Here is a 230,686-nt window from a genome sequence, read left to right as displayed (position 1 = left end):
CTTTGCAAGGGAATAGTAATTAGACTACCGTCCCAAGAATCCCACAGTTTTAGCTGTGTGGAATGTAAACACTTATCTACTGGCATATTGTTTACGGGAAGCAGACGAAGGGATCCCCATTTTTTCACGATATTTGGTTACTGTTCGGCGTGAGATGGGAATTCCTTCTTCTTTCAGTAAGTTTGCTAGCTTTTGATCAGATAGTGGTGAAGTTTTTGTTTCTTGTTGGATCATTTTTTGGAGTTTGTTTTTTACTGTATGAGATGCTAACTCCTGACTTAAACCTGATTGGAAAAAGAAACGAAATGGAAAAAGTCCATGTGGTGTTTGCATGTATTTGTTTTGGGTTGCTCGACTAACTGTAGATAGATGTAACTCGATCTCTTCGCTTACCTGTTTTAACGTAAGCGGTTTCAGAAATGAAGTTCCATGTTTGAAAAAATCCATTTGTTGATGAAGGATGATTTCGGTTATTCGATAAATGGTTTGGTTTCTTTGCTCTATCCCTTTCATTAACCATAAGGCAGATTGATATCGATTTTTTAAGTAGTGATTAACCGTTTCACCATAGCTGTTTTTCATCAAACGTAGATAGGTTGTGTTTATTTGGATTCGGGGAGTTGCTGCTTCATGGAAGAGAATTTCGAACCTGTCATTGTTCTGTCTGATGATTACATCAGGGTACACATAGGACAAGGGGGTGGTGGAATAGGAGCTATTAGGACGAGGATTGCATCGCTTGATTACATCGACTGCGTGTTGAATTTTTTGTATATCTACTCCCAGCTCTTTTGCTATTTTTTTCCAACTCCCATTCGCTACCTCAGGTAAATAATGCTGTGCTATTTCAATAGCAACTTCATTTAACGGACTTTTATGACGTAGTTGAATCTCCAAATATTCAGCCAATGTTCTCGAACCATTACCAATAGGATCTAATGATTGGATGATAGACAGACATGCTTCGAATTTCCGCTCCTCTATCTTGAATTGTTTACAAAAAAAGGAACTATCTATGTCCAAATAGCCTTGTTCGTTTAGATTACCAATGAGGGCTAGACAAATATTTCTTTGTGATTCATCTAAAGGAATAAATCTCAATTGTTCTTCTAAATGCTCCATTAAGCTTTTTTGATTAGAAGTAGTGTTTTCCCAAGTTGTTTCTGCACGATGGAGTTGGAGTGTTCCTGTCTCTCTCTCTCCTTTTTCCACATAGTGAAACCAATCTTCTAATTCCTCTACTTCTCTATCAGTGCTATCTTCCGTTTCCAGCATCGGATTTTCCATTTTTTGTTCTTGAATAAACTTCGTTAGCTCTTCTGTGGATAATTGTAAAATTCTAATCGCTTGGCGCATTTCAGGAGTAATTGCCAACTTGGTTTGTTGATGCTGGTTTAGCTGATACCCTACGTGTAAGCTCATTGGATCACCCCTATTTCGTATCTATTTTATCACATATAAATTTATATATATTTCTAATGATTATATAATACGAGAAAAAATATTTCCTATTTAGCCCAGATAAAGTGCTGGATGGTGTTTTCCTAACATATTTTTTTATGTTAATTTTATATAATAATAATATATTATAATTTTATTTTAGGGAGAGAAGCAAAATGGGGAGACGAATGGTTCTTTTGTTTCTTTCGTTTTTGATCATTTTAGTAGCTACTCCCATTTATGCGGATAGTGAAGGAAAAAAAACAATTCGTATTGCGGGTGATCGTAATTTTCCACCTTATGAATATATGAGTAAAACAGGTGTTTACTCCGGTTTTAACGTTGATGTGATGAATGCTATCTCTATTCAAACAGGGATTAAATTTGAGTTTGTTCCCCTCCCTTGGAATCAAGCAATTCAAGCATTGCATGATGGAAAAGTGGACGCGATTCAAGGGATGAAATACAGTGCAACGAGGGATCGGGTATATGATTTTTCTAAGTCATATTTTACGAGTGTACAAGCCATATTTGTTCGTAAAGATAATGTTTGGATTCGAGAATTACAAGACTTAAAAAACACCCAAGTCGCAGTACAAAAAGGTGATATTGCACAAGAATTAGTAAAGGTAAATCAAGGTATTCAGTTAGTGGAAGTAAACAGTCAACAAGAAGCGATTACCTTACTTTCCACTGGAAAGGTGGATGCTTTTGTCGGTAATCAAATTACTGGACAATATTTTGCTCAGCTGATGGATAAACAAGACAATATCAAGATTGTAGGTGAACAACTGCATCCAGAGGCATATGGGTTGGCAGTGTTACCAAAAAATAAACAACTTCTTTCTACAATCAATGAAGGAATAGATGCAATTAAAAAAGACGGTACCTATGACAAAATTCAACGTAAATGGTTTGGAAAAGTTATTTTGTCATGGTCTACTTACTTTGACAAATGGTTATTTTGGTTAGAGTTAGCTATCTGGGTCGCGGGTATTTTGTTTATGGGTATCCTATGGTGGAATCGTCAGTTAAAGCGTGAGGTAGGCAAGCGGACAGTGGAGATAGAAAAGATAAATGAGCAGTTGCAAGAAAAAATGTTTATGCTACAAGAAAATCTCTCTTTTCAGCAACAACTTCTAGATAGTGCCTATAGCTGCTTTGTTACGTTAGATCAAAATGGAAAAATAGCCATGTACAATCAAAAGGCACAAGATATATTGCAGGTTCAACCAGAGTGGATAGGAAAATTTTATAAAGATTCACTGGTTGTCTCATTTATTCCTGAAGAGCAAATAAATCAAACTTTTCGTGAAGCGAAGGTTTATTTACAACAAGAAGTTACATGGCACAGAAATGGAGAGAAACGTATCATCTCGTATAGTCTTTTTCCTCACAAAAACCAAACAGGAGAAAGCGTCGGGGTGATTCTAAATTTTTCCGATATCACTCAGCGAAAAGAACTGGAAAGGCAGATGGCAGAAAGCAGCCGCTTACGTGCGCTAGGACAACTGATGCTGGGAATCGCGCATGAAATTCGTAATCCACTTACATCCATTCTGACTTATGCGCAGTTGTTACCAAAAAAAATGGATAACAAAGAGTTTTGTCGTCTCTTTTCGGAGCAGATAACAGATGAGATCACTCGATTAAATGATTTGGTTGATGATCTGCTCAACTATGCGCATCCACGTAAATCTGCACCAACTTCTTTTCCATTTTCTACGCTGGTTAGTAGCATTCTTGTTCTATTGAAGCAACAGTGTTCAGAGAAAAAACTTACAGTGATAGAAGAAATACCGGAAGATTGTTATGTTTATGCGGATCGGCAACAACTCCAACAAATTTTTCTCAATCTTATTATCAATGCGATTCAAGCGCTTCCAGAACAGGGGCAACTGATTATTCGAGCTGAAGATCTAGATTCCCACATAAAGATTGAAGTAAAAGACAATGGTTGTGGAATGGAAGACCAAGATTTGGATCATATTTTTGAACCTTTTTATACAAAGAAAAATGATGGCATCGGATTAGGATTATCCATAACCTATCAACTCGTAAAAGAAAATCATGGTGCGATTCAGGTCACAAGTCAGCTCGATAAAGGTACGACATTTACTTTACTATTTCCACATACATCTACATCAAAGGACGTGATTCCACATGTATCCAGTCATGATTATTGATGATGAAATAGCGATTTGCCAGTCATTGAAATTTGCCTTAGAAGATCGCTATCACGTCTATACTTTTACAGACCCTGAACAAGCGCTCCCGCTATTTAAAAGGATAGATTTTGCGATTGTATTGTTAGATTTAAAGATGGGCGAACACAGTGGTTTGGATATCTTGCAATCCATTAAACGAATTTCACCTAATACCATCATCATTATGATCACAGCATATGGAAGTATACCTTCTTCCGTAGAAGCCATGCACAAAGGGGCTTTTTCTTATGTGACCAAGCCGATTCATTTAGAGGAGCTTATGGTTTTATTAGATCGAGCAGAAGAATATTATCATCTTTCTTCCAAAGTACAATGGCTCTCCGAAGCCTTGGAAAAGGCGCATAACGAACATGGTTTTATAGGAAAAAGCGCAAAAATGCAAGAAGTATTTCGGATGCTGGATAAGATTCGAGAAGTGGATTCCAATGTGCTTATAACAGGGGAGTCTGGTACCGGGAAGGAGCTCGTCGCGAAAATTATCCATTATCAGAGTAGGCGTCATCAGAAGCGATTTCAGACCATCAATTGTGCAGCGATCCCAGAGAGCTTATTAGAATCGGAACTATTTGGTCACGAAAAAGGCTCTTTTACAGGTGCTTTTGAAAAAAAACACGGTTTGCTTTCTGTTGCCGATAAAGGAACAGTTTTTCTGGATGAGATCGGGGAAATGGAGCTAACGTTACAAGGAAAATTACTGCGTGTAATTCAAGAACGCAAAATCACCCCTGTCGGGGGAACAGAGGAAAAGGCTGTTGATTTTCGGTTGATTGCAGCAACCAACCGAGATTTATTAAAAGATGTACAAGATAAACAATTTCGCCAAGATTTGTATTATCGGCTCAATGTTATTCCCATTCACCTTCCAGCTCTAAGAGAACGTAAGGAAGATATCCCTCTCTTAGTTGAGTTTTTTCTTCATAAATTAAGCCATCGGATGGGGAAACCAGTAGAAGGAATTTCTCAAGAAGCTTTGCAAGTTCTCCTGGATTACGCTTATCCAGGAAATGTACGCGAGCTGCAAAATATTATGGAGAGAGCAATTGCTTTAACTTATTCGTCGGTCATTCAAGTATCCGATCTTCCTGAAGAGATGACCAAACAGCAACAAGTTTTTTCCGATCATACCCTCATTCCTATATATGTAGGAGAAAAAATGGAGCAGGTGGAACGTAAGGTAATCCAATATAATCTATCTGCAATGAACGGAAACCGCCGAAAAACCGCGCAATTAATTGGGATCAGCGAACGAAATCTTCGAGATAAACTAAAAAAATATGCGACTGAGTAGGCAAAAATAGCCGGGCGGCAAAATCTGCCGCTTCTTTTATTTCAAAAACCCTTATGTGAAGGGTTTTTTCTTTTGGCACGGTTTTTGCTTCTTTAATAGGGTGACAAACTCTAGGAGGGAAAAGATATGAAATCATTTCGTAAAACGTTATTTATTTTTATTTCACTCGTGCTTGTTTTTACTGTTGCAGGTTGTAATACTAGCCAATCGACACTAGAGAAAGTAAAACAAGACAAAGTTCTCATCGTCGGAACAGATCCTACTTTTCCGCCATTCGAATTTAAGAATGATAAAAAAGAGTACGATGGCTTTGATATTGATATGATTCGTGCTGTTGCCAAAGAGATGGGAATTCCAAAAGTACAGTTTGTGGATACCGAATTCAAAGGTTTGATACCGGGGTTACAAGCGAAGAAATTTGATGCGATCATGTCAGGTATATACAAAACCGATGAACGTGCGAAAGTTATTGGTTTTTCAGACACCTATTATCCTGGCGGACTAGCTATCATGGTCAAAGAAGATAACAACAAAATCAAGAATATCAATGATCTTAAAGGAAAAGAAGTATCGGTTCAAATCGGTACAAAATCGGTGAGTTTCCTCAAAGAAAAATATCCACAAGTAAAAGTAAAAGAAGTAGAAAAGAACTCCGATATGTTTTTGGAATTAGAAAGTAATCGTGTAGAGGCAGTAGTCACAGGTCAACCAGCAGCGAAAGTATACGCAAGAGAAAAAGGTGGAGTAAAAGTACTCGATCAACTGCTTACACATGAAGAGTATGCCATAGGTACAAGAAAAGAAGATGAAGCATTGAATAAAGAATTTAATGCAGCACTAAAGCGTTTGAAAGCTAACGGAGAGTACGCAAAAATCGTGAAAAAATGGTTTGGAGAATAAAACGACAGAGAGTATCAGCTCTCTGTTTTAAAGAAGGGGAGGAAAAAACATGGCATTAGATTTTGGTATTTTATGGCAGGATGGTAATCTACCTCTCTTGCTTCAAGGTTTATGGGTGACAATTCGCATGACGTTTTTAGCTCTTATCCTCAGCTGTTTTATTGGTTTGGTCATTGGTCTTGGCAGCATGTCGAAAGTGAAATGGATTTCAGGGATCAGCGCTACTTATCTTGCATGGTTTCGAGGAACCCCTTTATTGGTACAGTTGATGCTCCTTTACTATGGTTTGGCTATTAGTTTACACATTGATTTTTCTGCGTCTGTTGCAGGGGTATTAGGACTTGGTATGTACAGTGGAGCTTATGTGTCCGAGATTGTGCGTGGAGCTATTCAATCCATAGATCGCGGGCAAATGGAAGCAGGACGCTCCCTTGGTTTGAGTCATTGGCAAACCATGTTTAAAGTCATTCTTCCCCAAGCTATTCGGCGGATGCTACCACCGTTAGCCAACGAATTTATCGCATTGACCAAAAACTCTTCGCTTCTATCTGTCATTACCGTTGCAGAGTTGATGCGGGCAGCAAATACGATTGTTGCTGATAATTACAAGTACTTTGAGATTTATCTCACCATCGCTATTTTTTATTTTGTTGTGAACTTTGTGATCTCCACACTGATTAAAATTTTGGAACGAAAACTAAATGTGGAGGGTGTGCGCTCATGATCGAAATAACAAATTTGGATAAATATTATGGTTCTCATCATGTGCTCAAAGGAATTAACCTATCGATTCAAAAGGGCGAAGTAGTCGTGATTATCGGTCCTAGTGGTTCAGGAAAAAGTACATTACTGCGATGCATGAATTATTTGGAACCGATTCAAAGTGGGCAGATCATGATTGAGAACGAACCGATTGGTATGATCGAACACAATGGAAAACAGCGTGAAATGCCTCAAAAAAACCTCAATAAAATGCGAGAAAAAGTAGGTATGGTTTTTCAAAATTTTAACCTTTTTCCCCATCTTTCTGTGCGAGATAACATTACGCTTTCACCGCTTACGCTTGGAAAGATGAACAAAAATACAGCCAATAAAACAGCATATTCTCTCCTAGCAAAGGTCGGTTTGGCTGATCGTGCTACCGCGTTTCCTGATCAATTATCAGGTGGACAAAAGCAGCGTGTTGCAATTGCTCGTGCTCTAGCGATGAAGCCACATGTCATGTTGTTTGACGAACCAACGTCGGCACTTGATCCAGAGCTCATCGGTGAAGTGCTTGATGCAATGAAAGAACTAGCAAAAGAGGGAATGACGATGATTGTAGTCACTCATGAGATGGGCTTTGCCAAAGAAATGGCAGATCGTGTTGTCGTAATGGATCAAGGACAAATTATTGAAGCAGGTACTCCAGGTGTTATTTTTACAAATCCAGCCCAAGAACGTACCAAAGTTTTCTTGCACAAAGTACTGACACACTCTTAAAAAAAGGAGCATTCAGATGAAGCCAGCTCAACATTTAAACCCACCTGCACTACAATACGCTGGTGGAAAAGGCGATCCTTATGTGACCACTATTGCGGAGTGGATCGAAAAACCAGAAACAAATAATTCTTATGACCTCTGTATTTTTGGAGTTCCATTATCGAAAAGCTCGATCTCATTTTCTGGAGCTCATCTTCATCCGGCGATATTTCGTAAACTTTGGTCTAGTTTTACGACCTACAATTGGGATTTAGATTTCGATTTTACGATGCTTCGTGCTGCAGATTTTGGTGATGTAGCCATGCATGTAACTGATATCGCTACCTGTCATCAAAATATTTTAGAGACGATGCAAGAGGTGACGAAAAATTTTTCTCAAACGTTTCCGATCACTGTTGGTGGGGATCATTCCATCACTGCCCCTCTGGTCAAAGGGAGGAAAGCAGCAAATGGAAAACGCATTGGTATCATACAGTTTGATGCACATCTCGATGTGCGTGATATGGATTATGGCGGCCCTTCCAATGGGACACCAATTCGCAACTTAGTGGAATCAGAAACCGTAAGAGGAGAAGATATTGTAACAATCGGTATTCGTAACTTTGCCAACTCTCGACTCTATCGCAATTACACAGAAGAAAAAGGAATCCAAGTAATCTCACAAAAACAAGTACAGACGAGAGGGATAGAAAGTGTACTTGCAGAAGCAATGGAGTGTTTAGAGTCATGTGAGGAAGTATATGTCACATTTGATTTGGATGTATTGGATCAATATATTGTCCCTGGAGTTCCTGCGATTGGACCACAAGGACTTACAACCGACCAGTTGTTTTCTAGTGCGTATACATTAGGAGCTTGGTCCAAAGTAACTGCGATGGATATGGTGTGTGTGGATCCATCTGTTGACTTTCGCGATGTGACAAGTCGTGTTTCCCTTCATTTATTTTTGCATTTTGTATCAGGACTTGTTCAAAAGAAGAAAAGTTGACATGAACAGCCAATATGTTTTAAATGCCCAGTTCCATAGAAAGATTAACTTATGCGACTCTAACAGTGGGTCGCTATTTTTATAAGCATTTATTGGATGGGGAGTCTGGACAATGGATTTATCATCATTCAGACTAACAATTATGGAACTGTTGGAAATTTACTAGCCATAGAATAATCAACTTTAACTGAGCCTCTTGACTCTTACAATTGCAGCCAATTTTCGATCGCCATTTTTTCAAGTTTAGGCCAGTCATAGTGAATAGGGTCTCCAATATCTACCAGAATGTCGTCGTAAGTATAGTGCTCATTGGCTAAATATCAACGTGATTTTCCGTAAGCATCATTTAATCCTATGGCTTTTGATAAATACGCTGAGTTTTTTATCAAGGAGTTTGTTTTCTGTAACAACTGCATCTTTGAGAAGACCACTCTTTCAGAACTTACTATGAGTGGATAAAATTTCATTTATGAAATGTAAAATGAATGGATTTTAATCATAATAAATAGCGGTCCCTTAGATGTTTTATCCAAGGGACTTTATCAGAAATCCAAAGACTAGTTTACTCTTTTAACTCCTCATGCCATTCCTCAAGATCGTATGCTTCTAGAGCCATTTCTAGATCCTCCTGTTCTTCCTCAGAGAGAGTAGGATCTTTTAGTCTTTCCTGTTTCTTTATACCAAGATTCGTCTAGGGAGGCAATCGATTCTCCTTTTTTTGTCTTCTTGGGTATATCATTGAGGTACTACATGTCTTAATTTCTTAGGTTATTTTTCATATATTCTATGTTCTGATCGATTCCAAATAAACTACTCTTGTTCGTATAAATAGAAAGACTTGTTACATCTAGCTCGGGTTTTTCTATTTAGATTTTGTTATTTTTAGGAGGTTCAACATTGGAAAATTTCGTTAGCAAATTGCATAACTCCAAACAGATCGTTACAATAAGATAGGATCTAGAAAGCAAAGGATATAGGAAAGCATCAATTAAAATCCCTTTCCTGTAATAGATTCATAGTGTTAGTCATAAAAAATGCTATTTGAATGAATGGTAGAGTGATAGACTTCATGTGAGTTATTCCACATAAACGTTATGGGCTTTTTGCTTGAGAATAGAGAGGAGTCTGCTAATATGTTGAAAATAGGATCACATGTATCCTTTTCTGGTAAAGGACTATTAAATGCAGCGGAAGAGGCTGTTTCGTACGGATCTAGTACGTTTATGATCTATACAGGCGCACCACAAAATACCCGGCGAAAAGCAATCGAAAAGCAATTTGTCGAGGAAGGTAAATCGGTCATGACAGAGCACGGAATCAATGAAATTGTTGTTCATGCACCTTATATCATTAACTTAGGTACTTACAAAGATGATAAATTCGAGTTTGCTGTTCGTTTTCTTCAAGAAGAAATTCGTAGGACGAGCTATCTAGGTGTCAAAAATATCGTGCTTCATCCAGGAGCTTTTACGGAGAAAGATGTAGAATATGGTATCAATCGTATAGCAGAAGGGTTAACACTTGTACTTGACGGTGTGAAAGATACAGAAGTGAATATTGCATTGGAGACGATGGCAGGAAAAGGAACAGAAGTAGGTCGTAAATTTGAAGAAATTGCACAAATCATGGACAAAGTAGCAGATAATCGAAAATTGACTGTCTGTATGGATACATGCCACTTACATGAAGCTGGTTATGATATCATTCATGATTTTGACGGGGTGTTAGAGCAATTTGATCAGACGATAGGACTTGATCGTCTTGCAGTTGTGCATTTGAATGACAGCAAAAACTTCAGTGGAGCTGGGAAAGATCGCCACGCCCCAGTGGGTGCAGGATTGATTGGTTTTGAAGCGATAAGCTATATCGTCAACCATGAAAAAATTCGTCATCTCCCACTTGTCTTGGAGACACCATGGATTAGCAAAGAAAAAGGCAAAGAACGTCCGATGTATGCAGCAGAGATTGCTTTGTTGCAAGGCGATGTAGAAAGTCGCTTGGGAGGAGACTTCTTAGATCATGTAGAGCGTTTGGAGTTCTTCTTCCGCAAACATGAAGTAGACCCTCGAGATTTTGTCGTCAAAACATGGGAAGTTTTAAAAACAGATGCCAAAGCGAAGAAAGAAGACGGTCGTGAGCCGATCGAGCGTTTGTATGACATGGTGAAGGAAGAAAGATTGCTAACTCAGTTGAGTGAAGAAGAAGTGAATCACCGCTTGGTAGGGTGGTTTGCGAGTAAACAGATACTACACAGTTAAAACACAAAAGAGAAAAGTGTATATAGTACGAAAAAAATTCAGATCAAAGATATGATCTGAATTTTTTTGTACATTTTTAGTTTGTTGGGAAAAGAAGCGAAAAACCATGTCTTTTGACCATGGTCTTGTGAATTACTCATCGTATGATGCAACGCAATTAGAAGCAAAAGCTCCTTTAAGGTAATATACACGGGAAACTATAAGTTTATGATATAGAAGAGGATGATGAAATCAGGGTACCCTCAGAAATACTGTATGCTGATAAGGAACTGGGTGAAGTTCTTTTTATAGACTCTGAACAAGAGCTTGTACATTGTAAATTTACCTCTATAAAAAGAACAGTTGATTTTAATTGCAAGCAGTATACTAGCGTCTTGAAAAATACAAAGTTATGTAGATTCTTTCATGTCAATCCTGAACTAAAATTGACTCAAGGCAATGAAAAGCGAATTTAAAAATAGGAAAACTACTCTACATTAAGTTTTATTGTTTTGTATGTGATGAATATCACTTTGGGTACGAATGTAAAGAAATAACCAAAGGAGAACTTGATGTTCTCTACTATCATACAAATCCTAGTTTTATCTGTGGTGCACTTTTAAATAATATGCTTTTGAGTATTGGATGCGATTTTTGTTTAAGTAAGGAGAAATTGTATCCTTTTTTCAATAATAAAGATATTTATTGGATTTGCGAGGAATATAAATACAATTGTAAAATTTCCTTGGTGTACCTTTGGGCTAAATTAGAAGAAGTACCCATTCGTAAAAAATTAGAAAACAAATTTAAAGGGGAAATGACTTGAGTATTTAAAGTTAATATTACGATTCTGTATGATGTGAACTAGGGCCATCGACTGAAGGATAACTGGAATTGGGTAAATATAGCATGACAGGGTGGCTGCTCTAGTCCACAGGATTATTACCATTTCTTGGTCAAATTAGGGTTCGTCGTTCGGATGCTGGTTCTGGCTAGTTGTCTCTATATGAATATTCCTTTACTATAAATATAACTATATATATTTCATTTTACATAAGGATGGATTAGATGCGTATTCATACAAAAAATATTATTGAAGCACCAATTCAATTCGTATATGAGCACATGTACAGTAATGAAGTACAAAAAGAAGGATATGGATCTATGTTTGTTTCCTTAACAAAAAATGGGATACAAGCAGGCAGTACATGGATTTTAGAAGTAAAACAATCCTTTCTTTTTCCTAGAACAAAGAAAACAACAATTCAATTAGTAGAAACAGAAGCACCTACCATGTATCGAACCATTTATAAACAATATGGGTTTCAAGTTGATTGTATGGATCGCTTGAAACAAACAGATCAAGGAACAATTATTATCGAAGAAGCAGATTATAAAAGTAATAATGTTGCGACTCTTCTGGTTCTTCCTTTTGTATATCCGCTTCTCCAGTTTGTTCATAAAATAATAACAAAAAAAGCTTCCAAAAAACTAAACGAGATATACCAGCGATCCATCACTTCATAGGCGCGGATGCTGGTTCTAGGCCTCATAAGGGGTATGACAACCATTCATAAAATATCGGGCCATTTCCCCTCAGCTCATAAATGAACTAGGTACGTTAGCATTAGCGGACATGGAAAATAGCCTATCTTTTTTACCTTATCGGATATGAACAGCCATGATTTTATTCATTTTATATCCGATATTGTCTATTAGCGGATATCTTTAAGCATCTAATTTGGAAGTTATTTGCATATGGCCCCATATTTCGCTTTTGGTTGCCACACCCCAAATAGGTTTGAATCATACCTGTAACCTATTTCCATTTGTCATAGTGTTTAGTATAATAAATGCAATCTATTGGAACTACTTTTCAGGGAGCCACTATGGCTGAAAAGCCTGCTCTTCGCCTCCGTCTTGGTATCTCCAACCTCGGAGAGGAAGGATGGAGTATCCATCCTCAACTTGACAACGACTTTTTTTCGGGAGCCTGCCCCTTTTTGCTAATGGGTACCTTTCCTCAGATCCGATGGGGATGGACCTCAGAGCAAATTGTGCACAGCATTCTCAGTCTCGAGGGGGACGAATCTCCCGAAGAAAAAGAGTACTATCTGCGACAGCTCAACGAGGAATCCACTAAAGAAGAGAGGCAGATGCAATCGGCGATCAACTCCACTTGGATTAAGCTCCAAGAAATAGTCGATTCTCTTACACGAGTCCGCTCTGACAATCTGTCTTTCAAGCAAGCTCATGAGAAGATCGGGGAGCTCATGATGCGCATTGAAGAAGCTCATAAGCCGATCGACCAGGCTTGGGAAGTAGTTTGGAAGAAGTTTCTTCGGGACAATCCGAATTACAATGGCGAGTACTGGCCGACCTGGGAAGAGTTCGTAGATAGCCGCCCGGAGTAATGAACGGGCACCTCTGGTTCTGGTGTGTGATAACTCTTGTGAGTTGACCCTGCCAGAACCAGAGCATGAAATAATAATTTGGATATAGATGAAAAAAGGACCATTGACATGGTTCTTTTGTATTTTCAGATATCTGAAGCACAATGCAGATTCGTGACCAGCAGACTTGGGACGAGCGTATTCGGAAGAACGTCAACGATGAAGGCGAGACATACTGTAGTGTTATCGTTGACTTCGCTGAACGTTGGACAGACCTCATGGAGGCAAAGATGGCCTCCGGTGCCCGACTCGAGGACATCGCCAAGGAAACCCGAAAGCAGGATAACACTGGACTCTTCGGTTTTCAGTATTATTTTGGGCTCCTGGTAGATTGCTGGGAACACGGAGAGGCGCTTCTCCAGTGGTCCAACTCGGGGAGCCAGACTGGCATGGAGCGAGGGAATCTCGGGATCACCGTGAAGAAAATCATGCGCGATTGGCTCCGGCTGATGCTGGTAATCGGTGTGATTACCCTGCCCGGTCAAGCCTTCAGTAAGTGGTACTTCCACGACGAACCGAGAATGACTGGCATCTGCTCTACGGTATGGTTCTGCATCTGCGCAATCGCATGGGTTTCCGGGTTCGCAGGGAAGTTCATCCTCAAATTCCATAGCTCGATGCTCGTCCGATGGACGACAGTCGCTGGTATGGTCTTTCTCTGGTGGTACCTGTTGTACGACTGATCTTGTGACCCTTCAAGGGTCACACCCCTCTGGTTGGTCAAGTCGATAAAGACGACTGACTCAGGGGGACTTGTTTTTTGAAAATTATAATTGCAAAATGAACATAAAAATGAATATTTGTTCATCCTATAACACCCAACATTAAACCATGACACAGTGGCAGCTTGATGGAGGTTAAGCGCGACGGAGATACTCTCGTAGTAGATGGAGTTGAATCCACGAAGACTGAATGGCCGACTACAATCGAGGTCGAACGACGCTACTTTTCTTAAAGCATTTTCTCGTGAGATGTAGGAGGGGGTCGTCATCTTCCCATCAGTGCTGACTTCTGGGAGTACATAAATGAACATCACACACTCATTGATGAAAGCGTAACCGTAAACATCACGATGCGCATCAATATTACTCCTGTATGTTCTTTTGTTTGCATTTCCATTATGATGAATACCTCCTGTAAAAAACGCTAGGGAAATCCCTAGCGAAATAGGCTGTAAGAACTTTTCCATGGCATTTCAACGAAAACGACGAAAGAAATCTCGTAAGTCTTCTGTTAACAAATCAGGAACCTCCATTGCCGCGAAGTGTCCACCATGATCAAACTCTGTCCAATGAACGATATCATACTGACTTTCAACAAGCTGACGTACAGGTAAAGCTAAATCGTATGGAAAAACTGCCACTCCCATTGGTACTGGGCAGGGCATCGGGCGTCTCTTCGATTGGGCATTCTCATAATAAGAACGAGCTGATGATCCAGCAGTTCCTGTGATCCAATAAATCATCACGTTAGTAAGTAGACGATCGATTCCAATAGGACAAGCTGGATCAACCCATTCCCTAAATTTCTCTGCGATCCAGGCTAGTTGTCCGACAGGTGAGTCGGTCAGCGCATAGGAAAGTGTTTGTGGTCTCGTTGACTGAAGTACCATGTAACCAGCAGGAGAAGCTAAGTAACATTTTAACTGTGTAATTCTATCCTCTTCTTCTTTCGACAGATTACTGAGTTTATCATTTGGTTTTGGTATAGCAAATAGGTAGTTGAGATGGACACCACAGACATGTTCCGGATCGACCGCACCTAAGGTACGAGAAATTGCTGAACCCAAATCTCCTCCCTGTGTTCCATATCGATCATAACCTAACCGTTTCATCAGCTCAGCCCAAGCACGAGCAGTCCGTTTTATATCCCAACCCTTTTCAGGAGTGGGACCGGAAAAACCAAATCCGGGAATCGATGGAATTACCACATGAAAAGCGTTGGCAGGATCTTCACCATAAGATCGTGGATCGGTTAATGGGCCAATGATATCAAGAAATTCTACGATGGAACCCGGCCAGCCATGGGTAAGTATAAGTGGAAATGCATTCTTTTCGGGCGACCGAACATGCAAGAAATGTATATTTGCACCATCAATCGTTGTGGTGAATTGAGGAAACTCATTTAACTGAGTTTCTTGTTTACGCCAGTCATATGAGGTACGCCAGTACTCCACTAATTCCTTCATATATCCGAGCGGAACACCATCATTTCCTTCCACATCAGGTAACTCAACAGGCCAACGAATTTGGGTCAGGCGAGCTTTCAAATCATCTAGATCACTTTGGGGAATCGAGATGCGAAACGGACGGATCAAAGTGTCACTGTTACTCATATTGTTACCTATAAAGTCTTGTTTTGACGTATTCATCTTTTATCGGCTCCTTCGATAATGGTTGATTAGTAAACTATATGAAAAACATAGCGTTTTTTGTTGATTAGTCAACTGAAAATGTCGTAAAAAAAATTATTAAGTGCCCAAATTTCTCATTCGTCTCCTTTTATTTCATCCAGTGCATTCATAGTCATCTTTTTTATCTTTTGGACTAAGTCATCCGCTTCTGCTGTCGTTAAGCTGGATGAAATCGTTTGAGTTCAATAATTCAGTTTGGTTTTAATAAAATTGCGCATCTCAAATCCTTTAGCAGTTAATGTGACCAAATACGCTCTGCTGTCATTTGGATCTCGGGATCTTTTTACATAACCGAGCTTTTCAAGTCGTCCAATTGCACACGCTGCAGCAGCTTTGTTAATAAATAGATTGGCGGACAGCCTCTCTTGAGAAATACCATCTTTTTCATACAGATTAACCAAAAGAATGTATTCAGATGAGTTAATATTGTAATCTTTTAACTCTCTGTTCTGGTAAATTTTTGAAATTGACGATGTAGCCACGGAAATCCACCTAACGATGCTTTCTTTTTCCATAAGTATGCTCCTATTCATATAGTGTACTAGTCAACCATATGAAAGAATATACCATCCATTAAGTTGAATATTCAACTAAAACTGGAATTATTTCGTTAAAAGCAGAAATCCTTTTCGTATCCTAATCGTCGAGAAGCGTATTCAATAAGTTCTATGTTTCTGTACACAACAAATGAAACAGGAGAATCAAACGATTCCTCCTTTTTTTGTGTACAAAAACTCTGTAAAATCATGTACGTTCAGTTTAATATAGCAAATTTGCTCAAATTCTCATCTCAGAAGGCATACCACTAAAGAAAACATCTATTCTTCATTGTTTGGAAATAAATGGATTGGAGATTACGAGAAACAATGGATGTCCATAAAAAACGTTTGCTATTTTCTATGACGATAACCATCAGATCCTGATGAGAAAATCAGGGCTTTCCCTGCGTAGCTCTGTCTTTGAAAACTTTCAAGATATTATGGATTCAATTCACCAACATCGTTATCGCCTTGTGCGAGGAGCAAGAAAACTTCTTGAAACCGTTCGCGATCAAAGACATCCTATGATTCTTTATACTCGTGGTGATCAACAAATTCAAGAAAATATAATACATCAAACAAAAATCTCAACTTTTTTCCAAAAAATCTATATCACCAAAAGAAAAACCTCATCCCATTTACAACAAATATTAGATGAAATGAATTTCGATCCTACTCAAAGCTGGATGATAGGAGATGAAATTCTTACAGATGTAAATCATGCTCTTGAATGCGGAATGAATGTGATGAGAGTTTGGGGATATCACAATTATGAACCTGCTGAACTGCCAGCATCTCCAAAAATCATCAATGTGCTATTTCTAAATCACCTAATGCCTCATTTTTCACTTTTACAAAAAGAAACAATGAGTATAAAAAGTAACGTTTTCAGAAGAGAGAGGAGAGATTTCCCCTGACCGACGAAGATCAAGTAAAACAAGAGATTATTCACTTTCTCGAAAAACATTTCCCTTTTGTAATTACAGATTCTTTGTCAATTAACAGAGGTTATAGAAATCATAAATAGACTATGTTGACAACTAAGGGAAAAAGATTCTTTATAAAACATTACCATCCCAATCGGTTCTCTCTTTCCAAACTAACTTCTAAACCCTTCATGAGTGAGTGATAAGTAAATATAGAACGAAAAACCACAATCAGGTTGACCATGGTTTTTCAAATGGAATTCTTACTATAATAGAGCTTGTTGCTTATTCCTTACAAAAGCGAAGATGCTCGCGGATGAGAGTCTTTTGTAGGTTAGGGGCGGCAGACGTAGAAAAGATAGCACAACTTGCCACGATAGTGAGATAGTGCAACTTGTGACAAAGGTGTGCAAGCATCAAGCGACTACCTAACATGTTTAAACTTTATTTATGCAATAACCCTATAATATACAAAAGCCAAATGGCGAAGAAAATGCAATTCTTTAACATTCTTAAAGTATATTTTAATAATAGTGCTTAGAACTTTCTGTTCTTTTTGTATAGATAGCTTATTCCTACAATGATAGCAATGCCAACAAAAATTAACAACGGCCCCTTTATATTGTGTTCAGGAGATTCTACAATCGATTGACCACCTAGCAATAAGGAAAAGATCCCCAATGAAATATAAGAAACTATAAAAAAACGACTAGAATGCTGAAAATATATGTTTAGAATTGTTGTAACGAGAAGAACGCAACCAAGTGCCAGATCCCACCAATCACCAGATTTGAAGCCTCTAATAAAGTACATAGTTGCCACTATTGGAAAAAGGATTAAATAAGTTTTTGAATGAGTTTTTTCTTTTGTTTTTTTGATTTTTTTTATAGGAGTCTTCACGTGACTCTCCTTGGTCACTACTCGTCAAAACCATTATGTACTCCAACTTATATAGTCGAGATTCCATTAGAGATGATTTTTGCACTAGTTTCATAAGTCGAGCATAGGAATCCGACAATTTTAAACCAATGTTATCTAATTGACTATCAAAATCAGCTATAGTTTGTGCGTTTAATTTACTTAAATAATAGTAAAGACGGTATTCTCTTTCGGCATCAAAAATCCGCCATTTTATTTTATTCTCTTCTAGAGCGAAAAGAGGCATGGAAGAATGTATCTTTTTTTCGATATCCCCTTTCGTAATGAGGGAAAGATGTTTAGAAGAATGTATCATTTTTTCGATTTCATTTGTTACTGCTGTAAACAATTTTTGCACTCCATTATCAAAAGAAGATTTCTTAGTAGAGGACATCTTCTGTAATTTTTCATAAAGAAGGTTTCCACGTTGAGCTAAAAAATATAAACCTATGTTTTCTAGGGGTAATTTCATGCGAAGTCCAAACTCTAAGGACTTACCTGAAATTTCTTTCTCGTTGCTATCATTGTTATTCTCCATATATATGCCCCTTAAATGTGAATATCAAAATTAATTATAACTTTCAAAAAAGTGAATGTAAATAAATGACTATCGAGATGTTTTGCATCTCATAAGTGTTTGTTATAAGGGAGCATTACTGTAATATAATGCTTTTTTGTATTCATGGAATACAAAAAAATAAAAAAGGATTGACAGGACACCAAAAGGTTTCCTATAATATAAACAGACACTATATGGTGTCCTTTTAGAGGGAATCAAAACTTGTAAAGCGTTATAACAAACTAGAAATGATATTTTATTTTCATTAACAATTAAAGGATGCGATCAAACGATGAAGACAAAAGGAAAAACAATTGCTTATTGGATAGTTACCGTACTACTCGCAATATCCATTACATTAAGCGGCATGGGTCAACTGATGAAACTTGGAGGAAATATCGAGTTAGTGGAGAGTATTGGTTACCCGTTATACATCATGAATATTCTTGGAGTTTGGAAAATACTTGGAGTTATCGCAATTATCGTTCCAGGATTTCCCCGGCTAAAAGAATGGGCTTACGCTGGTATCTTCTTTTTAATGACTGGTGCAGCTTTATCTCATGTGTTTGCTAACGATTATGGTGATTATGGTTTTCATATTATCTTGCCTCTTTTTTATGCTGCACTTAATATCGCTTCGTGGGCGCTGAGACCCCAAAGCCGCCTTTTAGGAAGTTTGCTTGGTACTGAAAAACATGCGTAAAACAAAGTCTAGTTTCAAGATAGGTGACTCGAATATAAAAATTAGCATACGAAATGATATCTAAGGAAACATATACGAGGTTTTATTACGAAAAGAAAAACAAGTATTTATATGGTTTTCACATCCCTTCGAAGTTACTTTGAATTTCACAGCTAAAAAATTAGTCCCACAGCTGTGGGACTAATTTTTTTTCGTTTATGCTCTGTTTCTACATGTACCTCATGGTACTCCATAAAAAGGGAGGTAAAGGACAAGTCGAAATTATATAGACATCCATTTTCGCGGATTGGAAGATGGAGGTTTTTCTCCATTTCCATACCTTACTTCAAAGTGTAAGTGAGGTCCAGTTACATTTCCATTTGCTCCAACGTCAGCAATATGCTCTCCAGCTTTTACTCTTTCTCCAGCACGTACTTTGACTTGGTTTGGATAGCTATGAGCATAGCGTGTGAAGACATGTTTTCCGTTTTTCTCTCCATGATAGATGGTTATCAGCCAACCATAACCGGAAGATGGTCCACTAGAAACTACTACACCATCTCCTGCAGCAAAGATCGGACTTCCTGTTCCGCCGCCAAAATCTGCACCTTGGTGAAGAATAGGTCGTTTGTAGATAGGATGATTACGATATCCCCATTCAGAGGTAAGTGCACCATTGGAAGGACGCTTCATAGGTCCATCATAAGGGAATCGAAGTTTACCATTTTTCCAATCTTCTAAATTGATTTGACTGAAATCATCTTCATGAAGTTCTTCAAATGCTTCTAGAACATCCAGATTTTTTTTGTCTTTTTGGGCTTCTTGGACGATTTTGTTATATGCTTCCTTTGATTTTTTTATTTGCTCGTTTTGTTGGGTGACTAATAGATCATACTTACTCTTTTCTTGTTTTATTTTTTGTACGACTTCTTGTCGTTCTCGTATGAGGGTAGTATCTTGCTTGATAATCAGGCGTAGCGTTTCTAATTTATAAAGAAACTGACCAAAGCTGTCGGCTTCTAGTAGTTGCGAAGTATAGTTGAATTGACCATGTTCATAAAAGAAACGAACACGTTTTCTTAAGATTTGATCATATACTTTCAATTCTTTTTCCGCATTGGTTAATCTCAACTCGATCGGTGCAGCTTGTTTTTGAATTTCTTTAATTTTTAGATTCGTTTCATTTATCTGATCGACAAAGCTCTGTAACTTTTTATCTTGTTCTGCTATTTTATTTAAAACGTTTTCTTTTTCTTGTAGATGTTCTTCTAGTTTTTTTCGTGTTATATCTTCAGCTTCTGTTGTAGCAAAAGGAAACAAAGGGAATATAAGCGTAGTGATCATGCAAGTAGATACAATATTTTTTAGTGAAATTCGCATGTTGGATCAATCCATTCTATTTTACAGCTTTATCATGATGTAACGATATATGTAGGAAAAAGCTCTTCATTGTGATTGGATTACCACCTCTTTTTGTTTTCGAAATATATGTAATATCTCTGTTTGTTGTCACAAATAGAGAAAAGACAAATGAGAAAGTTTTCATTGGTTTCTTTTTATATCAGTAGGATGAACAGGAAGTATACTTATAGATATTATAATAGAATTTTTTTGAGTAAAATGGGTGCGTTTTAACATTTTTGATGTACAATCTACACATTTGAGACGAAATTTCCAATCTTCCATCCATGGGAGGTCCAGCGGGAGCAAGAAAATAGTTGAAGTTTTCACGATTCTCGAATGGTCGAGAGATATCTATTGCTTAGAGAAGATGATGTTACTTTGGTGGATGTGAGAGACAATATTTAGGTTGGAGTGGGTAAAAACAAATCCAGTCATAGGCAATTTGAGAGCGCATTTGCTTGATCACTTGGGAGATCAAGTAAATTACTAAGTAGATTTATTTTATTGAGATAAATGGGGAGAGCTTCTAATAATTTGCTTTTAAGAAAGAAGAGATGATTTATGATGCGTCAAAAGAACCATTCTCTTGTCGCAAATATTGGAGAGTCTGGGCAGTAAATCCTCACTACCCAGACTTCACATCAGGATTTCAATATCGAACTACGAATTATGTAGCTGATTCGACTGTGACAATGCCTTTGCGCGAAAACCCTTCTGGAAGCACGGTATACTCTTCCTTTTTCTTGTTCTTCAAAAGAGCTACATCATTTGGACCTACTTCCAGATCATACTCCGAGTTTACCCCGAGCTTGAAGAAAGCGTGATCGGGAAATCGCGTATCATGAGGTTCCCGCACCCAAGGTACGAAAACAGTAATGTTCCATGTGTCGCTAAGGTTTGTTGGAAGTTCGAGCTTTTGACCCTTGGCATTAGGCATTTTTGATCCTTCTGTGAAAAGAGAGATAGGCTGATTTTCAGCCAATATTCATTATAAAAGAAAATATCGGAAAGGAGAAGAAAATGTTATGATGGTGGCATCAGCAGGTTGATCCCCTAGGAGAAGTCTTTGGGAAACCATCGCAAGCACCTGAACATCCCCGTACTGGCGCTTCTGGCCAGCGCGTACAAGCTGGGAGAGTGGCGCACGGAAGAGGCAGCAGAAAAGCGCATGGAAGCAGCGGCGAGGGAAAGCTACCGAAAGGGCTACACCTACGGCTATGTCGAGGGTCACACCAATGGCTATGTGAAGGGTGTGGAATCTGATGGAAAGTCTAAGGTGAAGTGTGCAACCGACTATGAGCAGAAGACCGTCGACGTGTACGCAGACATCCATTGTTATCGCACTATCAATGGAAAGCAGTATCACAGTGGCTGGTTCTGGCTCGACGAGAGCTATGTCGGTCCTGGTCCCGACGGAGTCCCGGCCACGAGTGGACCCAACGCCAAGTGACGTAGAGTCCCACTCCTGAAGGAGGAACCCTGCTCGTTCGTGCACCCTCAGGTGCACTTAGACCGCTGGATCTATGCGAAATTGATCCAGCGGTCGCCTGCATTTTAAGACTTTTTTGGCATGATGATATCATTGCTTCACCAAAGTCTGCAAAGGGTTTCTTTAATTTTTTGCTTTCAACAAGCACTGATAACTCGCTATATGAGTAAAAATAAGATATATCTGTAGAAGGCCAATTACTAAGGAAGGAAGGATAGATGCGATATCTAGAAATAGATGAAAAAGTATCATATTTACGGAAATAGGTGTCAGTAACACGAGCGCTAGTGGCACAAAGCGATTGATTAAAAGGGATAAGCCAACAAGCGCCATAACGCTATAGACAGTTGGCATCATATATCCGGACTCTATTAAAGCTAGCATCAAATGGTTAGCTGGTTCAGAAAACTCCATCGAATACGATGGATTTAATAAATTGTTTATCCCTAAGAAAAACAACAAAAGTCCTAACAATATGCGTAAAATCAAAGTGATTTTTTTCATCATCGTTCTTCTCTCCTCTAAGTCTTTCATTTCATTTCATCAGCGATACTATGGGTAGTAGTCTTCTCTTTCTCTTTATACATGAATTTGTATAAGAGTACTAAATTCAGTAGAGCTAATAGGAAGAAAAACAAGTACAGATTGCTATAAATACTAGATTCCCCCGCCATGGACAATGGGTTGAGTGCAGGGACTTTGATATATTCGACAGCTTTGGTGATAATGGCACCAGCAATGGCAATGGTTAAAAAATTGGATAAACCATAAACTCCCATACCAACTCCTGAATGTTCAGCAGGTAAATTTGACGAAACCAATTTGCTGATAGCTGGTTGCATAAAGATATAACCAACTTCAGTGAAAATCAAAAATATAGCGATGGTCCATGATGTATACCCAGCGAACGTCGAAAGGGAGAGAAAGCCAAAACTGAGCAGCACGATAGAAACTATTAATACATAGCGATTACCTTTTCGATCCGTTAGGGATCCACCATATTTCCCTAGGAGGGCAGAAACAGCAGCGGCTGGAGCCAATAACAATCCAATCCAATATCCATTTAAATCATAAACTGAGCTGAGAAAAAGTGGTGTTACAAGAAAAACGCCAAAATTGGTAGCAGTGTTTAAAGCACCCATAAACATCCCATTACGATAAGATGAGTGACGGAATAAGGAAAAAGGGATAAATGGATGTGCAGATTTTTTTTGTCGTATGAGAAAAGCAACAAAGAATACAAAACTGAACAACAGCAGCCATAGATTCAATAGAGTAATGGATTCCATCAAACTAACGATGAAAGCTCCTAGCAATCCTGCACTGAAAATATCGATGTTCTCTTTTTTCTTAGGAACTTCATTAGGTAGCCATTTGCGAATAAAGGGAAGAGCAATGACGATACTCAAAGAGAAGAGAAACAAGTATCTCCAATGAAATCCAGTAAGGATTCCTCCTAAAATAGGACCGATGATACCCGCAAATGCCATCATAGAAGCTACTTGCCCCAAAGATTTCCCCCTTCTTTCCAGGGCAATGAAACGAACAGGAATCGTCATCGCTAAAGAAGGAATAGAAGAAACACCGATTCCTTGAATAATTCTACCGATAAGTAACAATGGATAACTAGGTGCTAAGAAACAGAAAAGTGAGCCAATGGAAAACAATAACACCCCAAAGGTGGCTAGATTTCTTATTCCATAATAATCAGCTAATTTACCATAGATCAGAGCTCCAAGAGCAGAGATGATTCCCGATACGGTAATTACCCAACTGGTTGTAGAGGGACTGGTGCTAAATTCTTTCGCTATGTCAGGAAGTGCAACATTTAGCATATAGCTGTTGATGATGGCAAATGGAACAATGAAACAAAGTAAACGGGTGATCTTTGTTTCTTCTGCGATAGATAGGTTCACTATTCTAAACCCCTTTCACTCTTTTCGATAGCTTTATTGTATGGTTGATCTATCATAAAGAAAAATGTATATTCGTTTATGTAATCATAATTAAAGACTTATGATAAGGGTGGGATGACATGGATTTACTTCAACTGAAGTATTTTCGAAAGGTTGCAAAGTTGAATCATTTAACTCAGGCTGCACAAGAGTTACACATCACACAGCCTTCTTTAAGTCAAACAATCGCTAAGTTGGAAAAAGATTTAGGGGTTCCTTTATTCGATCGCCAAGCCAGAAAGATTAGCCTAAATCAATATGGAGAAGTATTTTTGGAAAAAGTGGATGCAGCACTGGCATTACTCGAAGAAGGCAGAAGAGAAATTACAGATATGGCAGGATTAGATCAAGGAACAGTATCCATTGACACTACATTTTTACCGCAATTTTCCGAGTTCATCAACAATTTTCGCTCCACCTATCCAGATGTTCGCTTTCGTATTTCTCAAGTATCTACAAAAGAGAATCAAGAACAACTTTTGGAGAGTGGAGAAATAGACTTTTACATTGCTTGCAAACGAAAGGAACGAAATGGAATTTCTCACTTACCGATACAAACGGAAGAAATTGTACTTGCTGTACCTTTCTCACACCCGTTAGCAAACCAAGAAAGTATTCGATTGAGTGATGTTAAGCATGAGTCTTTTATTCACTTTAAAAAGGGACATTCTTTTCGTGAGGATACGGATGAATTGTGCAAAAAGGCAGGTTTCACGCCGAATATTGTATGTGAAACGGATGATTACAAGACGATAGTGGAATTGGTGAAATCGGGGATTGGAATCGCATTTAGTCTGGAAAGCATATTAGACAAAGAAAATCCTTTTCATTATTTGCGCATAGAGGAACCAATTTGTCAGCGTACTTATCAATTGGTATGGTCCAAAAAAAGATATTTATCTTCGGCTGCTCGTATGTTTCGTGACTTACTAACGGAGCACTATGCAAATGAAATAGATCATATTTGAATGAAAAACACCAATTCCTTCATAAAGTAGAAAAGTGCGACAAAGGGAGGTTTTTTTGTCGCACGCTGGATACTGAAAAAGGGTATTGCTGTGTCATAATAGATTTGTAATAAGTTAAATTTAATCCAGGGGATGGAATTATCTGTACTTTTTGAGACTAACAACAAGAATCACTGTTCTTTTACTGGCTATTTCGTCTCCAGACTTTTTTCGTATAGTTAGCAAATGAAGGAATACAGTCAGGTTTGCAATCAATAGCCCATCTCATTTTGTCACATGCATCCAGTAACAATAAAGTTTCAAGCATAGGTTGTATAGTTAGAAACTCAAGCTGAGAAAAACCATAACCTTGAAGGAAAGCATCAAATTCAGTTTGAGTGGGTTTTCCTATGTCAAGATGAGATTTTCGTAATTGAACGATATCCCAGTAAGGTGTGAGATGAGCTTCTGCACAGCCCCAATCCAACACAGTGACATGGCCAGTATCATCTACGATAGTATTTTTTAAGGAAAGATCTCCATGAACCAAACCAAAAGAAAAGGGTATATCCAAAAGATTTTCAAACTTTTGTTTTACGATTTTTATATCTTTTTTCAACCATACTCCTAAGGAGATGAATGGATCATTCTCTGTCAAACTTTCTAAATTGTATCTAATAAAGCCATGCCAAGAACCATCAAATCCCTCATGGGTAGAGGCGGTAAATGTTCGGTTAGCAGGATCAGATAAAATTTCACCATAACCGTTAACTGGTATGGAATGAATCCGTTTGGTGTATTTACCTAACGATTTCCAGATGGTTTTGGTATCCAAAGAACTGTCTCCGCCATTTATTCCTTTGACTTTTGTTTGGATCATATAAGCTACTTGATCGATTTTTCCAATTGTAAGTACTTCAGGTCCAGGAATTCCATAAAGTGTTGCTTGTTCAATACACCATTTTTCTTTTTCATAAATAGGCAAAGCAGCTGGTGATTCATTCATTCTGACGATGTATTCAGAAATATTGGTTTCAACCAAATATACTTGATTCACTGCTCCTTTTCCGATGATCGGATGGATAAATTGAACTTTTTCAGCTAATACTTGGAGGATTATTTGTTTGGCTATATCATGATAACTCGTTGCAGTTGACATTTTTATCTCCTGAAAAGTCTTTTTGTTTAAATATAGTTATTCGAGTGCGTCAAAAAGACGGTTTTTTTGTTGTATATGGTGGAGGATAGACTACTTTTCTTTCAATCAAGAAAACTGTAAAATAATACATAGTCAGATCAAGCACAGTACGAGGAGAAAACGTGGCACGTCGAATCGGTGGACTCAGCAAGCGCGAGCGTTTGATCATCCAGGCACGACGGATGAAGCTGAGGTTCAAGCTCTCCATCTCGGAAAACGAGCTGGAGAATCTCATCAATCGTCAGCCCATCACGGAGGAACAGAGGGATTTTGTCAACAAGATCCTTCAGCGATTCCCGGGGAAGAAGTGTCCTGAGAAGATGACCTACGGTCAATTTCGAAAGATCAGGACGATCGCTACCGAAAACGACAACGAGTACGCCATCGAGAAGCTGAATCTCGAAGAAGGAAAAGTCATTGAGTGGGGAGGAGAATACTACCTCATTACGAAGATCCTCAGCGACCGTTACATGTACAAGATGGTAGTGCAAAAGGTCAACTTGCATCGTCGCGGCGGATGTGAAGGAGTCGACGGAGTTACCATCACCCCAATCGGTGACTCTGAAACTATCGATCCGTGCGATGTCCTCTTCTTCGGTGGTGTCATTGATCTGAACACCTGGCAACCCGAGGTCGACTTCTGGGGAACGCTTGAAGGCGAGCCGGCTTTCTAGAAATTGATGCGGGTCCGTGCCCGGGGTTAGTACCTACACTAACCCCGGGCTCGTGCGTTTTTTGCGAGCAACAAAGAGGTATTCGAGTGTTGCACTGTAGTAAGAAACAAAGAACCAGTCAGGAGAAAGCCGAACTGGATTTAATATTGTTGCGACAGGACGGTTCTCTTGTCCATGATATAGGTTTGTGAGGACAAAAAAACAAATCCAGTAGGAGCATATCTTGATTGGATTTGTTTGTTCTGTTTAAATACCCATTGTTCACAACAGATTTGTTTTAAAATCTTATTCATATCTGGCGGCTCTGCTTCTAAATGTCTTGAAGTTCCTAAACTATGGTTAAATGACATACTTTTTGCACCACCTTTCCATAGCTCTAAAGATAACTGATGAAATTGTTCTACGTATTTTCGGAAATCATTTAGATTATCCTTCTTACAAGTCTCTGCTAGTTTCATTAAAATGTCCCATTCATGTTGAGTATAATGATGAGTTTCTGTAATCAAGAGAGCTTCTTCCTATTGTTTTTTTGCTTGAGTATATTGTTCTTTTTGGAGATAACAGTCTCCTAGAACAATTAAAGCATTCACTAAGTGGGGTTTATCTTTTGTTTCTTTCCCGATACCAACAGCTTGTTCTAGTGTTGTCTTTGCTTTTTGATTGTTATTTAATTCTAAGTATAACAAACCTAATTGAGTGTAAGTGCTGATGGTCAGAGGAACATATCGAATTTTTTGTTTTAATTTTAGAGCAGTTTTCAAACATTGCTTGGCATTGATAAATTCTTTTTTCTTTCTATAACTTTCCCCTCTGGTTGTCCATAACTCAAATGTTCGGTCATAAAGCTTATCCAATCGAGCCAGTATCATACCTTCTTCTGATATTCGAATGGATTGTTCATAGAATCCGAATTTATTCAATAGTGTTGCTTGAAGTTGTTCAAGATTTGTTTTTGCTTCTGTACTAGCAACTAATGATTTGCAATCTATTAACTCATCGGTAATACGAAATGCTTCTTCGTTTTGATTGAGCTTTTCTAAAAAAATTGCTTGACTTAACAATATGTTGTATTTTAGATAACTCCGTTCTGTTCCCTCTATAAAATACTTTTCTCCTTTTTTCAATATGGCGATTGCTTGTATTAATTTACTTTGTTTGCCAAGGATTCTTCCTAAACCATAGTAGCAGCCTGATATAATATTAGAATTGTTTAGTAATGAAATATTGTCTATGTACCATATTGCTTTCTCATAAAATTCTTGTGCCTTACACCAATTTTGTTTTGCTTCATAAATCTGCCCTAATAAAAAATAATACTCTCCCAACAAAGGGTCATCTGGTTCTAATTGAATACTGTTTAATTCCTTCCATGCTTCATTTACCCCAACTAAGTGAATATCATGTTCAATTGTCTTCAATAGCAATCGAATATCAACTTGATTATCGCATCCTTCCTTTTTTCCTCTAATAGTTCTTCTACTTCTAACCCCAAAAAATCACAAATTGCCACCAAGTTATCTTCCGCCACTTGATACGCCCCACGCTCGATTTTGCTGACTAGAGAAGGGGAGATGTCGAGAGACAGAGCCAAATCTTCTTGGGTAATCTTTTGTTTTCTCCTCGCTTTGCGGATTTTCTCTCCTTGTTCATAGGAAACAAATATAGTAGCTTTCATTCGATTGGTTTCCACTCCTTACTACTTAAAAATTGTAATCAAGTTTCTTTTACATAAGAAGAAAAAGATAATTTCTTCAAATAATTATGAATATTTGTTTGTACTGCCTTATGCTTGTGAAAGAAAGACGTTGGATAGAAAAGAGGAGAATTTCACATGGATTTATTGTTAAAAATCGAAGGCAAAGGAGAGGCGATTCGCGATTTTATTACCTTTATGAAATCAGATGAACGCTATGCGATTTATGCTAGTGCGAGGTATTCCCTTTCACAAGAGAAAGATGTGGTGGAATTCACTTTTCTTAAGCGACATGTTGGAGGTGAGGGAGATAGGAGAGGTGAAAATTGCTCAGATTGAAAACGAGGTAGCTAAGTTTTTTGTGTCTTATGGTGATACAGAACAATTCATTTCATGGAGAAAGCAATTTCGATGAGCGAAAATACGTCAGATCTAATCGAAGCGATAAATGAGTTTATCTACTTAGGAGAATCCATGCAAGGTATCATAAGCAACTACAAATTCCTTCAATCAAATGGGAGACGCTTACTCGATTTGTGGGGAAAGCAACTATCAGAGAAGTTCGCACGCTGCATACTTCCATGATGATGCGTATTGCGATGTCGGAGATAGATAAAATTCAGAGAATGGATCGATACCTCAATCTATTAAATGGAATACAAAAATAATAGGGGGATTAAGTATGTTATCTATGTATTTGAAAGGGGAATGTCACTACGTTGAAGCGTTTGTCACTCATTTAAAAATCGCAGCCTTTTTTCACCTTGTTAACCGAAAACCAGAAAGCAGAAGGGGAAATAGAGCTTATTTTACTACCAATCTGTTTAAACCAAGTCTTTCTCCTGTATCAAGGGTTGAACTGGTGACGATGGACAATCAAGTGATTGAAATCGAATTACTTCATCTTGCGGAGACAAGGGTGAATGAGCATATCCGGCAAATTTCAGGTTTGAGTTACGATATATTTTCTACACCAAAAAGATGAAGATAAATAAAAAAGAGGGACCAGATTAGTCGCTCTTTTTATGATGTTTTACTTTCCCTGTAGGCTTTCTCTAATGCTGCAAGATCAAACTTTTTCATTTTTAAAAAGGCTTGTGTAATAGAGTTTAGCTTATCTCGATCGTTCGTACGCATCATTTCATTCAATTGTATGGGGGATATTTGCCATGAAAACCCGTATTTATCCTTCAACCAGCCACATTGTTCTGCTTCTGGTACAGCGGAAAGCTTTTCCCAGTAGTAGTCGACCTCCGTTTGATCTTCACAATTCACCAGAAAAGAAATTGCTTCATTAAACGAAAAGCCGTGTTCATGACCGCTGTCCATTGCAGCAAATTTTTGTCCCTCTAAAGTAAAAGCAGCAAATTTTAGTGTTCCTTCTGCATCAGGTGCTTCTCCTTTTTCATATCGTGACTTCACATCAAAGTTAGCATTTTGAAATGCAGAGATATAAAAGTTAATCGCTTCCTCTGCTTTTCCGTATATATCTCCAGTAAACAGAAGAGAAGGTGTAATTTTTTGTGTAGTCTCTTGGGTACTGTGCATGATCTGCCACGAGAGCCCGTATTTGTCTTGCAGCCATCCATATCGCTCACTAAATGGATAAGAATCGAGCGGCATAAGTGTTGTACCGCCTTCAAACAACTTGTCCCACAGCATATCCACTGTTTCTTTTGATTGACAATAAACCATGAAGGATACAGAAGGATTAAACTGGAAGAAAGGTCCAGCATTGATCGCCATAAAGTCTTGCCCAGCAAGCACAAACGAAACAATATCACAATCGCCTGATGGAGTATTGTGAATTGTTGTGATGTTGGTAACCTCTGAGTTGTCACTAAAAATAGAAACATAAAACTCGGCAGCTTCTTTCGCTTCTTTATCAAACCATAAGTGGGGTACGATTTTTTGCATTTTTTCATTCCTCCCATTTTTATCCATTATAGCAAATTACCAGCGAGTAGACGAACGTAAATTCGGTAAAAGTTCTGGGAAGAGTAGAAGTTGTTTGCATAAGTTTTCTTCCTATCACGTATAACGAAAGCTTTTACCAAAGTTAAATCAAGAATCTCTTTCCATTTAGGAAATTTGCTAAGGTTATGCATTCAAAATCAGCAGATTATTACATCGTGAAAATATAAAAACCCTTAGGGTAATAAGGGTTTTAAGTTCGTTTTTATTGCAATGTTCGATATCCGTGATTTTAAGCTACTGTTACAGGTGAAGCGAGCCTAAATGCTGCTTCTTCGGCTTCTTGAAATGCCTTTTTGCGTATTTGCTCACGATCTAGTAAGGAAATGCCTTGAGCTCTGATAATTTGGTACTCTTTTACTCCTAAAAATTCAAACATCGATTTCAAGTATTTATGAGAGTATTCTACTTCATTGTACCAATCATTATTTGTATAGATAGAGCCACTGCCCTGAATAACAAGGATACGTCTACCATCGTTCAATAGTCCTACTGATCCAGCTTCCGTAAATTTATAAGTCTCACGCGGAACAATGATAGCATCCATATAATCTTTTAGTTTGGAAGGGATATTAAAGTTATGGAGTGGCATGACAATAACATACGTATTTGCATTCTTAAATTGCTGCAATATTTCTGACCTGCGGGCCATGATACGTTTTTGTTCTTCACTCCATTCTTTCTTTTCTATTAGCTTTTGCTGTGCATCAAGAACAACTTTATCTACTGGCGGTACATCATCACTATATAAATTAATTTGTTCGATTGACCCTGTAGGATTTAAGCTTTTATATACTTTTATAAAGTAATCATATACTTCTAAACTAATGGAGGTTTTAGAATTAATTTGAGGATGGGCATTAATAATCAGCATTTTCACCATAATATCATCACCTTATCTAATTGATTCTTTCCTATTATATATAACAAGGATAAATGTTGTCTATAATTATTTTTTTGCGTTTTTTAACATTATAGGAAAGCTATCGAATAAGAGAAAAGCCCTTTTCTCTGTATGTACTACGGAAAAAACTCAATCTATGAATTATCTTTGTGGAAATGGCCGCCAAAACATATTCCACAGATACCAAAATCTCCATGTAGTTTCGACTATCATCACTCCGCATTAAGGATAACAAGAGCTGCCTGAGAGGCATCTGTAGAAAGCTACCATGTTCTTCTTTCACTGGCCTCACGAAGACTTCCCAGATTCGCTGAATGCCATCGATATCGTCCTGTGGACAATGGAGGGATGAAAAAATATTGATCAGAAATTATTGATTTTTAACGTAAAAACACATAAATGATGATATAATTTTAAAAATCTACGGCTGTAGATTGGACGGAACTATATTTAGGCTTGTAATAGATTTCCTCCATGTGCTGTACTTCTCTGTACCTGTAGTGTTTTTGGTTTCTATGTAGGAAAGATATGGAGGTAGATTTAGGAGGGAGTTGAAGTAATCAAGAAATCCATTATGTTCGAGTGCTGGGCATAGTTAAGATACTGATTGACTCAGTAGAAAATCTAACCTGTTTAAGGGAAGTGAAGAAATCCTTTGTTTTTATGGCTTTGTACATACAAGGGATGGCGGTTTATAATATGTATGTAACTAGGATTTGTTGACTCATTTTTTATATCAGTGGAAAATATTTTTAAAAGTTTTTGAAGTGAATCCCTCAAGGTTGTACTTTTCTGAGTAAAAATATTCTTTCATGTAAAAATTAGAAATGAGGATCACATGTAACTTGAAGAATGAGTCTATCACTGGAACATTACGAGGAGGAAACAATGTCTCAATCCGATCACGCAAAAACACGAAGAATAACAAGTAACATCTTCAAAGGTTCGGTTGGTAATCTCATTGAATGGTATGACTGGTATGTATATGCTGCGTTCTCTGTGTATTTCTCGGCACAGTTTTTCCCAACGGGAGATCCAACTAGCCAACTGCTTAACACGTCGGCAATCTTTGCTGTTGGTTTTCTGATGCGCCCGCTAGGGAGTTTGTTACTAGGTCGTTATGCGGATCGTTATGGCCGTCGTGCAGCTCTGACGCTGTCCATTACTGTTATGGCCAGTGGTTCTTTGATTATTGCCATTACACCCAGTTACAGTACAATTGGTGTGGCCGCTCCGATTATCTTAGTCCTTGCACGTCTGCTTCAAGGGTTATCGCTAGGCGGTGAATATGGAACCTCGGCAACATATTTATCAGAGATGGCGAATAAAGGCCGTCGCGGATTTTATTCGAGTTTTCAGTATGTCACACTTATTGCTGGACAGTTGGTGGCACTTGGTGTCCAAATTATTCTTCAGCAAATCCTTAGTGAACCCGCTATGGAGTCTTGGGGCTGGCGGATTCCTTTCGTCATTGGAGCGATGGGAGCATTGGCTGTATTGTGGCTACGTCGTACGATGGATGAATCAGAACAATTTTCAAAGATGAGTTCGAAGAGCCGAGAGAACGCTGGGACGATACGGGCTCTGATGAAGCATCCCAAGGCAGTAATGGTTGTTGTTGGATTAACACTTGGTGGAACAGTTGCTTTCTATACTTACACGACATATCTGCAAAAGTTTATGGTCAATACGGTTGGAATCGAAAAAGAAGTTGTCAGCTGGATTAATTTTATTGCTTTGCTGATATTTGCTATCCTTCAACCAATCGCTGGATTGCTGTCTGACCGAATTGGAAGGCGTCCATTATTAATTAGTTTTGGTATTTTGGGGACTTTACTGACAGTGCCATTGTTTTTATTTATGGAACAAATGAAGAATCCTATAGGTGCCTTTTTACTCATGATGATAGGTCTTATCATTGTCACTGGTTACACTTCTATTAATGCGATCGTAAAAGCTGAGCTATTCCCAACAGAAATCCGTGCCCTTGGCGTAGGTTTTCCTTATGCGATTACTGTTGCTGTGTTTGGAGGAACAGCAGAGTTTATCGCATTATGGTTTAAAAGTATTGGGTTCGAAAGTACTTTTTACTACTATGTTGCAGCTTGTATTCTCATAAGCTTTATCGTCTATTGGCGTATGGGAGAGTCTTCAAAGGAATCTCATATGGATGCTGAAACACGTTAGCTGAAATTTATATTTTGACCTAATCTGTTTTTATATATGATGTAGGTGTCCTATAATGGAAATGAAAACGACTTGAGCGTACATGGATACTCAAGTCGTTTTCCTATATGTGAGGCTCATGTATTCTTTAAGCGTGCTTACTATATTTACAGATAAGAGTTGGAATGGTACTCAAAAACCGCAGTGGTTCTATTTAAAGTTCAGGATGGTTCGTGACAAGAGAGCGATTTATATAGAAAAGAGATGATCTGAGTTAAATTGAAAATATTATGTTTTGCCAAAAAGTTGTTGGATGAGGATTTGCAGGAAGTAGTATTCAAGAGTTATCTAGCCGATATTCAAAGGCATAGCAAAGATATGATACTATCATGGGTGAATGTCTGTAGGAGATTCTTAAAACCCTGCATATGGGTAGCTAACGTTTGGGTAGTAGGTTTAAGTTTCTTTCGAGTAGCAAATATCCCTCTAGTAAAGGACGGAGATACCCGTTACATTTGTAACGGGTATGTGAGAAAGCTTACCAGTCAAAGAACGATAATAAGGAAATTAGGATGTTGGAAAATGAGTATAACGAAGATAGAAACAAGCATTGGAAATATTGCCATTGTCAAAGATAGTCAGATTATCATACAAGATGTGCAATCTGCCTTGGATCTTATGGCAACTGTGCAATATGAGGCAGACAGCAACCGAATCATTGTACATAAATCGTTATTTAGCGAACAATTTTTCGATCTGAAAACACGCCTTGCAGGCGAAGTACTTCAGAAGTTTATCAATTATTATATGAAGGTTGCAATTATTGGGGATTTTTCTGTGTATTCCAGCCAAAGCTTAAAAGACTTTATCTATGAGTGCAACAAAGGAAACGACATCTTTTTCTTACCGACCGAAGAAGAAGCGATAGAAAGATTAAGCAGGCGAAAATAAAAGAAGGGCCTGAGGAAAGAGATGTTACAAGCAAGGAGTTTGGAAGATTACCCAATGATAAAAATTCCTGCTGGTAGTCTAGAATTACGGGTTGATCGAAAAAAGACTACTTGGATGGTTGAGGTCAAATCTTTGTCGCTTGCACAGGTTCCTGTTACAAAAGAGTTATACTTCTCCATCTTGCAAAGGTCCATTGGATTAAATGATTATCCTCAGACTCCAGTTGTGAATGTTTCGTGGAATGAAGCCATTTTATTTTGTAATCTGCTTTCCAAGCAATCAGGTTTAAAAGAATGTTACACAATAAGTGAGAAAGGGGAAAGTGTTAGTTGTAACTAGGATGCAGATGGTTATCGTCTTCCTACAGAAGCAGAATGGCAGTATGCATGCAAAGCAGGAACATCTGGCTATCGATAGGGAGAACTCGATCGAATAGCATGGTATCATGACAATTCAGAAGGTGTGCTTCATGAGGTAGGTACAAAGGAGCCAAATCCATGGAAGCCCTACGATATGTTGGGGAATGTGTGGGAGCGGTGTTGGGATTTATATGATGAGAATGTATATGGATCCTATAGGATTTTCCGTGGCGGAAGCTGGGCTGAAGAGGCTAGAGGTTGTGGGGCAACTTGCCGCCGTCGAAGTCACCCTACATTTCAAATTGATGATCTAGGCTTCCGCCTTGCTAGATCCTTATAAAGCATTAGAATGTTAGAACCAATAAAACACAACGGCTATAAAATCATCCGTTGCCCTTTTTCATTTTATGAATGACAAACAATACAGTTATCATAAAGATACAAGGACCTAAGTAAATCAGCACGATACTTAATTCATGAATAAATTGAACCTGAATAAATGAATGGCTTTTATCTGAAACAAAAAATCGTGAATTCATCAAAAATGTCAGGTGAAATCCAATGTTCATCCATAGGTTACGGGAAACAATTCTGCATAGTTGAAGGACAATCCCGAAAATAAGGAGTGTAATGACATAATCGACAGTAAAATCTAGTCCAGCTTTCAATCCAAATACTGGTAAGATAATGGTGATGGATAGAGGGGCGAGCACAAATAACCCAACTTGTATCAAAACGGCTAACCAGCGTCGAAAAGCTTGGTTGAGGTTGTAAAAAAGATAACCTCGAAAGACAAGCTCCTCTGGAAATGCTTCATAAAGGAATGCTGCAGGTATATTGATCAGCATCATCCATAATAAAGGGAAAGAAGCCTGTATGGAGATGATGTTGGACCAGCCAAACTGCTGACTAAGCCAGAGGGAAAAAAGTAGAAAACAGATAAAACTGCCAATTCCAAAAAGAAAGAATAACCAGCCATATCGAAAGGATACCAACCCCAGTTGACTCGGCGAAATATGAATGACCTTTTTACATAAAATAAGGATAATGGGCAAAGTAATGCTCGTGACGACCACTCCTTGTATCATTTGTTGAATTGGCTCATTCATCGGGTATAAAATGGAAAGCTGATCCACTAGAATAGGAGATAGACCTAAAACAAATGTAAAAGTAATCCATCCAAGAAAGAGATTGCTGAATAAAGTAAATTTAGATGTCATCATGTAAGGTTCTCCTTCTGATAAACATCCATGGTGGAATCGATATACTGGATAGTTTCTTTATCAAAAAGGAAGGAGATCTGCTGATTGGCTTGGAATTTCTTATAGTAATACCAATATTTGCTTAATAATTCCTCGTCACCTTCTACATACTGCATCAGCAATTTGTGAAAACGAGACGCTAATTGTTGGGACTTTGGATCAATTGGAGAAAGATGTCTATAATCTTTAAATTCTCCTATAATTTGAACTAGTTCCTTTGACTCCTCTGTATCATGATCCAATTTAGGGATTCTTGTTAATTTTTCATACTCTTCATCAGAGAAATGCTGTCGCATATAAATTCTTTGTTTACGGAAGTACTCATTATGAAAGGATGTCTCATCTTCATTTAAAAAAATGTTTATATCTTTCCAATTCACATTTCCTTCTGTTAAAGAAACATTCAAACTTAGTCTAATTAAGTTTTCCATGTACATTATTCTTTTTCTTTCATATTGTATGAGTTCCAAGTGTTCTTCGAAAACAGTCTTCCAGTCTTGTTTGGTGAGAATAGTTTTGATTTGTTCCAGATGAAATCCTAGTTTTTTTAGTGTTAGAATACGTTGAAGTTGGAGAATATCTTCTTCTGAATAATACCTATAACCAGCTTCTGAGATATGAGAAGGTTTGAGTAAATCGATCTCATCGTAGTAACGTAAAGTGCGGATGGTAATGTCTAGCGTCTTTGAAATCTTACCAATGTTGTGCATTTTATCACCTCGTCATCCATTATAAAGTCTCACGTTAAAGTGAGAGTCAAGGTGAGCAGTAGAAATTGATCTAGTGGTTGTAATTGGATTTATAAGATGTATTTATTCGTCTTTAAGTGGAAACAAATGAATCCCTGAGTAACAGAGCAAGCAGTGTTTCTAAATCCCAGAGCAGACTAAAAATCCTGTGGGTGCTTTCTCACTTATGATGTTAGGTCTCATCATTGTCACTGGTTATACATCTATCAAAGAAATCCTGTAAGCTGAGCTCTTCCCACAGAGGTACGTGTGCTTGGTGTTTCCATATGCACTTATCGTTACGGTGTTCGGAGGAACTGCGAGGTTTATATATGGTTTAAGAGAGCAGGGGGGCCGAAAGTATCTTCTACTACTATGTACCTGTTTGTATTCATATAAGCTTTATCGTGTATTGGGGTATGGATGAGTTTTCAAAGAAATCTCATATGGATGCGTAAAGAAATGTTTGATGAAGAGATAAGGTGATGAATGATGCTGTTGAAATGCATTAAGTTTATTCATTTTCTTTTTACGAGGGAGAGTTATATTTTCTTTTCAGCAGTCCGGCGTGACCCTAAAATGAGTCACGCCGGAGAGTTCAGTTCCTTGTCATGATCACATGACTGCCAGAAGTACCCCGCCGATGCTGATCAGAAACAGGCCACCTGTGACGAACAGGCCGTTGATCAGGATTTTCTTCATGTTCTGGCCGTGACCCTTGAAGTTGAAGGTCATGACCGCCCGGAAGAAGTCAGGGGCCATCTTGATGGTATACACGAGGCCGCCAAAGAACAGCACCAGACCCGCTACGAGTGCGAAGGTGGCGGGGATGATGAGCACCATGGTGTGCTTCCTTTCGTGATGTTGTGTTCTTTGAACACAACCGGAACAAAACGTACTTCTATTATAAAGTAATCAGAAACGTCTTACAATGTAATCAATTTTTAGATTACAGCACACCAGATGCTCCACCATCAATATTGACAGCTGTACCTGTAACATAAGAAGCAGCATCTGATACAAGAAAGGTAATGACTTTTGCTGCTTCCTCTGTATTACCGATTCGACCGAGAGGGATTTGGTGCTGAGGGAGAGTTGCATACTGTTCCCATGTCAGCTCAGGTGCTTGTTGTTTCCAGCGTTTTTCAATTTGGTCACTGCGGATCAGTCCGATGCATACCGTATTTACCCGGATGTTATCGCTTCCAAGATCGCGGCTCATGGCTTTGGTCAGTGCCAATCCTGCTGCACGGCTGACTGTTGTTGGAAGGGAAGAAGCAGGTGGAGTTTTCGCTAATACAGCAGTCACGTTAACAATGGAACCGCCACCATTTTGCCGCATAAATTCAGTGGCATGTTTGGAGCAGTTTATCGCACCAAATAATTTTAGATCAAGGTCTTGTTGCCATAGATCTGTATCTACTTCTTCAAAAGGATGAGCAGCAGAAGTACCCGCATTATTGATGAGTATGTCCAAACGCCCAAAGTGTTCATAAGTATGCTGGACAGCCCTTTTGCAATCGTCTTGCTTTGTCATATCAGCTTGTATAGGTAAAACTTGTACTCCTGTTTTTTCAAGGATATGGGTGGCTGCGATTTTCAGTTGTTCTTCATTTCTAGCACAGATTGCCACATTCGCTCCCTCTCTTGTAAGACTTAGAGCTGTTTCCAATCCTATACCTTTGCTGGCTCCCGTGATAAGTGCAACTTTAGCTTCTAATCCAAGATTCATTTTTACATCCCCCTTATTGTTTTGTATTTTCTAATCTAACATGAATATATGATTCCCAAAATCTTTTTTCGGCAAATAATATAATAGAAATATGTTAATCTAGCTATAACTATTTGGGTATAACAAAAAATCCAGATCAGGTTCTCTCCCGACTGGATTCGTTTGCATATATCCGATTAAACACGAGTTACTTTGCCGGATTTTAGAGCTTTGGTACTTACATAAACACGCTTTGGTTTTCCGTCAACCAAAATGCGAACTTTTTGTACGTTAACGCCCCATTTTTTACGGCTTTTGCGATTGGAGTGACTTACATTGTTACCTGCATGTCCTTGTTTTCCTGTGATAAAGCAACGACGAGCCATCGATACACCTCCTAACACTAACGCTTGACATTGTAGCATATTCTAGGGTCTTCTTGCAATGTACTTTCCTTCCTCTTACCGTTTATTGTACAATGAACGAAAGAGCGGATAGAAATTGCATTTCATTTAAGAAGATTTGTTTTGATTTATATTCATTTAACCAAGAATACTAGTATAACTAAGCTGATTAAGGAAGGTTGATGAAATGAGTTTACAACTAACAAACAAACTTGGTCACATCAAAGTTTCAAATGATGTCATCGCCACATTGGCCGGGGTTGCAGCGATGGAATGTTATGGTCTAGTGGGTATGGCTTCCCGCAGTCAACTGCGTGATGGTATTACCGAATTGCTAGGGAGGGATAACTTAGCAAGAGGTATTGAAGTACATACAGGTCAAGATCTAGTTACGATTGATATGCATATTATTGTTGGGTATGGAACCAAAATTTCCGAAGTCGCAAAAAGTGTGCAGTCCAAAGTGAAATATACATTAAATGAGCTAATCGGGATTCAAGTAGAACATGTAAATGTTTATATTCAAGGTGTACGTTTGGTAAACGAAGATTAAGGAGGGCCTCGGTTGGAACGATCTAAGATTAACGCACAACTCTTTCTCTCCATGATGAGAGCTGGGGCAATGGAACTGACAAATAATGTTGATAAGGTAAATGCACTAAATGTTTTTCCAGTCCCAGATGGGGACACAGGAACCAACATGAATTTGACCATTACATCTGGTGTTACCGAGATGGATAAAAAAGCTAATGAGTCTACGGTGGGAAAACTAGCGGAAGCGCTTTCAAAAGGGCTTCTGATGGGAGCTCGAGGGAATTCTGGTGTTATTTTATCCCAGTTATTTCGTGGTTTTGCAAAATCTGTATTGCGTTATGAAGAAATTGGACCAAAAGAGTTTGCGGAAGCGTTTCAAGCAGGTGTAGATACTGCCTATAAAGCAGTAATCAAGCCAGTAGAAGGTACGATTTTAACAGTAGCTAGAGAAGCAGCAGCTGCGGGAATGTTTCATGCGCGAGCTGCGAACCATCCATTAGAAATATTAGATGCTGTATTGGATGAAGCAAGAAAGTCGTTATTGAGAACTCCAGATTTATTACCTGTTCTCAAGCAAACAGGGGTTGTGGATGCTGGAGGACAAGGGCTAGTATTTGTTTATGAAGGAATGAGGAAAATTTTATCTGGAGAAGAAGTCTCTATAGAATTAAAACCTTCCTCCAATCTGCCAAACTTAGACTTAACACATGAAGCCCACGCTGGTTCCCATATTGACCCAGCTACGATCGTAAATGGTTATTGTACAGAATTTATGATTTTGCTAACGACAAAACGACGGAAAACAAGAAAATTTAATGAAGTGCACTTCCGTGAAGAGATATCTCAGTATGGAGATTCTGTTTTGGTTGTGTCCGATGATGAATTAGTAAAAGTACATATACACGCAGAGCATCCAGGTGATGCTTTAAACTATGCATCTACTTATGGAGATCTAACGAGAATTAAAATTGATAATATGCGTGAGCAGTTTGAAGATGTTACAGGTGTCACTGCTATTCACCAGGAACCTGTCAAAGAGCCAGAAGCAAGTAAGTCCTATGGTATTGTTGCTGTAGCTACAGGCCAAGGGATCAGTGATATATTTGAAAGTGTTGGCGTCGATGTGGTGATCACAGGTGGGCAGTCTATGAATCCTAGCACAGAGGATCTCGTGAAAGCCGTGAAATCGATATCAGCGAAACATATATTAATCCTACCTAATAATAAAAATATTATATTGACAGCAGAACAAGTAGATGAATTAGTAGATACTCCAGTATCCGTTATACCTACAAAGACCATTCCGCAAGGACTTTCGGCTCTTCTTGCTTTTGATGAAGAAAAGGATATAGAAGAAAACGAGAAAAAGATGAACCGAGCACTCAAATCAGTGCAGTCAGGCGAAGTTACTTATGCTGTTAGAGACACTGTAGTGGATGAGGTAAATATCGAAAAAGATGATTTCCTTGGGATTCGTGAAGGTAAAATTATTACAGCAGGTAAAAACATGTTGGAAACAGCTTATGATCTGTTGTTCAACATGATGACATCGGAAACAGAAGTAGTAACATTGTTGTTTGGTGAAGATGTCACAGAAGAACAAGCCAATGACCTAGTTGCAAAACTCACAGAAGAATATCCAGAAGTAGAATATGAGGTTTATGAAGGCGGACAGCCGTTGTATTATTTCTTATTTGCAGTGGAATAGGATGAGGAGGAACTGATTTGGGTCGTGTTCATGTATTTACAGATAGTACAGCAGATATTCCAAAGAAGCTTCAAGAGGAATTACAGATCAAAGTGATTCCTTTAAAAGTTCATTTGGATAATCAATCTTATTTAGATGGAGAGACCCTCGCTCCAGAAGAGTTTTACAAGCGACTTGAAGTTGCTGAAAAACTACCTACGACATCTCAACCATCCCCAATGGATTTTTGCGATGCTTATAAAGACGCTATCAAGCAAGGCGCAAAGGAAATTATCTCTATTCACCTGTCTTCTGCATTGAGTGGTACGTATCAATCTGCCGTATTAGCAAAAGGGATGTTGGAAGAGGAAGAAAGTATCAGCTTGACTGTTGTGGATAGCAAATCGGCTTCTTATGGTATAGGCGTCGTAGTTTCAGCAGTTGCAAGAGCAGCTCTAGCAGGCAAAAGTGTAGAAGAATGTCTAGAGATTGCAGAATACTTTATTGAAAACCAACAAATTTATTTCTTAGTGGATAACCTAGAGTATTTGAAAAAAGGTGGACGTATTGGCAAAGCCTCTGCTGCAGTGGGTTCTTTGCTAAATATAAAGCCGATCTTGTCTATCAATAAACATGGCGAATTATATGCAGTAGAAAAAGTACGTGGTAAAAACAAAGCCTTTGGTCGCATTCTTGAACTTATCAAAGAAAAGATTCCTGCTGGACCTTTATCTGTGACGGTAATTCATGCAGATGCGCAAGAAGAAGCAAATCGATGGATGAAAGTAATGGAAGATCAATCCGAATACGAACTTCGTGAAAAAGTGATCTCCTCGATTGGTCCCGTTATTGGAACACATACAGGAGCTGCAACATTGGCATATATTCTAGTACCTCTAAAGGAAGAATGATGACAAATGAAGTACCGTACTGTATTTGACATTATCGGTCCTGTGATGATTGGACCTTCTAGTTCACATACAGCAGGAGCTGCACGAATTGGAAGGACTGCCAGGAGTCTATTTGGGCGTATTCCAAAAGAAATAACGATAACCTTATATGGCTCATTTGCAAAGACGTATCGAGGTCATGGTACAGATATCGCTTTAGTAGGCGGGTTATTGGATTTCGATACATTTGATCAACGCATACCATCGTCACTGCAAATGGCAAAAGAAGCAGGAATAAACGTTCGGTTTGTCGAATCAGAAGAGATACCTGATCATCCAAATACTGCTCGTATACTCATTTCGGATGAGAGTGGCAAACTGGAGATAGTGGGTATTTCTATAGGTGGCGGGAAAACGGAAATTATCGAATTAAACGGATTTGAATTAAAATTATCAGGAAATTCCCCTACTCTTCTTGTCCTTCATAAAGATCAATTTGGTGCTGTAGCTGATGTTGCTACCATATTAGCGAAACATGAAATAAATATTGGGTACATGCAAGTAGCTCGGAAAGAGAAAGGTTTGGAAGCGTTGATGTCGATCGAGACGGATCAACCTGTCTCTGATGAACTACTACAAGAGATACGCCTTAAATCAGGTATGTACTCTGTAACCGTACTAAATAATTAGAACCACCGTTATTTATATCGGTGGTTTCTAATTGATAGATATTTATCTATGTAACTCATGAAAGCTAACTACAACCAAATTTTCTTGTGGAAGGAGATAAAGCCATGAACTTTCGGAGTGTTGCAGAATTAGTGGAACTAGCAGAATCGGAAGATCTTAAAATTTCCGAAGTGATGGTTAGACAAGAGTCTGAGGTGATGAACCGATCTCGCGAAGATATATGGGCCGAGATGGGAAGAAACCTAGATGTAATGGGTCAGGCAATTGCTCGAGGTTTATCAGAAGATAAACGTTCTCCCAGTGGATTATCTGGTGGAGATGCGAAACGAATTCAGTACTATAAAAAGAACGCGCCGATTTTACTATCAGGAGAAACAGTATTGGATGCCGTATCACGAGCTACGGCTGTTTCCGAAGTGAATGCTGCAATGGGAATTATCGTTGCAACACCGACAGCTGGAGCATGCGGAATATTACCAGGAACGATCTTTACTGCGGCTGAAAAATTTAAATTAGATCGAGATGCCATGATCGCTGGGTTATTTGTTTCAGGTGCAATCGGATATTGTATTGCAAATAATGCATGTATCTCAGGAGCTACAGGCGGCTGCCAAGCGGAAGTAGGAAGTGCAACTGCGATGGCTGCGGCTGCCGTTGTCGAAATGGCAGGAGGAACACCTTCTCAATCAGCAGAAGCAGCAGCCATCGCATTGAAGAATATGCTTGGGCTTGTTTGCGATCCTATCGCGGGTCTGGTAGAAGCTCCTTGTGTAAAACGAAATGCCATGGGTGCTGCGATCGCCATGGTGGCAGCAGATTTAGCCCTTGCTGGTGTGAAAAGCATCATCCCGACAGATGAAGTCATAGGGGCTATGTACAAAATTGGTCAAGACATGCCAGTTGCTCTTCGTGAGACGGCTCTTGGGGGATTGGCAGCCACTCCAACTGGACGCTCATTAGAAAGGCAAATATTTCATGATACAAAGGAAGACGAATGATCAAACTTACAAATATTCCGGTTACCACATTGCCTGGAGTTGGACCAGAGCGGGCAATGCATTTATCTGAATTAGGTATTACGACAGTATTTGATCTGCTGACTTATTATCCATTTCGGTATGATGATTATCAGGTCACCAATCCTGTGGACGCTCCTCACGAGGAAAGAGTTACTTTCCAAGGGATAATTGCGGGAGCTCCAAGTATACGTTGGTATGGAAAAAAACAATCCCGTCTGACGGTAAAGCTAGAAGTAGACGGGATTCCGATAACAGTCATTTGGTTTAATCAACATTTTTTGAAGTCCAAACTTACAAATGGATTACCTATCATGGTTACAGGAAAATGGGATCGCGAAAAGTTACAGATAATTGGAGATCGAACATTTTTAAGCAAAAATGAGCAGCAATTACACCAGGATCAATTGGAACCAGTTTATTCTGTAACGAGTAAAATCCGTGTCGCATGGCTAAGAAAGCTTATTTATGAAGCTTTCAAGGAATATGGTAATCAAATAGAAGAAGTGCTGCCGGAAACGTTGCGAACAAAATATAGACTTATTCCTCGAGCCAAAGCGATGTATTTACTTCATTTTCCTAAAGACATGAAAGATGGGCATCAAGCGAGAAGAGCCATTGTCTATGAGGAATTGTTTCTGTATGAATGCCGGTTAATGTGGTCAAGACTGCAAGATCGTAAGGAAACAAAAGGGATTACTAGAGAAATCCCCAAGGATAAGCTTCAACTAATGTTACAAAGCCTTGATTTTCCGTTGACAGGAGCCCAGCAAAGGGTGGTAGATGAAATATGCTCTGATTTAGAGTCTCCTCATCAGATGAATCGACTACTCCAAGGTGATGTCGGATCTGGGAAAACAGTAGTTGCAGCTATTGCATTGTATGCCAACTATTTATCTGGATACCAAGGCGCGTTGATGGTTCCTACGGAGATCCTAGCAGACCAACATGCTACTTCTCTTAAAACACTGCTGAAACCATTAGGCTTACAAGTCGTGACACTCACCGGAAATATGACAGCCGCCAATCGACGGGAAGTGCTTGGGCAAATCCAAATGGGGTTAGCAGATATTATTGTAGGGACACATGCACTTATTCAAGAAAAAGTGATCTATCGCAAACTTGGATTGGTGATCACGGATGAACAGCATCGCTTCGGAGTGAAACAACGTGCATCTTTGCGAGAAAAAGGAGAAGCACCTGATGTGCTGATGATGACTGCAACTCCTATTCCACGCACCCTTGCGATATCTGTATATGGAGAGATGGATATTTCGATTATTGATGAGATGCCTGCCGGAAGAGAACCTATCACTACGTATTGGGTAAAGAAAGAAGCTTGGGAAAGGATTATCAAATTTGTTGCCAAAGAGTGTCAAAATGGGAGACAAGCTTATATCATATGCCCGCTGATTGAGGAATCCGAAAAATTAGATTTAGCGAATGCAGTAGAATTATTCGAGCAAGTGACTTTGGAACTATCTCCGATCCGTGTCGGATTGCTGCATGGGAGAATGAGCTCCTTAGAAAAAGAAGAAATCATGGGTTTATATGAGCAAAACGATGTGCAGGTTCTAATCTCCACTACTGTGATTGAGGTAGGCGTAAATGTACCAAATGCTACTGTGATGGTTATTTATGATGCAGATCGTTTTGGTTTAGCTCAACTTCATCAGCTTAGAGGAAGAGTTGGCAGAGGCGGAGGAGCATCTACTTGTGTGCTTGTAGCAAACCCAAAATCAGAAACGGGCAAAGAAAGAATGGAAATTATGACAGAGACGACAGATGGATTTGTCATCTCAGAACGAGATCTGCAAATGAGAGGCCCAGGGGATTTTCTTGGAGTAAAGCAGAGTGGACTTCCTGAGTTTCGCTTGGCAGATTTAACTCGTGATGAACATATATTGGAAGTTGCTAGAACAGATGCAAAGGAAATACTTCACTCCCAAGAAGGTATCACGGAAGAAGAATACCAAGTTTTGTTGACAAAACTGCAAACTGAGGAGTTGATGTTAGATTGATTTTTTTGAAAAAAGCAGCAGAGGCTGCTTTTTTTATTAGTTCTTGCGCCGAGAATACCTCCATCTTCCATAAGTGGGGAGGAATCGAAGCGTCAGACGAGGGAGGGATCTTTTTTTTACCTCTCTCGCAAGTCTGACAATCTTTATAGATATTCTTTGACGAGTATTTCAGTCATCTTTCCCTCATCTGTATCATGATGGAGTGCCATTTTTTTCAGTTGTTTTTCATGTTCTTCTTCTATCGTTGTGGTGAATTTTTTACGGGATATCGTATAACCTCATATTGAGACATATGTTCTATGTGTATATTCTACAGGAAAAGGGAGGGGAAAAGCAGATGCACCAAGCACTCCAATTTCGACTCTATCCGAATAAAGACCAAGCAATTCTCATCAACCAATCGATTCGTTCTAGTCGATTGGTTTTCAACCACTTCCTAGCCAAATGGAAGGATACCTACAAAGAAACGGGCAAAGGATTGACCTATCACGCTTGTTCCAAACTACGAACTGCTTTAAAAAAGAAATAGAATGGCTAAAAGAAGTGGATTCTACTTCTCTACAACAAGCACTTCGAAATGTGGATGACTCTTTTAAGCGGTTTTTCAAGAAACAGAATGAGCAACCCAAATTGAAATCCAAGAGAAATCGGGTGCAGTCTTACACGAGTCCATGTGTAAATCAAAATATCCAAATAGAAGAGGATAAAATCAAACTTCCGAAACTAGGCTGAATGGAGTTTGCGAAGTCTCGTGAAATCGATGGACGTATTCTTTCCGCTACAGTCAAACGTAATTCATCCGAAAGTATTTCGTTTCCGATGTGAAAGGAATTATTGTCCCTATGTTCCAGCTAAGAAAAAAGCAGTAGGGATTGATCTTGGTTTAAAAGATTTCGCAATACTCTCGGATGCTACAAAAGTCAAACCAAATCGATTTTTCCGCCAATATGAACAGAAACTGGCAAAAGCACAACGCATCCTATCTAGACGTATCAAAGGAGGTTCCAACTGGAACAAAGCCCGAATCAAAGTAGCAAAAATCCATGAGAAGATTGTCAACGCTCGCCACGACTTCCTTCACAAATTGTCTTCGAAACTGATTCACGAAAACCAAGTCATCAGCATCGAAGATTTGCAAGTGAAGAACATGGTCAAAAACCATCAGTTAGCTAAATCGATTACAGATGCCTCATGGTCAGAATTCACAAGTATGTTTCTGTTCCTGTTGTGGTTACCGCACGTGAAGAATCTAAACTTGAGAGCATGGACATGTCCTGAGTCCCGAATGTAACGAAGAACACGTCAGGGACATCAACGCAGCAAGGAACATCTTGCAAGAAGGTATAAGTCTGCTAGCCGCAGGGACTGCGGTCTAAGCTTAGTAAATATCCCGTCGTAGATGGGAGTTCCTAAGAATCCTCCACCTCTAAGCGATAGCATGGCAGGAGCGTTCAAGAGTTCATCTTTAAATGTAACTAACTTTCCTCTACAGAAATGCATCATGATGTTTGATGTATAACATAGATTGTATAAATGGATGCAAGGAGGAAAAGTGAAGATATGGTAAATTTCCCTGTGCTGATTCACACAAAGCTGTATTCGCCTAGAAAACAAATACAGGTGTATTATCCTGTTATTTATGGATTATCAAATCGTACAATAGAACAAAAGATTAATCGAGATATTCGTTTGGCCTTAGAACGTCTACTTCAAGATCGTGGTTCTAACAGGGAAGATCTTCAAGAGATGATAGGGTATTTTGAAATAAAGACGAATGAACGTCATATTTTGAGTTTATCTTTAAATGTATATTCTTACACAGGTGGTGCACATGGAACCACTGTGATTCACTCCCTTACCTTTGATATAACAACAGGGAAGAAGTACGCCTTAAGGGATTTATTTAAACCAAATAGTAACTATGTAGTGCCGATCTCCCAGTTGATTCAAGAACAAATCAAGGAAAGAAAGCTGCCAGTGATTGAACCATTTAAGAGTATTAAACCAAATCAAGCTTACTATATCGCTGATAAGTCATTAGTGATTTATTTTCAACTTTATGAGTTGGTTCCCTATGCATATGGTTTTCCTTACTTTCCGATTTCCATTTATCAAATACAAGATCTGATAGAGGAAGAGGGTCCATTAGGTAAAATGCTTGGATGAAAACAAAAGAAAAATAAATAAGGCGACCTTCATGAGATCGCCTAAAAGTCATGTTAATTTTTAGTGCATAGCAGGTGCTACAGGTGCGAATGCGTGAACCATTGCATTTGTCGTCTGTTGATCATATTGAGGAACTTGGTAATGTCCGTTTTTATTTCTCCAAAGGAAAAGTTCATAAGCCATTTCGATGCCATTTGGAATGCTGTCAGCAATGACTCTACGAACGACAGGGTTGGTTACCTCTGTAGCAGCTAAAGCTTTCATGGAAGCCATACCTTTAACAAGGTTTAACATAAAACCGGAAATACAAGCATCATCGATCGCATTAGGTTGTTTTGGCTGTTTTGGAACCTGACCAGGTTTTAATCCATAAACAATCGATTCGTTGTTTTGATTAATCATTTGATATCTATTTGTGCCATGAGCTGGATCTTGTCCCGTTGAAAAAGCTTGAACGAGCATATTGTATTCATCGAGGATAAATTGAAATTGGTTGTTGGCGATTTGTACCAATTCTTGGTTTTTTAATTGGCCTCGGAACATTGCATATTGTTCCAATGCACCTATCATTCCACTTAAAATCTCATGGACATCATTTAACTCATGACCACCGTGGTTATATGTAACGGATCCTGTCTGCATATTTTGTTGTGGTTTTTCATTTTGTGGCATTTGCATGGTACATACCTCCATTAGGTTAATACATTTAATTTCCCCTCGATCAGGTAATCTATGCATTTCATCTGGTACAAATTTCTCTAAAAAAAGACTTGAAATTAGTATCACTTTATAATTATTATTATATAGTAACGATAATCAATTACAGATGGGAGAATCTACATATATGAGTAAGCGCTTAACAACAAATCAAGGTTCACCAGTAGGAGATAACCAAAATTCACGTACTGCGGGACAAAGAGGCCCTACCCTGTTAGAAGATTATCACTTGTTGGAAAAATTAGCCCATTTTGACCGGGAAAGAGTACCAGAGCGTGTGGTACACGCACGAGGTGCAGGAGCACATGGTATCTTCACCGTTTTAAATAGTATGGAGACATACACAAAAGCTGCTTTTCTTCAGGAAAAAGGCAAAGTAACTCCAGTATTTGTTCGCTTTTCTACTGTGATTCATTCTGCTGGTTCACCAGAGACAGCTCGTGATCCTCGTGGATTTGCCACAAAGTTTTATACAGAAGATGGAAACTATGACTTGGTTGGAAATCACCTGCCTGTATTCTTTATCCGAGATGCATTAAAATTTCCTGATATGGTTCATTCGCTAAAGCCTGCGCCAGATACCAATATTCAAGATCCAGATCGTTATTGGGATTTTATGAGTAATTCACCAGAGTCCACGCATATGATGACTTGGGTATTTTCCGATTATGGAACACCGGCAAATTACCGAGAAATGAATGGATTTGGAGTTCATACATTTAAGTGGGTAAATAAAGAAGGTAAACGTTTTTATGTAAAATATCACTGGAAACCTTTACAAGGAGTGAAAAACCTCACAGCGGAAGAAGTAGTAGAAGTGCAAGGCCAAGACTTTAACCATGCAACACGGGATTTGTTTGATCATATCGAAAATGGTGAATATCCAGAGTGGGATCTATATGTTCAGTTATTTCCTGTAGACGAAGAAGATGCATTTATCCATAAACATGAGTTTGATCCACTAGATCCAACAAAAGTATGGTCCGAAGATGATTACCCCCTACAGTTAGTAGGTCGGATGACTTTAAATCGCAATCCGAAAAATTTCTTTGCTGAAGTGGAACAATCTGCATTTTCTCCAAGTGCTCTCGTACCTGGTATTGAGCCATCAGAAGATAAATTGTTGCAAGGTAGATTATTCTCTTATCCAGATACTCAGCGCCATCGAATTGGTCCAAATTATCTACAACTACCAATAAATTGTCCATATGCTACAAAAGTAAATAACTATCAAGTAGATGGCAACATGCAGATGAGAACAGAAATATCTACAATTAACTATGAACCAAACCGATTTGACGATACGCCAAAACAGACATCTGTTGATGTCGAAAGTGAAACCCCACTATCAGGAGTTGCAGGGCGTCAAGCAATAGCACAGCAACTTAACTTCCGGCAAGCTGGGGAATTGTACCACTCTTTCTCCGAACAAGAAAAAGCGAACTTAATTAAAAATCTAACCAATGATCTTTCTGGGGTAGATGAAAGAACCAGACTGCTTGCTATTTGTAACTTTTATCGAGCGGATAAAGAATATGGAGAGCGGTTAGCACAAGCACTTGGAGTAGATATAGCACCATATGTTTCTAAAATGTAGAAAACAATATACTATATGACGGAAAACATTTTCAAAAATGATTTAACTATTGTTGTATAGACATAAAAAAATAAACCAATGTGTTTCCCATATCCTCTGGGAGCATATTGGTTTTTTATTGAGTATGGATGTGAAAAACAGGTCTAGATCTGAATGATAAGTACGATGAAGAGGAGATTTGGAATGGAAAGAGGGAAAGACAAGGGTGGTTCTTCTCTCTTATAAGAGCTTTATTATATATTGAAAATGGAATGAATTATATGTTTTTCTGGGTCGGGCTGGCATCATCATGATGCCAGCCCGACTGCCAGTAGAACAGTGACTCAGATGTACGACATACCTGCCCTGTACGAGTACTCGTCGCCGAACGAGTCGCGGTAGAGAGAGTCGTAGTATGCGTTGCCGAAGAGCGAGTCGTAGTACGCGTCGTAGCCGAACGGGTCGTCGTAGAACGGATCGCCGTAGAACGGATCGTTGAGGCAGTCACCGTCGTACCGAGCGTCGTCGTATTCGTCGTCGAAGTACGAATCGATGCTGTAGTCGTACGGATCGATGTCGTACAGTTCGTCGCTGTAGTCTTTGAGTTCATCGTGCAGAGCGAGCTGTTCCGCGATTTCTCGCTTCGCGTCTCGACGGAGCCTGCGGTTCTGTTCCTTCTTCTGGGCCTTCGGGTTCAGGTATCCTCGCTTCTTGTGGGAGAGAGGCTCCTGGTCGTCCTTGCGGAATGTCACCGAGAAGGCGACCTCGAATCGCTTGTGAGGACTCTCGTACTTCTTGGTCTCGGGGTTGTAAACGCTCGGTGTGAGCATGTATTTGCACACGCGGTAGAGGGTGTGCTTGTTGAGCTCCTCCAGTTCCTTGATGAAGTCGACGTCCTCCAAGGTGAGCACACCCTGTTTGAGGAGAGACTTCAGCTCACGGGCGGTGGTGTTGCAGATCCGCTCGGTGAGGGTCTCATACAGCCTGAAGTTGGCCTCAGCCACTCGGATGTACTCAGGGCGGGTGTTGTCGGTCTGAGCCATGATCGCTCCTACTGGAGTTGTTCCACTGGCAATTGCTTTCATAAATTATAGCATACAATTGATTATTCTGTATATTTGAAGATCAATAGTAATGGTTTTCTTGGGTTATTTGTATTTGATGTAACTAGAAAACTACAAAATCTTGAATAAGGGTGTTTCGGATTGCAGGCAGCATGATTTTTCTTGTTAATTTCCAATCGGATAACCGATAAACTCCTATCACCCCTTGTCCACTGTTGGGAATCTGGGAAAGGACATAGAGATAATTTCCATCGAGTTTTGCTTTTAAAACTGGCTGTGGGAGAGAAATAGCACGTTGGATACGAAGCGAGCGACGATCCAATATGGTTAAAGTAGTACTGCCTTGGTACGTAATGAGTATGTTATTGGAAAAGGTAAGAATATACTCGGGTTGTGATTTTGGAAGTGAAAGATAGTCTATTTTCCATGATGAAAGATGGAGGATAGCGATACGTTTTTCTGATGCAGTTGATGTGATAAACAGTTTCTTATCTATGATTTCTAAGTCATTTGCTTGGTCAATTTGAAGAGGAATGACTTTGTCTACAGTACCAGCAGATCGATCTAACACATATAGGACCGGTTTCTTTTGTTGAATGATCGTAGCAAATACATAAATTTTTTGATCATCATATGTAGCAACGCGTGGAAATCCGGGCAGCTGTACACGTTTTGTTCTGTTCACGTCTTTCCATTCTACTGTGCCACTATGTAAACTACTATTGTAAGTGGTGAGTCGAAAGTTTTCGACTTCACTCATATATAAGGGGAATGGAAGAATGCTAGATGAAGTTAGTTGTTTGGTAGGAGAAAGAGTGAATAGTTTGTTGTCATACTGAACAGGAAATAAAAAATTTCCATTCTCGTTCCGTATGACCTGAAATATTCCCATAGCTGGAATATTCACTTGGGATTCAATCGTGCCTTTCTTATCCATGATAACAAAGGCACTGTCCGGTTGACTTGCATTCGTAAAGAGAACGCCGATTTTATTTTGGGAAATGGTGTTTTCCGTACTACAGGCAGTTAATCCAAAAAATAACCAAACAAGAAGGAAAAAAGTATAAGTACGCAAAGGTGACCCTCCATTTCATTAAAAAAGCCATTTTCATATATCAATACTTGAAAATGGCTTTCATCATTTAACCTTGTGAATAGTAAGGGATCGTATAAGGACTTTTAATCAGATCGACTGGCCATACTGCAGATCCCCCATAATTCAAGTCCCAACCACGGTTATACCATGCTCTCCAGACGAGTTGAGAACAGTAGAAGCGAGCTGTCGTATGAATATTAAAAAAGTTATAGTTGTATGATTTTCCGATTTGTTCTCGGTTATAAGAGGCTACGTAAGCATAATCATTTGCTGTTGCACCTTCCACCCACAAAGCTTTTACTTTTTTAAATCTTGTTTTCCAATCGTTGATCCAATGGCGAACGCCGTTAAGTTCAGGCTTTTTATTACCAAATGATTCAATCACATAACCTGATACATCTGATACGATTCCAGCATGGCCGCCAGCCCATTCAAAACCTGAACTTGTTCCATCAAGCGTGACGAGAATATCTCCTGGCTCACCAATTGCGTTTCCAGAGACAAATAATGATTCCATCTGTTTATCCTTGATGTTTACTTCTTTTAATTCTGCTTCATTTTTGATTTGTTCTGTCGGTAAATCGTTACTCCAATTATATTTCTCCAAGAAGGTTTCTTTCTGAGCTTGAATGGAGATTTTAATTTTGTTAAAGTCAATAGTGGCTGCATCACTCGTAGTAGGAAGCATAAAAGTAAGTAAGATGATCGAAATCGCCATGAAACAAGAATAGACAATGCGCACGAGATAACACCCCTTTCTACTATCATTTTAATTCGTTATTCACAAAATGTTCAATGTTTATTTTTCATTATGAATATGGTCATTTTTCTTTTCCAGATTTGAGAAGATTTGAATAGACTACACAAAGAGTGATTAGGTGGAGGTGAGAATTTTGAGAGAACAAGAATATACAGAAATTGCTGATTCGATTAATCAAATGGTGGGCAGGCAAGCGGTAACACCTAAAAAAATCAAAAGTGTTATCAAAGAAGCAAAACAGATAAGAAAAACACAAGGGACACCTGGATTATTGCGATTTGCTACTGCACTCCCTTATCAATTTTTTACACCTCAAGAATTGGAATACATTCAAACAACACCTCAGTATAGAGAATTATCAGCAAGGTTGATTGATTTGCTGGTGGCAGAGGGAGTAATTTCTTCCTTTGAAGCCATGTTTTTACGGAGACAAGTATAAGGGGAAATACACGTGCCCAGCTTCATCATGAAGCTGGGCACTGACACTGGCTATTTTATCTTCCGTGTTATGGGTTGTAACGGTTACACAGTAGTGAGTGAAAATGTCATTCCACTCTCAGTAGTATAGGTATTTCCACTTCGAAGAAGGAAAGCGCGACGGTTTTCCTCCTTGATTATGGCTGTACCACTCTTGGGAAAGAGGGTAGCCCTGCCAAGCGCAAGTTTAACTACCTTCCCATTCTACTCCACTTTATGATAACGGATCATCTTGTCTCCATTACCAGTAATGTAGGCATTTTCTGTTTCCAGTTTTAGATTACCATAGCAGAAAATGTTCTTTCCCTTACCGTTAGTGATCATAGAGAGATCCACAAGAAAATTAGTCAGGTATCAGTAGATGAGGTCAAGAAATTCTTCTTTGGTAATGTTGCCAAAGTAATGTTTGATATCGATGTCTTCCAGTGCTTTTACCAGATGGTCGTAATGATATACCACTCCTTGCAAACGATCCTCGATATCTTTTACATCTCCTACTCCAAAAAAGTCACCATATATTTTACAATTTTGAATGACACTGTGTTCGCCAACATCCAAACGAACATCGATCGATCCGATGGGGAACCGTTTGGTATGTTGAACATTAAATGCAGGTGACTCCCCAAAATTCCAATCCCAGTTTTGGTATCTTTCTTTTGATATCTGATTGATTACTTCCCAATCTTTATCAGTAAGTACATATTCAGGGATCGGATTTTCTCCTTCAAAAATAGACTTCAATAGTGTATTTCGAAATTCGTTCATCGTGATGGGCTTATCAAGATATTCGGAAATGTTTGCCACGCGACTGCGAACGGATTTAATCCCTTTGGATTGAATTTTTTCTTTTTTTACTTGGAGTGCTTTTCCTACTTGCTCCAGATCAACATCAAGCATGAGTGTGCCATGACTAAACATTCTTCCACGCTGGGAGAATTGCGCATTTCCAGAAACTTTTTTTCCTTCGATCTCAATGTCATTTCGTCCACTAAGCTCAGCATTCACTCCTAATTGATGTAGTGCTTTTATCACCGGTTCCGTAAATTTTCGGAAGTTAGCAAAGCTTTTTCCATCATCTTTGGTTAAAAAACTGAAACTTAAATTTCCAAGATCATGATAAACTGCTCCACCACCAGAAAGACGTCTGACTACATGAATCCCTTGCTGGCGAATATAATCAACATGGATTTCTTCTACTGTATTTTGGTGTTTTCCAATAATGATAGAAGGCTCATTGATATAAAAAAGCAAGTAACTTTCTTTTTCAATATCGAGGTGTTTAAGTACATATTCTTCAATAGCTAAATTAATTCTTGGATCTGTTATGTTTTGATTATCAATGAACAACAATGTTAGTTCCCCCTGTAGTGTACATCATGTTCTATCATAACGCTTAAAAGTCGATGGAAGAAAGTAATTTTTGTATCTTCCATTCAATGGAATTTAGTATGGACAGTAGTTTATCCAAAATCATATCGAAATCCATATGATTTATGATATGAAATATAATAAATAGCAGGAAACATACCACTCACGTGGATTTCCATTTTAGAGCTATTTTCCAATATTTATCTTATCCTTGTGTACTTTTGGGAGAAACGTGGTATTCTGATGAAGAGTTTGCTTGCAAAATCATAAGGTGAATATTGCAAAAATAATAGAGAATTATATTAGAGGTTGTGTTCGGATGAGAAAAAAGAAGAAGAAAAATTGGTTTCAGCAAATTCCTCGTGCAATCCGATACCATTACCTCAAGCTACTTCGTTCGCCAGAAGGAGTAAAAAAAGTATCTCTAGGTTTTGCATTAGGTTTTGGATTAGAAATGATTGTTTTACCAACAGCATCTCTGATTTATATCTTGTTTTACCCTATCGTTCGCTTATGTAAGGCCTCTTTTCCAGCTTCCGTTATTGGAAATGTGATTGGAAAATTAACTTTTTTGCCAGTGATTCTTTTGCCATTTTCTAAAAAAATCGGGGAGTTCATTTACCCTACACCATATAAAGATCATGTGATCCATTTTCATGATATCTTTCAACAATTACTTCAAGGAGATTTTCATGTCATCGAAAGAATTTTTCGAGGAGGGTTACATATTATTATTGGTCAATCTATTTTTGGATTGATTCTTGGATTTGCTTCTTACTTTGTGATTTATCATTTGTATGAGAGGAGTCGAAAGAAGAGAAGGGATAATTGATAGATATTAATATACATTCATAGTGGTTGATAGAAAAAGAATGATCGCTTCCAGATTATTTAGTATACTGATAACAGAAATAGAAACCGTCGATTCTTCTCGGGAGAAATCATGGATATATCGGCAATTCCCAATCATCATCTTCCGCTCAGCGAGGACACATGCATGGAGATTATTACGAAGTTGAAGAGTGCCGATTCAGACCATTTGCAGCGTGCTGGATCGGTTTTTTTTACTCGGATCTTTAAGCTGGATTATTTCTACGGAAATCTAGCTACTAATGTAGGAATTCCATGTAGGATGGCACGTCGTCCAGAGGAAGTTCTTACAGCGGGAGATAAGAAGATCCTGCGAGACTTTGCAAAGTTGGATGAGCGGATCGCTCAGTTGTACGCCGAATGGAAGCGTCAGAATCCTGTGATTGCGCGAGCTATCGGTATCCCTTAAAAAGAGATAGGATCAACATTCGGGTATCCTTCTAGGATACCCGAGACTGAATATAATCATCTATACATAAAAAAAGTGACCCGCGATACGGTCGCAGGTCCATGGTATTTTCACCTTTCGGGAAAATACGAAATGGGAGAGGAGAAACCGGAGGAAGAGCTTATGGGGAAACGTAAGTCTTCTCCGCGGTTAGACAGTCCTTATCGGGTACTGTCTTTATTTATTGTTGCCAAAGCTTGATTGTTTATTCAACAATTTGATATGTTTTATCAGGAAATAAAATTTGAAGGTGCGAAATATGCGAATAATAGCTGGAAGTGCTAGAGGAATACGCTTGAAAATGGTTCCAGGAAATCATGTAAGACCAACTACTGATCGAGTGAAAGAATCGCTCTTCTCGGTGCTTGGTCCCTTTTTTGATGGAGGAAAAGTATTGGATCTTTTTGCTGGTACAGGTTCACTTGGTTTAGAGGCAGTCAGCAGGGGAATGGACGAGGTAGTTTTCGTCGATCAATCTGTTGCCAGTTTGCGCATTGCCAAGGAAAACGCACAAAAATGCGATCTTTTAACGCAATCAACCTTTATCCGAAAAGATGCAAGGACTGCTTTGAAACAATTTGCTTTGAAGGACTTGCAATTTGATCTCATATTTTTAGATCCACCTTATCATGAAAAATTGCTTCTGCCTGTGTTACAGTTATTGCAAGAAAAATCTGTTTTAAGCGAAGATGGTCTGCTTGTAGTCGAACATCCACCTTCGATATCAATCACATTCCCCAACAGCAAATTTATTACATCGAGAGAAATCTCTTATGGAGATACTACCATTACATTGTTGCAGCAGAAGGGAGAACCAACAGCATGAAGGTAGCCGTTTACCCAGGTAGTTTTGACCCGATAACATATGGACACCTCGATATTCTCAAAAGAGGAACAAAGATTTTTGATAAGGTGATCGTAGCAGTGTTGATAAATTCAGCTAAACAACCTTTATTTAGTGTAGAAGAACGGAAACAAATGATCGAAGTGGCGATAAAAGAAGCAGGGTATGATATACCTGTTGAAGTTGACAGCTTTGAAGGTTTGTTGGTCGATTATTTACGCAAAAAAAATATACATGTGATACTCAGAGGATTGCGTGCTATTTCAGATTTTGAATATGAGTTACAGATTGCTTCTATCAATCGCAAGTTGGCCAAAGATATCGAGACGCTTTTTCTGATGACCAACAACATGCATTCGTTTATTAGTTCTGGAAATGTGAAAGAAATCGCTAAATATGGTGGAGATGTAACTGATTTAGTACCTCCTCATGTTGTTACTGCATTAAAGGACAAACGTCCACATATTACGATGTGAACGACTTACGATTCAATAGTTGTTTCATCAGAAAAAAGAACCAAAAGCACAGCATAAGTAAGGAGAAACCTTGCAGACATACCCACCAATTGAAAACAGGGCTGGGTACATGAGTTGACCAAATATGCAAAGAAGCGGGGGCTGTGGTTTGTACATCAGGTTGAAATGGTTTCCAAAAAACGAAGGTAAGCAAAAAAGCTAATATGCCATGTAAAATTCTTCCGACAAAGTAGGGGCGGTAACGTATATCGCTTTTGCTGAGCACGCTAGCTACTTGTGCGTGTATCGACAGTCCATTCCAACCAAGAAAAAAACCAACAAAGGCAAGTTGCATCAGTAATGAGGTGTTTACTGTGTTTTCGCTTATCATCTGAGAACCGATCGTCATTTCTAATATTCCTGCAACGATGGGAATTGATAAGAGATCAGAGAGATGAAGCAAGTGAAGAATTGGCAGAATGAGCGATGCAATCCATGCAGTTATGCCAACGTATGTAAATACGTGGATTAACACGGAGAAAATAATGACAAATCCACCTATCATCAATAAGGTTTGCACAGCAGAAGATACAGCTTCTCCTAATAATTGTCCAATAGGTCGATCATCTGTTATTCTTGCTCGATGCATTGCTTGAAAGGCACGAATAAATCGTTTACCACCATGCTTTGGAGAGGGAGTGAGCTCCTTGTCTCTTGCGTGAAGCCGCATGAAGAATGCTACAATAAAACAACTTACATAATGAACAACGGCAATGAGCACTCCTGCTGCTGGATTTTCAAAAAAGCCAATAGCAATCGCACCAAAGATAAACAATGGTCCAGCTGTACAGGCGAAGGAAACAAGTCGCTCTCCTTCTTCTCGTGTGATTAAATTTTGTTCGCGAAGGCGAGTCGTGAGTTTAGCACCCATAGGATTACCTGATATCAATGCGACTGCCATTACAAAACCACCAGAACCAGGAACGCGAAAAAGTGGTCGCATAAAGGGTTCGAATAGTACTCCCAACAAGTGTACCACCCCAAAACCCATCATTAGTTCTGCTGTAATAAAAAATGGTAGCATTGCAGGAAAAACAACATCCCACCATATTTTTAAACCTCGCAAGGAGGCTTTAAATGCAATTTCGGGATACAATACAAGAGTGACAGCAAACAATAGAGCAAACATAGCTAAAAATACTGTTTTGAGTTGACTTTGGAGACGATGGGTGATTAGTTCCATACTATTGTTCGCTCCTAACTTCTATACTAGCGTTACTCTATTCGTACGCGGTTGTCCCATGTAATATGAGTTATTCGTAAGTTGTTTTATCAATATAGTAAGTGAGACGGAGATTAGGAACATTTCTATTATTTACCGATGGAAACCTTGGTGGTGATATGATGAGTCGACCAAAAGTAGGGATTGCATTAAGTGCAGGCGCAGCAAGAGGTTTTGCTCATCTGGGAGTTTTAAAAGTTCTGCAAGAGTCAAAGATACCCATTGATTACATAGCTGGAAGTAGTATAGGGAGTTTTATTGGAGCGTTATATTCCAATGGGTTGGATTTGGAAATGGTCAAACACCTTGCTATGCATTTAAAGAGAAAGCATTGGGTTGATGTTACGTTGCCTGGTTTAGGTTTTATATCCGGAGATAAAATGCAAGCTTTAACAAAGTTACTTACCCATCATAAAAATTTAGAGGATCTACCAATTCCGTTAGCAGTTGTGACAACGGACTTATTAACAGGGAAAAAGGTTGTTTTCCAAAAAGGTCCGATTGCAGATGCAGTAAGAGCGAGTATCTCCGTTCCAGGTGTTTTCCAGCCTGTTCCATATCAAGACAAACTATTGGTAGATGGTGGAGTGGCAGATCGTCTTCCTATATCTGTTGTTCGTGATATGGGAGCAGATTTTATTATTGCTGTGGATGTTCTTTCCCAATCACATGAGGTACAAGTAAACAATATTTTTGATGTGATTAACCAAGCGATTACAATAATGGAGAGACAAATACTAGAACAACAGGAATTGACTGCTGATTTTCTAGTTTCGCCAGAGGTGGGAGATATTGCTCCTACTGCATTTCATCGTGTGGAAGAATGTATACGTAGAGGGGAACAGGCCATACGTCCAAATTTGGCAGTATTACTAGACAAATTAGCCCATTGGCAAGGGGAGAATAAGCATGAGTGATCATTCGACAAATAACAAAAATGCATATCGTTTTTTATGGCTTTCTATCTTCCTTTTAATTGTTGGTGTGTGTTTTCTCATTCGTGTGCCATATTATGCGATGCATGCCGGTGATGCGATTGATACAGGAGAAGTGATTTCAGTAGATGGGGGATTTACCGAAAAGACAGGCAATTTCTTTTTGACCACGGTTGCGATGAAAAAGGCGAATGTATTTGACTATCTTTTAGCAAAAGTGAATCATGATTTAGAGCTTATACCAGTTGAGGATATTTTGGCAGAAGATGAAAATGATAAACAGTATGAAAAACAACAAGTAGAAAATATGTTGGAGTCCCAGCATAGTGCAGTGATCGCTGCCTTTCATCAAGCAAAAAAGCCCGTTCGCGTGACTTATGAAGGGGTAGAAGTAATAAGTGTTACTTCTGATGCAAAACACCATTTGAAAATAGGGGATATTATTCAATCTGTTGACGGGACAGAAACACGTACAACCGCGAAACTAATGGAATTTTTTAAATCGAAAAAAGCTGGGGATCAGGTAGAAGTAAGTGTTTTACGTGGAAAGAAAAAAGTAGTAGAGCGTGCAACTTTAATTCCACTTGAAACAGGCAATAATAAAGATAAACGAATTGGTTTAGGTTTTCTTCCTATGGATCGTTTACATTCATTGAAATCTACACCAAAAGTTAATTTTACAACCGATAACATCGGCGGCCCCTCTGCTGGCTTAATGTTTGCATTGGAGATTTTAAACCAATTGACTCCAAACGATATCACAAAAGGCTATGAAATTGCAGGAACTGGAACGATATCTGCAACTGGTCAAGTTGGACAGATTGGTGGGATACAGCATAAGGTTGCAGCTGCTATGGATAAACACGCTACTATCTTTTTTGTACCAAAAGATATATATGAAGGTGATGATAACGAAGCTGTAGCAAAACGTACAGCGAAAGAGCTCGGTGCAGATATGAAAATTGTACCAGTAGCGACACTTCAAGAAGCAATCAATTATTTAAATAAATTATAGGAAATAAAACAAGCAGACTCTATTTTTTTGAGTCTGCTTGTTTTATTAGTTGTAAAAAAACATCTACTGCGTAAGTCAGCTTCTAAAATCTATATCATTAATTTAATATGCGCGGATACTTAGCCAATTTAATTGCTAAGTATCCTGTCTGCCATCTTAACTGTCAGACGACTGTCGATCAGCGGTAGATGTGGATGTCACCATCACCCTGGATGATGTTCTGGTAACCACCTTCGGGGGTGACGACCTGATCTACGCGGCCCTGGGTGATGGTAGTAGTGACAGAGGTGACTCCGTCCACCTTCTCACTGTCGTTGACTACACGGAACACTCGATCCACGACGTTTGCGAGCTTCGCTGCGAACTCCTCGGTGATGAGGGTCTCCGTCTTGATTTTCTGACCATCGTACGTAATGGTCATCTCGTCGCCGTTCATGGTGAGGCTCACACGCACTCCGTCGACAGTGGCATTGATGATGGCGTTCTGAGGCACAGTTTCTCCTTCTTCGACTGATCGGTAAAACTATCATAACAGATAAAATCTTTAATTAGCAATTATAAATTGAATCTTCAGATTATGAATTCGTTGTTACTATCCATTTGGAGATTAAAGAAATTTAAATAGACTGATCTTGGGTTAGCCTAAAATAAAGGGAATCTGTTTTCTAAAGATAGTAGGATGGCGACCGCAATGAGTGATCTCTATCATGTGCTGCTATTTCTTTTTTTTCAGCAGCGTATAGGCGCGCCATCTTCAAAAAGTTTTACTCGCTCGCCCTTCTGAAGGAGAATGTAAGGGGTTTCATTTCCCTAGATAATTCGAGTGTTATTCTGGTTTGCTTCATAGATTCCTTTTCCTGAGTGAGTGGTTTGATTTGATCACGGGCATAGAACCCCAGAACCTGATCTACCGACATATAGTTTTCCGAGGGGCGATTGCTATTACATGATCATTATCTACCAGAAATGTATATGGTTTCTTAAACATTCTTCCTCTTTAATTCGGAGTGATTATGGACAATATAAACATATCACATGGGATGATGGACTGTAGTCTGTCTTCTCATGATTGACCATATGAGAATATGTGTAAAGATAAATTGCTTGACACCAAAAATCGTTATCTCGTATAATTCACCTGTTAGGGAGTGGACAGATTGATTATAACCATAAAACAAATAAATCAAACAGCTGAAGGGTTATATCCTTTTCAAGATAAGATTTGTTTGGATGACCTTGTGGAAGATGAGCCAAATGTTGTTAAGTTGGAATCCGTTCAGGTGGAGGGACAAGCAAGTATTTTACGTTCCCATCTTTATCAGGTATCAGCAAAACAAAAGTGTATCGGCAAACTACTGTGTGCAAGATGTCTTACCACATTTCCTACCTCATTAGAATCGTCTTGGGTAGAGAAGTTTACTGATAAGAAGGAATTGGCTTGTGACACGGATGAAGAGACTGTTCATCTCATTACAGACGGTCAAATCGTGCTTGATTTATATGTAAGGGAACAATTGGTAATCTCTCTTCCATATGCTCCTTTATGTAAACCAGATTGTGCAGGTCTTTGCCCTGTATGTGGAGTAAACAAAAATGAAGAACTCTGCGATTGTAATACTAGTCGCATTGATCCAAGGCTCGCAAAACTACAGGATTTATTAGGAGAAGAGAAAGATTCTGTATCCTAGCACTCTTTCTAGATTTGTAGTATAATGATCAGCATTGGAGTTTTTTCAGGAGGTGAAATTTCATGGCAGTACCTTTTCGTCGTACATCCAAAACACGTAAAAGAATGCGTCGCACTCATTTCAAATTAAAAGTAGCTGGTATGTCCACATGTAAACAATGTGATGCACCTAAATTAGCTCACCACGTATGTAAAGAATGTGGATACTATGATGGCGCTGAAGTAGAAGGCGTTGTGAACAAATAAAAAGTCGGTTATGCCGGCTTTTTTTTGTAGATAAAATTGGAAAGATAGCTTTATTTACAAAGCGAGAACTAGGAGCATAGTGGCGTAGCGAGCCTTGTACCCTAGTCTGTGGTACATAAGTTCAACTAGACCTTCTGCCTGTGTTTATGGCAAGACACATCGCTAAGTTTTCTTTCGCAGATGAAGCGAGAAGGGGAAGGATAGCTTCATCTGCAAAGCGAGACTAGGAGCATAGTGACTTAGCGAGACTTGTGCCCTATTCTGAGGTACATAAGAGCAACTAAACCTCTGTCTGCGTCTATGATAAGACACATCGCTAAGTTTTCTTTATTGCCAACTTTGAACTTTTTTTGTATACTAATTTAGTACTAGGTACTAGAACGTGGTCATAAAGGGGCTGGTTTTGTTATGCGCCTGTCCAAAAAAAAACGACAATCCCGACTAATTGAATCATTTCAGAAAAACCCTTTTTTAACAGATGAAGAAATGGCAAAGCAATGCTCAGTTAGTATTCAGACCATTCGTTTAGATCGTATGGAACTCGGTATACCGGAGATGCGAGAGCGGTTAAAACACATGGCAGAGAAAAGTTTTGACGAAGTTCGCTCGCTTTCTCCAGAGGAAGTGATAGGAGAAGTTATCTCCTTGGAATTGGATCAAAGTGGCGTTTCTGTTTTGGAAATAAGTGTTGATCATGTGTTTGAACGAAATCAAATTGCAAGAGGTCACTATTTATTTGCTCAAGCCAATTCGCTCGCTGTTGCTATTGTGAACGCAGATCTTGTTTTGACACGTTCAGCAGCCATTCGTTTTGTACGACCAGTTACGCTCGGTGAGAAGTGTGTTGCACATGCAAAAGTAGTGCAAAAACAACCATCGCGTTTTCAAGTAGATGTAGAAACGAAAGTACTAGACGATATGGTATTTCAGGGAGTATTCGATGTATACCGTGCAACCAACTGAAAGGAGTTCGCTCATGCGAATTGCGTTAGATGCACATGGTGGAGATGATGCACCAAACTCTGTTGTAGAAGGACTTAAATTAGCTGCTGAAAAGTGGCCAGAAACCTCCTTTATTCTGATAGGTACAGATGATTCGTTACTACAAGGTAACAATCTCCAAAATATACAGTTTCACAAAGTTTCAGAGATTATTGCTCCTGAAGATGAACCAGTTAAATCCGTTAGAAAAAAACGCGATTCGTCCATGGTAGTGGGATGTCAAATGGTTCGATCTGGAGAAGCAGATGCGTTTATTAGTGCAGGAAATACAGGTGCTTTAATGGCATCTGGACTCTTCTATACCGGCCGGATGAAAGGTGTTGATAGACCAGCATTATCTCCTGTTTTTCCGACTCTAGAAAACAAAGGAATTTTAGTATTAGATGTTGGTGCAAATCCAGAAGCAAAAGCAACTCATCTGCATCAATATGCTCTTTTAGGTAGTGTCTATGTCAAGCATGTCCTTGGGATTGATAATCCTAAGGTAGGATTGCTGAATATTGGGGCTGAAAATGGAAAAGGGACTACCTTGACAAAAGATGCGTTCGAACTTATGGAAGGCGATTCCCGCCTGAATTTTGTAGGGAATGTGGAAGCCAGAGAAGTGCTGTACCGACCATGTGATGTGTTGGTTTGTGATGGGTTTAGTGGAAATATTCTACTAAAAGGTACAGAAGGAGTGGCAAAAGCTTTATTTGATCGTCTTAAAGGTGCGTTTACTAAAAACATTTTTACAAAACTGGCAGCTGGGATACTTTACCCTCAACTAAAATCATTGAAATCGGAAATGGATTATAAAGAACATGGTGGTGCGCCATTATTAGGGTTGTCAGGTGTGATTATTAAAGCCCATGGTTCCTCAGATGCTACGGCTATTTTTCATGCAATCCGACAAGCCCGTCTTTTTGCAGGAGAGGAGATTATTAAACAAATGGAAGATAATCTGCACCCTATGGAAGGGAATGTGGGAAAATGAGAAGTGTAGGAATTTTAGGTACAGGCGCTTATTTACCTGAAAAGCGGCTCACTAACGCTGATCTAGAACAGATGGTAGATACAAGTGATGAATGGATCACATCACGCACTGGTATTAAAGAAAGAAGAATTGCTGCTGATCATGAGGCATCTTCTGATTTAGCAGTACATGCTGCCAGACAAGCATTGGACAAGGCTGGCATTTCTGCGGAGCAGGTGGATCTGATAATCGTCGCTACTGTTACACCGGATATGTCTTTTCCGGCTACTGCTTGTTTGGTCCAAGAACAAATAGGAGCTCATAAAGCGGCTACATTTGATTTATCAGCTGCATGCACTGGATTTATTTATGGTATTTCTACGGCAACACAGTTTATTGCAACAGGTAGCTATAAGTATGCATTGGTGATTGGGGTAGAATGTTTATCACGTATCGTTGATTGGACTGATCGCAATACTTGTGTCCTCTTTGGTGATGGAGCAGGTGCTGCTGTTTTAGGACCTGTGAAAGAAGGATATGGCTTCCAATCCTTTGAGTTAGGAGGAGATGGTAGCGGAAAAGATTTGTTGAAAGTCGAAGCAGGAGGATCTCGGTTGCCTGCATCAGAGAGCACAGTTGCAAACCGAATGCATAGCCTCTTTATGAATGGTCGCGAAGTATTTAAATTTGCAGTAAGAATGATGACTTCTGCTTCTGATGAAGTTCTCACAAAAGCAAATCTAACTATGGAAGATATTGATCTGTTTGTACCTCACCAAGCAAATCTGAGAATTATCGAAGCTGCAATGAAACGATACGGTTTAGCAGCTGAAAAAGTAGTAGTAAATTTGGATCGATATGGAAATATGTCTTCTGCATCCATACCGGTTGCTTTGCATGAAGCCATCGAAGAAGGCAGAGTTTCAGATGGTGATACCATTGTATTATGTGGATTTGGTGGAGGACTTACATGGGGAGCAACGGTTTTAAATTGGGGAGGATTCACCAGTCATGAGTAAAATTGCAATTCTTTTTCCTGGACAAGGTTCACAGAAAGTAGGTATGGGAAAAGAAGCACACGATCAGTCGAGGGTTGCCCAAGAAATTTTTCAATCAGCTGATAACGAACTTAACTTTTCACTTTCCGATATTATTTTTCAAGGTCCTGAGGAAGAATTAAAATTAACCTATCATACCCAACCAGCACTTTTAACTACAAGTATTGCCCTTTATAAATGGTTACAAGCAAAAGTCGACATTCAGCCTTCATTTGTCGCTGGTCATAGTTTGGGAGAATATGCAGCACTTGTAGCTGCAAGCTCACTTTCGTTTGAAGATGCAGTCTCTGCTGTATATCAACGTGGTTTGTATATGGATCAAGCAGTACCTGCTGGAGTAGGTGCCATGTCCGCAATTTTAAATCTCGATCGTGCTGTTTTAGACCAAATTTGCGCTGAGACATCAACTCCAGATAACGTAGTGCAAGCAGCAAACTATAACTGTCCTGGGCAAATTGTCATATCTGGGCACGCAGATGCGGTTCGTGTTGCTGGAGAAAAAGCATTAGAAGCTGGAGCTAGAAAAGTTGTTCCTTTAGCAGTTAGTGGTCCTTTTCACTCTGCTCTCATGCAGCCAGCAGCAGATAAGCTTCAAGATAAGTTAGCTACCCTTTCATTTCATGATGCGAATATCCCTGTTGTGACCAATGTTACTGCTCGACCAATCACCATAGCATCAGATATTCAAGAAGCACTAGTCCGTCAAGTAGCTTCACCTGTCTTGTGGGAAGATACGATTCGTTATCTCTTGCAAGAGGGAGTGGATACTTTTGTTGAAGTTGGCTCAGGTTCGGTGTTAGCAGGATTAACACGCAAAGTGGATCGAAAAGTAACGATGTTAAACGTTCAGGATCAAGCTACATTAGAAAAGACCATTTCTCATTTTGTAGATAAAAATGGAAGGAATGACGACTAGAGATGTTAACAAGTAAGGTAGCTGTTGTTACTGGTGGCTCAAGAGGGATTGGACGTTCTATCGCATTGGATTTAGCCAAAGAAGGGGCGAAAGTAGTTTTATTTTATGCAGGTAATCACACTGCTGCTGAAGAAACAGTTGCAGCAATCACGGAGCTCGGTTCAGAAGCAGCTGCTTTTCAAGTGGATGTTGCAAATAGCCACCAGGTAGATCAAGCATTTAAGCAAGTACTGTCACAGTTTGGACGGGTAGATATTTTAGTGAACAATGCAGGAATAACAAGAGATAATTTATTAATGCGAATTAAAGAAGAAGATTGGGATCAAGTAATAGATACCAATTTAAAAGGTGTATACCTTTGCTGTAAATCAGTTATTCGTCCGATGATGAAACAACGAAGTGGAAGAATTATTAATATCAGTTCGGTTGTGGGTGTTTCTGGAAATGCGGGGCAAGCTAACTATGTTGCTGCAAAAGCAGGAGTAATAGGACTTACTAAAACAATGGCGAAAGAATTTGCTAGCCGCAATATTACAGTAAATGCAATTGCTCCTGGATTTATTCAAACAGATATGACCTCTGTATTAGATGAAAAAGTGAAGGAATCAATTCTAACTTCTGTTCCCCTTGCTAGATTTGGTCAGGCTGAAGAAGTTGCAAGTGCCGTTTCGTTTCTAGCGAGCGACAAAGCAAGCTACATAACAGGCCAAACACTCCACGTGGATGGCGGATTGGTACCAAATTAAGAAAATAGGTTAGAAATGGTTTGCGTCTGAGCCTATCATTCAACTATACTACGAAAGGGAGGTGAAGAGCATGGCAGCAGACACTTTAGATCGTGTGAAACAAATCATCGTGGAACGTCTAGATGTTGAGGCAGAAGAGGTAACTTTAGAAGCTGGGATTAAAGAAGACCTTGGAGCTGACTCCCTAGATGTTGTGGACTTAATTATGGAATTAGAAGATGAATTTAAACTAACCATTGAAGAAGAAGATGCAGAAAAAATCAACACCGTTGGAGATATTGTGAATTATATTAGTGCGAAAGTCTCGTAATGATAGGTAAGTCCCGATATATTCGGGACTTACCACTATTTCATCTAAAAATAGGTCAACTATAACGCGAAAGGCGGTTGATCACTTATGCTAAATAGAGTAGTAGTAACAGGCTTAGGTGTTGTTTCTCCCATCGGAAATGATTTGTCCACTTTCTGGGACAGCCTTCTAGCTGGTAAATCAGGTGTTGGCCCAGTCACACACTTTGATCTTGATTCATTTCCTACCCCATTTACAACAAGGATAGCGGCTGAAGTAAAAAACTTCGATCCACTTCCTTTTATTGATAAAAAAGAAGTTCGTAAGATGGATATCTTTATCCAGTATGCGATAGCAGCTGCTAAAATGGCGATTGCTGATGCGAAACTGGATTTGGAAAAAGAAGATCTGGACGAAGTCGGCGTTTATATTGGTTCTGGTATTGGTGGTATGAATACCATTGAAAGCAATGCTCGTTTATTGCAAGAAAGAGGACCTAAGCGTGTAAGTCCATTCTTTATCCCTATGTTGATTGCGAATATGGCATCTGGTCAAGTTTCCATTCAAACAGGTGCAAAAGGCCCCAATAGTGCTTCAGTAACCGCTTGTTCTTCTGGAACGCATAGTATTGGAGAAGCATTCCGTATTTTACAGCGTGGCGAAGCCTCCGTAATGATTACAGGAGGTACAGAGGCTACTGTTACCCCGCTATCTTTTGCTGGTTTTTGTTCTGCTCATGCGATGTCTACCCGTAACGATGACCCACAGCGTGCTAGTCGTCCATTTGATAAAGAACGCGATGGATTTGTGATGGGTGAAGGTTCTGGTATTTTGGTTTTGGAAACTTTAGAACATGCACTCGCACGTGGAGCAAATATCATTGCGGAGATGGTTGGCTATGGGATGACTGCTGATGCACACCATCTAACTGCTCCAGCACCTGAAGGAGAAGGTGCTCGTCGGAGTATGATTAGAGCGATGAAAGACGCTAACCTAGAACCAACAGAAGTAGATTATATCAATGCTCACGGAACATCTACAGACTTAAATGATAAGTTTGAAACGATGGCGATCAAAGGAGCATTTGGAAATCATGCTTATAAACTAGCAGTTAGTTCTACCAAATCGATGACAGGTCATTTGCTTGGTGCAGCCGGTGGAGTGGAAGCGATTGTCTTAGCAAAAACTATCCAAGATCAAGTGATTCCGGCAACGATCAATTATGAGTTTCCTGATCCTGAATGTGATTTGGATTATGTGCCAAATGAAGCACGGCGTGCCAATGTGCGAGTTGCTTTGTCCAACTCACTTGGATTTGGAGGACATAATGCGACCATTGTTATGAAAGCCTTTGAGGAAGTATGATGGTGATTGACTTTGAAAAAGTGGAGCAAATGACAGGAGTCTATATTCAAAATAGAAATTTATTTGTACAAGCATTTACGCACACCTCCTTTGCTCATGAAAGAAAATCATCTCAACGCGTGTCAGATAATGAGCGCTTAGAGTACCTAGGAGACGCAGTACTGGAGCTACTCGTCTCTGAATTCCTGTATTATCGTTTTCCTAAAATGAGCGAAGGAGAATTAACACGAACAAGAGCAAGAGTGGTTTGTGAGCCATCACTGGCTTCCTTCGCTCGTGAACTTCAATTTGGCAAATTTGTTCGATTGGGGAAAGGCGAGGAACTTACTGGAGGTCGAGAGAGACCATCATTATTGGCAGATTTATTTGAGGCGTTCATTGGCGCATTGTACTTGGATCAAGGATTGGAAAAGGTTCGTCAATTCCTTCATAAACTAGTGTTCCCTCAGATTAATGGCACTTGGCTGGATCAGATGACAGATGCAAAAAGTCAACTTCAAGAGTTGGCTCAGCAGGAAAAGAGAGGTTTATTGGAGTATCGAATTGTTGATGTGCAAGGACCAGCTCATGACCGATTCTTTTCTGCGGAAGTATATCTTGATGATCGGAAACTTGGCAAGGGATCAGGTCGTTCCAAAAAAGAAGCAGAACAGCAAGCTGCGAGTGCAGCATTAAAAGCATGGAAGTCACAATAAACCACTGTGAGGGGATCACGGTGGTTTTATCTGTTAGTGAGCCGAGAATACCCCCTCTTCCATAAGTGGGGGATGAATCAGAGCGTCAGACGAGGTAGAGATGGTTTCTACATCTCTACCTCGTCTGACAATCTTTGTAAATATTTTTTGACTAGTATTCCAATCATCTTCCCTGTATCTGTATCCTGATCGATTGCCATTTTTTTAAGTTGTTTTTCATGCTTCTTCTATCGTTGTGGTGAATTTTTTTTTCGTGCCATTGTAGGGGTCCCCGTACCATTTCGGGAAAAACACACGTTTAGACATATTTTAGACACAACTTAACCGACTACCTACACGTTAAGGTAAATAGTCGGTGTTTTATTTGACTTTTTACTTTGCTAGATAGCGATAAACAGTGTTACGAGAGGTATCCATCATTTTGGCAATATCTTTAATGGGAGTTTTATTTGTGGCAAGTGTTTTAATCATCTCTTCTTCTTTCTTTCCTAATTTCTCAGGTCTGCCACCTAAGCGTCCTCTTGCACGAGCTGCAGCTCTGTTCTTTCTCGAATCAAGTTTCGCTCAAACTCAGCAAAGGAAGCAAACAAATGAAACATTAACTGTCCTATGGCGTTCGAGCGATCCATCGTAATATTCTCCTGAAGACTGTGAAAGCTCACTCCACGATTGTTTAAGTCATTTACAACCTGAATCAAATGATGCATGGTACGACCTAAACGATCTAACCGCCAAACCATCAAGGTGTCTCCAAGACGAACATATTGGATAACTTCTTTTAGTCCTTTTCGTTTATCTGCTATTCCACTAACTCTATCTTGAAAAATCCGTTCACAGCCATGTTTTGTTAAAGCGTCAAGTTGTAGATCGAGATTTTGGTCTAGCGTAGAAACACGGGCATAACCCACCTTCATCTTTCTATAGTCCCTTCGTGTAAGATATCTTGGATACCAGTATCAAACTGAACATACATAATTTTACAGAGTTTTTGGACACAATGAAAGGAAGATTTTGTTGATTCCGTGCGCCGAATAAGTGTGTTCAGAAACATACAACTTTCTGGACAACTCCTTAATCGTAGTGATTCAGTTATTATTGTATACTCATAGCAAGGATATTGCTCTGATTGAAAGATTGGACAAGAGGTGCTCACTTTTCGTTCGAAGCTATCGATGCTCATCATCTGAACCGTAACTGCTTTCTTGGTTGCTTGTCAGCCAACTGATCCAGGGAGTCGTATCCTCACCACGTAAATATCTGAAAATTATAAATTATATCTTTTCGAGGCATAGGCAAAAACACCCAAGTATAAAGTAATAAAAAAACTGATTGTTTAAAATCTAAAACAATCAGTTGGTAAGTATTTATGAAAACTTTAACCATGAAGACAAAAAGATTTCACATGAAGTGGTTTGTTCTTTTCGCTTACAAAGTACAGCTCATATTTCTTATTCTTTTTTGCTTTTTTGTTATTTAGTAGGAAAGTCTTAGTCTGTTTTTTTGTAGTATATTTGAAACTTTTAAACCCGCCTTCATCGAGGGCACCATTTCCTAGAAGCGTGATTTGCCCATCACCTTTTTTATCTCCATAAAAGGTCATATCGATGTATGGTTTAAAATCTTGTTTTGCTGTGAAATAAAAATGTTTAGAAGGCTTACCGGATCCTGAATTTACATCTACACTCCCTTTGACCAAACATTTAGGTTTTGCATCCGATTCCTGAGGAAAACTTATCCCCCCTAAAAGAATTGCACTTGCTACTACGAAAAGGCTAATGGATTTTGACAAAGTTTTCAATTAACATCTTCCTTTTAACTAGGAATGACCCTATTTTATCAAGAAAATATTTCTTAATTGTTTCGTTTTTGAAACAAAATTAGCAATAACAGATGCTCAAGAAGAGCTTAATAGAGTTATCTCTTCGTTCTCAATATAATTACTTCACCTAGTTCTACGACTGAAAAGAATCATATTTTCCAATATTTAGGCAAATTACACTTCGTCGTTCAGTTGCTGGTTCTTACCCCATTAGAGATATCGCTGAAATGATGGAGATCTCTCGTACCACTGTTTATCGCTATTTAGCAAAGTAAAAACCACAACAACTCGGTGTAATTATGTAATTAATTTCCAGAGTGGCCCCTCATTCTTCGAATCGATTCCGTACCCCCTATACGGCTAAATCAAAAAGTATACTTTACTTTGTTACGGAGTTGCTTCTTCAACCCCCATCGATACGAGTTTCGACTCATACCATTTTGGTGAATCAACACATTTACCAGTACAGTTGAAGAAAAATGTAATGGTATATTTGCCTGCTGAGAAACTGGTTGAACCACCGTCTTCTGGTCCAGTCATCCCTTGGTAATCTGCTAATACTTTTTCTATTTCCGCCCAAGAAACTTGCTTATACTTCTCATTCATAGGTATTTGCTTCCCTTGTTTTGCTTGTTCCCATGCGTCTTTGATTAACTTTTCATGTTCTGGTGATACAGTTACTTTGCTTTCAGGACTTTCTTCTGTTGATTCTGTCGATGCGGGTGCCTCTTGTTTTGTGACTGGAGCCTTTTTATCTGCTTCGGTTTCCGTGCATCCGGTAAGTAGTAAAGCTAAAGCGCTAGTAACTAGAAATGAGACCATAGTAATTTTCTTCATTATAAAACCCTCCAAAAATGTAATATTTAATTACAAGTGTTACAGTAGCATTTAATTATTTCATAATTGTTTCCAATACATTAAATGATTATATATTACTAAATAATTAAGAAGTAGGATGTTTTTGCATATCCCCCCGAAAAAGGGGAATAAGCAACCCAATCAGGAATCACTCCAGAGTGCTCTTCTGGGAAATCTGGAAATTCGTCAAGAAATCGCCAGAATGATCAAATTGCAAAAGCGAGTTCTTCAGACTGTAGGTTCTGAAATTATTGACTGGATGTATAGTTGATCCAGTCAAGCGACTCTCAAGGCTTATTTCTACGGATAAAGGTCTTGAGATGGGTGACTGAATTTTAAGTCGCCCCCCGAAAAAATCTATATTTAACATAGATACAATGTTCAAACAAAGTCTAAGTTAGGCTTTGTTTGAATGTAGGGATTTTTATGTTTTCATTGCGGGTTGTAATCAGTTTTACAATACTTATTTGCTAATCTAAAGTTACTTCAGTTATTGTACTAAGTATCCACAATCGTTGGATACTTTTTTATTCATATTACTTTTGAAACAATTTAACAACTAGAATACACATTAGGAGGGAAGTTCGTTGGCAACAAGAGAATTATTGACACCTTCCCAGCGTCAACAATTTTATGAAGTACCTGAAACATGGATCAGCGAGAATTGGCTCGATATTACACCATTACACCCGAAGAGAAATCTGTGATTCACCAACAACGTGGTGCCTCCAATCGTCTAGGATATGCAATTCAAATTTGTTATCTTCGTTTTCCAGGACGCCCATTAGCATCTAATGAATCGATACCAGAATTGATTCTTCATTATATTTCCAAACAGATTGGAATCTCTCCGGATTCCCTAAAGAATTACGCCGGTTCCAGAGGTGGAGAAACAAGACGAGAACATTTACGAAAAATTAGAAATCAGTTTGGATATCGAGCCTTCACTTCAAAAGAATATAGAGAACTTGCTCATTGGCTTCTACCAACGGCGATGAGTACCAATAAAGGGATTATTTTAGTTGAATCACTCGTGACAGAAATGAGAAATCGAAAAGTTATTCTTCCTGCTATCTACACCATCGAGCACTTGGGCTGGTCTGTGCGAGAAAGAGCAAAAAAACTTACATACAAACAGTTAACCAAGGGACTAACAACAGAACAATGTGAAAGTCTAGATCGATTGCTAAAGTTACGAGAAGGCACAAAACAATCCTATCTCACTTGGCTACGTAAACCGCCTCATTCCCTATCCAGTAAGAGTTTTCATAAGATCCTAGATCGACATGATTTTATTGGGCAGCTTCAATTGCCACTAAACAATGGAAGAGATGTACATCAAAACCGTCTATTGCAAATGGCTAGAGAGGGAGCACGTTACTCGAATCAACATTTGGCTCGTTTCCAGCCATTAAAGCGTCATGCAACCATCATGGCTTTTCTCATGCATACCTACGCGTTTCTTATCGACCATGGTTTAGATATGCACGATAAGTTAATAGGAAAAATGTTTAATCGCAAAGAACAGAAAGGCAATGATGATTTTAAGAAAGATGGCAAATCCATCAATGAAAAAGTGCGCCTCTATGCTCAAGTAGGGAAAGCTCTCATTGAGGCAAAAGAGTCCGAACAAGATCCGTTTGAAACAATACAATCGATTATTTCTTGGGATCAATTTGTGCAAACCGTAGAAGAGGCGGATCAACTCGCTCGTCCAATCGAATTTGATTTTTTTGAGTTGTTGGATGACCACTACAATAGCATGCGGAAATTTGTCCCTCGGATGCTCAATACCTATGTATTTAAAGCTTCTCATCCAAGTGAATCCTTGTTACAAGCTCTTCATCTTCTGCAATCATTGAATAAGGCTCGTAAAAGAAAGGTTCCAGAGGATGCACCTATCGATTTTGTGAAACCAAAATGGCAGAAACATGTGTTCAAAGAGAATGAAATTGATCGGCATTACTATGAAATTTGTGTCATGTCAGAACTTCGCAATCATCTTCGTTCTGGGGATATGTGGGTCGTAGGAAGTCGACAATATAAAGACTTTGAAGATTATTTGTTAACGCCGGAGACATGGACCGAAATCAAACAAGCCAATCAAATTCCACTAAAGATTCCAACGAATGTCGATCACTATTTACAAGAAAGGCAAGAAGTATTAGAAGCCGAATTAAACAAAGTTACTCAGTTGATTCGAAACAAGGAGTTGCCTGATGTGACCATTGAAAATCAAAAAATCAAAATTTCTGAGTTGAAAAAAACAGTCCCAGAAGAAGCAGAAGTTCTCCTTCAACACGTGTACGATTTATTACCACGAATTAAGCTCACAGACCTATTAGTAGAAGTAGATGGATGGACTCACTTCACGAGACATTTCACCCATCTCCATAACAACTCTGAGCCAAGAGAAAAATCGACTTTGTTTGCTGCCCTCTTAGCAGATGGGATCAATTTGGGATTATCCAAAATGGCAGATGCTTGTCCTGGGATCACCTATGAACAACTTGCTTGGGTAGCCGATTGGTACATACGAGAGGAGACTTATTCCAAAGCACAAGCAGAACTCGTTGATTTCCATCATACTCATCCGTTTTCGATTTATTTTGGAGATGGAACGACTTCTTCATCGGATGGTCAAGATTTTCGAGCTGGACATCAAGCGAGATCATCTGCACAAGTCAATACACACTATGGTTCCGATCCCAGAATAAAGTTTTATTCCCATCTATCGGATCAATATAGTCCCTTCTTTGTAAAAGTAATCAGTTCTGCAGAAAAAGAAGCTCCGCATATTATCGACGGACTATTGAATCATGAAACCGAATTGAAAATTGAAGAGCATTACACGGATACGGCAGGATTTGTGGATCATATTTTTGCAATGTGTCATCTATTTGGATTCCGATTCGCTCCCAGAGTGAAAAGCTTAGGAACAAACAAAATCTATGCTTTCCATAAGCCTAGACAATATGCAGAACTATCTTTTCTAATGAGCAATCAAAAGATAAAACCAAAACCAATCAAGGAAAATTGGGATCATCTCTTACATCTCACTAGTTCTGTAGCCCGTGGTACCGTAACTGCATCCTTGATTTTAAAAAAATTGAGTTCCTACCCTCGTCAAAATGGACTATCTATGGCCTTACGTGAAGTTGGACGAATTGAACATAGCTTACATATCTTAAATTGGATACAAGATCCAGCATTCCGTAAACGGGTTCAAATTGGTTTGAATAAAGGAGAGTCAGCAAATGCGTTAAAAAGAGCGGTAGCTTCTAACCGATTAGGAGAAATACGAGATCGATCCTATGAAGACCAATCCCATCGGGCAAGTGGTATCCAACTAGTTGTCTCCGCGATTATTCTATGGAATACGGTTTATATTGCTCAAGCAGTTGACACCTTGCGAGCAAAAGGGATAGATATTCCAGAAGAATATTTAAAGCATCTCTCCCCGTTAGGATGGGAACACGTGAATCTCACAGGTGATTATATTTGGAATCTAAAGCAACGAGTTCCTTTAGATAATCTTCGTCCTTTGAGAGAGAAAAGATTTCAATAATAAAAAGTCAAATAAAACACCGACTATTTCCCTTAACGTGTAGGTAGTCGGTTAAATTGTGTCCGAAATATGTCTAAACGTGTGTTTTTCCCGAAATGGTACGAGGCCCCCTTGTATAACCACCAGTTGAAACATATGTTCTATGTGTATATACTACAGGAAAAGGGAGGTGAAAAGCAGATGCACCAAGCATTCCAATTTCGACTCTATCCGAATGAAGACCAAACAACTCTTATTAACAAATCCATTGGCTGTAGTCGCTTTGTTTTCAATCACTTCTTGGGAAAATGGAATGATACCTACAAAGAAACGGGCAAAAGATTGACCTATCACGCTTGTTCCAAACTACTAACCGCTTTAAAAAAGGAAATAGAATGGTTAAAAGAAGTAGATTCCACTTCTCTACAACGAGCACTGCGAAATGTGGATGATTCATTTAAGCGGTTTTTCAAGAAACAGAATGGTCAACCCAGATTGAAATCCAAGAGAAATCGGGTGCAGTCTTACACGAGTCAATGTGTAAATCAAAATATCCAAATAGAAGAGGATAAAATCAAACTTCCGAAACTAGGCTGGGTGAGGTTTGCGAAGTCTCGTAAAGTCGATGGACGTATTCTTTCCGCTACGGTCAGACGCAATCCATCCGGAAAGTATTTCCGTTCTGTGCGAAAGGAATCATTGTCCCTATGTTTCAGCTAAGAAAAAAGCAGTTGGGATCGATCTTGGTTTAAAAGATTTCGCAATACTCTCGAATGGTGAAAAAATCAAACCAAATCGATTTTTCCGCCAATATGAACAGAAACTGGCAAAAGCACAACGCATCCTATTTAGACGTACCAAAGGAGGTTCCAACTGGAACAAAGCCCGAACCAAAGTAGCGAAAATCCACGAGAAGATTGGAAATGCCCGCCATGATTTCCTTCACAAGCTTTCTACGAAGTTGATTCACGAAAACCAAGTAATCAGCACGGAAGATTTGCAAGTGAAGAGCATGGTCAAAAACCATAAGTTAGCTAAGTCGATTACGGATGCTTCATGGTCAGAATTCACAAGCATGTTAGCATATAAGGCAGAGTGGTTTGGAAGAACAATAGTGAAAGTAGGAAAAACATTCCCATCGTCCCAACTCTGTTCCTGTTGTGGTTACCGCAACAAAGATGTGAAGAATCTAAACTTGAGAGCATGGACATGTCCTAAATGTAACGAAGAACACGACAGGGACATCAACGCAGCAACGAACATTTTGCAAGAAGGTAGAAGACTGCTTGCCGCAGGGGCTGCGGTCTAAGCTTAGTAAATATCCCGTCCGTAGATGGGAGTTCCTAAGAATCCCCAACCTCTAAGCGATAGCGTAGGTGGTGGGAGTGTTCAATTATGCCATACTATTTTAAGTGGCAATTTTAGTTGATAATGGACGGAAATCATTCGCATCGTAACTACTAAAATAAATACGAAAAAAAGCTCCACATCAGTAATTTCTTTGTGTAATCCTATGATAAATCCGCTTAACATGGACCATACCGCATAAACATCTTCTTTAAGTAAGAGAGGCTTTCTACCTGCTAATACATCTCGAATCAGTCCACCTCCAATACCAGTTAATACAGATGCAACCATTATTGCATGTATTGGCAGTCGTTGATCTACAGCGAATAATGCCCCTTGAATAGAAAAAGCAGATAATCCAATCGCATCAAAAAGAACAAGCAAACGTTTCCACATACGTAACCACAACATAGGCGTAATAATGGTGATAGTAATCGCGGTCAATGCAGTGTAGATCGCTATTTTTTGTTCCCACAGCATAGAAGCAGGTAACCCGATGAGTATGTTGCGAATCACCCCTCCTCCAAAAGTTGTGACAAAACCTAGCACATAAACTCCAAAAAGATCATAGGTTTCTTCCATTGCCATCATCGCTCCACTGATTGCAAAAGCGGCAATTCCTATGTAATTAAATATATCCCAAATCATAAAGGGTACCTCAACTATTCTAGAATAAATAAGAGAAAGAACGTTAAAAAAATATGATAATACACAACTACCAATTTCATTTTCTACAATATTTAGTATAATAATGTCATAGTTCCCTCTTTGATAAAGAGGGACAAGAATCACTAGGAGGACAGTCATGACGGTCGCCGAATTTTCAGCGCACCAACCTCTCATCAAATCCGACCTCAATCGTCTGTTGACTGGTCACACGAGCATTCAGCTCATCACAGCAGAGCTGCCACAGCCGTGGAGCCTGATTTCCGGGGAGGGTGGATACGACGATGTCGATGGTTACCCGCATGGAGGTTCGAGCGTTAGCCTCCGATTCTAGATAGGGACGGATCTCCGGCCCGTGCTGGTTGTCTGGTGATTATTCATCAGGCAACCAGCAACTATTATTTCCGCTTTTACCCCCTCTAGCTTTACATTTCCCAAAACAACATTACTTCATGAAAGTTAGTTAAAAATAGGGAGTTTTATTCATGATTAGAATAAATAATGCCAAGGTTTGATTACATAAATAAGACTTTTCACCTGTTTTTATGAGTAAAAGGCATAAAAAAGAAATAAAACCTTTCATGTTTCAGAATAAATGTATATCTCTATGGGAGTTTGAAGATCTGATTCTGTTCACAAATGGCTTCTATAGCAATAGTAGAACTGGATAATGGATTTATTATTTTAATTTTTAAGTCAATGGATTTGTCAAGGATATCTCGATCCTCGTTTTATGCTACAATATGCACGTCAAACCAAATGAAAGGAGGGTTACGTCAAAATGTATTTGAAAAGGCTTGAAATGTCTGGATTTAAATCTTTTGCAAGTCGAACAGAGTTAGAGTTTGTACCTGGAATTACGGCGGTGGTTGGACCAAATGGTAGTGGCAAGAGTAATGTTACAGATGCCATTCGCTGGGTTTTAGGAGAACAAAGTGCAAAATCTCTTCGTGGTTCGAAGATGGAAGATGTTATCTTTATTGGCAGTGATTCGCGTAAACCTGTTGGTTTTTGTGAAGTATCTATCACGATGGATAATTCAAAACGAATATTACCATTGGACTATGCAGAAGTAACTGTTACGCGGCGTGTATATCGATCAGGGGAAAGCGAATATCTTTTAAATCGCCAATCATGCCGCCTGAAGGATATCCAAGAACTGTTCATGGATACAGGGATCGGCAAAGAGGCATATTCGATGATTGGACAAGGTCGAATAGAAGAGATGATCAGTAACAAATCGGAAGATCGAAGAGCTATTTTTGAGGAAGCAGCTGGGATTGTCAAATACAAATCACGAAAAAAAGAAGCAGAGAAAAAACTAGCAGATGCAGAGCAGAATTTGGTTCGTATTCGCGATTTGATACACGAACTCCGCAATCAATTGGAACCCCTGAAAGAACAAGCTGCTCGTGCAGAACAATTTAAGCAATGGCAGCAAGAGCTGACTGATGTAGAAATATCCTTCTATGTACATAAGATTGAAACCCTACATGAAGAGTGGACAAAGACGTCTTTGCAGGTGAAACAGCTCAAAGAAGAACATATTTCTGGATCTACCAAGCAAAGTAAGGAAGAAGCAGAGCTCGCACAAGTCAAATTTCAATTGATGGAATTAGAAAAGAAGTGGGAGCATTTACAATCAGAGTTACTGACTGTTAGTGAAAAAGTTGAAAAAGCGGATGCTGAAAGGCAAGTTTGGCAAGAGAGAACCAAAAATAGAGCGGAAATGGAAGTAAAGTTACAAGAACAGTTAGATGCTTATATTGCAGAATACAATGCCGGAGAAGTAGAAAGAGAAGAAAAACAAAAACAGCTTGCTGTGAAAAAAGAGAAATTAATAAAGCTGCAAGAGCAGATTCATTTTATCAGAACGACATCTGTTTCACATGAGATTGAACCAGAAATCTCTCCTGCCAAAACAGAATGGGAGTTACTAAAAAATAAGCAGTATGGTATGGAGAGCGAAGAGAAATATTTGATAAACAAACAAAAAGAGCTAGAAAAAAATGCTGCTTTGCACGAACAAGAAGAAAAGGCTTTACAAGAAGAGCAAGACAACTACCAGCAACTTGTTATGGAAATCAACCAAGAAATAGAAGCGAAAAAAGCACACTTACAAAGTCAAGTAACAAAAGCTTCCTCCCTACAATCGGAAAAAACCCAGGTATTGACAAAACAGAAGCATTTACATAGCCAGTTATTACAATTGGAAAAACAGCTGGTTCGCACCCGTTCCGAGCGTGATGTGTTGCAGTCGATGGAACAAAATCATGCGGGGTTTTTTCAAGGGGTAAAAGCTGTATTGGAAAACCGCTCGATAACAGGTGTAATCGGGGCAGTAGCTGAGTTGATTCAAGTACCGAAAAAAGTGGAATTAGCGATGGAGACTGCTCTGGGTGGAGCGCTGCAACATGTGGTAGTCGAAAACGAGATTGCGGCGCGAGAAGCTATTTCATTTTTGAAAGAAAAGCGGCTTGGCAGAGCAACTTTTTTACCAATGAATGTGATCAAAGGAAGAAGTATCCCTTCTTCTGAGTTAGCAAAGTTAGAACATATCAACGGCTACCTTGGTGTTGCAGATGAATTAGTTTCAACAGAAGCTAGGTATCGGGGGATTTGCTCCCAGTTACTTGGTACGGTTTTGGTGGTTGATCATTTGACAACAGCAAACAAAGTGGCGCAAGCATTGTCACATCGTTATCGTGTTGTGACCTTAGAAGGAGATATTGTCAATCCTGGAGGTTCTATGACAGGTGGAAGTAGACAGTCCAAAACTCCCAATTTGCTTGCGCGCGGCCGACAATTAGAAGAACTAAATCAGGAAGTACACAGATACATAGACCAACAAGAAAAACTTCAATTGGAAGAAAAAAAAGTTACCGCAGCGCTTTCACGCATAGAGAGTGAGCAACAACATCTTCAAATGCAAATCGATGAACAACTAGCACAACAAAAAGCGTTTGAAGCAAAAAGACAAGAAAATCAATTCCAGTTGCAAAATGTAACACATCACTTGGAGCGACTTGCAAACCGAGAGCAAGAAGAGAAGGCAAAACGGATACAATTGCAAAAGACCTTAGTGGAATTAGCACATGCACAGCAGCAAAACATAAAAAGAATGAAAGAGTTGGAATATCTTCTCGAAAAAGAAGAACATGCACGTAAACAACAAGTGGATGATGAGCGAGAACGCAGTTCACAACTAACCGAATATCGAATCGAAGAAGCAAAGCTGCAGCAGATAGTAAGAAGTTTGGAAGAAGATCTGCGTCGTATGGGAGAAGTACAACAAAAAAATAAAGCTTTCCAACAAAGTACGAGAGCAGAGCAAGAAAAACTGCTGGAGATGGAAGATCAAGGGGAAGAAGCATGGCAAGCGTTACTCGCTACGCTTTACCGACATCAAGAAACAAAAAAATCGCTTCAGGTACAAATAGCTGAACTGAAAGAAGAGCGGGATACTTGTAGTCAGTTAAACCAAGAATTGGAGCATATGGTTTACGAGAATAGCAAATTGCTGCGTACATTTGAAGAAAAGTTGCATCAGCAAGAAGTTCGTATGAATCGTCTCGATGTAGAGCTCAATCACTTGTTACAAAAACTTGCAGAAGAGTATGAGACTAGTTTTGAAGGTGCTAAAGAGAAATATGGAGTTCCAGAAAATCCATCACAAGCAGAACGAAGAGTTAAATCTTTGAAACAGAAATTGGATCAACTTGGTGATGTGAATGTTGGAGCGATTGAAGAATATCAGCGATTAACCGAGCGTCTTACTTTTTTAACAACACAAGAGGAAGATTTATTACAGGCAAAACAACAGCTTTATCAAATGATTGCTCAGATGGTATCAGAGATGGGGAAAAGATTTGCAGATAGTTTTGCTTTGATCCGCGAAGAATTTCAAGATGTATTTGTGAAAATGTTTGGAGGGGGCCGGGCTGATCTGCAGCTATCTGATACGAACAATTTATTGGAAACGGGAATCGAGATCGTTGCACAGCCACCCGGTAAAAAATTGCAACAACTTTCGTTACTATCAGGTGGAGAACGATCTTTAGCTGCTTTGGCTTTGCTTTTTGCAGTTTTGCGAATTAAACCTGTACCATTTTGCTTTTTGGATGAAGTAGATGCGGCATTAGATGAAGCCAACTTGACTCGATTTACCCACTATTTACAAAAATTTGCTAATCAAACACAGTTTATTATTATTACTCACCGCAAGCACACGATGGAGGGTGCGGATGTATTGTATGGAATTACCATGCAAGAATCTGGTGTATCAACCCTAGTCTCTGTCAAACTAGAAGAGTATGATGAAAAAAGAGAAGTAGCTGTGGCTAAAGCATAAGGAGGATGTCAGTGAGTTTTTTCTCGAAGTTAAAAGAAAGTGTTGCGAAAAGAACAGAATCGGTAACCCAAAAATTTGTTTCTGGTCTAAGCAAAACAAGTTCTAATCTTGTAGGTGCAATGGGAAGTATCTTTACAGGAAGAAGTAAAATCGATGAAGATTTATATGAAGAATTGGAAGAAGTGTTAATTGGTGCCGATGTAGGAGTACCAACCACCATGCATCTAGTAGAACGATTAAGACAAGAAGTAAAAGCAAGGAAAATCAAGGAACCAAGTGAACTTCAGCTTGTTATGTCAGAACTCATTGCAGAATTGTTAGAAGATGATGATGAGCCTTCTTTGCAGTTAAATCAAGATGGTATGAGCATTATTTTATTCGTTGGGGTGAATGGGGTCGGAAAGACCACCACCATTGGAAAACTTGCCCATAAGCTAAAACAAGAAGGTAAAAAAGTTATCTTAGCAGCAGGGGATACTTTCAGAGCTGGGGCAATTGAGCAGTTGGAAACATGGGGAACTCGTGCTGGAGTTGATGTGATCAAACAACAAGCAGGGTCTGACCCTGCTGCTGTTATCTATGATGCGATCCAAGCGGCGAAAGCTCGACAAGCAGAGGTATTGCTTTGTGATACAGCAGGACGACTCCAAAATAAAGTGAATTTGATGGAAGAATTAAAAAAAGTGTTTCGTGTGGTACAGCGAGAAGTGCCAGATGCTCCACATGAAGTATTATTGGTACTTGATGCAACGACTGGTCAGAATGCGATGCAGCAAGCAAAAACATTTGGACAAGCTGTAAATGTGTCTGGTATTGTTTTGACGAAGTTAGATGGGACTGCAAAAGGCGGGATTGTAATCGCTATTCGTCATGAACTGGATTTACCAGTAAAATGGATCGGACTTGGGGAAAAAGCGGATGATTTACAGCCATTTGATAAAGAGCAATTTTTACATGCTTTGTTCCAAGAGGAAGATTAAATTGGAGTTTGTTAATCCTTTACCTTTAAATTTCATTTATAGGGGAGTATTTAAAATACATTCAGAAATAAGAATTGTAATGAGTTCAAATTAGAAGAATAATCTTATATTGCAGGAAATGGCTATCATGATATTTTATTATGATGGTCGCTTTTTTGTGTAAAAATATATGATCCCTACATTCTCCTCCATAAGAAGTTGAATGTAGGGTTGAAAATCAGAGTTTTTACTTATTTGGATGCCTCTAGGTAGCAGGTGATTCCTCCGTCATGAAAGATCAATACGGTAAGTTCACCCCGCACTCCATTTTCGTTAAATGTATAAGTAAACTTGTTCAAGTTACTACTGCGTGGGAAAGTGGGTTTATCCATTTCGGTAGTTCCTGAAAGGGAGACTGTAGCGGTAAATGTGAGACTCCCAGTTTTGTTGCGTGGAGAGAAAGTTAGGGAAATTTTCCGAGAATTAACTACGACTTTACCCTTTTTTTCTATGGTAGATGTTGCTTTGCTTTCCACCACTCCGCTGGCGCGACCCGTACCACTGACATTTTTAATCCGACAGCCAATTTCCATTTTATATCCCTTTAGACTAGTGAACTCTGATTACTTAATTATTATATCTCAGCTATTCTACCAAGTATAACTATTTTATAGCGTTTTTCGTTTTTTAAGGTGCTAATTTCCATACATTTTAAGGTTCTCTTACCTCTTGAAGCTCATTTACTGGAACGGTCATTTCATCATCAGAGTTCCCTACTCGATGCACATCAGCTATTTGTGCCACCTCGTTGACAGACTGAATCCAAACCGATTCTCCTTTGTATGTAACTGTTATTTTGTCTGGTGATTCCAATATTTCCTCTACTCGCTTCACGTCCATTTACCCAAACCCTCTTTTCATACAAATAAAATTTATTGTAGCGATTGTTGCACAATATCTACTTGTTGCTCGATACTTAATTGCTTATCTACTCTCTCATCTATCGAGATATTTGTTACAATACGATCCACTCCATTGGAAATTGCATTTCGATGAATTGCTTTTGCCGTATCCAGTAGCTGGTCTAGATCTCCTTCAATGATGGTGTTGGTAGGGGTAACTTGATATTTCAAACCTTTTTCCTCAATGATTCTAACTGCATTGACGACAGACGAACTAAAACTAGCACTATTTGTTCCGATTGGAATCAAACTAATCTCCATTAATGCCATCATAAACCTCCTTTTAAATAGTCATTTTCCTTTTTAGAAGTTTTATGCAAAATTTATTTCAAAAGAGATGTAAGCATGTTGAAAAAGAGATAATTATGGTTTTAACAAAAAATAAGCTACTAATAAACTCTATATCTCAATATTATATTTTTTCTCATGCTGTTAGACTAATTTGAGACTATCCCCAACATTTCTAATGTTAGATGGATTATTTTTATTATAGGGGTTTGGTGTGATATAGTGATATTGCCCTACGCATACGAAGGAGAGGTTATGTCTGAGCGATCTATATCTATAATAGACAGTGATCGTGAGGTTATCTTTCGACTGACAGCCGAAACAATTCAAAAGATTTCGGATGATCGGTGGGAAGCAGAAGATCCATTGTTTGTACAGGTAGCTATTCGGTATGGCAATGTGGAGGTGAGTTTTACCTGCACGAAGTTCCGAATCGAAAAGGAGAAGGGGACAGTTATAATACAAGCGTATCCAGCAGGGAGAGCATCAATGGGAATCGGTCTGTTCGATTCAAGCGGTGAGTTTCTCCCTCGAAAGGCGACATTGTTACTGGAGAAGCTACTTGGTACGTCTGTTCGTATCGTTAAGGTCTAGTCTCTTGCTAAAGGAGACTATGCTCCTGATATCTGTTTAATATTGGGAGCACATCAAAAACAATACTCATTCAATGAGATATAAGAGGTTTATCATTCAAAGTGATAAACTTTTACATTTGACAGGGATAAAGGATAATAGGAAATAGAATTAGCTTTTGCCAAACAGGTGTCTTTTACATTATAATTGGCACCTGTTTAGTCCAGTTATTACATTGTTTTAATGGGGGATGTATCCAATATATTTTCAGAATTAAATAATTGTATGTTATGATAGTTGTTAAGTTCTGACACTAGTCAAGAAGGAGTAGTCTTGCAATCCGAAACAGTGAAAATCCAAACGATTTATGGGATCGTGACGCTCACAACAGTAGCTGAGAAGATCTCTCCGCACCATTTTCAAGCGGAAGGACCTCAGACCAAGATAACGCTGGAAATGGGCGATCGAGAGGTCACTCTCACAGTAGATTATTACAATTTGTGGGATATGGAACGAGATATTCCAGTTTACAAGTCTGGATTTCAGCCCGAAAATCAGCGAGATTCTGTTTTTGAGAGCCTTAGCTTTACTTTTGTTTCGAAGAAAGGTAAGGGCTGGATTAGATTTGATATGTTCGATGCAGCAGGCAACTTTATGCCTGCTGCAGAACAGTTTGAAAAGTGGCTTCATATTAAGAGTTGATAAACTGAAAGGTTTTCGCTTTTCGAAAGTAGATGATTTCAAAGAGTAAGCAGTCTTGTTCCCTATAGCGTACTAGTGATAGCCCCTAAACGTTTATCGTTTAGGGGCGCTGTTTATGTTTTACATTTTCTCTATTCGTGCCTCTGCTGATGGTATGATCTCATTTGGTTTATTTTTCTGTTTTAAAAATAGCCAAACTCCAATGATAGTAACCATACATCCCCCTATCTGCATCAAGGAGGGTATTTTTCCATAGAAAAAGTAAGCCAAAATATTAGAACCTATAGGTATTCCAAGAATGCTCACAGATAGCACAAGAGCACTAATATGTTTGAGTAACCAATTTTGCAAAAATAGCCCGAAAACCGTAGGGACAATCGCTAAAAGGACTAAGTACCCCCATTGAGAGGTAGAGTAGCCTGTAAACGGTTGATCCATTATCAGATTGATGATGAACAATACAAAACTCGCAAAGGCAAAAACATAGAAGTTGTAAACAGTCGTATGCATCTTTATAACGAGTTTTTGACCCAGTATCATATAGATCGAGATAGATATGGTTCCTAACACCGTAAGCAAATCCCCCAAAAGGAGATTTGGCGCGTTAGTATCTGTATGTAAAAAATCAGATAATGCCATTAAAAGTGCACCAATCATCGCGATTACCATACTGCTTGCCGAACGAAGATTTAATTTATCACCGAATACAAAAATACTCCCAATGAAAACGATAAGTGGTTCCAATGTTATTAAAACCGTGTTGCTTGCGATAGTGGTATAACGTAAGGCATAGACGCCCAATAGAAAGTGCAATGCTAGAAAAAATCCTGATAGACAAGCAAGTAAAATAGTCTTTACAGGCAATGCCTGAAAGTGCTTCCTATCTTTGATAAACAAAGGGATAAAAAGCAATAGGACAATGAATAGGCGATACATGCCGATGATGGGGGCAGGGATCGTAAGGGATGTTAATAAAATAGGTGTAAATGACATAGCAAACACACTGAAGAGAAGTAAAAAACGTGGAGATAACATCAGGCTTCCCTCTCTATATAATGGACTCTATGTGTTTACTTTACAATGTCATCTATAGAAAAACGAATTGAATTTTTTAATGGTTAGTATTATTTTCTATTATTTAAGCGGACCAATTTTCTTTTAATAATTGATAGAAACTAAGGATATTTGGTTCATTTGCTCGATTACGAAGATAAATACCATTTGTTTTTATTTTTCGATTGGCGATTTTTAATGAAAAGAGGGATTTGTTGTTCTTCTCTGATGCCATAAACTTGGAACTGAGCAGTGCCCAGCCTGTTCCGTTAAGAACTGCTTTTTTGATAGCTGCTTCGCTGCCAGATTCAATAATCCATTCAGGGTGGAGGTCAATTTCGGCTAGACTCTCTGTAATCACATCTACAAAATTACAATGATCATGGTGCATGAAAAAGGGGAAGCGGCCTAGTTGTTTTGGATCAGGGATCTCATCTAATAAATCTTTGGATGCTACAAGTAAAACCTCTTCTTCATCCAACACGAATTCTTCTACTTCTGTTTCCTTGCTTTCTCCTGAAATAATAGCAAATTCTGCTTCGTTGTTTAAAACTTGACGTATCGCATCTTTACTATGGCAAGAAATCAACTCCAGCTTTACAAGGGGATAAAGACGGAAGTAATCACGAATGATGGGTGTTAGTTGATGTGCACAATAAAATTCTGGTGCAGCTATCCGCAGTTTTCCAGAAGGACCTTGCATTGTCTGTAGAGCTAGCTCCATATGGTGCATGACATCAAAGATTTGATCAACATGTTCTTTTAAGATTAGACCAGCAGGTGTTAAAAATGTTTTTTTACGAATTCGTTGAATCAAAGGATAACCAATCTCTCTTTCCAATGCTTGAAGCTGAAGGGTAATGGTTGGTTGTGTATACCGTAAAATTTCTGCTGCTTTGGATAAATTAAGATGTTCAGCAACAACTTGAAACGTGCGAAGGTTACGAAGCTCCAAAACAGATCAACCTTTCTTTGTGAATTTTAATAGACGCTATAAATTATTTTAATTTCCGTTCTATTCCTCGCTGTGTTAGATTATCGTTTAGGTTATGGTATCGAATGTAGCGAAAGATTGCAATCGAGAGGAGTTGTCGCATGTTTCCATTTCGTGTGTTAAATCAAGAAGCTGTTCAAGAGAATCTGGATATGAAAAGTTGTTTGGATATCGTTGAGAGAGCATATAGACTAAAAGATGAAAACAAAGCTACCTTATTCCCTATGGTTTTTCATGAGTTTGAACCTGGGGTAGCAGACATGGATATTAAATCAGGGCATCTTGCAGGAGCGAACATATTTGGATTGAAATTGGTGTCTTGGTTTGGGGAAAACCCGACCAAAAACTTACCCGCTATCATCGGTACGGTAATGGTACTCGATAGTCGAACGGGAAGACCGATTGGGATCATGAGTGGAGAAGCAATTACGTTAATGCGGACAGGAGCAGCAGCGGGAGTTGGTGCAAAGTACTTTGCGAGAGAAGATTCGAAAGTATTGCTGTCTGTGGGTTCTGGTCACCTTGGAGCTTATCAACTTTTGGCTACTTTGATGACTTTAGAAAAAATAGAAAAAGTATGGGTCTATAATCCTAGATCGACTGAAAGAGCAGAAATCTTTTGTCAATCGGTGAAACAAAAATGTATGCAACTGTTACAACCTTATCAAACAGATCGTAGTTACTATGAAGAAATGGTTAGAAGAATTAACATTCCTTTTGAAGTTGTGTATGACATTGAACAGGCAGTGGCGGAAGCGGATGTGATTAATACCGCAACCCCATCGAAACAACCTCTTTTGAAAAAAGAGTGGATCACAGAAGGTACTCATATTACTTGCTTAGGAGCAGATATGGGTGGGAAACAGGAAATCGATGAACATATTTTTGCGAATGCCAAGTTATTTGTTGATGATATCACCCAAGCAATGAATGTAGGAGAAACAGAAATACCGGTAAAAAAAGGGATAGTTCAAGCAGATCAACTGACAGAGATTGGTAGTGTCATTCGGGGATTAAGAGAAGGAAGAACTTCTCCACAAGATGTTACCATTTTTGATAGTACTGGCATTGCTTTACAGGATCTCTTAACAGCAGAATCGATCTTAAGAGAAGCAGAAAAGAATGGATCAGGCGTCGTAGCAGATATTTAATGTGTATAGAAATGAGGTGTTGAGATGCGAATTCCTGCTTTTAAAGTAGAAGAATGGATGAATGAATATGAACATGAAGCAGTTTATAATATTGCAGAAACATGTGTTGATTCGTTAACTGTGGAAGAATTGATCTCGTTAGATGGTACAAATCCAGTAGATTTTTTTCAGGAAGTATCCAAACAAAAGTTGACCTATGGTCATATTATCGGTTCACCTGAGTTTAGACAGAGAATAGCTGGGTTATATCAAACGATTAATGAAGAGCAAGTATTGTTGATGAATGGTGCGATTGGTGCAAATTTTTTAGTCTTGTATTCCATCATCCAGCCAGGAGATCATGTCGTTGCTGTACATCCTACCTATCAACAATTGTACGATGTCCCGAAATCATTTGGAGCGACGGTTGATCTACTTCCTCTACGAAAGGAAAATAATTACTTACCAGATATGGATGAACTCCGTTCTCTTGTTACGAAGAAAACAAAATGTATCATCATCAACAACCCAAACAATCCAACAGGCGCTTTAATGGATAATGATACGTTAAAAGAAATAGTCGCAATTGCCCAAGAGGCAGATGCTTATATTTTAAGCGATGAAGTATATCGCAATTTGTTGCAGGAAGACCAGCACATCTCTTCTATTGTAGATCTTTATGAAAAAGGAATCAGCACATCAAGTATGTCAAAAGTATTATCACTAGCTGGTTTACGACTAGGATGGATAGCAGCTTCCCCAGAAGTGATCCATGAATGCTTAAAACATCGCGATTATACTACGATTAGCTGTGGGATGATTGATGATCTGCTCGCAGTGCATGCATTGCGTAACTACGATAAAATATTGGATCGCAATTTAAAGATAGTTCGTGATAATTTAGCAATACTGGATGAATGGATTCAAAAAGAACCATTGATTCATTATGTAAAACCAAAAGCGGGAACTACAGCTTTGCTTCATTATGAGTATCCTCTTTCTTCTGAGCAATTTTGTTTGCAACTCTTTCAAACAAATGGAGCTTTTTTAACTCCGGGTTCTTGTTTTAATTTAGAGGGGACGCTGCGAATTGGCTATGCGTGTGCAACAGCTGTATTGAGAAATGGATTGGAAAAAGTATCGGAGTTCACTCAAACACTTCGGTAAATAGGGTTTCCATTAATGGGAAGCAGTGTAAGCATGTATATTCTTACTCCCTGCTTCCCATTTTTTGTGCTTACTCTCTATGGTATAAAATTTTATAATATATACTATTGATTAAATTAATTAGTTTCCGGTAAATGTGCTGTGTTAGAATTTTTTCAAATAAAAAATGCATAAATGTGTATGGTGATTTATATTTTTACATTTATATTAGAATCTTTTAAAACCTAGCAACATACCTGATTGCACAGTACTGGGAGGTTTGAGACAAGTGAACAAGGTAACAAACTTATCTATTCCAAAGAAAACGAGAGAGATTAACGTTTTCGTATTGCTCACGATCGTACTTGCTATTGCACTTATTTTGACGTATGTTGTACCGGCTGGAGAGTATCAGCGAACAGAAATTGATGGTCGTAGTGTGGTTGTTCCAAACACATATAAGCATGTTGAATCGGCTTCACTTAATCTAATGGATTTTGCTAGTTCTTTTCACAAAGGCATGGTAGAAGCTGCTGATATCATTTTCTTTGTTCTCATTATTGGTGGTTCGTTTGGGATTATTGTTTCTACTGGAGCGATTGAGGCTTTTATCTTAAGTGCTTCTCGAAAACTAGGAAATAAAGAAAAATGGTTGATTCCATTTATGATGCTATTTTTTGCAATTGGTGGTTCACTCATCGGAATGGCAGAGGAAACATTGGTATATATTCCGATTTTAATTTCTTTAGCACTCTCCTTAGGTTTTGATGTGATCACAGGTACTGCTATTGTTTTGGTGGGAGCATCGATCGGATTTACTACAGCTGTGATGAATCCGTTTACAGTTGGTGTTGCCCAAGGGATAGCCAAACTTCCGATGTTTTCAGGCATAGGCTTCCGTATTGTTTTATTTATCATCATGTATATCGTTGGAGCGTGGTTTGTTTATCGCTATGCTGCCAAAGTGAAAGCGGACCCCAGTAAAGGGTTTTTCGGTGATGGGAAATATACAAAAATAGATAAAACGAAGACTGATATTCCATTTACAGGAAGACATAAAGCGGTCCTTATTTGCTTTTTACTTAACTTTGTGATTATTGCTTTTGGTGTTATCAAATATGGTTGGTTTATGACAGAGATTTCTGGAATGTTTATCATTCTTTCGATTATAGTAGGGTTTATTGGTCGAATACATCCTAATACTTTTGTAGAAAACTTTATGTCTGGATCTGCTGGAGTTATCTCTGGAGCATTAATTATTGGGGTAGCAAAAGCAGTGGTTGTTATTTTAACAGATGGTCGAATCATTGATACCATTTTATATTCTGCTGCGTCTGTCCTGGATTCTGTTCCGGCTTATCTTAGCGCTGTAGGGATTTATATATTCCAAGCAATTATAAACTTTATTGTACCATCAGGAAGTGGTCAGGCAGCTTTAACGATGCCAATCATAGCTCCTCTTGCAGATTTAGTCGGTGTTACTCGGCAAACTGCAGTATTAGCGTTCTCTATACAAGATGGAATTGGTAATATTATTCTTCCTACTTCTGGCTACTTTATGGCGGGATTAGCTTTAGCTGGCATCCCTTGGACACGTTGGGTAAAGTGGATTCTTCCCTTGATCGCGATGCAATATGGAATCGGACTTATTGCAGTTATCGTTGCACATCTCATTGGATATGGACCATTCTAAGAAGGAGTGTACACAGCAATGGAAGTGACAGAAGAATTAGCAACTTGGGCCATTTCTCATCGTCGTCATCTTCATCAGTTTCCAGAGGTATCAGGACAAGAATATGAGACACATCAATATATCAAAAAGAACATTGAAGAACTTGGAATGGAAATTTTAGAATTTCAGCCACCTAGTTTGGTTGCGTATCTTCTAGGGAGAGAAGGGGGGAAAACAATTGGCTTGCGTGCAGATATAGATGCTTTGGCAATCCAAGAAGAAGGGGACAAAGTGTGCTTATCTCAAAATCCCGGGGTTGCTCATGTATGTGGACATGATGGACATACATCGATTTTGTTAGCAGTAGCAAAATGGGCAACAGAAAACAGAGATTTGATCAAGCCAAACTTGGTATTCATCTTCCAATCTGCTGAGGAAACAGGTCCCAGTGGCGCAGAAGCTTTGATGAAGCAGGGTGTGTTGGAGTCGATTGATGAGATTTATGGGCTTCACCTGTGGCAACCATTAAAAAAAGGGAAAATTGGCCTGAAATCTGGTTCAATGATGGCTTCATCAGATGAATTTGAACTCGTGATCAATGGATCTGGCGGGCATGGTGCATTGCCGCATGAAACAGTTGATCCTATTTTTATTGCTAGCCAAGTAATCAGCGGTATTCAATCGATTATCAGTAGAAGAATAAATCCAATGAACCCAGCTGTAATCACAGTTGGAAAAATAATAGCAGGAACAACATACAATATTATTCCGAATCAAGCGACGCTTTATGGAACGATTCGTGCCTTTACCAATGAGGTACGACAATGGCTTCCAACCGAATTGGAGCGATTAGCAAAAGGGATTTGTGGAGCATATGGAGCAACGATTTCTTTTCAACTGTTAAAGGGAACACCACCAGTTATCAATGACATTGTCACAAGTGAGTATGCGAAAGAGGTGATTACTACTTCCTTTCCAGCAAATACGTATGAGACAATAGAACCATCCATGGCAGCTGAAGATTTTTCCTACTATCAGCAAAAAAAGCCAGGAACCTTTATCTTTGTGGGGATGAACAGTGAAGTGAGTCGTTATCCGCATCATGATCCTCGTTTTGATATAGATGAAGAAGCAATTCCTATTGCTATTCGTTTGTTTTGTGAATTAATTCTGCATCGTTCTTGATATGTATATTGGAGGTTTTTATATGTTAGATGTATCTTTATTAGATGTAATAAAAGCACAAGCAAAAATTAAAGATCAAATTAACCCAACACCGCTTCTTTCTTCTCCTGCGTTGTCTGAAAAAGTGGGAGCGGATGTTTGGTTGAAGGTAGAAGCATTACAAAAGACAGGTTCATTTAAACTAAGAGGAGCTTTTACCAAACTGTTTTCTCTCTCACCCAGAGAGAGGGAAAAAGGAGTTATTACTGCATCAGCGGGTAATCATGCACAAGGTGTGGCTTATGCATCTGCTCACTTACATATTTCTGCATTGATTGTCGTCCCAAAAAATGCTCCTGAAACCAAAAAAGCAGGAATTCAAAGATTTGGAGCCCAGTTAGTAGAATTCGGAGATAATTATGATGAAGCGGAAGCTCATGCATTTCAATTAGCAGAAACAACAGGTAGAACTTTTGTACATGCATTTGAAGATGAGCAGATTATCGCAGGTCAAGGCACAGTTGGTTTGGAGATTTTATTGGAACAGCCTGATTTCGATACCCTTGTCGTTCCTGCTGGTGGGGGAGGATTAATTTGTGGAGTAGCAGTTGCAGCGAAAGCGATTAATCCTGATATTCGGGTAATGGGCATACAGTCTCATGCTTCCCCACCGTGGTATTATTCTTTCCGTGAGAAAAAAATAGCAGATGTGACCTATTTTGACTCCTTAGCGGATGGCCTGCACGGCGGCATTAGCCAAGGAAATCTCGATCTCGCTTTACAAGTAGTGGACGACTTCATTTTGGTAGAAGAAGCAGAAATAGCTCATGCGATGTATTGGTTAGCCAAAGAGCATCATTTTATGATTGAGGGTTCAGGCGCAGTGGGTGTTGCTGCACTATTAAATGGTCATTTAAATCTAGCAGGACAAAAGGTTTGTACGATATTGAGTGGAAGCAATGTAGATGCAACGAAGCTGGGGAGTATTATCCAAAAGCATACCTAATCCGTTTTATTAACTAATAAAAAATGAACACTATATGAATGTAACTATATAAAATAAGTATAAGGATGAATTCTATCAAAGAAGAGTCATAGATTGATTTGTATATGATCTATCGTAAGTTTCTGCTTGAGATGACGGGAGATTAAAAATGAAGGTTAAACGTATCATTGCTAATATAGAAACTCAAGATGTATCTGCCGCTAAGATTTTTTACCAAGATGTGCTTGGGTTAGATATTCGAATGGATCATGGCTGGATCATTACTTACGGGTCAGATGAAAAAATGAGTGTTCAAATTAGTTTTGCTACACAAGGTGGTTCAAATACACCTACACCTGATTTATCGATCGAAGTCGATGATGTCGATGAAGTTTTGGATCGTATGAAAAACGCTGGTTTTTTGATCGAATACGGTCCAGTTAACGAGACTTGGGGAGTTCGTCGCTTCTTCGTTCGAGATCCATTTGGAAAACTAGTGAATATTGTTACTCATGTGTGATGCAAAATAAATTGCAAATGACGCTTGTACATTTCTCGAGTCATCATTTTCCCTATATAAAAGGAGCTTTTCACACATAGGTTCCTTTTTCTGTATCTATGTCACTTCACCCTTTTCTTTATTGTTCAGAAGGAGATAATTTGAGAAAACAATAATTATTGTGATAAAATGATTGTACCCGTTCTGTACTCTTAAGGAGCTGTTATGAAGCTTGAAAAGGCTGCTCAGGTTGTCAAGCAGACTGCTTATGAAGCAGCACTGCATGCGATTGGAAATGATCTTGGATTTCAGGAATCCTTGTCGTTTATCCAGCGTGAGGCTGAGCGTAAGGCTAGCGCTGTCAAGTTTCCTCATAAGAATCTTGACAGAGAAAACATTGTCTTGGAAGCCTTCTTTGCGGCTGAGGATACATGGTCGTCTTGGCAAATGGTGAGTAGTGCAGTCGGAGTCTGATACTGTTCAGACTGGACACGGAATGCAAGGTCCTATGTATTCCGTGTCCAATCATCTTTCATGTATTACTTTGCTGCTAATATAGTTTTCGTATCTAATACTGTTTAGTTGATATTTCTAATGAAAAAGCATCTTTAATTTTAGATGTTTTTTTGTTGCGCAAATACAACAGCGAGGTGATCAACACACCCTCCTGCCAATTGAACTGACCCCTCTTGGAGATCCGCATTCGGCCATCCGCGTACCTCGATGCGGAAGCTGGTCCAGTCCTTCAGATTGTTCACCGCTGGCGAAGTCATCCCAGTAGAAGCTATAGTCTAGGTCAATATGGAGCTTTTCTGTCTTAAGCTGCTGTATGGAAAATTCCTCCTTAAATGTGCAATATCTTTCTAAAATGTGATACTGCCATAGATTCGGGAAATTGATGTCCCAATTTTCAGTGAAAAAGACAATAGATCTATATGTTCATAAATCACTTTGGATATGTCACGTATATGCTTAAAATTAAAAAGCTGCTATTTATTGAAATCAAACTTCGTTTTTAGTATATAGACGATAAAGTATTAGTCTTGACTCGATGTTCGTTTTCTGTTACTATTTTCAACTGTAAAGGAAATCACCTTGACACAAACAAGAGGTGATCAGATTTGCTTGAACAAACAACAGAAATAAACCTATTATATGATTTTTATGGGTCTCTCTTAACCGAGAAACAACAATTGATTTTAGAATGTTACTACCATGATGATTGGTCCTTGTCAGAGATTGCAAACCATCAAGGGACTTCAAGACAAGCAGTGTTTGAAGGCATTAAACGTGCTGGGCAACATTTGATAGAATATGAGAACAAGCTCGGTATGGTTGCAAAATACCGTGAGCGTGATCAAATAGCAAAGAAAATTCTCTCCAAGTTGTCTGCTGATCCCTCTTTAAAAGAGGAGTTAGCACCTTTGATTCAGCAGATGATAGATTAGCGTTAGTGAGGTGAGAAGATGGCTTTTGAAGGATTATCTGGCCGACTGCAATCCATTATGTCAAAGCTTCGTGGGAAAGGAAAAGTAACAGAAGCAGATGTAAAAGAGGCAATGCGAGAGATTCGATTAGCGCTTTTGGAAGCGGATGTAAACTTTAAAGTAGTGAAAACGTTTATAGATCGTGTGAAAGAAAGGGCTATCGGACAAGAAGTATTGAAAAGTCTCACTCCAGGGCAACAAGTAGTGAAAGTTGTAAACGAAGAATTGACTGAGTTGATGGGTGGGCAAGAGAGCAAATTAGCTGTTGCAAGCAAACCTCCGACTATTATCATGATGGTAGGTTTGCAAGGAGCGGGGAAAACAACATCATCTGCTAAACTAGCACGATTGCTCTCCAAGCAAAACAAAAAACCGCTATTAGTTGCGGCGGATATTTATCGTCCAGCTGCTATCAAACAATTGGAAGTCTTAGGAGAACAACTAGGAGTACTGGTATTTTCTCTAGGGGACAAAGAAAATCCTGTGAAAATTGCTCAAGCGGGTATTGAGAAAGCAAAGAAAGAGCAGTTTGATACGGTATTGATTGATACTGCAGGTCGCTTGCATGTAGACGAGCAAATGATGGATGAACTAAGGGGAGTTCGCAAAGTTGCGGAACCGGATGAGATTCTTCTGGTTATTGATGCCATGACCGGTCAAGATGCTGTGAACGTGGCAGAAAGTTTTCACCGTGAAATGGAATTAACCGGTGTTATCCTTACCAAATTAGATGGAGATACTCGTGGTGGAGCAGCTTTATCAGTAAAAGCTGTAACAAACTGTCCCATCAAATTTGTTGGTATGGGTGAAAAAGCGGATGCGCTTGAACCGTTCCATCCTGATCGCATGGCATCTCGTATCCTTGGGATGGGTGATGTACTTTCTCTCATCGAAAAAGCACAAGAGGCAGTGGATGTAGAAAAAGCCAAAGAGCTGGAAAAGAAAATGCGCAGTCAAAAACTGACGCTAAACGATTTCTTAGATCAGCTACAACAAGTTAGAAAAATGGGTCCATTGGAAGATATGTTAGCAATGATCCCAGGAGCAAATGCAAAAGCTTTAAAGAATGTTACAGTTGATGAGAAAAAAATGGATCGTATCGAGGCGATTATTCAGTCTATGACTTCTCATGAAAAAGATCATCCCGAAATCTTAAATGCAAGCCGTAGAAGGAGAATTGCAATGGGAAGCGGAACTTCTGTACAAGATGTCAACCAGCTACTCAAGCAATTTCAAGAGATGAAGAAAAGCATGAAACAGATGGCTTCTATGATGAAAAATACGAAAAAGCGAAAAGGCTTTAAGTTTCCATTTATGGGATAGGCCAAAAAAGTTTACTCTAGAGTGGAGGTGAAAGAAAATGGCAGTGAAAATTCGTTTAAAACGGATGGGTGCAAAAAAAGCTCCTTTCTATCGTGTAGTTGTAGCTGATGCTCGTGCTCCACGTGATGGTCGGTTTATTGAAGAGATTGGTTACTTCAATCCATTGACAGAACCAGCACAAGTGAAAATCAATGAAGAAAAAGCATTGAAGTGGTTACAAACAGGAGCGCAACCTTCTGATACAGTAAAAGCTTTACTTCGTAAAGAAGGTATCCTAGAAAAATTACAAAAGTAAGGTTGGGCTGACGTAAAAATGGAGTTTCTTCGCGTAGGTCAATTGGTAAATACACACGGAATTCGCGGTGAAGTGAAAATCATGGCGAATACGGACTTCCCAGAGCAACGCTTTGCTGTTGGAAAGCAAGTTTGGCTAGAACATCCAACGCTTGTCGAAAAACTTCCACTTACAGTAGCTCAGGTTCGTACGCATAAATCTACTCTACTGATTCGTTTCCGAGAATGGAATAACATTAATCAAGCAGAAGCTTTTAAGGGAGCTTGGTTAATTGTTCCAGAGGAAGAAGAGGTAACAGATGAAGATGATGGTTTTTTCTTTCATCAAATCATAGGCTGTCAAGTGGTTACCACTGATGGAATGCAAGTTGGGAGAGTCAAAGAGATATTGCCACTCCCAGCGAACGACGTGTGGGTAGTGTCCAGAGAAGGAAAAGCGGATTTACTTATTCCTTATATTGAAGATATCATCAAGGATGTTGATGTAAAACAGCAGGTAATCACTATGGAATGGATGGAAGGACTGGAGTAAATGGCGATGATTCGCTTTGATGTATTAACCTTATTCCCGGAGATGTTTCATGGATTTCTTTCTCATAGTATCATGGGTAAAGCGAAGGAGAAGGGGTTAATAGAAGCTAATCTCATTAATTTTCGACAGTTTTCTGACTCCAAACATAACACTGTTGACGATACACCGTATGGTGGTGGGGGTGGGATGGTATTGCGTCCACAACCCATATTTGATGCAGTGGATCATCTGCTGGAGAATGTTGCAGAAAAACCTCCGATCATAATGATGACGCCTCAAGGTGAACCCTTTTCACAAGAAAAAGCGGAGGAGCTTTCCATATATCCTCATCTCGTTCTACTCTGTGGACACTATGAAGGTTTTGATGAGCGAATTCGTCAGCATTTGGTAACACATGAGATCTCCATGGGAGACTATGTGCTGACGGGTGGGGAGTTACCTGCCATGATTATTATGGATAGTGTTAGCCGCTTGCTTCCTGATGTGTTGGGGAATCCGATGTCTCATGTTGATGATTCATTTTCAACAGGACTCTTGGAGTACCCGCATTATACAAAGCCATCTGAATATCGTGGGCTGAAAGTACCAGATATCTTATTATCCGGTCATCATGCAAACATAGACAAATGGAGACGTGAACAAGCTTTGCTTCGCACATGGGAACGTCGACCTGATTTGCTGAAATCTTCTAATCTGACTGAAGAAGATCGTAAATTTTTGCGTCTTTTGGAAGCGGATCAAGACTAATTGTGTTCGCGATAGACATATGTTACAATATTTCCGTTTCCGTGATTCGGGATTTTGATAGAAAGAGAAGGGAGGTTATCCGATCATGCAACAACTTATTAGAAGCCTTACAGAAGAACAATTGAAGCAAGATATCCCATTGTTTCGTGCTGGAGATACGCTTCGTGTACATGTGAAAGTAAAAGAGGGTCAACGTGAACGGATTCAGCTTTTTGAAGGAGTTGTAATCCAACGTCGTGGTGGCGGTATTTCTGCTACTTTTACTGTTCGTAAAATTTCTTACGGTGTAGGTGTGGAACGTACTTTCCCGCTTCATTCCCCACGTTTGGACAAGATTGAAGTGATTCGTCGTGGTAAAGTTCGTCGTGCTAAATTGTTCTACCTACGTAAACTTCGTGGAAAAGCTGCTCGCATCAAAGAAAGAATGACACACAAGTAAATGCATGTTTCGCGAAAAAAGGGCTTGAGTTAATCAAGTCCTTTTGCCATCTCTGCATAGGGGGCCGTTGATGGGTGAATTCGTATCTCGCTCGGAGCGACAACGAAAAGAACGTCTCGAACGAAAAAGGCAAAAGAACGATAACCGTTCACCAAGCGCATTTGATTGGGTAAAAGCCATCGTAGTTGCGCTTATACTTGCTGTTGTCATTCGTGGATTTTTTCTGGAACCAACTTACGTGCAGGGTCCTTCCATGTTAAACACCATGCAAACAGGTGATAAGGTAATTATTAATAAACTTATTTACCGGTTTAAATCCCCCGCTCGTGGTGAAATTATTGTTTTCCATACACAAGGAGAAAAAGATTTAATTAAACGGATAATTGGTTTACCTGGTGAAACGATACAAGTTAAAAATAGTCGTGTTTATATTAATGGGAAGATGCTATCAGAACCTTATTTATCCTTTTCTACACAAACCTCCACCGTTCCACCAACAAAAATTGCTGCTGGTCATCTATTTGTGATGGGTGATAATCGAGCAAATAGTGCAGACAGTCGTGATTTAGGGCCAATTCCGATCGATCAAATAGTAGGAAGAGCGGAGTTTATTTACTGGCCAATTTCAAAGTGGAAGTCATTGTGATTTTATCGTAATTAGAGGTGTGAAGTATGTCGATTCATTGGTTTCCAGGCCATATGGCGAAAGCCAGAAGACAGATAGAAGAAAAATGTAAACAAGTAGATATCGTGATTGAACTACTAGATGCAAGACTACCACTAGCAAGCCGTAATCCAATGATTGATGAGATAACTGGACATAAACCAAGACTTGTGCTTTTTACCAAAGGTGATATGGCTGATGAATCTCTTACGAATGAGTGGATTTCTTATTTTACCCAATTAGGAGTTTCTGTTCTGCCAATAGATGCAAAGACAGGAAAAGGCGTACCAAAAATCGCTTCTACCTGTGAAGAAATTTTGGAGCCCTTATTTGTTTCACGAAAGAAAAAAGGTATTGTATCAAAACGGATGCGAGCAATGGTGTTAGGTATTCCAAATGTAGGGAAATCTTCTTTGATCAACCGCTTAGCTGGTAGACATGCTACGCAAACTGGAGACAGACCTGGGGTTACAAAAGCACAACAATGGATTCGAGTTGGTAAAAAATTGGAGTTATTGGATACACCTGGTATTCTTTGGCCTAAGTTTGAAGATCCAGATACAGGTATGAGACTTGCGATGAGCGGTGCGATAAAAGATGATATTCTACCAACTGAAGAAATAGCTCTTTATACATTAAAATATGTTAGTTTCCATTATCCAAAATTATTGGAGGAACGATATAGTGTCGTGATTCAAGAACAAACTCCCGTAGAATTATTGGATGAGATAGGAAAAAAACGTGGTTGTTTGATGCGCGGAGGAGAGATTGACTGGGACAAAGCTGCGGATATCGTCATGGGAGATCTACGATCAGGGCGACTTGGGAGAATAACGCTAGAGTCACCAAGTGATTATGAGGAGATTGGAAATGAAGAAAACGATTGACGATTGGCGTGTCTGGTTAAAAGAAAATGAAGTAACAGAAGATGTACTAGCTGAATTGTTGGCTGATACACGTCGTGGTGTTCAACAATTAGCCAAAAGACATCAAAACCAACAAGCAAAGAACAAAATAGAACTAGAACGCTTAGCTCGTATGTGGAAATACGAAAAGCAATTATGGGCAAATGGGAGTATGACCATTGCTGGTGTTGATGAGGCTGGTCGTGGGCCACTTGCGGGTCCTGTCGTTGCAGCAGCGGTTATTTTGCCGGAAGATTTTGATGTAACTGGGTTAAATGATTCCAAACAAGTAACTGTCACAGAACGTGACCGTTTACGAAAACATATTGAACAACATGCGATTGGTATTGGTGTGGGAGTCGTAGATGTTGACTATATTGATCAATTCAATATTTTACAGGCTACGTTCCATGCCATGCGTCTAGCTATTTTAGAGTTAACTGTGACACCTGATCATCTATTGTTAGATGCTGTAAGACTTCCTCAAGTAACCATTCCACAAATGAGTCTGATTAAAGGAGATAGCCTCAGCCACTCAATCGCAGCCGCTTCGATTATTGCTAAAACGACTCGAGATAATTGGATGATGGAAATACATAAGAAATATCCTCAATATGGATTTGATCAACATATGGGCTATGGAGTCCCAACACATCTAAAGATGTTAAATAAATATGGTCCCTGTCCGATTCACCGTAGAAGTTTTGCACCTGTTCGAGCAGCGATAGGAAATGTAACATGATTGATCCAAGGAAAGAAACAGGACGCAGGGGAGAAGACATGGCTGCAGGGTATTTGGTGTCAAAAGGATGGGAGTTAGTGGCAAGAAATTGGGCTACAAACTTAGGGGAACTGGATATCGTTGCAAATGATGGCTTGCATGTAGTGTTTGTAGAAGTAAGAACGACGACATCCAATCAATTTGGATTGGGTTTTCAATCGGTTGACTATCGGAAACAACAACAAGTGCGTCGGCTTGCTACGCAATTTTTACAACAACAACAAATGGGAGATTTACCTTTGCGATTTGATGTTATCTCTGTTCTGTTGTCAAAAGAAAGGGCATTTGTTGATTTGCAGCATTTGGAAGGAGTATTTTGATTGAATGGAATACCTTGTTATTGCTGATTAACAGTAAATTTGTTACTATTTAGCTAACAGGCTCACAAAAGACTGGAGTCACAAGTGAAGTCTACCAAAAACCTCTCTTTCTTAACAGGGAACGGGAACTGGGAAGTGCACTACTATACTTTCCAAACTCCCAAGGGACCGGAAACCTACTGGTTTGAGATGCTTGCTGGCACGCGAGCAACTGACGAACCGCGTACTCCGTCTCCACTGCTGTTCCCTCATGGAGGAGAGTATAAGGGTCTGAAGGGTGTAACGAGTGTTTTAAACCGCCACTCTGGACCGACATTTGTCCAGTACGATCTGTTGAACGGAGGCGAGCAGGAGTATGACCTCTATTCGCTTCTAGCAAATGGGGTTCTGCAACCTTATCGTCCGCTGGTTCCAGTCGCATACTGACAAGAGGCAGTCGTGAATCCATCACGACTGCCGGACGAAAATAATAAACTTTCCATAGATACTAGCAGAAATGCTAGTTTTTTACTTTTTATAAGACCAATATCCTTTTCTTTTATTAAGAATAATTCCCTAGTATCATTGTTGTCGGTTTTTAATCCCTCATGTGAGATTGTTACTGATCTTGTGGAAAAACTTTTATTTTAACTACTAGAGAGCGTATCCCCGGTTTCTAGAAGCGTTTTCATGCCTGAAAGAACTATTGGCAATCCATTTTCAAGAACCGTTGCAGTGTTTCTGGCTTGTTCAAATTCATCGTGCACAACAGTTACTTGGGTCACGCCATGGAACTCTGCATGGGTATTTATTTCCCATGTAATACGCGACTGGGTGTCGTTTTCTGTACCCGGAAATGAAATAAACCGCCAACTCATCACAAGTTTATTTGGCGGATCCATATCGAGAATGATTCCTTCTGCTTCTTTCTTCTTGCCATTCCATAATTCGAATGGAGCTTCAATTTCCCATGTGGATCGGATAGCACAATTGAACCAAAATTTCGATGTTTTGTTTGGATCGGTGAGAGCTTGCCACACTTGTTCCGGTTTTGCTTTGATTGCAATCCGGTTTATATTCTTGGGTTTATTCATATTTGCTTCACCCTCCAGTTCGTTTTGAAGAGAAGTTAATCCGATTGCCCATGGTTCGGAGTATTTGCTAACCCATCGTTCATAGATTTGACGTATAGGTACTGCATTCAGATAATGCAGCTTTTCACGCCCTACTTTTTTTGTAGTGATGAGACCGGCTTTCTCTAGTATATTTAGATGCTTCATGACACCAAATCTAGACATATCAAGCGGTGCGCATAGATCGTTTAAAGTTCGTCCGTCTGAAGCGTTAAGCAGATCCAAAAGCTTACGACGGCTAGGATCTGCAAGTGCCTTGAAGATGTCATTTTCCAATCAGAATCCTCCTTTTTGAAAAAAGTTGATGTAACTCCTTTACATGTGACTATAGGGTAACTCATTATGGCTAGTATAACAAGTTACCCTATAGTCACATGTTGAACAAACAGATATACTTTTCAGCAGATTCATCCAAAATCATTTGTTATTATTAGATCACAGGAAGTAACAGAGTAAATGCAACTATCACGCCTCTTCTGTAGAAAGATTACCGAACATCGTGGCTGGATTGATATGGTCACCATGTGGTACCAAATCCGAGGATGCTGACTACTACTCCCAGTTTGTAACTAGAGTGTATAGAGCAATAAGGAGTAAACAACTATATATGGAGAAGGAAACCTTCTGACTGCATTCTTATACTATTTTGTAAAATAAAGTAAAATTGGAGATTGACTGAAAACAGCCACAAAAAGCCTCCTGAATTTGAGACTTTCAGGAAAAAGGATTTAAAGTCATCCTATTTAGGATGACTTTTTTGTAGAGGTAAAAAGAGGAGTTCCACCAAAGTAGTACTCTGGTGGAACAAATAGTTATGAGTTGGAAGTCAGAATTTCCGTCATTTCCTTGCCAATAACATAGCTTATCGTTCGAGTGATTGTACAAGCTTTGTGAAATGTCCTTGTTGATTTCCTGATGGGTCCACTACTGTATATAATTGTTTGCACAGTATCTCTATCAGGATGTTTCTTCACTGTACGAACCCAATTTGTTCCAAGATAACAGAGTCACTTGGATGTGCAGACAAGGTATTTCCATCCTACAGCATACAGATAGATAATCATTATCAATTGAAGTATATAAAAAACAGATGAATTTCAATCCAAGATTAATAGTTGAGATAACGAAAAAGGCTTTTTGCAGGATAAACCTAACAAGAAGCCTTGAGACCCTAGTAAATACATGAAGTGCGATTGTACAGCATCTGTATTATGCGGGTAAGGATAGAAAAAATACAAATTATCTTTAGATAAGTAAATTAAATAAAGTTGGATCGTTATTGACTTCTATATATGAAAAGCCGTATTGTTCCATTCGGTTTAAGAGGGCTTGATAGTTACTTGGATCTTTTAGCTCAATGCCTACTAAAGCAGGTCCAGAGCTTTTGTTGTTCTTTTTTGTATATTCAAAACGAGTTATATCGTCGTCTTTACCAAGCACATTTTCTAAAAACTGTCTAAGAGCACCAGCTCTTTGGGGGAAAGAAACGATAAAATAATGCTTTAATCCTTCATAGATCAAGGATTTTTCTTTCATTTCTTGCATCCGATCGATATCGTTGTTGCCGCCGCTTATAATACAGACGATATTTTTTCCTTTGATATCTTGGCGATAAAAATCTAGAGCAGCTACCGGCAGCGCACCAGCGGGTTCTACTACAAGAGCAATTTGGTTATACAGTTCTAAGATGGTACTGCATGCTTTTCCTTCCGGTACTAAGACAATATCTTCTATCTGTTCTTTTACCATTTGATAAGTTAATTGCCCTACTTTTTTGACTGCTGCTCCATCTACAAATGGATCTATTTTGTCGAGTTCTACCACATGACCTGCTTCTAGAGAGCGCTTCATGGAAGGAGCACCTTCTGGTTCGGCCCCGATTATTTTACAATCAGGATTCATTCCTTTCATGTAAGTGCTCACACCAGCGATAAGTCCTCCTCCACCAACACTAGCAAATAAATAATCTACTTTATCCATATCATTCATGATCTCCATCCCGATCGTTCCTTGACCAGCAATAGTTCGGGGATCGTCAAAGGGATGAACGAAAGACATGTGATGTTCGTCCCCATACTGTTTTGCTTCTAAGTAAGAATCATCAAAGGTATCTCCTGTTAAGATGACTTCGACAAACGAGCCACCATACCTTTTTACTTGTTCTACTTTTTGTCTTGGGGTTGTAGTTGGCATGAAGATTTTACCAGTAATTCTTAATTTACTGCAAGAGTAGGCTACGCCTTGAGCATGATTCCCAGCGCTAGCACACACAACACCTCTTTTCCGCTCCTCTGGAGTCAGGCTTTGGATCATATAAAACGCGCCTCTTATTTTAAAAGAACGGACAACTTGCAAGTCCTCTCTTTTTAAATACACATTACAATCATACAAATTAGATAAATACTCATTTCGTTGTAAAGGTGTCTGCACTATTACGTTTTTTATCATTTGATTGGCATCCATGATATCTTCCATCTTCATAAGCATAGATTGTGTAGTCATTGATAGATTCATCCCTTTTTTACAAGTATCATGAGAAAGATTCTATCATATTTTGGCAAGTAGTACCCTTTTTTTGAATGTGCCAAAAAGGCAGAATTTCTTTTATATGTGACTGATCATTGACACAACTTATTTTATTCTGATAGTATGTCATTAGATTTTCCAAAAAATTCTTCATGTAGAAACGATTGTATTTTTTGTTTTTCATATCTAATTTTTCTTAGATATTTCATTCAGGAGGAACCATGGATAAAATATTTACAACCTTGACCGATATCGTACGATATCGGGCTGAAAATCAACGAAACCAAAAAGCATATACCTTTTTAAAAGACGGAGATATAGAGGAAGTAAGTTATACATATGAAACATTAGATATACGCGCGAGGGCTATTGCAGCTTGGCTGCAAACCAAAGTAACACAAGGCGATCGTGTAATGTTGTTGTATCATCAAGGATTAGATTTTATAAGTGCTTTTTATGGATGTTTATATGCAGGTGTCATAGCTGTTCCAGGATATCCACCAGAAAAACAACATCGTCGAACTACGAGGTTACAAGCAGTGGTCAAAGACGCAGGAGCAAAAATTGCTATAACAACTTCAGATGTTATAGCTAGTTTGGAAATGGAAGATGGGAAGTCTCTTGTGGGCTTGGATATGGAGTGGTATCCAACAGATACACTATCTGATACCTGGGCGAAAAGTTGGTCACCTCCCCTTATTCATCGTGATACAGTTACCTATTTGCAATATAGTTCAGGATCAACTGGAGATCCAAAAGGTATCATGGTAAGTCATGGGAATATGCTAGATAATTCAGCAATCATCTGTGATCGATTGCAACATACAAGAGACGATGTCAGCGTTTCGTGGTTACCTATCTTTCATGATTTGGGTTTGATAGGATGTGTCATACAACCTATGTATGTTGGTTTTCATGCTGTGTCGTTATCACCTTATCAATATGTGGTGAACCCCTACCTTTGGCTTAAAGCAATTGACCGATTTCGGGGAACGACTACCTGTTGTCCAAATTTCGGTTTTGATTTATGTGTAAGGAAAATATCTCAAGTTCAAAGAGCTTCCTTGGATCTCAGTAGTTGGAGAGTAGCAGTAAATTGCGCAGAGCCCGTTAGATATCAGACATTGGAGAAGTTTACTGAAGTATTTTCACCTTACGGGTTTCGAGCAGAAGCTCATTATCCTATGTATGGGATGGCAGAGACTACACTCTATATAGCAGGAGGCAGATGGAAGGAGAAACCTGTTTATCAGTCTGTGTCTATTACCGACTTAAACAATAGGGATGTAAGATTAAGCGAGTCTGAAGATTCTAGAGTCGTAGTTAGTTGTGGAACTTCTGGTGATGGTTTAACTATCAAGTGTGTAGATCCAGAAAAACGAACACTATGCGAACCCAATAGAGTAGGGGAGATATGGGTCAAAGGTAGTAGCGTCGCTCATGGATATTGGAATAAACCTGAACAGACGAAAGAGGATTTTTCAGCTTGGTTGGATGGTGATGGTCCATATCTTCGAACTGGTGATTTGGGATATTTTATTGAGGATGAATTGTTTATTGCGGGGAGATACAAAGACCTTGTCATCATTAGAGGCAGAAATTTATATCCCCAAGACCTAGAATTAACCGTGGAATCTTGTTCTTCCTTTCTTAGACCAGGATGTGGAGCAGCTTTTTCTGTCGATATAGATGATGAGGAGAAACTTGTCATCGTTCAAGAAATTAGAAAAGATGCAGAAGAATTAGTTGATATTTCACAGTTAGCCAGGCAAATACAACAAGCTATATCAGCAGAGCATAGAGTATCTTGTTATGAAATTGTTTTCATTAAGGAAAATAGTGTTCAAAAAACATCAAGCGGAAAAATTCAAAGACGAGCTTGTAAAAAAATCTATTTGGCTAATCAATTACAAGTGGTATATCGAGTGATGTATGAAGAAGAGTCTATGAACGGCAAAGATGAATTATTTGTCTGGGAAGATTGGATCATCCTTCCTCCATCAAAACAAAGGACCCAATTGCAAGGAAAACTACTGGATCTATTAAATTTGCAAGTACAAAAAGAAGACTGGGTGAAGCAAGGTATTTCTTTTTTTGGATTTGATTCCATAAAAATCCTGCAATTCAAATTTGTGATAGAAGAGTATTGGCATGTAGAACTGCCAAAAGTAGGAACCCTCCTTACTTGGAATTGGGATCAGCTTATTGTCTGTATTCATTCACAGCTATTAGAACGAACAAATGAAATGTTAAAAGAAGAACAGAGGATGAAACTGAGTACAGAGATTACCTTAAACCGTGGCCAAGAGGCTATTTGGTATATTCAAGAGACTTATCCAGAAAATATAGCTTATCATATTCCCATCGCGCTTCGTTTTCCAAAAGAATTAAACAAAACACATTTACAGCATGCGATTGAACTACTTATGAAAAAGTACTCAAGCCTTAGGACAAGTATTCGTCAGCGGTCCGATGGAAAGCCTTTTCCTTATGTTCACAAAGATACGATCGATGTATTGGTTGAAAAAGAAGCTATAGTTGATTTTGCTGAGCAGTTAGTGGAAGACGCGTATGCTCCATTTGTACTTGAGAAAGCGCCATTGTTTCGAGCTGTTTTATACAAACATCTCGATGAATCCTATACATTTTTACTTTGTTTTCACCATATTATTTGTGATCTATGGTCTATGGATTTGTTTTTGGCTCAGTTGAGAGATCTGTATATGGAGCTGGAAAGTGGGAAAATACTTGATCCATTAGAGACAGTGGAATTAATGGATCTTACAACTACCGAAGATCTGCAACATTTGGATTATTGGAAAGAAAAATTGGCAGGGGAACTTCCATTATTGAATTTGCCTCAAAAATCTGTCCGTGGGAGGAGTCAATCCTTTTTAGGAGAGAAGATTGAAAGTGAATTACCTGCAGATCTTTTGCAATCTTTAAATGCTTTGGCAAATCGATATGGAGCTACGCTCTATCAATTATTATTAACTGTTTATCAGATGGTACTAGCTCAATATAGTGGGCAAGATGATATCTTAGTGGGTTCGCCATCAGTAGGGAGAACAAACAATATAGAAGCAAAACAACTTACTTATATGGTAAATCCAATTGTAATAAGAGGTGATTTATCCCAGTCTCTAACCTTTGTTCAATTGTTAAAGCAGACGATGCAAAATGTACAAGAAGCATCTGAGCACGAGATACCTTTTATTGATTTGGTTGAGAAGCTAACACCAATAAGAGATGCCAGTATTCCTTCTATTTTTCAAGCGATGCTCGCATTTGAACAAACTACTTTGATCCCAGAATTATCTGCCATATCACTTGGAAAAGGCGATGTGAAGATGAAGTGGGGGAATTGGGATGTCACAAGTAAAGCAATTTCTGATCCTACTTCCCAGTTTGATTTATGTTTGAAGGCTGCACCATGGCATGAAGGTTTGCTTCTTCATTGGCAATACGATGTAACCTTGTTTGATAGAAGCTTGATGCAACAACTTGCAGATAGTTTTGTGTCTTTATTAGAGCAAATAGTAATGGATCCCAATCTATCCATTGATTCGTACACTTGTATGACAAAGGATGCTGAGTCAGAAGTTATTCAATATGGAGATGGTGGATCAAGTCCCAAACCAACTATGACGCTGAATCAAACATGGAGGGAGCAAGCTAGAAAAACGCCGCATGCTATAGCGGTCATAGATGGTGTAGAGCGTGTTACTTATCAAAAAATGTTAGAAGATGTGAATCAACTTACACATCACTTATTGGATCAAGGGATTGGAAATGGACAGATAGTAGGAATTGCACTTCCTCGAAAGTATCCACTCCTTGTAGCGATTATGGCTGTATTGCAAACAGGTGCAGCATATGTCGGTTTAGATCCAGCTTATCCAAAGGACCGCCTTCTGTACATGATAAATGACGCTGATTTATCACTACTCTTGGTCCAGTCCGATGTAGAGAACATGATGCAAAATTCAGGCATTACCACATTAAATCTGACCTCAGGTGTTTGGAAGAAGTATCCAAAAACAGAGATAGTCATTGAACAGTCCGTTACTGACTTGGCTTATCTTATTTATACATCTGGATCTACAGGAAGGCCAAAAGGGATCGCGATCGAGCATTTCCAAGCAGTCACCTTTGTCCAGTGGGCAAAATCCGTATTTAGTTGTAATGAATTAGCTGGTGTCTTATTTGGAACATCTATCTGTTTTGATCTGTCTATTTTTGAGTTATTTGTCCCATTGTTAACTGGCGGAAAAGTAATCATCGGAGAAAACGCACTCTCTTTACCGTCGCTTCCAGCAGCAAACGAGGTTACCTTATTAAATACAGTTCCTTCTGCTGCAAAAGGTTTACTAACATTAGGCATACCATCATCTGTTACTACTATTAATTTGGCAGGAGAACCATTGTCCAGACAGTTAACAAACGAGTTATACGAGCTTGAACATGTCAATAGCGTCTATAACTTGTATGGACCGTCTGAGTGCACCACATATAGCACCTTTACATTAGTAGACCGAGAAGATCCTTCTCCCCCTTCTATTGGGAAACCGATTACAGGTACCAAGGTATACATACTAGATTCACAATTGCAATTGGTACCGATTGGAGTGGTAGGGGAGCTGTACATTGGTGGTGCAGGAGTTACGAGAGGTTATCTTGGGAGCCCCCCAAAAACTGCTGAGAAATTTATCGATCACCCTAAGTTTGGAAGAATTTATCGCACAGGTGATTTAGTACGATACTCCCATGATGGAGTATTGCAATACTTAGGTAGAACGGATTTTCAAGTGAAGCTGAGAGGTTATCGCATTGAGTTAGGTGAGATCGAATCTGCATTAACAGCACATGCATCTGTGAAAGAGGCTGTTGTCATCGAAGAAAAACAGCAACTCATCGCTTATGTGGTGGCAAAAGAAAATCTTCATGACCACATGGAATTAAAAACACATTTAGAAGAAATACTGCCAACATACATGATACCAAGTCAATTCTTGATACTGAACTCTTTCCCGCTCACGCTGAATGGTAAAGTAAATCGAAAAGCTTTACCAAAGCCTAGTAGTACATCGGTTCAAAAAACGTATCTGCCACCTTCAAGTCAGAGAGAAGCAAAACTATTAAAGATATGGAAAAAAGTCTTGAAGCGAGATGAAATAGGAATAAAAGATCGTTTCTTTGAACTTGGAGGAGACTCTATCCTGAGTTTGCAAGTGATTGCCGCCGCCAAATCAGAAGGAATACAGATCAATCCTAAACACTTTTTTACTCATCCGACAATTAAAGAAATGGCTTCTATTTTGAATGAAAGACGAAAAAAGCCCATTAATCAAGGGTTAGTAACAGGAAATGTGCCGATTACACCTATTCAACATTGGTTTTTTGAGCAAAAAATACCAAATAATAATAATTGGAATCAATCGATGATTCTCTCCCTCGACATGTCGATCGATCCATTGTTATTGAAGCAAGTATTGCAAAAACTGGTATTTTTACATGATGCATTGAGATTGCGTTTTTATCAGGAAAAAGACAAATGGGGTGCAATCAGTCTAGAAGAAGAAAACTCTTTTTTTCATATTGTTGATGGATCAAATGTAGATGTTGAAGAGTTGCATCAATCTACTGAAAATAGATTAGATATAAAAAATGGTCCGCTTTTGTCTGCGACTTTTGTCAATCGAAAACAAGAAAATCCACTGTTCATTCTAGCTATTCATCATCTTGTAGTAGATGGTGTGTCTTGGAGGATTTTACTAGATGATATAGGCAATTTATATCGTCAAATAGAAAAAGGGAATCAGCTGACATTACCTCAAAAAACAACGTCTTATCAAGATTGGTCTTACTATCTACAAAAGATGAATCACAACATATTGGATGAAAAGGAAAGATGGTTACAGGTTATTGATACTAAAGTAGAAGCATTTCCTGTTGATTTTTTAAATGGTATCAATACCGATACTCAAGTAGTAGAGTATAAACAAGCTTTTACAAGACAAGAAACGGAAACTATTTTGAATTGGAGTCAAACAGCCAAAGTAAACGAACTATTGATAGCTGCTTTATGGCAAGCATATCAAAATTGGTCTGGGAACAAAAATTTATGTTTGCATGTTGAAGGGCATGGTCGAGATCACCAGAGTGAGGAGATGGATCTATCGAGGACAGTTGGTTGGTTTACGAGTATCTATCCGCTGACTTTGCATGAAAATGCGAGAAGAAACGCTCTTCAAATTGTAAAAGATGAACTATTACACACTCCAAATGGTGGCATTGGATATGGTCTTTTGCGTTATTTATCCAAAGATGCCGATATCCATGCAGTACAAACACCTCCGATTTGTTTTAACTATTTAGGTCAATTCGATCAAATGATCAATGAGGAGTATGGGGTCATAAAAGAACTCACTTTCTTCGGACCACGTAAATATCAAGAAGTAGCACGTTCCTATCTCCTGGAAATAAATGCTTATATACAAAATGGAAAGTTAAACATTTGCTGGAACTATAGCAAGGCTCTATACCGTAGCAATTCTATTGAAAGATTTGCTAACTATTTGGCTGATGCATGTCGTTCTCTGGTTCAAATTCAGAAGAATAAAACGAAGTTCCAAAGTAAAAAGAGGAAAGCTGATATATCAAGGGTATTTTCCAAAATTAATGAAAGAAAGGGCCGATAAATTTTGCAAGAAGGGATTCAAGATGTTTATCCTTTAACCCCTGCACAGCAAGGGATACTTTATCACTGTTTAGATGAATCACTCGAGGGTGTATATATCAACCAACTATGTCTCAAAGTAAATGGGTCTATTGATCTGGGTCGATTTGAGCAGGCTTGGAATCAAGTTGTAGCAAGACATGATGTGTTTCGAACAGCCTTTTTTTGGGAAGAACTCTCTTCTCCTCTTCAAGTTGTGAAGGAAAAGAACTGCATCCCTTTTCTGGTAAAAGATTGGAGTCACCTTTCTACAGAAAGTCAAAAAGAATTATGGGATCAATTATTGGTTACTGATCGTAAAAGTGGATTTGATTTGCAAGAAGCTCCTCTTAGCAGATTAACCATAGTAAAGGTGGCAGATGATCAATACGATATGTTATGGACTTTTCATCATCTGCTATTAGATGGTTGGAGCTGTCCGATTGTATTAAACGAAGTGATTGCTTTTTATAGAGGAGATAAGAAAATCCCAGATACTCCAGCATTCTCTGAGTTTGTGGCTTGGATCGAATCAAGCGATCAAGAAGAGGCTATGAGGTATTGGAAAAAGCAGCTATCTGCACTTGAAGAGGCGTCTGTGTTACCGATAAAAACACAGATCAACAGGGAAACATCTCTATTGCCTGATGAGTATAACGTTTATTTTTCAGAGGAAGAGACAAATCTTATTAGGCGTACAGCAAAACAATTAAACCTTACAGAATCGACACTTTTACTAGGTGTATGGTTATTAACTGTCTATTTTTATACATCTAAATCAGATGTGGTTGTGGGAATGGCAGTATCAGGAAGGTCTCCCCTCCTAGAAGATTTTGAAAGACGTGTTGGCATGCACATGAATACCGTTCCTGTGCGAACGAATGTATCACCATCGTTTTCTATCACACAGTGGTTGCAAGCATTGCAGCAAGAGCAACTGGAAATGAGAATGCATGAAAATACCTCGTTAGCAGATATTTTATCAAATAGTTGTGTTTCCAATGAAACCACTCTTTTTGACAGCTTATTTGTTTATGAAAATTACCCATCAGAGGTATTGGTACATGACCAATTTACGCTTGAAATAGTGAAATCAATCGAAAAATCTCATTATCCTCTTACATTAATGGTATTGCCAAACGAATTAACCCAGTGTAAGTGGATATTTGATTCTGGAAAGCTTGACTTGGATGGAGTAAGTACAATTTCTCAACATTACCAACATATTTTGCAACAAATCTTAGCGGATCCGAATCAATCTATTGGTTCATTAGAATGGATTACCAAAAAAGAGCTGAGCATCATTGAGTCATGGAACCATTACGATAGTGATTATGATTCAAAATTACTCACGTACCAATTGTTTGAAAATCAAGTTAAGAAAACTCCAGATCAAATAGCGGTTCATTGGGGAAATGACTCGATTACGTATAGAGAGTTGAACGAAAGAGCAAACCAACTCGCCCATTTTCTCATTCAAAAGGGAATAGAAGCAGGAGACTTTGTAGCAGTTGGAATGCCACGTTCTGTTGATATGCTTGTTTCATTTTACGCAATTTGGAAAGTTGGAGCAGCATATGTACCAATTGATTTAGCATATCCAAAGAGTAGATTAGATTATATCTTGCAAGACTCCCATGCAAAACTGCTAATCTCCACTTCGCATGCTATTCAAGGATTACCAGAATATACAGGTGATTTGCTTTTTGTCGACAAAATAAATGAACTTGTCCATTTGCTCCCTAAAGATAATCTTGCATTGGTTCATAATCCAGACTCTCTCGCCTATATCATCTATACATCTGGTTCTACTGGTAAGCCAAAAGGTGTAATGATTACTCACCGCAGTGTAGTTCATCTTATGCATTGGGCGGAAAGTGTTTTTGGACCTGAAGAACGTAAAGGTGTATTGGCTTCCACTTCGATATGCTTTGATTTGTCTGTATTTGAGATGTTTTTTCCTCTAAGTTGCGGTGGTTTGGTTGTCGGAGTTGAAGATGCACTTGATCTATCTGCTGAGATTGCTGCCAAGGATCAAATAACTTTGATCAATACAGTTCCTTCTGCTATTACAGAGCTGTTGGAGCTAGATGCAATTCCATCTTCGGTTACGACAATTAATCTAGCTGGTGAGCCATTGACCAATCAATTGGCACAATCCTTATACCAATTAGAACATATCGAAAAAGTTTATAATTTGTATGGACCATCAGAAGATACAACATACTCGACATGTTCACTTGTGAAAAAAGGGTCTGAGCATGCACCAACAATTGGCAGACCTATTTCACAAACTGAAGCTTTTGTATTCAATCCAACAGGAAAGCTAGTTCCTGTTGGATTTCCAGGAGAGCTATATCTGGGTGGAAGAGGTTTAGCTAAAGGGTATTTGAATCAAAAAGAGTTTACAGCCGAAAAATTTGTAGATCATCCATTTCGAAAGGGTTTGAAGCTTTATCGAACAGGGGATTTTGTACAATTACAAAAAAATGGTGAGTTAAAGTTTTTAGGTCGTCTTGATCATCAAGTGAAAATAAGAGGGTATCGAATTGAACTATCAGAAATAGAACATGTGTTGGAAAAACATGAAAAAGTGAAGAAAGCTTTAGTGATAGCAAAGGAACAGCAGCTAATTGCATATTTATTATGCAAAGAAAAAGGAGTGGATTATGGTCCATATCTAGCAGAATATGTTCCTTCTTACATGATTCCTAGCAATATTGTGGAGTTAGAAGAATTCCCCTTAACTCCAAATGGAAAAATTGATCGAAAAGCACTTCTTGAACTAGAAGATACTCGTCAGATGGAAGTGGCTCTGTCTATCGACTCACCTTTGGAAGAAATAGTAAAGGAGATATGGCAAGAAGTATTGGGGAGAAAAGTTTCTACATCAGATAACTTTTTTGCATTAGGTGGACATTCTCTATTAGCAACACAAGTTATCTCTAGAATATCAAGAATTTTCCAAGTGACTATGCCGATCCGCTCGCTTTTCCGATCACCAACCGTGAAGTTGTTAGCACATGAGTTGAGTCAGATGCTGTATAGCTTTGAAGAAGAAGTAGTGCAGATAAAAAGACAGAGATTGTCTGGGAAATTACCACTTTCTCCATCACAAAAAAGAGTTTGGTTTATGGAACAAATTTTGCCTGTAAAACATGTGTATCACTTGCCGTATATAGTGAAAGTTACAGGTGATTTAGACACTCAATGTATGGCATCTGCTTTTCAGAAACTAGTTGATCGTCATCCCGCTTTTCGTACTGTTTTCCTTGAAGAACAGGGAGTTGCCTATCAAGTGATAAAAGATGAGGTAACGGTACATATGGAAGAATTTGATGTTCGAGAGGCAGTTAATCCCGATCAAGAGGCAAAGTTACAGATAACACATGCGATAGAAGTACCATTTTCATTGGATACAGCACCTCTTGTTCGGATGAATTTGTACCAAGTAGCAGATGATCAATTTTATTTATGTTTTCTGATGCATCATTTGATTGCAGATGGATGGTCTTTATCCATTTTGTCACAAGAGTTGTTCCATTTTTATGAAGCATTGAAATCCGGAGAAGATGCAAATTTACCTGAATTACCTCTTGCACCAAGTGATATCGCAATCCATCTTGAATCTTTATCCAAAACGACTTCATGGGAAAGAAAATTATCGTATTGGAAAAAGAAACTAGCCGATTTAAAACCAGTGTTACTGCCCACTGATTTTCCTAGACCAAATGAACAAACATACGAAGGGCAAACACACTATTATCAACTTTCATCGTCACTTTCTCAAAATTTAAAAGAAGTGAGTCATGAACAAGGAACAACTCTATATATGGTATTAGTCGCTGCATTTCAAGCATTACTGAGTCGGTATACAAATCAGACGGATATTCCGATCGGTAGTCCTATTGCTGGAAGAGAAGATGAAAATATAGAGGGATTGATTGGTTTTTTTGTAGAAACGATTATTATTCGAACGGATCTGGGCAAGGCAGAAACATTTGAAGATCTTCTGCAACAAGTTCGTGAAGTGTCGTTAGAAGCATATGCCAATGGACAAGTTCCTTTTGAGAAAGTAGTAGATGCTGTATCACCAGATCGCAAATTAAGTGATTCTCCTTTGTTTCAAATTATGTTTGCGATGCAGTCTATGGGCAATGGAATAGAAAGCAAAGGAGATCTTGCGGTCCAACATATTCCTATGGGACTTTCAACCGCAAAATTTGATCTAACAGTAACAGCAGTTGATCAATCGGAAGGTATATTCTTGACGCTTGAGTATAATAAAAATTTGTTTACAGCAGAGACCATTCATCGATTTATGAAAAATTTTGAACATGTTTTGCAGGTTATGGCGACGGATTTGGAACAGTCTATTCATACGATATCCCTGCTCAGTTCGGAAGAAGAAAAATTATTGGAGAGCTTTCATGAGGAACATGAACAGGAAATTCCAGATTTTCAGCCAATATTAGCGCAAATAGCTAGCCATGTTCAAATGGTTCCTGATGGACTTGCAGTTGTAGAAGATCAAAAAACTTTATCATACATCGAGCTGGAACAACAATCGACACAGCTCGCGCTTTTTCTTCGTTCTATTGGGGTTGGCAGACATGATCGTGTGGCGATTTGTGCACATCGATGTCCTGAGATGATCGTAGCACAGTTAGGTGTAATGAAGATCGGAGCCTGTTATGTTCCGTTAGATCCTTCTTATCCTTTGGATCGTTTAGCTTTTATGATCGAAGATTCTGGGGCTTCTATTTTACTAACTCAAAATCATTTAACACAGTGGTTAGAGGGATTGGCAACTACTACGTTTGTTTTGGATAAACATCCTGTTACCTGGGATCACATGCCTACGCATGCTCTATTTCCCCCATTGGAAGAAAATCAATTGGCATACATGGTATATACAAGTGGATCTACTGGGTTACCAAAAGGAGTTTGTATTACACATGGAGGCTTACATAATTTAGTACAGTGGCACCAACAAGCGTATCAAGTAACGATTGAAGATCGTACTACTATGTTAGCTGGCCCTGCTTTTGATGCTTCTGTTTGGGAAATTTGGCCTTCTCTTGCTGCTGGAGCTACTTTGGTAATACCAGATGAAGAGAAAAAAGCGGATCCGACTGAATTAAGAGATTGGTTGATAGCGCAAGGAATAACAATCAGCTTTATTCCAACGCCATTGCTTGCTCAGCTGATAGCTATCCCATGGTCAAATGGAGGAAGTTTACGGTACTTGCTAACAGGTGGGGATCAATTACACGTCTATCCGCCAAAAGATTTCCCGGTTACAATCGTAAATCATTATGGGCCAACAGAAAATACAGTTGTCGCAACAGCAGGGGTAGTACCAACAGCAGGTACTTGGTCTCCTTCTATTGGGAAGGCTATCATGGGAGTAAAAGCATATGTGTTAGATGAAAAAGGATTACAGGTTCCAATCGGAGTACCTGGTGAACTTTGTATAGGCGGTAATCAACTTGCAGCAAGGTATCATCAGCAATCTGAAAAGACTAGTCAAGCTTTCATTCAACATCCTACTTTTGGTCGTTTGTATAAAACAGGGGACAGAGTAAGAATGATGGCAAATGGAAATATTCATTTTCAAGGTAGAATGGATCGACAAGTGAGTATTCGTGGATATCGCGTAGAGCTAGGAGAAATTGAGGCCACCCTTGTTCAAATACCTGAAGTAAATGAAGCAGTTGTCATGTTGAAAAATGAAAATTTAGTAGCTTATGTGGTCATGGAGAAATCAGATCAGAGCAAGCAATTAAGAGATAAATTGGCTGAAAAGCTTCCAATTTATATGATTCCTAAATTATTCATTTTCTTACATTCACTGCCGCTTACTGCTAATGGTAAGTTAGATCGATCCAATCTACCTGAGCCAAATTGGGATGAGCTAGTTAATGAGACTATATTTGTCGCACCTCAAACCAAAGTGGAGTACCAACTTGCAGATATTTGGAGAGAACTTCTCCATGTTGAGCAGATCAGTATTCACGATAACTTTTTTCAACTCGGTGGGGACTCCATCATCAGTATTCAAATGGTAGCAAGGGCGAAAAATGCTGGAATAGCAATAACTGCAAAGCAAGTATTTAGCCATCAAACGATCTGCGAACTAGCTGCTGTAGCGAAAGTAGCAGAGAACGTCAAACATGATCAAGGGTTAATCGTTGGGGAAGTACCTCTCACACCTATACAAAAATGGTTTTTTGAACAACAGATGGAAAATCTGCATCATTTTAATCAAGCGATGCTAATCACAGTTGCACAACCTCTGTCTATACCACTTTTGACAAAAGCAATGGAGATATTAATGGAGCATCATGATGCTTTCCGTCTGCGATTTGTAGAAACTGAAAAAGGATGGAGACAATCATACAGCACGATTTCCAATAGTGTGCCACTGCAAATGCTTGATTTAAGCTCAATGTCAGAAGATGAACAGCTGGAAACAATAAAACAAGTAGGACAAAGAACACAAACAAGTCTTCACTTACAAGAAGGACCACTTTTTCGAGCTATTTATTTTAAACGGGGTTATGGATATGCAGATAAATTGCTTCTAGTAGCACATCACCTTATTGTTGATGGTGTTTCTTGGAGAATTTTATTAGCAGATTTATCTTTTACATATCAACAATTGGGCACTGGAAAAGAACCAATGCTTCCAGCTAAAACGACATCTTATCAGGTTTGGTCCAATGCTTTACAGAAAAATATTCAATCGGAAAATTGGACAAAAGAAGTTTCATTTTGGATGGAACAACAAGTATCAACGAATGAACTACCACCTATATTTGATGATACGAGCAAAAACTTAGAGCGCGATGCAAAACAAATTTCATTTCGATTATCTAAACAGGTAACAAAGCAACTACTTTCACAAAGCTTCCAAGCATATCGAGCAAGAGTAAGTGAGTTGTTAATTGCTTCATTGATTAGTTCTTATCATGCATGGTCAGGCAATAATGCTGTTTCCATTGATTTAGAGGGGCATGGACGGGAAGAAACACTTGATGAAACAATTGATTTATCTCGTACGATTGGTTGGTTTACGACCATTTACCCAGTTCGATTTGAAATTACAGGGGATAATTGGGAGCAAATTGTGCCAAAGATACAAGAAAAATTGTCTCTTATTGAAAAACAAGGAATTAGCTATGGCATGTTAAAACATCTAAAAAATATGAATATGCCATCTTCATCAGCAATAAGTTTTAACTATTTGGGACAAATTCAATCCGACTCCGATTCTATTTGGGCTTCATCAACTTCTGAAGGCATCGGTAGTCTAATAGATCCTGATTTTCGACGCCCTTATGCGCTAGATGTTTGGTCTGTGGTGCAGGACGATCAACTAGAAGTGATGTTTATTTACGATCCACTTCAATTTTCAAAAGCCCAAGTTACTTCTTGGATTACCCTTTATCAACAGCAATTGAATCAATTGATTCAACACTGCATGGAAAAGAAAGTCCAACCAATGTTAGATGATTTTCCTTTAGCAAAACTTACTTCTGATGAATTGCTAAAAATTCCTGATTTAAAAAATGTAAGAAGCATTTACCCATTAAGTCCACTGCAAGAAGGCATGTTGTTTCATAGTCTTTATGCAAAAGATGAGTCGGCCTATGTGGTTCAAATGAAGATGATGATAACAGGGGAAGTAGATTTGCAAGTATTCCAAGATGCATGGAAACAAGTGATGCAAAGGCATCCTCAATTATCTGTTTCTTTATGGTGGGAGAATGTAAAACAAGCACATCAGATCGCTTGGAAAGAGATAGATTTGCCGATAGTTCAAGACGACTGGACCGATCTGAATGAAGAAGAGAAAGTAGAAGCATTAGCTAATTATTTGGAGGAAGATCATAAAAGGGCATTTGACTTGACTTGTCCGCCACTAATGCGGATCGCTTTATTTTCTATCACACCTAATCAGCACCAAGTTGTTTGGAGCTATCATCATACTTTGCTAGACGGATGGAGTATGCCGATTATTTTGGAAGAGTGGCTGCAGATATATCAATCGCTTGTTGAACGACAACCAGTTTACCTTCCTGCTGTTGCTTCTTATGAGGCCTACTTTAGATGGATGTTGGAACAGGATGAAGAATTAGCAAAATCATATTGGTCTCACCAACTAGCGGGTGCCAAGCCTGCACAAATTGCTGTTTCATCAAGTCATACAAAAGAGAAATCATCTCATGAAGAATGGGCAACTTATTTGTCAAGTGATGTAACGGAAAATATGAAACAGTTTGCAAAGAAACAGAAAGTAACCATGAATACAGTTATTCAAGCTGCATGGGGGATTTTTTTAGCAGCTTATAGTGGACAGACAGATTTAATGTATGGAACGACTGTATCAGGTCGACCAGGTTCTTTAAACGGTGTGGAACAAATCGTTGGGCCGTTTATCAACAGTATTCCCGTTCGAATTCATCTGAAGAAAGATTGGAGTATCGAACAGTATTTAGTTGATTTACAGCAGAAATTAAAAGACTCTGAAGAGTACGCTTATGTGCCTTTGACCAAAATTGCCGAATGGGCAGGAACTTCAAAAGAAGAACCTCTCTTCCAGTATTTATTAGTGATGGAAAATTATCAGATGCGTTCTTTAGAAAAGGAGAGTCTGCAAATCTCCGAGCTCAGAGGTATAGAAAGAAGTCATTATCCTTTGGTTCTAGTAGTTGCTCCAGGAGAATCTATGTTTTTGAAGTGGATGTATGACTCAAATAAGTTTGACAAAGGGATAATAGAGCGATTTATGCGCTTATTTTCAGAGATCCTTCAACAATTTGTAAGTTCAAATGCATTGTCTATTGCAGATTTAAATTTGCTTTTGGAGGAAGAAAAAGCACAGTTACAAATTTGGAATCGATCAGATGAAATAGCTTATTCTCTACCAATATTGGAGAGAATCGTTGCTCATGCTACCAATGATCCAAATCATATTGCAGTTAAGAGTATAGAGGGACAGTTATCATATGGAGAACTGTATCAGAAGGCATCTCAACTTGCGTATTATTTAGGATTATCAGGTGTGAAATCAGGAGATTGTGTTGGAGTTTTATTAGACCGATCAATAGATCTAATCACTAGTTTAGTTGCGATTCATCTTGCTGGAGCTGCTTACGTGCCAATTGATCCAGTGTATCCAGAAGATCGAATCAGTTGGATGATTCAAAATGCGAATCTAGATGTAGTTATTACAAATAGTTCCTTACATTTAAAATGCATGTCTACCCATAAAAATATCATTTGTATGGATGTGGATCAGCAAAAGTGGGCGAGTATGCCAGCAATTCATACGAGAGCAGACCAACCCCAAAATCTAGCATATGTAGTCTATACTTCTGGTTCTACCGGAGTTCCAAAAGGTGTGGAAATTACGCAGAAGTCCCTACAGCATTTAGTGGATTGGCATCAGCAAACGTATGAATTAACTAGTTCAGATAAATGTTCCATGTCAGCAGGTGTGGGATTTGATGCTTCAGTATGGGAAATTTGGCCAGCGCTAACAAGCGGGGCAACTTTGATGATCGTGGACGAAGATAACCGTTTTTCTCCAAGTAAACTGAAAGATTGGCTAATTTCGAATGATATAACGATCAGCTTTGTTCCAACTCTCATCTGTGAGGAATTATTCCATTTGAATTGGCCATCAGATTTATTTCTACGGGTACTTTTAACAGGTGGAGATCAGCTTCGTCAATATCCACCAAAAGCATTCCCGATTAAAGTAGTTAATCACTATGGGCCAACAGAAAATACAGTGGTAGCTACTGCGGGTATAGTGGAAGAAGCAAAAGATCAAAACATTTTTCCATCTATCGGTTTCCCGATTCCGGGGACAAAAGTAGAAGTAGTAAATGAATTTGGTCAAGTGCTTCCGATTGGAGTCCCAGGGGAGCTGTGGTTGTCAGGAATTAGTTTAGCGAATGGGTACAAAGGACAGGATAATCTTACAAAAGAGAAATTTACAACAAATTCTCTTTTAGGTCGTGTGTTTCAAACTGGTGATATTGTCCGATATGGTTCAGATGGCCAGTTGTTTTTCATAGGAAGAAAGGATGATCAGGTTCAAATTCGTGGATACCGTATTGAACTAGGAGAGATTGAAGCTGTTTTATTAAAACATCCAGCTGTAAAGCAAGTAGTTGTTCTCACAAAAGAGCAAGATAACGGAGCAAAAGCATTGTTTGCTTATATTCTTGCAGACCAAGATGCTGAACCTGAATGGAGAGAGCTAGTCAAGAAAAAATTACCTCATTTTATGCAGCCCTCTGGATACAAGTGTTTATCGAAATTTCCTGTGACTGCTAATGGGAAAATCGACAAAAAAGAACTCTCTCGAATGGAAGTCGAAAAACAGTTTGCTTATGTTGCACCTAATACTCCAATGGAAAAACGACTGGTATCCATTTGGGATGAAGTGCTTGCGACGGATCAACAAATTGGCATAGAAGATAACTTCTTTCAACTTGGTGGTCATTCTCTTTTAGCTACACAAGTGATCTCACGTATTAACGAATTGTATCGCTGTCAATTGTCACTGCGAGTACTTTTTGAAAACCCAACTATCACTGAGTTAATCGGACAAATCAAACAAAATCTTCTTCGCAAGGCTTCAGTAAGAAAGGGTTGACGAGAGTGAATAAAAAGAATCTTGGGATAAAGGGGAGACAGTTAGAAACGCTTCTAATCAATCATCCTCATGTATCCCATGTAAAAATAAATCTGGAACAAAATAAGCAAATCATTTATTTTGTTCCAAATGGAGTACAATCCCCTAAAAAATATGAACTACGTCAATATTTAAAGAAGAATACAACAGACGACCTAAGCTCTACAATTTTTGTAGAAGTTCCTTCGCTTGAAGAAGCGAAGGTAACTTCTTTTCCTATTGCTCCAAGTACAACTACAGAAGAACTAATAGCAGAAATATGGGAAATATGGGGTAATAAAAGTTACACCAGTACAGATGAAACGTTTGTAGAAGAACATCTTGTTTCTGAGATGGTAGATCATGTAAATCAAACATTTGAAGTGGAGCTTTTGATTGATTTTGCACTTGATACTCCTTTGATGGAAGTAGCAGAATACATTGATTCTCAGTTAAAAGAAATCTCAACGGAACAGATGATTGTAGATAAACAAAAACCAGTTGTTTTATCTTCTTCCCAACAAAGACTTTGGTTTTGGGAACAACTTGTTTCAGGAACCACCGTTTACTCTGTTCCAGCTGCTTACCGATTAGTTGGAGATATCCATGTTGAAAAATTAAAACATTCTTTTGAGATGTTACTTCAAAGACATGTTATCTTGCGAGCTGCTTTTCACGCAAATGAAGATGGAATCCCTGTACAGCAAATCCATCCACAATTGGAAAACTGGTTTTCCTATGAAGATCTACAAAATCAAGATCATCCAGAAGAACTAGTTGACATGCTTATTGCCAAAGAAATAAAAAAACCATTTGATCTTATACAAGGGCCTTTATTTCGAGTTTTTTTATATCGACTAGAAAATGATCTGAGATTACTTATTCTTGCCCATCATCTGGTGATGGACGGGTGGTCACTTGGTGTATTGGTGAGAGATTTGTTTGCTTTATATGATGGGGATCATTTACTTGAATTAAAACAAGATTATCTTGACTATGCAGTCCAAGAACAAGCAATCGATTGGGAAAAGGAAAAGGTACAACTATCTTACTGGAAGGAAAAATTATCTGATCTTCCAACTACCCAGTTAGCTACAGATTTTCCTCGGACAGCGATAGAATCATATCGAGGGTCTGCTGTTACTGTGACGTTCCCTGCCAACTTAGTAACACAACTTCAACGAGTTGCACAAACGACAGGGTCGAGTTTATATATGATATTGCTCTCAGTATTTCAGTTGCTTTTATCACGGTATAGTGGTGGAAAGGATGTCGTTGTTGGAAGTCCAGTTGCAGGACGTTTTCAATCAGAGTGGGAGAAGGTTATTGGTTATTTTGTCAATACGATCGTCCTACGAACAGACTTATCTGGAAATCCTACTTGGAACGAGCTCATCAAACGAGTGAAGGAGACGGTACTCGATGCATTCTCTCACCAGCAGATCCCATTTGATAAAGTAGTAGAAGCAGTATTGCCGGATAGACAGTTGTCTACATCTCCCTTGTTTCAGGCGATGTTTGTTTTACAGAACATGGATTTGGAGTGTTCTACAGACTCCTCTTTACAATTAGAACCAATCATATTACCACAAACGATTGCTAAATTTGATCTCACATTAACAATGGTAGAACGTAAGGAAGAATTAGTTGCTATTTTGGAATACAACACAGATCTGTTTGAAGCTAGTACGATTCATCGCATGCTTGAGCAATTAGAGATGTTGTTTAGGAGCCTATCAACGGATCAAACAATTCGTATAGACGAAGTAAATATGGTAACCACAACAGAAAGAGAAAATTGGTTGGAATTGAACCATACAGAGAAGTTGTATTCCCTACAAAATCTTTCTACCATCTTTGAAGAGCAGGTGGCACAATATCCAGATGCCATAGCTATTCAATTTGAAAAACAGACTTGTACTTATCAAGAGTTAAACGATAAAGCCAATCAAATGGCGCGTTTTTTAGCTTCTCAAGGGATACGATTAGGGGACAAGGTAGGTATTTGCTTAGAGAGATCAATGGAACTTTATATCAGTATTCTTGGAACGGTTAAATTAGGTGCTGTTTATGTTCCATTTGATGTGAATACTCCTACCGAACGTCTCATCTATCAGATTCAAGATGCTGGCCTATCAATTGTATTAACTTCGTCCAAGTTTGCTGATCGATTTGAGCAAGAGCTATTTCCTTGTAAATTCTGGGAGCAGATAGAGTTGCAAGGATTCAAAACAAATAATTTCATGTCGCCTGTAACCATAGATTCACTTACTTACATCATGTATACTTCTGGATCAACAGGTCATCCAAAAGGAGTCGAAATTACAGCCAGAGGAATTGTTCGTCTCGTCCAAAAACCAAATTACATCGATATAGATCATTCTGATATTTTTCTTCAGATGGCGCCTATTGCATTTGATGCTGCTACATTGGAAATTTGGGGAGCATTTTTAAATGGTGCAAAATTGGTCATTATGCCACCAGCTATACCAACATTAGAAGAAATAAGTGATGCGATTAGAGAAAATCAAGTAACTACACTTTGGTTAACAGCCGGATTATTCCAATTCATGGTCGATGAACATCTCGATTCCTTGAAGGGTTTACGTTACTTGTTAACTGGTGGAGATGTTGTATCGGCTACGCATGTGAAACGAGTATTGGCTTTAAATGGTCCAACAGTAATCAATGGCTATGGTCCAACCGAGAATACAACCTTTACGTGCTGTTATGCCATACCAGCTGACTGGAATGGAAATACGAGTGTACCTATTGGATCGCCTATAACGGGAACTTATGTGTATATCTTGGATGAACATGGTAATGAGGTTCCACAAGGAGTACCAGGTGAGTTGTACATAGGAGGAGATGGTTTAGCGCTAGGTTATGCAAATCGACCTGATTTGACAAAGGAGAAGTTTGTAACGATTCCTGATAAAGGTAGATTATATCGTTCTGGTGATCTCGTTCGCTATTCTTCAGATGGTATGGTCCAATTTATTGGACGATTGGATTATCAAGTAAAAATACGTGGATTTCGCGTCGAGCTTGGAGAAATCGAAGCGGTTATTGCGACGCATTCAGATGTAAGTGATGCAGTGGTTCTGGCAAAAGAAGGGAAGCAGGGAGGAAAGCAATTAGTTGCTTACTTAAAAACAGATAAGACAGCAAATTGGAAGTTATGGTTAGAAGGGAAGCTTCCTAGCTATATGATTCCAAGTATTTTTGTAGAGTTATCTTCATTTCCACTGACATCAAATGGGAAGGTAGATCGCAGAAAGTTGGATTCCTTTGAGATAACACAAGAAACGATAGAACAAGTATATGCGGAACCAGTGACGAAAGAAGAGAGAAAGCTTTATTCCATATGGTCCGATGTACTTGGTCACAGCCAATTTGGGTTGCATGATAATTTCTTCTCGATCGGTGGGCATTCTTTACTTGCAACACAAATTATTGCACGAATTCATAAAGTAAGTGGAGTTTCTTTGCCTCTGCAATCATTATTTGCGGCGCCAACGATTGCGGGTTTGGCTTTATATGTAAAGCAAAGTCAGAAGAATCAAAGTCTCTTCTCTATTCAAGTAGAAAAAACGAATAAGATACCTGCTTCATTTGGACAAAAGCGATTATGGTTTTTTGATCAGTATACTTCTGAGAAAACTTTATATCATATGCCAATAGTTGTGGAAATAAAAGGATCTTTGGAACAGACTCAATTGAAGCAGAGTTATTTAGAATTGCTAGAAAGACATACTGGAATGCGTACAGCTTTTTATTTCGAAGAGGGGCAATTATTGCAACAAATAACCGAACCTTCAAATGATTGTTTTCAGTATGAAGACTTGCGTCTTGTAAGTAATCCAGAAATAGAAGCAAGGAAGCAGATTAGTCAAATGACGGCCAAACCATTTGATTTGTCTACTGGTCCTCTGGCAATATTATGTGCTTATCAGATGACAGATGAGAAATGGTATCTGCTTTTTCACATGCATCATATTGTTGGAGATGGGGCTTCTCTTTCGATTTTAATAGATGAATTTTTTAAGCTTTATCAAGGAAAAAAGCTTCCAAAATTACCGATCCAGTATGCGGACTATGCATGGCAGGAGCAGGCATGGATGGAAACAGAAGAGATGCAGCAAGAGCTTGCCTATTGGAAAGAGCAGTTAGCAGATCTGCCGATTCTCGATCTTCCCACGGATCATCCACGGAGAAAGGAACAAACCTTTGCTGGAGCAACGTATACAGTCACGCTCCCAGCGTCCTTGCAAGAGGGGCTCGCAGAGGTATGCGAGCAGCATGGAACCACGTTTTATATGACGGGTTTAGCCGTCTTTCAGGCCCTCTTGTCCCGTTATACGGGGGCAACGGATATTGCCATCGGCAGTCCGATCGCAGGTCGATCCCATTTGGAATTGGAACAGCTCGTTGGTTTTTTTGTCAATACCTTGGTGTTCCGAACCGACTTGAGTGGAGAACTGACATGGAACGAACTGCTCCAGCGGGTGAAGCGAGTAGCGGTGGATGCGTTTGCCCATGCGACCGTTCCCTTTGAACGAGTGGTAGAAGAAGTAGCGCCAGACCGCCACCTCAGCCATTCGCCTTTGTTCCAAGTGATGTTTTTAGTAGAAAATGAAACCTGGCAAGCACCACGAGTCGAAGGATTAGCGATCCAAGAAGTGGAATTGCCCCAGATCACCGCTAAATTTGACCTGACGTTGCACCTGACACAGTTGGAAAACGGGATAGAAGCGACCTTCTCTTACAACACCGATTTGTGGGAAGAAGCAACCATTGCCCGTATGGCAGGACATTTGGAACAGTTGATGAAGCAGCTTGTGGAACATCCAGAGCAGCTGATCCCACAAGCAACCTTGCTCACGGATGCGGAAATACAGGAACAACAAACGTGGAACGAGGTAGGAGAAGCACTTCCTTTTGTATCGGTCGTCGAGCAAATCGCACAAGTGGTTCGAGCCACTCCAGATGCCCTTGCGATTGTGACGGAAAACGAAGCGTATACGTACGAGCAGTGGTGGCACGAAGCGACGCAGTTGGCGCATTATTTGCAAAAGCGAGGAGCACAACCCGGAAAAGTAGTGGCCTTGTGCAGCGATCGAAGCCCTTCGATGCTGGTAGGAATGCTGGCGATTTTACAAACCGGAGCGACGTATTTGCCGATCGATCCGCATTATCCCATCGACCGGATTCAATATTTGATGCGAGATGCATGGGCACAATTTGTTTTGGTCGAGAGCTCCTATCAATCGTATATCGATATGCCAGCATCGCAAATCATCAGCTTGGATACCGGGTATGTGGATTGGATGGAAGAGCCGGCCACTCCGTTGAAGACCGCCATTACACCAACGGACACCGCCTACTTGATCTATACGTCTGGTTCTACGGGGCAACCCAAAGGAGTAGCCGTATCGCATGCATCGTTGTCTCACTTAATCCACTGGCATCGGAGTACGTACTTGCGTGGAACCGATCGAGGGACATGGATCGCAGGAGTCGCCTTTGATGCTTCGGTATGGGAAATCTGGCCTACACTGGCGTCGGGAGCCTCGTTGTACCTGCCCACCGAAGAGCTGCGTTTGGACCCAGTGGGACTGCGAGATTGGTTGCTCGAAAACGAGATTACCGTGAGTTTTGTCCCTACACCCTTGTTGGAACAGCTCTTGTCTTTGGAGTGGCCCGATGAGCTCGCCTTAAAATGGTTGCTCACTGGTGGAGATCAGCTGCGCACATCTGCGCCTGCAGGATTTCCTGTAACGGTCATCAATCACTATGGTCCAACCGAAAATACCGTCGTAGCGACAGCAGGAGAAGTACCAGCAGGATCGAGCCGTTTGCCCACCATTGGTCGTCCCATTTGCGGAGTGACCTGCTATGTATTGGATGCCCATGGTCAAATGCTCCCTGTCGGCATTCCAGGAGAATTGTACATAGGAGGAAGGGGAGTGGCGCAAGGATACCATGGTCGTCCAGACTGGACCCAAGAGCGTTTTCTCGACCATCCGAACTGGGGACGGTTATACCGGACAGGAGACATCGTCCACTGGGATAGCACAGGAGAACTGCATTTTGTGGGACGCAAAGATACCCAGGTAAGCATTCGAGGATTTCGAGTGGAGCTGGGAGAGATTGAAGGCCAGTTGCAGTCGCATCCAAAGGTGGAACAAGCAGTAGTGGTTGCTCATACAGGAAGACTTGTTGCCTATGTGCAAGGAGAGGGAGAGCCGGCATCATGGAAAACCTGGCTATCCAGCAAACTGCCTGCCTATATGGTTCCATCCATCTTTCACCCGATGGAGCACTTCCCCCTGACTGCTAATGGGAAGATCGATCGCAACGCCTTACCGGAGCCCATCGAGACCAATGAACAAGACTATACCGCAGCAGAAACAGAACAAGAAGCGATCTTGATCGCCATTTGGGAAGAGGTACTAGGCAAATCGCCGATTGGAATTCACGATAACTTCTTTCAATTGGGAGGAGACTCGATTCTTAGTATCCAAGTGGTGTCGCGGGCTCGAGAAAAAGGAATGGTGTTAAAGCCAAAACAACTGTTTGCCCACCAGACGATTGCCGCATTGGCGAGCGTAGCAGAGAACGAAGAAGCCATAGCAGGAGAACAGGGAACGTTAGTGGGCGAAGTCCCCTTGCTGCCGATTCAAAAGTGGTTCCTCGAACAAACCAAGCATCCCCATCATTTCAACCAAAGTATGCTGCTACAGATCGGGAAAGCGAAGGAAGCATGGCTGCAGCAGACGATCCAAGAGCTGATTGCTCATCATGATGCGCTGCGGATGCGATGGGAACAAACCGAGACCGGATGGACCCAGTCCTACCAAGCAGAAGGTTATGTCCAGTTGGAAGTAGTAGATCTTCGTCATGAGGAAAAGAAAGCAGAAGTATTGGAACAAAAAGCAAACGAAGCCCAAGCGAGTTTGCATTTGACAGAGGGGCCGGTATTCCGTGCGATATGGTTTCCATGGTCCAAAGAAGAAGGAAGACTATTGCTCATCGCCCATCACCTTGTCATGGATGGCGTATCTTGGCGGATTGTGCTCGAAGATATCGAGACAATTTATAGCCAAGTGGTCACCGGGAAACCAATCACGTTACCTGCAAAAACGAGTTCGTATCGCCAATGGGCAGAACATTTGCAGGCAAGAGCAATGACAGCTGAAATAGAGAGTCAACGATTCAATTGGGAGAAAATACAAGGCTCCTCTTTGCCATTAGACAAATCTGGAGAAAATACAGAAGCATCTGTTGAACAAGTACAACTCATCTTATCTTCAGCAGAGACAAAACAACTAATAACCCAGACAACGCAAAACACTTATGCTTCTGTAGAAGAGATTTTATTGACTGCCCTCTCCCAATCTTTGCATAAGTGGACAGGAGAGCAAGCACATGTGATTCACATGGAAGGACATGGAAGAGAGGAACAAGCTGGTATTGATTTATCTCGGACAGTGGGTTGGTTCACCTCTTTGTACCCTGTTGTACTAAAAGGAAAATCTTTTGATACGGAAGAAGTTCTACAAGATACCAAAGATATGCTAAGGGAAGCAAGTAAACGATCACTCAGCTATGGCTTGCTTCGACATCTCCATCCAACACCGTTGCAAGAACCAACAGCACCCATAAGTTTTAATTACTTGGGTCAATTTTTTTCTATACAAAAGAATGAACAAGCTCAGCTTATTCAAAGAATATCAGATGAGAGAACAGGGAATGCAAGTGCAAAAGAAGCTGTTCGTCCGCATCTGATTGATGTGGTAGCGGTTGTGATGGAAGACAAAATGCACATAACAATGTTGTACAGTAAGGCAATATTTCATGATACAACCATGCACCACTTCCTTCAACAATACAGTGATAGTCTACAAGCATTACAAACAGCAAAAATAAAAAAGTACTCATTAACGGATTTTCCGCTTGCTGACTTGCAAAAATATGAGTTATCCGAGATCAATGGGAAAGAATTAGAAGCTGTTTATCCATTATCTCCTTTGCAAAATGGTATGCTTTTTCATTCTCTGTATCAGCATGAAGTAAATGAATATGTCGTGCAAATCGGATTTATTTTAGAGGGTGAACTGGATCTTTCTACTTACCAAAAAGCGTGGCAAGCAGTGATAGATCGAAATGCGGTTTTACGTACTACTTTCCTATGGGAGGGTTTGTCAACTCCTCATCAGTTGGTTCATCGTCATGGACACTTGCATTGCTCTGGTGTTGATTGGCGACATTTAGCAAAATCTGATCAAGCAGATCTATTAGAAGCATATTTGCAACAAGATAGAGCACAAGGATTCGATGTGAAAAGTGATGCGTTATCACGGGTGCATTTCATCCGATTGACAGATGATTCTTATCAAGTGATTTGGAGTTATCATCATTTGCTAATAGATGGTTGGAGCATGCCGTTGCTTTTAAATGAATTGATGGCAACATACGAGGCTATGATGGCAAACTTGCCTGTTACGCTTCCCGCTGTTCGTCCATTTGCTGATTATATGAATTGGATTGCAAGACAAGACAGAGAAGAAGCAAAGCAGTATTGGCAGCAGCAATTGGCAGAATATGAGTCACCTGTTCAACTGAGTGTTATGAATCCCAAAATGAGCAGCAAACGAAAATCAGTTGAAGCCTATCTTTCTTTTTCTAAAGAAAAAACGGCTGATTTAACAGCATTTTGTCGTGATCAGCATATTACTCTGCATACTTTGTTACAAGGAACATGGTCTTTACTTCTCCAAGCATTTAGTGGGGAAACCGATCTAGTTTATGGAACAACTGTTTCTGGGAGACCTGCGGAATTGCGCGGTGTAGAAACGATGGTTGGCATGATGATCAACACATTGCCTGTGAGAGTGCGAATGCAGGCGGATGTATCTGTGCGGAACTGGTTGAGTAACCTGCAAAAATCATTTCAAAATATGAGACAATTTGAATATTGTTCATTAGTAGAGATTCAACAGTGGAGTGATATGAAGTCAAATGAGAATTTGTTTGATTACTTGTTTGTGTTTGAAAATTACCCAGCAAGTGAGCAAGCAAAAGAAACGACGTTGTCAATGCGATTCACCCATGGAAAAGAGGAAGTCCATTACCCATTAACATTAGTAGCGGCACCTGGAGAACAGTTGCATTTTAAATGGATGTACCACAAAGATCGTTTTTCCACTGCTGTAATTGAGCAGTTACAAAGTTGTTTTGCATCTTTGTTGGATCAATTGATTACCAATCAAAATCAAACCCTAAGGGAACTAACTTTTCACAGTACACAAGAACAGAGATTATTACAATTATGGGCGGGAGAAGATACATCTGTATCAACTTTTGTTTCGATAGACAAGATGGTGCAGCAACAAGCAGAAAAAGTAGCTAATCAATTGGCGATGGTAGAAGAGAATACTCAGATCAGCTACCAGATGGTAGAAGAGAGTGCTAACAAGTTGGCTCACTATTTGATAGAACAGGGGATTGGTTGTAATTCTCGGGTTGCCATATTTATGGAACGCTCCATTTCCATGGTAGTAGCTCAACTTGCAGTTTTAAAAACAGGAGCAGCCTATGTTCCGCTTGATCCTGATAATCCAATCGATCGGATTCAATATCAAATCCAAGATGCAAATGTAGCCACAACGATTACAAGTAAGCAATGTGCAGAAGAATTCCATCTTATCAAGCTAGACAAAAAGATAGTAATCGGTTTAGATGATCACAAATGGAGGGACTTTTCTACCAATTCTCCTGAAATTTTGATTTCAGCAGATCAAGTGGCTTACCTCATTTATACTTCTGGGTCTACAGGTTTGCCAAAAGGGGTAGCAATCAAGCATGGTTCTCTCAGTGAGTTGATTCATTGGCATACTTCTGCATACAAGTTAGGAACAGCTGACCATACTTCGATGATTGCAGGAGTAGCGTTTGATGCATCAGTTTGGGAGATATGGTCTGCATTAGCAGCTGGATCAACTATTTACATTCCAGCAGATTCTATCCGTCAAGCGGCTGAAGAGTTACAAGAGTGGTTGCTGGCAAAAGAAATTACACAATGTTTTGTCCCTACCCCTCTACTGGAACAATTAATGGAACTAGACTGGATCGAAAATAGCAAACTTCATACCATTTGGACAGGTGGAGACAGGCTTCGTCGTTATCCAGCAGCAAGTTTTCCGGCAAAAGTGGTTAACCATTATGGACCTACAGAAAGTACTGTTGTGACGACTGCTATTTTACTGGATCAACATAAGCCGTACTTGCCTCCAATCGGACGTCCGATACCTGGAAGAAAGGTATATGTTTTAGACTCTTTACAGCGACTTGTACCAATAGGAGTTGTAGGAGAGCTTTGGATTGGGGGTTCAGGTTTAGCCAAAGAATACTGGAATCAACCACAAACCACAGCTGAACGATTTGTTCACCATCCAACGTTTGGTCGAATCTATCAAACAGGAGATATGGTCAAATGGCTAGATGATGGAACACTTTCTTTTGTTGGCAGGAATGACGCACAAGTAAAAATCAACGGCTATCGCTTGGAACTTGGAGAAATAGAAGCTGTGCTCACTTCTTATCCAACTATTAAAGATGCAGTAGTCATTGCAATGGATCACGATAATAGGAAACAATTGGTTGCATATGTTGTTTCTGATCAGGAAGAGAAGTCAGAATGGAAAACATTTTTATTACAGCATTTGCCTGTATATATGGTTCCCGATCTATTTGTAAACCTAGAAAGCTTACCTCTTACTGCAAACGGAAAATTGGATCGATCAGCGCTACCTAAACCAAATGTAACAGATGAGTATCAACCTCCTCAGGGAGACGTGGAAAAGAAGCTATGTGAAATTTGGTCTAGTATCCTAGATGTTGAACAAATGGGTGCTACTGATAATGTTTTTCTATTGGGTGCTCATTCTCTCCTAGTGACAAGGGCGATTTCACAGATCAACAAGATATTCCAAGCAAAACTCCCATTACAGGTTGTGTTTGAGAATCCAACAGTGCGCTCCATGGCGACACAGATCCCAGTAACAAAAGCAGAACAGAGTATACCAATTAGAGATCGAACAGCATCCATGCCTCTTTCATATGCGGAAAAAAGATTGTGGTTGATGGATCAATTACTTGATAACAAAGAGGTCTACAACATTCCTGTTGCATTTGAAAGTGAGGAAGAACTAGATTTATCAGCTTGGAAGTTTGGTCTAGAGCAAATGATGATCCAACATGAGATATTACGAACTAGCTATAGAAAGAAAGAAGATGGGATTCCAATACGAGTTATTTCCGAGGAAATAACGGTTCCGCTTTATGTGGAAGAAGATGAGGAACAACTTTTTTGGAAAGTAAAACAACCGTTCGACCTTTCTGTTGGGCCATTATGGCGAGTAATGGTGACAAAAGATCTCAAACAATGCTGGATTGTGATGCACCATATTATTACGGATGGTTTGTCATTTCATTTATTCTTCGATCAATTGTGCTCTATTTACCAGGCAAAGATTTCTGGAAATTGGCAGCGGAAAAAGAGCAAAGCACTTCAGTATGCTGATTATGCAGCTTGGCAAGAAACACAACTTTTTGATGCAAGTTATTGGAAAGAGCAGCTAGCAGATTTGTCACCTTTAGCATTGCCTACTGATTTTCCTAGGCCAAAAGTGCAAACTTCCCGGGGTGCTGCAATTGCTATCACTTGGGAGATAGATATTTGGAATGGGATAAAAGCATTAGCAAAACAATCTAATGCTACGCTTTTTATGACTCTCTTAGCTATGTTTCAAGTGTTATTACATCGTTACAGCGGACAAGATGATATTGCGGTAGGTACACCAGTGGCAAATCGAGAACAGCTGGAAACCGAGAAGATGATTGGATTTTTTGTCAATACGCTTGTTATGAGAGGGGACTTAACAGGAAACCCATCATTCCGCTCTTTTGTCCAGAAAATCCGTCGAACAGCACTCGACGCTTATCAACATCAATCCATACCATTTGAAAAGGTGGTAGAAGAAGTAGATCCAGAACGAAGTATGGATCATTCTCCTTTGTTTCAGGTGATGTTCACATTACAAGAAGAAATGAAATCCAATCAGTCAGGATTTGCTGTAAAAGCATTGCCAATTACTACAAGCAAGTATGATATGACTTTATCAATTGGAGAAAGCAGTTCAGGAGCAGAGCTTGTTTGTGAATATAATACAGATTTATTTATGCCAGAGACAATAGAACGTCTTTTTGCACACTTTTCACAACTAGCACATGAATTGATCGAAAATCCTGATCTGAAAATCGGTGAAGTACAATTTCTTACGCCAAGTGATGAATACAAATCAACAGAAAAAATTGCTTCTGCTCGATTAGAGTCTTCTCTATCTATTCAGGAACGAATTATGTTTCAAGCGATTTCCACTCCTATGGCGATTGCTTTGGAAGAAGAGCATGTGTCCATCACTTATAGAGAACTAAACCAAAAAGCCAATCAAGTAGCACAATTCTTACGCAAACAGGGAGTGATGACAGGAGATTTTGTTGGAATCTGCCTCGAAAGATCTTGTGATTTGATCATATCGGCCCTTGCTATCTTAAAATTAGGAGCTAGTTATGTACCGGTTGATCCCGCTTATCCAGAAGCGAGAGTTCAGTATCTAATCGAGGATGCACAGTTGAGCCTTATAATCTCACATTCCAGTCAAAATCATAAATTAACAACACAAGTCTACTACTTGGATCAGATTCAAAGCGAATTAGACCTTATGCCTGTGGATGAAATAGAAGGGATCACGCCAATTACGGATGTAGCCTATATGATCTATACTTCTGGTTCTACAGGTTTGCCAAAAGGCGTAATGATTTCACATGAATCCTTGCTTCACTTAGTGCAGTGGCACTGTAAAGCATACACCTTAACCCCGTTGGATCGGACGACATTGATTTCGGGGCCGGCTTTTGACGCATCTGTTTGGGAAATTTGGCCTACTTTGGCTAGTGGTGGAACTCTGGTTATTCCATCTGAGGAAACAAAACTAGATGCACAGAAGCTGCAAGCATTTCTCATCCAGCAAAGAATATCAGTGAGTTTTCTTCCGACTCCATTATTAGAGAGTTTGCTGGAATTGGATTGGCCGAGTCAAGTCTCGTTAAGGTACTTGCTGACTGGTGGAGACGCACTGCGGATTTATCCACCAAACGATTTTCCAGTACGTGTCGTTAATCATTATGGACCGACGGAGAACACAGTTGTTTCGACTGCAATAGAGTTGAAGCCGAGTACACAACAAACGACGCCGCCTATTGGGAAACCAATTGATCATGTCACTGTATACATTCTTGATAAATATGGAAATCAAGTACCGATCGGCGTGGCTGGAGAATTGTATGTTGGTGGGGCTGGACTGGCAATCGGATATTACAATCAGGAAGCGTTAACGACAGAAAAGTTTATTCATCATCCGATATTTGGTCGCCTATACCAAACAGGGGACATCGTGAAGCGATTGGCAGATGGCAATCTACATTTTCTGGGTCGTAGGGACAGACAAGTAAAAATTCGTGGACTTCGCATTGAACTAGGTGAGATTGAGGCAGGACTTCGACAACTTGATTCTGTTTCGGAAGCTATTGTGATGGAGCAAAATGGGCAATTGATTGCTTATATAGTCCCAAAAGTACTTGATGACTCTCTGGTGTCTAGCTGGCAAGATCAGTTGCATACAAAGCTGCCAAGTTACATGGTTCCTACATACTATGTCTTGTTAGATGCTATTCCAATATCAGCTAATGGAAAAATAGATCGTAGCAAACTACAAAAAGTAGAGTTTTCACAAACAAAAAGATTCGTTGCTCCACAAACAAAAGAGGAAAAATTAATCGTATCCATTTGGGAGGAAGTATTAGGAGTGACTGTTGGTCTATCTGACAATTTCTTTCAATTGGGTGGACATTCATTACTAGCAGCTAAAGTGATTGCTCGTATGAATCAAGTTTTACATCAACCTATTAGGCTCAGACAACTTTTTGAGACGCCAACGATTGCCGGAATGTTAGCAAATGCAAAAGATACCGAATCATCGTTGCAGTTTCAAAAAGAAGATCGGCCTAAGAAGATTCCGTTATCTTCGGCACAAGAGAGGCTATGGATTTTTCATCAGCTACAACCTGATAGTGTTGCCTATCATATTCCGTTAGCGATCAAGTTGACTGGAGAACTAAACGTCTCAGCATTGGAAGCAGCCTTTCACTCTATCGTTCATCGACATGAATCTTTGCGCACTATTTTCTATCAAGAACATGGAAAAGTATATCAAGCAATCCGAACATTTGGTGAATCACTAGTGGTTCAAGATTGCTCGATGGAAGATGCAGTAACGAGGATGCATGAAGATCTAAAAACACCATTTGATTTGATTCGAGATAGACTCTATCGAGCATACCTTTATCAGGTAGAACAGAACGTATCGATTTTGTATCTCAATCTTCATCACATCATTGCGGATGGATGGTCGATTCAACAACTTCTGCAAGAATTGTGGGCAGGTTATACAGCTATTTGTCAGCAGGGAGAATTTATTCAGGCAGAATTACCGATCCAGTATGCGGACTATGCATGGCAGGAGCAGGCATGGATGGAAACAGAAGAGATGCAGCAAGAGCTTGCCTATTGGAAAGAGCAGTTAGCAGATCTGCCGATTCTCGATCTCCCCACGGATCATCCACGGAGAAAGGAACAAACCTTTGCTGGAGCAACGCATGCAGTCACGCTCCCAGCGTCCTTGCAAGAGGGGCTCGCAGAGGTATGCGAGCAGCATGGAACCACGTTTTATATGACAGGTTTAGCCGTCTTTCAGGCCCTCTTGTCCCGTTATACGGGGGCAACGGATATTGCCATCGGCAGTCCGATCGCAGGTCGATCCCATGTGGAGTTGGAACAGCTCATTGGTTTTTTTGTCAATACCTTGGTGTTCCGAACCGACTTGAGCGGAGAACTGACATGGAACGAACTGCTCCAGCGGGTGAAGCGAGTAGCGGTGGATGCGTTTGCCCATGCGACCGTTCCCTTTGAACGAGTGGTAGAAGAAGTAGCGCCAGACCGCCACCTCAGCCATTCGCCTTTGTTCCAAGTGATGTTTTCAGTAGAAAATGAAACCTGGCAAGCTCCACGAGTCGAAGGATTAGCGATCCAAGAAGTGGAATTGCCCCAGACCACCGCGAAATTTGACCTGACGTTGCACCTGACACAGTTGGAAAACGGGATAGAAGCGACCTTCTCTTACAACACCGATTTGTGGGAAGAAGCAACCATTGCCCGTATGGCAGGACATTTGGAACAGTTGATGAAGCAGCTTGTGGAACATCCAGAGCAGCTGATCCCACAAGCAACCTTGCTCACGGATGCGGAAATACAGGAACAACAAACGTGGAACGAGGTAGGAGAAGCACTTCCTTTTGTATCGGTCGTCGAGCAAATCGCACAAGTGGTTCGAGCCACTCCAGATGCCCTTGCGATTGTGACGGAAAACGAAGCGTATACGTACGAGCAGTGGTGGCACGAAGCGACGCAGTTGGCGCATTATTTGCAAAAGCGAGGAGCACAACCCGGAAAAGTAGTGGCCTTGTGCAGCGATCGAAGCCCTTCGATGCTGGTAGGAATGCTGGCGATTTTACAAACCGGAGCGACGTATTTGCCGATCGATCCGCATTATCCCATCGACCGGATTCAATATTTGATGCGAGATGCATGGGCACAATTTGTTTTGGTCGAGAGCTCCTATCAATCGTATATCGATATGCCAGCATCGCAAATCATCAGCTTGGATACCGGGTATGTGGATTGGATGGAAGAGCCGGCCACTCCGTTGAAGACCGCCATTACACCAACGGACACCGCCTACTTGATCTATACGTCTGGTTCTACGGGGCAACCCAAAGGAGTAGCCGTATCGCATGCATCGTTGTCTCACTTAATCCACTGGCATCGGAGTACGTACTTGCGTGGAACCGATCGAGGGACATGGATCGCAGGAGTCGCCTTTGATGCTTCGGTATGGGAAATCTGGCCTACACTGGCGTCGGGAGCCTCGTTGTACCTGCCCACCGAAGAGCTGCGTTTGGACCCAGTGGGACTGCGAGATTGGTTGCTCGAAAACGAGATTACCGTGAGTTTTGTCCCTACACCCTTGTTGGAACAGCTCTTGTCTTTGGAGTGGCCCGATGAGCTCGCCTTAAAATGGTTGCTCACTGGTGGAGATCAGCTGCGCACATCTGCGCCTGCAGGATTTCCTGTAACGGTCATCAATCACTATGGTCCAACCGAAAATACCGTCGTAGCGACAGCAGGAGAAGTACCAGCAGGATCGAGCCGTTTGCCCACCATTGGTCGTCCCATTTGCGGAGTGACCTGCTATGTATTGGATGCCCATGGTCAAATGCTCCCTGTCGGCATTCCAGGAGAATTGTACATAGGAGGAAGGGGAGTGGCGCAAGGATACCATGGTCGTCCAGACTGGACCCAAGAGCGTTTTCTCGACCATCCGAACTGGGGACGGTTATACCGGACAGGAGACATCGTCCACTGGGATAGCACAGGAGAACTGCATTTTGTGGGACGCAAAGATACCCAGGTAAGCATTCGAGGATTTCGAGTGGAGCTGGGAGAGATTGAAGGCCAGTTGCAGTCGCATCCAAAGGTGGAACAAGCAGTAGTGGTTGCTCATACAGGAAGACTTGTTGCCTATGTGCAAGGAGAGGGAGAGCCGGCATCATGGAAAACCTGGCTATCCAGCAAACTGCCTGCCTATATGGTTCCATCCATCTTTCACCCGATGGAGCACTTCCCCCTGACTGCTAATGGGAAGATCGATCGCAACGCCTTACCGGAGCCCATCGAGACCAATGAACAAGACTATACCGCAGCAGAAACAGAACAAGAAGCGATCTTGATCGCCATTTGGGAAGAGGTACTAGGCAAATCGCCGATTGGAATTCACGATAACTTCTTTCAATTGGGAGGAGACTCGATTCTTAGTATCCAAGTGGTGTCGCGGGCTCGAGAAAAAGGAATGGTGTTAAAGCCAAAACAACTGTTTGCCCACCAGACGATTGCCGCATTGGCGAGCGTAGCAGAGAACGAAGAAGCCATAGCAGGAGAACAGGGAACGTTAGTGGGCGAAGTCCCCTTGCTGCCGATTCAAAAGTGGTTCCTCGAACAAACCAAGCATCCCCATCATTTCAACCAAAGTATGCTGCTACAGATCGGGAAAGCGAAGGAAGCATGGCTGCAGCAGACGATCCAAGAGCTGATTGCTCATCATGATGCGCTGCGGATGCGATGGGAACAAACCGAGACCGGATGGACCCAGTCCTACCAGGCAGAAGGTTATGTCCAGTTGGAAGTAGTAGATCTTCGTCATGAGGAAAAGAAAGCAGAAGTATTGGAACAAAAAGCAAACGAAGCCCAAGCGAGTTTGCATTTGACAGAGGGGCCGGTATTCCGTGCGATATGGTTTCCATGCTCCAAAGAAGAAGGAAGACTATTGCTCATCGCCCATCACCTTGTCATGGATGGCGTATCTTGGCGGATTGTGCTCGAAGATATCGAGACAATTTATAGCCAAGTGGCCACCGGGAAACCAATCACGTTACCTGCAAAAACGAGTTCGTATCGCCAATGGGCAGAACATTTGCAGGCAAGAGCAATGACAGCTGAAATAGAGAGTCAGCGGGATCAATGGCAACAAGTAAAACGCACGACATTGCCACAAGATAAACTTGGTCTCAATTCGGAAGAATCTGTGGATCAAGTACAGTTGCTTCTAACTTCTCAGGAAACAGACCAACTATTGACGGATACTACTAGGCGGACACATGCAACAGTGGAAGAAATTCTCTTAACAGCTTTGACTCAGTCCTTACAACAATGGACAGGGGATGCTGTGCATACGATCCATATGGAAGGACATGGACGAGATGAGCAAGAAGGTATTGATTTATCTCGAACAGTGGGTTGGTTTACCTCCCTTTACCCTGTGATGTTTAAACCAAAATCATCAAGCGTGAGTGAAGTCCTGCAAGTGGTAAAAGAAACACTCCGTGAACGAAGTAAACAGGGGATTAGTTATGGATTGTTGCAACATCTACACACCAATCCTCTGCCAGCAGTACATGCACCAATCAGTTTCAATTATTTAGGACAATTCCGTTCAAACGAGCAAACCGATCAGGCTGCCCTAATACATGGAAACGCAACAGAATCAACAGGTAAAAGTATTGCACCAGAGGCAGTACGGCCACACATGATTGATGTGGTAGCTGTAATGAATCAAGGGAGATTACAAATCACTTGGCTGTATAGCAAAAACATACATTACACCACAAGCTTGGAACAACTCAAAAATTATTTCCATTCTTATTTACAGAGTTTGATGATGGGAAAAGAAAAAAATGTAGGGATGACAGCATCGGATTTTCCAGAAGCTGACCTTTCCAAGAAAGATATGCAAAAAGTACTGCAATTTCTGAAAAAGAAATCCAAGGGGAGATAAAGGTTGGAAGAAAACGACTTATCTTTAAATTTGGAGGATATGTATACCCTCACACCACTGCAACAGGGAATGTTGCTTCATTCAGATATGGCAAAGAGCGATGGTATGTACATCGCTCAGCTAACTTTTTCGATTAAAGGGGAGTTTAAGCTCCCTGCTTTTCTTCAAGCATGGCAAGAAGTGATAAATAGACATGCTATTTTACGTACTGCTTTTTTATGGGGAGAAAATGTAGAACCTCAACAACTCGTTTTTTCAGGTGTTTCTGTACCTGCTATTGAAGTAGATCTTCGGCATCTTTCAAAAGAATCACAGCTTATTGAGATAAAAGAATCGCAACGAAACGATCGAGAAAAAAATTTTCATTTAGATGAAGCTCCTCTGATGCGCTTTACCTTTTTGCAAACAGCTAATAATGAATTCACCTGTATCTGGAGTTATCATCATGTCTTAATGGATGGTTGGAGTCTGCCAATTGTATTAGGGGAAGTATTTCAATATTATGAGGCATTTTCACAAAGAAAAACTTTACAGCTACCCACTCCAAAGCCATATCGAGATTATATTGCTTGGTTAAAGCAACAAGATCAAACAGAAGCGAAATCGTTTTGGCAAGAACATTTAAAAGGGTTTGATACCCCTCTTTCGTTGCGATTTGATCGAAAAGAAACCAGAGATAGAGGCTATCAATCTGTTACTAGACTTTTATCTGCAGAAGTAACAAGCTTTATCCAAAAGATGGCAAAGCAACATCGGCTAACAATCAGTACCATTTTGCAAGGAGCATGGGGATTGCTTTTAGGCAGGACTCACCATACAACAGATATACTTTTTGGTGCAACTTCATCTGGTCGTCCTACTGAGCTTGTAGGATCTGAGCAGATGGTAGGATTGTTTATCAATACGATTCCTGTACGTGTGACGCTTCCTGCAAAAGAAGATGTTTTGACATGGTTACATAAGCTTCAAGCAAAGCAGGTAGAAGCAAGAGAATATTCTTCCCCATCATTGGTAGATATTCACGGATGGAGTGAAGTTCCAAGAGGAACAAATCTGTTTGAAAGTATTGTAGTGGTGGAAAACTATCCAATCAGTCAAGATTCTACTACTAGTAATGATAATTGGGAGATTACAGATGTCGATGGAAATGAAGAGACACATTATCCCATTACTTTGGTTTGTACCCCTGGAGAAACAACGCAAATAAAATTAATGTATCAAGCGGATCGTTTTGCCAGATCAACAATGGAAGATATTTTAATGCGTTTTGTTTTGGTTTTGGAACATATCATTTACAATCCAAGGCAAAATGTTGATCAACTTACTGTTTTGACTAAACCAGAAGAAAAATTAATTTTGGAAGATTGGAATCAAACGCGTTGGGAAAGAGAGACAAAGCCTATCCATCAAATGATTGAAGACCAGGTAAAACAAACGCCACAACAAATTGCTGTTACATGGGGAAAAGAAGAGCTCACATACCAACAGCTTAATCAGCGAGTAAATCAATTGGCTGACTATCTTATCACCATGGGAATAGAACAAGAAACAACAGTAGGAATTTGCATGCCTCGTTCTGCAGATTTAGTGGTCAGTTTACTTGCTGTTTTAAAAATAGGTTGCGCATATGTTCCACTTGATCCGAAATATCCAAAAGAGCGTATTGCATATATGCTAGAGGATTCAAAGGCGGAAATCGTGATCACAACAGAGATGTTATCGAACCTCGTGTCTTCTTCGTCCACTCAAATTTGCTGTGTGGATACATTAGAATGGCAATTTAGATCGACTAAAAATCCAGATAGAAAAGTGGATGCAAATCAACTTGCATATGTGATCTATACTTCTGGTTCTACAGGAAAACCAAAGGGTGTTATGATTGAGCATCATAGTGTATCCATGCTCATTCAATGGGCAAAAAAAGTTTATGATCCAACTGAGTATCAAGGTGTATTAGCATCTACTTCCATTTGTTTTGATTTATCCGTGTTTGAAATATTCTTTCCTCTAAGTAGTGGGGGAACGGTTGTTGGGGTGGAAAATGCGCTTTATCTTTCTCATGCCTCTAAGCAAGTTCCAGTCACGCTTATCAATACCGTACCATCGGCAGCGAGTGAGTTAATAAGAATGAATGGAATACCTGAAACCGTAAAAACAATCAATCTTGCTGGGGAACCGCTTCCGCGCAGTTTGGTAGATGACTTATACTATTTACCTCATATCGAAAAGGTGTATAACTTATATGGACCTTCTGAGGATACAACGTATTCAACATACGCTTTAATAGAGCGTTTAAGTGGAAAAACACCTCCTATTGGAAAGCCAATTGACAACACATCAGTGTATGTGCTTGATCCCCAGCTTCAACCTGTTCCAGTTGGATTTCCAGGAGAGCTCTACTTAGGTGGGGAAGGTTTAACACGAGGGTATTTAGGAAGACCTGAATTAACAAAAGAACGCTATTTTGATCATCCGTTTGAGAATGGACAACGTATTTATCGCACAGGTGATTTGGTTGCCTATGATTCAGATGGGTCACTCCAGTATCTTGGGCGGGTAGATCATCAAGTAAAATTAAGAGGTTATCGAATTGAATTGGGAGAGATAGAAGCTGCCCTGCATGCTAGTCCAGAGGTAGAAAAAGCCATTGTTGTTGCAAAAGATAATCGGTTAATAGCATACCTAATCACTACAAACAAAGAAATAGACTATGAGTCGTATTTGCAGCAAATTGTTCCTGATTATATGGTTCCTAATCTATTCGTCTATCTGGATGAATTTCCGCTCACTCCAAACGGAAAAGTGGATAGAACGAAGTTACCAGAACCTATTTCTCATCGATCTTCTTCTGAAGATTTTGCAAATCTCTCGCCGGAAGAACAGATAGTTGCTGGAGTCTGGGAACAAGTACTGGAAGTTGAAAATGTCCGAGCAGATGACAATTTCTTTCAATTAGGTGGGCATTCTTTATTAGCGACCCAAGTAAGTTCCAAATTAGCTGAGATCTGGAATCGTGAAATACCGCTATCTTATTTATTTGAATATCCAACACTTCGGGAACTCACTGAGCGATTAACTGCTAGAAAAGATGCCAAAGAACAACTATCTCCAATCCCAATATTAGATCGATCTAATCAATTTGCTCCGGCTTCTTATGGACAGCAACGACTTTGGTTCTTAGATCAGATGTTAGAGGATAAATCTACTTATCATTTGCCTTATGCATTGCGGATCGAAGGGAAATTAGATGTATTAGCATTTCGACGAGCATTGCAAGCAATTGCGATTCGCCATGAGAGTTTACGTACGACCATGACTCAGCGGGATGGAGTTCCAATACAAGTTATTCATCAAGTACCTCCTATTGAGTTCATGCTAACGGATATGCGTCAAGAGACGGAATCATTGGAATTGCTGATCCATCGCGCTTATCATCAACCTTTTTCACTTACATCAGGACCTCTATGGAGGGTAAATATTTACCAAGAAACAGAAACGAATTGGGTATTGGTATTTACTTTTCATCACATAATTGTTGATGGTTGGTCACTTGGTATATTTGGTAACGAGTTATTTCGTTTTTATGAAGCTAACTGCAAAGGGAAAACTGTGGATGTAGAACCCTTGCATTTGCAATATCGTGATTATAGTGCATGGCAACAAAATTATTTAGAAGACAAACAACTAGACGAGCATCTAAAGTATTGGAAAAATCAACTAAGGGATGTCTGTGTATTACAACTCCCAACGGAACGAGCAAGACCCGTAGAACAGACTTTTCGTGGGAAAACAAAAACTTTTACAATATCACCTGAGCTAGCAGATGCGTGGAAGCAACTAAGTCGGGATGAAGGCACTACCTTATTTATGAGTTTGCTCGCTTCCTGGCTGACGTGGTTATCTCGATATGGGGGACAGGAAGATATTGCAGTAGGAAGTCCGATTGCGGGTAGAACAAGGTCGGAATTAGAAGGATTGATAGGTTTCTTTGTCAATACCCTTGTATTTCGTACAGATTTATCCGGTAATCCTACATTTCAAGATCTGCTTAATCGTGTGCGCCAAACATCATTCGATGCATATGCGCATCAATCGGTTCCTTTTGAGAAAATAGTAGATGAACTGGCCCCAGAACGAAATTTGCGGCATACTCCATTGTTTCAAGCGATGTTTGTTCTGCAAAACATTCCTGTACAGTTAGAAGCATCGCAAGATATCCAATTATCACCTTATTCGTTTGTTCAGGAGACAGCAAAGTATGATATGACACTCACGATGATGGATACTCCAAACGGATTAGAAGGTGCTTGGGAATATAATTCCGATTTATTTAGTGAAAGAGCAGTAGATCGGATGATCAAGCAATATCTTCAATTAATCAAAGCTATCATCCAAGATCCTTCTCAACCTATTCGAGATATATCATTGTTAACAAAAGAGGAAGAAGCATTTATTCATCATCAAAATCGATCCGTATCTGACTATCCAAATCGTTCATTAGCGGAAATCTGGGAAGAGCAAGTTCAGTATTCTGCCACAAAAATAGCATTGCAATCCAGAGATAAGATGATGTCATTTGAAGAGGTTAATCTTCTGGCAAATCAGTTGGCTCATTATTTGCAGAAAAAAGGGGTAAAACCAGAAGCGAAGATTGGTGTTTGTCTCGATCGATCTCCTGAGTTAATTATTACAATCTTGGCAATTATAAAAGCAGGTGCAGCTTATGTGCCATTTGATGTTGCTTACCCAAAAGATCGATTTCAATACTTAGTAGAAGATTCTGGTGTTACCTTTGTGATTACTGAGCAAAAATGGATGAGTCGTTTCCAAGATAGACAGATGTACTGCTGTGTCATGGATCAAGAGCTAGTCAAAATAGCACAAGAGCCCACAACCAACTTAAAACCACAAGCATACATGGATTCTCTTGCTTATGTCATGTATACCTCTGGTTCAACTGGTAAACCAAAGGGGGTAGAAGTTACCCATCGAGGGATTGTTCGTCTAGTCAAAAACGCCAATTATGTCTCGCTTTCATCAGATGATGTGTTCTTGCAGTTAGCCCCTGTTGCTTTTGATGCAGCAACTTTTGAGATATGGGGTTCGCTACTAAATGGTGCGAAACTTGTAATTATGCCACCAGAACTACCTTCGCTTTCTCAATTAGGAGATGCAATTCAAAGCAATGGTATAACGATTTTATGGCTAACAGCAGGATTGTTTCGTTTGATGGTGGATCACCAATTGAGCTCATTAAAAGGAGTAAAACAGTTACTTACAGGCGGCGATGTCGTTTCTCCTGTGCATGTTCAAAAAGTATTAGAAATGGGCGGGGTACAAGTCATTAATGGATATGGTCCAACGGAAAATACAACCTTTAGCTGTTGTTATCCGATTCCAACAGATTGGTCTGGTGACGCAATTCCGATTGGTAAACCGATTTCAGGTTCTACCGCATACATTTTGGACGATTTGCTTCAGCAAGTGCCCATTGGAGCAGTTGGAGAATTATTTGTTGGTGGAGATGGCTTGGCAAGGGGTTATGCTGGTCAGCCCATTTTGACGAAAGAACGCTTTCTGGAGCATGAACGATTTGGAAGGCTCTATCGAACAGGGGATCTTGCCCGGTATCTTGACGATGGCAATATTGCTTTTCTCGGAAGAATGGATCATCAAGTTAAAATACGTGGATTTCGTGTGGAACTCGGGGAGATTGAATCTACTATTGCCCAATTTCCAACTGTGAAAGATGTCATCGTGATTGCAAATGAAGACCGATTGTGCGCTTATCTTACCAGCGATTCTGTATTAGATACAAATACAATTCGCGATTATTTAGTTGGTGTATTACCAGACTATATGATTCCATCCGCTTATGTAGTGTTAGAGAAGCTTCCTTTGACAGAAAATGGAAAAATGAATCGTCAAGCATTACCAAACCCCGTTGCTTTTCATGCTACAGATGAACTTCCAGTAGGAAAAATGGAGCAGATTATTGCGAATACTTGGCAAGAAGTTCTTGGAGTTCCAGTCGTGTATCGAAAAGATAACTTTTTCCGTTTAGGTGGGGATTCCATTCTTAGTTTGCAAGTGATTGCCAAGGTCAGTCAATCAGGAGTGAGCATAACTCCGAAACAAATTTTTCAGTATCAGTCGGTAGAAGAACTTGCCAAAGTTGCCATACAAAAAGAGCATATGGAAGCAGAAGAGGGCCTTGTGGCTGGAGAAGTACATTTGACACCGATTCAATCATGGTTTTTTGCCCAAGAATCAACCAATTTCCATCATTTTAACCAAGCAGTAATGATGCAACTAACGCTGCCATTATCCCTGGATCAAGTTGGGCAAGTGTGGGAAAAATTGCATCAGCATCACGATGCATTACGAATAAAATTTCACCATCAAGATGGTACATGGTCCGCCTATAGTGATGCAGAATGTACCGTTTCCATGAAGGTACATGACATTTCTGCATATCACTATGAACAACAAGTACTCGAAATAAATCGTCTAGCTGATTTTTATCAACGAAGCTTACATTTAACTGATGGACCTATTACAAGATTGATTTATTTTGATCTTGGGGAGAAAGAAAAACCACGTCTGCTGCTTATTGCCCATCACTTAGTTGTAGATGGGGTATCATGGAGGATCATTTTGGAGGATTTCGCCACACTGAGTGAACAGCTTTATTTGCATAAACCGATGCAATTACCAGTAAAGACAACATCTTATCAAAGATATACGCAACTGATGAAAGACCAGTGGATGGAAAAGCAGTCTGCAAAAATACCACAACCTCCGATTCCTGTTGATCTTGAAGGAGATAATACGGAAGCATGTTGCCAACTTGTTCATTACACTTTCTCAACAGAGGAGACTGACAAGTTATTGCGATCATCTGCAAAGGTGGAAGACCTTCTCTTAACAGCACTTGTTCGGACGATGGTGAAGTGGACAGGAAAGACAGATATTGCAATTGATTTAGAAGGACATGGTCGGGATGTATGGGAAGATCAAATTGATGTTTCTCGGACAGTTGGATGGTTTACCAAGCTCTATACCGTACCTTTTTCGGTAAAAGAAAATGTGACAGCGTTGGAAGCACTTCGTATGGTGAAAGATCAACGTTACACAGCCTATCAAAAAACACCTTTGGGTCAAAGTCATAGTCATAGTTTCATCAGTTTTAATTATCTTGGTCAATTTCGTCAGTTAGACCAAGAATCAGGAGTGCTAATCTCTGCTCCAGAGCCGATTGGAGAAACAGTCCATCCATCGATGCAAAGATCGTATTTATTAGATGCATTTGGTGTGGTTTCTAGTGGACAGCTTAATTTTTCTTTGCGGTACAGCGAAAATGTACATCAACGAGAGACGATGAAGCAATTGCTGGATCACATTTGCCAAGAAGTCCATATCATGATGGTTAAGTTAGAAGAGACTTCAGAACAGGTGTATACACAAGCTGATTTTCCATTGTCCAAACTATCCTTAGAAGAATTTTCAGTGCTTCCAAGTCGTGGAGTAGGTGATATCTATCCACTAGCCCCTTTACAGAAAGGGATGTATTTTCACTCTCAATTTGGACAGACAAAAGGGGAATACATCACCCAATTAGCGATGACGTTAGAGGGAGAGTGGAATAAAAATAGATGGCTGAATGCGTGGAACATACTGATAGCGCGGCATGAAGTTCTTCGAACCTCTTTTTGGTCAAAAGGATTAAAGGAACCGCATCAAGTAGTTCATGATTCTGTAAAACTGCAAGTAGAATATATCGATTGGAGACATTTACCCCACAAAGAAAAATCTAACTATTTAACTAGTTGGATGGAAAAAGATCGAGAAGAAGCACTAGATTTGTCCTTAGCGCCAGTCATGAGACTTGCTTTTATCCAATTGGAGCCAGAGAAAGTAGTTATGGTATGGACACATCATCATATTTTGTTAGATGGATGGAGTGTTCCGTTGGTCTTACAGGAATTGATCCAATTGTATCACCAACAGCAGTTGCCAATGTCACCTGTTCCCTATAGCCGCTATATCAAGTGGTTATCAGGGCGATCGAAACACGAAGCGAGAAATTTCTGGGAACACCAGCTGAAAGGAATTACATCGCCGACTTTGTTGAGGAAAAGAGTTGGAAAACAATCTGCACAAAGTATAAAAAAATATGTTTCCAAAAAAACAACAGATGAAGTGAAGCGATTTGCAAAAGCCAATCAGCTAACCTTAAGCACCGTCATGCAAGGAGCTTGGGCTCTGCTATTACAACGAATTAGTAAGCAGAATGATTTATTGTATGGAATAACGACCTCAGGCAGACCGACAGAGATAGAAGGAATAGAAAAAATGGTCGGTTTGTTCATTCAGTCCTTGCCAACTCGAGTGATTGTAGACAAAGATCTGAGATTAGTAGATTGGTTGCAAACTCTTCAATTACAGCAGATAGAACAACGAAAGTATGAGTATCTATCATTAGTAGATATCCAGGGTTGGAGTGATATTCCAAGAGGAATGCCGCTGTTTGAGACGCTTTTTGTGTTTGAAAATTATCCGACTCCAAAAACAGATGCTACTTCTTCAAATGGGATGAGTATAACAGATTTAAAGGTGCAGGATCAGAGTAATATACCACTTGTGTTCGTTTCCGGTCCAGGAGAACAGCTTCTCCTGCAGTTTCAGTTTTTGTCCCCCGCTTTTATCAAAGACGAAGTAGACAGTTATTTAGATCAACTTCTAATTCTATTGGATCAACTGATAAGCGATTCGACACAAAAGGTAGGCCGACTTTGTTCATTGGAGCATGCGGATCATGAAGATGAAATAAAGATACATAAGTACCGCTATGTATCAACAAATGAAAAGCTGATTGAACCAATGAAGCAAATTTGGGAAGAAGTTTTGGCAAAACAGTTCATCGACATTCATAAAAACTTTTTTGAATTAGGTGGTCATTCCTTTGATGCGCTAGCAATCATGTCTCGAGTTGAACAAGATTTAGGATACAAATTACCACTGGCAAAGTTATTTCAGTTTCCGACTATTGCTGAACTTTGCTATCAACTGGAGCACAATCAACCCATTCAGTCCATTGTTTTACTACAGCAAGGCAACGAGGCGGAAACACCATTATTCTTCATTCATGGGCAGGGTGGAGGAGTTCTTGGTTATTATGAACTAGTGAAACAGCTAGATGCTGAGCAAACCATTTATGGGATTCAAGCAAAGGGATATGAAAGAGAAGCGGATTTTATTGGATCAATGGATGAGATGGCTGATTATTACGTTTCTCTTATTCAGCAGCTACAGCCAGTTGGACCATATCGTTTAGCTGGCTGGTCGATGGGTGGAGTCTTGGCACATTTGATGACAGCTAAATTAGAGAAGTTGGGAGAACAAGTAGAACTTTTAGCATTGATAGATTCTACTTGGCTAGAACAAGAAGAAGGAAAGTTATTGGAAGAGCAGCTGAAAACAGGTGAATTTGAACCTTCTCTAGATAAATCCAAGGATCGGTTATGGTTGGAAAACGGGTTTGCTTTTGCTCGCTATCAATTAGGTAAGGTGGTAAGTGCTCCGATCCATCTATTCGTAGCAGAAGATCGAAGCCAAACCATTGGTTCCACAAACTGGACGTCTTGGACTGCCTCCACTGTTTATGCCACTATTGTCGATGGAAATCATTTGACCATGCTACAACCAGCCAATATAGATAAGTTGGCAAAAAGTCTCCAAATTGCACTAGATTCAGCAGTGATAAGGCTGACTCACAAGGGGGATTAACTATGTTAAGCCTTTGGTTGCCGTATACCAAAGCAATTCAATCAGATGCACATATTTTGTTTTGTTTTCCATATGGCGGGGGTAACCCCGCTTTTTATCAAAATTGGGAGGTGAATTTGTCAGATTATTTTCAGATTTGTCCTGTGCAGCTACCAGGGAGAGGCATACGCTTCTCGGAACCTTCTTATACGGATATTCGTGCACTAGTCCGTGATATCGTTGCCGCTATTCAACCGTATTTGTCCAATCGATTTTCTTTTTTTGGTCATAGTATGGGGGCACTGGTGAGCTTTGAAGTAGCAAGGCTTCTTCAGTCTAAGAGTTTGCCACTTCCGGAAAATGTATTTGTCTCTGGCTACCATGCTCCTCATATTCCTGATCCTGGAAGAAAAATCCACCATCTTCCGGATGATGAATTTTTAGATGGCATCGCAGATATGAATGGCTTGCCAGATGAACTGATACAAAATAGAGAGTTTTTATCTGTATTCTTACCAGCACTTCGAGCAGATTTTACGATGTGTGAAACGTATAAATATCAGTCTGGAGAAAAACTCAAAAGCTCCATTGTTGCTTTAGGCGGAAGTGACGATCCGGAAGCAGGAGAAGAACATTTGCGGAAATGGCAAGAGCAAACCATTCGTGAATTTTCTTTGCACATACTAGATGGAGATCATTTTTACATCCATAGAAGAGAAATGGAAATAATAAAAATAATTAAAAATCAATGCAAGACACTTTATTTTTAAAAATATGGTGACATGAAGAGTGGAAATATGTTACTTTGATCTTAAGTTTCCACCTACAAAGATTGCAGAGGAATATCGTGAAGATCGCTGAGTTTCTTCGTACGATCAGTGAGTTTCTTCGAAAGATCATGGCCGAATTCGAGTCCGATATCATTCGGGCTCATATCGTGGTGTCCATCTACCTTTTCACAGCTGACGGAAAGCTCGTCGTGCTGAAGCGCTCACCCAAAGACCTTGGGCAGTATCTGTTCGAGGTTCCTGGAGGTGGGTTCGATAAGGAGAAGGACAGGGACCTGATCGATGCAGTTCGTCGAGAACTGCTGGAAGAGACGGGGTTGGTTGACGATATCACCATCTTCGATCGACTGGGTCCGTTTGAAAAGCAGCCCATCATGCAGCGTTTTCTCTTCTTCTTCCAGAGGCCTGCTGTCCGGCTTGTGTTCCGGTTTGCTGGTCTTATCAACCGCAAGTCCGAAGAGGTCAAGAAGATGATCGTCATCTCGGATGACCATGAGGATTTCGCTGTGGTTGGACTGACCGCTGGAAAGCAGGATGGCATTTCGTTCAGTGATCTGCCTCCTGAGAAGCAGAGTATCGCTCATTCTGCTTACGCTGTAGTCTTCGGGTCACATCCGATGCACTAACGGCGTATCTGGGCAATAGGTGTTCCTATTGTCCAGCCGGTTATCATGATAGAACAAATAGAAAAACTCCCCCTTCCAATGGAAGGGGGAGTTTTATCCCTTCAAAGTAATGAGAGGGGATTTTATTGAATAACTGAATATGCTTTTGAAAGACTTTTTGTAAAACGGAGATTCCATCATTGTCTAGCAGATGAAGTTCCTTCCTTTTTTCAATGAATCGGAGAATAGAAGATCGGTGAGATTGAATGGTTGTTGTTTTAATCTTTTTCGTTCTAATTGATCAACATAATCTATCAATCTCTCTGAAAGAGTACTCCCGCTTCAAGCATGAGCTAAGTGGCTGGTGAATTCCGGTCCGGCGTTAGCCGAAAGGAATTGGTTCGGAATAATTCCTTTTTTTGTTTTGGGGTGTATCACCGGCCTTAAAATAAGAAAGGAGAAAGAAACACATGCACCAAGCATTCCGTTTTCGTTTGTATCCAACGACAAAACAAGCCATTTAAATCCATAAGTTCATTGGATCTAGTCGTTTTGTATTCCATCATTTTTTAGCAAAATGGAACGATACCTACCGGGAAACGGGGAAAGGGCTCACCTAGTCGATTTGCGCCAAGCTTCTAACCTCCTTGAAACAACAGTTGGAATGGCTAAAAGAAGCGGGTGTCCATGCGTTGCAATCTTCTTTACGGAATCTCGAGGATGCTTTTCAACTATTTTGCAAGAAGGATTGCGATTAATCGCCGTAGGGACTACGGTTTGAGCTTGGTTCACTTCCTTGGGGTACCGAGGACTACCCAAGAATCCCCCACCTCTAAGCGTTAGCATAGGTGGAGGGAGGGTTCAAGAGATTATAGTTTTACTCATCTAACCACCTCTTTTGTAGACGTGACAAGTATTTTGATAGTTAATCGACCTAATTTACAGGGTTCGATATCACTATATAAAAACTCGTCGTATTCTTCTAAGCAATATGACGAGTTTTTTGCTTTCATGAAGACTTTCAATTTCTTACGAATTTGTTAATTGAGAGATGCTTAATCATTGTGGTTAGGTTGAAGAGCATCTTCAATTTTTCTTCCCCAACTTTATCTAGCCATTGATCGAAATTCATTAGATCTAGATGCATCTCTACTAGTACAGGGATATCTGCTTTATATCCTTTGTTGTTGATAAAATCAAATACTTTAGCCGCAGTCTCACTTTTTTGACGAAACATCTCGATTGGAATGTGAGCATAGAAGATTTCTCTTCCAGTTGCTTGACTGATTGAGGTAGTGATCTGTGTGGGAGTCAAGGGATCTCATGCAATTTCAATCGTTACACCTAGAGAGAATATCAAAAATTCGTTTCCATAATAAGAGGTATTTAGAAGAGGTTCATTTTTTATCTCCTTAATATAGGAAGTACATAGATGTAAGCTACATTAATTGGGAAAAATATATGCATTGGTTTCTCTTAGTCAGATGAATTATGATTTTTTTTACGAAAGATTATATTATCTAATGCAAATAAGGATTTGTTTGCTATTGCTAGATAGATAGAGATAGCTATCAATGCTAGATCAAATTCATACCCAGCGGATTGACCATTGCCAAGAAATCCAGCAGCAAATTTTACTTTTACTATCGCGCCAACTAAAATGAGTGCAAATAAAATAGAAATAATCCTCGTTCCAATTCCCAAAAACAAAGCAATGCCGCCTATTAATTCTATCGATGCCACAACATAAGCACTGAAGCCTGGAAGACCAAGGCTTTCAAAAAATCCAGCAGTATTTCCAATGCCACCTTGGAATTTTGTTAATCCATGTATGAAAAATGTGATACCTAAAACTATCCTCAAAATAGTTGCTCCGATTTCACTGCTTTTTTTCATTTACACAAATTCTCCTTTGTCTAATTAATTTTGTTCCTAAGCTACTAAGTTTTATCACGAAATATATTAGTTAGTTACTTAATGTTAGTTATTTTATTTTGGTTACAAAGTTATGTCAAGTGAGTTATAAAAGCAAATGTAAAAAAAGCCGATTCCGTTATGTACATGAGACGAAGGAAAAATAGTGAAAATATATGAAAAGCAAGGGAAGTTGTTTTTCGGAAGAATTAGGTTTACGAGTAACTCAAGTGGATGAATGGAAGAAATAGGAGTGGAAACAAAGAGTTTTTTGCAGATAACAGAGAGAATACAACCACAAAGAACAATCTATTTTAAAACGATCACCTATGAAATTTTAAAGTATCAGGGAAGAAAGAGATTAGTTTAAACAAGGAGCGTTGGTCTCGAACGTTTTCCATAAAAGATAAAACCAATGTTCTCCAGTAAAGAACCCGAGAACATTGGCTGCGAAAGTTTCCGTCTACTCGGCAGTAGTAAGTTCAGGGAGTCTATTTTATTTTGGTACATACATATGTTATTTCAATAGAATCTATCCAGTAGTAAAGTTGAGTCCAATAACCATTCTGGCTTCCGCCTGCAACATAGCCTACTCCGATTTTAGTGAAAGCAGGATTTAAAAGATTTCCTGATGTCCTTCACTATTCATCCAAACCGTCTACTATGGCTGCAGCTGTAGCGTATCCAGCTGCAATATTTTCTCCAGATGCCTGATTGTTTCAACATATCAAATGGAGAGCCATAAATAGGTGATTGATGAGAAAAATAGTTGTGTTCTTCCATGGCCGATGATTTTTTTCCGCTACTTCACTTAATCTGCTGTCCTAAGTTAAGAGGTTTTAAGCCTTGCTTTGATCGCTCGACATTTACGAGTCGGACCACTTCGCGTTCAACGGCTAAAATGTTTGTGTCGCTAGCTGCTAATTCCCGATTGGAAGTAGGTTTCTGTTGTGAAGCAGATTGTTTTGGATCTGTTTTTTTATCCATTTTTGGAGACTTGGTTTTGGTTAGTTGTTTGACTTTCGTTTCAGTTTGTGTTGATTTTTGTTTACTATTTACAACTGTTTTATTCGTATCTTTCTTTCTCTCTTTGGTATGTACAATCTTTTTCTTTTTTGTTGTTGTTTTCACGGAAGGCTTGACTATCGTGATATTAGATATAGTAGCTTTGGTTGCTGCTATTCCTGTATTCACAGGAACAGAAGATTCCCCCGCTGGTTGTCCAATCGGTATAAGCAGAGCTGGGAATATGAGGAGATAAACCAAACGCATCGAATCCCTCTTTTCTATAATGTGATGATGCCTTTCAGTATAAATGAATTTATTTCATTTTTATTTTCCAATTAATGGGGGATAATAAAAATTACATGTGTGAATAGGCCAAAATCAACGTAAAATCCTTGTTTTTTATATGGTTGTAATTAAAAAAACAAGAGTACAACCTTTGCACAAAAGAGAGAACAGCATTTGGACTGCGTAAAACCTTTTATATTTGTAGAAAAGGTGTAACATATAAGTAGGCACAATCACCGTACAAATTCTGCACAGTCTAAGAGAGGAGGATAAGATTGGATGAACGAAGTGTGCACCTATTATCTCATCTGACTCATGCAAAAGAATATGTACCAATAAAAGAGATAATAGACAAATTACAAATATCGAGAAGAACACTCTACTATGACTTGCAAAAAACGAACGATTGGCTAAAAGACCAAGATTTGGAACCAATCAAAAATGTCCGTTCGTTAGGCTTATCATTACCAGAAGCAACCAAGCAAAAAGTACCTGCTCTATTACAAGAAGTTGATACCCAGCAATACTACTTTTCCGAAAAAGAACGTCGTAACTTGTTAGCTGTTTCTTTGATAACTACTAGAAGTCCATTGTTTTTAAAAGATTTAATGAGAAAAATTAAAGTGAGTAGAGGGACGACCATCCATGAAGTGAACAAGTTAAAAGAAGAATTTGCTTCGTTTCAATTACATCTACATTTTCAACGGACCGATGGTTATATCGTTGAAGGTGATGAGAACCAGAAACGAAAGGCTCTTTTGTACTACCTATCTCATATACTGGCAGCAGATGGTTGGAATCATTTGGTGAATGAAATACAAGTTTTGCTTAACGGTGAATTAAATGATTCTGCATATGAAATAGAAAAAAATACACTTTCGTTCATTCATGAGTATTTTCCATTTATAGAAGAGTTGGTAAGAGATAGCGTAACGAAATATGGAATCCAGATAACCGATGAGATGTATCAGCAATTATCGTTGCGCCTATTGATATTCAGTAAGCGCTTACTAGAAGGAAGCACCATCCATATTGAGGAGGAAGAAAAGGAAGTTCTTTGTACAACTCCCGAATATGAGGTTGCTACTTACATCAGCAAGCGACTGGAATCTATGTTTCAAGTTTCATTTCCAGAAGATGAGATAGCATATCTGACTATGCATCTTTTAGGGATATCGATTCGCGTAGATCAATACGAGTTTGATTACAACGAAGTGACAGAAAACCTAAAATGGATTATTGAACAGATGGTATTTGATTTTCAACGCTATGCTTGTGTTTTTTTTCAAGACTCACCCAAGCTAAAAGAAGATCTTCTCAACCATTTGAAGCAAACCTATTATCGCCTAAAGTATGATCTGGTGATAGACAATCCACTGGTGAAAACGATCCAGCAAACATATGGTGAGGTTTTTCAACTTACGAAAAAAGTGATCCATCATTTAGAGGATTATATTGGTAAATCGCTGAACGAAGATGAGATTGGTTTCTTGGCTATGTATTTTGGTGGTTGGTTAAAGCGAGAAGGAACAAAACCTCAAGCGAGAAAAAGAACCATGATCGTTTGTGGTAACGGAGTTTCTACTTCTCAATTGTTGCAATCACAAATCGAAAATTTGCTGACAACGGTTGATGTGGTAAATATCCTTTCGTTACGTGAATTTGATGAAAAAGCTGCCTATCATGTCGATTTCATTGTTTCCACGATACCAATCAAGCACACCATACCTGTATTTCATGTTAATCCGATCTTAACAGACATAGAAAAAGAAACATTGTTAAACAAGTTTAATTTACTCATTCAGCGAAAAACATGGTCACCGCGTTATTCCATACCTGCATTAATGGATATCATTCAAAAACACACCACAATTGTAGACGAAAAAAAGTTAAAGGAAGAGCTTGTGCAATATTTCTCTACTGAAAAACAGACACTATCGAAAGGGGTGAAACCAGTGCTACAAGAGTTATTAACAGAAGATATGATCCAACTCCAACAGACAACAATGAATTGGAAAACAGCGATAAAATTAGCAGCACAACCAATGCTTGCAAATGGCTCCGTTCTAGACGAGTATGTAGAAGCGATGATTAACAATGTTATAGAGCTAGGTCCATATGTGGTGATTGCTCCTAAAATTGCCATTCCCCACGCTAGACCAGAACAAGGTGTGAAGCGAATGGGAATGAGTTTACTCACTTTAAAAGATGGGGTCTTATTTGAAAAAAGCGACAATCCTGTGCAACTAATGATTGTGCTTGCAGCAGTAGACAAAGAATCTCATTTGAAGGCTCTTGCGCAATTATCCGAACTGCTATCAAACGAAAAGGATGTCCAGCGCATTTTAGCGGCAGATAACAAACAGACTGTATTGGAATTAATTGCACGCTACTCACAAAATTGAGGAGGAATTAAGTATGAAAATTTTAGTTGTTTGTGGATCAGGATTAGGAAGTAGCTTTATGTTGGAGTTAAATGTAAAAAAAGCGACAAAAGAACTTGGTATTGATGCAGAAGTAACACACACTGATTTAACAACCGCAAAATCAGAACCAGCTGATTACTATATCGGTTCTGGTGACATCATGGATCAACTCGCTGGAGACTCACGTAAAACGATTTCGTTAAAAAATATGTTTAGTATGGACGAGCTTAAAGAAGCGTTACAAGCGAACATCTTAGATGCTTGATAATCCAATATATTTCCTATAAGGGGGCCTTTTATATGCTTGACTTAATCATGAAAGACATCTTAGGGACACCTGCAATATTGGTCGGCTTATTTGCACTAATTGGTTTGCTGTTACAAAGAAAAAGTGCAGCGGACACTGTATCAGGCACCCTCAAAACAGTAATGGGTTTCTTTATCCTATCTGCTGGTGCAACCGTTATCACTGGAACACTTGATTTCTTTGGAAAAATGTTTGAAGAAGGGTTTCATATTCAAGGAGTTATCCCAAACAATGAAGCAATCGTAGCATTGGCGCAGAAGACATTTGCGACAGAAACAGCAATGATCATGTTATTTGGGATGATTGCGAACATCCTATTGGCTAAATTTACCCGTTTTCGTTATATCTTCTTAACTGGACACCATACGTTATATATGGCTTGTATGATCGGAGTTATTCTCTCTACAGGTGGAATCAAAGGAGTTCCTTTAGTACTCATTGGTTCGGTTATTCTCGGATTATTAATGGTTCTTCTACCTGCTTTACTACAACCTACTGTACGCAAAATTACTGGTTCCGATGATATCGCAGTAGGTCACTTTGGTTCAATCGGTTACTTTGTATCTGGAACAGTAGGAAAATATTTAGGAAATCCTTCGAAGTCTACAGAAGATGTAAAAGTACCAAAAAGTTTAGGTTTCCTAAGAGATACATCTGTAGCGATTTCATTAACGATGGCAATTATGTTTTTTGTGGTATCTTTCGCTGCTGGAAAAACCTTTATTGAAACGCAATTAAGTGGTGGACAAAACTTTATTGTATTTGCTATAACCCAAGCGATTACGTTTGCTGCCGGTGTGTACATTGTTCTCGCTGGTGTACGCTTAGTAATTGCTGAGATTGTTCCAGCATTTAAAGGAATCGCAGATAAAGTGGTGCCAAATGCAACGCCTGCATTAGACTGTCCTGCTGTGTTTCCTTTCGCACCAAACGCTGTTATTATCGGTTTCTTGTTTAGTTTTGTCGCTGGTATTATCAGTATGTTCCTTCTCCCGCTATTTGGTTTAAAGGTCATTGTGCCAGGACTTGTTCCACACTTTTTCACAGGTGCGACATCAGGGGTATTTGGGAATGCAACGGGAGGAAGAAGAGGTGCTATCCTCGGTTCGTTGGCAAACGGTTTCATCATCAGTTTCTTACCTGCACTACTGTTGCCAGTACTCGGTTCTCTTGGATTCCAAGGAACGACATTTGGTGATGCAGACTTTGGGGCGGTAGGACTTATTTTCGGTAATCTTATCAAATTAACTCCTGTACTCGTTTATGCAATTCCGATTGCTGTTGTTATTATTCTGGTGGTACATGGCATTATCAAAAATAAAAAAGAAAAAGCAGCAGCATAAAACAGTGATGAAAAGACCCCATTGCGTTTACCCAATGTATATAAAGGGCAATGGGGTTCTCTACTTTAAAAAGAAGGGTGCGAGGAAAAAAGATGACAAAAAACAACAACTTTGAGCAATTGACCATTGATACAATCCGAACATTATCCATCGATATGGTAGAACAAGCCAACTCCGGTCACCCAGGCATGCCATTAGGTGCAGCACCAATGGCTTATGAATTATGGACCAAATTTTTAAAGCAAAACCCATCCAATCCGCATTGGTTTAATCGCGACCGATTCGTATTATCTGCGGGACATGGTTCGCCTCTTCTCTATAGCATCATGTACTTGCTCGGATATGATTTAACAATTGAAGATTTAAAAAATTATCGGCAATGGGGAAGTGTTACCCATGGTCATCCTGAATTCGGTTTTCCGGCTGGAATAGAAGCGACAACGGGTCCTCTTGGTCAAGGTATCGGGATGGCTGTAGGGATGGCAATGGCTGAAGCTCATTTGGCGAAAGTCTACAATCGAGGACAGTTTCCAGTTGTAGATCATTATACCTATGTTATTTGTGGCGATGGAGATTTGATGGAAGGCGTAACAGCAGAAGCAGCTTCACTTGCAGGTCATTTGGGTTTAGGAAAATTAATTGTACTCTATGATTCCAATGATATTTGCTTAGATGGAGATTTGAACCAATCCTTCACGGAAAATGTAGCCAATCGTTTTGAGTCATATGGATGGCAATATTTACGTGTTGAAGATGGAAATGATCCAGCTGCAATTGGAGAAAAAATAAAAGCAGCACAGATGGATCTGGATCATCCAACCTTGATTGAGATCAAAACCGTAATCGGCTATGGAAGCCCAAATAAAGCAGGAAAATCAGCAGCACATGGCGCTCCATTAGGTGCAGCAGAGACTCAACTGACCAAACAATCATTTGGTTGGAATTACCCATCTTTTACTGTACCAGATGAAGTAAAAAGATATTTAAAACCACTTGCTGAAAAAAGTCAGAAGCTCGAGGACGAATGGAATCAATTATTTGCAGCATATGAAACAGCATATCCAGAATTAGCAACCCAATTCAAACAAGCAATCGCAGGAGATTTGCCAGAAGAATGGGATGATCTATTGCCGGTTTATGATGAAAAATCCGCTGCTTTAGCTACTCGAGAAGCATCTGAGGTAGCGCTCAATTCTTTAGCTAAGCGTGTACCTTCATTATTAGGTGGCTCAGCAGATCTAGCATCTTCGAATAAGACACATCTAAAAGATTATTCTATTTTTAGTAAAGAGTCTTATGATGGGAGGAATATCTGGTTTGGAATCCGTGAACATGCGATGGGAGCAGCCTTAAATGGACTTTCTCTCCATGGTGGAGTTCGTCCTTATGGTGCCACATTTTTTGTCTTCTCTGATTACTTGCGCCCAGTTTTCCGTCTTGCAGCGATGATGGGTCAACCTGTCATGTATATTTTTACCCATGATAGTATCGCAGTAGGTGAAGACGGCCCTACCCATGAGCCAATCGAACATCTTCCATCATTACGTGCAATCCCTGATTTAACCGTCATTCGTCCAGCGGATGCTAGCGAAACATTTGCTGCATATCGGTATGCTCTCAGTCAAACAAAAGGGCCAGTCGCATTCATATTATCGCGACAAAAATTACCACATCTCACATTTGAAAAAGCTGACGAAGGTGTGGCTCGGGGAGCATATGTCCTAGCAGATCCCTCTGATAGAGTGCAGCCAGAATTGATCTTCATCGCAACAGGATCTGAAGTGAGCTTAGCAATGGAAGCACACCATGCCTTAGAGAAAGAAGGTATTGCAACTCGAGTAGTGAGTATGCCTAGTTGGGAACTATTTGAACAGCAAAGCAAAGAATATCAAGAGTCTGTCTTACTCCCAGATGTCCAGCATCGATTAGCGATTGAGATGGCTTATCCACTTGGATGGGAACGTTATACAGGACGTGACGGTATGATTTTAGGTATAACGACTTATGGCGCTTCTGCTCCAGGTGAGGTAATAGCTGAAAAATATGGATTCACGGTGGAGAATGTAGTGGATAAGGCAAAACAATTAGTAGGTAAATAAGAAACGAAAATGGAATGGAAAGGAAGGGTATTGTGGACCAATATGCTCAAATGATCGATCATACGCTATTAAAAGCAGATGCGTCTACGGCAAATATTCAAAAACTAGCGGAAGAAGCCAAACAGTATCGTTTTGCTTCTGTATGTGTAAATCCAAACAAAGTTGCTACTGCATATGAGATTTTAAAAGATACACCAAGCGTAAAAGTTTGTACCGTGGTAGGATTTCCTCTAGGCGCAACGCTAACAGAAGTAAAAGTATTTGAAACCAAATTGGCGATTGAACAAGGTGCGACAGAAGTAGATATGGTCATTTCGATCGGTGCATTAAAAGAAGGTAATGATCCATATGTGCTCCAAGACATACAAGCAGTAGTAGAGGAAGCGCGAGGAAAAGCGCTTGTAAAAGTCATCTTAGAAACATGTCTCTTGACGGAAGATGAAATTGTTCGTGGTAGTCAATTGGCAGTACAAGCAGGTGCTGATTTTGTAAAGACTTCAACTGGTTTTTCTACCGGGGGTGCTACGACAGAAGTAGTTGCACTCATGAGAAAAACAGTGGGGGAAAAAGTGGGTGTAAAGGCATCTGGTGGAATAAGAAGTGCCGATGATATGAAAGCAATGATCGAAGCAGGAGCTAATCGAATCGGAGCAAGTGCTGGTGTAGAAATCGTATCTGGTGGAAAATCAGAAGAAGATTATTAGAGTCAAAAAAACCTCTTCCTATGTGTGGAAGAGGTTTTTTTGACTCATTTTTATCTTTCGTGGTGAAGGTGGTATCAAGGATCTATCGACTGTGGTAAAAACTCGATTATAGTATGTTGTATGGAGCGTTCTGCAACCATCATAACCTATTTGATTATTTTTATTTCGTATTGGCTGTTTTTAGGGATCGTAATGGCTCCTATATAACCTTCATACTCAAATGAGAAAAGCGACCACTTGCTTATGTTAGCTGGATTTGCTTGATCTTCTAATAACTCGGCTTTCTCTTGCAAACCGATTGTAACTTGTTCAACTGGATAAGAAAGACCCATCCCGATCGCTTTGATATAGGCTTCTTTTCTTGTCCAAGCCCGATAAAAAGTGAGTTGTTGTTCTTGCTGAGCTAATGATTGGAAAATGAGACTTTCTTTGGGCGATAAAAAATGTTTTGTCATGGATAAGTAGTCATCAAGCGGTTTTATTTTTTCTATATCCACACCAACTGGACTGGAAGCAATGGCTAAACCAGCTAGATTATCAGAGTGAGTCAAATTAAAATGGATAGGTGTTTGAGCAGTAGACATAGAAGGTTTTCCATACTCATTAACTTGATAATGGATTTTTAATGGCTCACATCCTATATACGATGCTAATAAGCGTCGCATGATACCATGGCTGATAACATATTTCTTTCGATCAGAGGCAAAATGAAATTTTTTTGCTTTTTCTTGTTCTGCTTGGGACAAGATAGAGAATAGTTCTGACAGATTGTGTTCGTGAGGATGAATAGAATACAGCCACAAATCAACATGATAAGGAGAAAGTAAAGTCTGCATAAAAAGTCCTTTCTAAAATGAAAGATAAGGCATACAGTAGTATTTCGATTGTTTGAGATGAATTTCCTATGGAACAAATAGTTTAAAATTTTAATCTATTATTATTTGAAATTTTAGAATATACTAAAGCTAATGTCAGACAGAACCACAGAAAGAGGGAGTATGCACATCCGCATTATCACCAGGGACGTCGACGGAATGGACGGTATTCTTTCTACAAACGGAAAGGAGAGCTGTTTCTCCGTCTCTGGCAAAAAGATCAAGGAAGGACCCAATTCTCTGACGATTACAGGAGATGCCACTGTGTTGATCAGCTGCAATTGCAAGCAGCAGTTCCACACCTTCCGAGGGGAAGAGGTAATCCTGCGTGAGAAGGTAATCCTGATCCGTGATGGAGAAGTGGATGGGAAACTCCGCTTCATGAGAGGCTCATACCCGGACTTCGTTCTGGTACACTGATCTGGCTAAGGCTCTGGAATCATTTCTCCGGAGCCGCCAAACTTTTGACTTATCACGCAATTGATGGTATTCTTTTGCGCAATAGGATAAATTCAAAGCGATGAACAAGAAAAGTACACTTTACCCTCCTTTTTTAGAGAGCTTGTGGTTGGTGGGAACAAGCATAGGAATTTAGTGGAATGGGCTTGGGAGCTTTATCGTCTTACTCACGATACGAGTGTAATGAAGCGATTTTCTTATGTGGAAAATAACTAGGGTGGCAACGCGGTCCATTCGTCCCTAATAAAAGGGCGAAATGGGCTTTTTTCTATTGAGGAGGAAATGAGAAAGATGGCAGTTGTATTTTCAGGTGTTCAGCCAAGCGGAACATTAACATTAGGAAATTATTTAGGTGCAATCAAGCATTTTGTCGATTATCAAGAAGAAGAGGAAAGTTACTTTTGTATTGTCAATCAACATGCGATCACTGTTCCACAAGATCCAAAACAACTTCGTGATAATACGAGAAGTTTAGCTGCACTTTACTTAGCAGTAGGATTAGATCCCAAAAAAACTACCTTATTTGTCCAATCAGAAGTGGCAGAACATGCCCAGTTGGCATGGGTGATGCAGACTATTTCTTATGTGGGCGAACTAGAAAGAATGACTCAGTTTAAAGAAAAAGCACAAAACAGAGGAGAGTCTATTCCTGCTGGTCTTTTGACTTACCCGCCATTAATGGCAGCAGATATGCTGCTTTATAAAACGACAGATGTACCCGTGGGAGATGATCAGAAACAACATATTGAAATAACACGCGATTTGGCTGGCCGATTTAACCACCGTTTTGGAGAACTGTTCCCACTTCCGAAGATGCGAACACCAAAAGTAGGAGCACGCATCATGTCGTTGCAAGATCCTACTAAAAAAATGAGCAAGTCCGATGCTAATCAGAATGCAACCATTCGCTTGCTGGATAGCGAGAAAGATATCTTAAAGAAATTAAAGCGTGCTCAAACTGATTCTGACAATACGATTCGTTTTGATAAAGAAAATAAACCAGGTGTATCTAACCTGCTTGCTATCCATTCCCTCTGCACAGGAAAAACCACTGAGCAACTAGAGCAGGAATATATGGGCAAAGGCTATGGACATCTGAAAGTAGATACAGCAGAAGCCGTAATAGAAATACTCCGTCCTATTCAAGCTCGATATAACGAGCTTATATCTACATCGGAACTGGATCTAATCTTAGATGAAGGAGCTGCAAAAGCTAGAGAAGTAGCTTCTAGGACCATGAAAGAAGTAGAACATGCGATGGGTTTGAGACGTTAGCTAAATAAAATGACAAGTCAGTAAAGTAGACTAGGGGATGAAAATCTTGCTAGTCTTTTTTTATGTTTCTAACAAATAGAAATTTAGTATTTGATAATATTAATAGCTAATACTTTTCAAATTATATCCTAAGTAGTATGGTAATTAATAATGATAATAATAAATTTCAACGAGAGCAGCATAACTTTTATTCATATATTTTGGAGGGTATAACATGACAAAAACACTATTTCCATCACCATCCATACAAAATACTAGCAAAAAAATGTTTACTTATGGAATTGGTTGCCATGCTTTATTGGTACTCCATTCTGTGGGTCTTCTTCCCATTTTGGAAAAACGAGCTGTCAGTAAAAAAGAAATCGTAGAAAGTGAACGATATCCACATCACATGGCTATCATCGGAGCATTGCAAGCTTTAACGTATGCAGATATCGTGAAGGATGAAAAACAACAGTATTTGTTGACAGAGTCTGGACGAGAAGTAGTGCAGGACATCGATATGTTTATTCATTGGTTTAACGCCTATGGTAAAGTAATGGCTGACAGTGTGGAGATTGCAAAAAACTTGTATGTTCCAAAACCGGATGTCGATTATGATTTAGATCAAGTTGCTTATTCTGCATCTTTGATCAAAAAAAGACTAATCACACCTGTTTTAAGAGAGGTTATATCAAGCTTACAGCCACAAGGTGTATTATGTGATATGGGCTGTAGTTCAGGAGAAGTTTTGATTTCACTCTGTGAAGAATTTAATCTCGAGGGGATAGGATTTGAAAAAAGTCCGAAAATGGTGGAACTCGCAAACAAAAATATTCAAATGAATACTTCTGCTGCTATTCATGCTTACTATGCAGATTATACAAACATGAAAGGGATATATCCAGAAGTTGATCTGCTCATCTGCGATTTTTTTATGCATCATATAACGGATGATGATGTTTGTATAGAAATGTTGCGCTCATTTAAACAAACATTCCCAAATAGTCGTTATATGCTGTTTATGGACAACTTTACACCTGAACATGGTACTTCATCTCCAGAGGTATTTGCTCCCGCATTTGATTTTGTTCATCGACTACAAAAAATTGAGACACGAGCTTATCAATCGTTGGAAGGTATCATAAAGGGATCTGGGTTTTCAATCGTAGAGAGAAAGAACTTAGAAATACCAAACGGTTATCTTTGGCTTTTAGAAATGTGATGATATTGGGGTTTAAAATGTGTTGGGCTGCTGGTCGGAATTTTTTCCGATCAGCAGCCCTTTGCTGTCAGGTCGTCAAGGAGAACGCCTCCAGCATCTTCTTGGGGAGGTCCAGCTTCGTCCACCAGCTCGTGGTGTCGTCCTCGACGTTCACGAGACCGTTGCTCTTCACTCGCAGCTGGTTGTTCTCGTCGAGCCGGAGACGGAACTTCCAGAAGATCCGGTTCTCCTTGTAGCGGAAGACCTCCCACTTGGAGGTGTCGGAGTTCTTCCTGATCCTCCAGGACATCTTCCCGTCCACCTTCATCCGGTAGTTGTAGAGGATGTCCTGCTCGTCGACTTCGAAGAGCTCCTCCACCTCTCCCTGCTCGATGTACCAGCGGTAGAGCTTGCCGGTGTCGCAGCTGTAGTGGTAGAACTCCGTCTTGCTCGACGACGAGATCATCTGCATGACGATGATCTCACCGTTGTACGTGATGACCTCGTCCTTCGAGTCGATGATCTCCTCGGAGTTACCGTCGGAGCGGGTGTGCCGCCAGTACATACGCTGCTGCCACTCGTTGTCGGTGTCCTCGATCTTGACCTTCGGACCCTCGAACTTCTGGATCGTGTGCTGGAACCCGTCCTCGATCCACTCCCACTTGAAGCAGCGGATGTCTTCGGTGATCTGTCGCCCGTAGGAACGCTTCCCGTAACCCCACCTGCTCTTGACGTAGTACGGCGGGTACACGTCCTTCTGGTGGAAGATCACCTCCCCCATGATGGGTTCGGTCCACTCCAGCTGGATGTCGAACTCGTCGGTGGTCCGCAGCTTGCACTTGTGCTGACCGACCTGCCACTCGTCGATGATCGTGAAGCGGTTCGTGGTCTTGTTGAGCTTGGTGATCGACCTGTTCATGGTCGTCCGCGACACCTGGATGCTGGTCTTGGGGCAGACACCGTCGGTGTGCGTCACCTGCCACTTGTGCGTGGCGAAGTCGCTCTTCGACGTGTTCGAGTAGGGCTTCTGGGTCTCCCTCCACTGGATGGAGTCGACCTCCGGCAGGAGGGGCATCGTGGGCAAGGAGTTGATGGTGGCGAGCATGCTGCTCTCCTTTGATTCGCCTGACAATCTGTATTTATAGTTTACCCATTTTCAAATGTTTTCGCAATTGGCAGTTATCGGAATGAAAGTCGAAGAAGAAGTAGTTGACAACAAATGGATAGATTAAGCTAATGGAAGAATAATGGGAAGAATAAAGGAAACTCCTTTTTCTTGTTTTAGCGAAGAACAACTGTGAATATCATGCAGGATCGTATCTAAACAATGGAGAATATATGATTAATAATGAATAAAAATCATATCATTATAAAAATTGCTACTATGATGAAAGGGAGATACAGATGAAAAATATTAAACCCAGTGATGTTCCAACACATTCATTTGACTGGGGAGTAATCAAATGGTTTGTGACACCGAATCAAAACAAAGATGCTAACCTTACTTTCGGTGAAGTGATTTTACTTCCAGGTCAAGGCCATGAGCGTCATGTTCATCCGGAAGCGGAAGAAGTTCTTTATGTATTATCTGGTGAAGGCAAACAAATGATTGATGATCAACAATCTTTCACCATTAAAGCAGGAGATGTCATTTATATTCCAAAAGCTATCTATCACTCCACTTATAATAGTAGCTGGGAACCTCTCCGGTTATTGGCATTTTATAATCCTGGTGGATCTGAACAAGCATTGACTCAATTACCTGATTTTAAAGAAATAGAAGCTGGAAAAGTTCAAACGTTTATCCGTGAATAAAAGTAAGAAACGAAAAATGAAACACCCTTCTATAGAACGGCTCATAACCAAGTATTCATACTAACAAAGTTGATAGAGCTATAAGCCCTATGGAGCACAATTGTTTTCCAATATGAGATGTCGTCCTTTATGACTTGCCAAATATGGCAAGTTTTCTTTGTTTTGCGGCTTTCTCTAGTATATTAATTTTTCTTTCTCCTCTGTATATGAAAAAAATGGTTAAAATAATATAATAATTATAAATGAGTATTATTTTAGAATACTCCATCATACTATCTTTCGTATTTTTTTCATTTCATTTAATTTAGAAGAGGAGAGAACACATGACTAAAACAATAGCTATTATTGGAGCAATGGATACGAAAGGCAGTGATTATGCCTTTATCAAGAGAGAGATTGAACATCGAGGCTATCGGACACTCATCATTAATACAGGAATACTTGGAGAACCAACATTGGAAGTTGATGTTACAGCTAATCAAGTAGCCAATGACGGTGGAACTACCATAAAGGAACTTCGGCGTAAAAAAGACAAATCGTTTGCCATGCATGTGATGACCAAGGGAATTGCTGTCACAATGAAGAGGTTATTTGAAAAAGGCCAAATTGATGCTGGTTTTTCGATGGGAGGTACAAACGGAACTATTATTGGTTCAGCTGGATTAAGAGCGCTTCCAATTGGAGTACCAAAAGTTATGGTTAGCACTGTAGCTGCTGGAGATACACAGCCGTATGTTGGATTTAGTGATGTGGTAATGTTTCCTTCGATTTTAGATGTATCTGGATTAAATCGGGTCAGCGCACAGATCTATGCAAATGCAGTTGGCGCAATTATTGGTATGGTGCAAACGGGTGTTCCGAGAATTGAGAGCAAACCGATAATTACGGCTTCAATGTTTGGCAATACAACAACACTTGTTAACTATTGTAAAAACAAGTTAGAGAATAAAGGTTATGAAGTTATGGTTTTTCATGCTACCGGTACTGGTGGAAAAACGATGGAGTCTCTTATTGAAAAGGGATTCATAAGAGGTGTGTTGGAAGTAACTCCCACAGAGTTGGCAGATTATTTAGTTGGAGGAGTTTTAAATGCAGGTCCAACCCGTTTAGATGCTGCTGCAAAAAAAGGCATTCCACAAGTTGTAGCTCCTGGATGTTTAGATATGGTTAATTTTTGGGGAATAAATACGGTTCCAGATCGTTTTAAAAATCGCCAACTTTATGAATGGAATTCCAATGTGACATTGATGCGTACTACGCCAGATGAGAATCAGAGATTAGGTTCTCTATTAGCAAGGAAATTAAATCAAGCGACAGGTCCCGTTGCAATTTTCCTGCCACTGCAAGGTATTTCTGAATTAGATTCTCCCGGAGGTATGTTTTGGGATCCAGCAGCAAATGATGCTCTTTTTCAAACGATAAAAGATAAAGTTCGCAATAATATACCAGTTTACGAGATAGATTGTAATATCAATGACCAAGAGTTTTCTGATCAAGTAAGTGAGAAATTACTTGAACTCTTAGAAGATGAAATGAGGGACTAAAAAATGCCATTTATTTCACGAAAAGAATCTTTAAACAAACTTCATGCCACGGTGCAACAGGAAAAAGCGATTATTGGGTGTGGAGCTGGAGCGGGTATCTCTGCAAAGTTTGCTGAGCGTGGAGGTGCTGATCTAATTATCATATATAACTCTGGACGCTATCGGATGGCAGGACGTGGATCACTTGCAGGACTACTTCCATATGGAGATGCGAATAAAATTGTGACAGAAATGGCAAGTGAAGTTTTACCGATTGTACAATCTACTCCCGTTTTAGCCGGTGTTTGTGGAACTGACCCTTTTCGACAAATGCCCGTTTTTTTACGGCAATTAAAAGAAATGGGGTTTGATGGAGTGCAAAATTTTCCAACTGTTGGTTTGATCGATGGTGTCTTTCGACAAAATTTAGAGGAAACTGGGATGGGATTTGACTTAGAAGTAGAGATGATCCGTCAGGCTCATGAATTAGACATGCTTACATGTCCATATGTTTTTGATGAGGAACAAGCGGTAAAGATGACGGAAGCGGGAGCAGATGTTTTGGTAGCTCATATGGGATTGACTACCAAAGGATCAATAGGAGCGGAAACTGCATTAACACTAGAAAAATCAGCAGAACGAATTCAAGCGATTCACGACGCAGCAACGGAGATAAACCCGTCTATCTTGATTTTGTGTCATGGAGGGCCAATAGCAGAACCATCTGATGTTGCGGAAATCTTACATTTAACAAATGGAATCGCGGGCTTCTTTGGTGCTTCTAGTATTGAACGATTAGCAACTGAAGTAGCTATCCAATCTCAAGTAGAGAAATTTAAAGAACTACCGAGAGGGATGTAGAGTGAAGAAAAACCACTTCTGAAATTTAATCAGAAGTGGTTTTTCTTGGAAAGACCAAATGGCACAAAGAGGATAGGAGTTGTTTTGACATCGATATGTGAATAACTTCACAAGAGGAGTGCGATTTTAACATGAAACATGGTGTAGATACTATGTATGTTGATATTTTGGAAATTCCATTTGAAATAGAGAGACAATAACGAGGTCTTGTAGTTTTTTTGATCGAAATTTCAAATATGTAAAATAAATCTATTGATTTATATCTGATTATTTAGAAAGGGTCATTTGACATAATAAAGTGGTTGATTGTACAAAAAGCTACAAACTAGTATTTGCTTTGCTTAAAAGTTCCTTATTATATTTGTCAACCGCCATGACTCCCCAGACTGCACAAATAATATGAGTGATAATTAACCCAAACCCTAAAGTGAAAATCGCTACAAAAACTTCAATTGCCAGCATAATGAAAAAACCAGAAATAGTTGTGTACAATAATCCAAAAGAGCCAAATAAAAGGGTAAGTATGAGGGAAATTCCTCTATTTTTAGCTGCAATGGTAATTACCACTTTATTGCCATTTTCTATCACGTGTATAATCCTCCTCTAATTTAAGCAATATACAAAATAATAACATAAATATAACAAAAATGTATTATCTTTTTATTCTTACATTGATGTTTATTTTCTTTTTTTACATCTTGTCTATCAATCTATGGAGTGGATTGATAAATTGGATTGTTGAAAAATATCTTCGTTTTTTACAAAAGTGTTGGATGAAGTCCACAGCACTTATTTATTATATCGATAAGATATTGAAACTAGTAATTATGTGCTTATCTTTGTATAGAGAAAAAAGATAACAAAAATAAACTTTCTCAGCACAAATAAAAATTTATAGAAACTATTTACAAAAGCAAGAATTAATCAAATAATAAATGGTAATAGGATGGTAATCATGTGAAGTACGATTTTATTTGGGGATACATAGCTGATAAAGAAGAAGGGGTAGTGCGATGGAACAAATTGCAGAAATAGCAAATGTTTATCATGACTTTTTGATGGATGCCAACAACGAAGACGAAAAAGCGGTTTCAGCGATTGAATTACTCTACTCTGAAGTTGACCAAACCAAAATTAGAACGGAATTGTTACATCTTAGGCAGTTTGCACTTCACTATATTCTGTTCAAAAGGATTGAAGATCAGTCCATTGCGGAACTTATTTTTCAGGAGGTACATACTCAAACGTTTAAAAATGTGTGGAGATGGGACATAGACAGTAAAAACAGAAGCATTCTAGTAGCTAAGGAATACACAAATCATACCAATTCATCTAATTATAACTCTGAAGAAGAAAAATTGGAAGCAATTGGACAATTATTTAGTGAGAGGTTACTGGATAAACATTCAGAACCCATTATTCAGTTAGGAAAAAGAGTCTCTATGAGAAATTTAGCCTTTGTCAATACCACCTTAGATTTCGCGAAGGAAAATGGCATGTCTTTTATATCTTATTTCTTTTAAGGTACATCCTTATAGGTATCATGCAACAAACAAAAAGGACTTATTGAATCATATAAAAAAAGTAATGAAACTAAAAACCGCTTTACTAGTAAATAGCATGATTAGTGGGGGATCTTATTGTTTACCCCCTAAGCCTCTTATAGCCTTAGAACAATTAAAAGTACATAAAATATAATTTAAATGATTGGAGATAACAGAACGTGTCTGGGATAACTATTTTTTTGTTATCCCTTGTTTATTTTATCTCTCAAGTTCAAAAACCAAAAAGGAAATACGATCATGTGTGTGGAACAAAGTATACAGAAAATGTGTTCGGGTGGTGCTGCAGGTGTATGCCAAATTAATGAGTGCAAGTGTGCTGGGCGTAGATGGCTTTTTGGTAGAAGTAGAAGTAGATATTAGCAATGGTCTGCCGATGTTCGATATCGTTGGATTGCCAGATTCAGCAGTGAGGGAAGCAAAAGAGCGAGTGAGAGTGGCTATTCGCAATAGCGGGGCAAACTTTCCACTCCAACGAATCACAACGAATCTAGCACCAGCAGACATAAAAAAAGAGGGATCAATTTTTGATCTAGCAATAGCCCTAGGTGTGATGATGGCTAGTGGGCAAGCTGAGATAAAAGAGTTTAGTCAATATTTAATCGTGGGAGAGTTGGCATTAGATGGGTCACTCCGTCCTTTGTCTGGAGTGTTACCAATGGTAATGGCAGCAAAGGAGAGAGGTCTAAAAAAAGTGTTACTCCCATTGAAGAATGCAACAGAAGCAGAATTGGTAAGTGGAATGGAAGTTATCCCCGTAGAAACTTTGCAGCAGGCAATGCTCTATTTTAAAGGAGAATGGGAGCCAATGCCTATACATACGGAGGACACACTAGATTCGCTAGTTCCTTTGCTAGATTTAGCAGATGTCCAAGGACAAACTCATGTCAAAAGAGCAATGGAAGTAGCAGCCGCTGGATCTCACAATTTGCTGCTGATCGGTCCTCCTGGTTCAGGGAAAACGATGCTAGCAAGGAGAATCTCAACCATATTACCAAATATGGATACACAAGAATCATTAGAAGTAACAAAGATCTGTAGTATTGCAGGACTTATTCAAGATAGAGGAAAATTGATAGCAGAACGTCCATTTCGTTCTCCGCATCATACGATTTCTCAAGCAGGATTAGTAGGTGGAGGAGCTATTCCCAAACCTGGGGAAGTGAGTCTAGCACATCGAGGGGTCTTGTTTTTAGATGAATTACCCGAATTTTCGAAGTCCTCCTTAGAAGTACTGCGCCAACCATTGGAAGATCGGGAAGTCACTTTGGGAAGAGCTCGTGCCGTTCTTACATTTCCGGCAGAGTTTGTTCTAGTAGGTTCGATGAATCCATGTCCATGTGGATATTTCGGATACGATCAAGATCGCCCTTGTACATGCAATGCCCAACAAGTACAACGCTATCGAGCGAAAATATCTGGTCCACTCCTCGACCGAATCGACCTGCATGTAGAAGTTCCAAGAGTAGACTTCGGCACGTTATCAAACAAAACAACCAATGAATCTTCTGAGATCGTTCGTCAACGAGTAAACCAAGCTAGAAAGATTCAAAATGAACGCTTTTCCAAATCTGTTACACTATGCAACAGTACGATGACTCCATCTGAGATAAGGAAATATTGCGAACTGGATCCCTCATCTTTAGAGCTATTGCGCCAATCTTTTGATGCATTAGGATTAAGCGCAAGAGCCCATGATCGAATTTTAAAAGTGGCTCGAACAATAGCAGATTTAGCAGGAAAGGTGAATATCGAGGTTGCTCACATTGCCGAAGCGATCCAATACCGGACTCTAGATCGAAAGTTTTGGGAGTGAAATAAAAGGATGTCGGCTGGTCGCTCACTTATACATATAACTTCACTAATATAAATGAGTTGAAAATTTCACTTGTGGTAAACCGTGGGGCTGACATGGAAGTGTTATAGGAGACGTTGGATGAGAAACTTTGTATTCCTCTAGTTTTGGATGACTCATACAAGTAGTAAAGAAACGAGCAACAAAAGGAGGATACCTAATAGTTACTCCTAAAAGCTCATGGAATTCGGGCGAACGTGGAGCAACTTCTTGGAAGATTCCAGTGATTTCTTAAAGAGAAGTTATGGAGAAGTGTTTTTACTTATCTTAGATCCGGATTGGATCACATCAAACTTTTCTATTGTTACTTTTTTAGAAGATGAAGAAGACAGAAAAGATTTTCATTATGAAATTCGTAACTCCATAAGAAAACAAAATCAAATTAGAAAATCTTTACCCTCTGAACTCATGCCACGTTTGAAGATATAGACATATAGTACTATACTATATTCCCTTATATCATTACTGGATTTGATAAGGGAGAAACAAGCAAGCTAGTGGTGGAAATTACAGATTATATTCCGAAAAAAATAGACCACGATTTACCCTATACAAAATTAAAGGCGAACATACATTGTTTGAACAAGTAAAAATGAAGTTCTATTCCCTTTGGGATAATGAATCTATCAGCAAGGATATATAACCATGAGCAATGATGTTTATTTCACCTATCAATGGAAGTATAAAAAAGAAGATTTTAAATATTATCCTCGTTGGGCAGCCGATCTCTTTAGAAGATGTCCATATACCCGATCAACCGCAATTGATTTGCCATCATTGTCAATTCATTTTTTACTTAGATCCAAAGCTTGCAGTAGTAGCGTTTTTATTAAATAAAGAAAAGAATAAAGTAAAAGTATTGCTGCTTCAACAAAACGAAGATTCAGGAAAAGGACTGTGGGCATTTCAAGGAGGTCACGTAGAGCCCGGGCATGTGAAACCATAAAAAATGAAGTAAAAGAAGAAACGGGACTTTTGATAGAGGTAAAGGAAATTATTTCTCTTCTGCAAAAGATGGACTGATACAATTGACATACGAAGCAATTGCAGATAGAGAAGATGTGATGGTTAACATGGAAAACAAAGAGGGAACTTTTTTGATTTTGCTCATACTCCTTGGGATACACTTGCGTTTCCTTCGACAAGAAATGTATTTCTTTCTTATATAAATAGGAGTAATTAAACTTTTTTGTAACCAAAATGATCGGAGACTACAATGAAAAAACTAATCTTAGAATTAGATAAAATGGATAATTCAATCAGTTACAAATCAAATTATAAAGATGTTTCTTTTTTCAGTTATCGGATGTACCTCATAATCAAGAAAACCAATTTAAACCCTATGAATTAGTAAAAAGGAAGGCGTTCTGGGAGACCCAGGACAAGATGGTGAATTCGAATTCTTTGATAAATTAATAGACAAAATATATTACCGTTGCTACAGGGACCACAGGGATAGTCAATTTATTGCTGCGGTAGATAATAACTGGATTGGTCTTAGTAGTATTACTTTGGATAGAGATAAAAAACTTGCGGACTGTGAGCTTACAGTAGTGAAAGAAGAGTTTAGAGGAAATGGGATAGCCTCTACGTTAAAAGAAAAGACAATAGATTATGCGAAAGAACAAGGTATAAAAAAATGGTTACTGGTGTTCATGAGGAGAATCATCCAATGCTTACAGTAAACCAAAGATTTGGATTCCATGAAAAAATGAATAGTGATTTCTTTTGGGATGGATAGAAATGAGGCTATCCTTTCCGATACCGAAAGCCGAAACGTTTCGTTAGATCGATACCAACGAGAGTGGGGGAGAGGGGGGAACTTGTTTTTTTATTTTATAAATTTCATTTCTCGAAACGTATCTAGGAGATTGGATTGACTACTACAAAAAAAGAGAATAAGCTTTTCTTGTAAATGTTATCTTCCCGCTTCGAACAGGAGTTGGCAATGGAGCTGAAGTATGTAATCCGGACTACTGTGGTGATTTTTCCGGGTGATAAGGAAACCCCAGAGCTCAAGAAGTACATGACGTTTTGTGTTGTCGATCCCATTGGACAGGACCATTTTGAGTGTTTCAAGCTGATTCTCTTCGAGGAGTGTGATGGCAGAATCGTGAGGGAGGAGTTCCCAAACGTGTTCCCGAAAGTCAGCTATTGTGGTGAAATGCGCAATTTGACTTTCAACACCTCACTCGGTCCGATCAGCACAAATCCTGCTTCTTGGGGTAGTAATCCATTGGAGACACTTGATCCTAACGATTACGAAATCGTGGATGGAAATCTCGTCGATAAGCCCTGAGTCTCTGTACTGTCAGCTGATCTTCTCTTGAATATTAGTGGGTCCCCCCTGTACATGATTTGTGCAGGGGGACTGCTTTAATCTCTTATCAACACTTCTTACTTCATTCTCTTAGTTCGATGTCTATTAGGAAAGAAGTTAACTTGTTTTCTAATTCTGTTTTAAATGTGCTTGAGAGTTGGGGTGTATACCTCTTTTGTATTTTTTCTCTGGAAAAGTTTTATCTAAGGCTACATCCTTATGTCGATCTCATGATGTAGCCTCTGGGATATCATATCGCAATACTTTATTTTTAGCCTTCTTCGTTCGATCTTCAAGCTCTTTATCAAATTTATCCTAAGTTTCTTTCCTCCTTGTTTTGCCTTCTCAATTTGATGCTTTGGCAGCTCCCAGTTGATGATCCAATCATGAATCGCATCATCTATTTGTATTTCTGCTGGAACGAGGGTACGGGGAGAATGGGATGATTACTTCTAAACAGCTCTCGCAGCTTTTTCCAAAAGCTCTTCTCTTCATCTTCTTCCTCTTCTATCTCATATATGGTGATATATTTCTTTCGAGATATTCGACCTGAGAAAATCACCGTCTCCACAGAAACAATTGCAAGATAGTTTCCGTAATCCGTTTAATAATTGATGAAGAGAAAGTTACTCAGGGAACAAAACTATTTGCTGTGGTGGGAATCAAGTATTTTTGAAGATGTAAAAAGCCTAAACATGAATTTTTCATCTTGGTTAAATCAATTTATTATTGCACAAGGAATGAAATTTTGGGATTGTTCCTAACGTCATATAATTTTTTTCATCAAATCGCTAAGAAACGAACTTAGAACGAACTAACAGGTTGATTTATCCATGATATGATGTTATCAAGAAATTTTATTTTACACATACAAACTCCGACGAGCGGAAGACAAAAACAGTCACACTCACTTCCAGTGAAAATGAGGTCTGCACAGCTCGTGGGGGTTTTCTATTTGAGAAGCACGGTCATATGATCGTTTTTTTCTTCAAAGAATAAGGCACTTTATAGAGGTTTTTATATCTTATATACCATGACATTACCACATATAAAAACAACGATCAGAACGGCGTATATTAGATATTTTACATACAGGTGGATGATCGAATGGTTCCAATTCTCAGAAAAGGCGACACTATTCAAACAAAAGATGGTTATTGTGGAGTTATATTCTACGTTAATCGTAGGATTAAGCACTATCAGGTGATATGTAGGGATGATTATCATGAGCTGGTGAGGTTTGAGGATGTGCAAGAGAAAGAAAGTTGTAGAAATATCCTCTGTATATAAAGGGTTATTTTATTTGCCATTAGAATATTAAGGTGATGATAAATATTCTGGTGGGGGGTTATTACAGTGGATAAAATGACAAAGGATATATTAGTTGTATTGTTAGATTTAGTTGAAGAGGTATATCAGAAAGAAAAACAGTTCGAAGAATTTCTTAATGTTGATAATATTCAATTGATACATGATTTTGAAGTAGAGGATAAAATACTTTCAATTTTAGGGGTTCCTGAAGATACAACAGTAGAACTTGGAATGGACGATCCAAATTATTTTCTGTAGAGATTATTATTCTGAGACTTTTTATGCTTTGCGTGATGGAAATTGTGATAAAGAAAAGATCATAGAGGAAATTTGGGAGAATACAAAAAGCTTTCGCTCATAACAAAGAACAAACCGCCAATTGATGGTGGTTGTTTTTATGATTATGGTCCAGTGACAGGGTTGCTACCATAGACCGCAAAGTAATTATGTTTCATTCCATTTGCTATCTAAATCAATAAGTTATGTTTACTTATTGATTTAGATGCCTGATTTTATTCATGAAGTAAACATAACTGCTATTATGTTTCGAAAGTACACGGCTCATAAGACGTTATTTGTGGAGCAAAAGGAAGACGTTGATGGAGAAACTAAAAGAGAGCAAACTCTGCCCTCTTTTTTCAAATCTATATATAATAAAAATTTAATTTACTCCCCCTGAGTATTGTTTTACAATACTCAGGAATGGTCACCAATAAAGGTGACCATAGCGAGGGAACCACTCAGCGATTACTGCTCCACAGCTCGACCCATCGAACACTGACAATAGGATCGAAGATTATGGTTAAATAGTACTGAGAGTAGGCAACGATCAACGAAAAAACTCTACGATTTACAGAAAGCGAGGGAATGGGCATGCTTTACGAGTTGCGCATTTATACCATGCATGAGGGGAGAATGGAAGCGATTCTGCAACGTTTCAGCCAGCATACACTTAGTATTTTCGAGCGGTTGGAAATGAAGGTGTACGATTTCTGGATCGATCAGACGGGCCTTCCGAAGTTATATTACGTGATGGAATATAAGGATATGGAGGAACGGCAACGGCTGTGGGGTGCGTTTATACAAGACCCGGAATGGATCGAGGTGCAACGCACATCCGAGGAAAGCGGGCCCATATTGGAGAAGATTGAAGAAATATTTATGAATCGGGCCGATTTTTTTATACGATAGAGCGTTTGGCACTTGTCCCTCAACGGGATAGTACAGGAACGGAGCTTACAGCCTAGCCGGCGGACTCCGTTTTTGATTTAGGGAGTCATCTCAGCCGTTATTGCTACTGCCACACATGAGGCGATTATTACTATCGTATCCGTTAGTTTAACTTTTTCCGCCGGATAGGGGTAGAACCACATGCCCATCAAGTTATCAAATCGGAAAACGTGCGTGGGATTGGAAAAAGGTTATCAATTATCAATATGATGAGGTCTTTGTGACTGGAGTAAAAAAAGGAGAGCCGGGTGTATTAATTGGTTTTCCAGAGGGCACACCAGCAGGATTGATTGAGTTTCCTTTCCCTCCGAAAGAAAAAAAGCATTGTGAGGTCTGATCCATCTCCTAAAAACAAAAGAAGACGACAAAGTGATTTATCTTGATCCGAAATAGAAGTGAAATCCATAGGAATGACTAAGAATGGATACTTACGAATTCCGAGTTTCCATAAATATTGTATTTAACCACCTAACTCAGGTGGTATTTTTTATATCTCATATGTTGGGGGTGGGTGATATGTAATGGCTAAAGGCAAATATCACGATTGGCTAACAGAAGATGGCTTGTTAAGAATTCGTGGCTGGGCTAGAGATGGTCTTACAGATGAACAAATAGCTTATAACATGGGAATTAGACGAGAAACTTTATACGATTGGAAAAAACGTTTTCCTAACATTTCTAAAGCCTTAAAAGAGAGCAAGGAAATTGCTGATCGTAACGTAGAAAACGCCTTATATAAACGAGCGTTAGGTTACAAATATTACGAACAAACCGTTACTAATAAAGGTGAAGTTGTTGACGTGGAAAAGTATGAACATCCCAATACAACAGCAATTATATACTGGTTGAAGAACAGAAAACGCAAAACATGGAAAGATAAACAAGAGATTGAGCATAGTGGTGATACTGGTTTGAACATCCAGATCGACTATGGAGATGAAGATGATGATTAATAAAAGTTCCGTTCAATTGTCATTTCAAGGATGCCAATCAGACGAAAAAACGATACAGAGCACTGAAAGGTTCTGCTGGTTCGGGAAAATCGGTAAATGTCGCACAAAATTTCATCATTAAATTGTCTGATCCAAAATACAAAGGAGCTAATCTTCTTGTAGTGCGTAAAGCAGATGTGACCAACAAACATAGCACATACGCCGAATTAACATCAGCCATATATAGAATCTTTGGTGCTGATTGGGAGAAGTATTGGAGCATCAAACAAACTCCAATGGAGCTCAAATGTAAACTTACCAATAATGGCGTTATTTTTCGTGGGATGAAGGATGAAAAGGAACGCGAGAAAGTAAAGTCAATCAATTTCCAACATGGTAAATTGACTTGGGTGTGGGTCGAGGAGGCAACAGAACTCCAAGAGGCTGATATTGATATCTTGGACGACCGTTTGCGTGGTCAGCTTTCCAACAAGAATCTGTATTATCAAATGACGTTTACCTTTAACCCTGTCAGTACATTCCATTGGATCAAGAAGAAATATTTTGATGCACCCAATGAGGATATGTTCACCCATCATTCCACGTACTTAGAAAATCGTTTTATAGATGACGCTTATCATCGCCGAATGATGTTGAGAAAAGAACAAGATCCTGATGGTTACCAAGTGTATGGGCTTGAAAACTGGGGAGAATTAGGCGGTTTGATTCTCTCTAACTACATTGTCCAAGACTTTGATACCAGTTATGAACGGTTTGATTCTATGGCCCATGCTCAAGACTTCGGATTCAATCATAACAATGCAATACTCACTGTAGGCTTTAAAGATGGGGAGCTTTTTGTATGCAATGAAATCTATGTAAACGAGATGGATACAAATGAAATCATTCAATTAGCTGATCGGCAGGGATTAGATAAGCGACTTACTATGTATTGTGATTCCGCTGAACCGGATCGTATTCGCATGTGGCAGAAAGCTGGTTACAACGCAGTTCCTGTTCATAAGAATCCTGGTAGCGTAAAAGCTCAAATTGATATCTTGAAAAAGATGCGGATCTATATTCATCCTTCTTGTGTCAACACTATTAAAGAGATCCAGCAGTGGAAATGGAAGAAAAACACACAGACAAACGAATATATTGATGAGCCTATAGAGGTATTTGATGAAGCGATGGCGGCGTTAAGATATTCCATAGAGCCATTCAGGGGATTAGAAGCAGAGCCACGGCTAAGATTTTTATAGCAAAGGTTTCGCAGAAATACGTGGTTACTAAGGCACTTAGCTGAAAAAAGCCTGATTGGAAGACATTCAAAGATAAGTTTTTTATCTTTGTTTTTGTATCATGATATGGTCTAATAAATAGTAGGTAATAGATTAAAGTGACTGGGAGGTCACAATGTCATTGTCCTTGGTCAATGGACTGAGTGATGAGCTGCTGATCAAGCTTTTTCTCCAGCAGTTCCCTGCTCTTATCGAGGAGTTGACTCAACACGAACAGTCGTGTGTGTGGACAGAAGTGTCTGCCCGCTTCGAAAAGACGAACATGGAGGAGCAGAGCGAGGATCTCGCTGATTGGGATGATGTTCCTACCGTCTATGTCAAGGTGGAAGAGCCTCCTTCTCCTACTTACGACAACTACCTGCTCATCATGGGGATTCTTCCCATGCTAGGGAAGAGTGAACTCCAGAGGATGGTTGAAGTGATGTTTCCCACTTATGGGGATATGCGCTTGGTAATGGCCAGGCTGCAGCACAAGGAGGAGAAGAATCGTCGTCCGCATGGCCCTGGCGATGTTTCGGGTCGTATTCCTGACTGACGATCCCAAGTGATCTCCCACCCCTATCAGCAGTGAATGTTGGCAGGGGTGATGATATACCAACGATCTTCTATAGATAAAACACGAACACCTTAGATAAGGTGTTTTTGTTATTTTGAACAGGAGGTGATAACTTGCTGGACCGAATTAGAAACTTTTTCACTAAACAGAGCAGGACAACAGGAATCATCACAGTCAATCACGGGCAAGCACAATGGACAGATACACGATATGATAAGTTAGCCGATGAAGGATATACGAAAAATGTCTATGTATATCGATGCGTGAATGCAATCGCAATGGCTTGTGCTGGCATTCCGTGTCTACTCACTCTACTAGAAAAACAGAAAACTCAAAGAGATAGAGAAGCATCCTTTGATCGATCTATTAGCGAATCCAAATCCTAGTATGGGTCGAGCGAAATTTATAGAGAATGTGATTGCTTACCTCCAATTATCAGGAAACAGCTACATTGAACGTGTAGGACCAAACAATGGACCACCAAAGGAATTATACTCATTGCGCCCTGATCAAATGGTTGTTGTAGTAGGGAACACAACTCAGCCCATCGCAGTTTACTAGAGGGTGGGCTTGATTGGAAAGAGATGTCACTTTCTCCTGTTGATATGTCTTGGTTAGAGGGGCAGAAATTATCCTCTAGAGAAATCGCTATTGCCTTTGGTGTTCCTCCTGAAGGGGAAATTTTGATTTTGACGAATTCCATATGTTCAAGGTCATCCTTGATAAATTTAAGGAGGTTTACATATGGATACAGATTTGAAATTGTTTTTGGGGAAGATTCTAGGGGAAATATATCGATTACAGAAAAAAGAGGGGCTATATAATCATTCAGATGGCAGAATCTATGGTTTAATCAATGGATTTGAAAGTGTGATCGATGAGGAGATGGATATGATTCCTCATATTACAGAAAAAGAACTAAAAACTGTTACTGATGTATTACATGAAATCGACCAAAACGAAGAAGAAACAGAGAAATTCCAAGGGTTCTATGATATCGAAAGAAAGCTCCAAGAAAAAGGGATATACCGTCATAGAGTGATTTATATCCTCAAATATCTTTATGCCAGCGGTCGTTTTACTAGATTGATTGATAAAATGAATAGCTCTGGTTCTCCTGGAGAAGTTCGAAATCTTAAGTTGACGGATTGGGAAATTTAATGAATCAAAAATTAATTAATGATGTTGAAAATAACTTAAGCAAACTAGACATTAAGGATCAAGCTCAACTAATGAGTTTTGTTATTGGTTATTGTACAGGAGCAATGAGAAGCAAAAATAAAAACGATAGAGAATTTGCTGAGGAATTTTTGAAATCATTACTTGATCTAATGAAACAATATAACTCAATCAAACAAACTCAACTGCTGACCAGGATCAAAATGTAACCGAAACCGCTTATGTGTCATCACTGTACCGCCTAACAATAAGCCATCGATGCTCCATTGTACGATCAAATGATACTTGGACATTGCGAGTGGTTATGGCATCGATCCGGGCGGATACATTTTCATAGGCAGTGCCACCTTCGCCATACCAGATATCACCTATTACAAACGGTTCCATGTCATCATCTCCTAGTAATTTGAATCTACTTTGCGGGTAATGACATCTTCGCTGGTACACATCATTACCAATCAACACCTCTAAATGTTATAATTAATATTCAGAAATATTGGATATGAGGTGTAAGGATGAAAACAAATAAAATAGCTCTGCTCATAATTGTTGGCTTTGTTAGTGTATTTTCTATTTTGGTTGCTGAAGGCTTAATGTTTGAAGCAGATGCGAAATCAGTAACAGAAATACAGACATTAAAAGATCAGGATTCTAATGATACAGGCTCTAATTCGTGGGATATGAGTGTTCCAAATTTTAATCCTTACGATAACAAAGGATTAGGAGGGGGCGGATCAAGAGTTTCATTTGGAGGCGGAGGCTTGTTAGGAGGGATTTAAATCAGTGACAGGGTTGCTCCGATAGACCGCAAAGTAAGTAAGTTAAACTATTTACCACTCAAACGAGTGGTATTTTCGTATTATAAGGTCGTCCAGTTAAGAAAAAACTGGATGACCTTATAATACGAAACAGCTAATATCATAGATTGAGATTGCCCGAAAGATCATCAGAGCATTATCGCTGTTTTCAGCGGCGTAAACGCGCCTTGTTGTCTTTGTCCGATTTGAAAAGAGGATTATCCTAGGACACAACGGTTACGATATTTTTTTTAATTTAGGATCATATCCCGATCCTGAATACAAATGATCTCCTCATCGTCATTGTAGTGATAATTCCTCCTGATACCATGCAGGTGCATGAGCGTCCATCTTATCAACAGAGGCGAGTAGTACTCTTTTTATGATAAAGCATAGAAACTTTTTACGAAACTATTTATTTTACGTAGAATGTACCTTCTACGATGCAAAAGTGAGGGACCGTATCTCAATTAAAAACCAAATAAGTAAAAATACAGGTGATAAATCTGTAGAATACGACGAGTTTATTGCTTTTTTGGAAAAATTTTTAGTTGTGGTCCCTATAACAGGAGTTAATAGAATGATTTCAATTCTCAGATGAATATAAATTGAACGAAGAGAGCTTGAATTGAGATTCCTTTTATGTTAACTTATATAAGTTCGTTGTTCTTGTCTCTGATTGTGGCAAGACATCAATTCAACGATTGGACAAGCATGAGCGTCTGTCTGATAGAAGAGACTCCTTCCATCGATGGTGAGTTGCTGGAGATCAGCACGATTCTCCTCCAACTCCCTCTGGATCTGCGTCCCAACAATCAGATGTGTTCTCTCTGCAACGCACGCCCGGCTCGGACTGACTGTCCCAAAAACTGTGGCAAGTGTGAGGGCTGCTGCTTCTGTTACATGCAACAGTAACCCCTAGTTCCTAGTGGAGCTAATGACCGACTGAATCTATTCTTTGGATAGGTTCGGTCGGTCAGTCGTTAAAAAGAAAAACATATAAACGAGAGTCATCCATTGGATGGCTCTTTATTTTACATATAGGAGAGAGTGACAGGATTCCAATACTCAAAATGGTTGTATACAATATGCAGAATCGATACACTAAGGGATTCAAATTTAACATTAATGAATGGAAAAAGATAGCAAATGCAAATGGACAGAAAGTTTATGATTTGTTAAAAAGACACAATTTCGAACCAGAACTGTTTAAAAATGCAGATGAATATTACCAAGAAGTAGATAATGATTACTTCAATGACAAACCAGCATCCAACGACTGAGGGACAATGGAACCATATAATGGAATCTATCTGACGGACTAGAATAAGAATTGTCTTATTAACCATCAAAAATTAGGTACCCCTCACTCTTCCAAGAGTGAGGGGTACTGGACTGGAGATTTAGAACGCTAACAGGCTGTCAGCGATCAGGAGAGCTCCACTTGCTAGCAGGATTAACAACTGTCTAGCAAATCATCCAGGATGAACAGTTCGACATCAATCATGACTTGATAGCGTTTATTAGATTTGTCAGAACTGCTCATTTAAAGCGGTGTCCCTTACAACATTTGATACATAATCGACACCTCTCGCAGAAGATAGTGAAGAGTGGAATTCTCCCACAGTTTCTGCAAATAAGTGTCCTACCTGGAGGCATGATGCTCCTTTCATTGTTGGGAACCTTACAAACTAAATTTTAACATTATTTTAACTATTGGAAAATAGGTGATCTAAGTTGGAGTGGAGGTAGCGAAGCTTGTTTTTGTCGTAATTTTACCAAAAAAATTGAAATAACCCTGTGGACTAGAACGCGAACTCTGTCATAAACAAACCACATGATCTCTTAGTACATAGAGGTCAATGTGGCTTGTTATTGTTATTTATCTGATACGGAGTGAGGAAACTACATCGTTCCATAATCTATTATTGCTTAGCTTTTTCTTGGTGAAATCAGAGTATTTTATTGGATTAAATTTCCATTTTCGACCTTAGTAGTTGATGTGCTCATACACTCCGACTCCATCGCCGCCGGAAACCTTAGCATAAGATGCAAGATCGTTCCAATTGTTATTTATAGCTGGAATGAGAGAACAAGCAAAAGCAACAGCGGAGGAAACAATAGAAATACTTTTATATTATGTAAATGAAACACTTTAATTTTAATATATTGGGAATATACCTTTCAGTATTATTAAACGAAAAAATGAAAAGATGAATGACAATGCCGTTCTTAAGGAGTGACTCCACTAGTATCTTTCCAATGCCTTGATTTTGATATGCTGGTAAAACCCCCAACAAAGGTATATATGCAGATAAAACTCCATCGCTCACTGCATTGATAAGTCCAACTACTGATTTATTTCTTCGTCAATCGCTGCTACACAACGGTAACTATTCTGTAATAGTTTTAAATGAGTTGCTGCTGATGGTGGATTTGGTCATCCTTGTAGAGTAGGGGAGAGGGGGTTAGCTTGTTTCTCGATTTTGGTTTCAACTGTGCTTGGGAATTAGGGTGGATCCCTCTTTTATAATGTGGCTGGGTAAAAAAGTACGGTCCGTCTCTTTATTTTTACCAACTGCATAAATGTTGACATATATTTGCGTGAATATGGTTCCATACATTCTTTGTCAGTGCTATTGATATTTAACTGATGTAATTTACAAGTGTGATTATTCTATTTATAATAAAGATACCTGTCAAATCCTCTAGAAGGGACTTCAAATGAACGACGATCTTCTCGATTGGGTCAAGGATAACGGCAGGACGTTTCTCATCGCGATGAACGTTAAGCTCTACCTGCAGGGGAACAGTGGAATGTCTGACGACATCCTGAGGAACTCGATCCCCCATGGTGTGACATCCAGTGAGCTCGAGGAGGCGCTTGAGTCTTTCGAGTCCCAGGGGCACAGGATCTCTCTCGAAGACCGGAAGAAGGTCTACAAGTGGCTGGGATTGAATCCCGAGTAACAAGTCGAGGTCTGACAGCATACATCAACATTTCTCCATCGTGAGGGATGGGGTCGGCTCTACATATCAGAGCCGACCCGGCGAAAATAAATTATGAAATAGATATATCCCTTTTCTTTTTATGAAAGGGACTTTTTACTTTTTAGAGAGGGAAGAGGGACTTGTTTTTTGATTCTGTTTTAAACTGACTTGAAAGTTTAGAAAGATTGCATAGTAATGCACACTTTACGTTGAATAGTTCTGTGACCCCTACGTTAGAGGACTAGCTAAGATGAATGGTTGATGGCAAGATATAATTGTTTCTGCTACAACACACATTCGAGAAGAGAAATGGGTAAGGGACTCCCTGGTAGGATTGACTCCGCTCAGAAAAAGTTCACCCTGGATCACAACCAAGGATGGATCAAATGTGAGAATCCGCAACCGGAGTCACACACGGCAAGCTCATATTTCGCGGTTAATGTGGAGTCTGAATTCCGGATTATCCATGATGGGGAGACATATACAGGCAAGTATCGAAATCTGGGTTGTCGTCGGAGTGACGTGAACCCGGGGGAGAACGGGTTTTATGTCATCGACATCTACCCGAGTTCTGGGAAGTATGCTGGAAAGAGGCTGATGTTTGAGATCGATGATCAAGGCAGGATTTTTAACGTTCTTAAGCTTCAGCGTCCAAAGTTCATGAATTCCTAACTCCAATGCCCCCAGAGCTGCATTAGCAGTGTCTCTGGAGGACACGATTATAATAAATTTGATGATAAAAATACCCTCTTATTTTTGTTGGAGATAGATTGTCAACGCCAAACTAGCCAACTTTTTTAAGGTGTGATTGTTGGTACTCCTCTGGACTCACATATCCCGATGTTCCCGTGAATACGGAATTTATTGAACCAGTTCACATAGTCACGAAATTCGATCGTAAGCTGTTTTAGATTGTCAAAGACTTCTGGTACAATCTCCGTTTTAATAATTTTGAAGGTAGCTTTCGCGGCGGCATTCATTGTCGTAAGGACATCCTTTCGTGTTCAGAGACCGACTTATATGGAACGTTTCTAGTGTCTAAGGGGGTTTAGCTTGTCACTGATTAAAGTTGAATGTGTTATTTAAATCTATGTATGCTATTTTTATTTATTGTCGTATCCACAGGGGATATAATCTCCTTTTCCTGTCTTTATCTTACATTGATCCATATAAACAGAATAGACAATCATACCAGCAATGAAAATGGCGACAATAATTCCATAAAACAACTTCATTTTACATACCTCTTTAATATTTGTTTTTATCCATGCAATCTTTATAAGAAGAATCCAATTTTTTAACTACTAAATAGTCAAACAGAGAGGAGGTCAACTTGTTTTCTGATTCTGTTTAACTGTGCATGAGAATTAGGATTCATCTCTCTTTTGTATTTTCTCAGAAAATGTGCGATCTAAGTTTATGTCATTATACTGATCGTGAGAATAACAGTAGGTTCATTATATCGTAGTATCTTATTTTTAGCTTTATTCGTTCTTCTAGTTTTCTATCATAATTAATTCGTAACTTCTCTTCCACCTTGATTTGCTCTTTCGATCTAATGCCTCGGCAGCCCCAGTTGATGATCCAATCATGAATTGCATCACCCTATTTGTATTTCATCTGGAAAGAGGGTACAAAGAAGAATGGTAAGCGAATAGAAGATATGTAATCTAATCAACAGAGTTCCCACTTTATAATACATACAAAACCAAAACAAGTTTACAACCCAAACCCCGACAAGCGAAAGACAGAAGCAGTCACACTCCTCCAGTGAATGAGGTCTGCACAGCAGATCCGTCAATAAAGTTCCGTCAGCTGATTTCTGGGTTGCAACTTCTGAACTCAACCAACGTTTGACCGTGGATCTTCATGCAGCACAGACTATATAAGAAGTCGATAGCGCTGATAAGAAGATGTACACGGCTTTCTGGGATCTCTTCAAGCGAGATTGGGTGTAGTAATATGTGCTGATTCAATGCAGACTATTGATGACTATTCTGTTATCATCAATAGTCTGCACGCATTTAGTTAATCGATATGGTTTTTTATTATCAAAACACGGTCATTTGATCGTGTTTTTCTTTATCTATCGTATTTCGAAGAAACGGCATCATATACTGATTTTTATACCTTATATACAGACAGATTACCATGTGTCATAAAACCGATCAAAACGGCGTATATTAGATATTTTACATACAGGAGAATAATCGAATGGTTTCAATTCTCAGAAAAGGCGACACAATTAAATTGAAAGATGGTCGGCACGGAGTTGTATTCTACTTCAATCGTAGGATTAAGCATTATCAGTTTATCTGTCGAGATGATTATCATGAGCTTGTGAGGTTTGAGGAGGTGAAAGTAGGTGGACCTAGTCACGACATTCGTAACTGGGTCCATGAACCTTAGAACAGGGAAGAGATTATTCCTCTTCATCGATCGTGGTCAAACCGGTCTGCAGGTCAGTCACATAGATCTTCTTTTCCCTTGGTGCTTGTACACGCTTGAATCGTCGTCCATCAGGTGCAGGAAATTCCTGATAAGTTGTCAGCCCACGAAACCAGCACTTGATACCTTCCGGAGAAGTGTAGCTGGGGTCACCAGTGGGAAAATCGTCACTCTTTGTCATCATTCCACATTCTAGGATTCAGGATCGCTCAACCGGATAGGAGCAATCTTCTTATGTAGAGATAACAAAGTTTGATAGGTGGATCAATGGGGAAAAAAGCGACTAATTAAAGGGGTTGGTATTTTTTAATATGTCACAAGGTATACTTTAGAGGCGAGGAAGAGTACCAAGAATGGATATTTTCAGAAATATGTATATGAAAACTATTGTGAATTGTTTCGAGAATATATTTGATTCAAAGCGAGGGTTTTTCATGTACTTAGAAGAAGTTAAGAACGGGTTGTTAGAGGATGGTCGCTTACAAGGAACTATTCGTTCGTAAGCTATCCTTCACAATTTGATGGCGTGGTACCGAGAAACCGTAGACGCGAGAAATTTAATCCAAAAGAGATTAGTTCCAGAGATTTACAAGATTATCGTAGTTATTGTAAACCATTTGCAAAACCAACTACTGTTAATAAAAAAGTAGCTGCATTCATAATTTATGGACTTTCTAGTGAAACAGATCGAGTACAAACCGATCCCATGCGTAAAATAAAAATGAAATTCATCTCTACTTTGCAACTAACTCCACGGTGGTTAACCAGAAGGGAACAATCTTGTTTGTTGGATGTATTGAAAGAAAAAACAAAAATCTGCTAGTCACAAATGGAAGCCACACCGTGATTTAGCGGTGATCTAATTACTATTACAAGCTGGATTACGGAAATCAGAAGTGGCTGCTTTGAACTTGGATGATGTGAATATGAAGCGATGGTGTCCGACACTCTTTTGTGAGGGTGAGTGTCGGACAAGGACGGATGAGAGTTTACAGCCTATTCTCGTAATCGTTCATAGCCTGCCGAAGAGCTTTCCTATCATTTACCAAGGGTGAGAGTTTCTTACGGGCAGCATCGACAAGATGCTTAGTTTTCGGGTGTTTCCCAAGGTCTTCAAGGAAGGCTGTGATTGCTCCCTCATGGTTCGACGGCCATTCATTCATTGCGCGCATGGCAGCAAAACCGATGTACATCCCAGCAGGAGTCTCGATTTCTTTAGACATTCTCGTGACCCTTCCTTAGACTCATAGTCATTTTGACTCATGGTTTTTGCCATGTAGCATATGCTTTTGTTGCAAAGCTAATGAGATTAGATTTTAGTATATCAGAGATAAGCAAAAAAGCTACCCTTGAGGTATAGCGTATAAACAGAGTATTCGAAAAAAAGTTTGATATAAAGTTATAGAAAAACCTAGAGAAATAAAGAGTTCTAATTTACACACACCCCAATTTAGCTAATAATTTCAATCGCAAACTTAACTGCAGACTAGGATCTAAATGTAACTGAAATTGTTTATGCGTTATCACTATATCTCCGAACTGCAAGCCGCCAATGCTCATAGTACGAGCAAAGGATACTTGTGTACATTTCGAGTTGTTTTGGATCGATCCGAGCGGATACACCAGCATACGGTCTTTCATTTGCCATGCAAGATATCCGTTTTATATCATCAGCGGTTCCATTTAATCGCTTTTAGTCGTATCATTTTGGGAAAATTGTACATTTAGACATATATTAGACACAATATATCTGATTGCTAAACAACATTAACAATTGTAATATTTTGTCTAATGCTTGATGGAGGCATCTTCAAGATAATGAGTGAAAGAAGGGGCTATTACCATGAATAACTTATATGTTCTAGAACGAAATCAAGCTTATTAGGATCAAATTATTACTGTGACAGTAGTAGCAGAAACAGAAGAGGAAGCACGGGAAATCACGTATCAATATGTATCAAAAGAAGAAAACGAGGCACAGGCACAGGCATTTTTAGATGAGGATAATAGTCGCTGTGTTTTAGTAGACTTGAACAAAAAAGGTGTCATCATGGTTGGTCATGAACTCGGGGATTGTTACTATAATGGCTCCAAATAGTGGCATGTGAACGATCCGAGAAATAAGGTGCCGCTTCTGTAAAGGCATAATAACTAATCCCAACTTATCACTTCCATCACATTTGTCTATTTTTGCATATCTCCCGAAAAGGAGGAATGAGGATTACAATAAATGAAATTTATCTAACTGCCTAGAGCAGCAACTTTGTTACATGAACTACCCCCTAGAATGGAATAATGAGTAATCCAGATTTAGAAAAGCGATTCACCTATCACGCTCCAAAAGAGGGGCAACCAGAGAAATATACTACTTTTCAAGAAAAAGCAAAAGAGTTAGCTTACCTAATAGATGCAGAATGTCCTAACTCAAGGGAAAGATCATTATCTCTCAACAAGTTAGAAGAAGTGATCCATTGGGCTAATGCTTCTATTGCTCGTTGGTCAAATGATGATTAAAATAAGCTTAACTGTTGACCAGGATTAAAGTTAAGCCTAAATTGCCTATGGATCATTACTGTACCACTCGTTGCAAGCCGTCCACCACTAAAATATGATCAAAATGACATCTGCACATTATGCGAGAGGTCACAGAGTCGATTGTAGCAAAAATACATTCTCGTATTCAATGCCATCTTTACCATAGCAGATATTGTTTATCTCTAGCAGTTCCATGGAATCGCTCCTTAGTCGTACGTAATAAGGAATTGCCCTATCCAAGGCTGGTTATAAGAGTGGATGATATAAATCATATGAAGGAAAAAATAAGGGAATCAGGAGGAGTAATAGTAAAAGAAAGAACTGAAATACCTGAAATTAGAATGGTTTTTGCTTCGTTTAAGGATACAGAAGGTAATATCGTTAATATTGTTAGTTAGTGATCTATGATTTATATGGTAACCTTTTTAGGGCTAATCATGGGGCCCGTGATAGGGTCCGTGCCATAACTGTAGACCGAAAGTTCTGGGAGTGAGATAAACAGCTGATAGAATAGATTGTGATTACCCCTACTACACAGCTCGGTGGGGTTTTCTAATATCATAAAATCCAATACAGCAGGGATCCCAATATTAAAATAGGAATAACAAAGAATAAGACCACTATCATTATGGAATCGAAGGTTGAATTTCCATATCGATAACAAATGAAAAATACATATGCTGATGTTATAACCAGTATAAGACCAACTAATAGGATGGACATATCATACCCCATTTTTCATATATACAAATTACTTCCGCATCGCTAATTTCATTATACGGCTATAGAAGCTCGTACAACGAAAAATATATCTCCCTATTACATTAATCATTATTATCTATATTTCACTCGTGTCACCGGACAAATCTTGGAATATTTTTGATCAGGAGTCGGTAGGACAAGCCTATTCTCAACAAAGGCGACGTGATTCAATTGAAAGATGGTTGGCATGGAGTATTATTCTACATACTAAAGGATGGTTTGTTGTATTTAGAGCTTATAAAAGTGTATTTTTCTTCTTTGGGTATGGCGACCTTTAAGAAACGTTATAATGAAAAGTATAGAAAAATCATTTGAAAGAGGGAAATTCAATGCATTATATAACTGCATGTTTGAACATTATTAGTGATAAAGACCTTCATGAAATAATGGTGGAATTTAAAAAACTTGAAGAAGAGACAAACAAGGAGGAAGGATGTATTAAATTTCATGCTTTTCCTCTTGAACCATCAGAGCGAAAAATAATGCTTTGGGAGATTTGGGAAAACGAAGAAGCTGTAACAACTCATTTCACCAAACCTCACACAAAAAATGTTCAAAAGCAAGGATTAACAGAAGTAGCATGGTTAATAAAAAGTAATGTGAATGAATAATAAGACGCTAAGATGATAAACAAGAGGGATAATACCCTCTTTTTCTATGAGAGGGCCGAACATAATGTTTTTGAATTGAATAATTTTGCATATTCCCTTTTTTGTAAAAAATACAGGTTGTTGTTCAGATATTAGATCTAGGGAAACAAGCCAGCCAGTGTCCACATAGGAAAAAATGTTATTGTTTGTGGGTATGGTACAGGAAAAGATTTGATTGTTTATTGAAACACGGTCATACGAGATCGTGTATTTCTTTATTTTTCGATATTAGACCTAGAATCTGTGAATAACCCCTATGTTATCATTTGATTACTCTTAATATTTGGAGGTTAGCAATGTTTAAAGCATACTTAACAACACACGATGGAACTCCGTTACCTGGTTTTGTGGAACTGGAAGAATCGCCAGAAGCAATCACGAATTATTTCAACAAACAAGCATCATTGTACAATGTGAAAGTAGTGGACCAGGATGACCGAATCATAGCCAAAATGGAAAACGGAAAGCTGGTCTTTCCGAACGTAGGAATCGATTTTACAAAATAGGAAAGGAACTGTTAACAAAACAATGGATAACATATTTGATTCAGATGAAAATAAATGCAAAGTTTGTGAATGTCATTACGACCATGAAGGCGGGTATCAGAGGTTGCCATTTCGGAGAAAACACGTTTATCCTATCTTAGTCTTCATATATCAAATGACTTGTACGATAAGACAATAATTGAAATCTAAAAAAAGATGAGGTTCATAAAACTGGCCATTGAACATCGAACAGAGTAAATGAACACATCCATTTTTAGAATGCGCTAATTTTATGAATAACTTGATACAAATGAGGAACTTTAAACTATAATAAAATTAGGCTGTACAATCAGTCTCCTCTATGATGGAAGGAACTCCTATAATGGCAAGTCTCAAGCTCATCTCGGAATTCAGCACAAAGTGGGAAGTCGAGTGCCATCTTCCTATTAAACAGGAAAATATTCTCTCTAAGAAGATGAGTAGTAGTCAGATTGCTGTCGTTGGTGACTACCAGATCAGGATTACAGTAGTGGCTTTGGATATCGTTCTTCACAGCAACCCTCGAGGTGGATCTCTTGATGAAGTAGTGATGTCTGATATAGAGTCATTGGAGAAGAAAACACTGATGGGTAAGAACGGACTGCCTGTGTGTACAGTCAAACGTTTGAGGTGATTAACTTTGATGCAACACTCGGAGTCACTGGAACTGAAATACCAAAAAATATATAAAAGGTAGTTCAGACTGGGCGGCAGATTCATTATTTGCCGCCCAGGGTATTACTTACAACAAGCATATGTGGACATGGATGCAATAATGGATATTAAAGCTAAAGGGAAGAGCAATCAGCTAACAACTAAAGGGTAACGAAACCATATAATGAAATCTATCGGATAGACTAACACGAATCGTTTCATTATCTCTTGATTACAGGAGGTTATTACTTGAAACAAAACAAACAGCTAGGTATAGAAATTAGCGGAACTATCTATTCAGAGGATGCACATACAAACATTAACCATGAAGAGTTTTTGGAAAAATTTATTGCGTTTGTGGAGAAAAATAATTGGCTGTTTGGAGGAGGAACAAAGCAAGTAGATGAGAATGGAGAATTAGTAAAATAATTGAATCGCTATGATTGTTACTATAGAAGAGGTTGATTCTTCTTGCTAACAGGACATGTCTGACAAATCAAATATGTTAAAAAAAGTAAGATAAATTTAGCTACTATTGATAATGATCTTACATTATAATTTTGTATAAGCTACTGGGGTAGAAGCTTCATCTACAAGACCGTATCGATCCGTCTGAAAGGTAAGGATTATGGCTGTTGATCACTACTCTCACAAGCGTACTGTGGGGAGGTATATCAAGTCCGGATGGCTCTCTTCCATGTACAACTACCAGTACGTCAAGTTGGGCACTAAGCATCGGATGAGTGACTTTGCCGAGCTTATCCTGCCGATCGCCGAAGGTATGCTGGCAATGGCGAAGGTTGACCCTGAGTCGGTCAAGATGATCCACATCGAAAAGGACAACTGGTGGGTCCCTCGCCACCACAGCATGGTCGAAGGAAGGGCGATCGTGCTGATCAACCGAGATGTATCGGCGAGTATGCAGCCACAAGGTGCGAGTTTCTTTAGTCCGTCAGGTCAAATCGGCATCAGAGCCACTGTGCTCTCACACGATCCCAACAACCACGCCCATACCCAAATGGGTGTCGTTCTGCCGATCCGCCACCGGTTCGATGATCTCGAGCCCGGGCGGCGGAAATCGGGATTCATTCTGGTGAGATTTGATCGGGAAGGTTTTACCAATGGTGACACCTACATCCCGATCGAAGAGGACTCTGAGTACCTGATAAAGGTGCTCGGGCTCCATGAGGACATTCCTACGAATGGATGTTTCTCCATGCGCTTCGATGAAACCGTTGGGAAACCCGACGCTAGAGTTTACCTGCCAACACACTCCCTCATCTGAAGGAGTACCTTTCCTCGCTGGCGGAGAAGCTCGCCAATAAGGACGGGCACAAGCATTGACGGTCGACATGGTTCAGGCTCCACGTTCCTAATGAAGGAAATGGAGCCTGACGGGGGCTGAGGTACAGCTTCACGAGAATCCAATTACTTCCTATAGATTGTAGAAATAATAAGGTGTTCTTCTCTGGAAAGGGCACCTTATTATTTTTAAGTTTTTTCGGGGTTGAATATCGAATACCGAAACCTTTTTGTAAATCGATTCGTCAAAAGAATGGTTCTTTTTTAGAGATAAAACACAAGAAATCACTTAATACTACTAGATAGAAACATGGAAGCATCCTGATTCATGAAAATACATTTACCATGATAGAATGTTCTTATTTCAATTGATTTAAAGCCAACTTCGGATAAGCTTTTTTTCAGTTCGTTATGCGAAAAACCGTTATGAACTTTCGGATGGTTTATTTTATCGTTTTTGTCAAAGTCAACAATAATCAGCTTGCCGCCATCATTTAAAATGGTGAATAATTTTTGTAAAATTTTTTTAGTATCTGGAATATGAAGAAGGACTAGTGACATTAAAACTATGTCTGCCTGAATTTCAGGAGTTTCTTGCGTAAAATCTGAATAAAGTACTTTTGCGTTGGTAATTCCTCTGTGAGAAATTTTAGCATTCGCAACTTCCAACATTTGTTTAGATGAATCTACCAACAAAATGGACTCTACTAAATTTGATAATTCTAAACTAATAATACCAGTACCACTCCCATAGTCTATGAAAGATTTTGATTTTCCATTTCTTAATTCTGGTCTTACTTCCTTAACAATAACTTTAGCTAGTTTCATTCTTTCTTCTGTGTCATATCTTTTTGCCAACTGTTCAAAAACGTTATTTTCCATATTTCACTCTCCAATTTTCAGCTATGTAGAGGTCATTATAGCAAAAGACCATCATCCTTTTGTATTTTAAGGAAGAGGGAACCAAAAATTGAAGTAAATGTTCGGGTATAAAAAAGAACAGGGATATGTAAAATCACGATTCAAATTGCGTATTTTATTGCAGCCTCGTCATGCTAAGATAAAGAAAATCTGTGCACAATAATTATATATTTAAATATTTACACGATTCCTACATTAGAGTGTCACAGTGTAAAAAATACCTATCATGCCATTTTAGGTATATGTTAGATGCACTCTGACTTGATATTCCGACTTGAATCTTTGCTGTACACTACTATAGATTGCTATCATAATATTAATTATCAAACTAGGTTATGATCAAGGAAATTTCATAGAAAGCAGTGGTGGACGTGGAGAATATGATGAAAGTTGAAAAGGATATATATTTGCATGTGTTTTTCAGATATTTACTTTTTGTCGAAGGAGAAATTAGACACTGGAATCCTGAATTGTTTAGAGAACATGATAGTCCTATTGATTATTTATACCATCTAAAGAATGTATTACTAGGATTACCGGACCCAAATAATGGTCTTCTAGTGGGAAGAAAAAATAAATCACTCCATGCAATAGACAGCCTAATCGAAAAACAAGCGACATCTGAAAAATAATAAAGAACTACCCTGTTATTATTTGATCAAAATCTAAAATAGCCCATCTACCAAAAAAAGACGGGCTTTGCTCTAGCCCGTCAAATAGATTCCACTATGTGGTTACCTGATTCTCAGTCGATGGATGCTGGTTTTCTTCTAAATCAAAGGTTAAGAAAAATGTAAAAATCATGAAAAGGGATTTCTTATTTAACGCCAGCTGGCAAATTTATGGATCCAGTAAATTCATTTTTTGTTTCTGCCGACCATTGTTCTTCAATATAAAAAGGAGGGAACACTTTGGTTTTTCCATCTTTTCCTTTTTCAGTAGATACGGTTGGAATACGAATAGAAGAAACAATAGAAAACTTTTTGATCATAAAGTTGTTTTGATCTACCCATATCTCGATGACCGGATTTTTAAATTGAGCTTGATCATACAAAATAGTTTGGCCAGAATCCTTCTTTAGCTTGCCTTCTACAAAATCAGTAGGATGCTGAAATGGCCAACCTTTCTTATAAAAATCAAAGAGTTGTTTATTTTCATTAAAATACGTCTTGTCGAAGACAAGTTTATACAAACCATTCTCTTGGGTCATTTTTATATTTTTATCGTTATTGATTTTAATCAACTCGTCTAAAAATTTCAATCGAAAAGATGGCGATACCTTGCCCATAGGAGAGACAGTCCACTCTTTATCTTCCTTTGTTTTGTAATATATCTTTCCATTTACACGATATTCCTCTTGCTCAAAGGTGTTTGTATCACCTCCATCATCTTTATATCCTTTTATGTTAATCTTAAAGCTCGATTGATATTGTCCAATGATGCGTTCAGCATAGGGCTTAAATATACGATCATGTTCATACTTGTGTATTCGAACATTCGTAAAATTAATAGGCATTCCATCCTCTGCTTCTGATTGAAACGTATGTTCCAATTTATACTGCTCTGTATAGGAATCCCCTTTCATGGTACTTGATTTTTCCTTCGCTTTTTTCACAACTTCCGTTGCACTTTTTAAAGTGGTATTTTCTTTTGATTGATTGGTAGTCGTATTCGTTTCGGAAGAACATGCTACTGCAAATATACTAAATATCGCTGTGATTCCTATGATAAGTAATTTTTTCAAACTATTTTTCCTCCTCTTCCCATTTTATATTTTTAGTGATATTCTGCTTCGCTTTTCTCTTCTGCTGTTACTTTATCTTCTGGTTTGGCAATCGTATTTGGTGCTTCTGAAAAGGTTAGTGTTTCTTTTACCACAACAGGCACACCTTCTTGGTCTTCCACATAATCACCATTTCGCTTCGTAATAACCATAATTTGGGCATTTGTTGTACTCTCTATCTTAGTGATTCGGTTGGTTTTCTTATCTATCCACATCTTAAACTGATACGATACGAGCTGAGACCCATTTTCCCCCAATTTCGTATCTGCTAATCTCACTTCAAATACATCTGACTTCTCACGTTTTAATAGCTTTTCTAACTCAGTTGTTTCATTCGATTTTTGACTTCCTTCCTTTAGTTCAGCAGAGAGTATGATAGAGTTCCCTTCCTCTTTTACAACCACTTCATCCCCCATTGCTTTGATTCTTTCCATAAAATAGGAATTTGTAATTACTTCATAATTATCATTCAATTCGGCTTTAGCGGCATTTTCCTCTGTTCCTAGTGTTGTAACTTTATCGAGAATGTCATCATATACCCATTGTGTACCATCGATATAAACAATAGGTTCTTCGTCTTTGTATTCCCCCTTTATTTTTTGGATGGTCAAATTATTATCATCGACAAAATGAATCTTATATTGTTCATCTATGCTTCTTTTTGTTTTAGCAGTAGAAGTCACACTATATTTGTAATCAATATGGGATGATGCCTTTTGCATAACTGGTTCTACTTTCTTTAGAACCTCATTCACTTCTTGAGCGTCACCTGGTGCAGGTAAAATAGAAGATACACTAGAACAAGCAGTTACCAAGCTCATCCCTAACCCAAACAAAGTAATATGTACTACTTTTGGTATTTTCATACTCTTCACCTCTTATAATTTTGGAGATAGTATTAAAACTAACTTATTAAATAGATAGCTATACTATATTTATAACATACTCCATTTGAAGAAAAGCGCTTGAATAAATTTACAATTGGATAAAAAAAAGACATGAGCTTTCCTTTGTAGATAATGATGGTTACTGCACAAATCTGTAAAGGAAGAATATCATATCTCGAAATGCTAGGCTTTGGACTCTTTAAGCATACAGATCTAGAATACTACATTTGATAGGTACAACAGTCTTTTACGGTGTTCAACCTCTTTAATGTACGTTAATAATATTTAGCATGAAAGATCTGGGGAGTTATGCTTTGGGATCGAGAAATTTCTTTTGAAACAGATTAATCAAACTATCTGAGCCTTTTGTCCAGAATGCTTCCTCCTACAACGACGATAACCCCAAACACGATAAGTATTTGTCCGTGTATATGGTACTCAGGAAAACCGGTAATAAATTGTCCGCCATGTAAAAATAATAAGATTCCCAAAGAAATACACATGATCAATAAATTATGATTCAAATGCTTAAAGTAGACGTCTGCCAATGTGGTTGCGAGAAAAGTGAAACCAATTGCTAGATCCCACCAATTATAAGATTTGAAACCATGAATGAGATAGATGGCTGCTAGTATTGGGTAAAGACTTAAAAAACCTATTGATCCAAATTTTTTCTGGATTTTTTCTGTTTTTCTTTCTGTTGATCCTGTGTTTGAGTCTTCATATGAATCTTTCTGTAATTTTTTTTTGGTAGCTTTTTGTCCAAATAATCACGTATTCCAACTTTCCGTACCATTAAGACTCTATCTCATCGTATTCATTTATTGTTTCAATATATCGATGATAGGAGTTCCACAATTTAAAGGTAATCTGATCTAATCGCTTATCAAAATCAGCTATTATTTGTCCGTCTGCTTGACGCAAATAATAATAAATGCGAAACTCTCTTTCTAAATTAAAAAACTCCCATTGTATTTTTTCTTCCTCTTCTAGAATAAAGGGAAGATGCTTTGAAAAATTTATCATTTGCTCAATTTCATTTGTAACCGCTGAAAATAATTTCTGTAATTTTTCATTAAATGTAGAAATCTCAGATGAGGACATACCTTGTAGTTTCTCATATAATAAGCTTCCACGTTGTGCTAAATAGTATAAACTGATGTCTTCCAATGGCAATTTCATTCGAATCCCAAATTCCACAGGCTTATTAGCATCCTTTTTCTTATCCATGTAAATAATTCCCTTCAAGTGCCAATATATGCATTAATTATAACTTTTAAGAAAATAGTTGTAAGTGAAACTGCACTCCCATTGGTGAAAATCGAATTGCATTCATTTAATGCTCTCCACAACTCCATATTGGAATGGATTATAAAATAATGTTTTAGGGACCTAGATTGGACTTCTCGTGAATGTAATTAAATCGAAGAGAAGAAGGGTTTATTCACCATAGATTTTCTACTCATTTTTTCATTTACGATAATTTGTAATCGACTCAAAATATTTTTTAGAGAAGTTTTTATTGTTGACATACTAGATGTCAGGTTTGATGAGTTATTTTTTAAGAACGAAAGGGAGAGGATTGAAAAATATACCGATTGATTGTATGTTCACACGGAAAAGTCCTATCATTACTATTTATTTCTATAAAAGAAAAAGAGATAGTTTCATGCTAAAAAAAGGAGCAGGAAAATGAGACTCGATCGTTTGCTTGGTATTACGATGGCATTGTTAATGAAAAGAAGGGTGACAGCCAAAGAACTGGCTGCAAGGTTTGAAGTATCTGTTCGGACAATCTATCGCGATATAGAACTGATTAACCAATCTGGTATTCCTGTTACTTCTTTTTCCGGATCAGATGGTGGTTTTGAACTAATGAGTGGATTTTTCTTAACGAAGCAGCATTTCTCTCTTGATGACTTTTCTGTGATCTACAATCTCTTAAAAGGTATGGAAGATGTTGCTGGTGGACAAAAGTTCACATCACTAGTCCATAAGCTTAGCACCATACAGCCTGCTCTATTAAATAGAAAGCGTCAGGAAAATATTATATTTGATGTGAGTGCTTCAGAAAAAGAAAAAAAAGTTATACATCCTGTATTAAAAGCAATCGATCAATCAAGAAGAATTGATTTTGGATATACAAATGCCTTTGGTCAAATATCGGAAAGAAAAATAGAACCATTCCATCTTTTATGGGAGCGTGGAATATGGTATTTGGAGGGTTATTGCTTATTACGTAAAGACAAGCGGTGTTTTCGTGTTTCCAGGATCAGCAATCTCAAAATATTAGAAGAGACTTTTTCTCCAAGAGCAAAATATAATCGTCCAAATTATGTACAAGAGATGCAAGGAACGCAAGTGCATCTCCGTTTTGATTTAAGGGTACAAGAACGTGTCATGGAACAATTTCAGGGGGAATTCACACTTAGTGGAGATTTTATTGATGTACAAACAATTTTTTATACAAGAGATTATGCGATATCTGTGATTTTAAGCTATGGATCTAAGGTTGAAATTGTTTCCCCTGATGAGCTTAAGGATGATTTTATTCAACAACTTGAAGAGATTCGTAAGATTTATTCTCATTAAACTGTGGTTTGCTTCATTTCGATTGCAACTGAATATAACCATATAAGATAGGTCAGGAGAGAATTATCATGACAATTTTAGTTACTGGTGCGACGGGAACGGTAGGAAGACACCTCGTGGATCAGCTTCATAATAAAGGAGAAAGAGTCAGAGCAGTATCTAGAAACCCTGTAAAAGCAGATTTACCAGTAGGAGTAGAGGTTGTAAAAGGAGATCTAACTGTATCAGAAACGATGAAAAGATGTTTTCAGGGAATTCATTCATTTTATTTCATAGTCTCTAGTGATAATGCTTTTGCTCGCTTTCAAGCCGATCCAAAAATCATTGAAATTGCGAAAGAAGCTGGCGTTAAGCGTGTTACGGTGTTATTGGACTACGAAGGAAACCCCATCGAACAAATAGTTCAAAATAGTGGTATGGAATGGACCATGTTGAAGCCTGTAGAATTCATGGGTAATGTACTTGTGGATTGGAAAGATTCGATTCGCTCCAAAGGGATTGTCCACGAGCCGTTTGGGGATACCCTTAGTGCTAGAGTTCATGAAGCAGACATTGCTGCTGTAGCCGCTGAAGTTTTGACAAAAGAAGGCCATCACGGAAAAAATTATTATCTCACGGGACCAGAAGCTCTGTCTCGTGTCAAGGCTGTGGAAATTATTGCTGAGGTTATCGGGAAGGATCTCCAATTCATAGAATTAACGGAAGAACAAGCAAAACAAAAATGGATAGACGAGGGTTACAAGGAAGAAGATATCGAGTTCTTCGTGCAAATGGGTAAAAACCCGCCTGAAATTGGTTATTCTGTTCTGCCAACCATAGAGCAATTGACAGGGAAACCTCCAAGAACATTTGAGCAGTGGGTATCTGAACATAAAAATTATTTTATATAACAATACTAGTGCCCTTCACTGGGTCAAAAAAGAGGTGGCATCTGCTATTATTAATCGTACTAGAATGTCGTAAACTTTCTCTTTGCTAGGGGATAGGGTGTCTATTTATTATTTATGTGCCGGCTGATTCGTAAATGGGTCGTTTGGAATCTAAAAAATCATTCTAAGCTTTCGAGAAATGATTAATTGCTAGTTATTTAGAAATGTCGTTGAGGAGATAGGTGATAAAACATGCAGAACACACCTGTTTATATTCGTGCACTTACATTAGATGATACCAATTCACTTTGTCACTATAGACAACAAAATAGGGACTTCTTGGCGCTGTTCGAACCGATACGACCCGATTCTTATTTTACTTATGAAGGACAACAAAAAGTAATAGAAGACGAAATAATGAATTGGAAAAAAGACATTTCCTATGGATTTGGAATCTTTTTAACTAATAATGATGAACTTATTGGCAGAGTAAACCTAAGTAATATTACACGCCGTTCTTGGCAAAACTGCACAATTGGTTACTCTATTGCAGAAAATATGCAAGGAAATGGTTATATGACAAAAGCAGTAAAACTAGCTGTACAATTCGCTTTTGAAGAAGCTAGTTTACATCGAGTACAAGCTGGTGTTATGCCAGGAAACAAAGGGTCTATCCGAGTTTTAGAGAAAGTAGGTTTCCTTTACGAAGGCTTATCCAAATATCATTTAAAAATTCATGGAATATGGGAAGACCACGAAATATTCGCTATCACTAAAGAGACTTGGGACAGTTTCTCTTAATCTAGTGAAAAGTACCACTAAACTGCATTTTCGAGAGCTACTCTATTTTAAGCTGGACCATCAGAAGATATTTTTATTTTCCATTATATGGTTACGTTACCCCTCAGTAACCAGATGCTGGCTCTACCCCTTCGTATTTTGCAAGCTTATAAATATCATTAATCTTTTTTCCTTCTTTTCATTACGATATCAAAATGAGATCTAGGTTTGGGAGGACAAAAAAGACGAATGAACTCACCAGAACCACGCAATACATGAAAGGAAATTATGAAGCATCAAGCAGAACTTGGTTTAAAAAGTAGACAAAATGTTTTTTCGATCTTCAACGGAAGTGGAGAGACTCACAAATTAAAAAATAGCTCTCCTTTTTTTGTACTTCTAGCAAATAAAAGTAACAAGCTAATAGTTAGACTGACTTTGAAAATGGTTATAATAGAAACAACCGACCCTATTATTTTAAGCTGTCGGTTGTTTTTGTTTGAATACGCTGTGGAACAGAGGGTGGGAATATGGAGATTTTTGATTGTGTCATAGTAGGTGCTGGCCCAGCTGGATTAAATGCAAGCTTAGTATTAGGCAGAGCACGAAGAAATGTAGCTTTAATCGATAACGGAACAAACCGAAATCGTGTTACTCAGCTTTCTCATGGATTTGTTACTCGTGATGGGATAAAACCAGAAGAGTTTAAGGATATTGCATTGGAAGAACTGAAAAACTATCCATCTGTTCAGTTTTTTCAAGAAACAGTTACTCAAATTCAAAAACGATCTGATCAAACATTATTCCAAGTGAGGACACAGGATGAAAAGTTATACATAGCAGAAAAGATTATTTTGGCGGCAGGATTAACAGAAGTACATCCATCTGTCCCAGATTTAAAAACTTTTTATGGAAAGAGCATCTTTAGTTGTCCGTATTGTGATGGGTGGGAGTTAAGAGATCAACCTCTAATTGTTGTTGCTGAGCAAGAAAAAGGCGTACATCATATGGCAAAACTCGTTTACAATTGGTCTAGAGACTTAGTAGTAGCAACAAATGGTAACCAAATTTCTGCACATCTCAAAAATGAACTAGAGTATAGAAACATTGTCGTTGTGACAGAGCCGATAAAAAAATTGCATGGAGAGGATGGATATTTGCAAGCAGTAGAGTTTGCTTCAGAACTGAAGATGAAAAGGATAGGGGGATTTATTGTACCAGAGTTTCATCGCCCCAATTCATTTGCCGAACAACTTGGGTGTGAATTCAAGGAAAAAGGCGTAATGGTGATGGATGGTTTAGGGCGTACCACACAAAAAAATGTTTATTCAGCTGGGGAGTTTTCTCAAGTTAGTCCATCTGCTTTGATACTAGCTGCCGCAGATGGAAGTAACGCTGCATTTGCAGTGAATGCAGATATAACAAATGAAAGATTCTAATATCATCAAGTTTATGGGAGGTATTTGATGAAACCGCGAATTACGGTTATTACTATTGGTGTAGATGATCTAGAGCGATCATTGGAGTTTTATCGCGATGGTTTGGGATTACCTACAGAAGGTATCATTGGAAAAGAGTTTGAACATGGAGCTGTAGCATTTTTTGACTTGCAGCAGGGATTGAGATTAGCCATTTGGAATCGAAAAGATATTGCACATGATACAAAAATTCCACAATCAGCTGCCAGTCCTACAGAATTTACGCTCGGTCATAATGTAGGGACCAAAGAAGAAGTAGACTTGATTATGAAACAAGCAGAAAAAGCAGGTGCTAAGATAACTGTTCCAGCACATGACACTTTTTGGGGTGGATATTCCGGATATTTCCAAGATCCAGATAATCACTTGTGGGAAGTAGTATGGAATCCGCAGTGGGAGATCTCGGATTGAAATTCGAGTGGGAATTCTAAGATAAATACTTTGGGAGTTAGGAATGGGAAGGATGAAAAAATGGTGTCTGTACAAGAAATCATTCAAGATGTAAAAAGGAAACTCGAAGGTGTACCCGGCGTAGTAGGAATTGTTTTAGGGGGGTCTAGAGCAAGGGGGACGCATCGAGAGAATTCCGACATTGATATTGGAATTTATTATGATGAATCTGCTGATTTTGATGTTAATACTTTGAACAAAATTGCCACTAAAATGGATGACAAACATCGTACAAATTTAATTACATCTATAGGTGAGTGGGGACCGTGGGTTAATGGTGGTGGGTGGCTTGTCATTCAAGGTCATCATGTTGATTTTATATTTCGTGATATTAATAGAGTTGCACAAGTAATAGATGATTGTATAAAAGGCTCTATTACTTCTCATTATCAAACAGGCCACCCTCATGCTTATCTGAATGTTATGTATATGGGGGAAATATCTATTTGCAAAATACTAGCTGACCCAGCAAACCAAATTGCTGAATTAAAAGCGAAAACTAGACCTTACCCGAATTCTTTACAAGAAGCTATAATAAAATGGTTTATTTTTGAGGCATCTTTTTCTCTGATGTTCGCTGATAAATCCGCTGATCAAGATGATGTTTCATACGTTGCTGGACATTGCTTTCGCACAATTTCTAGTTTGAATCAAGTTTTATTTGCTAGAAATGAAGAATATTGTATCAATGAAAAGAAAGCAGTAACAATAATTGAGCGGTTTAAAATTAAGCCTATCGATTATAAGAAAAAAGTAGATCAGATTTTTACATTGTTATCTTCATCAAAAGACAATACAAAGAAAGCAGTTGATGTGCTTCGAGATCTAGTTGTTGACACGGAAAAGCTATGTAAGATTGAATGATACGAACACATTACTCATGAGTTCCTAAATATGCTAAAAGTTCTATGATTCATTTTCTTGAGTATTGAAAATATGATACGAAAATCAATGCTTTCTCCTTTGTTAGGAGGAATAGAAACAAATCCCATTTATTGTGCATAAATGAGAGGAAAAGAAGTGATCAAAATTACATTGGTAGATGTGTTGGATAAAGGATATGTACGACTGGTAAATCACATGGGTTCCGATTTAACCGTTGTCAATGCTGCAAGGGTTTCGTATGCAAAAGAATCTACGGAATGGAGTGAAAAAGACTTACGATTGATAAGATTTCTAGCAAGAGAAGGACATACTTCTCCATTTCGGCATGTGATGTTGCAGTTTGAAATATATGCTCCATTGATGGTTGCAAGGCAATGGTGGAAGTATGTAGTTGGATCCTCTCATATGGAGGGAACTGGAGATAGTTTAGAAGCATGGAATGAATCTAGTAGAAGATATATTACAGAAGAACCTATCTTTTATATACCTAATCCAGGGGAATGGAGGGAAAAACCGGAAAACTCCAAACAGGGAAGTGGACAAGCAATTGAAGCGGAATCAGGGAAAGACTACACAAAGAAACTTATGGATTATGTGGAAGCAGGTGTTCAGAAATACGAAGAAGCATTAGCTGATGGGATTTGTGCCGAACAAGCACGGCTATTCTTGCCTGCATATGGGATGTATGTCCGTTGGTATTGGACGGCATCCCTGCAATCGGTGAGTCATTTTCTCTCTCAAAGATTAGAACATGATGCACAAAAAGAGATTCAATTATATGCTAATGCAGTACTTCAATTGAGTATGCCTTTGTTTCCTAATGCTCTAGCAGAATTAAAGGTTCACACTAATGAAGATGAATGAATGAAAAAATTGTATCCCCATTACTTAAGATGCGAGATTTTATATGTTACGATTAGGGAAGGAAAGTACAAAAGATTCAAGCGAATAGGATCTCGATGATGGACAGGCGAACTACAAATCGGCTAAAAGAGCATTCTAGAGATGGTCATCAATTGCGTGATGCAACAGATGATATCCAGTGAGTAAATATAGATACCATTACTCAACGTTTGCATAAATGCACATGTAGTTGGTTGGGCTGGTTGAAGGTAGCAAGTTCAGGATCATGATTTCTGATGTACTTTCAGATTGGCTGAATAGTAGATGTTCGGCCAATCTTCTATTTTCCATACCTGCTTTATGATAGGCTTCTACATAACTATCTCGTGATTTACTTATAATAAATATTATTGTTTTATGGTATATTACTCACAAATAAAACGGAAAAAGCAAATCAATAGTTCTATTAGGGGTCGACATCAGCATGGAAATGTGCTGGTGTTTTCTTTTTCAAAAAGATTAATTGCATATATATACAGTAGCCGTTCCTCACTATGTACTTAATATCTATGATAAATAGAAAGGAGTAAGAGAAAAATGGAAATAAAACAAAAACTTATTCCTGCAAGCTTAAAAGATACAAGACCCGGTATCGCGATGAAACCAGTTTATATTACCATACATGAAACAGATAATACGAATAAAGGTGCAGATGCAGAAGCTCATGCTAGATTACAATCCTCTGGAAATAATAGAAACGCAAGTTGGCACTATACAGTTGATGAACATGAAATTTGGCAGTCAATCCCGGACGATGAGGTCGCTTGGCATGCAGGGGATGGATCGAATGGTACAGGCAACCGAAAAAGTCTAGCAATTGAGATCTGTGTCAACCAAGATGGTGATTTTGAGAAGGCAAAGACGAATGCAGCTTGGCTTGCGAGGTATCTGATGGATAAACATAAGATCGCGATCGAAAACGTAGTTCAACACCACAAATGGAGTGGAAAAAATTGTCCGCGAAACTTACGCAATAATGGATGGAATGCATTTATTAATCAAATCAAATCCGTTGGGAGTGTGGATGATTTGGTAGAGAATATGTATGATTTGTCTTATTTCAAAGACTATCAATTGATCGGAATACGAAGTAGTAGGCACCCGAGTGAAATTAATGAAAAAGTTGCTTGGGCTATGGAAGCAAATGCAAACTGCGTATTACTCCTTAAACGTGGCTTTGACCTCCGCTTGCTACAAAAAATGTTAAACGATATGTATCCTCCAACATCGTAAGCAATACCCTGAATGACTACGCTGTCATTCAGGGTATTTTTCTTTAAATAATAGGGTAGTAATGTTCATATTGAGGGTTGCAATAGTAAGGTGGCCTAGGTCCGATGAGAGGCATTTTCCATGTAAGGGGATTGTTGTTGTAATGCATGGAAACCTTTCTATCAGAATGATTGACTAAAAGAAGCGAAATTTTTTTGGTTCGAACAACTCGTTTCAATTTTTCAACTCCTTCGATATAACCAGAATAATGAAATAGTATTCATTTTATTTTCAAAGGAGACACTTCATTTCTCAATAGCATATCGTATAGCAAAGTAAAGTCTAGGGGGGTGCCTATGTCCAGCGATCATAACGATTACAAACCAGAAACTTGTCCAGATTACCCAATGGTTCCGAATTACGGAAAAATAACACAATACAAGGAAGTGCCGATCACCGTTCCGGAACAAAGGCAATTGCGCCAGCCTGGCTTAGAAAAATTGATGGTTCCCAGACCAATCATTGAAAATCCAAATTACAAAGGCAGTGGAAAACTGTGTGGAAAAACAGCACTTATTACAGGTGGAGACAGTGGGATTGGTGCAGCAGTAGCAATTGCTTTTGCCAAAGAAGGTGCAGATGTAGCTATTTCTTATCTGGATGAGCACGAGGATGCTACTCGTACAAAGGAAAGAGTAGAACATTTTGGCCAGAAATGCTTACTTTTACCTGGAGATTTACGAGATAAGCATCATTGCAAGAATATTGTAGATCAGACAGTAGAATCTTATGGGAAACTGGATGTTTTGTGCAATCATGTGGGAATCCAATTTCAACAGCTGAGCTTACTTGATATTACTGATGAGCAATTTGATGATACCTTCAAAGTAAATATTTACTCCCATTTTTATACTACAAGAGCTGCATTGCCATATTTACAAGCGGGTAGCTCGATAATCAACACAGCTTCTGTTGTTGCATATGTGGGGAATAAACAGTTGATTGATTATACAGCAACAAAAGGAGCAAATGTTGGTTTTACGAGGGCGCTTGCCAATAATTTGATTGAACAAGGAATACGAGTAAATGCTGTTGCTCCGGGCAGAGTCTGGACTCCGCTTATACCATCGAGTTTTTCCGCAGATGTGGTTACACAAGTAGAAAATCCAATGGAGCGACAAGGGCAACCTTTTGAGTTAGCTCCTGCCTATGTCTATTTGGCATCTGACGACTCACGTTTTATGACTGGGCAAACGATCCATGTCAATGGTGGAGAATATACGTCGTCCTAGTGATGGATTGAACAGAACACATGCCATTTTGAGAAATGGTAAGTCTAGAAAATAGTTAGACAAGAATAAACCGACTCCTAAACGTGCAAGGAGTCAGTTGGACATACTTATGAAATATTTTTCAAAACTGTATATTAGATTGATATAGCCAAGATTCAAAATTTAAAAGCTGTGGATGGAGCTGGCGCAAACTTTTAATATCTGCTTTATAGCCTTCTTTAATAAAGAATAAAGTGGCTTTTACTCCATCATGTTCATGTGCTGATTCAGGAGCTGATGTTGGGGATTGTGCAGGAATGCCGAAGTATTTACTGATTTTATCTTCTAGTTGTTTCACTGTAAGTTCATCACCTGCGATTTCAAGTGCTTTTCCAGTATATTGCTTAGGATTTTCCAGTACCTTTCTAGCAAATACACCAATGTCTTGTACAGCAATCATTTGCACTTTCGTTTCGGGATCACCTTTATAAGGAAGAATGATTTGCCCATTCACTTTTTGGAGAGTAAATCGAAAGTTTTCCATAAACATAACAGGTCGAAGAATGGTGAATGGTAGATCCAAAGAGAGAATATATTGTTCTATTTCCCCTTTATTTTCAAAAGCTGTGATTCCTGTATTGCGATTAGCACCAGCAACAGAACTGTAGACAAAATGTGATACCCCTGCTTTTTTGGCGCAATCAGCGACTGCTTTCCCGTGACGCATTTCTTTTTCAAGGTCATCAATATGCAACGCTTGAACGTTAAAAACACCATAAACATCCTTCATAGCTTTCTGAATAGAGGAAGTGTTATCCAAATCACCTTGAACCATTTCAACTCCCAGTTTCTGAAGGAATTGTGCAGCTGGCTTATTTAGATCTCTAACTAATGCTCGGACAGCCCATCCATTTTCTATCAGTTCTCTTGCAACTGCTCCTCCTTGTTGTCCTGTAGCTCCGATTACTAAAATTGTTTTTAAAGATGTCACATTCATTCTCCTTTTTATCCTGCTGGACAAAGATATTTAGATACTATCCTTCTATTGATATTGTAAATTTAATAGAATACTATTTACAGTAGGCAATATTTTTTCACATTGTTTCAAGTAGTGAACTTACTATCTTTTTGTAAGGATGAATGATATGCGTACAAATTCAGATGAAGAACAATGTCTTTTTTCCATTCATCAGGCAACACAGGTTCTTGGTGGGAAATGGTCATTTGTGGTACTTGGTCAACTTTTTTGTCAAGACTCCCAGCGTTTTAATCAACTGCGAAGAAATTTGGATAACATCAGTACAAAATCTTTAACAGATACACTGCGTCATTTAGAGCGAAATGGAGTTATTCATCGCAAAGTATACCCAACGGTACCTGTTACTGTAGAATATTCCTTAACGGAAAAAGGAAGAGACTTTAAAAATGTGATTTCGGAGATGCGAATCTGGGGACAAAAATGGGGAAGTAATATGTAAGTTTTGTACTAGAGGTGATTATGTTGAGTAAAGTACTCAATACTATAAATTCAGGCAGATTAATGGTCGAAACAAAACACTCTACATAAAGAAGTAGTTAATCTGATTATAGATTTTATTAGAGAGGAGGTGTAACTGTTGGTTGATTAACCAACAGTTACCACATGTATATGTAGGAAAACAGAGAGTGTGGTCAACTTGACTAGCGACCAACAAACCGATTTCTCTATATACGAAATAGTAAGGAAATAGATGAGATGATAATCGAGTCAGGTGCAAAAAATAATGAACCACACGAGAAATCGTTTCTTGACTGTATGGATATCCACCTCTCCTCTAAATGCAATTTCATAGGTATGTATAAATGAAACCTCCAAGAACCACAGGTACTAATCCTTCAATATAATATAATGAAAAGTGCCTTCTAGATAGAAGAGGTATCACAAAAGTTAACTTATTCTATTGAGAAATGAGGATCGCAAGAGAGTTTGTTTGTCTCTTTTAAAACGGCTGAAACCCTTGGGAATACTGATGTTTCTCATATAGAGTTACAAAATAATTCTTTTGTAACGTTGCGAGGAGTTGTGAAGGGATATTATAATCACCTAGAAAAGAAGATGTTATTTATTTTTCTGAAATATGGTGTCGTGAGTTAGAGAAGGAGATTGGAAGAGGGGAAAATGAGGTGACTCGCTTAACCATGTGTCCAAGCGAGTCATGAGCAGGAAAACCTTAACGAATGAACATCAGGAATGCCGAGGGAACTTAGAGCTTATTTCCATTACCAGTGATCGCGACTCCGATGCTGCCGCCAGCGGCAATGCTATGTTCACCGGCAATCACCGCGCCACGTCGTATGTGGGTCTGCGCGATGGTGGTATGGATGCGCATTCCGCGAAACGTTCGCTTCGCGACCACGCTGTAGGTACCATCGAGCAGCCACTCGGTTCGCGAGATCCCTTCGAGTGAAACACCGCTATATAAATTAAAACCAGCTATTCTTTGAAAAAATAAAAAACCTCTATAAAAAAGAGGTTTTTGTTTTGTTTATAAAAGGATATTATTTTTGTCTATTTCATATGGCTGGTATTTTTTAGCGTCTGATGGATTACATTCCACAATTACCTTTGCACCATTGTCTTCATAAGCAGTTTCCAAAATATGCGCATCTTGTTTTAAGGAAGCCAGTAGGCGATCTTGTTCATATGGGATCAACAGCTCATATTGTTGAAAATCCTTGAAAATCTCTTCCTGTATTAATTGCAGAAGTTCCTCTATGCCAACTCGTTTTTGAGCGGAAAGAGTAACCGCATTGTTCTGGACAAGTGGGATAGTAAAGTCGATCATGTCTGCTTTATTGTACACGTAGATAACAGGAACATCTTCCACACCAATTTCTTTTAACACTCGGTTGGTTACCTCGATCATCTGCCTATAATTTGGGCTGGAGAAATCAACGACATGAATCAATAGATCAGCTTCTTTTACTTCTTCTAATGTCGAGCGGAAAGCTTTCACCAAATGGTGGGGAAGCTTATTCACAAAACCAACGGTGTCTGTTAAGAGGAATGATTTGTTATCAGCAAGTTGTACCTTGCGAATAACTGTCTCCAATGTCGCAAATAACATATCCTTTTCAAACACTTGCTTTGCTGGTGTATGCTGCGAATGCTCTACGATGGCATTCATGATGGTAGATTTTCCTGCGTTCGTATAACCAACTAAAGAGACAACAGGAATGCCACTTTTTTTGCGCTGTTTACGTTGCGTTTGGCGTTGGGAGACAAGGAGTTTTAATTCTTTGTTTAATCGGTTAATCTGTTCTTCAATTTTGCGCCGATCGAGCTCCAGTTTTTTCTCCCCGATCCCCTTGTTTCGAGTTCCTACACCACCACTTTGTCTGCCGAGAGACTTACGAAGTCCTACCAAACGGGGGAGCATGTACTGCAACTGAGCTACTGTTACTTGTAGCTGTGCTTCTTTTGTCTGTGCACGCTGGGCAAAAATATCTAGGATTAAGATCGTACGATCGATCACTTTACAATTCAAATCTGCTTCTAGGTTACGAATTTGCGTAGGGGAGAGTTCGTCATTAAAGATAACGAGATTTGCATCCTGCTCATCAATTTGGCGTAATACTTCATTTACTTTGCCTTTGCCAATATAATGAGAAGCTTGTATATGATCGAGATTTTGTACAACTTCGCCTACTACTTCTACATCGCATGCTTTTGCAAGTTCAGCAAGCTCCATTAGGCTAGTGTCAAAATCTTCTTGATGTTGTAATTTAACTCCGACTATGATTGCTTTTTGTAGTTGTTCCAATTAGCAGTACCTCGCTTTTTTATTTTTCGTTTTTGTTCCATACAGAGACTCACATTTTAAAGTATCTCTATACTCGCTAATGGATGTGTCGCAAAGCAATCAAATGTTAGGGCAGTCTATCCTCGATGATAGCAGGTAGTACAGGAGAAGATATTAGCGTTTTCCTTTTACCTAAAATGAAATTGTAAAAAACACAGCAAAAAGAGGGTAGATTTGTCTTATCATACCCTCTTTTTGTATACAAATTCTGGTTTCCCATCGAAAAAGGTAGACGAATCCCACGAACTCTGTAGTCACAGAGTTTTTGATCACTATTCAGTTAGCGACACAAATGTTGAGAAACAATCTTACCATTTTCAATGTAAACCCCTCCGCTCTGATTCAAGTGTATTTAGCTTAACATTATTTTGATTACTATACAATACTGAAATTTTATTTTTTACTTATCAATAGAAATGAATCCCACTAGCAGGTTTTTATGGCATTTTATCGTGGTAATAATCTTTCTTCTGTTTATTCAAAATAACGATAGAGAAAATTTCTGGTTTAGATTTTATTTTCTTAAACTTGTAAAAAAAGTTAACCACCCATTTATGAGCAGTTAACTTTTAAAAAAAATTATGAAGCAGATTCTTCTGTTAGGTTTTCCTGTTTTCCAAAGGTGAAGAAGTACAGCAATGCGCTTGCAATGACAATAAGCGTAAAGATAAGCATGAGATTGCTAAATGCATATGCACCAGGATTCGAAACCAAAGGATGTATAGCTGTTTTTAAAAATGGCTGTTCCATTGCTTGAGAAACAAGCGCAGTTCCGATTGCCCCAGATACAAAAGAGACTAAATTATAAAATCCCATGCCGACACCTATTTGTTTGTTAGGCAATATATTTGTCACACTCTCGACCAGTGCAGTTTGTAAAAAGGAAAAACCAATATATTGGACAACTAATGCGATTCCGATGTACCATACCCAGATTCCTACAACGGAAGCTTGTATGAAAAAGCTGAGGGTGATAAGACCTAGGCCAAGATAAACTACAAAGTGACTGCCTTTTCGGACCGTTAGATTTCCAGCTACTGTTCCAAAGATCACTGCACTAAAGGCACCTGGAAACATGATGAGACCAATAGTTTGTGTATTTAAGTGGTAAAGCTCATCTAACATAAGAGGAAGGATGAACATAACACCCATTACAGAGCTGAAAATTAAAAATCCGATGATAAGACCATTTCGATAGAAACGATTACGGAATAGTTCCGGTTCTACAAATGGATTGCTAGCGCGACGTATATGGAAAATAAACCAAATGATCGCTATAACAAAGATCGGAATATAGAACCAGTTTGTTTCTGTTAAATAGAGAATAAGGGAAGATACAGCGATACCCATCAGGATCGTCCCAACAATATCCAGCTTACCCCCACTCGGTGTGTCACTTGGTAGAATGCGTTGAATAAAGGGTAGAGCAACCAAAGAGAAAACTGGAATAACAAAGAGATAAGACCAATGATACGTTCCAGAGACGTATCCTCCTAACACAGGCCCTATACCAATGGCAAAAGAGACAGTGGAGGTAATAAATCCGAATAGTTTACCTCTTTGTTCTTTTGTGAAATATCTTGCAACGATGATCATGACAAGAGCAGGTATTGCGGAAGCACCAGCACCTTGAATTGCTCGTGCAACGATTACGATTGCATAGTTGTTATGAAATACAAAACCAATGATGGAACTAAGACTGTACAGGATAATCCCAAAAGAAATAAGTTTTTTAATACTAAAGGAATCAGAAAGTTTTCCATAAATAACAGATCCCATACCAAAGAAAAGGATAAAAATGGTAATAATCCAGCTTACTTGTGAAGGATTTAAATGAAATTGACTAGCGATATTTGGAGTAGAGACATTAAAAACAGTCTCATTTAAAACAGCAAAGAAAATAATATAGATAATCCAAGGCACCAATCGCTTCATGTTTGGTGTTTGGGAGTTATTTGCTGACATTCAAATCGTCCTCTCCAATTGAAGATAAAATAATAGTAACTTTCTTAACAGGAAAATATTTTATTTTTAAAATATTCTCTAGGTAAGAAGCCGCAAAAACGTAAAGTGCATTCGCTGTTACAATAGAATGGACTAGAACACAATTGAAATTCCTTTCTTTCTCTCATTTTCGTCAGTAATTGTTTATAAATATGAACCGAGGAGAGTAGATTTGCACAGATATATTATATATAATTCATACTGTGCTACAAAAGATATTAAATGAATGTTTACTAATTGTCAATGCATTTTAAATAATGAGAGGGATGTTTGATGATGACAGCAGAAGTAGGATGCATTGCTGACAGTTTTATTCGACTTTTACCCCTGTTTTACGAAAAATTTCATTGCCGTAAACGATCTGATTTAACATCGTTACAGATGCATATCCTAGAAAGCTTGGTTCAATGCAGGGAGAATATCTCCATGACACAGTTATCTCTAAAAATGGATATCTGTAAACAACAGTTAACTACTTTAATCTGTAAGTTGGAAGAGAAAAAATTTGTAGAAAAGAAACAAGATGAAAAAGATAGAAGAATTATCAAGTTGATCATTACAGAAAAAGGAGTAGAGGTGGTAAAAGAGCATTGGCACGATATATGTACCAAATTACAATCATTGGACAAAGATGAACTGGCAGATTTGGAATATGCTGCTTCCAAGATGGTCAAGATTATGCAAAAAATAAATTGATGGATAACTTTTAACACCCACACAGTGAAAGCTGTGGGATTATTAGGGTGATAGTCTCATGGCTGCTTCCTTACCTGGCTAAACCGGGAGACCCACAGATAAATAGAGTTCTTTGTGGTTATTAATAACAGAGACAGACAGCTTGGTTTTACCCAATTCTTTCTATGCATTTCCATACGCATCGCATTTTTTGTGCAAAAGGATTTGGTTTGCACAATACTATATCTTGTTTTAATGAGCAACTAAGGTATTTTACCAACAGAACTCACGTTTGTAAAGATTTATTTTGAAAAAATATTGTCAAACTTTCAGGAGAATAAATTTCCTTTAGCTAGCGCTTTTCATCACTCCATGATTAAAACCATGGGTTTTCCCGCTCGAAAATATATGTATAAAAATGTTATAGAGTGTGTTTCTATAAATAAACAAACCGGCCTCTTTAACAAGGTCGGTTTGTTTATTGCATTGGTTTGAGATGTCATTTGCAAATTAGTTCAATGATACCTTAACGTTTCTAAATGTTTCATTGTGGAATACTTTTCCTTCTATTTTATCTAGCGGGATCGTTAATTTGTGAATTTCACTACCATCTGCTTGGCTTATTTCGAATAGTTCTAAGGTTAATTTTTGCCCTTTTTTATGTTTAACCTTGATCAACTCTTTAAAATCTCCCCATTCTGGTGCACCTTGTGTAGCTGTTCCATATCCTTTCACTAGTTCTTTCTTCCCAGCTTTAATGCGAAAAGAGTAACTCGCTTCCCAAGCTCGAACTTGTCCAGTTACTTGATACTCACTTTGTACTGTTTTATGTGGTTTTGCTTCTGCAAGATTAGGTACAAATAGGAGCGAGACACAGAGTATCAGAGCTGCTACATAGCATGTAAATCGTATCATAATTCCTCCAAATGTTATATTTTGAATATTTATAATTTATATTATATATCAATGGCTATGCATTTGGACAAAAAAATAACAGAAATTATATTTAATCAAAAGAAATAAAAAAGGAAGAGATAATGAAACTCTCTTTCCTTTTTTGCAAAGTACTAGTTTTGAAAATGAGGCAGATCTATTTTTCCTACAAGAGAGATTCTTTTTGTAAAAAAGAATGAGACTCTATATCGGTTCTTTCAATACTTGCTCCTAATGATTTCAACTGTCCTACAAGATCAATATAACCTCTGTCGATATGTCTTAGTTCCCGTACTTCTGTAGTGCCTTCTGCAATGAGTCCAGCCAATACTAAGGCAGCTCCTGCTCTTAAATCAGTAGCCATCACTTGTGTACCAGATAAAGGATTACCGCCTTCGATCAAAGCTGTTTGCCCATTAATCTTTATGTTAGCTCCCATTCGGCGGAATTCTTCCACATGCATAAAACGGTCTTCAAACACAGTTTCTGTTAGCGTACTAGTACCATTAGCTGCTAATTGTAAGACCATCATAGGGGATTGCAAGTCTGTTGGAAAACCAGGGTAAGGAAGCGTTTTAATATCAATTGGCTTTAATTCATCTGTCGCACTTACATGGATTCCATTATCAGATTCCAACACGGTGATGCCCATTTCACGCATTTTTACAATCAAAGAGGTAAGGTGCTTGGATTTAGCGTTTTCAATAAATACATCTCCACGTGTAATTGCTGCTGCTATCATATAAGTGCCTATTTCAATCCGATCTGGTATGATCGAATAGTCAATTCCTCGTAGGAAATCGACTCCTTCAATCGTAATAAATGGAGTACCAGCGCCTTCGATTCTTGCTCCCATCTGGTTTAAGAAGTTGGCTAAATCCTGAATCTCAGGTTCACATGCGGCGTTCACAATCGTTGTTATTCCTTTGGCCAATGTAGCAGCCATTAAAATGTTTTGAGTAGCACCTACACTAGGGATATCTAAGTATACATTGGTACCTCTTAGCTGATCTGGAACAAAACCTTCCACAACGCCATGGCCTATTTTAAATTGTGCTCCTAATGCTTCTAATCCTTTTAGGTGTTGATCGATGGGTCTGCTTCCAATAGCACACCCGCCTGGGAGAGGGACTCGGGCATATTTTTTTCGTGCTAAAAGTGGACCAAGAACCGTAACGGAAGCACGCATTTTGGAAACTAACTCAAAAGGTGCTTCTGTCGAATCAAATTTTTCTGCTTGAATCGTAACGTTGTCCTCTGATGTATTCACTTTTATTCCAAGCGTTTTTAATAATTGGGTGATGGTGGATACGTCTTCTAATGCTGTAGGGACATTTTTAATAGTCACTTGATTTCGTGATGCTAATATAGAAGCTGAAATTAAAGGTAGTATCGAATTTTTAGAACCATGTGCTTTTATCGAGCCTTGCAGTTTGTTACCGCCATGTACCAATATTTTTTCCAAGTGGATACCCTCCATTATGAAATGAGACATTTTCCATGTAGAAGAACTTATTTTTAATGGATGAAAATAAGGTTTTGTATTAGGTATATGTAGGTTCGTTAGTGGTGTGAATGGTATAAAACATCAATGAAATATTAAAAAAGATGAGATCAATGAGCTATTGCTAAACTATGAACTGCATTTCTGAATTTCATTCCTTAAAAATAAAATTCTTATGTAAGTCTTTGTGGAGCCATTTATCCTTTCTATGACAGCTCCATTTGGACATTTTTATCATACCATGAAAAAAATAGAATAATCCAGATTAGTTGATTGGCCCTACTACCTGTGATTAATGAATTAGCCTATTAATAACAGAACGATTGACAGCCATATCTGGTAGATTTTCAAAAAATGTTTCATTACATTTTCGACACTTATAACGCTGGAGTTTTATATAAATACCGACACGTTTAGCATGCATTGGTAGATCGAAAAAATAACTGCTTCTTTTTACCGGGCTGTATAAGTTTACAACAGTACCACATTTTGGGCAGTAGGAGGGAGACGGTAAAGTAGTCTCAACTAAGACTATAATCAAATTCGCTCTCATGCCTGTTAATAATTTTAAACCTTGGTAGGTTAAGTATATTTGTTTCCCTTTTGCAACATTTTAGAGAATAAACAAAAAGCATTACTTGATGATTAGAGTAATGCTTTTTGTTTATTCTTCAACTTTTTACGTTTGAATTTGTTGTTCAGCCGTTAATCTTTCTCTGTTCTTTTCTATACAGTGGGATAATTTTTATATACTTTTCACTTGTTTCTCAAAGTATTCATTTTGCAGAAGCCCCATATGAATTATGTCATGCCATTCACCATTTCTAAATAAACTTTGTCTACTGTTTCCTTCTTCTTGAAAACCGATCTTGGTGTACAATCGAATAGCTCTATCATTAAATGAAAATACTTTAAGGGAAACTCGATGAAGATTCATTTCGTAAAAAGCGTAATCCAGCAGTAATTTCAACCCCTCTGAACCATAGCCTTTTCCCCAATATTCCTTTTCTCCGATGTCAATAATACATTCAGCATTTCTATTTTTATAATCAATGTTGATTAATGATATAATGCCAATTGGTGTTTCATGCTCTTTTTCAACCATTATGTAGCTTTTGGCCGTATGAGAACCCAAAATAACATGATCTACAAATTCTTTAGTTGCATTTATCGGATAAACATCCAAAGATGAATTGGTGGACTGCATAACTTCTATATCATTTCTCCACTTGTGATAAAGTTCTGTATCTTCCTTTATCATCTTTCTTAATCTCACTCTTGATGAATCAAACAACATTACATTCACTCCTCATTTTGCGTATTTGGATTAATTAATTTTTCTAATGAGAAAAGTAAGACGGATAACTGATCCTTTACTTTTGTTCGTTCATGTCCCAATTGGAATGTATCCAACATTAAACCGTTTATAAATGTTATAAGATACCGTGCAATAGAACGAGTAGATTGTTGAGGTCTAAATTCCCCTTTACGCATACCTTCATTTAATACTACTTCTATAGCTTCAGTAGTTTTATTGTAGCGTTCAAAAATGTAAGGAAAATTATCTTTATCATTTGGGTAATTAGATGACAAAAAGAATTCCGCTTTTGCATAAAGCAATGTATGATCAATTGCTTCAATATAATATTGCTGTTCTTCAACCCAGTTTTTTAATTGTAGCCATAGTGGACCTTCATCAGATGGCACAAAATATTGAATGTCTTTTTGGTCATCATATTTTAAGACTTCGATAAAAACGTGATCAATATTATCAAAGTAACTATACAATGCACCCCTGGATATTCCAGCTTTGTCCATAATATCTTGCATAGAAGTGTGAACAAATCCTTTCTCGATAAACACCTTCCTGGCTGCTTCTATTAATTCTCTTTCTCTCTTTTTTTTATATTCTTCGCTAACTTTTGGTGCCATAAAGCCACCTCCATAATTAATGACAAAAAGCATATAATAAACTATACATTGTTGTCGTTTTATATTATAGATTATACCGACATCATTGTATAGTTTCAACCTTATATATTAATGTTTTTGTATATTCTTCAATAGTTATGGAAATTATCTTGTAAATAAAATGGGGTAATCAGTTATAAAAATCTCTCATTATTATGAAGAAGAATGTGGTTAAGTTAGGAATTTATTTGTGTTGGTGTGGTAATTTTCATCAGCAATAACCCGCTGATTATTTCTTCCTTTCCAAAATTATATGGTGCTTCAGCAAGTATATTTTCCCACACGATAATCCGAATTAGTGCTATATGAACATGAGTTAAGTTAAATAAAATGAGTTTCCGCACTAAAATCCAAATACCCTGATTAATGTAATGAGATGAAAGCGGCTTACTGTGGTCTATTGTCTTTTGGTAATGAGAAAGAGCACATCTATTTTATATGATGTGCTCTTTCTCATAGATGAAATGATGGTTCACAAATAAGACTGTAAAATGACTGATATTTGGTCTTCGATATAAGAATCATCTATTGTATTTAGGATAGAAGGCTCAAACAGCTGATATTTCTTTAATAGGTAAAAATCAAATAATGCTTTTTTTACGGTGATATCATACTGGATAGTAAACGAGGGATGAATGATTCTCCGGATGACTTCTTCATCTTGAATCATAAATAGTGTTGTATTAATAGATCGAAACTGACCTTTTGTTCTTCCTTCTTGGAAGAATGTTTGCAAATGGGAGTATCTTAATTGCTGGGCCACCATAAGTTTCTCATATTGTATAGGATATTTTTCTTTTAGATCATACAGAAGCTCATTAGAAATAAAGATGACTGACTTCAAAGATTGCTCATATGTTTTTTGGAAACGTTTTGCAAGGGAGATCTCTTCTTTCTGAATGAAGTCATCTGTAACATGTAAGTAGTTGGTGCATCCTTCAATAAATAAATCGAGTACATCATCTTTAGAAGAAAAATACTTATAAAAAGTAGCTTTGCTGATATCCATGTGTTTGACAAGTTCATCTATTTTAACTTGGCTAAATCTTTGCTTGCCAAGAAAGGCTTTGGCTTTTTCGATATATCGATATAAATTAGTAGCTTTGTTAGACATAGCGATCCTCCGAGAATTTTTATGGTCTACCTATTATATCTGCTATTGTGTAGGACTACAAACGGAATAAACAAAATAAACTTTTTTGTCCTTTTTAGTTTACTTTGTTTATTTTCTGGTATATAGTTTATCTAAAGTAAGTTATAAAAACATAGAGTAGAAATAAGAAGGAGTTCCTATCATGAAAACAATATTTATCACAGGTGCATCATCAGGCATTGGAAAAGCGACAGCGAAACTATTTTCTCAAAAAGGTTTTCAAGTAATAGCTTCCATGCGGTCTCCAGAGAAAGAAGATGAGTTGCATAAATTAGAAAATGTATTGGTTGTAAAGTTAGATGTGGAAAAAAGAGAAGAAATGGAAGAAGCAATACATCAAGGAATAGAGAGATTTGGAACGATAGATACCTTAATAAATAATGCTGGATATTGTGCATTTGGACCTTTGGAATTGGCAACTAATGAACAGATAAGAAAACAATACAGTGTAAATGTATTTGGTGTGATGAACATGATCCAAGCCATACTTCCGCATTTTAGGCAGAAAAATGATGGTAGTATCATAAATATTTCATCCATCGGAGGAAAAGTTGCAAATCCATATCTTTCGTTGTATCAATCTTCAAAATTTGCGATTGAAGGGTTATCAGAATCTTTGTATTACGAACTTGCTCCATATCATATAAAAGTGAAATTGATAGAACCAGGAAATATAGAAACGGATTTTACAGGAAGATCGTTACAAGTTTTGCAAAGAGATGACATCAAAGATTATGACGATCATATTCAAAAGTTTTTAGATATGTTGATGGCTGATCGCAAAAAAGGTAATATTTCTTCACCAGAATTAGTTGCTGAAGTTATTTTGAAAGCAGTAGAGGATAAATCTGATCAGTTCCGGTATTTAGCAGGGGAAGATGCTGAATTTTTGAATCATAAAAGAAAAGAATTAACTGATGAAGCTTTCTTACAGTTTATGAAAGGTGTATTTCCATTGTCTTGATGCAAAGATAAAAAAAAGGTTGATCGATGTGAAGGAATGATCGATCAACCTTTTGACTTAAATATGTAGATACTTATTTACATCTTCATTTGTTAGTCGGCATCCGGTATAAAAAGATCCAAAGTCGCCAAATCTCGCACTCACTTCATCGAAACGCATCTCTTGAACGATCTTTTTAAATTGAAGAGGGTCCTCTGCGAACAGGGTAACTCCCCATTCCCAATCATCCAAACCAACGGAGCCTGTTATGATTTGTTTTACTTTTCCAGCATAAGATCGTCCGATCAAGCCGTGGCTTTTCATCATATTACGACGTTCTTCCATAGAAAGCATATACCAGTTGTCTTCACCATCGCGGCGTTTGTCCATCGGATAGAAACTAATATATTTATTTTTAGGTAGGATCGGTTTTAAGCGTGCTTGGATATGTGGATCTGTATCTGGATCCGTACCTGGTCTCATTTGGTATCCGCTTAACTCTACTACAGAGGTATAGGAGTATGCGGGAAGCAGAAATTCAGCAAAACTAGTTTTATCGAATTGGTTTTTCACTTCGTTCAGTTCTTCTAATGTAGGACGAAGATGCAGAAAGAGTAAGTCCGCTTTTTGTCCCAAAATAGAAAACACACCAAAACTGCCTTGCTGGTTATCTTCCAGTGAAGAATAGGAACTAGTTAAGTCTAATAACTCTTGCACAATCTGTTCTCTTTTTTGAGGATCGGTAGATTTCCAGACTGTCCAGTCCATCACGCGAAAATCATGACTGACATACCAACCTTCATAGGTAGTAACCATTTCACCCATTTATTCCACTTCCTATTGTCCTAAATTTAGAAACCATCTTTACCATATTACCAACAAGGTAATCAGTTGAAGAGGAAAATGCAACACTTGTGTGTCTTTTTTGTGAAAATGCTGTTCAGAAGCTTTTTAATTTCGCTTTAAATCAAAAGCTTTTGCAAGCAGTCGATAAGAATTTATTTTTTGTTCCTGTTCATTTAGAAAGGAAACAACCATGACTTCTTCTGTTTGATACAAATCGCATAGGTTTTCGATCTGCTTTTTGACTGAAGAAGGGCTGCCGACAACCATTCGCTTTCGGTTTGTTGCAATTCGATGTCGATCATAATCGGTATATGGATAAGACAAAGCTTCATCAACAGTTGGGATACCGTTTGCAGAAGCGCCTTTTTCCAATAACAACAAAGCAAGATCACCACTTTTGGCTAGTTTTTCAGCCTCGTCGTCTGTTTCTGCGCAAAAAACAATGATGGCAAGTAGCGTTTTTGGTTTTTCATTAACGATACTTGGCTGAAATTGTTCCCGGTAGTAACGAACAACATCTGTACCGCCTTCACCATTGATAAATTGGGCAAATGCATACCCTGTCCCACGTTGTGCTGCCAGTAATGCACTTCCCCCGCTCGAACCCAAAAGCCACATTTCAGGAACAGTTTCTATCTGTGGGGTTGCAAATAAGGACGGGAAGCGGAAGTTTCTATCTGCTAAATCATACAAATATGTGATCAAATCATCTAATTGCTCTGGATATTTATCTGCATATGTACTTTTGTACTCTTGTAATGCTTTGGTTGCCAAATGAGTCCCTCCAGGAGCTCTTCCTAAACCCATATCAATCCGATTGGGGAATAATCCTTCTAAAACACGAAAATTTTCTGCTACTTTATAAGCACTGTAATGCGGTAGCATCACACCCCCTGAACCGATTCGTATATGATCTGTTATCGTAGCTAGATGACTCATTACTATCTCTGGACTAGATCCGGCTAAATTTTTGGCAAAGTGATGCTCAGACACCCAAAAACGTGTATAGCCGAGTTGATCTGTTTCTTTTGCTAGATGTGCTGTATTTTGAAATGCTTGTATAGCTGTAGAACCTGATGAAATCAGTGATTGGTCTAGTACGCTTAGTTTAATCAAATTAATTCACCTCAATCTATTTAGTATCTTTGATTTTGTAAAAAATATAAATAAAGAGTTTATATTGGGTATATATGGATCATATCAAGTAGAAATAAATGTGCAAGTCGTTTATGATTTATTGCGTTTTAGAAGAAAATAATATTCCTTGACTTGAATATTCCTATTGGGGTATATTTTAGATATGAAAGAGACTCTGCAAGCATTAGCAGAACCAAATAGATTTCATATTGTTGAGTTGTTACGAAATGGCCCTTTGACAGTTGGGGAAATCGCTGATCAGTTAAACTTGCGACAACCACAAGTTTCCAAACACTTAAAAGTGTTGAGTGAGGTTGGACTTGTACAAGTCCAACCTGAAGCGAATCGCCGTATATACAAACTGCGTCCACAACCATTTCAAGAGTTTCATAACTGGTTGGATTCTTTTCGTCAGATTTGGGAGGAGAGATTTGATTCATTAGATGCTTATTTGCAGGAATTGCAAAAAAAAGAAAAGAAGTAGGATGGTTTGTAAAGAAGGGGAATTATGTTTCACTTGCAAGTTCAACTTAACACCTATTAGAACTGATGACGGTACACCCAAATTTTTTGGGTGTACCGCTTTATGACTTCCTATGGACTTTTATGCTTTCTTTTCTGTCCAAGGAAATTCATGACCATGTTTTTGTATGGATTGCATGTGGTGCAGAATCCTTTCAGGACTTGCATCCCGATGGTACTTAGGATGCTTGATTTGAATATTGGTGCAGTCGAAAAGAATAGTTGTTGGCTTTGATATATCCCTTCCGACAATGGTGAATTTTTCTATGTCTGAGGTGAATTCACCATTTCCACAAGTGAAAGTGCGCCTTCCCTTTTTAGGAACAAAGCACTTGTGATTGTGATGGTATTCTGCGCCACGAATGTGGACAACGACACGGTTTTCTCTCGTATGTGAATTCTCTCGAATAGCGACTGTCCATTCGTCAGGTGATATTTGGATTACCTCTACAGGTTTTGACATGGTAAACTCCAACAAACCGTTGAACACTTACAGTATTCATTATAAATTAAATAAAATTATTACGACAGGAAAATTTTTCTTCTTCAAAAAAATATGTATAATTTTTTAGTTTTTCATACGAAAACCCCTTTCCTACAAAGGATAAGGGGTTTAATTATTTTATATTTTAACGCTTTAACGTAATGCTTTATCTGCTTTTTCTACTAACTCAGTCAACACGATTGTAAATCCTTTTAAGTGCTCCTTTACTCTTCCTGGAAATTCTCTTTCTAAGAAGGTAAGATTATCATTTGCTGTATGCCAGATTGCGCCATGTTTCACTGTCTGAGTGTAACCATCTAAATCGCCAATCTCCCAGTTTGTAGCTTCAAAATAAGCGTAGGGAATGCCTGCAGCTTTAAATGGGGCGTGATCGCTCCAGTCACCGGTTGTACCCGCAGGATAATCTGGATTTAAACCAGGATTCGTCGACATAGCAATTTTACGTTTTTTGGCAATTTCAAGGGCAAGATCACGCAATTTCCCTTGTTTTCCATTGTTCCCGTAAACATACATGTAATCTCCTGCAAGAAGGCTATCCAAGTTGATCATGGCAACCGTATTTTTTTTCTGTGCCTCTGTCATTTTTGATACATAATATTTGGAACCCTGTAATCCTATTTCTTCTGCACCAAAAAAGATTACTTTGATCGTATACGGTGTTTTCTTTATCGCAAGCGCATGGAGTGTTTCTAGCACTACACCAATACTGGAACCGTTATCATCTGCGCCATTGCCCACAGATACAGAATCGTAATGTGCTCCAATAATAAGTTCTTTTTTTGATTTACCAGGTTTTGTAGCAACTACGTTTTGTGAGTGGTAAGTAGTTCCTTTTTGGGTATAAGTAAAATTTTGAATCGATGTCTTAAGACCAAGTCTTTTTAATTGTGTTTGCAAATATTGACTTGCTGTTTTTTCCGACGCAGTACCTGCGACTCTTGATCCTATATTTTCGGATAAGTATGTTACTTGTTGATAAGCTAATTCACCAGTATTTTTGGGCTTAGCTGTTGCAACGGAGTAAGGAGTGATAACTAGTGTAAGTGCGAGTAAATTCGTTAAAGCCCATTTTTTCCATGGTTTTTGTTTAACGGTTGCGATCAAGTGTAGAAACCTCCTTATATATTTAAAAAAATGAAACATATATTTAAGTTTAAAATAATACCAATGCTAATACTATCTTTTTTATTAGTAAGACATATGAAATATATTTATAGTCAGATTATTTTCAGAATAAGTTAGCCATGAAAATGGAAGTAGAGAGTGGGGAATGAGAGAAATAAGAAGAGATGAGGTAACATTATGTGTGTTATCAAAATAATAGGAAAATTCAAAGCCGAAACATATAGACTAAAGGAATGATTGTTACAAGTTTTTGAAGACGAACGAGCGACAGTTGATTTTTATCAATGAATTTCAGATACATGTGGAATAGGGGCATGAAACGTATTTTTAGAAGAGTATCACTTTATGAGCAACCTAAGGCAGTAGTATGATTTTTAGAGAAATGATAAATAAATGAGCTGCACATAGTGGTCAGTGTCACTATTGTGCAGCTTATTTACGATGTGCAAACGGTTTAATTTGGTTGTAATCGTGGTGCCGATTTTTTGGCTGTTGGCTTTTTGGGGTTGAGTGTTTTTATTTGTTGGTTTTGGACTTTCCCTAAGCATAAAATAATCGTTGTGCCGATTATTGCACTGATAATATCCCAGTAGGGATCGAAAATATCTCCTTGGTAACCCAAAAAGTTTTGGAGACTGTTATCAAAGAAAGAACCTACACCAAACTCGAAAATTTCATAGAGAGAACAGATGGATACACTTAGCAGTCCTGCGATGAGAAATAAGCTTTTTTCACGATTTAAAAACTTCGTTCGAATAAAATATTCCCGAATTAAAGCAGTGTATATCATTCCTTGAAAGATATGTCCAAACCGATCAAAATGATTACGTTTTAGATGGAACATCTTTTTAGCGGTATGAAATAACGGTACTCCACCATATGTGTAGTGACTCCCGATTAACATAATGATTGTCCCGATAAACACCACCCAATACGATAAGGAAGTCAGTGGAAAGCGTTTGTATGTGAGAAGAAGTACTAAAATTAATAAAACGGCTGGCAAACTCTCAAAAAACCAAATACTCCTTTTGATTGGATGAATTCCAGACCAAATAAGAACACCAATAAATATGAGTAGTTGTATCATTAAAATAGCCTTTTTCATGGTTCCACACCTTTGGGAGTACATGTTTCTGTTAGTTTCTCAAACAATATAGAGGAGTATTCAAGTGGATGTATTTTCCTAAAACAAGTCTATTTCTTGCGTCCGTTTCGATCTAAAGGTAAGATTAATTAGAATATATTTTTAATTAGGGAGGTGCTTTTTTGTCCATTTCACCCATGCAGAAAAAAAAGAAAGAGATAATAGAGCTTGTATTTGCTCGAATTCGCAAAGATGGTTTTCGGAGAATATCTCGCAATGAAATTAACATATGGAAGAAAAAATCAGAAATGAAAACGGATTTACTTCTTGCTACCTATCCATCCCTACATATACTTCGATATGTCTTTGTCGGATATTATGGTTTGCCAACTGTTTTCCGATTTTTGCTATTTATTATATATATCATTTCTTCTGCAACTATGTCCGGCAGTTTTCTTTCAAACATGTTTCTTTTGCTTCTTCTCTCTCCTATTTGGTTAGGGATTTTGGGATATGGTATACAGTCTTCATCCCGTTTTTTTGCGAAAATATCAAAAGGAAATGAATTGGAACTTCTGCGAGATAGACTAGTTACAGCAGTGAATCTGGTAATTGACTTAATCCATTTAGACAAGGATCTATCTACCTATCGTTTTGCTTCTTGTGGAGATGATTATTTAGATTGGTTTGATATTTATGTGGAAAAGAAACAAGCATATAGTATGACGACCATTTTCCAACAAGAAAAATACATTGAAGTCCTTTTGAATCAACGAATATATCACTATGCGGTATTGGGGAAGGAAATTTATTTTCAGATCAATTGTTTGAATAAGCCATTGTATTCCGATCATGAGAGGCAAAAGCTACTAGATAAACTGCATCAACAAGCTGTAGTGTCTGTCCCTGTACATCACGGACAAAACCCATTGCAAGGGGAAACAGCTGTAACCTCTGATACCAAGCTCACTCCGCAAAATCGGGAACAATTATTGCAAGAGGCAATGAATGAGTTAAATCAGATGATAGGTTTAGATCCGGTTAAAGAATTTGTGCTCGAGATGAAAGATATGGTAGCGATTCAAGTAGAACGGAGCAAAATCGGGCAGAAAGTAATGAATCAAAGCCTTCATATGATTTACACAGGTAACCCAGGAACAGGAAAAACAACAGTTGCGAGGATTGTAGCGAAAATTTTTCAAGCACTGGGTGTGGTATCCAAAGGGCATCTGGTAGAAGTAACAAGAGAAGATTTAGTTGGAGAATTTATCGGTCATACAGCTCCTAAAACGAAAAAAGTGATAGAAAGATCTATTGGGGGCATATTGTTTATTGATGAAGCGTATGCGTTATCTCGTGGAGGAGACAATGATTTTGGTAAAGAAGCAATCGATACTCTGGTAAAAGGAATGGAAGAAAATCGAGAAGATTTAGTAGTTATTTTGGCCGGGTATACAAAAGAAATGGCTGAGTTTATGAAAGTAAATAGTGGATTAAAGTCTCGCTTTCCAAGTCAAATTAAATTTCCTGATTATACGGATATCGAATTGTTACAAATAGCAAAATTATCTCTTGAAAAAGAGCAATTTATTTTAGATTCAGATGCAGAAAATGCACTGCACTCTGTGTTAGAACGTAGACAAATAGCAGGAAGAAATGATGATGGAAATGGTCGCTTGGTTCGTAATGTGATCCAAGAAGCGATAAGAAGACAGTCCAAACGGTTAAAGCAAAATGGTTACCAATCTCCAGATGAGCTTCGCATTTTACATGCAAGTGATTTTGGCGTAGCACCTTCAAATGAGCATTTTCAAATCGAATCAGAATTTGCCAAGATAGTCGGGAATGAAGAGATAAAAGAGCATGTCAGAGCACTTGTAGCTCAAGCGAGAATACAGAAACTTCGAAGAGATCAAGGATTTTCACAGAGCAAGGGTCATTCTCTGCACATGATATTTAAAGGAAACCCTGGTACTGGTAAGACGACATTTGCACGGATTATTGGGAATGCACTGAAAGAACTTGGCGTTTTAAAATCCGGGCAATTAATTGAAACAGATCGCAGTGGTTTGGTGGCAACACATATTGGTCAAACCGCACAAAAGGTAAATGAAGTTGTACAAGAAGCGCTCGGAGGAATTTTATTTATCGATGAAGCTTACGCTCTTGCTTCTGGAGGAGAAAGTGACTTCGGCAAAGAAGCGATCGATACATTAGTAAAAGCAATTGAAGATCACCGGGAAAGCTTGGTTGTCATCTTAGCTGGGTATAGTCAAGATATGGATCGTTTTCTACAAACCAATGTGGGGCTAGTCTCCCGGTTCCCGACCGTATTTGAATTTAAAGACTATTCAACAAATGAGTTGTATCAGATTTTATTAAGAACAGTAGAAAGTCAGCAATACCAGCTTCGCTCAGATTGCGAAATGGTAATAAAACCCATTTTGCAGAGGCATGCAATGAGTGGTGCTTCAAGTAATGGACGATTTGTACGAAATTTATTTGAACGTGCGGTTCGAAATCAATCGGTTCGTTTAGGGCAAAAGCAGCATATTGAAAAAGAAGATTTACTCCAATTGCATCCAGAAGACTTTCAGCATTAAAAAAAGGAACCTACGATCTGTAGGTTCCTCAGACCGAAGAAAAAGCACTTCTGAAATTCGTTTCAGAAGTACTTTCGTATGGGAAAGGATA

198 protein-coding genes, 6 pseudogenes and 1 other annotated feature are annotated in these 230,686 nt (G+C 38.9%); of the genes and pseudogenes, 134 read left to right on the top strand and 70 right to left on the bottom strand.

Annotated elements, in window-relative coordinates; translation table 11 throughout:
• Positions 1-72 precede the first annotated feature (72 nt).
• Entirely contained in the window at positions 73-1,422 is a 1,350-nt protein-coding gene (gene rpoN, locus GSM42_RS06055) for an RNA polymerase factor sigma-54 (RefSeq protein WP_160800657.1), read from the bottom strand.
• A 194-nt stretch (positions 1,423-1,616) separates the two neighbouring features.
• On the opposite strand from rpoN, the gene GSM42_RS06050 reads away from it, so the two are divergent.
• The 10 genes from GSM42_RS06050 (at position 1,617) to GSM42_RS06005 (ending at position 13,699) form a co-directional block, all read left to right on the top strand.
• The gene (locus GSM42_RS06050; RefSeq protein WP_160800656.1) at positions 1,617-3,626 is read left to right on the top strand and encodes a transporter substrate-binding domain-containing protein; all 2,010 of its coding nucleotides are present in this window, start codon (positions 1,617-1,619) and stop codon (positions 3,624-3,626) included.
• Positions 3,604-4,956, top strand: coding sequence for a sigma-54-dependent transcriptional regulator (locus GSM42_RS06045; RefSeq protein ID WP_160800655.1), 1,353 nt, complete (start codon positions 3,604-3,606; stop codon positions 4,954-4,956). The genes GSM42_RS06050 and GSM42_RS06045 overlap by 23 nt, the downstream gene beginning before the upstream one ends.
• Positions 4,957-5,082: 126 nt before the next feature.
• Positions 5,083-5,856 carry a transporter substrate-binding domain-containing protein gene (locus GSM42_RS06040; RefSeq protein WP_160800654.1) on the top strand — a complete coding sequence of 258 codons (774 nt, stop codon included), beginning with the start codon at positions 5,083-5,085 and terminating at the stop codon, positions 5,854-5,856.
• A gap of 49 nt (positions 5,857-5,905) precedes the next feature.
• Positions 5,906-6,580, top strand: a complete 675-nt coding sequence (locus GSM42_RS06035; protein ID WP_160800653.1) for an amino acid ABC transporter permease — start codon at positions 5,906-5,908, stop codon at positions 6,578-6,580.
• Positions 6,577-7,338, top strand: coding sequence for an amino acid ABC transporter ATP-binding protein (locus GSM42_RS06030; protein WP_160800652.1), 762 nt, complete (start codon positions 6,577-6,579; stop codon positions 7,336-7,338). The genes GSM42_RS06035 and GSM42_RS06030 overlap by 4 nt, the downstream gene beginning before the upstream one ends.
• A gap of 16 nt (positions 7,339-7,354) precedes the next feature.
• Positions 7,355-8,326: an agmatinase family protein gene (locus tag GSM42_RS06025; protein ID WP_160800651.1), complete on the top strand. Its 972-nt coding sequence runs from the start codon at positions 7,355-7,357 to the stop codon at positions 8,324-8,326.
• A 1,133-nt stretch (positions 8,327-9,459) separates the two neighbouring features.
• The gene (locus tag GSM42_RS06020) at positions 9,460-10,584 is read left to right on the top strand and encodes a deoxyribonuclease IV (protein ID WP_160800650.1); all 1,125 of its coding nucleotides are present in this window, start codon (positions 9,460-9,462) and stop codon (positions 10,582-10,584) included.
• A gap of 1,047 nt (positions 10,585-11,631) precedes the next feature.
• Positions 11,632-12,090: a hypothetical protein gene (locus tag GSM42_RS06015; RefSeq protein ID WP_160800649.1), complete on the top strand. Its 459-nt coding sequence runs from the start codon at positions 11,632-11,634 to the stop codon at positions 12,088-12,090.
• Positions 12,091-12,452: 362 nt separating this feature from the next.
• Entirely contained in the window at positions 12,453-12,977 is a 525-nt protein-coding gene (locus tag GSM42_RS06010) for a hypothetical protein (RefSeq protein ID WP_160800648.1), read from the top strand.
• Between the two features lie 143 nt (positions 12,978-13,120).
• Positions 13,121-13,699, top strand: coding sequence for a hypothetical protein (locus tag GSM42_RS06005; protein ID WP_160800647.1), 579 nt, complete (start codon positions 13,121-13,123; stop codon positions 13,697-13,699).
• A 512-nt stretch (positions 13,700-14,211) separates the two neighbouring features.
• Here the strand turns inward: GSM42_RS06005 and GSM42_RS06000 are convergent.
• Both GSM42_RS06000 and GSM42_RS05995 read right to left on the bottom strand, forming a co-directional pair.
• Complete coding sequence (locus tag GSM42_RS06000) at positions 14,212-15,387, bottom strand: epoxide hydrolase family protein (RefSeq protein WP_237446493.1); 1,176 nt, start codon at positions 15,385-15,387, stop codon at positions 14,212-14,214.
• Positions 15,388-15,611: 224 nt separating this feature from the next.
• Positions 15,612-15,944 carry a MarR family winged helix-turn-helix transcriptional regulator gene (locus GSM42_RS05995; RefSeq protein WP_160800646.1) on the bottom strand — a complete coding sequence of 111 codons (333 nt, stop codon included), beginning with the start codon at positions 15,942-15,944 and terminating at the stop codon, positions 15,612-15,614.
• Between the two features lie 407 nt (positions 15,945-16,351).
• On the opposite strand from GSM42_RS05995, the gene GSM42_RS05990 reads away from it, so the two are divergent.
• The gene (locus GSM42_RS05990; RefSeq protein WP_160800645.1) at positions 16,352-16,885 is read left to right on the top strand and encodes an HAD family hydrolase; all 534 of its coding nucleotides are present in this window, start codon (positions 16,352-16,354) and stop codon (positions 16,883-16,885) included.
• Between the two features lie 808 nt (positions 16,886-17,693).
• Here the strand turns inward: GSM42_RS05990 and GSM42_RS05985 are convergent.
• Positions 17,694-18,350: a hypothetical protein gene (locus tag GSM42_RS05985; protein ID WP_160800644.1), complete on the bottom strand. Its 657-nt coding sequence runs from the start codon at positions 18,348-18,350 to the stop codon at positions 17,694-17,696.
• A gap of 313 nt (positions 18,351-18,663) precedes the next feature.
• On the opposite strand from GSM42_RS05985, the gene GSM42_RS05980 reads away from it, so the two are divergent.
• Complete coding sequence (locus GSM42_RS05980; RefSeq protein WP_160800643.1) at positions 18,664-19,074, top strand: DoxX family protein; 411 nt, start codon at positions 18,664-18,666, stop codon at positions 19,072-19,074.
• A gap of 261 nt (positions 19,075-19,335) precedes the next feature.
• Here the strand turns inward: GSM42_RS05980 and GSM42_RS05975 are convergent, their stop codons facing one another.
• Both GSM42_RS05975 and GSM42_RS05970 read right to left on the bottom strand, forming a co-directional pair.
• The gene (locus GSM42_RS05975) at positions 19,336-20,433 is read right to left on the bottom strand and encodes a murein hydrolase activator EnvC family protein (protein WP_160800642.1); all 1,098 of its coding nucleotides are present in this window, start codon (positions 20,431-20,433) and stop codon (positions 19,336-19,338) included.
• Between the two features lie 691 nt (positions 20,434-21,124).
• Positions 21,125-21,394 carry a hypothetical protein gene (locus GSM42_RS05970; RefSeq protein WP_160800641.1) on the bottom strand — a complete coding sequence of 90 codons (270 nt, stop codon included), beginning with the start codon at positions 21,392-21,394 and terminating at the stop codon, positions 21,125-21,127.
• Positions 21,395-21,523: 129 nt separating this feature from the next.
• On the opposite strand from GSM42_RS05970, the gene GSM42_RS05965 reads away from it, so the two are divergent.
• On the top strand, positions 21,524-21,907 hold the full coding sequence (locus GSM42_RS05965; protein WP_160800640.1) for a hypothetical protein: 384 nt from the start codon (positions 21,524-21,526) through the stop codon (positions 21,905-21,907).
• Between the two features lie 162 nt (positions 21,908-22,069).
• On the opposite strand, the gene GSM42_RS05960 is transcribed toward GSM42_RS05965, so the two are convergent.
• Together GSM42_RS05960 and GSM42_RS05955 are read right to left on the bottom strand one after the other, a co-directional pair.
• Positions 22,070-22,453 carry a DoxX protein gene (locus GSM42_RS05960; RefSeq protein WP_160800639.1) on the bottom strand — a complete coding sequence of 128 codons (384 nt, stop codon included), beginning with the start codon at positions 22,451-22,453 and terminating at the stop codon, positions 22,070-22,072.
• A gap of 23 nt (positions 22,454-22,476) precedes the next feature.
• Positions 22,477-23,862 (bottom strand): MFS transporter, encoded by a 1,386-nt coding sequence (locus GSM42_RS05955; protein ID WP_160800638.1) that lies wholly within the window; start codon positions 23,860-23,862, stop codon positions 22,477-22,479.
• Between the two features lie 119 nt (positions 23,863-23,981).
• On the opposite strand from GSM42_RS05955, the gene GSM42_RS05950 reads away from it, so the two are divergent.
• A complete protein-coding gene (locus GSM42_RS05950) occupies positions 23,982-24,869 on the top strand; it encodes a LysR family transcriptional regulator (RefSeq protein ID WP_160800637.1) in 888 nt (295 codons plus the stop codon).
• A 181-nt stretch (positions 24,870-25,050) separates the two neighbouring features.
• Here the strand turns inward: GSM42_RS05950 and GSM42_RS05945 are convergent, their stop codons facing one another.
• Positions 25,051-26,007, bottom strand: a complete 957-nt coding sequence (locus tag GSM42_RS05945) for an aminoglycoside phosphotransferase family protein (RefSeq protein ID WP_160800636.1) — start codon at positions 26,005-26,007, stop codon at positions 25,051-25,053.
• Between the two features lie 161 nt (positions 26,008-26,168).
• Here GSM42_RS05945 and GSM42_RS05940 point away from each other — a divergent pair, with 161 nt between their 5' ends.
• Positions 26,169-26,720 (top strand): hypothetical protein, encoded by a 552-nt coding sequence (locus tag GSM42_RS05940; RefSeq protein ID WP_160800635.1) that lies wholly within the window; start codon positions 26,169-26,171, stop codon positions 26,718-26,720.
• A gap of 140 nt (positions 26,721-26,860) precedes the next feature.
• Here GSM42_RS05940 and GSM42_RS05935 read toward each other — a convergent pair whose 3' ends face one another.
• The 3 genes from GSM42_RS05935 to GSM42_RS05925 are packed head-to-tail and all read right to left on the bottom strand — an operon-like array spanning position 26,861 to position 28,395.
• The gene (locus tag GSM42_RS05935; protein ID WP_160800634.1) at positions 26,861-27,226 is read right to left on the bottom strand and encodes a hypothetical protein; all 366 of its coding nucleotides are present in this window, start codon (positions 27,224-27,226) and stop codon (positions 26,861-26,863) included.
• Positions 27,227-27,238: 12 nt separating this feature from the next.
• Complete coding sequence (locus tag GSM42_RS05930) at positions 27,239-28,144, bottom strand: tetratricopeptide repeat protein (protein WP_160800633.1); 906 nt, start codon at positions 28,142-28,144, stop codon at positions 27,239-27,241.
• Positions 28,135-28,395, bottom strand: a complete 261-nt coding sequence (locus GSM42_RS05925; protein ID WP_160800632.1) for a helix-turn-helix domain-containing protein — start codon at positions 28,393-28,395, stop codon at positions 28,135-28,137. The genes GSM42_RS05930 and GSM42_RS05925 overlap by 10 nt, the downstream gene beginning before the upstream one ends.
• Before the next feature lie 156 nt (positions 28,396-28,551).
• Here GSM42_RS05925 and GSM42_RS05920 point away from each other — a divergent pair, with 156 nt between their 5' ends.
• The 3 genes from GSM42_RS05920 (at position 28,552) to GSM42_RS05910 (ending at position 29,398) form a co-directional block, all read left to right on the top strand.
• Positions 28,552-28,752: a hypothetical protein gene (locus tag GSM42_RS05920; RefSeq protein WP_160800631.1), complete on the top strand. Its 201-nt coding sequence runs from the start codon at positions 28,552-28,554 to the stop codon at positions 28,750-28,752.
• A 197-nt stretch (positions 28,753-28,949) separates the two neighbouring features.
• Complete coding sequence (locus GSM42_RS20950; protein ID WP_275402128.1) at positions 28,950-29,081, top strand: hypothetical protein; 132 nt, start codon at positions 28,950-28,952, stop codon at positions 29,079-29,081.
• A 14-nt stretch (positions 29,082-29,095) separates the two neighbouring features.
• The gene (locus tag GSM42_RS05910) at positions 29,096-29,398 is read left to right on the top strand and encodes a hypothetical protein (RefSeq protein ID WP_160800629.1); all 303 of its coding nucleotides are present in this window, start codon (positions 29,096-29,098) and stop codon (positions 29,396-29,398) included.
• A 38-nt stretch (positions 29,399-29,436) separates the two neighbouring features.
• Here GSM42_RS05910 and GSM42_RS05905 read toward each other — a convergent pair whose 3' ends face one another.
• Together GSM42_RS05905 and GSM42_RS05900 are read right to left on the bottom strand one after the other, a co-directional pair.
• A complete protein-coding gene (locus GSM42_RS05905; RefSeq protein ID WP_160800628.1) occupies positions 29,437-30,330 on the bottom strand; it encodes a VOC family protein in 894 nt (297 codons plus the stop codon).
• Between the two features lie 289 nt (positions 30,331-30,619).
• Complete coding sequence (locus GSM42_RS05900) at positions 30,620-31,270, bottom strand: FMN-dependent NADH-azoreductase (RefSeq protein ID WP_160800627.1); 651 nt, start codon at positions 31,268-31,270, stop codon at positions 30,620-30,622.
• Positions 31,271-32,179: 909 nt separating this feature from the next.
• Here GSM42_RS05900 and GSM42_RS05895 point away from each other — a divergent pair.
• From GSM42_RS05895 to GSM42_RS05885, 3 genes and pseudogenes are all read left to right on the top strand, one after another.
• Positions 32,180-33,478, top strand: coding sequence for an MFS transporter (locus GSM42_RS05895; RefSeq protein WP_160800626.1), 1,299 nt, complete (start codon positions 32,180-32,182; stop codon positions 33,476-33,478).
• Between the two features lie 561 nt (positions 33,479-34,039).
• The gene (locus GSM42_RS05890) at positions 34,040-34,408 is read left to right on the top strand and encodes a DUF4180 domain-containing protein (protein WP_160800625.1); all 369 of its coding nucleotides are present in this window, start codon (positions 34,040-34,042) and stop codon (positions 34,406-34,408) included.
• Positions 34,409-34,462: 54 nt separating this feature from the next.
• Positions 34,463-35,107 (top strand): annotated as a pseudogene (locus tag GSM42_RS05885) (formylglycine-generating enzyme family protein).
• A gap of 43 nt (positions 35,108-35,150) precedes the next feature.
• Here GSM42_RS05885 and GSM42_RS05880 read toward each other — a convergent pair.
• Together GSM42_RS05880 and GSM42_RS05875 are read right to left on the bottom strand one after the other, a co-directional pair.
• Entirely contained in the window at positions 35,151-35,990 is an 840-nt protein-coding gene (locus GSM42_RS05880) for a CPBP family intramembrane glutamic endopeptidase (RefSeq protein WP_160800624.1), read from the bottom strand.
• Positions 35,987-36,739, bottom strand: coding sequence for a MerR family transcriptional regulator (locus GSM42_RS05875; protein ID WP_160800623.1), 753 nt, complete (start codon positions 36,737-36,739; stop codon positions 35,987-35,989). Before GSM42_RS05875 ends, GSM42_RS05880 begins: the two co-directional genes overlap by 4 nt.
• Before the next feature lie 169 nt (positions 36,740-36,908).
• Between GSM42_RS05875 and GSM42_RS20525 the strand changes: the two are divergent.
• Positions 36,909-37,215 (top strand): annotated as a pseudogene (locus GSM42_RS20525) (alpha-ketoglutarate transporter); the annotation flags it as partial.
• A gap of 157 nt (positions 37,216-37,372) precedes the next feature.
• Here GSM42_RS20525 and GSM42_RS05870 read toward each other — a convergent pair.
• From GSM42_RS05870 to rpmB, 3 genes are all read right to left on the bottom strand, one after another.
• A complete protein-coding gene (locus GSM42_RS05870) occupies positions 37,373-37,600 on the bottom strand; it encodes a hypothetical protein (protein WP_160800622.1) in 228 nt (75 codons plus the stop codon).
• Between the two features lie 106 nt (positions 37,601-37,706).
• On the bottom strand, positions 37,707-38,489 hold the full coding sequence (locus GSM42_RS05865; protein ID WP_160800621.1) for an SDR family NAD(P)-dependent oxidoreductase: 783 nt from the start codon (positions 38,487-38,489) through the stop codon (positions 37,707-37,709).
• A 176-nt stretch (positions 38,490-38,665) separates the two neighbouring features.
• Positions 38,666-38,854: a 50S ribosomal protein L28 gene (rpmB, locus tag GSM42_RS05860; protein ID WP_028778351.1), complete on the bottom strand. Its 189-nt coding sequence runs from the start codon at positions 38,852-38,854 to the stop codon at positions 38,666-38,668.
• Positions 38,855-39,059: 205 nt separating this feature from the next.
• Here rpmB and GSM42_RS05855 point away from each other — a divergent pair, with 205 nt between their 5' ends.
• The 8 genes and pseudogenes from GSM42_RS05855 to GSM42_RS05820 all read left to right on the top strand — a co-directional run bounded on the left by GSM42_RS05855 (position 39,060) and on the right by GSM42_RS05820 (position 47,876).
• Positions 39,060-39,425 (top strand): Asp23/Gls24 family envelope stress response protein, encoded by a 366-nt coding sequence (locus tag GSM42_RS05855; protein ID WP_160800620.1) that lies wholly within the window; start codon positions 39,060-39,062, stop codon positions 39,423-39,425.
• Between the two features lie 12 nt (positions 39,426-39,437).
• Positions 39,438-41,114, top strand: a complete 1,677-nt coding sequence (locus GSM42_RS05850; protein ID WP_237446492.1) for a DAK2 domain-containing protein — start codon at positions 39,438-39,440, stop codon at positions 41,112-41,114.
• A gap of 17 nt (positions 41,115-41,131) precedes the next feature.
• Entirely contained in the window at positions 41,132-42,004 is an 873-nt protein-coding gene (locus GSM42_RS05845; protein ID WP_160800619.1) for a DegV family protein, read from the top strand.
• A gap of 6 nt (positions 42,005-42,010) precedes the next feature.
• Positions 42,011-42,673: an L-serine ammonia-lyase, iron-sulfur-dependent subunit beta gene (gene sdaAB, locus GSM42_RS05840; RefSeq protein ID WP_160800618.1), complete on the top strand. Its 663-nt coding sequence runs from the start codon at positions 42,011-42,013 to the stop codon at positions 42,671-42,673.
• A gap of 104 nt (positions 42,674-42,777) precedes the next feature.
• Positions 42,778-43,671 carry an L-serine ammonia-lyase, iron-sulfur-dependent, subunit alpha gene (sdaAA, locus tag GSM42_RS05835; RefSeq protein WP_160800617.1) on the top strand — a complete coding sequence of 298 codons (894 nt, stop codon included), beginning with the start codon at positions 42,778-42,780 and terminating at the stop codon, positions 43,669-43,671.
• Complete coding sequence (gene recG / locus GSM42_RS05830) at positions 43,668-45,710, top strand: ATP-dependent DNA helicase RecG (protein WP_160800616.1); 2,043 nt, start codon at positions 43,668-43,670, stop codon at positions 45,708-45,710. Before sdaAA ends, recG begins: the two co-directional genes overlap by 4 nt.
• Positions 45,711-46,047: 337 nt before the next feature.
• A pseudogene (locus tag GSM42_RS05825) lies at positions 46,048-47,086 on the top strand (RNA-guided endonuclease TnpB family protein).
• A gap of 184 nt (positions 47,087-47,270) precedes the next feature.
• Complete coding sequence (locus GSM42_RS05820) at positions 47,271-47,876, top strand: DUF3298 and DUF4163 domain-containing protein (RefSeq protein ID WP_160800615.1); 606 nt, start codon at positions 47,271-47,273, stop codon at positions 47,874-47,876.
• A 60-nt stretch (positions 47,877-47,936) separates the two neighbouring features.
• Here GSM42_RS05820 and GSM42_RS05815 read toward each other — a convergent pair whose 3' ends face one another.
• On the bottom strand, positions 47,937-48,548 hold the full coding sequence (locus GSM42_RS05815) for a spore coat protein (RefSeq protein WP_160800801.1): 612 nt from the start codon (positions 48,546-48,548) through the stop codon (positions 47,937-47,939).
• Positions 48,549-48,720: 172 nt separating this feature from the next.
• Between GSM42_RS05815 and GSM42_RS05810 the strand changes: the two genes are divergently transcribed.
• The gene (locus GSM42_RS05810; protein WP_160800614.1) at positions 48,721-50,190 is read left to right on the top strand and encodes a catalase; all 1,470 of its coding nucleotides are present in this window, start codon (positions 48,721-48,723) and stop codon (positions 50,188-50,190) included.
• A 323-nt stretch (positions 50,191-50,513) separates the two neighbouring features.
• Here the strand turns inward: GSM42_RS05810 and GSM42_RS05805 are convergent, their stop codons facing one another.
• The 3 genes from GSM42_RS05805 to GSM42_RS05795 all read right to left on the bottom strand — a co-directional run bounded on the left by GSM42_RS05805 (position 50,514) and on the right by GSM42_RS05795 (position 53,071).
• On the bottom strand, positions 50,514-51,212 hold the full coding sequence (locus tag GSM42_RS05805; RefSeq protein ID WP_160800613.1) for a hypothetical protein: 699 nt from the start codon (positions 51,210-51,212) through the stop codon (positions 50,514-50,516).
• Between the two features lie 124 nt (positions 51,213-51,336).
• Complete coding sequence (locus tag GSM42_RS05800; protein WP_160800612.1) at positions 51,337-52,308, bottom strand: hypothetical protein; 972 nt, start codon at positions 52,306-52,308, stop codon at positions 51,337-51,339.
• Between the two features lie 67 nt (positions 52,309-52,375).
• A complete protein-coding gene (locus GSM42_RS05795) occupies positions 52,376-53,071 on the bottom strand; it encodes a YiiX/YebB-like N1pC/P60 family cysteine hydrolase (RefSeq protein WP_160800611.1) in 696 nt (231 codons plus the stop codon).
• A 151-nt stretch (positions 53,072-53,222) separates the two neighbouring features.
• On the opposite strand from GSM42_RS05795, the gene GSM42_RS05790 reads away from it, so the two are divergent.
• Positions 53,223-53,528 (top strand): hypothetical protein, encoded by a 306-nt coding sequence (locus GSM42_RS05790; protein WP_160800610.1) that lies wholly within the window; start codon positions 53,223-53,225, stop codon positions 53,526-53,528.
• Between the two features lie 392 nt (positions 53,529-53,920).
• Here the strand turns inward: GSM42_RS05790 and GSM42_RS05785 are convergent, their stop codons facing one another.
• Positions 53,921-54,916 carry a lipoate--protein ligase gene (locus GSM42_RS05785; RefSeq protein ID WP_160800609.1) on the bottom strand — a complete coding sequence of 332 codons (996 nt, stop codon included), beginning with the start codon at positions 54,914-54,916 and terminating at the stop codon, positions 53,921-53,923.
• Between the two features lie 337 nt (positions 54,917-55,253).
• On the opposite strand from GSM42_RS05785, the gene GSM42_RS05780 reads away from it, so the two are divergent.
• From GSM42_RS05780 to coaD, 4 genes are all read left to right on the top strand, one after another.
• Entirely contained in the window at positions 55,254-55,766 is a 513-nt protein-coding gene (locus tag GSM42_RS05780; protein WP_160800608.1) for a DUF2062 domain-containing protein, read from the top strand.
• A gap of 111 nt (positions 55,767-55,877) precedes the next feature.
• On the top strand, positions 55,878-56,213 hold the full coding sequence (locus GSM42_RS05775) for a hypothetical protein (RefSeq protein ID WP_160800607.1): 336 nt from the start codon (positions 55,878-55,880) through the stop codon (positions 56,211-56,213).
• A 298-nt stretch (positions 56,214-56,511) separates the two neighbouring features.
• Complete coding sequence (rsmD, locus tag GSM42_RS05770; protein ID WP_160800606.1) at positions 56,512-57,078, top strand: 16S rRNA (guanine(966)-N(2))-methyltransferase RsmD; 567 nt, start codon at positions 56,512-56,514, stop codon at positions 57,076-57,078.
• Positions 57,075-57,572 (top strand): pantetheine-phosphate adenylyltransferase, encoded by a 498-nt coding sequence (gene coaD / locus GSM42_RS05765; protein WP_160800605.1) that lies wholly within the window; start codon positions 57,075-57,077, stop codon positions 57,570-57,572. Before rsmD ends, coaD begins: the two co-directional genes overlap by 4 nt.
• On the opposite strand, the gene ylbJ is transcribed toward coaD, so the two are convergent.
• Complete coding sequence (ylbJ, locus tag GSM42_RS05760) at positions 57,562-58,794, bottom strand: sporulation integral membrane protein YlbJ (protein ID WP_160800604.1); 1,233 nt, start codon at positions 58,792-58,794, stop codon at positions 57,562-57,564. The genes coaD and ylbJ overlap by 11 nt on opposite strands.
• Before the next feature lie 158 nt (positions 58,795-58,952).
• Between ylbJ and GSM42_RS05755 the strand changes: the two genes are divergently transcribed.
• The gene (locus GSM42_RS05755) at positions 58,953-59,750 is read left to right on the top strand and encodes a patatin-like phospholipase family protein (RefSeq protein WP_160800603.1); all 798 of its coding nucleotides are present in this window, start codon (positions 58,953-58,955) and stop codon (positions 59,748-59,750) included.
• The gene (locus GSM42_RS05750; protein ID WP_160800602.1) at positions 59,743-60,783 is read left to right on the top strand and encodes a SepM family pheromone-processing serine protease; all 1,041 of its coding nucleotides are present in this window, start codon (positions 59,743-59,745) and stop codon (positions 60,781-60,783) included. Before GSM42_RS05755 ends, GSM42_RS05750 begins: the two co-directional genes overlap by 8 nt.
• Positions 60,784-60,961: 178 nt before the next feature.
• Here the strand turns inward: GSM42_RS05750 and GSM42_RS05745 are convergent, their stop codons facing one another.
• Positions 60,962-61,276, bottom strand: a complete 315-nt coding sequence (locus tag GSM42_RS05745; RefSeq protein WP_160800601.1) for a hypothetical protein — start codon at positions 61,274-61,276, stop codon at positions 60,962-60,964.
• A gap of 664 nt (positions 61,277-61,940) precedes the next feature.
• Here GSM42_RS05745 and GSM42_RS05740 point away from each other — a divergent pair.
• From GSM42_RS05740 to rnc, 10 genes are all read left to right on the top strand, one after another.
• Positions 61,941-62,471, top strand: a complete 531-nt coding sequence (locus GSM42_RS05740; RefSeq protein WP_160800600.1) for a YceD family protein — start codon at positions 61,941-61,943, stop codon at positions 62,469-62,471.
• 62 nt (positions 62,472-62,533) lie between these two features.
• On the top strand, positions 62,534-62,716 hold the full coding sequence (gene rpmF, locus GSM42_RS05735; RefSeq protein ID WP_160800599.1) for a 50S ribosomal protein L32: 183 nt from the start codon (positions 62,534-62,536) through the stop codon (positions 62,714-62,716).
• A gap of 414 nt (positions 62,717-63,130) precedes the next feature.
• Complete coding sequence (gene fapR, locus GSM42_RS05730) at positions 63,131-63,679, top strand: transcription factor FapR (RefSeq protein WP_202404816.1); 549 nt, start codon at positions 63,131-63,133, stop codon at positions 63,677-63,679.
• A 13-nt stretch (positions 63,680-63,692) separates the two neighbouring features.
• A complete protein-coding gene (plsX, locus tag GSM42_RS05725; protein WP_160800597.1) occupies positions 63,693-64,694 on the top strand; it encodes a phosphate acyltransferase PlsX in 1,002 nt (333 codons plus the stop codon).
• Positions 64,691-65,692 (top strand): beta-ketoacyl-ACP synthase III, encoded by a 1,002-nt coding sequence (locus GSM42_RS05720; RefSeq protein ID WP_160800596.1) that lies wholly within the window; start codon positions 64,691-64,693, stop codon positions 65,690-65,692. The genes plsX and GSM42_RS05720 overlap by 4 nt, the downstream gene beginning before the upstream one ends.
• Entirely contained in the window at positions 65,685-66,647 is a 963-nt protein-coding gene (gene fabD / locus GSM42_RS05715; RefSeq protein ID WP_160800595.1) for an ACP S-malonyltransferase, read from the top strand. The genes GSM42_RS05720 and fabD overlap by 8 nt, the downstream gene beginning before the upstream one ends.
• A 2-nt stretch (positions 66,648-66,649) precedes the next feature.
• Positions 66,650-67,393, top strand: a complete 744-nt coding sequence (gene fabG / locus GSM42_RS05710) for a 3-oxoacyl-[acyl-carrier-protein] reductase (RefSeq protein WP_160800594.1) — start codon at positions 66,650-66,652, stop codon at positions 67,391-67,393.
• Positions 67,394-67,463: 70 nt separating this feature from the next.
• Positions 67,464-67,703 (top strand): acyl carrier protein, encoded by a 240-nt coding sequence (locus tag GSM42_RS05705; RefSeq protein WP_160800593.1) that lies wholly within the window; start codon positions 67,464-67,466, stop codon positions 67,701-67,703.
• Positions 67,704-67,790: 87 nt separating this feature from the next.
• Positions 67,791-69,047 carry a beta-ketoacyl-ACP synthase II gene (gene fabF / locus GSM42_RS05700; protein WP_160800592.1) on the top strand — a complete coding sequence of 419 codons (1,257 nt, stop codon included), beginning with the start codon at positions 67,791-67,793 and terminating at the stop codon, positions 69,045-69,047.
• Entirely contained in the window at positions 69,047-69,742 is a 696-nt protein-coding gene (gene rnc, locus GSM42_RS05695; protein ID WP_160800800.1) for a ribonuclease III, read from the top strand. The genes fabF and rnc overlap by 1 nt, the downstream gene beginning before the upstream one ends.
• A 372-nt stretch (positions 69,743-70,114) precedes the next feature.
• Here the strand turns inward: rnc and GSM42_RS05690 are convergent.
• Positions 70,115-70,656, bottom strand: a pseudogene (locus tag GSM42_RS05690) (recombinase family protein).
• Positions 70,657-71,117: 461 nt separating this feature from the next.
• A complete protein-coding gene (locus GSM42_RS05685) occupies positions 71,118-71,540 on the bottom strand; it encodes a hypothetical protein (RefSeq protein WP_160800591.1) in 423 nt (140 codons plus the stop codon).
• A 182-nt stretch (positions 71,541-71,722) separates the two neighbouring features.
• Here GSM42_RS05685 and GSM42_RS21320 point away from each other — a divergent pair, with 182 nt between their 5' ends.
• Entirely contained in the window at positions 71,723-71,836 is a 114-nt protein-coding gene (locus tag GSM42_RS21320) for a helix-turn-helix domain-containing protein (protein WP_160800799.1), read from the top strand.
• 112 nt (positions 71,837-71,948) lie between these two features.
• Here GSM42_RS21320 and GSM42_RS05675 read toward each other — a convergent pair whose 3' ends face one another.
• Complete coding sequence (locus GSM42_RS05675) at positions 71,949-72,398, bottom strand: hypothetical protein (protein WP_160800590.1); 450 nt, start codon at positions 72,396-72,398, stop codon at positions 71,949-71,951.
• A 670-nt stretch (positions 72,399-73,068) separates the two neighbouring features.
• Between GSM42_RS05675 and GSM42_RS05670 the strand changes: the two genes are divergently transcribed.
• Together GSM42_RS05670 and tnpB are read left to right on the top strand one after the other, a co-directional pair.
• Positions 73,069-75,987, top strand: a complete 2,919-nt coding sequence (locus tag GSM42_RS05670) for a Tn3 family transposase (protein WP_420820972.1) — start codon at positions 73,069-73,071, stop codon at positions 75,985-75,987.
• A 180-nt stretch (positions 75,988-76,167) separates the two neighbouring features.
• Positions 76,168-77,275 (top strand): annotated as a pseudogene (tnpB, locus tag GSM42_RS05665) (IS200/IS605 family element RNA-guided endonuclease TnpB).
• Positions 77,276-77,355: 80 nt separating this feature from the next.
• Here the strand turns inward: tnpB and GSM42_RS05660 are convergent.
• The gene (locus GSM42_RS05660; RefSeq protein ID WP_160800589.1) at positions 77,356-77,961 is read right to left on the bottom strand and encodes a trimeric intracellular cation channel family protein; all 606 of its coding nucleotides are present in this window, start codon (positions 77,959-77,961) and stop codon (positions 77,356-77,358) included.
• A 157-nt stretch (positions 77,962-78,118) separates the two neighbouring features.
• Here GSM42_RS05660 and GSM42_RS05655 point away from each other — a divergent pair, with 157 nt between their 5' ends.
• From GSM42_RS05655 to ftsY, 3 genes are all read left to right on the top strand, one after another.
• Positions 78,119-78,313 carry a hypothetical protein gene (locus GSM42_RS05655; protein WP_160800588.1) on the top strand — a complete coding sequence of 65 codons (195 nt, stop codon included), beginning with the start codon at positions 78,119-78,121 and terminating at the stop codon, positions 78,311-78,313.
• Positions 78,314-78,760: 447 nt separating this feature from the next.
• Entirely contained in the window at positions 78,761-82,330 is a 3,570-nt protein-coding gene (smc, locus tag GSM42_RS05650; protein ID WP_160800587.1) for a chromosome segregation protein SMC, read from the top strand.
• 11 nt (positions 82,331-82,341) lie between these two features.
• The gene (ftsY, locus tag GSM42_RS05645; RefSeq protein WP_160800586.1) at positions 82,342-83,310 is read left to right on the top strand and encodes a signal recognition particle-docking protein FtsY; all 969 of its coding nucleotides are present in this window, start codon (positions 82,342-82,344) and stop codon (positions 83,308-83,310) included.
• Between the two features lie 230 nt (positions 83,311-83,540).
• On the opposite strand, the gene GSM42_RS05640 is transcribed toward ftsY, so the two are convergent.
• The 3 genes from GSM42_RS05640 to GSM42_RS05630 all read right to left on the bottom strand — a co-directional run bounded on the left by GSM42_RS05640 (position 83,541) and on the right by GSM42_RS05630 (position 84,524).
• Complete coding sequence (locus GSM42_RS05640) at positions 83,541-83,882, bottom strand: hypothetical protein (RefSeq protein ID WP_160800585.1); 342 nt, start codon at positions 83,880-83,882, stop codon at positions 83,541-83,543.
• A gap of 118 nt (positions 83,883-84,000) precedes the next feature.
• On the bottom strand, positions 84,001-84,189 hold the full coding sequence (locus GSM42_RS05635) for an H-type small acid-soluble spore protein (RefSeq protein ID WP_160800584.1): 189 nt from the start codon (positions 84,187-84,189) through the stop codon (positions 84,001-84,003).
• A 32-nt stretch (positions 84,190-84,221) separates the two neighbouring features.
• Positions 84,222-84,524 (bottom strand): MTH1187 family thiamine-binding protein, encoded by a 303-nt coding sequence (locus tag GSM42_RS05630; protein ID WP_237446490.1) that lies wholly within the window; start codon positions 84,522-84,524, stop codon positions 84,222-84,224.
• A gap of 270 nt (positions 84,525-84,794) precedes the next feature.
• Between GSM42_RS05630 and GSM42_RS05625 the strand changes: the two genes are divergently transcribed.
• Both GSM42_RS05625 and GSM42_RS05620 read left to right on the top strand, forming a co-directional pair.
• Positions 84,795-85,133: a hypothetical protein gene (locus GSM42_RS05625; protein ID WP_160800583.1), complete on the top strand. Its 339-nt coding sequence runs from the start codon at positions 84,795-84,797 to the stop codon at positions 85,131-85,133.
• A gap of 312 nt (positions 85,134-85,445) precedes the next feature.
• A complete protein-coding gene (locus GSM42_RS05620; RefSeq protein ID WP_160800582.1) occupies positions 85,446-85,814 on the top strand; it encodes a hypothetical protein in 369 nt (122 codons plus the stop codon).
• A gap of 120 nt (positions 85,815-85,934) precedes the next feature.
• Here GSM42_RS05620 and GSM42_RS05615 read toward each other — a convergent pair whose 3' ends face one another.
• Together GSM42_RS05615 and GSM42_RS05610 are read right to left on the bottom strand one after the other, a co-directional pair.
• Positions 85,935-86,849, bottom strand: a complete 915-nt coding sequence (locus GSM42_RS05615; RefSeq protein WP_160800581.1) for a DMT family transporter — start codon at positions 86,847-86,849, stop codon at positions 85,935-85,937.
• A 103-nt stretch (positions 86,850-86,952) separates the two neighbouring features.
• Positions 86,953-87,822 (bottom strand): LysR family transcriptional regulator, encoded by an 870-nt coding sequence (locus GSM42_RS05610; protein ID WP_160800580.1) that lies wholly within the window; start codon positions 87,820-87,822, stop codon positions 86,953-86,955.
• A gap of 140 nt (positions 87,823-87,962) precedes the next feature.
• Between GSM42_RS05610 and GSM42_RS05605 the strand changes: the two genes are divergently transcribed.
• From GSM42_RS05605 to GSM42_RS05525, 17 genes are all read left to right on the top strand, one after another.
• Positions 87,963-89,012, top strand: coding sequence for an ornithine cyclodeaminase family protein (locus tag GSM42_RS05605; protein ID WP_160800579.1), 1,050 nt, complete (start codon positions 87,963-87,965; stop codon positions 89,010-89,012).
• Positions 89,013-89,036: 24 nt separating this feature from the next.
• The gene (locus GSM42_RS05600) at positions 89,037-90,158 is read left to right on the top strand and encodes an aminotransferase (protein ID WP_160800578.1); all 1,122 of its coding nucleotides are present in this window, start codon (positions 89,037-89,039) and stop codon (positions 90,156-90,158) included.
• A gap of 268 nt (positions 90,159-90,426) precedes the next feature.
• Positions 90,427-91,830: a YfcC family protein gene (locus GSM42_RS05595; protein ID WP_420820971.1), complete on the top strand. Its 1,404-nt coding sequence runs from the start codon at positions 90,427-90,429 to the stop codon at positions 91,828-91,830.
• An 18-nt stretch (positions 91,831-91,848) separates the two neighbouring features.
• Positions 91,849-92,994, top strand: a complete 1,146-nt coding sequence (locus GSM42_RS05590) for a M20 metallopeptidase family protein (protein WP_160800576.1) — start codon at positions 91,849-91,851, stop codon at positions 92,992-92,994.
• A gap of 22 nt (positions 92,995-93,016) precedes the next feature.
• Entirely contained in the window at positions 93,017-93,979 is a 963-nt protein-coding gene (locus GSM42_RS05585) for a threonine ammonia-lyase (protein WP_160800575.1), read from the top strand.
• A gap of 148 nt (positions 93,980-94,127) precedes the next feature.
• On the top strand, positions 94,128-94,478 hold the full coding sequence (locus GSM42_RS05580; protein WP_160800574.1) for a VOC family protein: 351 nt from the start codon (positions 94,128-94,130) through the stop codon (positions 94,476-94,478).
• A 204-nt stretch (positions 94,479-94,682) separates the two neighbouring features.
• Complete coding sequence (locus tag GSM42_RS05575; RefSeq protein WP_160800573.1) at positions 94,683-94,931, top strand: hypothetical protein; 249 nt, start codon at positions 94,683-94,685, stop codon at positions 94,929-94,931.
• Positions 94,932-95,578: 647 nt separating this feature from the next.
• Positions 95,579-95,905 carry a YlxM family DNA-binding protein gene (gene ylxM, locus GSM42_RS05570; RefSeq protein WP_160800572.1) on the top strand — a complete coding sequence of 109 codons (327 nt, stop codon included), beginning with the start codon at positions 95,579-95,581 and terminating at the stop codon, positions 95,903-95,905.
• An 18-nt stretch (positions 95,906-95,923) separates the two neighbouring features.
• Entirely contained in the window at positions 95,924-97,267 is a 1,344-nt protein-coding gene (gene ffh / locus GSM42_RS05565) for a signal recognition particle protein (RefSeq protein ID WP_160800571.1), read from the top strand.
• Between the two features lie 37 nt (positions 97,268-97,304).
• Positions 97,305-97,562 (top strand): 30S ribosomal protein S16, encoded by a 258-nt coding sequence (rpsP, locus tag GSM42_RS05560; protein WP_160800570.1) that lies wholly within the window; start codon positions 97,305-97,307, stop codon positions 97,560-97,562.
• Between the two features lie 18 nt (positions 97,563-97,580).
• Positions 97,581-98,093 (top strand): ribosome maturation factor RimM, encoded by a 513-nt coding sequence (rimM, locus tag GSM42_RS05555; RefSeq protein ID WP_160800569.1) that lies wholly within the window; start codon positions 97,581-97,583, stop codon positions 98,091-98,093.
• Between the two features lie 9 nt (positions 98,094-98,102).
• A complete protein-coding gene (gene trmD / locus GSM42_RS05550) occupies positions 98,103-98,840 on the top strand; it encodes a tRNA (guanosine(37)-N1)-methyltransferase TrmD (RefSeq protein WP_160800797.1) in 738 nt (245 codons plus the stop codon).
• A gap of 85 nt (positions 98,841-98,925) precedes the next feature.
• On the top strand, positions 98,926-99,279 hold the full coding sequence (gene rplS, locus GSM42_RS05545) for a 50S ribosomal protein L19 (RefSeq protein WP_160800568.1): 354 nt from the start codon (positions 98,926-98,928) through the stop codon (positions 99,277-99,279).
• Positions 99,280-99,349: 70 nt separating this feature from the next.
• A complete protein-coding gene (gene lepB, locus GSM42_RS05540; RefSeq protein WP_160800567.1) occupies positions 99,350-99,925 on the top strand; it encodes a signal peptidase I in 576 nt (191 codons plus the stop codon).
• A 26-nt stretch (positions 99,926-99,951) separates the two neighbouring features.
• A complete protein-coding gene (gene ylqF / locus GSM42_RS05535) occupies positions 99,952-100,830 on the top strand; it encodes a ribosome biogenesis GTPase YlqF (RefSeq protein WP_160800566.1) in 879 nt (292 codons plus the stop codon).
• Complete coding sequence (locus tag GSM42_RS05530) at positions 100,814-101,590, top strand: ribonuclease HII (protein ID WP_237446489.1); 777 nt, start codon at positions 100,814-100,816, stop codon at positions 101,588-101,590. The genes ylqF and GSM42_RS05530 overlap by 17 nt, the downstream gene beginning before the upstream one ends.
• Positions 101,587-101,949, top strand: coding sequence for a YraN family protein (locus GSM42_RS05525; RefSeq protein WP_160800564.1), 363 nt, complete (start codon positions 101,587-101,589; stop codon positions 101,947-101,949). Before GSM42_RS05530 ends, GSM42_RS05525 begins: the two co-directional genes overlap by 4 nt.
• Before the next feature lie 91 nt (positions 101,950-102,040).
• Here the strand turns inward: GSM42_RS05525 and GSM42_RS05520 are convergent, their stop codons facing one another.
• From GSM42_RS05520 to ilvA, 3 genes are all read right to left on the bottom strand, one after another.
• Positions 102,041-102,397 (bottom strand): hypothetical protein, encoded by a 357-nt coding sequence (locus GSM42_RS05520; RefSeq protein ID WP_160800563.1) that lies wholly within the window; start codon positions 102,395-102,397, stop codon positions 102,041-102,043.
• 178 nt (positions 102,398-102,575) lie between these two features.
• A complete protein-coding gene (locus GSM42_RS05515; RefSeq protein ID WP_160800562.1) occupies positions 102,576-103,337 on the bottom strand; it encodes an ArsR/SmtB family transcription factor in 762 nt (253 codons plus the stop codon).
• Between the two features lie 969 nt (positions 103,338-104,306).
• The gene (ilvA, locus tag GSM42_RS05510) at positions 104,307-105,563 is read right to left on the bottom strand and encodes a threonine ammonia-lyase IlvA (protein ID WP_160800561.1); all 1,257 of its coding nucleotides are present in this window, start codon (positions 105,561-105,563) and stop codon (positions 104,307-104,309) included.
• Positions 105,564-105,808: 245 nt separating this feature from the next.
• Here ilvA and GSM42_RS05505 point away from each other — a divergent pair, with 245 nt between their 5' ends.
• The 7 genes and pseudogenes from GSM42_RS05505 to GSM42_RS20945 all read left to right on the top strand — a co-directional run bounded on the left by GSM42_RS05505 (position 105,809) and on the right by GSM42_RS20945 (position 153,351).
• Positions 105,809-112,288, top strand: coding sequence for a non-ribosomal peptide synthetase (locus GSM42_RS05505; RefSeq protein ID WP_160800560.1), 6,480 nt, complete (start codon positions 105,809-105,811; stop codon positions 112,286-112,288).
• Positions 112,289-112,291: 3 nt separating this feature from the next.
• The gene (locus tag GSM42_RS05500; RefSeq protein ID WP_160800559.1) at positions 112,292-122,980 is read left to right on the top strand and encodes a non-ribosomal peptide synthetase; all 10,689 of its coding nucleotides are present in this window, start codon (positions 112,292-112,294) and stop codon (positions 122,978-122,980) included.
• A 5-nt stretch (positions 122,981-122,985) separates the two neighbouring features.
• Positions 122,986-141,570: a non-ribosomal peptide synthase/polyketide synthase gene (locus tag GSM42_RS05495; RefSeq protein WP_160800558.1), complete on the top strand. Its 18,585-nt coding sequence runs from the start codon at positions 122,986-122,988 to the stop codon at positions 141,568-141,570.
• Positions 141,571-141,573: 3 nt separating this feature from the next.
• Positions 141,574-151,359 (top strand): non-ribosomal peptide synthetase, encoded by a 9,786-nt coding sequence (locus GSM42_RS05490; RefSeq protein WP_160800557.1) that lies wholly within the window; start codon positions 141,574-141,576, stop codon positions 151,357-151,359.
• A gap of 2 nt (positions 151,360-151,361) precedes the next feature.
• On the top strand, positions 151,362-152,108 hold the full coding sequence (locus tag GSM42_RS05485) for a thioesterase II family protein (RefSeq protein ID WP_160800556.1): 747 nt from the start codon (positions 151,362-151,364) through the stop codon (positions 152,106-152,108).
• A gap of 77 nt (positions 152,109-152,185) precedes the next feature.
• A complete protein-coding gene (locus GSM42_RS05480) occupies positions 152,186-152,752 on the top strand; it encodes an NUDIX domain-containing protein (protein ID WP_160800555.1) in 567 nt (188 codons plus the stop codon).
• A gap of 449 nt (positions 152,753-153,201) precedes the next feature.
• Positions 153,202-153,351 (top strand): annotated as a pseudogene (locus GSM42_RS20945) (helix-turn-helix domain-containing protein).
• On the opposite strand, the gene GSM42_RS05470 reads toward GSM42_RS20945, so the two are convergent.
• From GSM42_RS05470 to GSM42_RS05455, 4 genes are all read right to left on the bottom strand, one after another.
• On the bottom strand, positions 153,344-153,550 hold the full coding sequence (locus tag GSM42_RS05470) for a hypothetical protein (RefSeq protein WP_160800554.1): 207 nt from the start codon (positions 153,548-153,550) through the stop codon (positions 153,344-153,346). The pseudogene GSM42_RS20945 and the gene GSM42_RS05470 sit on opposite strands and share 8 nt — an antisense overlap.
• A gap of 202 nt (positions 153,551-153,752) precedes the next feature.
• Positions 153,753-154,046 (bottom strand): hypothetical protein, encoded by a 294-nt coding sequence (locus GSM42_RS05465; RefSeq protein ID WP_160800553.1) that lies wholly within the window; start codon positions 154,044-154,046, stop codon positions 153,753-153,755.
• Positions 154,047-154,207: 161 nt separating this feature from the next.
• Positions 154,208-154,627, bottom strand: coding sequence for a DoxX family protein (locus GSM42_RS05460; protein ID WP_160800552.1), 420 nt, complete (start codon positions 154,625-154,627; stop codon positions 154,208-154,210).
• 825 nt (positions 154,628-155,452) lie between these two features.
• A complete protein-coding gene (locus GSM42_RS05455) occupies positions 155,453-155,917 on the bottom strand; it encodes a hypothetical protein (RefSeq protein ID WP_160800551.1) in 465 nt (154 codons plus the stop codon).
• Between the two features lie 296 nt (positions 155,918-156,213).
• Here GSM42_RS05455 and GSM42_RS05450 point away from each other — a divergent pair, with 296 nt between their 5' ends.
• The 5 genes from GSM42_RS05450 (at position 156,214) to deoC (ending at position 162,817) form a co-directional block, all read left to right on the top strand.
• Positions 156,214-158,343 carry a BglG family transcription antiterminator gene (locus tag GSM42_RS05450; protein WP_160800550.1) on the top strand — a complete coding sequence of 710 codons (2,130 nt, stop codon included), beginning with the start codon at positions 156,214-156,216 and terminating at the stop codon, positions 158,341-158,343.
• 13 nt (positions 158,344-158,356) lie between these two features.
• Positions 158,357-158,629, top strand: a complete 273-nt coding sequence (locus GSM42_RS05445; protein WP_160800549.1) for a PTS sugar transporter subunit IIB — start codon at positions 158,357-158,359, stop codon at positions 158,627-158,629.
• A 35-nt stretch (positions 158,630-158,664) separates the two neighbouring features.
• Positions 158,665-160,014, top strand: a complete 1,350-nt coding sequence (locus GSM42_RS05440) for a PTS ascorbate transporter subunit IIC (protein ID WP_160800548.1) — start codon at positions 158,665-158,667, stop codon at positions 160,012-160,014.
• Positions 160,015-160,106: 92 nt separating this feature from the next.
• Entirely contained in the window at positions 160,107-162,113 is a 2,007-nt protein-coding gene (tkt, locus tag GSM42_RS05435) for a transketolase (RefSeq protein ID WP_160800547.1), read from the top strand.
• Positions 162,114-162,127: 14 nt separating this feature from the next.
• Positions 162,128-162,817 (top strand): deoxyribose-phosphate aldolase, encoded by a 690-nt coding sequence (gene deoC, locus GSM42_RS05430; RefSeq protein WP_160800546.1) that lies wholly within the window; start codon positions 162,128-162,130, stop codon positions 162,815-162,817.
• A 146-nt stretch (positions 162,818-162,963) separates the two neighbouring features.
• On the opposite strand, the gene GSM42_RS05425 is transcribed toward deoC, so the two are convergent.
• Positions 162,964-163,653 carry a 4'-phosphopantetheinyl transferase family protein gene (locus tag GSM42_RS05425; protein ID WP_160800545.1) on the bottom strand — a complete coding sequence of 230 codons (690 nt, stop codon included), beginning with the start codon at positions 163,651-163,653 and terminating at the stop codon, positions 162,964-162,966.
• 162 nt (positions 163,654-163,815) lie between these two features.
• On the opposite strand from GSM42_RS05425, the gene GSM42_RS05420 reads away from it, so the two are divergent.
• From GSM42_RS05420 to GSM42_RS05410, 3 genes are all read left to right on the top strand, one after another.
• Positions 163,816-164,112, top strand: coding sequence for a hypothetical protein (locus tag GSM42_RS05420; protein ID WP_160800544.1), 297 nt, complete (start codon positions 163,816-163,818; stop codon positions 164,110-164,112).
• A gap of 91 nt (positions 164,113-164,203) precedes the next feature.
• Positions 164,204-164,396: a binding site (T-box leader), on the top strand.
• A 46-nt stretch (positions 164,397-164,442) separates the two neighbouring features.
• Positions 164,443-165,426, top strand: a complete 984-nt coding sequence (gene trpS / locus GSM42_RS05415) for a tryptophan--tRNA ligase (protein WP_160800543.1) — start codon at positions 164,443-164,445, stop codon at positions 165,424-165,426.
• 214 nt (positions 165,427-165,640) lie between these two features.
• On the top strand, positions 165,641-166,630 hold the full coding sequence (locus GSM42_RS05410) for a class I SAM-dependent methyltransferase (RefSeq protein WP_160800542.1): 990 nt from the start codon (positions 165,641-165,643) through the stop codon (positions 166,628-166,630).
• Positions 166,631-166,697: 67 nt separating this feature from the next.
• Here the strand turns inward: GSM42_RS05410 and GSM42_RS05405 are convergent, their stop codons facing one another.
• On the bottom strand, positions 166,698-167,714 hold the full coding sequence (locus GSM42_RS05405; RefSeq protein ID WP_160800541.1) for a hypothetical protein: 1,017 nt from the start codon (positions 167,712-167,714) through the stop codon (positions 166,698-166,700).
• Between the two features lie 299 nt (positions 167,715-168,013).
• Here GSM42_RS05405 and GSM42_RS05400 point away from each other — a divergent pair, with 299 nt between their 5' ends.
• From GSM42_RS05400 to GSM42_RS05390, 3 genes are all read left to right on the top strand, one after another.
• Complete coding sequence (locus GSM42_RS05400; RefSeq protein WP_160800540.1) at positions 168,014-168,424, top strand: cupin domain-containing protein; 411 nt, start codon at positions 168,014-168,016, stop codon at positions 168,422-168,424.
• A gap of 323 nt (positions 168,425-168,747) precedes the next feature.
• Entirely contained in the window at positions 168,748-169,968 is a 1,221-nt protein-coding gene (locus GSM42_RS05395) for a Tm-1-like ATP-binding domain-containing protein (protein WP_160800539.1), read from the top strand.
• A gap of 3 nt (positions 169,969-169,971) precedes the next feature.
• A complete protein-coding gene (locus GSM42_RS05390) occupies positions 169,972-170,808 on the top strand; it encodes a phosphoenolpyruvate hydrolase family protein (protein WP_160800538.1) in 837 nt (278 codons plus the stop codon).
• A 318-nt stretch (positions 170,809-171,126) separates the two neighbouring features.
• Here GSM42_RS05390 and GSM42_RS05385 read toward each other — a convergent pair whose 3' ends face one another.
• Positions 171,127-171,396 carry a hypothetical protein gene (locus GSM42_RS05385; RefSeq protein WP_202404798.1) on the bottom strand — a complete coding sequence of 90 codons (270 nt, stop codon included), beginning with the start codon at positions 171,394-171,396 and terminating at the stop codon, positions 171,127-171,129.
• Positions 171,397-171,821: 425 nt separating this feature from the next.
• On the opposite strand from GSM42_RS05385, the gene GSM42_RS05380 reads away from it, so the two are divergent.
• The 16 genes from GSM42_RS05380 to GSM42_RS05305 all read left to right on the top strand — a co-directional run bounded on the left by GSM42_RS05380 (position 171,822) and on the right by GSM42_RS05305 (position 183,263).
• On the top strand, positions 171,822-172,331 hold the full coding sequence (locus GSM42_RS05380; protein WP_160800537.1) for a hypothetical protein: 510 nt from the start codon (positions 171,822-171,824) through the stop codon (positions 172,329-172,331).
• 328 nt (positions 172,332-172,659) lie between these two features.
• Complete coding sequence (locus tag GSM42_RS05375) at positions 172,660-174,186, top strand: YifB family Mg chelatase-like AAA ATPase (RefSeq protein WP_160800536.1); 1,527 nt, start codon at positions 172,660-172,662, stop codon at positions 174,184-174,186.
• A 249-nt stretch (positions 174,187-174,435) separates the two neighbouring features.
• Positions 174,436-174,654 (top strand): hypothetical protein, encoded by a 219-nt coding sequence (locus GSM42_RS05370; protein ID WP_160800535.1) that lies wholly within the window; start codon positions 174,436-174,438, stop codon positions 174,652-174,654.
• A 223-nt stretch (positions 174,655-174,877) separates the two neighbouring features.
• Entirely contained in the window at positions 174,878-175,171 is a 294-nt protein-coding gene (locus GSM42_RS05365) for an NUDIX hydrolase (RefSeq protein ID WP_160800534.1), read from the top strand.
• A gap of 400 nt (positions 175,172-175,571) precedes the next feature.
• A complete protein-coding gene (locus GSM42_RS21315) occupies positions 175,572-175,910 on the top strand; it encodes a GNAT family N-acetyltransferase (protein WP_160800795.1) in 339 nt (112 codons plus the stop codon).
• Positions 175,911-176,173: 263 nt separating this feature from the next.
• On the top strand, positions 176,174-176,524 hold the full coding sequence (locus GSM42_RS05355) for a hypothetical protein (RefSeq protein WP_160800533.1): 351 nt from the start codon (positions 176,174-176,176) through the stop codon (positions 176,522-176,524).
• Positions 176,525-177,901: 1,377 nt separating this feature from the next.
• Complete coding sequence (locus tag GSM42_RS05350) at positions 177,902-178,114, top strand: hypothetical protein (protein WP_160800532.1); 213 nt, start codon at positions 177,902-177,904, stop codon at positions 178,112-178,114.
• A 609-nt stretch (positions 178,115-178,723) separates the two neighbouring features.
• Complete coding sequence (locus GSM42_RS05345) at positions 178,724-179,047, top strand: NIPSNAP family protein (protein ID WP_160800531.1); 324 nt, start codon at positions 178,724-178,726, stop codon at positions 179,045-179,047.
• Between the two features lie 560 nt (positions 179,048-179,607).
• On the top strand, positions 179,608-180,039 hold the full coding sequence (locus GSM42_RS05340; protein ID WP_160800530.1) for a helix-turn-helix domain-containing protein: 432 nt from the start codon (positions 179,608-179,610) through the stop codon (positions 180,037-180,039).
• On the top strand, positions 180,039-181,280 hold the full coding sequence (locus GSM42_RS05335) for a PBSX family phage terminase large subunit (protein ID WP_160800794.1): 1,242 nt from the start codon (positions 180,039-180,041) through the stop codon (positions 181,278-181,280). The genes GSM42_RS05340 and GSM42_RS05335 overlap by 1 nt, the downstream gene beginning before the upstream one ends.
• 154 nt (positions 181,281-181,434) lie before the next feature.
• A complete protein-coding gene (locus tag GSM42_RS05330; RefSeq protein WP_160800529.1) occupies positions 181,435-181,854 on the top strand; it encodes a hypothetical protein in 420 nt (139 codons plus the stop codon).
• 134 nt (positions 181,855-181,988) lie between these two features.
• Positions 181,989-182,261, top strand: coding sequence for a hypothetical protein (locus GSM42_RS05325; protein ID WP_160800528.1), 273 nt, complete (start codon positions 181,989-181,991; stop codon positions 182,259-182,261).
• Positions 182,230-182,436, top strand: coding sequence for a phage portal protein (locus tag GSM42_RS05320; RefSeq protein WP_160800527.1), 207 nt, complete (start codon positions 182,230-182,232; stop codon positions 182,434-182,436). Before GSM42_RS05325 ends, GSM42_RS05320 begins: the two co-directional genes overlap by 32 nt.
• 23 nt (positions 182,437-182,459) lie before the next feature.
• A complete protein-coding gene (locus GSM42_RS21310) occupies positions 182,460-182,699 on the top strand; it encodes a phage portal protein (protein WP_160800526.1) in 240 nt (79 codons plus the stop codon).
• Complete coding sequence (locus tag GSM42_RS05310) at positions 182,620-183,036, top strand: hypothetical protein (RefSeq protein WP_160800525.1); 417 nt, start codon at positions 182,620-182,622, stop codon at positions 183,034-183,036. The genes GSM42_RS21310 and GSM42_RS05310 overlap by 80 nt, the downstream gene beginning before the upstream one ends.
• Positions 183,036-183,263, top strand: coding sequence for a hypothetical protein (locus GSM42_RS05305; RefSeq protein WP_160800524.1), 228 nt, complete (start codon positions 183,036-183,038; stop codon positions 183,261-183,263). The genes GSM42_RS05310 and GSM42_RS05305 overlap by 1 nt, the downstream gene beginning before the upstream one ends.
• A gap of 10 nt (positions 183,264-183,273) precedes the next feature.
• Here the strand turns inward: GSM42_RS05305 and GSM42_RS05300 are convergent, their stop codons facing one another.
• A complete protein-coding gene (locus GSM42_RS05300) occupies positions 183,274-183,441 on the bottom strand; it encodes a hypothetical protein (RefSeq protein ID WP_160800523.1) in 168 nt (55 codons plus the stop codon).
• Between the two features lie 128 nt (positions 183,442-183,569).
• On the opposite strand from GSM42_RS05300, the gene GSM42_RS05295 reads away from it, so the two are divergent.
• A complete protein-coding gene (locus GSM42_RS05295) occupies positions 183,570-183,833 on the top strand; it encodes a hypothetical protein (protein ID WP_160800522.1) in 264 nt (87 codons plus the stop codon).
• 663 nt (positions 183,834-184,496) lie between these two features.
• Here GSM42_RS05295 and GSM42_RS05290 read toward each other — a convergent pair.
• Complete coding sequence (locus GSM42_RS05290; protein ID WP_160800521.1) at positions 184,497-184,760, bottom strand: hypothetical protein; 264 nt, start codon at positions 184,758-184,760, stop codon at positions 184,497-184,499.
• Positions 184,761-184,939: 179 nt separating this feature from the next.
• On the opposite strand from GSM42_RS05290, the gene GSM42_RS05285 reads away from it, so the two are divergent.
• A complete protein-coding gene (locus GSM42_RS05285) occupies positions 184,940-185,134 on the top strand; it encodes a hypothetical protein (protein WP_160800520.1) in 195 nt (64 codons plus the stop codon).
• A gap of 849 nt (positions 185,135-185,983) precedes the next feature.
• Here GSM42_RS05285 and GSM42_RS21130 read toward each other — a convergent pair.
• Positions 185,984-186,184: a GNAT family N-acetyltransferase gene (locus GSM42_RS21130; protein ID WP_338055248.1), complete on the bottom strand. Its 201-nt coding sequence runs from the start codon at positions 186,182-186,184 to the stop codon at positions 185,984-185,986.
• A gap of 391 nt (positions 186,185-186,575) precedes the next feature.
• Here GSM42_RS21130 and GSM42_RS05275 point away from each other — a divergent pair, with 391 nt between their 5' ends.
• A complete protein-coding gene (locus GSM42_RS05275; protein WP_160800519.1) occupies positions 186,576-186,821 on the top strand; it encodes a hypothetical protein in 246 nt (81 codons plus the stop codon).
• 818 nt (positions 186,822-187,639) lie between these two features.
• Here the strand turns inward: GSM42_RS05275 and GSM42_RS05270 are convergent.
• Both GSM42_RS05270 and GSM42_RS20940 read right to left on the bottom strand, forming a co-directional pair.
• The gene (locus tag GSM42_RS05270) at positions 187,640-187,822 is read right to left on the bottom strand and encodes an IS3 family transposase (protein WP_160800518.1); all 183 of its coding nucleotides are present in this window, start codon (positions 187,820-187,822) and stop codon (positions 187,640-187,642) included.
• 123 nt (positions 187,823-187,945) lie between these two features.
• Entirely contained in the window at positions 187,946-188,077 is a 132-nt protein-coding gene (locus GSM42_RS20940; protein ID WP_275402127.1) for a hypothetical protein, read from the bottom strand.
• Positions 188,078-189,056: 979 nt separating this feature from the next.
• Between GSM42_RS20940 and GSM42_RS05265 the strand changes: the two genes are divergently transcribed.
• On the top strand, positions 189,057-189,251 hold the full coding sequence (locus GSM42_RS05265) for a hypothetical protein (protein ID WP_160800517.1): 195 nt from the start codon (positions 189,057-189,059) through the stop codon (positions 189,249-189,251).
• Between the two features lie 13 nt (positions 189,252-189,264).
• On the opposite strand, the gene GSM42_RS05260 is transcribed toward GSM42_RS05265, so the two are convergent.
• On the bottom strand, positions 189,265-189,474 hold the full coding sequence (locus tag GSM42_RS05260; protein ID WP_160800516.1) for a hypothetical protein: 210 nt from the start codon (positions 189,472-189,474) through the stop codon (positions 189,265-189,267).
• A 342-nt stretch (positions 189,475-189,816) separates the two neighbouring features.
• Between GSM42_RS05260 and GSM42_RS05255 the strand changes: the two genes are divergently transcribed.
• Positions 189,817-190,113 carry a hypothetical protein gene (locus GSM42_RS05255; RefSeq protein WP_160800515.1) on the top strand — a complete coding sequence of 99 codons (297 nt, stop codon included), beginning with the start codon at positions 189,817-189,819 and terminating at the stop codon, positions 190,111-190,113.
• A 166-nt stretch (positions 190,114-190,279) separates the two neighbouring features.
• Here GSM42_RS05255 and GSM42_RS05250 read toward each other — a convergent pair whose 3' ends face one another.
• Complete coding sequence (locus GSM42_RS05250; RefSeq protein ID WP_160800514.1) at positions 190,280-190,513, bottom strand: hypothetical protein; 234 nt, start codon at positions 190,511-190,513, stop codon at positions 190,280-190,282.
• Positions 190,514-191,190: 677 nt separating this feature from the next.
• Here GSM42_RS05250 and GSM42_RS05245 point away from each other — a divergent pair.
• The 7 genes from GSM42_RS05245 to GSM42_RS05215 all read left to right on the top strand — a co-directional run bounded on the left by GSM42_RS05245 (position 191,191) and on the right by GSM42_RS05215 (position 195,700).
• A complete protein-coding gene (locus tag GSM42_RS05245) occupies positions 191,191-191,388 on the top strand; it encodes a hypothetical protein (protein WP_160800513.1) in 198 nt (65 codons plus the stop codon).
• A gap of 197 nt (positions 191,389-191,585) precedes the next feature.
• Positions 191,586-191,804, top strand: coding sequence for an Acb2/Tad1 domain-containing protein (locus GSM42_RS05240; protein ID WP_160800512.1), 219 nt, complete (start codon positions 191,586-191,588; stop codon positions 191,802-191,804).
• A gap of 1,112 nt (positions 191,805-192,916) precedes the next feature.
• Positions 192,917-193,198, top strand: coding sequence for a putative quinol monooxygenase (locus GSM42_RS05235; protein ID WP_160800511.1), 282 nt, complete (start codon positions 192,917-192,919; stop codon positions 193,196-193,198).
• Between the two features lie 335 nt (positions 193,199-193,533).
• On the top strand, positions 193,534-193,743 hold the full coding sequence (locus GSM42_RS05230) for a hypothetical protein (RefSeq protein WP_160800510.1): 210 nt from the start codon (positions 193,534-193,536) through the stop codon (positions 193,741-193,743).
• Positions 193,744-194,104: 361 nt separating this feature from the next.
• A complete protein-coding gene (locus tag GSM42_RS05225) occupies positions 194,105-194,395 on the top strand; it encodes a hypothetical protein (RefSeq protein WP_160800509.1) in 291 nt (96 codons plus the stop codon).
• 269 nt (positions 194,396-194,664) lie between these two features.
• On the top strand, positions 194,665-194,844 hold the full coding sequence (locus tag GSM42_RS05220) for a hypothetical protein (RefSeq protein ID WP_160800508.1): 180 nt from the start codon (positions 194,665-194,667) through the stop codon (positions 194,842-194,844).
• Positions 194,845-195,112: 268 nt separating this feature from the next.
• Positions 195,113-195,700: a hypothetical protein gene (locus GSM42_RS05215; RefSeq protein WP_160800507.1), complete on the top strand. Its 588-nt coding sequence runs from the start codon at positions 195,113-195,115 to the stop codon at positions 195,698-195,700.
• Positions 195,701-196,002: 302 nt separating this feature from the next.
• Here the strand turns inward: GSM42_RS05215 and GSM42_RS05210 are convergent, their stop codons facing one another.
• Positions 196,003-196,599, bottom strand: coding sequence for a class I SAM-dependent methyltransferase (locus GSM42_RS05210; protein WP_160800506.1), 597 nt, complete (start codon positions 196,597-196,599; stop codon positions 196,003-196,005).
• A 419-nt stretch (positions 196,600-197,018) separates the two neighbouring features.
• Between GSM42_RS05210 and GSM42_RS05205 the strand changes: the two genes are divergently transcribed.
• Positions 197,019-197,270, top strand: coding sequence for a hypothetical protein (locus GSM42_RS05205; RefSeq protein WP_160800505.1), 252 nt, complete (start codon positions 197,019-197,021; stop codon positions 197,268-197,270).
• Positions 197,271-197,455: 185 nt separating this feature from the next.
• Here the strand turns inward: GSM42_RS05205 and GSM42_RS05200 are convergent, their stop codons facing one another.
• The 3 genes from GSM42_RS05200 to GSM42_RS05190 all read right to left on the bottom strand — a co-directional run bounded on the left by GSM42_RS05200 (position 197,456) and on the right by GSM42_RS05190 (position 200,538).
• Positions 197,456-198,382 (bottom strand): hypothetical protein, encoded by a 927-nt coding sequence (locus GSM42_RS05200; protein WP_160800504.1) that lies wholly within the window; start codon positions 198,380-198,382, stop codon positions 197,456-197,458.
• A gap of 32 nt (positions 198,383-198,414) precedes the next feature.
• Entirely contained in the window at positions 198,415-199,287 is an 873-nt protein-coding gene (locus GSM42_RS05195) for a hypothetical protein (RefSeq protein WP_160800503.1), read from the bottom strand.
• Between the two features lie 816 nt (positions 199,288-200,103).
• Positions 200,104-200,538: a hypothetical protein gene (locus GSM42_RS05190; RefSeq protein ID WP_160800502.1), complete on the bottom strand. Its 435-nt coding sequence runs from the start codon at positions 200,536-200,538 to the stop codon at positions 200,104-200,106.
• A 462-nt stretch (positions 200,539-201,000) separates the two neighbouring features.
• On the opposite strand from GSM42_RS05190, the gene GSM42_RS05185 reads away from it, so the two are divergent.
• The 9 genes from GSM42_RS05185 (at position 201,001) to GSM42_RS05145 (ending at position 209,769) form a co-directional block, all read left to right on the top strand.
• Positions 201,001-201,900, top strand: coding sequence for a helix-turn-helix transcriptional regulator (locus GSM42_RS05185; protein ID WP_160800501.1), 900 nt, complete (start codon positions 201,001-201,003; stop codon positions 201,898-201,900).
• Between the two features lie 68 nt (positions 201,901-201,968).
• Positions 201,969-202,790: an NmrA family NAD(P)-binding protein gene (locus tag GSM42_RS05180; RefSeq protein ID WP_160800500.1), complete on the top strand. Its 822-nt coding sequence runs from the start codon at positions 201,969-201,971 to the stop codon at positions 202,788-202,790.
• Positions 202,791-203,021: 231 nt separating this feature from the next.
• Positions 203,022-203,570: a GNAT family N-acetyltransferase gene (locus GSM42_RS05175; RefSeq protein WP_160800499.1), complete on the top strand. Its 549-nt coding sequence runs from the start codon at positions 203,022-203,024 to the stop codon at positions 203,568-203,570.
• 509 nt (positions 203,571-204,079) lie between these two features.
• On the top strand, positions 204,080-204,988 hold the full coding sequence (locus GSM42_RS05170; RefSeq protein ID WP_160800498.1) for an NAD(P)/FAD-dependent oxidoreductase: 909 nt from the start codon (positions 204,080-204,082) through the stop codon (positions 204,986-204,988).
• Positions 204,989-205,015: 27 nt separating this feature from the next.
• Positions 205,016-205,438 carry a VOC family protein gene (locus GSM42_RS05165; RefSeq protein WP_160800497.1) on the top strand — a complete coding sequence of 141 codons (423 nt, stop codon included), beginning with the start codon at positions 205,016-205,018 and terminating at the stop codon, positions 205,436-205,438.
• A 60-nt stretch (positions 205,439-205,498) separates the two neighbouring features.
• Positions 205,499-206,341: a nucleotidyltransferase domain-containing protein gene (locus GSM42_RS05160; protein WP_160800496.1), complete on the top strand. Its 843-nt coding sequence runs from the start codon at positions 205,499-205,501 to the stop codon at positions 206,339-206,341.
• Between the two features lie 165 nt (positions 206,342-206,506).
• Entirely contained in the window at positions 206,507-207,226 is a 720-nt protein-coding gene (gene thyX, locus GSM42_RS05155; RefSeq protein WP_160800793.1) for an FAD-dependent thymidylate synthase, read from the top strand.
• A gap of 576 nt (positions 207,227-207,802) precedes the next feature.
• Positions 207,803-208,498: a peptidoglycan recognition protein family protein gene (locus tag GSM42_RS05150; protein WP_160800495.1), complete on the top strand. Its 696-nt coding sequence runs from the start codon at positions 207,803-207,805 to the stop codon at positions 208,496-208,498.
• A gap of 335 nt (positions 208,499-208,833) precedes the next feature.
• Entirely contained in the window at positions 208,834-209,769 is a 936-nt protein-coding gene (locus GSM42_RS05145) for an SDR family oxidoreductase (RefSeq protein WP_160800494.1), read from the top strand.
• 121 nt (positions 209,770-209,890) lie between these two features.
• Here GSM42_RS05145 and GSM42_RS05140 read toward each other — a convergent pair whose 3' ends face one another.
• Positions 209,891-210,739: an NmrA family NAD(P)-binding protein gene (locus tag GSM42_RS05140; RefSeq protein ID WP_160800493.1), complete on the bottom strand. Its 849-nt coding sequence runs from the start codon at positions 210,737-210,739 to the stop codon at positions 209,891-209,893.
• Between the two features lie 154 nt (positions 210,740-210,893).
• Between GSM42_RS05140 and GSM42_RS05135 the strand changes: the two genes are divergently transcribed.
• The gene (locus GSM42_RS05135) at positions 210,894-211,226 is read left to right on the top strand and encodes a winged helix-turn-helix transcriptional regulator (protein ID WP_160800492.1); all 333 of its coding nucleotides are present in this window, start codon (positions 210,894-210,896) and stop codon (positions 211,224-211,226) included.
• Positions 211,227-212,273: 1,047 nt separating this feature from the next.
• On the opposite strand, the gene hflX is transcribed toward GSM42_RS05135, so the two are convergent.
• Positions 212,274-213,551 (bottom strand): GTPase HflX, encoded by a 1,278-nt coding sequence (gene hflX, locus GSM42_RS05130; RefSeq protein ID WP_160800491.1) that lies wholly within the window; start codon positions 213,549-213,551, stop codon positions 212,274-212,276.
• Positions 213,552-214,169: 618 nt separating this feature from the next.
• Positions 214,170-215,555: an MFS transporter gene (locus GSM42_RS05125; RefSeq protein WP_160800490.1), complete on the bottom strand. Its 1,386-nt coding sequence runs from the start codon at positions 215,553-215,555 to the stop codon at positions 214,170-214,172.
• Positions 215,556-215,867: 312 nt separating this feature from the next.
• Between GSM42_RS05125 and GSM42_RS05120 the strand changes: the two genes are divergently transcribed.
• A complete protein-coding gene (locus tag GSM42_RS05120; protein WP_237446486.1) occupies positions 215,868-216,290 on the top strand; it encodes a MarR family winged helix-turn-helix transcriptional regulator in 423 nt (140 codons plus the stop codon).
• Between the two features lie 489 nt (positions 216,291-216,779).
• On the opposite strand, the gene GSM42_RS05115 is transcribed toward GSM42_RS05120, so the two are convergent.
• The 6 genes from GSM42_RS05115 to GSM42_RS05090 all read right to left on the bottom strand — a co-directional run bounded on the left by GSM42_RS05115 (position 216,780) and on the right by GSM42_RS05090 (position 221,791).
• Positions 216,780-217,184: a Gmad2 immunoglobulin-like domain-containing protein gene (locus GSM42_RS05115; RefSeq protein ID WP_160800488.1), complete on the bottom strand. Its 405-nt coding sequence runs from the start codon at positions 217,182-217,184 to the stop codon at positions 216,780-216,782.
• A gap of 184 nt (positions 217,185-217,368) precedes the next feature.
• On the bottom strand, positions 217,369-218,667 hold the full coding sequence (gene murA, locus GSM42_RS05110; RefSeq protein WP_160800487.1) for a UDP-N-acetylglucosamine 1-carboxyvinyltransferase: 1,299 nt from the start codon (positions 218,665-218,667) through the stop codon (positions 217,369-217,371).
• 331 nt (positions 218,668-218,998) lie between these two features.
• A complete protein-coding gene (locus GSM42_RS21305) occupies positions 218,999-219,259 on the bottom strand; it encodes a transposase family protein (protein ID WP_420820969.1) in 261 nt (86 codons plus the stop codon).
• 192 nt (positions 219,260-219,451) lie between these two features.
• Positions 219,452-220,003, bottom strand: a complete 552-nt coding sequence (locus GSM42_RS05100) for a GNAT family N-acetyltransferase (protein WP_160800485.1) — start codon at positions 220,001-220,003, stop codon at positions 219,452-219,454.
• A gap of 5 nt (positions 220,004-220,008) precedes the next feature.
• The gene (locus GSM42_RS05095; protein ID WP_160800484.1) at positions 220,009-220,638 is read right to left on the bottom strand and encodes a TetR/AcrR family transcriptional regulator; all 630 of its coding nucleotides are present in this window, start codon (positions 220,636-220,638) and stop codon (positions 220,009-220,011) included.
• Between the two features lie 511 nt (positions 220,639-221,149).
• Positions 221,150-221,791: a TetR/AcrR family transcriptional regulator gene (locus GSM42_RS05090; protein WP_160800483.1), complete on the bottom strand. Its 642-nt coding sequence runs from the start codon at positions 221,789-221,791 to the stop codon at positions 221,150-221,152.
• Positions 221,792-221,972: 181 nt separating this feature from the next.
• On the opposite strand from GSM42_RS05090, the gene GSM42_RS05085 reads away from it, so the two are divergent.
• A complete protein-coding gene (locus GSM42_RS05085) occupies positions 221,973-222,794 on the top strand; it encodes an SDR family oxidoreductase (protein ID WP_160800482.1) in 822 nt (273 codons plus the stop codon).
• 57 nt (positions 222,795-222,851) lie between these two features.
• Here GSM42_RS05085 and hemQ read toward each other — a convergent pair whose 3' ends face one another.
• Both hemQ and GSM42_RS05075 read right to left on the bottom strand, forming a co-directional pair.
• Entirely contained in the window at positions 222,852-223,598 is a 747-nt protein-coding gene (hemQ, locus tag GSM42_RS05080; RefSeq protein WP_160800481.1) for a hydrogen peroxide-dependent heme synthase, read from the bottom strand.
• Between the two features lie 126 nt (positions 223,599-223,724).
• The gene (locus GSM42_RS05075) at positions 223,725-224,735 is read right to left on the bottom strand and encodes an LLM class flavin-dependent oxidoreductase (protein WP_160800480.1); all 1,011 of its coding nucleotides are present in this window, start codon (positions 224,733-224,735) and stop codon (positions 223,725-223,727) included.
• Between the two features lie 184 nt (positions 224,736-224,919).
• Between GSM42_RS05075 and GSM42_RS05070 the strand changes: the two genes are divergently transcribed.
• Positions 224,920-225,240, top strand: coding sequence for an ArsR/SmtB family transcription factor (locus GSM42_RS05070; protein WP_160800479.1), 321 nt, complete (start codon positions 224,920-224,922; stop codon positions 225,238-225,240).
• Between the two features lie 120 nt (positions 225,241-225,360).
• Here the strand turns inward: GSM42_RS05070 and GSM42_RS05065 are convergent, their stop codons facing one another.
• The 3 genes from GSM42_RS05065 to GSM42_RS05055 all read right to left on the bottom strand — a co-directional run bounded on the left by GSM42_RS05065 (position 225,361) and on the right by GSM42_RS05055 (position 228,013).
• Entirely contained in the window at positions 225,361-225,741 is a 381-nt protein-coding gene (locus GSM42_RS05065) for a hypothetical protein (RefSeq protein WP_160800478.1), read from the bottom strand.
• A 174-nt stretch (positions 225,742-225,915) separates the two neighbouring features.
• Positions 225,916-226,887: a M20/M25/M40 family metallo-hydrolase gene (locus GSM42_RS05060; RefSeq protein WP_237446485.1), complete on the bottom strand. Its 972-nt coding sequence runs from the start codon at positions 226,885-226,887 to the stop codon at positions 225,916-225,918.
• Between the two features lie 475 nt (positions 226,888-227,362).
• On the bottom strand, positions 227,363-228,013 hold the full coding sequence (locus GSM42_RS05055; protein ID WP_160800476.1) for a DUF2238 domain-containing protein: 651 nt from the start codon (positions 228,011-228,013) through the stop codon (positions 227,363-227,365).
• Between the two features lie 161 nt (positions 228,014-228,174).
• On the opposite strand from GSM42_RS05055, the gene GSM42_RS05050 reads away from it, so the two are divergent.
• A complete protein-coding gene (locus GSM42_RS05050) occupies positions 228,175-230,595 on the top strand; it encodes an AAA family ATPase (protein WP_160800475.1) in 2,421 nt (806 codons plus the stop codon).
• Positions 230,596-230,686: the final 91 nt, after the last annotated feature.

This window comes from Shimazuella alba, assembly GCF_009831235.1.
Classification (GTDB): Bacteria; Bacillota; Bacilli; order Thermoactinomycetales; family Thermoactinomycetaceae; genus Shimazuella; species Shimazuella alba.
The sequence above is the reverse complement of the archived record's forward strand: the minus strand, read 5'-3'. Positions and strand labels throughout refer to the sequence as shown.

Coding starts and splice junctions, on each gene's coding strand:
- GSM42_RS05635 (WP_160800584.1), bottom strand. CDS start 84,189: ATGGACGTGAAGCGAGTAGAGGAAATATTGGAATCACCAGACAAAATA.
- rsmD (WP_160800606.1), top strand. CDS start 56,512: ATGCGAATAATAGCTGGAAGTGCTAGAGGAATACGCTTGAAAATGGTT.
- GSM42_RS05750 (WP_160800602.1), top strand. CDS start 59,743: ATGAGTGATCATTCGACAAATAACAAAAATGCATATCGTTTTTTATGG.
- GSM42_RS05455 (WP_160800551.1), bottom strand. CDS start 155,917: ATGCGTTTGGTTTATCTCCTCATATTCCCAGCTCTGCTTATACCGATT.
- GSM42_RS05405 (WP_160800541.1), bottom strand. CDS start 167,714: ATGCTCGCCACCATCAACTCCTTGCCCACGATGCCCCTCCTGCCGGAG.
- GSM42_RS05655 (WP_160800588.1), top strand. CDS start 78,119: ATGACGGTCGCCGAATTTTCAGCGCACCAACCTCTCATCAAATCCGAC.
- GSM42_RS05135 (WP_160800492.1), top strand. CDS start 210,894: ATGCGTACAAATTCAGATGAAGAACAATGTCTTTTTTCCATTCATCAG.
- ylqF (WP_160800566.1), top strand. CDS start 99,952: ATGTCGATTCATTGGTTTCCAGGCCATATGGCGAAAGCCAGAAGACAG.
- GSM42_RS05085 (WP_160800482.1), top strand. CDS start 221,973: ATGAAAACAATATTTATCACAGGTGCATCATCAGGCATTGGAAAAGCG.
- GSM42_RS05895 (WP_160800626.1), top strand. CDS start 32,180: ATGTCTCAATCCGATCACGCAAAAACACGAAGAATAACAAGTAACATC.
- plsX (WP_160800597.1), top strand. CDS start 63,693: ATGCGAATTGCGTTAGATGCACATGGTGGAGATGATGCACCAAACTCT.
- GSM42_RS06035 (WP_160800653.1), top strand. CDS start 5,906: ATGGCATTAGATTTTGGTATTTTATGGCAGGATGGTAATCTACCTCTC.
- GSM42_RS05240 (WP_160800512.1), top strand. CDS start 191,586: ATGAGTAATCCAGATTTAGAAAAGCGATTCACCTATCACGCTCCAAAA.
- GSM42_RS05065 (WP_160800478.1), bottom strand. CDS start 225,741: ATGTCAAAACCTGTAGAGGTAATCCAAATATCACCTGACGAATGGACA.
- GSM42_RS05270 (WP_160800518.1), bottom strand. CDS start 187,822: ATGAATGCCGCCGCGAAAGCTACCTTCAAAATTATTAAAACGGAGATT.
- hemQ (WP_160800481.1), bottom strand. CDS start 223,598: ATGGGTGAAATGGTTACTACCTATGAAGGTTGGTATGTCAGTCATGAT.
- GSM42_RS05175 (WP_160800499.1), top strand. CDS start 203,022: ATGCAGAACACACCTGTTTATATTCGTGCACTTACATTAGATGATACC.
- rpoN (WP_160800657.1), bottom strand. CDS start 1,422: ATGAGCTTACACGTAGGGTATCAGCTAAACCAGCATCAACAAACCAAG.
- lepB (WP_160800567.1), top strand. CDS start 99,350: ATGGGTGAATTCGTATCTCGCTCGGAGCGACAACGAAAAGAACGTCTC.
- coaD (WP_160800605.1), top strand. CDS start 57,075: ATGAAGGTAGCCGTTTACCCAGGTAGTTTTGACCCGATAACATATGGA.
- GSM42_RS05235 (WP_160800511.1), top strand. CDS start 192,917: ATGCATTATATAACTGCATGTTTGAACATTATTAGTGATAAAGACCTT.
- GSM42_RS05530 (WP_237446489.1), top strand. CDS start 100,814: ATGAAGAAAACGATTGACGATTGGCGTGTCTGGTTAAAAGAAAATGAA.
- GSM42_RS05580 (WP_160800574.1), top strand. CDS start 94,128: ATGAAGGTTAAACGTATCATTGCTAATATAGAAACTCAAGATGTATCT.
- GSM42_RS05150 (WP_160800495.1), top strand. CDS start 207,803: ATGGAAATAAAACAAAAACTTATTCCTGCAAGCTTAAAAGATACAAGA.
- GSM42_RS05585 (WP_160800575.1), top strand. CDS start 93,017: ATGTTAGATGTATCTTTATTAGATGTAATAAAAGCACAAGCAAAAATT.
- GSM42_RS05195 (WP_160800503.1), bottom strand. CDS start 199,287: ATGAAAATACCAAAAGTAGTACATATTACTTTGTTTGGGTTAGGGATG.
- GSM42_RS05205 (WP_160800505.1), top strand. CDS start 197,019: ATGATGAAAGTTGAAAAGGATATATATTTGCATGTGTTTTTCAGATAT.
- GSM42_RS05100 (WP_160800485.1), bottom strand. CDS start 220,003: ATGTTGTTTGATTCATCAAGAGTGAGATTAAGAAAGATGATAAAGGAA.
- GSM42_RS05865 (WP_160800621.1), bottom strand. CDS start 38,489: ATGAATCTTGGATTAGAAGCTAAAGTTGCACTTATCACGGGAGCCAGC.
- GSM42_RS05590 (WP_160800576.1), top strand. CDS start 91,849: ATGGAAGTGACAGAAGAATTAGCAACTTGGGCCATTTCTCATCGTCGT.
- GSM42_RS05420 (WP_160800544.1), top strand. CDS start 163,816: ATGCACATCCGCATTATCACCAGGGACGTCGACGGAATGGACGGTATT.
- GSM42_RS05775 (WP_160800607.1), top strand. CDS start 55,878: ATGGATATATCGGCAATTCCCAATCATCATCTTCCGCTCAGCGAGGAC.
- GSM42_RS05305 (WP_160800524.1), top strand. CDS start 183,036: ATGAATCAAAAATTAATTAATGATGTTGAAAATAACTTAAGCAAACTA.
- GSM42_RS05815 (WP_160800801.1), bottom strand. CDS start 48,548: ATGCCACAAAATGAAAAACCACAACAAAATATGCAGACAGGATCCGTT.
- GSM42_RS05575 (WP_160800573.1), top strand. CDS start 94,683: ATGAAGCTTGAAAAGGCTGCTCAGGTTGTCAAGCAGACTGCTTATGAA.
- GSM42_RS06000 (WP_237446493.1), bottom strand. CDS start 15,387: ATGAATACGTCAAAACAAGACTTTATAGGTAACAATATGAGTAACAGT.
- GSM42_RS05675 (WP_160800590.1), bottom strand. CDS start 72,398: ATGAAGAAAATTACTATGGTCTCATTTCTAGTTACTAGCGCTTTAGCT.
- GSM42_RS05345 (WP_160800531.1), top strand. CDS start 178,724: ATGGGCATGCTTTACGAGTTGCGCATTTATACCATGCATGAGGGGAGA.
- GSM42_RS05855 (WP_160800620.1), top strand. CDS start 39,060: ATGAGTTTACAACTAACAAACAAACTTGGTCACATCAAAGTTTCAAAT.
- GSM42_RS05310 (WP_160800525.1), top strand. CDS start 182,620: ATGGATACAGATTTGAAATTGTTTTTGGGGAAGATTCTAGGGGAAATA.
- GSM42_RS05780 (WP_160800608.1), top strand. CDS start 55,254: ATGAGAAAAAAGAAGAAGAAAAATTGGTTTCAGCAAATTCCTCGTGCA.
- ylbJ (WP_160800604.1), bottom strand. CDS start 58,794: ATGGAACTAATCACCCATCGTCTCCAAAGTCAACTCAAAACAGTATTT.
- GSM42_RS05365 (WP_160800534.1), top strand. CDS start 174,878: ATGATGTTTATTTCACCTATCAATGGAAGTATAAAAAAGAAGATTTTA.
- GSM42_RS21305 (WP_420820969.1), bottom strand. CDS start 219,259: ATGAGAGCGAATTTGATTATAGTCTTAGTTGAGACTACTTTACCGTCT.
- sdaAA (WP_160800617.1), top strand. CDS start 42,778: ATGAACTTTCGGAGTGTTGCAGAATTAGTGGAACTAGCAGAATCGGAA.
- GSM42_RS06020 (WP_160800650.1), top strand. CDS start 9,460: ATGTTGAAAATAGGATCACATGTATCCTTTTCTGGTAAAGGACTATTA.
- rpmB (WP_028778351.1), bottom strand. CDS start 38,854: ATGGCTCGTCGTTGCTTTATCACAGGAAAACAAGGACATGCAGGTAAC.
- GSM42_RS05900 (WP_160800627.1), bottom strand. CDS start 31,270: ATGGTGAAAATGCTGATTATTAATGCCCATCCTCAAATTAATTCTAAA.
- GSM42_RS05995 (WP_160800646.1), bottom strand. CDS start 15,944: ATGGAAAAAGAAAGCATCGTTAGGTGGATTTCCGTGGCTACATCGTCA.
- GSM42_RS05285 (WP_160800520.1), top strand. CDS start 184,940: ATGCAGAATCGATACACTAAGGGATTCAAATTTAACATTAATGAATGG.
- GSM42_RS05300 (WP_160800523.1), bottom strand. CDS start 183,441: ATGGAACCGTTTGTAATAGGTGATATCTGGTATGGCGAAGGTGGCACT.
- GSM42_RS05670 (WP_420820972.1), top strand. CDS start 73,069: ATGGATCAGCGAGAATTGGCTCGATATTACACCATTACACCCGAAGAG.
- GSM42_RS05890 (WP_160800625.1), top strand. CDS start 34,040: ATGAGTATAACGAAGATAGAAACAAGCATTGGAAATATTGCCATTGTC.
- GSM42_RS05295 (WP_160800522.1), top strand. CDS start 183,570: ATGAAAACAAATAAAATAGCTCTGCTCATAATTGTTGGCTTTGTTAGT.
- rimM (WP_160800569.1), top strand. CDS start 97,581: ATGGAGTTTCTTCGCGTAGGTCAATTGGTAAATACACACGGAATTCGC.
- GSM42_RS05970 (WP_160800641.1), bottom strand. CDS start 21,394: ATGCCTAATGCCAAGGGTCAAAAGCTCGAACTTCCAACAAACCTTAGC.
- fabG (WP_160800594.1), top strand. CDS start 66,650: ATGTTAACAAGTAAGGTAGCTGTTGTTACTGGTGGCTCAAGAGGGATT.
- GSM42_RS05250 (WP_160800514.1), bottom strand. CDS start 190,513: ATGTCTAAAGAAATCGAGACTCCTGCTGGGATGTACATCGGTTTTGCT.
- deoC (WP_160800546.1), top strand. CDS start 162,128: ATGGAAAGGAAGGGTATTGTGGACCAATATGCTCAAATGATCGATCAT.
- GSM42_RS06025 (WP_160800651.1), top strand. CDS start 7,355: ATGAAGCCAGCTCAACATTTAAACCCACCTGCACTACAATACGCTGGT.
- tkt (WP_160800547.1), top strand. CDS start 160,107: ATGACAAAAAACAACAACTTTGAGCAATTGACCATTGATACAATCCGA.
- GSM42_RS05945 (WP_160800636.1), bottom strand. CDS start 26,007: ATGTCAACTGCAACGAGTTATCATGATATAGCCAAACAAATAATCCTC.
- GSM42_RS05190 (WP_160800502.1), bottom strand. CDS start 200,538: ATGGATAAGAAAAAGGATGCTAATAAGCCTGTGGAATTTGGGATTCGA.
- GSM42_RS05425 (WP_160800545.1), bottom strand. CDS start 163,653: ATGCAGACTTTACTTTCTCCTTATCATGTTGATTTGTGGCTGTATTCT.
- GSM42_RS05705 (WP_160800593.1), top strand. CDS start 67,464: ATGGCAGCAGACACTTTAGATCGTGTGAAACAAATCATCGTGGAACGT.
- ffh (WP_160800571.1), top strand. CDS start 95,924: ATGGCTTTTGAAGGATTATCTGGCCGACTGCAATCCATTATGTCAAAG.
- rnc (WP_160800800.1), top strand. CDS start 69,047: ATGGTGATTGACTTTGAAAAAGTGGAGCAAATGACAGGAGTCTATATT.
- GSM42_RS05180 (WP_160800500.1), top strand. CDS start 201,969: ATGACAATTTTAGTTACTGGTGCGACGGGAACGGTAGGAAGACACCTC.
- fabD (WP_160800595.1), top strand. CDS start 65,685: ATGAGTAAAATTGCAATTCTTTTTCCTGGACAAGGTTCACAGAAAGTA.
- GSM42_RS05460 (WP_160800552.1), bottom strand. CDS start 154,627: ATGAAAAAAAGCAGTGAAATCGGAGCAACTATTTTGAGGATAGTTTTA.
- GSM42_RS06010 (WP_160800648.1), top strand. CDS start 12,453: ATGGCTGAAAAGCCTGCTCTTCGCCTCCGTCTTGGTATCTCCAACCTC.
- GSM42_RS05165 (WP_160800497.1), top strand. CDS start 205,016: ATGAAACCGCGAATTACGGTTATTACTATTGGTGTAGATGATCTAGAG.
- GSM42_RS06030 (WP_160800652.1), top strand. CDS start 6,577: ATGATCGAAATAACAAATTTGGATAAATATTATGGTTCTCATCATGTG.
- GSM42_RS05160 (WP_160800496.1), top strand. CDS start 205,499: ATGGTGTCTGTACAAGAAATCATTCAAGATGTAAAAAGGAAACTCGAA.
- GSM42_RS05875 (WP_160800623.1), bottom strand. CDS start 36,739: ATGCACAACATTGGTAAGATTTCAAAGACGCTAGACATTACCATCCGC.
- GSM42_RS05630 (WP_237446490.1), bottom strand. CDS start 84,524: ATGATGGCATTAATGGAGATTAGTTTGATTCCAATCGGAACAAATAGT.
- GSM42_RS05820 (WP_160800615.1), top strand. CDS start 47,271: ATGGTAAATTTCCCTGTGCTGATTCACACAAAGCTGTATTCGCCTAGA.
- GSM42_RS05485 (WP_160800556.1), top strand. CDS start 151,362: ATGTTAAGCCTTTGGTTGCCGTATACCAAAGCAATTCAATCAGATGCA.
- rpsP (WP_160800570.1), top strand. CDS start 97,305: ATGGCAGTGAAAATTCGTTTAAAACGGATGGGTGCAAAAAAAGCTCCT.
- GSM42_RS05275 (WP_160800519.1), top strand. CDS start 186,576: ATGAACGACGATCTTCTCGATTGGGTCAAGGATAACGGCAGGACGTTT.
- GSM42_RS05905 (WP_160800628.1), bottom strand. CDS start 30,330: ATGCAAAAAATCGTACCCCACTTATGGTTTGATAAAGAAGCGAAAGAA.
- GSM42_RS05230 (WP_160800510.1), top strand. CDS start 193,534: ATGTTTAAAGCATACTTAACAACACACGATGGAACTCCGTTACCTGGT.
- GSM42_RS05605 (WP_160800579.1), top strand. CDS start 87,963: ATGTTTCCATTTCGTGTGTTAAATCAAGAAGCTGTTCAAGAGAATCTG.
- GSM42_RS05910 (WP_160800629.1), top strand. CDS start 29,096: ATGTTATCTATGTATTTGAAAGGGGAATGTCACTACGTTGAAGCGTTT.
- ilvA (WP_160800561.1), bottom strand. CDS start 105,563: ATGACTACACAATCTATGCTTATGAAGATGGAAGATATCATGGATGCC.
- GSM42_RS06015 (WP_160800649.1), top strand. CDS start 11,632: ATGCGTATTCATACAAAAAATATTATTGAAGCACCAATTCAATTCGTA.
- GSM42_RS05340 (WP_160800530.1), top strand. CDS start 179,608: ATGGCTAAAGGCAAATATCACGATTGGCTAACAGAAGATGGCTTGTTA.
- GSM42_RS05870 (WP_160800622.1), bottom strand. CDS start 37,600: ATGGTGCTCATCATCCCCGCCACCTTCGCACTCGTAGCGGGTCTGGTG.
- GSM42_RS05525 (WP_160800564.1), top strand. CDS start 101,587: ATGATTGATCCAAGGAAAGAAACAGGACGCAGGGGAGAAGACATGGCT.
- GSM42_RS05950 (WP_160800637.1), top strand. CDS start 23,982: ATGGATTTACTTCAACTGAAGTATTTTCGAAAGGTTGCAAAGTTGAAT.
- GSM42_RS05720 (WP_160800596.1), top strand. CDS start 64,691: ATGAGAAGTGTAGGAATTTTAGGTACAGGCGCTTATTTACCTGAAAAG.
- GSM42_RS05225 (WP_160800509.1), top strand. CDS start 194,105: ATGGCAAGTCTCAAGCTCATCTCGGAATTCAGCACAAAGTGGGAAGTC.
- GSM42_RS06050 (WP_160800656.1), top strand. CDS start 1,617: ATGGGGAGACGAATGGTTCTTTTGTTTCTTTCGTTTTTGATCATTTTA.
- GSM42_RS05925 (WP_160800632.1), bottom strand. CDS start 28,395: ATGAAAGCTACTATATTTGTTTCCTATGAACAAGGAGAGAAAATCCGC.
- GSM42_RS05170 (WP_160800498.1), top strand. CDS start 204,080: ATGGAGATTTTTGATTGTGTCATAGTAGGTGCTGGCCCAGCTGGATTA.
- GSM42_RS05920 (WP_160800631.1), top strand. CDS start 28,552: ATGGATTTATTGTTAAAAATCGAAGGCAAAGGAGAGGCGATTCGCGAT.
- GSM42_RS21310 (WP_160800526.1), top strand. CDS start 182,460: ATGTCACTTTCTCCTGTTGATATGTCTTGGTTAGAGGGGCAGAAATTA.
- GSM42_RS05390 (WP_160800538.1), top strand. CDS start 169,972: ATGCCATTTATTTCACGAAAAGAATCTTTAAACAAACTTCATGCCACG.
- GSM42_RS05625 (WP_160800583.1), top strand. CDS start 84,795: ATGTCTGAGCGATCTATATCTATAATAGACAGTGATCGTGAGGTTATC.
- GSM42_RS05210 (WP_160800506.1), bottom strand. CDS start 196,599: ATGGAAAATAACGTTTTTGAACAGTTGGCAAAAAGATATGACACAGAA.
- GSM42_RS05810 (WP_160800614.1), top strand. CDS start 48,721: ATGAGTAAGCGCTTAACAACAAATCAAGGTTCACCAGTAGGAGATAAC.
- GSM42_RS05145 (WP_160800494.1), top strand. CDS start 208,834: ATGTCCAGCGATCATAACGATTACAAACCAGAAACTTGTCCAGATTAC.
- smc (WP_160800587.1), top strand. CDS start 78,761: ATGTATTTGAAAAGGCTTGAAATGTCTGGATTTAAATCTTTTGCAAGT.
- fabF (WP_160800592.1), top strand. CDS start 67,791: ATGCTAAATAGAGTAGTAGTAACAGGCTTAGGTGTTGTTTCTCCCATC.
- sdaAB (WP_160800618.1), top strand. CDS start 42,011: ATGAAGTACCGTACTGTATTTGACATTATCGGTCCTGTGATGATTGGA.
- GSM42_RS05265 (WP_160800517.1), top strand. CDS start 189,057: ATGGTTTCAATTCTCAGAAAAGGCGACACAATTAAATTGAAAGATGGT.
- GSM42_RS05975 (WP_160800642.1), bottom strand. CDS start 20,433: ATGCGAATTTCACTAAAAAATATTGTATCTACTTGCATGATCACTACG.
- GSM42_RS05520 (WP_160800563.1), bottom strand. CDS start 102,397: ATGGATTCACGACTGCCTCTTGTCAGTATGCGACTGGAACCAGCGGAC.
- GSM42_RS05440 (WP_160800548.1), top strand. CDS start 158,665: ATGCTTGACTTAATCATGAAAGACATCTTAGGGACACCTGCAATATTG.
- GSM42_RS05400 (WP_160800540.1), top strand. CDS start 168,014: ATGAAAAATATTAAACCCAGTGATGTTCCAACACATTCATTTGACTGG.
- GSM42_RS05095 (WP_160800484.1), bottom strand. CDS start 220,638: ATGGCACCAAAAGTTAGCGAAGAATATAAAAAAAAGAGAGAAAGAGAA.
- GSM42_RS05660 (WP_160800589.1), bottom strand. CDS start 77,961: ATGATTTGGGATATATTTAATTACATAGGAATTGCCGCTTTTGCAATC.
- GSM42_RS05120 (WP_237446486.1), top strand. CDS start 215,868: ATGATGACAGCAGAAGTAGGATGCATTGCTGACAGTTTTATTCGACTT.
- GSM42_RS05070 (WP_160800479.1), top strand. CDS start 224,920: ATGAAAGAGACTCTGCAAGCATTAGCAGAACCAAATAGATTTCATATT.
- GSM42_RS05445 (WP_160800549.1), top strand. CDS start 158,357: ATGAAAATTTTAGTTGTTTGTGGATCAGGATTAGGAAGTAGCTTTATG.
- GSM42_RS05805 (WP_160800613.1), bottom strand. CDS start 51,212: ATGGCTCAGACCGACAACACCCGCCCTGAGTACATCCGAGTGGCTGAG.
- GSM42_RS05600 (WP_160800578.1), top strand. CDS start 89,037: ATGCGAATTCCTGCTTTTAAAGTAGAAGAATGGATGAATGAATATGAA.
- GSM42_RS05395 (WP_160800539.1), top strand. CDS start 168,748: ATGACTAAAACAATAGCTATTATTGGAGCAATGGATACGAAAGGCAGT.
- GSM42_RS05125 (WP_160800490.1), bottom strand. CDS start 215,555: ATGTCAGCAAATAACTCCCAAACACCAAACATGAAGCGATTGGTGCCT.
- GSM42_RS05505 (WP_160800560.1), top strand. CDS start 105,809: ATGGATAAAATATTTACAACCTTGACCGATATCGTACGATATCGGGCT.
- GSM42_RS05260 (WP_160800516.1), bottom strand. CDS start 189,474: ATGATGACAAAGAGTGACGATTTTCCCACTGGTGACCCCAGCTACACT.
- GSM42_RS06005 (WP_160800647.1), top strand. CDS start 13,121: ATGCAGATTCGTGACCAGCAGACTTGGGACGAGCGTATTCGGAAGAAC.
- GSM42_RS05115 (WP_160800488.1), bottom strand. CDS start 217,184: ATGATACGATTTACATGCTATGTAGCAGCTCTGATACTCTGTGTCTCG.
- GSM42_RS05410 (WP_160800542.1), top strand. CDS start 165,641: ATGACAAAAACACTATTTCCATCACCATCCATACAAAATACTAGCAAA.
- GSM42_RS06040 (WP_160800654.1), top strand. CDS start 5,083: ATGAAATCATTTCGTAAAACGTTATTTATTTTTATTTCACTCGTGCTT.
- GSM42_RS05215 (WP_160800507.1), top strand. CDS start 195,113: ATGTACAACTACCAGTACGTCAAGTTGGGCACTAAGCATCGGATGAGT.
- GSM42_RS05755 (WP_160800603.1), top strand. CDS start 58,953: ATGATGAGTCGACCAAAAGTAGGGATTGCATTAAGTGCAGGCGCAGCA.
- GSM42_RS06045 (WP_160800655.1), top strand. CDS start 3,604: ATGTATCCAGTCATGATTATTGATGATGAAATAGCGATTTGCCAGTCA.
- GSM42_RS05980 (WP_160800643.1), top strand. CDS start 18,664: ATGAAGACAAAAGGAAAAACAATTGCTTATTGGATAGTTACCGTACTA.
- GSM42_RS05330 (WP_160800529.1), top strand. CDS start 181,435: ATGTCATTGTCCTTGGTCAATGGACTGAGTGATGAGCTGCTGATCAAG.
- GSM42_RS05185 (WP_160800501.1), top strand. CDS start 201,001: ATGAGACTCGATCGTTTGCTTGGTATTACGATGGCATTGTTAATGAAA.
- GSM42_RS05355 (WP_160800533.1), top strand. CDS start 176,174: ATGGAGCTGAAGTATGTAATCCGGACTACTGTGGTGATTTTTCCGGGT.
- GSM42_RS05990 (WP_160800645.1), top strand. CDS start 16,352: ATGAGAAAATCAGGGCTTTCCCTGCGTAGCTCTGTCTTTGAAAACTTT.
- GSM42_RS05640 (WP_160800585.1), bottom strand. CDS start 83,882: ATGGAAATTGGCTGTCGGATTAAAAATGTCAGTGGTACGGGTCGCGCC.
- GSM42_RS05090 (WP_160800483.1), bottom strand. CDS start 221,791: ATGTCTAACAAAGCTACTAATTTATATCGATATATCGAAAAAGCCAAA.
- recG (WP_160800616.1), top strand. CDS start 43,668: ATGATCAAACTTACAAATATTCCGGTTACCACATTGCCTGGAGTTGGA.
- GSM42_RS05380 (WP_160800537.1), top strand. CDS start 171,822: ATGGAACAAATTGCAGAAATAGCAAATGTTTATCATGACTTTTTGATG.
- GSM42_RS05960 (WP_160800639.1), bottom strand. CDS start 22,453: ATGATGAAAAAAATCACTTTGATTTTACGCATATTGTTAGGACTTTTG.
- GSM42_RS05055 (WP_160800476.1), bottom strand. CDS start 228,013: ATGAAAAAGGCTATTTTAATGATACAACTACTCATATTTATTGGTGTT.
- GSM42_RS20940 (WP_275402127.1), bottom strand. CDS start 188,077: ATGAAGTTGTTTTATGGAATTATTGTCGCCATTTTCATTGCTGGTATG.
- rpmF (WP_160800599.1), top strand. CDS start 62,534: ATGGCAGTACCTTTTCGTCGTACATCCAAAACACGTAAAAGAATGCGT.
- trpS (WP_160800543.1), top strand. CDS start 164,443: ATGGCAGTTGTATTTTCAGGTGTTCAGCCAAGCGGAACATTAACATTA.
- rplS (WP_160800568.1), top strand. CDS start 98,926: ATGCAACAACTTATTAGAAGCCTTACAGAAGAACAATTGAAGCAAGAT.
- GSM42_RS05615 (WP_160800581.1), bottom strand. CDS start 86,849: ATGTTATCTCCACGTTTTTTACTTCTCTTCAGTGTGTTTGCTATGTCA.
- GSM42_RS05985 (WP_160800644.1), bottom strand. CDS start 18,350: ATGGAGAATAACAATGATAGCAACGAGAAAGAAATTTCAGGTAAGTCC.
- GSM42_RS05880 (WP_160800624.1), bottom strand. CDS start 35,990: ATGATGACATCTAAATTTACTTTATTCAGCAATCTCTTTCTTGGATGG.